The 230686-nt window shown below is 61.5% G+C and carries 191 protein-coding genes and 4 tRNA genes (1 of these 195 cut by a window edge); 71 read left to right on the top strand and 124 right to left on the bottom strand.

Features of this window, described 5'->3' with window-relative positions; all coding sequences use genetic code 11:
* The 18 genes from RYH70_RS10095 to RYH70_RS10010 all read right to left on the bottom strand — a co-directional run.
* Nucleotides 1-404: the 5' portion of a CheR family methyltransferase gene (locus tag RYH70_RS10095; protein WP_026949325.1), read on the bottom strand. 451 nt of this gene lie to the left of the window's left edge; the window shows 404 of its 855 coding nt (coding positions 1-404); its start codon is at nt 402-404; the stop codon falls past the left edge of the window.
* Between the two features lie 23 nt (nt 405-427).
* Nucleotides 428-4096, bottom strand: a complete 3669-nt coding sequence (locus tag RYH70_RS10090; RefSeq protein WP_022995916.1) for a response regulator — start codon at nt 4094-4096, stop codon at nt 428-430.
* A 208-nt stretch (nt 4097-4304) separates the two neighbouring features.
* Nucleotides 4305-5222: a DUF6708 domain-containing protein gene (locus RYH70_RS10085; RefSeq protein WP_317010142.1), complete on the bottom strand. Its 918-nt coding sequence runs from the start codon at nt 5220-5222 to the stop codon at nt 4305-4307.
* Between the two features lie 30 nt (nt 5223-5252).
* On the bottom strand, nt 5253-6134 hold the full coding sequence (locus RYH70_RS10080) for a DUF6708 domain-containing protein (RefSeq protein ID WP_317010141.1): 882 nt from the start codon (nt 6132-6134) through the stop codon (nt 5253-5255).
* Nucleotides 6135-6142: 8 nt separating this feature from the next.
* Nucleotides 6143-9616 (bottom strand): T6SS effector BTH_I2691 family protein, encoded by a 3474-nt coding sequence (locus RYH70_RS10075; protein ID WP_317010140.1) that lies wholly within the window; start codon nt 9614-9616, stop codon nt 6143-6145.
* Nucleotides 9613-10434 (bottom strand): DUF4123 domain-containing protein, encoded by an 822-nt coding sequence (locus RYH70_RS10070; RefSeq protein ID WP_233925863.1) that lies wholly within the window; start codon nt 10432-10434, stop codon nt 9613-9615. Before RYH70_RS10070 ends, RYH70_RS10075 begins: the two co-directional genes overlap by 4 nt.
* Nucleotides 10435-10601: 167 nt before the next feature.
* Nucleotides 10602-11357 carry a hypothetical protein gene (locus RYH70_RS10065; protein WP_022995912.1) on the bottom strand — a complete coding sequence of 252 codons (756 nt, stop codon included), beginning with the start codon at nt 11355-11357 and terminating at the stop codon, nt 10602-10604.
* Nucleotides 11357-13000, bottom strand: a complete 1644-nt coding sequence (locus tag RYH70_RS10060) for a hypothetical protein (protein ID WP_080530937.1) — start codon at nt 12998-13000, stop codon at nt 11357-11359. Before RYH70_RS10060 ends, RYH70_RS10065 begins: the two co-directional genes overlap by 1 nt.
* On the bottom strand, nt 12997-16011 hold the full coding sequence (locus tag RYH70_RS10055; RefSeq protein ID WP_317010139.1) for a type VI secretion system Vgr family protein: 3015 nt from the start codon (nt 16009-16011) through the stop codon (nt 12997-12999). Before RYH70_RS10055 ends, RYH70_RS10060 begins: the two co-directional genes overlap by 4 nt.
* Nucleotides 16012-16077: 66 nt before the next feature.
* Nucleotides 16078-16428 carry a hypothetical protein gene (locus RYH70_RS10050; protein ID WP_022995909.1) on the bottom strand — a complete coding sequence of 117 codons (351 nt, stop codon included), beginning with the start codon at nt 16426-16428 and terminating at the stop codon, nt 16078-16080.
* Nucleotides 16425-19127, bottom strand: a complete 2703-nt coding sequence (tssH, locus tag RYH70_RS10045; protein ID WP_055100064.1) for a type VI secretion system ATPase TssH — start codon at nt 19125-19127, stop codon at nt 16425-16427. The genes RYH70_RS10050 and tssH overlap by 4 nt, the downstream gene beginning before the upstream one ends.
* Before the next feature lie 39 nt (nt 19128-19166).
* Nucleotides 19167-20261 carry a type VI secretion system baseplate subunit TssG gene (gene tssG, locus RYH70_RS10040; protein ID WP_055100065.1) on the bottom strand — a complete coding sequence of 365 codons (1095 nt, stop codon included), beginning with the start codon at nt 20259-20261 and terminating at the stop codon, nt 19167-19169.
* Nucleotides 20225-22060 (bottom strand): type VI secretion system baseplate subunit TssF, encoded by a 1836-nt coding sequence (gene tssF / locus RYH70_RS10035; protein WP_317010138.1) that lies wholly within the window; start codon nt 22058-22060, stop codon nt 20225-20227. Before tssF ends, tssG begins: the two co-directional genes overlap by 37 nt.
* A gap of 2 nt (nt 22061-22062) precedes the next feature.
* On the bottom strand, nt 22063-22572 hold the full coding sequence (gene tssE, locus RYH70_RS10030; protein WP_014994541.1) for a type VI secretion system baseplate subunit TssE: 510 nt from the start codon (nt 22570-22572) through the stop codon (nt 22063-22065).
* A gap of 117 nt (nt 22573-22689) precedes the next feature.
* Nucleotides 22690-23181 carry an Hcp family type VI secretion system effector gene (locus tag RYH70_RS10025; protein ID WP_022995904.1) on the bottom strand — a complete coding sequence of 164 codons (492 nt, stop codon included), beginning with the start codon at nt 23179-23181 and terminating at the stop codon, nt 22690-22692.
* Between the two features lie 123 nt (nt 23182-23304).
* Nucleotides 23305-24795: a type VI secretion system contractile sheath large subunit gene (tssC, locus tag RYH70_RS10020; protein ID WP_026949327.1), complete on the bottom strand. Its 1491-nt coding sequence runs from the start codon at nt 24793-24795 to the stop codon at nt 23305-23307.
* A gap of 5 nt (nt 24796-24800) precedes the next feature.
* Complete coding sequence (gene tssB / locus RYH70_RS10015) at nt 24801-25316, bottom strand: type VI secretion system contractile sheath small subunit (RefSeq protein WP_022995902.1); 516 nt, start codon at nt 25314-25316, stop codon at nt 24801-24803.
* Nucleotides 25317-25351: 35 nt separating this feature from the next.
* On the bottom strand, nt 25352-25915 hold the full coding sequence (locus RYH70_RS10010; protein ID WP_022995901.1) for a tetratricopeptide repeat protein: 564 nt from the start codon (nt 25913-25915) through the stop codon (nt 25352-25354).
* A gap of 550 nt (nt 25916-26465) precedes the next feature.
* Here RYH70_RS10010 and tssJ point away from each other — a divergent pair.
* The 4 genes from tssJ to tssA all read left to right on the top strand — a co-directional run bounded on the left by tssJ (nt 26466) and on the right by tssA (nt 30407).
* Nucleotides 26466-27059, top strand: coding sequence for a type VI secretion system lipoprotein TssJ (gene tssJ, locus RYH70_RS10005; RefSeq protein WP_244902760.1), 594 nt, complete (start codon nt 26466-26468; stop codon nt 27057-27059).
* Nucleotides 27060-27209: 150 nt separating this feature from the next.
* The gene (gene tssK / locus RYH70_RS10000) at nt 27210-28538 is read left to right on the top strand and encodes a type VI secretion system baseplate subunit TssK (RefSeq protein WP_022995898.1); all 1329 of its coding nucleotides are present in this window, start codon (nt 27210-27212) and stop codon (nt 28536-28538) included.
* Nucleotides 28535-29326 carry a type IVB secretion system protein IcmH/DotU gene (icmH, locus tag RYH70_RS09995; RefSeq protein ID WP_022995897.1) on the top strand — a complete coding sequence of 264 codons (792 nt, stop codon included), beginning with the start codon at nt 28535-28537 and terminating at the stop codon, nt 29324-29326. Before tssK ends, icmH begins: the two co-directional genes overlap by 4 nt.
* A gap of 31 nt (nt 29327-29357) precedes the next feature.
* Nucleotides 29358-30407, top strand: a complete 1050-nt coding sequence (tssA, locus tag RYH70_RS09990; protein WP_022995896.1) for a type VI secretion system protein TssA — start codon at nt 29358-29360, stop codon at nt 30405-30407.
* Between the two features lie 19 nt (nt 30408-30426).
* Here the strand turns inward: tssA and RYH70_RS09985 are convergent, their stop codons facing one another.
* From RYH70_RS09985 to RYH70_RS09955, 7 genes are all read right to left on the bottom strand, one after another.
* On the bottom strand, nt 30427-31212 hold the full coding sequence (locus RYH70_RS09985; protein WP_317010137.1) for an OmpA family protein: 786 nt from the start codon (nt 31210-31212) through the stop codon (nt 30427-30429).
* Entirely contained in the window at nt 31209-32207 is a 999-nt protein-coding gene (tagF, locus tag RYH70_RS09980) for a type VI secretion system-associated protein TagF (RefSeq protein WP_022995894.1), read from the bottom strand. Before tagF ends, RYH70_RS09985 begins: the two co-directional genes overlap by 4 nt.
* Complete coding sequence (gene tssM / locus RYH70_RS09975; RefSeq protein WP_317010136.1) at nt 32200-35952, bottom strand: type VI secretion system membrane subunit TssM; 3753 nt, start codon at nt 35950-35952, stop codon at nt 32200-32202. Before tssM ends, tagF begins: the two co-directional genes overlap by 8 nt.
* Before the next feature lie 8 nt (nt 35953-35960).
* A complete protein-coding gene (locus RYH70_RS09970; RefSeq protein ID WP_317010135.1) occupies nt 35961-37247 on the bottom strand; it encodes a hypothetical protein in 1287 nt (428 codons plus the stop codon).
* A 165-nt stretch (nt 37248-37412) separates the two neighbouring features.
* Nucleotides 37413-37892: a hypothetical protein gene (locus RYH70_RS09965; RefSeq protein ID WP_080530930.1), complete on the bottom strand. Its 480-nt coding sequence runs from the start codon at nt 37890-37892 to the stop codon at nt 37413-37415.
* The gene (locus RYH70_RS09960; protein ID WP_317010134.1) at nt 37889-39181 is read right to left on the bottom strand and encodes a PAAR domain-containing protein; all 1293 of its coding nucleotides are present in this window, start codon (nt 39179-39181) and stop codon (nt 37889-37891) included. Before RYH70_RS09960 ends, RYH70_RS09965 begins: the two co-directional genes overlap by 4 nt.
* A gap of 180 nt (nt 39182-39361) precedes the next feature.
* Nucleotides 39362-40153: a M15 family metallopeptidase gene (locus RYH70_RS09955; protein WP_063139594.1), complete on the bottom strand. Its 792-nt coding sequence runs from the start codon at nt 40151-40153 to the stop codon at nt 39362-39364.
* Between the two features lie 213 nt (nt 40154-40366).
* On the opposite strand from RYH70_RS09955, the gene RYH70_RS09950 reads away from it, so the two are divergent.
* The 3 genes from RYH70_RS09950 (at nt 40367) to RYH70_RS09940 (ending at nt 43697) form a co-directional block, all read left to right on the top strand.
* Complete coding sequence (locus RYH70_RS09950; protein ID WP_317010133.1) at nt 40367-41176, top strand: hypothetical protein; 810 nt, start codon at nt 40367-40369, stop codon at nt 41174-41176.
* A 69-nt stretch (nt 41177-41245) separates the two neighbouring features.
* Nucleotides 41246-42193, top strand: a complete 948-nt coding sequence (locus RYH70_RS09945; protein WP_317010132.1) for a pirin family protein — start codon at nt 41246-41248, stop codon at nt 42191-42193.
* A gap of 244 nt (nt 42194-42437) precedes the next feature.
* Nucleotides 42438-43697 carry an MFS transporter gene (locus RYH70_RS09940; protein ID WP_022995886.1) on the top strand — a complete coding sequence of 420 codons (1260 nt, stop codon included), beginning with the start codon at nt 42438-42440 and terminating at the stop codon, nt 43695-43697.
* A gap of 38 nt (nt 43698-43735) precedes the next feature.
* Here RYH70_RS09940 and RYH70_RS09935 read toward each other — a convergent pair whose 3' ends face one another.
* The 3 genes from RYH70_RS09935 to RYH70_RS09925 form a co-directional block, all read right to left on the bottom strand.
* On the bottom strand, nt 43736-45136 hold the full coding sequence (locus tag RYH70_RS09935) for an amidase (protein ID WP_317010131.1): 1401 nt from the start codon (nt 45134-45136) through the stop codon (nt 43736-43738).
* Between the two features lie 103 nt (nt 45137-45239).
* Nucleotides 45240-46187 (bottom strand): AraC family transcriptional regulator, encoded by a 948-nt coding sequence (locus RYH70_RS09930; protein WP_317010130.1) that lies wholly within the window; start codon nt 46185-46187, stop codon nt 45240-45242.
* A gap of 456 nt (nt 46188-46643) precedes the next feature.
* Nucleotides 46644-46853, bottom strand: a complete 210-nt coding sequence (locus RYH70_RS09925) for a DUF1330 domain-containing protein (protein WP_244902759.1) — start codon at nt 46851-46853, stop codon at nt 46644-46646.
* A gap of 210 nt (nt 46854-47063) precedes the next feature.
* On the opposite strand from RYH70_RS09925, the gene RYH70_RS09920 reads away from it, so the two are divergent.
* On the top strand, nt 47064-48620 hold the full coding sequence (locus tag RYH70_RS09920) for a long-chain-fatty-acid--CoA ligase (protein ID WP_317010129.1): 1557 nt from the start codon (nt 47064-47066) through the stop codon (nt 48618-48620).
* Between the two features lie 12 nt (nt 48621-48632).
* On the opposite strand, the gene RYH70_RS09915 is transcribed toward RYH70_RS09920, so the two are convergent.
* Both RYH70_RS09915 and RYH70_RS09910 read right to left on the bottom strand, forming a co-directional pair.
* Nucleotides 48633-49367: a hypothetical protein gene (locus tag RYH70_RS09915; RefSeq protein ID WP_022995881.1), complete on the bottom strand. Its 735-nt coding sequence runs from the start codon at nt 49365-49367 to the stop codon at nt 48633-48635.
* Between the two features lie 46 nt (nt 49368-49413).
* On the bottom strand, nt 49414-50250 hold the full coding sequence (locus RYH70_RS09910) for a TauD/TfdA dioxygenase family protein (protein ID WP_022995880.1): 837 nt from the start codon (nt 50248-50250) through the stop codon (nt 49414-49416).
* Between the two features lie 164 nt (nt 50251-50414).
* Here RYH70_RS09910 and RYH70_RS09905 point away from each other — a divergent pair, with 164 nt between their 5' ends.
* The gene (locus RYH70_RS09905) at nt 50415-51422 is read left to right on the top strand and encodes a helix-turn-helix transcriptional regulator (RefSeq protein ID WP_317010128.1); all 1008 of its coding nucleotides are present in this window, start codon (nt 50415-50417) and stop codon (nt 51420-51422) included.
* A gap of 52 nt (nt 51423-51474) precedes the next feature.
* Here the strand turns inward: RYH70_RS09905 and RYH70_RS09900 are convergent, their stop codons facing one another.
* The 3 genes from RYH70_RS09900 to RYH70_RS09890 form a co-directional block, all read right to left on the bottom strand.
* A complete protein-coding gene (locus RYH70_RS09900; RefSeq protein ID WP_022995878.1) occupies nt 51475-52122 on the bottom strand; it encodes a TetR/AcrR family transcriptional regulator in 648 nt (215 codons plus the stop codon).
* Entirely contained in the window at nt 52119-53843 is a 1725-nt protein-coding gene (locus tag RYH70_RS09895) for a class I adenylate-forming enzyme family protein (protein WP_317010127.1), read from the bottom strand. Before RYH70_RS09895 ends, RYH70_RS09900 begins: the two co-directional genes overlap by 4 nt.
* A 73-nt stretch (nt 53844-53916) precedes the next feature.
* A complete protein-coding gene (locus RYH70_RS09890) occupies nt 53917-57165 on the bottom strand; it encodes a carboxyl transferase domain-containing protein (protein WP_317010126.1) in 3249 nt (1082 codons plus the stop codon).
* Nucleotides 57166-57423: 258 nt separating this feature from the next.
* Between RYH70_RS09890 and RYH70_RS09885 the strand changes: the two genes are divergently transcribed.
* The 13 genes from RYH70_RS09885 (at nt 57424) to RYH70_RS09825 (ending at nt 72341) form a co-directional block, all read left to right on the top strand.
* Entirely contained in the window at nt 57424-58419 is a 996-nt protein-coding gene (locus RYH70_RS09885) for an NADPH:quinone oxidoreductase family protein (RefSeq protein WP_317010125.1), read from the top strand.
* 230 nt (nt 58420-58649) lie between these two features.
* Nucleotides 58650-60245 carry a benzoate-CoA ligase family protein gene (locus RYH70_RS09880; protein WP_317010124.1) on the top strand — a complete coding sequence of 532 codons (1596 nt, stop codon included), beginning with the start codon at nt 58650-58652 and terminating at the stop codon, nt 60243-60245.
* Entirely contained in the window at nt 60242-61036 is a 795-nt protein-coding gene (locus RYH70_RS09875; protein ID WP_317010123.1) for an alpha/beta fold hydrolase, read from the top strand. The genes RYH70_RS09880 and RYH70_RS09875 overlap by 4 nt, the downstream gene beginning before the upstream one ends.
* 161 nt (nt 61037-61197) lie before the next feature.
* The gene (boxC, locus tag RYH70_RS09870; RefSeq protein ID WP_317010122.1) at nt 61198-62841 is read left to right on the top strand and encodes a 2,3-epoxybenzoyl-CoA dihydrolase; all 1644 of its coding nucleotides are present in this window, start codon (nt 61198-61200) and stop codon (nt 62839-62841) included.
* Nucleotides 62842-62844: 3 nt separating this feature from the next.
* Nucleotides 62845-64296 carry a benzoyl-CoA 2,3-epoxidase subunit BoxB gene (gene boxB, locus RYH70_RS09865; RefSeq protein WP_055100087.1) on the top strand — a complete coding sequence of 484 codons (1452 nt, stop codon included), beginning with the start codon at nt 62845-62847 and terminating at the stop codon, nt 64294-64296.
* A 55-nt stretch (nt 64297-64351) separates the two neighbouring features.
* Nucleotides 64352-65527, top strand: coding sequence for a benzoyl-CoA 2,3-epoxidase subunit BoxA (gene boxA, locus RYH70_RS09860; RefSeq protein WP_317010121.1), 1176 nt, complete (start codon nt 64352-64354; stop codon nt 65525-65527).
* A 75-nt stretch (nt 65528-65602) separates the two neighbouring features.
* On the top strand, nt 65603-66805 hold the full coding sequence (locus RYH70_RS09855; protein ID WP_116028110.1) for an ABC transporter substrate-binding protein: 1203 nt from the start codon (nt 65603-65605) through the stop codon (nt 66803-66805).
* A gap of 66 nt (nt 66806-66871) precedes the next feature.
* Nucleotides 66872-67732 (top strand): branched-chain amino acid ABC transporter permease, encoded by an 861-nt coding sequence (locus RYH70_RS09850; protein ID WP_022995868.1) that lies wholly within the window; start codon nt 66872-66874, stop codon nt 67730-67732.
* 10 nt (nt 67733-67742) lie between these two features.
* Nucleotides 67743-68819, top strand: coding sequence for a branched-chain amino acid ABC transporter permease (locus RYH70_RS09845; RefSeq protein WP_055100092.1), 1077 nt, complete (start codon nt 67743-67745; stop codon nt 68817-68819).
* Between the two features lie 4 nt (nt 68820-68823).
* Nucleotides 68824-69588 carry an ABC transporter ATP-binding protein gene (locus RYH70_RS09840; protein WP_022995866.1) on the top strand — a complete coding sequence of 255 codons (765 nt, stop codon included), beginning with the start codon at nt 68824-68826 and terminating at the stop codon, nt 69586-69588.
* Nucleotides 69585-70337, top strand: a complete 753-nt coding sequence (locus tag RYH70_RS09835; RefSeq protein WP_284455886.1) for an ABC transporter ATP-binding protein — start codon at nt 69585-69587, stop codon at nt 70335-70337. Before RYH70_RS09840 ends, RYH70_RS09835 begins: the two co-directional genes overlap by 4 nt.
* Before the next feature lie 54 nt (nt 70338-70391).
* Nucleotides 70392-71294 carry a helix-turn-helix transcriptional regulator gene (locus tag RYH70_RS09830; RefSeq protein ID WP_317010120.1) on the top strand — a complete coding sequence of 301 codons (903 nt, stop codon included), beginning with the start codon at nt 70392-70394 and terminating at the stop codon, nt 71292-71294.
* 93 nt (nt 71295-71387) lie between these two features.
* Nucleotides 71388-72341 carry an IclR family transcriptional regulator domain-containing protein gene (locus tag RYH70_RS09825; RefSeq protein ID WP_022995863.1) on the top strand — a complete coding sequence of 318 codons (954 nt, stop codon included), beginning with the start codon at nt 71388-71390 and terminating at the stop codon, nt 72339-72341.
* Between the two features lie 62 nt (nt 72342-72403).
* Here the strand turns inward: RYH70_RS09825 and RYH70_RS09820 are convergent.
* The 6 genes from RYH70_RS09820 to uvrY all read right to left on the bottom strand — a co-directional run bounded on the left by RYH70_RS09820 (nt 72404) and on the right by uvrY (nt 76157).
* Nucleotides 72404-72490 (bottom strand) — tRNA-Leu (locus RYH70_RS09820).
* Between the two features lie 45 nt (nt 72491-72535).
* Nucleotides 72536-72609: transfer RNA gene (locus RYH70_RS09815), tRNA-Cys, on the bottom strand.
* A gap of 48 nt (nt 72610-72657) precedes the next feature.
* Nucleotides 72658-72733 (bottom strand) — tRNA-Gly (locus RYH70_RS09810).
* A gap of 81 nt (nt 72734-72814) precedes the next feature.
* A complete protein-coding gene (pgsA, locus tag RYH70_RS09805; protein WP_022996804.1) occupies nt 72815-73420 on the bottom strand; it encodes a CDP-diacylglycerol--glycerol-3-phosphate 3-phosphatidyltransferase in 606 nt (201 codons plus the stop codon).
* A gap of 107 nt (nt 73421-73527) precedes the next feature.
* Entirely contained in the window at nt 73528-75348 is a 1821-nt protein-coding gene (gene uvrC, locus RYH70_RS09800; protein WP_284455711.1) for an excinuclease ABC subunit UvrC, read from the bottom strand.
* A 158-nt stretch (nt 75349-75506) separates the two neighbouring features.
* A complete protein-coding gene (gene uvrY, locus RYH70_RS09795) occupies nt 75507-76157 on the bottom strand; it encodes a UvrY/SirA/GacA family response regulator transcription factor (protein WP_014994378.1) in 651 nt (216 codons plus the stop codon).
* Nucleotides 76158-76431: 274 nt separating this feature from the next.
* Between uvrY and RYH70_RS09790 the strand changes: the two genes are divergently transcribed.
* From RYH70_RS09790 to RYH70_RS09775, 4 genes are read left to right on the top strand one after another with little or no spacing between them, the layout of a single operon-like run.
* The gene (locus tag RYH70_RS09790; protein ID WP_022996802.1) at nt 76432-78111 is read left to right on the top strand and encodes a carbon starvation CstA family protein; all 1680 of its coding nucleotides are present in this window, start codon (nt 76432-76434) and stop codon (nt 78109-78111) included.
* A gap of 5 nt (nt 78112-78116) precedes the next feature.
* On the top strand, nt 78117-78392 hold the full coding sequence (locus RYH70_RS09785) for a cory-CC-star protein (RefSeq protein ID WP_374072941.1): 276 nt from the start codon (nt 78117-78119) through the stop codon (nt 78390-78392).
* A gap of 39 nt (nt 78393-78431) precedes the next feature.
* Nucleotides 78432-79445 (top strand): ArsA family ATPase, encoded by a 1014-nt coding sequence (locus RYH70_RS09780; RefSeq protein WP_284455713.1) that lies wholly within the window; start codon nt 78432-78434, stop codon nt 79443-79445.
* Between the two features lie 28 nt (nt 79446-79473).
* On the top strand, nt 79474-80106 hold the full coding sequence (locus tag RYH70_RS09775; protein WP_022996799.1) for a LysE family transporter: 633 nt from the start codon (nt 79474-79476) through the stop codon (nt 80104-80106).
* A gap of 5 nt (nt 80107-80111) precedes the next feature.
* On the opposite strand, the gene RYH70_RS09770 is transcribed toward RYH70_RS09775, so the two are convergent.
* Nucleotides 80112-80522, bottom strand: coding sequence for a PaaI family thioesterase (locus RYH70_RS09770; RefSeq protein WP_014994373.1), 411 nt, complete (start codon nt 80520-80522; stop codon nt 80112-80114).
* Nucleotides 80523-80723: 201 nt separating this feature from the next.
* On the opposite strand from RYH70_RS09770, the gene RYH70_RS09765 reads away from it, so the two are divergent.
* Nucleotides 80724-81410: a GntR family transcriptional regulator gene (locus RYH70_RS09765; RefSeq protein ID WP_022996798.1), complete on the top strand. Its 687-nt coding sequence runs from the start codon at nt 80724-80726 to the stop codon at nt 81408-81410.
* A gap of 25 nt (nt 81411-81435) precedes the next feature.
* Here RYH70_RS09765 and RYH70_RS09760 read toward each other — a convergent pair whose 3' ends face one another.
* The 7 genes from RYH70_RS09760 to RYH70_RS09730 all read right to left on the bottom strand — a co-directional run bounded on the left by RYH70_RS09760 (nt 81436) and on the right by RYH70_RS09730 (nt 90156).
* Nucleotides 81436-83007, bottom strand: coding sequence for a long-chain-fatty-acid--CoA ligase (locus tag RYH70_RS09760; RefSeq protein ID WP_284455714.1), 1572 nt, complete (start codon nt 83005-83007; stop codon nt 81436-81438).
* Nucleotides 83008-83194: 187 nt separating this feature from the next.
* A complete protein-coding gene (locus RYH70_RS09755) occupies nt 83195-84346 on the bottom strand; it encodes an acyl-CoA dehydrogenase family protein (RefSeq protein ID WP_022996796.1) in 1152 nt (383 codons plus the stop codon).
* A 42-nt stretch (nt 84347-84388) separates the two neighbouring features.
* Nucleotides 84389-85567 carry a thiolase gene (locus RYH70_RS09750; protein ID WP_284455715.1) on the bottom strand — a complete coding sequence of 393 codons (1179 nt, stop codon included), beginning with the start codon at nt 85565-85567 and terminating at the stop codon, nt 84389-84391.
* Nucleotides 85564-85953, bottom strand: a complete 390-nt coding sequence (locus RYH70_RS09745) for a Zn-ribbon domain-containing OB-fold protein (protein ID WP_022996794.1) — start codon at nt 85951-85953, stop codon at nt 85564-85566. Before RYH70_RS09745 ends, RYH70_RS09750 begins: the two co-directional genes overlap by 4 nt.
* 60 nt (nt 85954-86013) lie before the next feature.
* Nucleotides 86014-87711 (bottom strand): long-chain-fatty-acid--CoA ligase, encoded by a 1698-nt coding sequence (locus tag RYH70_RS09740; protein WP_026949922.1) that lies wholly within the window; start codon nt 87709-87711, stop codon nt 86014-86016.
* A gap of 13 nt (nt 87712-87724) precedes the next feature.
* Entirely contained in the window at nt 87725-88882 is a 1158-nt protein-coding gene (locus RYH70_RS09735) for an acyl-CoA dehydrogenase family protein (protein ID WP_022996792.1), read from the bottom strand.
* Between the two features lie 209 nt (nt 88883-89091).
* Nucleotides 89092-90156: an AraC family transcriptional regulator gene (locus tag RYH70_RS09730; protein WP_080530894.1), complete on the bottom strand. Its 1065-nt coding sequence runs from the start codon at nt 90154-90156 to the stop codon at nt 89092-89094.
* A 347-nt stretch (nt 90157-90503) separates the two neighbouring features.
* On the opposite strand from RYH70_RS09730, the gene RYH70_RS09725 reads away from it, so the two are divergent.
* From RYH70_RS09725 to RYH70_RS09690, 8 genes are all read left to right on the top strand, one after another.
* Nucleotides 90504-91340, top strand: coding sequence for an FAS1-like dehydratase domain-containing protein (locus RYH70_RS09725; protein WP_284455716.1), 837 nt, complete (start codon nt 90504-90506; stop codon nt 91338-91340).
* Nucleotides 91340-92503, top strand: a complete 1164-nt coding sequence (locus tag RYH70_RS09720; RefSeq protein WP_022996789.1) for an acyl-CoA dehydrogenase family protein — start codon at nt 91340-91342, stop codon at nt 92501-92503. The genes RYH70_RS09725 and RYH70_RS09720 overlap by 1 nt, the downstream gene beginning before the upstream one ends.
* A 9-nt stretch (nt 92504-92512) precedes the next feature.
* The gene (locus RYH70_RS09715) at nt 92513-93865 is read left to right on the top strand and encodes an MmgE/PrpD family protein (protein WP_284455717.1); all 1353 of its coding nucleotides are present in this window, start codon (nt 92513-92515) and stop codon (nt 93863-93865) included.
* A 90-nt stretch (nt 93866-93955) separates the two neighbouring features.
* On the top strand, nt 93956-95152 hold the full coding sequence (locus RYH70_RS09710) for a CaiB/BaiF CoA transferase family protein (RefSeq protein WP_022996787.1): 1197 nt from the start codon (nt 93956-93958) through the stop codon (nt 95150-95152).
* Nucleotides 95153-95974 (top strand): HpcH/HpaI aldolase/citrate lyase family protein, encoded by an 822-nt coding sequence (locus RYH70_RS09705; protein WP_022996786.1) that lies wholly within the window; start codon nt 95153-95155, stop codon nt 95972-95974.
* Nucleotides 95975-96119: 145 nt separating this feature from the next.
* Nucleotides 96120-97157, top strand: coding sequence for a phosphotransferase family protein (locus RYH70_RS09700; protein ID WP_055099875.1), 1038 nt, complete (start codon nt 96120-96122; stop codon nt 97155-97157).
* 50 nt (nt 97158-97207) lie between these two features.
* Nucleotides 97208-97945: an SDR family NAD(P)-dependent oxidoreductase gene (locus RYH70_RS09695; RefSeq protein ID WP_022996784.1), complete on the top strand. Its 738-nt coding sequence runs from the start codon at nt 97208-97210 to the stop codon at nt 97943-97945.
* Between the two features lie 66 nt (nt 97946-98011).
* Nucleotides 98012-99229, top strand: coding sequence for an acyl-CoA dehydrogenase family protein (locus RYH70_RS09690; protein ID WP_022996783.1), 1218 nt, complete (start codon nt 98012-98014; stop codon nt 99227-99229).
* Here RYH70_RS09690 and RYH70_RS09685 read toward each other — a convergent pair.
* Nucleotides 99226-100062 carry a helix-turn-helix transcriptional regulator gene (locus RYH70_RS09685; RefSeq protein WP_317010119.1) on the bottom strand — a complete coding sequence of 279 codons (837 nt, stop codon included), beginning with the start codon at nt 100060-100062 and terminating at the stop codon, nt 99226-99228. The genes RYH70_RS09690 and RYH70_RS09685 overlap by 4 nt on opposite strands.
* A gap of 89 nt (nt 100063-100151) precedes the next feature.
* Here RYH70_RS09685 and RYH70_RS09680 point away from each other — a divergent pair, with 89 nt between their 5' ends.
* On the top strand, nt 100152-101663 hold the full coding sequence (locus RYH70_RS09680) for an MFS transporter (RefSeq protein WP_317010118.1): 1512 nt from the start codon (nt 100152-100154) through the stop codon (nt 101661-101663).
* A gap of 50 nt (nt 101664-101713) precedes the next feature.
* On the opposite strand, the gene RYH70_RS09675 is transcribed toward RYH70_RS09680, so the two are convergent.
* The 14 genes from RYH70_RS09675 to RYH70_RS09610 form a co-directional block, all read right to left on the bottom strand.
* On the bottom strand, nt 101714-101995 hold the full coding sequence (locus tag RYH70_RS09675) for a putative quinol monooxygenase (protein ID WP_022996780.1): 282 nt from the start codon (nt 101993-101995) through the stop codon (nt 101714-101716).
* Between the two features lie 147 nt (nt 101996-102142).
* Entirely contained in the window at nt 102143-103699 is a 1557-nt protein-coding gene (locus RYH70_RS09670) for a WS/DGAT/MGAT family O-acyltransferase (protein ID WP_022996779.1), read from the bottom strand.
* Between the two features lie 88 nt (nt 103700-103787).
* Nucleotides 103788-104555, bottom strand: coding sequence for an SDR family oxidoreductase (locus tag RYH70_RS09665; RefSeq protein WP_022996778.1), 768 nt, complete (start codon nt 104553-104555; stop codon nt 103788-103790).
* Between the two features lie 85 nt (nt 104556-104640).
* A complete protein-coding gene (gene phaP, locus RYH70_RS09660) occupies nt 104641-105093 on the bottom strand; it encodes a TIGR01841 family phasin (RefSeq protein ID WP_022996777.1) in 453 nt (150 codons plus the stop codon).
* Between the two features lie 181 nt (nt 105094-105274).
* Nucleotides 105275-105505 carry a DUF6489 family protein gene (locus RYH70_RS09655; RefSeq protein ID WP_022996776.1) on the bottom strand — a complete coding sequence of 77 codons (231 nt, stop codon included), beginning with the start codon at nt 105503-105505 and terminating at the stop codon, nt 105275-105277.
* A 27-nt stretch (nt 105506-105532) separates the two neighbouring features.
* On the bottom strand, nt 105533-106135 hold the full coding sequence (locus tag RYH70_RS09650) for a GNAT family N-acetyltransferase (protein WP_022996775.1): 603 nt from the start codon (nt 106133-106135) through the stop codon (nt 105533-105535).
* Entirely contained in the window at nt 106132-107226 is a 1095-nt protein-coding gene (locus RYH70_RS09645; protein WP_080530888.1) for a PHA/PHB synthase family protein, read from the bottom strand. The genes RYH70_RS09650 and RYH70_RS09645 overlap by 4 nt, the downstream gene beginning before the upstream one ends.
* Nucleotides 107227-107238: 12 nt before the next feature.
* Nucleotides 107239-107622 carry a hypothetical protein gene (locus RYH70_RS09640; protein WP_022996773.1) on the bottom strand — a complete coding sequence of 128 codons (384 nt, stop codon included), beginning with the start codon at nt 107620-107622 and terminating at the stop codon, nt 107239-107241.
* Between the two features lie 241 nt (nt 107623-107863).
* Nucleotides 107864-108958 (bottom strand): AraC family transcriptional regulator, encoded by a 1095-nt coding sequence (locus tag RYH70_RS09635; RefSeq protein ID WP_022996772.1) that lies wholly within the window; start codon nt 108956-108958, stop codon nt 107864-107866.
* Between the two features lie 243 nt (nt 108959-109201).
* Nucleotides 109202-109987, bottom strand: a complete 786-nt coding sequence (locus RYH70_RS09630) for an esterase/lipase family protein (RefSeq protein ID WP_022996771.1) — start codon at nt 109985-109987, stop codon at nt 109202-109204.
* Between the two features lie 329 nt (nt 109988-110316).
* A complete protein-coding gene (locus RYH70_RS09625) occupies nt 110317-111513 on the bottom strand; it encodes an HlyD family type I secretion periplasmic adaptor subunit (RefSeq protein WP_022996770.1) in 1197 nt (398 codons plus the stop codon).
* 71 nt (nt 111514-111584) lie between these two features.
* Nucleotides 111585-113774: a type I secretion system permease/ATPase gene (locus RYH70_RS09620; protein ID WP_317010117.1), complete on the bottom strand. Its 2190-nt coding sequence runs from the start codon at nt 113772-113774 to the stop codon at nt 111585-111587.
* Complete coding sequence (locus RYH70_RS09615; protein ID WP_317010116.1) at nt 113771-115102, bottom strand: TolC family outer membrane protein; 1332 nt, start codon at nt 115100-115102, stop codon at nt 113771-113773. The genes RYH70_RS09620 and RYH70_RS09615 overlap by 4 nt, the downstream gene beginning before the upstream one ends.
* A 135-nt stretch (nt 115103-115237) precedes the next feature.
* Nucleotides 115238-122344: an Ig-like domain-containing protein gene (locus RYH70_RS09610; RefSeq protein WP_317010115.1), complete on the bottom strand. Its 7107-nt coding sequence runs from the start codon at nt 122342-122344 to the stop codon at nt 115238-115240.
* Nucleotides 122345-123055: 711 nt separating this feature from the next.
* Between RYH70_RS09610 and RYH70_RS09605 the strand changes: the two genes are divergently transcribed.
* Complete coding sequence (locus RYH70_RS09605; RefSeq protein ID WP_317010114.1) at nt 123056-123760, top strand: AraC family transcriptional regulator; 705 nt, start codon at nt 123056-123058, stop codon at nt 123758-123760.
* 91 nt (nt 123761-123851) lie between these two features.
* Here RYH70_RS09605 and RYH70_RS09600 read toward each other — a convergent pair.
* Nucleotides 123852-123939 (bottom strand) — tRNA-Ser (locus RYH70_RS09600).
* A 151-nt stretch (nt 123940-124090) separates the two neighbouring features.
* Here RYH70_RS09600 and RYH70_RS09595 point away from each other — a divergent pair.
* From RYH70_RS09595 to RYH70_RS09575, 5 genes are read left to right on the top strand one after another with little or no spacing between them, the layout of a single operon-like run.
* Nucleotides 124091-124777 carry a Bax inhibitor-1/YccA family protein gene (locus RYH70_RS09595; RefSeq protein ID WP_022996411.1) on the top strand — a complete coding sequence of 229 codons (687 nt, stop codon included), beginning with the start codon at nt 124091-124093 and terminating at the stop codon, nt 124775-124777.
* Nucleotides 124777-125163 (top strand): sulfurtransferase complex subunit TusD, encoded by a 387-nt coding sequence (gene tusD, locus RYH70_RS09590; protein WP_022996410.1) that lies wholly within the window; start codon nt 124777-124779, stop codon nt 125161-125163. The genes RYH70_RS09595 and tusD overlap by 1 nt, the downstream gene beginning before the upstream one ends.
* Nucleotides 125156-125470 (top strand): DsrE family protein, encoded by a 315-nt coding sequence (locus tag RYH70_RS09585; RefSeq protein ID WP_158549030.1) that lies wholly within the window; start codon nt 125156-125158, stop codon nt 125468-125470. Before tusD ends, RYH70_RS09585 begins: the two co-directional genes overlap by 8 nt.
* Nucleotides 125471-125472: 2 nt before the next feature.
* A complete protein-coding gene (locus RYH70_RS09580) occupies nt 125473-125733 on the top strand; it encodes a hypothetical protein (protein ID WP_163127287.1) in 261 nt (86 codons plus the stop codon).
* Nucleotides 125734-125765: 32 nt separating this feature from the next.
* On the top strand, nt 125766-126752 hold the full coding sequence (locus RYH70_RS09575; protein WP_317010113.1) for a glycosyl transferase family protein: 987 nt from the start codon (nt 125766-125768) through the stop codon (nt 126750-126752).
* Between the two features lie 195 nt (nt 126753-126947).
* On the opposite strand, the gene cysG is transcribed toward RYH70_RS09575, so the two are convergent.
* The 6 genes from cysG to RYH70_RS09545 are packed head-to-tail and all read right to left on the bottom strand — an operon-like array spanning nt 126948 to nt 134453.
* Nucleotides 126948-128360: a siroheme synthase CysG gene (gene cysG / locus RYH70_RS09570; RefSeq protein ID WP_317010112.1), complete on the bottom strand. Its 1413-nt coding sequence runs from the start codon at nt 128358-128360 to the stop codon at nt 126948-126950.
* A 32-nt stretch (nt 128361-128392) separates the two neighbouring features.
* Nucleotides 128393-129685, bottom strand: a complete 1293-nt coding sequence (gene serS, locus RYH70_RS09565) for a serine--tRNA ligase (RefSeq protein ID WP_022996405.1) — start codon at nt 129683-129685, stop codon at nt 128393-128395.
* Between the two features lie 46 nt (nt 129686-129731).
* The gene (locus tag RYH70_RS09560; protein ID WP_022996404.1) at nt 129732-130127 is read right to left on the bottom strand and encodes a fluoride efflux transporter FluC; all 396 of its coding nucleotides are present in this window, start codon (nt 130125-130127) and stop codon (nt 129732-129734) included.
* Entirely contained in the window at nt 130124-131455 is a 1332-nt protein-coding gene (locus tag RYH70_RS09555; RefSeq protein WP_026949937.1) for a replication-associated recombination protein A, read from the bottom strand. The genes RYH70_RS09560 and RYH70_RS09555 overlap by 4 nt, the downstream gene beginning before the upstream one ends.
* A gap of 28 nt (nt 131456-131483) precedes the next feature.
* Nucleotides 131484-132095 (bottom strand): outer membrane lipoprotein chaperone LolA, encoded by a 612-nt coding sequence (gene lolA, locus RYH70_RS09550; protein ID WP_055100805.1) that lies wholly within the window; start codon nt 132093-132095, stop codon nt 131484-131486.
* 12 nt (nt 132096-132107) lie between these two features.
* The gene (locus RYH70_RS09545; protein WP_394356125.1) at nt 132108-134453 is read right to left on the bottom strand and encodes a DNA translocase FtsK; all 2346 of its coding nucleotides are present in this window, start codon (nt 134451-134453) and stop codon (nt 132108-132110) included.
* Nucleotides 134454-134816: 363 nt separating this feature from the next.
* Between RYH70_RS09545 and trxB the strand changes: the two genes are divergently transcribed.
* Both trxB and aat read left to right on the top strand, forming a co-directional pair.
* Entirely contained in the window at nt 134817-135764 is a 948-nt protein-coding gene (gene trxB / locus RYH70_RS09540) for a thioredoxin-disulfide reductase (protein ID WP_022996400.1), read from the top strand.
* A 6-nt stretch (nt 135765-135770) separates the two neighbouring features.
* Nucleotides 135771-136508: a leucyl/phenylalanyl-tRNA--protein transferase gene (gene aat / locus RYH70_RS09535; protein ID WP_080530880.1), complete on the top strand. Its 738-nt coding sequence runs from the start codon at nt 135771-135773 to the stop codon at nt 136506-136508.
* A 99-nt stretch (nt 136509-136607) separates the two neighbouring features.
* Here the strand turns inward: aat and RYH70_RS09530 are convergent, their stop codons facing one another.
* Nucleotides 136608-138608, bottom strand: coding sequence for an acetoacetate--CoA ligase (locus tag RYH70_RS09530; protein WP_233918422.1), 2001 nt, complete (start codon nt 138606-138608; stop codon nt 136608-136610).
* Between the two features lie 198 nt (nt 138609-138806).
* Here RYH70_RS09530 and RYH70_RS09525 point away from each other — a divergent pair, with 198 nt between their 5' ends.
* Both RYH70_RS09525 and infA read left to right on the top strand, forming a co-directional pair.
* Entirely contained in the window at nt 138807-139556 is a 750-nt protein-coding gene (locus RYH70_RS09525; protein ID WP_022996397.1) for an arginyltransferase, read from the top strand.
* 75 nt (nt 139557-139631) lie between these two features.
* Nucleotides 139632-139850 (top strand): translation initiation factor IF-1, encoded by a 219-nt coding sequence (gene infA, locus RYH70_RS09520; RefSeq protein ID WP_014994331.1) that lies wholly within the window; start codon nt 139632-139634, stop codon nt 139848-139850.
* A gap of 80 nt (nt 139851-139930) precedes the next feature.
* Here infA and clpA read toward each other — a convergent pair whose 3' ends face one another.
* Entirely contained in the window at nt 139931-142204 is a 2274-nt protein-coding gene (clpA, locus tag RYH70_RS09515; RefSeq protein ID WP_022996396.1) for an ATP-dependent Clp protease ATP-binding subunit ClpA, read from the bottom strand.
* A 69-nt stretch (nt 142205-142273) separates the two neighbouring features.
* A complete protein-coding gene (gene clpS / locus RYH70_RS09510) occupies nt 142274-142657 on the bottom strand; it encodes an ATP-dependent Clp protease adapter ClpS (protein WP_022996395.1) in 384 nt (127 codons plus the stop codon).
* A 446-nt stretch (nt 142658-143103) separates the two neighbouring features.
* On the opposite strand from clpS, the gene RYH70_RS09505 reads away from it, so the two are divergent.
* A complete protein-coding gene (locus RYH70_RS09505) occupies nt 143104-143376 on the top strand; it encodes a cold-shock protein (protein ID WP_022996394.1) in 273 nt (90 codons plus the stop codon).
* Between the two features lie 28 nt (nt 143377-143404).
* On the opposite strand, the gene icd is transcribed toward RYH70_RS09505, so the two are convergent.
* The gene (icd, locus tag RYH70_RS09500; RefSeq protein ID WP_022996393.1) at nt 143405-144667 is read right to left on the bottom strand and encodes an NADP-dependent isocitrate dehydrogenase; all 1263 of its coding nucleotides are present in this window, start codon (nt 144665-144667) and stop codon (nt 143405-143407) included.
* Between the two features lie 109 nt (nt 144668-144776).
* Here icd and RYH70_RS09495 point away from each other — a divergent pair, with 109 nt between their 5' ends.
* From RYH70_RS09495 to RYH70_RS09460, 8 genes are all read left to right on the top strand, one after another.
* A complete protein-coding gene (locus RYH70_RS09495; protein WP_022996392.1) occupies nt 144777-145400 on the top strand; it encodes a pseudouridine synthase in 624 nt (207 codons plus the stop codon).
* Nucleotides 145401-145458: 58 nt separating this feature from the next.
* Nucleotides 145459-145926 carry an NUDIX hydrolase gene (locus RYH70_RS09490; protein WP_022996391.1) on the top strand — a complete coding sequence of 156 codons (468 nt, stop codon included), beginning with the start codon at nt 145459-145461 and terminating at the stop codon, nt 145924-145926.
* A gap of 25 nt (nt 145927-145951) precedes the next feature.
* Nucleotides 145952-147070 (top strand): tRNA 2-thiouridine(34) synthase MnmA, encoded by a 1119-nt coding sequence (gene mnmA / locus RYH70_RS09485; protein WP_317010111.1) that lies wholly within the window; start codon nt 145952-145954, stop codon nt 147068-147070.
* The gene (gene hflD / locus RYH70_RS09480) at nt 147067-147711 is read left to right on the top strand and encodes a high frequency lysogenization protein HflD (protein ID WP_022996389.1); all 645 of its coding nucleotides are present in this window, start codon (nt 147067-147069) and stop codon (nt 147709-147711) included. Before mnmA ends, hflD begins: the two co-directional genes overlap by 4 nt.
* Before the next feature lie 143 nt (nt 147712-147854).
* Nucleotides 147855-149222 carry an adenylosuccinate lyase gene (gene purB, locus RYH70_RS09475; protein WP_233918426.1) on the top strand — a complete coding sequence of 456 codons (1368 nt, stop codon included), beginning with the start codon at nt 147855-147857 and terminating at the stop codon, nt 149220-149222.
* Nucleotides 149223-149224: 2 nt separating this feature from the next.
* Nucleotides 149225-150352 (top strand): cupin domain-containing protein, encoded by a 1128-nt coding sequence (locus RYH70_RS09470; protein ID WP_022996387.1) that lies wholly within the window; start codon nt 149225-149227, stop codon nt 150350-150352.
* A gap of 11 nt (nt 150353-150363) precedes the next feature.
* Nucleotides 150364-150789 carry a GNAT family N-acetyltransferase gene (locus tag RYH70_RS09465; RefSeq protein WP_284455811.1) on the top strand — a complete coding sequence of 142 codons (426 nt, stop codon included), beginning with the start codon at nt 150364-150366 and terminating at the stop codon, nt 150787-150789.
* 44 nt (nt 150790-150833) lie between these two features.
* On the top strand, nt 150834-152195 hold the full coding sequence (locus RYH70_RS09460; RefSeq protein ID WP_063139638.1) for a TrpB-like pyridoxal phosphate-dependent enzyme: 1362 nt from the start codon (nt 150834-150836) through the stop codon (nt 152193-152195).
* Between the two features lie 45 nt (nt 152196-152240).
* Here the strand turns inward: RYH70_RS09460 and RYH70_RS09455 are convergent, their stop codons facing one another.
* Both RYH70_RS09455 and trmB read right to left on the bottom strand, forming a co-directional pair.
* Entirely contained in the window at nt 152241-153635 is a 1395-nt protein-coding gene (locus tag RYH70_RS09455) for an MFS transporter (RefSeq protein WP_284455810.1), read from the bottom strand.
* 13 nt (nt 153636-153648) lie between these two features.
* Entirely contained in the window at nt 153649-154335 is a 687-nt protein-coding gene (trmB, locus tag RYH70_RS09450) for a tRNA (guanine(46)-N(7))-methyltransferase TrmB (protein ID WP_167374836.1), read from the bottom strand.
* Between the two features lie 160 nt (nt 154336-154495).
* On the opposite strand from trmB, the gene RYH70_RS09445 reads away from it, so the two are divergent.
* The 3 genes from RYH70_RS09445 to RYH70_RS09435 all read left to right on the top strand — a co-directional run bounded on the left by RYH70_RS09445 (nt 154496) and on the right by RYH70_RS09435 (nt 157259).
* Nucleotides 154496-155407: a toxin-antitoxin system YwqK family antitoxin gene (locus RYH70_RS09445; protein ID WP_284455809.1), complete on the top strand. Its 912-nt coding sequence runs from the start codon at nt 154496-154498 to the stop codon at nt 155405-155407.
* A 111-nt stretch (nt 155408-155518) separates the two neighbouring features.
* Nucleotides 155519-156247, top strand: a complete 729-nt coding sequence (locus RYH70_RS09440; RefSeq protein WP_284455808.1) for a hypothetical protein — start codon at nt 155519-155521, stop codon at nt 156245-156247.
* A 19-nt stretch (nt 156248-156266) separates the two neighbouring features.
* On the top strand, nt 156267-157259 hold the full coding sequence (locus tag RYH70_RS09435; protein ID WP_317010110.1) for an aldo/keto reductase: 993 nt from the start codon (nt 156267-156269) through the stop codon (nt 157257-157259).
* A 208-nt stretch (nt 157260-157467) separates the two neighbouring features.
* On the opposite strand, the gene RYH70_RS09430 is transcribed toward RYH70_RS09435, so the two are convergent.
* Together RYH70_RS09430 and RYH70_RS09425 are read right to left on the bottom strand one after the other, a co-directional pair.
* Nucleotides 157468-158499, bottom strand: a complete 1032-nt coding sequence (locus RYH70_RS09430) for an aldo/keto reductase (protein WP_284455806.1) — start codon at nt 158497-158499, stop codon at nt 157468-157470.
* A gap of 82 nt (nt 158500-158581) precedes the next feature.
* Nucleotides 158582-159784, bottom strand: a complete 1203-nt coding sequence (locus RYH70_RS09425) for an MFS transporter (protein ID WP_063139645.1) — start codon at nt 159782-159784, stop codon at nt 158582-158584.
* A gap of 133 nt (nt 159785-159917) precedes the next feature.
* On the opposite strand from RYH70_RS09425, the gene RYH70_RS09420 reads away from it, so the two are divergent.
* Nucleotides 159918-160847, top strand: coding sequence for a LysR family transcriptional regulator (locus RYH70_RS09420; protein WP_317010109.1), 930 nt, complete (start codon nt 159918-159920; stop codon nt 160845-160847).
* A 151-nt stretch (nt 160848-160998) separates the two neighbouring features.
* Here the strand turns inward: RYH70_RS09420 and RYH70_RS09415 are convergent, their stop codons facing one another.
* The 4 genes from RYH70_RS09415 to RYH70_RS09400 form a co-directional block, all read right to left on the bottom strand.
* A complete protein-coding gene (locus RYH70_RS09415; protein WP_026949944.1) occupies nt 160999-163173 on the bottom strand; it encodes a malate synthase G in 2175 nt (724 codons plus the stop codon).
* A 149-nt stretch (nt 163174-163322) separates the two neighbouring features.
* Nucleotides 163323-164192: a tRNA 2-thiocytidine(32) synthetase TtcA gene (gene ttcA / locus RYH70_RS09410; protein ID WP_063139648.1), complete on the bottom strand. Its 870-nt coding sequence runs from the start codon at nt 164190-164192 to the stop codon at nt 163323-163325.
* Nucleotides 164193-164234: 42 nt separating this feature from the next.
* Nucleotides 164235-165032 carry an SDR family oxidoreductase gene (locus RYH70_RS09405; RefSeq protein WP_055100790.1) on the bottom strand — a complete coding sequence of 266 codons (798 nt, stop codon included), beginning with the start codon at nt 165030-165032 and terminating at the stop codon, nt 164235-164237.
* Nucleotides 165033-165226: 194 nt separating this feature from the next.
* Nucleotides 165227-166369, bottom strand: coding sequence for an ATP-NAD kinase family protein (locus RYH70_RS09400; protein WP_097058579.1), 1143 nt, complete (start codon nt 166367-166369; stop codon nt 165227-165229).
* A gap of 107 nt (nt 166370-166476) precedes the next feature.
* Between RYH70_RS09400 and RYH70_RS09395 the strand changes: the two genes are divergently transcribed.
* Entirely contained in the window at nt 166477-166650 is a 174-nt protein-coding gene (locus tag RYH70_RS09395; RefSeq protein ID WP_167321212.1) for a PA1571 family protein, read from the top strand.
* Here RYH70_RS09395 and RYH70_RS09390 read toward each other — a convergent pair.
* The 3 genes from RYH70_RS09390 to RYH70_RS09380 are packed head-to-tail and all read right to left on the bottom strand — an operon-like array spanning nt 166583 to nt 169777.
* The gene (locus tag RYH70_RS09390) at nt 166583-167749 is read right to left on the bottom strand and encodes a 4-phosphoerythronate dehydrogenase (protein WP_316310210.1); all 1167 of its coding nucleotides are present in this window, start codon (nt 167747-167749) and stop codon (nt 166583-166585) included. The two genes, RYH70_RS09395 and RYH70_RS09390, sit on opposite strands and share 68 nt — an antisense overlap.
* 38 nt (nt 167750-167787) lie before the next feature.
* Complete coding sequence (locus tag RYH70_RS09385; RefSeq protein ID WP_097058549.1) at nt 167788-168654, bottom strand: fructosamine kinase family protein; 867 nt, start codon at nt 168652-168654, stop codon at nt 167788-167790.
* 55 nt (nt 168655-168709) lie between these two features.
* Nucleotides 168710-169777, bottom strand: coding sequence for an AraC family transcriptional regulator (locus RYH70_RS09380; RefSeq protein ID WP_317010108.1), 1068 nt, complete (start codon nt 169775-169777; stop codon nt 168710-168712).
* Nucleotides 169778-170019: 242 nt separating this feature from the next.
* On the opposite strand from RYH70_RS09380, the gene RYH70_RS09375 reads away from it, so the two are divergent.
* On the top strand, nt 170020-170448 hold the full coding sequence (locus tag RYH70_RS09375) for an SRPBCC family protein (RefSeq protein ID WP_022996811.1): 429 nt from the start codon (nt 170020-170022) through the stop codon (nt 170446-170448).
* 33 nt (nt 170449-170481) lie between these two features.
* Entirely contained in the window at nt 170482-173130 is a 2649-nt protein-coding gene (locus tag RYH70_RS09370; protein WP_063139651.1) for an efflux RND transporter permease subunit, read from the top strand.
* Between the two features lie 191 nt (nt 173131-173321).
* Here the strand turns inward: RYH70_RS09370 and RYH70_RS09365 are convergent, their stop codons facing one another.
* The 29 genes from RYH70_RS09365 to rpsB all read right to left on the bottom strand — a co-directional run bounded on the left by RYH70_RS09365 (nt 173322) and on the right by rpsB (nt 204542).
* Nucleotides 173322-174236: a cation diffusion facilitator family transporter gene (locus RYH70_RS09365; protein WP_080530867.1), complete on the bottom strand. Its 915-nt coding sequence runs from the start codon at nt 174234-174236 to the stop codon at nt 173322-173324.
* A complete protein-coding gene (locus RYH70_RS09360; RefSeq protein ID WP_233925873.1) occupies nt 174233-174970 on the bottom strand; it encodes a peptidoglycan DD-metalloendopeptidase family protein in 738 nt (245 codons plus the stop codon). Before RYH70_RS09360 ends, RYH70_RS09365 begins: the two co-directional genes overlap by 4 nt.
* Nucleotides 174971-175013: 43 nt before the next feature.
* Nucleotides 175014-175937, bottom strand: a complete 924-nt coding sequence (locus tag RYH70_RS09355) for a DUF368 domain-containing protein (protein ID WP_116027921.1) — start codon at nt 175935-175937, stop codon at nt 175014-175016.
* Nucleotides 175934-176593 carry a protein-L-isoaspartate(D-aspartate) O-methyltransferase gene (locus RYH70_RS09350; protein WP_026949947.1) on the bottom strand — a complete coding sequence of 220 codons (660 nt, stop codon included), beginning with the start codon at nt 176591-176593 and terminating at the stop codon, nt 175934-175936. The genes RYH70_RS09355 and RYH70_RS09350 overlap by 4 nt, the downstream gene beginning before the upstream one ends.
* 39 nt (nt 176594-176632) lie before the next feature.
* On the bottom strand, nt 176633-177715 hold the full coding sequence (gene truD / locus RYH70_RS09345; RefSeq protein ID WP_244168523.1) for a tRNA pseudouridine(13) synthase TruD: 1083 nt from the start codon (nt 177713-177715) through the stop codon (nt 176633-176635).
* Entirely contained in the window at nt 177702-178184 is a 483-nt protein-coding gene (gene ispF / locus RYH70_RS09340) for a 2-C-methyl-D-erythritol 2,4-cyclodiphosphate synthase (RefSeq protein ID WP_022994553.1), read from the bottom strand. Before ispF ends, truD begins: the two co-directional genes overlap by 14 nt.
* Nucleotides 178181-178900, bottom strand: coding sequence for a 2-C-methyl-D-erythritol 4-phosphate cytidylyltransferase (gene ispD, locus RYH70_RS09335; RefSeq protein WP_317010107.1), 720 nt, complete (start codon nt 178898-178900; stop codon nt 178181-178183). The genes ispF and ispD overlap by 4 nt, the downstream gene beginning before the upstream one ends.
* The gene (locus tag RYH70_RS09330; protein ID WP_026949951.1) at nt 178884-179198 is read right to left on the bottom strand and encodes an FtsB family cell division protein; all 315 of its coding nucleotides are present in this window, start codon (nt 179196-179198) and stop codon (nt 178884-178886) included. Before RYH70_RS09330 ends, ispD begins: the two co-directional genes overlap by 17 nt.
* Nucleotides 179199-179241: 43 nt before the next feature.
* Nucleotides 179242-180531 carry a phosphopyruvate hydratase gene (eno, locus tag RYH70_RS09325; protein ID WP_022994550.1) on the bottom strand — a complete coding sequence of 430 codons (1290 nt, stop codon included), beginning with the start codon at nt 180529-180531 and terminating at the stop codon, nt 179242-179244.
* A gap of 25 nt (nt 180532-180556) precedes the next feature.
* Nucleotides 180557-181405: a 3-deoxy-8-phosphooctulonate synthase gene (gene kdsA / locus RYH70_RS09320; protein ID WP_022994549.1), complete on the bottom strand. Its 849-nt coding sequence runs from the start codon at nt 181403-181405 to the stop codon at nt 180557-180559.
* 3 nt (nt 181406-181408) lie between these two features.
* Nucleotides 181409-183034, bottom strand: coding sequence for a CTP synthase (locus tag RYH70_RS09315; protein ID WP_022994548.1), 1626 nt, complete (start codon nt 183032-183034; stop codon nt 181409-181411).
* 370 nt (nt 183035-183404) lie between these two features.
* Nucleotides 183405-184673: a tRNA lysidine(34) synthetase TilS gene (gene tilS, locus RYH70_RS09310; protein WP_080530865.1), complete on the bottom strand. Its 1269-nt coding sequence runs from the start codon at nt 184671-184673 to the stop codon at nt 183405-183407.
* The gene (gene accA / locus RYH70_RS09305) at nt 184673-185644 is read right to left on the bottom strand and encodes an acetyl-CoA carboxylase carboxyl transferase subunit alpha (protein WP_022994546.1); all 972 of its coding nucleotides are present in this window, start codon (nt 185642-185644) and stop codon (nt 184673-184675) included. Before accA ends, tilS begins: the two co-directional genes overlap by 1 nt.
* 153 nt (nt 185645-185797) lie before the next feature.
* The gene (gene dnaE, locus RYH70_RS09300; protein WP_233918125.1) at nt 185798-189301 is read right to left on the bottom strand and encodes a DNA polymerase III subunit alpha; all 3504 of its coding nucleotides are present in this window, start codon (nt 189299-189301) and stop codon (nt 185798-185800) included.
* A 38-nt stretch (nt 189302-189339) separates the two neighbouring features.
* Nucleotides 189340-189978: a ribonuclease HII gene (gene rnhB, locus RYH70_RS09295; RefSeq protein WP_172800735.1), complete on the bottom strand. Its 639-nt coding sequence runs from the start codon at nt 189976-189978 to the stop codon at nt 189340-189342.
* Entirely contained in the window at nt 189975-191120 is a 1146-nt protein-coding gene (gene lpxB / locus RYH70_RS09290; RefSeq protein WP_022994543.1) for a lipid-A-disaccharide synthase, read from the bottom strand. Before lpxB ends, rnhB begins: the two co-directional genes overlap by 4 nt.
* A gap of 1 nt (nt 191121) precedes the next feature.
* On the bottom strand, nt 191122-191892 hold the full coding sequence (gene lpxA, locus RYH70_RS09285; RefSeq protein ID WP_022994542.1) for an acyl-ACP--UDP-N-acetylglucosamine O-acyltransferase: 771 nt from the start codon (nt 191890-191892) through the stop codon (nt 191122-191124).
* 386 nt (nt 191893-192278) lie between these two features.
* Nucleotides 192279-192716 carry a 3-hydroxyacyl-ACP dehydratase FabZ gene (fabZ, locus tag RYH70_RS09280; protein WP_014994279.1) on the bottom strand — a complete coding sequence of 146 codons (438 nt, stop codon included), beginning with the start codon at nt 192714-192716 and terminating at the stop codon, nt 192279-192281.
* A 78-nt stretch (nt 192717-192794) separates the two neighbouring features.
* On the bottom strand, nt 192795-193823 hold the full coding sequence (lpxD, locus tag RYH70_RS09275; RefSeq protein ID WP_022994541.1) for a UDP-3-O-(3-hydroxymyristoyl)glucosamine N-acyltransferase: 1029 nt from the start codon (nt 193821-193823) through the stop codon (nt 192795-192797).
* Nucleotides 193824-193826: 3 nt separating this feature from the next.
* Complete coding sequence (locus RYH70_RS09270) at nt 193827-194324, bottom strand: OmpH family outer membrane protein (protein ID WP_022994540.1); 498 nt, start codon at nt 194322-194324, stop codon at nt 193827-193829.
* A 75-nt stretch (nt 194325-194399) separates the two neighbouring features.
* Nucleotides 194400-196763 carry an outer membrane protein assembly factor BamA gene (bamA, locus tag RYH70_RS09265; protein ID WP_022994539.1) on the bottom strand — a complete coding sequence of 788 codons (2364 nt, stop codon included), beginning with the start codon at nt 196761-196763 and terminating at the stop codon, nt 194400-194402.
* Entirely contained in the window at nt 196760-198073 is a 1314-nt protein-coding gene (rseP, locus tag RYH70_RS09260) for an RIP metalloprotease RseP (RefSeq protein ID WP_022994538.1), read from the bottom strand. Before rseP ends, bamA begins: the two co-directional genes overlap by 4 nt.
* A gap of 69 nt (nt 198074-198142) precedes the next feature.
* Nucleotides 198143-199315, bottom strand: a complete 1173-nt coding sequence (gene ispC / locus RYH70_RS09255; protein WP_022994537.1) for a 1-deoxy-D-xylulose-5-phosphate reductoisomerase — start codon at nt 199313-199315, stop codon at nt 198143-198145.
* On the bottom strand, nt 199312-200136 hold the full coding sequence (locus RYH70_RS09250) for a phosphatidate cytidylyltransferase (protein WP_022994536.1): 825 nt from the start codon (nt 200134-200136) through the stop codon (nt 199312-199314). The genes ispC and RYH70_RS09250 overlap by 4 nt, the downstream gene beginning before the upstream one ends.
* On the bottom strand, nt 200130-200918 hold the full coding sequence (gene uppS / locus RYH70_RS09245) for a polyprenyl diphosphate synthase (RefSeq protein WP_022994535.1): 789 nt from the start codon (nt 200916-200918) through the stop codon (nt 200130-200132). The genes RYH70_RS09250 and uppS overlap by 7 nt, the downstream gene beginning before the upstream one ends.
* Nucleotides 200919-201066: 148 nt before the next feature.
* Nucleotides 201067-201624: a ribosome recycling factor gene (gene frr, locus RYH70_RS09240; protein ID WP_022994534.1), complete on the bottom strand. Its 558-nt coding sequence runs from the start codon at nt 201622-201624 to the stop codon at nt 201067-201069.
* A 42-nt stretch (nt 201625-201666) separates the two neighbouring features.
* Nucleotides 201667-202428: a UMP kinase gene (gene pyrH / locus RYH70_RS09235; RefSeq protein ID WP_014994270.1), complete on the bottom strand. Its 762-nt coding sequence runs from the start codon at nt 202426-202428 to the stop codon at nt 201667-201669.
* Nucleotides 202429-202824: 396 nt separating this feature from the next.
* Nucleotides 202825-203706: a translation elongation factor Ts gene (gene tsf / locus RYH70_RS09230; RefSeq protein ID WP_026949954.1), complete on the bottom strand. Its 882-nt coding sequence runs from the start codon at nt 203704-203706 to the stop codon at nt 202825-202827.
* A gap of 74 nt (nt 203707-203780) precedes the next feature.
* Entirely contained in the window at nt 203781-204542 is a 762-nt protein-coding gene (gene rpsB / locus RYH70_RS09225; protein ID WP_022994532.1) for a 30S ribosomal protein S2, read from the bottom strand.
* A gap of 451 nt (nt 204543-204993) precedes the next feature.
* Between rpsB and map the strand changes: the two genes are divergently transcribed.
* The 7 genes from map to RYH70_RS09190 all read left to right on the top strand — a co-directional run bounded on the left by map (nt 204994) and on the right by RYH70_RS09190 (nt 214245).
* Nucleotides 204994-205788, top strand: coding sequence for a type I methionyl aminopeptidase (gene map, locus RYH70_RS09220; protein ID WP_063139659.1), 795 nt, complete (start codon nt 204994-204996; stop codon nt 205786-205788).
* A gap of 119 nt (nt 205789-205907) precedes the next feature.
* Nucleotides 205908-208601, top strand: coding sequence for a [protein-PII] uridylyltransferase (locus tag RYH70_RS09215; protein WP_317010106.1), 2694 nt, complete (start codon nt 205908-205910; stop codon nt 208599-208601).
* 20 nt (nt 208602-208621) lie between these two features.
* Nucleotides 208622-209803, top strand: a complete 1182-nt coding sequence (dapC, locus tag RYH70_RS09210; RefSeq protein WP_317010105.1) for a succinyldiaminopimelate transaminase — start codon at nt 208622-208624, stop codon at nt 209801-209803.
* A gap of 33 nt (nt 209804-209836) precedes the next feature.
* Nucleotides 209837-210181 carry an ArsC family reductase gene (locus RYH70_RS09205; protein ID WP_316310203.1) on the top strand — a complete coding sequence of 115 codons (345 nt, stop codon included), beginning with the start codon at nt 209837-209839 and terminating at the stop codon, nt 210179-210181.
* A 104-nt stretch (nt 210182-210285) separates the two neighbouring features.
* Nucleotides 210286-211320 carry a 2,3,4,5-tetrahydropyridine-2,6-dicarboxylate N-succinyltransferase gene (gene dapD / locus RYH70_RS09200; RefSeq protein ID WP_022994527.1) on the top strand — a complete coding sequence of 345 codons (1035 nt, stop codon included), beginning with the start codon at nt 210286-210288 and terminating at the stop codon, nt 211318-211320.
* A 23-nt stretch (nt 211321-211343) separates the two neighbouring features.
* Nucleotides 211344-212474: a succinyl-diaminopimelate desuccinylase gene (gene dapE, locus RYH70_RS09195; RefSeq protein WP_317010104.1), complete on the top strand. Its 1131-nt coding sequence runs from the start codon at nt 211344-211346 to the stop codon at nt 212472-212474.
* A 196-nt stretch (nt 212475-212670) separates the two neighbouring features.
* Nucleotides 212671-214245: an aldehyde dehydrogenase family protein gene (locus RYH70_RS09190; protein WP_022994525.1), complete on the top strand. Its 1575-nt coding sequence runs from the start codon at nt 212671-212673 to the stop codon at nt 214243-214245.
* A gap of 139 nt (nt 214246-214384) precedes the next feature.
* Here RYH70_RS09190 and RYH70_RS09185 read toward each other — a convergent pair whose 3' ends face one another.
* The gene (locus RYH70_RS09185) at nt 214385-215302 is read right to left on the bottom strand and encodes a DMT family transporter (RefSeq protein ID WP_145953569.1); all 918 of its coding nucleotides are present in this window, start codon (nt 215300-215302) and stop codon (nt 214385-214387) included.
* The gene (locus RYH70_RS09180; RefSeq protein WP_055100775.1) at nt 215284-216147 is read right to left on the bottom strand and encodes a Dyp-type peroxidase; all 864 of its coding nucleotides are present in this window, start codon (nt 216145-216147) and stop codon (nt 215284-215286) included. The genes RYH70_RS09185 and RYH70_RS09180 overlap by 19 nt, the downstream gene beginning before the upstream one ends.
* A 211-nt stretch (nt 216148-216358) precedes the next feature.
* Here RYH70_RS09180 and plsB point away from each other — a divergent pair, with 211 nt between their 5' ends.
* A complete protein-coding gene (gene plsB / locus RYH70_RS09175; protein ID WP_022994522.1) occupies nt 216359-218863 on the top strand; it encodes a glycerol-3-phosphate 1-O-acyltransferase PlsB in 2505 nt (834 codons plus the stop codon).
* A gap of 148 nt (nt 218864-219011) precedes the next feature.
* On the opposite strand, the gene RYH70_RS09170 is transcribed toward plsB, so the two are convergent.
* The 9 genes from RYH70_RS09170 to RYH70_RS09130 all read right to left on the bottom strand — a co-directional run bounded on the left by RYH70_RS09170 (nt 219012) and on the right by RYH70_RS09130 (nt 227948).
* Nucleotides 219012-219749 (bottom strand): class I SAM-dependent methyltransferase, encoded by a 738-nt coding sequence (locus tag RYH70_RS09170; protein WP_317010168.1) that lies wholly within the window; start codon nt 219747-219749, stop codon nt 219012-219014.
* Nucleotides 219750-219754: 5 nt separating this feature from the next.
* Complete coding sequence (locus RYH70_RS09165; RefSeq protein ID WP_317010103.1) at nt 219755-220570, bottom strand: undecaprenyl-diphosphate phosphatase; 816 nt, start codon at nt 220568-220570, stop codon at nt 219755-219757.
* A 5-nt stretch (nt 220571-220575) separates the two neighbouring features.
* Nucleotides 220576-221013, bottom strand: coding sequence for an acyl-CoA thioesterase (locus RYH70_RS09160; RefSeq protein WP_014994255.1), 438 nt, complete (start codon nt 221011-221013; stop codon nt 220576-220578).
* Entirely contained in the window at nt 221013-221690 is a 678-nt protein-coding gene (tsaB, locus tag RYH70_RS09155) for a tRNA (adenosine(37)-N6)-threonylcarbamoyltransferase complex dimerization subunit type 1 TsaB (RefSeq protein ID WP_022994519.1), read from the bottom strand. The genes RYH70_RS09160 and tsaB overlap by 1 nt, the downstream gene beginning before the upstream one ends.
* 49 nt (nt 221691-221739) lie before the next feature.
* Entirely contained in the window at nt 221740-223659 is a 1920-nt protein-coding gene (locus RYH70_RS09150; protein WP_022994518.1) for an ATP-dependent DNA helicase, read from the bottom strand.
* A 250-nt stretch (nt 223660-223909) separates the two neighbouring features.
* Nucleotides 223910-224296, bottom strand: coding sequence for an SCP2 sterol-binding domain-containing protein (locus tag RYH70_RS09145; protein WP_022994517.1), 387 nt, complete (start codon nt 224294-224296; stop codon nt 223910-223912).
* Between the two features lie 137 nt (nt 224297-224433).
* Nucleotides 224434-225249: a polyphosphate kinase 2 family protein gene (locus tag RYH70_RS09140; RefSeq protein ID WP_022994516.1), complete on the bottom strand. Its 816-nt coding sequence runs from the start codon at nt 225247-225249 to the stop codon at nt 224434-224436.
* 207 nt (nt 225250-225456) lie between these two features.
* Nucleotides 225457-226770 carry an ammonium transporter gene (locus RYH70_RS09135; RefSeq protein ID WP_022994515.1) on the bottom strand — a complete coding sequence of 438 codons (1314 nt, stop codon included), beginning with the start codon at nt 226768-226770 and terminating at the stop codon, nt 225457-225459.
* A gap of 308 nt (nt 226771-227078) precedes the next feature.
* Nucleotides 227079-227948, bottom strand: coding sequence for a tetratricopeptide repeat protein (locus tag RYH70_RS09130; protein WP_022994514.1), 870 nt, complete (start codon nt 227946-227948; stop codon nt 227079-227081).
* Between the two features lie 259 nt (nt 227949-228207).
* On the opposite strand from RYH70_RS09130, the gene RYH70_RS09125 reads away from it, so the two are divergent.
* Nucleotides 228208-230667 carry an acyl-CoA dehydrogenase gene (locus RYH70_RS09125; RefSeq protein ID WP_022994513.1) on the top strand — a complete coding sequence of 820 codons (2460 nt, stop codon included), beginning with the start codon at nt 228208-228210 and terminating at the stop codon, nt 230665-230667.
* Nucleotides 230668-230686: the final 19 nt, after the last annotated feature.

The following is a 230686-nucleotide window of genomic DNA, read 5'->3' as shown; positions in this document are numbered from 1 at the left end:
CGGTCGTACAGCCCCTCTTCCTCCAGCAGAATGGCCATGGAATAAATTTCCTCACCGGTGGAGCAGCCGGCGTGCCAAATCTTGATGAACGGAAAGGTCTTCAATACCGGGATTACCTCCTCGCGGAAGGCGCGATAAAACTCTGGATCCCGGTACATTTCCGTCACGTTGACGGTCAGATCATTGAGCAGCGTGACGAAAAACTGACGATCCCGCAGCACCCGTTCGGTCATTTGCATGACCGAAGGGAAGCCGGACATGGTCAGGCGATGCATCACCCGGCGGCGCATGGAGGCCCGGCTGTAGGCGCGAAAATCATAGCCATAGAGCTGGTAGATCGCCTCCAGCAGCAAGCGGATCTCGATATCCTCGATTTGAATCTGATCGTCGTCGATCACGTCCATGGACTGCTGCACGAGAGAGCCTCCTAGCGGTGCAGCCAGACCCGCATCAGCGAGGTCAGCTTGCTCATGTCGATGGGTTTGGAGCAGTAGTCATTGGCACCCGCCTCCAGACATTTGGACCGGTCATCCTTCATCGCCTTGGCGGTGAGAGCCAGGATCGGCAGCGTGGCGAACCGAGGCTGCTGCCGGATGTGCCCCATCGCCTGATAGCCGTCCATTTCCGGCATCATGATGTCCATCAGCACGATATCCGTTTGTGGGGATGCCTCCAGGGCTTCAATGGCTTCACGGCCGTTATTGGCGATCTCGATATCGAAGCCCAGTTCCTCCAATTGGGCGGACAGTGCGTAGATGTTGCGCATATCGTCGTCCACCAACAGCAGCCGCTTGCCTTCGAAAATGTCATCGCGGTGCTCGATCAGTTCCGGATTGCCGCGCCGATGGCTGGGCAGAGTGGATTCCAGCCAGTGCAGGAACAGCGAGGCCTCATTAAGCAGCCGCTCGTGGGAACGCTCCGTCTTGAGGATGATGCGGTCCGCGTACTTGCGCAGCTTGGCCTCCTCTTCCCGGGTCAGATCCTTGCCAGTGTAGATCACCACCGGCAGGGCCTCGTTCTCGTCGCCTTCGTGCAGACGCTCCAGCAATTCGAAGCCGGTCATATCCGGCAGGGTCAGATCCAGAATCATGCAGTCATAGACCCGTTCTCCCAATGCCGACAAAGCCTCCTCACCGCTGGTCACCGCGGTAATCTCAACACCCTTCTGGTCGAACAGCTCGCGGATGCTGGCGTGCTGAGCCTCGCTGTCTTCAACCACTAACAAGCGGCGGACATTCTTTTCGATGGCCTGCTCGATGGTGCCGAACGCGGACAGCATCTGCTCCTGGCTGACCGGCTTGGTAAGGAAGTCGATGGCGCCCAAGTCCAACGCTTTCTTACGCTCATCCTTGCCGGACAGGAAATGCACAGGAATATCCTGGGTACGCGGATCCGCCTTGAGACGTTCCATCACCTCCCAGCCGTCGATACCCGGCAGGCCGATGTCCAGAATGATGGCACTGGGACGATAACGGCTGGCGTATTCCAGACCGCTTTCGCCGTCAACACAGATATGGCTCTCCAGCCCGTAGTCCGCGGCCAAATCCACCAGCACATTGGCGAACTCACGATCGTCCTCCACCACCAGCACGGTCTTCTCACGGACCACATACTCTTCCGCTGACGGCTCCACGGCGAGGGGCGCGGTGGGAGCAGTGTGCGCTTCGGCGTTGGCGCCCACGTCCATGCTCTCCTCCAATGCGGCCTCGGCTCCCAGCGCCTCGCCTTCCGGCAAGTACAGCGTGAACGTCGCGCCCTGCCCCAGACCATCACTGCGCAGGCCGATTTCCCCGCCCAGCAGACGGGCCAGTTCCCTGGAAATGGTCAGCCCCAGTCCGGTGCCGCCATACTTGCGGCTGGTGGTGCCATCGGCCTGCTGGAAGGCTTCGAAGATCAGCTTCTGCTTATCCTCGGCAATACCCACACCGGTATCGGTGACGGCAAAGCACAAGGTGCTGTCGCGTTCCAGGACCCTCCCGGGAATGCGCTCATCCTCGGCCGGCCGGGCAATGGTCAATGTCACGCTGCCCTCGTCAGTGAATTTGAGAGCATTGGAGAGCAAATTCTTGACGATCTGTTCCAGCCGCTGCTTGTCGGTATAAAAATGCAACGGCACGCCCTCCTCAATCACCACATTGAAGCCCACACCCTTGTTTTCAGCCACATGGGTGAAATGACGCTGGAAGTAATCAGAGACGTCCTGAGGCGTGATCTCATCGATGACCACGTCCATCTTGCCTTCCTCGATCTTGGAGATATCGAGGATGTCGTTGATCAGAGACAGCAGATCCGAGCCGGCGGAATGAATCACCTGGGCGTGCTCCACCTGCTTCTCGTCCAGATTGCCTTTCTTGTTCTGCCCCAGGGCGTTGGACAGAATCAGAATCGAGTTCAGCGGTGTACGCAACTCGTGGGACATGGTGGAGAGAAACTCGGACTTGTACTTGGACGACAGCTCCAACTCCTTGACCTTGTCCTCCAGCTCCTCATGGAGTGTCTCCAACTCGGTATTCTTGCGCGACATCTCCCCCTTTTGCTCACTGAGCATGCGCGCCTGGGCTTCCAGTTCCTCATTGGTCACCCGCAGTTCTTCTTGCTGCGCCTGCAGCGACTCCTCCGACGCCCGTAATGCCTGGGTTTGCGACTCCAGCTCCTCGTTGATGGCCTTGAGCTCTTCCTGCTGCTGCTGCAGGCGCGATTCGGACGCCGCCAGCTCGGAAGCCTGGCGTTCCAGATCCTGGTTGGCCCGGGCCATCTCCTCCTTCTGCAGGCTCAATTCCTTGGCCTGCTCCTGGGTACGGGTCAGCATTTCCCCCAAACGCAGCCGGCTCTGCGCGCTATGCAGCGCCACCCCGATCAGTTCCACTCCCTGTTCGAGGAAAGTCAGGTCATCCTCTCCGAAGCGCCGGAACGAGCCGATCTCAAGCACCCCCTTGAGTTCTTCCTCATGGAAGATGGGAATCACCATCAGATTACGGGGCACCGCGTTACCGGTGCCCGAGGACACCAGGATGTAATCCTCGGGAACCTCCTCAAGAATGATCGGCTTGCCTTCGAGCCCGCATTGCCCCACCAGTGACTCACCCAAAGCAAAATCATTGGCCAGATGCTTGCGGCGCTGCATGGCATAGGCCGCCCGCATGTACAGGCGCTCGCGCTCCACATCGAAGGTATAAAAGGCACCGATCTGAGCGTTTAAAGTGGGAATTACATAGCCCAGCAGATTGCTGCCGAGCTTGTCGATGGCCATGTCGCCACGCATCAGATCCCCCAGTTGGGAGAGCCGGGTTTTGATCTGTTCCTGACGCTTTTCGTCCTCGATGCGGTGCTTTATGGTGTCCCGCATCTTGCGGATGGCACGGATCAAGTGACCGGTCTCATCCCGGCTTTCGCTCTGGATGGCGGTGTCCCAGTTGCCATTGGCGATACTGTCCGCGGCACCCACCGCATCCTCCAATGGCCGTGTGATGGAGCGTGTCACCCTCAGAGCGATCCAACCCAGCAGGGTAAAGGCCATCACACCCAGCGCCAGACCGATCATCTGCGTGCTGCGGTTATCCTCACGGCTGCGCAGCAGCGTATCCCGGAAAGCCTCGTAGCGCTTCGCCTGGAACTCGTCCTGCACCTGCTTGAGCTGGCGCTCCAGCAACTCCACCCGATCCAGCCAGGCGTAGCTGTTCACCAGGGTCATGGGGTCTTCGATCAGCGCCTGAGCGAGACCATTCGCTTCATTCAGATAATCGATGAAGGACATGCGGATTCTGTCCACATCGTCCGTCAACGCCGGATCCAGCCGATCGATATCGCCAAGCCGTTCCAGAAACTGGTCCGAGCGCACCCTGGCCTCATCCAGCGGCCGCTCGTCGATCTGGGCGATGGCCGTACTGTAGGCGTCGGCGATCCCCACGAACTCGAGATTGTTGGCGTTCACCAGCTCCAGCACCGGGAAATCATGGTTCTCGATGCGGCTCAAGTGGTCGATATTGGTCGCGGCGATATAATAACTGTACAAAAAGTAAGCGAGAAAAAGCACAATCCCCAAAACCGCCACGGCGAGAATCTTCAGCCGGACGGACAGATTCTGAAACCACCTCATTAACGCGTCCCCATGCGTGCCTACAGGCGCTTTTGTTGTATTCCCCCCCAAAACGGGAATAAGACTAAATTCGTAGGCTAACAGAAAGGACGAAAGGGCCAAACCCTAAGCGGAGTTCCGTGATGGGAAGGGCAAGAAAATGTGAGATGGCGCACATTGCGCTCTTTTGGAGACTTGACCAGGAAATCCCCTCGGATATCAAGCCGAGTCAATAATTCGGCTGTCTCTCTACGACGACTGACGCTACTATTGGCCGTGTCCACTGTGCCAACTCTTCTTCCGTCAACGCCGGACCACCAGCGGCCTCAACCACTTCTGGCGGGAATTCTGGCAGTTTGTCGTAGTTGACCTTTCGCAATCGTTCACCCGGTTGCAGCGGCGGACCGCCCTCCTCCATGTAACGGCGGATGTGTTCCCACAGCGCCACCTGATTATTGTCACTCCAGGTGCCGGTCATGCCCAGGCTGACCATCTCATCCACCACCTTCGGGTTCTCATCCGTCATGCAGAGCAGTTCCATGGCCGTTTCGGTGCGGGCCACGGTCCCACCGGGCACATCCAGCCGGCGGTAGGTTCGTACGGTAACATTATCCCAGGAGTAGGTTTTCATCTTACCTGGCTTCCCCTTTTCCCAGAACTTCAGGAAATTCAATGGTTTCACGGGAATCACATGAACTTGCCGGGTTTTTCGGTTGAATAAAGCGGGATGGTCGGAGGGGCTAAAAAAGGCTCGGCGAATAAAGACAATGCCAAGGAGGGTAAACAGAATAGGGAAAATCAGAAAAAACAAAAAAAGATAGATGCTCACAGAAAGCATAGGAACAATAGCATAGAGAGAAAAAAGTCCAGCAGCAATGCCCCCCCCTCCTCCTATTCCTAAATACTTCGCGACCCCTTCCCCCATAGAAATTCCCACCTCAATCGCCTCAGGTCGGACCCGCAATACCGTTCTATAGCTGACCGGTTTCAAGTGGAGGGATTGTTTCTTGTCATTGGGCATTACCCTCAGCGGGGCCTTGCGTGCATAGATATTCCGTTTACGCTGAGCTTCGGTAAATTCCAGCTCCGGCTCCTCTTTCCGCCATTCTGGAATCAGAATGCCACGTTCCTTATCGTCCACGGGCATGGTTGGCCTGCTCCCCGATGACGACAAACGCTACTCTTGTGGCCGTGTCCACTGTGCCAGCTCCTCTTCCGTTAACGCCGGCCCGCCGGCGGCCTCGACCACTTCAGGCGGAAATTCCGGTAGTTTGTCGTGGTTGACCTTACGCAACTGATCACCTGGCTGCAGTGGCGGACCGCCCTCCTCCATGTAACGGCGGATGTGTTCCCACAGCGCCACCTGATTATTGTCACTCCAGGTGCCGGTCATGCCCAGGCTGACCATCTCATCCACCACCTTCGGGTTCTCATCCGTCATGCAGAGCAGTTCCATGGCCGTTTCGGTGCGCGCTACCGTGCCACCTGGCACATCCAGCCGACGGTAGGTGCGGGCGGCAACCTTGTCCCAGGAGTAGCTCTTCAACTGGCCGGGCTCACCTTTTTCCCAGAACTTCAGGAAATTAAGAGGCTTCAATGGGATAACATACACCTGCCTGGTCTTGCGATTGAATAAGGTCGGATGATCGGAGGGGCTGAAAAACGCCCGGCGAATAAACAGCGCCCCCAATAGAAAAAAAGCAAATCCAATAATCGAGAAAAGAATGTGTGTCCAATCTGCTGCTCCTATGAGAGGCTCATAGAAAATAATGAAGAGTCCAATTAAAACACCTGCAACGCCAAATAGACCCAGATATTTCGCTGTCCCCTCCCCCATAGAGGTTCCCACCTCAATCGCTTCAGGTAGGACCCGCAAAATCGTTCTGTAGCTGGCTGGTTTCAAGTGAACAGATTGTTTCTTATCATTGGGCATTACCCTCAGCGGGGCCTTGCGCGCATAGATATTCCGCTTACGTTGAGCTTCCGTAAACGTCAATTCCGGCTCTTTTTTTCGCCATTCCGGAATCAGAATGCCATGTTCTTTATCGTCTACCGGCATGGAATCAGCTATTCCTCTCTCAGTGTATGATTGACCAATGGAGCTTCTGAAGCCGTTGGGTCCCCGTAGATCAACACCTCGGCCCATGCCTCCTCGTAGACCTCAATGTCCAACTGGGCGGAAAGCTCCACGGTCCAGAAATCGTCTTCCCGCTTACTGTCATCCTGATCTGGGTTTACACTCTCCATGTCGTTCTCGAAGGTGTCCCGCCGGGCCGCCACCAAGACGACATCACCGGTACGATGGCTGTAGTTTGCCACCAGCGCGTCCTTACCATCCTTACGGCGGGCAATGATTCGCACCACCCAGCATATATGACTCTCCAGCGCCTTCGGGGTGACGATGCGGGCCCAGGCCTCGCGCATCATCTGTGGGCCGGGCCGTTCACCGCGAATCAGTTTGCCCGCATCGCGAACCATATTGAGTGGGTTGACCTGATGAGCCAGGGAGCGGCCGTAGTTACTCATGTTGGTGAAGCGGCTTCGAAAATCGAAATCCACCCGAACGCCCAGCATCAGAGCGTTCAACTCCCCTTGTTCCCGGTCAAAACTTCCCCATTTATCTGAGGCTTTTCCCCATAGGCTGCGGCCTGCCCATTCCTCTGTGGGGGTATCCTGTAAGGCCACAGCGATAAAGCCCGCTATAATACCTAGTGCGACTAGAATCAATCCCCATCCAGTTACGGAAAGTCCCAGAATTGCTACTTTACCGAACCCAAAAGCAGCGGCTGCGCCAGCAAACCCAGCTCCTAGAAGAAGGGAGCCCTGGATACGCATTGCAAATGCTGCATCTGCATCCCCTCTTTCGGATACGGAAATTGCTCTAAAAATTGTCTGCGCACCATCAATTAATGCCGCCGCAGCCCCCACTATCCCCGCCCCCTTTTTCAGGCTTTCCTTCAGGGCCGACTTAGCGGCTTGCTCAGCCATCTCCACTCCAAGAGCAAGAAAGGCACCGGAAAGCCCCAATCCCGAAGTCAGCAAGCTGGTGCCAGCCTGCTGCCGTTCCTCCGCATTACCATGTTTGAATTTGTCCCAGGCATCGAGCAGGGCCAGAGAGGAGAACACACCAGAACCCACTGCCAGCAGGGCACCGCCATTGCTGGCCAGGGTCACGCTATTACGGGCCAAACGGTCGAGCTGGGTTCGGGTCACCAGCCGGGCGGCCCCCTGCCAAGCTTGGTTCAGGTTGGCCGCCGCTGGCCGCAGGATGAAGTTGCCAGCCCGGGCCATGGCAGCCGCGCCTACGCTGGCCCCTGCCGCAGCCCGAGATGGCAGGTCTGTGGCACCCTCCAGGGCGTCGCCGATAGCATCTGGCACATCACTGGCCCACAGATACACATCCACCAGAGCATCGCTCATTGCGCTGGCACCACGGGCCTCCAGGGCGATGGCGCCACCCAGCACCAAGCTTTGCACTTTCTCGCCTCGCACCTGGCCCGCAAAGGTGCGCATGGCGCCTTGCAGGGTGCCCATCTGCCGATTCCAGAATCGCGTGGCATCGCTCAATGACATCTGTACTTTCAGCAGCGCTGGCAGTTGGTTGCCGCTGCTGCGTGCGGCTATTACTCCGGACAGGTTACGCAACTGCTCGCGGAAGGCGGCGGTGATTTCATCCCGTTTGGCTAAGCCCGTGGCCACGGCACCGGTGACCGTCAACACCGGGCTGACCATGGCGGTGAGTCCAATTTTCAAGTGCGGCAACCATCGGGCAATGGTCCGGCTTTGCGGGCCGAGCGCCTCCGGGTCATCTTTTAGCGCCTTTTCCACTTCGCCGATGATGGACTTGAGCTGTCCATAGGGGCCTTTTTTCTTCGCCACCCACTCCTCAAAGGCGCTTTTCTGGTTGCCCAGCAACGCCCTCAATAACAGATTTTCCTTGTCCTCCGGATCGTCGGTAAGAAAGTTCTTGTACCATTCCAGGCCATTATCAGTAAGGTGCCCGGCAAAGGTCAGTTTGCTGACGCAATCGCAATAAAAGACGCCATCGACGATGCATTCCTCGTCGAAGTCATTCGCAGTCACCTGCTTCCGGGCGGTGCAATCCAGCCAGGCGAAATAGTCGGCTTCCAGCTCCGCCAATCTGAGCTGGTCCTCCTTCACCTTGTCGTTGAAAGCGGTGAGAAATTCCTTGTACTTGAGCAGCCCCCCATTCCCGGGTTCCAGCTTGTCGAGCACATTCTTTTTGAGCCTTTCCGTTTCACGGTCGATGCTGCTGTTGGTGGGGAGGCGTACCGTGCTGATGTTGTTCCGGTAATCCTCCAGTTCCTGGCTGGACATGCCCGTGTAAGGCACCACCAGGTCGAACGTGGCTTCTGGAGGAAGCTCGCCGGATTCTTGCTTCCGCCGGAATTCCTCATGGGTCATTCTTATGCCAGGGCCGCGGCCTTCCCTCTGCGCATTGAATTCCGGATATTGGGTATTGAAGCCCGCCTTCCGACTCTCCGCAGAGCGGTCCAGCTCAATGAGCAGCCCCTCGACGCTCATTGCCGAGGTCAGCATCCAGTGCGCTTTTCCGGTATCGCCGTTGGCCTGCTGATTTACCCATTCCGCCGCGGTGTTGCACAGTGTGATCCGGCGCTGGGCCGCCTCGAACGTGACGCCCACTGGATCCGGCAGACTGACAATTTTTACGTCGGCGGGGCTGAACTGATTGCCATCCCGGCCAAGGATCACTCCGGCTTGTTCGAGGACGTCAGACGCCCGTTCTTCCCGCACGGGTAACTGGATGGACTCCAGGAACGGCAGTGTTCTTCCGATACCGAGGAAGCCGCCGGACGGCACCAAGGGAGGAAAGGGGGAGCCGCGCAACGCTTCGAAGGGACGCTCCGGGTCATAATCCGCCACCGTGGATTCAAGATTGGTGGTGGTAAGCGGCACAGCTCGCTCGCAGCTGGCCTCCCGGGCGTTAATGCATACCATTCTTTCCTGACGCAGGGACTCGCTCCCGGCATAGCTTTCGCGAACCTTCTCACTCCATGGGTGATCACTGAAACCGACCCAGACCCTGCCGGTGTTCTTGGCATCCGGGATGACGAACAGCATGGCCGATGCGTAACCGGCCACCCGCTCGCAACTGAAAGTCGTGTCCTGTTCCTGGCCATCCAACGGCAAATCGTCAATGGCATGGGGCGACATGAAACCACCATCATCCACCCGAAAGGCCTGCCAGCCTTGCTGCTGCGTGATCTGCGGAGTATGGGGTTCCTCGTAGTAGGCAAACAGGTAGCCCTTGCGCAATGTACGCATCACATAGCCAGCATGACGCAAGGCAGGGTCCGCCACCCCAGGTAGAAGAGGCGCCACCGCTCGGCGCTTTTGCAGAGCATATTGCTTGTCGGCCAGGCCGGGCCTTGTCAGCAACACGGGAAGCCCCGCCTTGACGCAGGAAGGGCAGCCCTGAGCCTCGCTTTCACCGCTTCCCGCGGCTATGGCAATGGCTTTTTGAGTGTACGTGCCTAAAGCGGAGGGGGATGTGGTCATGTTGCAGATTCCCTTCTGTCAATCGCTGCTCCCTGCCTGGGAGCGTGTTCACTAAGTTCCTTGCGGATACGTTCCCAACCGGAAGGGTCCTCAATTTCCTGCAGGGCTGCCTGCAGAGGGACGCCCGTTTTGCGGGACCGCTGTACCACTTCGATGACACTGGGATGTTCCGCCAGCCGAGGGTGTACTTGCAGAGTGTATCCCGCGAGCAACAGAACGTCCCGTTGGCGGCTCAGGTCCAATGTCAGGGCACCTTGGATAGCATTGCCGGCTTGGAGCAAATAGTCCTCAGGCAAGGCTTCGGTGTTACCGCCGGCCCAGCCCCTCAACAACGTCTGCACCAATTGCCCCTGCTCCGCCCTCCTCCATTGTTCCATCGTCAAAGGGGGCAAAAAGTGTTCTTCAGGTTCTCGTTCCTCTTTGGGCGTCTGATACTCAATCAGGCCTCCCCGGCGGTTCAGGGTGTACCAGGCGTTGATCGGGCCCAGCAATCGGCGACGCTGACAGGAGGAAAAACTGGGCCACATCCACTCCAACACCCGTCGATCCGCCCACCGCAGATAACACCGGCCCGCTTTCGGATGGCGCAGCGTGGAAATCCGGGCAAGATGGTGGGCGATGGTGGCGGGTGCCTCATCGGAAAAAAGCCAACCGGATATCATCAATCCCTTTACGGATTCCTGGCCGCCATCGGCTTGCTCTTCATCGGCGAGCATCATCGAGTGCCGCAACCAAGTATCATCCGTGCTTTTCCATCGGATCAGATGGGGACAGTGGTCGTCAGTAATCCCCGCATAGCCAACTTTTACCACGGTCACGTCGTTTGAAACCGGAATCCGCAAACGATCCCGGGCCTGGCGCCACGTGGCCAGAAAGGGGTCAACCAGTAGATAGGCGCCGGCACTCGATTGGGCCGCCCGCGTCAATAACGAAGCTACTCCGTCATGATTTCGTCTTCCCGGCTGGGCCGGGCTCCCTGCCCTTCTCATTGTCCGCTTGCCCGCGACTCAATTGTTCCCTTGCTGTCCAGGTGGAGCCAAACCACCCGCACCCTGCTTCTATCCAGGTTCTCCGGAGCCATGAACACAATGGCGTGCTCTTCCAACTGCTGCACCGGCACGTTTCTCCATTGCTCAAAAGGAACGGGCAGACGAGTTGCTGCCTCCTTCTCCCGGATAAGCAGGCTGTATTGAGAGCGATCCCCATCCGTCAGAAGGTGGAGGTCCGGCAGTATGATGCCAACTCGTTCCGTCGGGTTCTCGTTGCCATCAAGGACAAATCCACACTCCGACCATTCCGGTGTGCTCACTTCGGCCAGGCGATCCAGTGACAAGGAGCCATCGTCGTGACTGACCAGCCGCTCCACATTGCGAATTCGGACCCGGCTGCGACCATCAGAGTCCCGGCTGAATAGCAAAGGCCCCGCAATGGATTGAACCTGGACCTGATAGGAGGGAGGGCCTTCATCAAGCAGCAAGTGCCCGCCTTGATACTCAATGGTGACTTCCTTGCCGCCGGTTTCGGAGGTGCCGCTGATAATTCGGGTTTCAGAGGCATGCGCTTTGAACCAAGGTAAATCCGCTTTTGCTACCGGCTCTTCCCACGGGGGCGCTGAGAGGGTCGGCTCAAACTGGCGGGCCTCTCCAAGGAGAGGACATTGGCTATGTGCCGGGCTGGAAAGCGAGAATATCAACAGGCCTGCGGTGGCGACGAACGGATTCGACCTTATCAGCGAAGCCATCAGATGTTCTCCCCTTCAAATACCTTGCGGTAGAAATGAAATCGCAGAGCGTTTCGCCTAGGCTTCTTCCATTCATTGTCTCGAATTTCATAGTGCATCACCCAGTCAACGAAGCTCAGCCGGGTTCGCTCAAGGTATTTTCCCGAGTTGTAAGCATTGAGCACCTTGCCGTATGTCGATCCGCCGACGTTGTAAGCCATATAGGTGATATCGGCACCATACTCTTTCCACTCAGACAGAAAGAATCTGCCCGCCATCTCCAGCATTTTGGTGAAAAAAGCGGCGTTCCCGGTCACCATATAATAGCTACCCCAGGACTTCTCCGCTAAGGTGACATCGAGATCACCCAGTATCGATGCACCAAACCCACGCCCCCCAAACCGGTCGGCCTGGGAAATAAAGTGCTGATAGGAGTTATCGAAATCGTTGAGAATCAAACGATTGTCGTTTTCCCCTTTTATATGCGTAGTCAAAAAATCCGCACCCAGCCCCGACCACGCTGTTGCGTAGGCGTAATACAGCTTTGCTCCCGTCGACGAACTCCAACCGCCTTTGGGATCGAAGCCGCTTTCAGGGTCGCGAAGCCATTCGCTGCTGTATTGCTCGACAATACTGTCACTCCCATTGACCTTCAGTGACCCTTCCGTCTGCCATTTGGCCAACAGCACCGCCAGAGGCAGTCTCGTATCACCGATGTTCTCCACCGCCTCCATGACCCAGTTCACCCTTTCTCTCTTAGCCCTCACTTTAAATGCGGGATTGGGGTCCAGGTTGTGGTAAGCGCTTTGTTTCGTCAGCGTGTATCCGAGAGCATTAATTCTCTCATTCTGAGAATTCAAAGAAACGACACTGGTCAAATCAAGGCGCTCGACAGTGTTGAGGTCCATGAGATCAGCACCGTGTGCTTCTTTGAGCTTCTCATTGAATTCCCCGAAGCAGGTCACTGAAGGTTTCAACCAGGAGCCTTTCGGGAATATTCCTTTGTCTTCCATGGCAAGGAACGCATAGATGGACTGCAATGCTTCGCGGGTATAGGCAGTTCTCTGAGGGTGCCGGTACTCTCCTGTATCCTTGCGCATCTCCGGTTGTGACGGACGCCACCCGAAATCAATTGAGCACGGTTCGAACCACCAGGATAACCGGTCCCGCAACAAGTGCACTTGCGCACTCTGTACAACTTCAAAGGGTTCCGCGCCCGCGGGGCCGATCTGCACCTCAAATATTCGTTCCGGAGACACTTCGCCTCCTTGTTTCAAGGACAGATCCAATGACGCCAAACCTGCGGCGAAGTCGCCCTCACCGATGATGCCGTCATCGTCCGTATCCACGACCCGCCAATGGATTTCCGCACGGTCCATGGACTCGTCCAGTTCAGGTGATCGGTCCTCTCCCAGTAGGTCGAATTCGATGGTCGCACTCTCTTCCGGCTCCAATGCCCGCAAGCACAGTGCGGCGTTTTCCCCGGGCGAGGAGGAGGGATCAACCGGGGAATAAGCCACGTAGGGTAACGCGTCCTGCTTGGTGCCGGCGTCCATTACGTAGAGGCAAACATTCAGCTCGGGATCATCCACTTCGATGATCTTGCGTTCCCGGTTTTCGATAGGCGAAGTTTGGGAACCTCCCAAGAGCGAAAAGGTTGTCATGCCTGCCTTCCCCCAACTTCAATCTGCAGATCTTCAGAGTCACCGGTGACCACGATATGGGTTGAACCGTTCTCATCGGTTATCCCCTCCTCTACCGAACCATCCGCGCGGATAACACGATAGGCTCGGTTCGCCAGGGGCTGTCCCGTCTTTTTGGAGCGTAGAACGAAGGCTTCATCGAACTCTGTAATCCCGGCGGAAGAAGATTCCATGAGAAACGCCGCACCGCCGGCCGCCGCCTGCGCATCGCCTTCCGGGCAAGCTTTTAAATTGCCCGCACTCAAGGGCGCGGCCTGCGCCGAAGCGCTTGCCGGCCCAACAAACTGCTTCATCGCTGCTTGCAGATGCACCCCTCCCGGAGCACCCAGCTCGATGTTGCCGCCATCGAGTTTAAGATAGGCGCCGCCTGAGGCGAGCAGGAGGGGCTGGTTGGGGGCGGCCAGGATGGCCTGGCTGTTGGTGCTGGCCAGGGCGACGTCCTGGGCGGCGGCGAGGGTCACGGGCTGTTTCGGGGCCCGGGCGCTGACTTTGCCTTGGGCGGCGTGCAGTTGAATTCCGCTTTCCTGGTTGGGTTTGCCGCTGGCCGGAGCGGCGCCGTTGTTGTAGAGGCTCAGCCCGCCGCTCACGGTCATTACCGTGCGGTTCTTGCTCATCCAGTTGATGTCCGCGCCGCTGACCAGCGTGGTGGTGGTACCCGCTACCCAGGTCTGTGCCTGCTGGGTAATGCTGGCCAGCCCATCCGGGCTGGTGGCGACGATCAGCGGACGGGACCAGCCGGGCGGTGAGCCGGCACCGCCCTGCTCCCCTCCAGAGCCGGAACGGGTGTCTTTCAGCGTGGTTAATACGTGGCGCAATGATTGCTGGGAAGGCAATTCGTCGGCTTCGCCTGTCTGCCCGGCGTTCTGGTTGCGTGCGGCGTCATTGAGGGTTTTCAGCAGGTCCGCATTACCCTGCAGCCGCGCCTGGGCGCCATCGGTGCTCATTTGCCATTGCCCCGCCTCCGTGCTGAGCAGGACACCTTGTCCAGCCCGAAGGGCGCCGCTGGATACGGTGCTCAAGTCGGCGCCAAAACCTCTTTCTCCTTGCCGCAGGTTGTCTTTCCCGCCTTTCAGGTGGCCCAGGCTCAAACGGCTCTGATGTTGGGTGCTGCCGGCTTCGGCACGGGACTGCCCCTCGCTACTGTCCATCAGTATCCATTGGTGGCCGCTGTTACCTTGCTGGCTGGCGGAGAGTGCCTGGCTCTTCAGGCCGGTGTAGACCGCTTTATGATCGTTGCCATTGAACCAGGGGGCGGCATTACCGGTGGCCCGGGCGTGACCGCCACCCACCTGATTATGCTGGGCTTCGTCGTTGCCCTGACCGTTGAAAACGGTACCGATGGCAACGGGCCTTTCCGGCTGGCCTTCCAAAAACAGGGTGAGACTTTCCTGCCCGGTTCGGGGCACGGCGACACCGCCCCAATCCTCGCCAGCCCATGGCGTCAGCGTGCGCACCCAGGTCCAGGCGCCCGCGCTGGCCGGAGCGTTGTCGATGCCGCTTTCAGGGTGGGATTCCCCACTACTGGCGCCTTCGCCCCGTTGCCAGGGGTATTGCACCTTGATGCGATGATCACGGTCGGTGTGCACCGGTGTATTGTCCGCGGTTACCACCGCACTGTGCAGGCCCCGGCCACGGATCCGGGACTGCCCATGGCGTGACGTGGTATCCATGGGACGAAACGGCGTATCCACTTGTAGAGCAACGAAACCGTTGCGATAAAAATCAGACTCTGGGGCGCTATCCAGAGACGGTAAGGCGTCGTCACCGAGAGGCTCTGGCGCATCAGGAAAGCCAGGCCGTGGCATCTCGAACCGCTGATCGGCTTGCGCCATCAGATCCGAGCTTAAATTGTTGCGGGCATGGTGTGTCGCCGCCAGGCAGAGAAAGGTGGCATCCTCTGCGTATCCGGGGTGCTGGTGAAGCTGGAATTGCCCGCCGGGACGCAACCGCCGCCAGGTTCCATTTCCTTCCACCCGTTTCCCAGCCGCTTCCAGAACTTCAATGTGCCGACGGCCGCGCCATTCAGTTTCCGCCTGATTGTGCCAGGCATAGGCCGTGGGGCTGTCGTCATCCTCCGCCCGTGACCAGGCCATATCCGCGCTGCTTTGTTGCGAGGATAGGGTTTTCAGCGATCGGTAATCCCAGGTGGCCCGGCGGACGCCAGCGGCATGGGCGCAGCGTCCCGGCCGCCATTGCTGGATGGCGTCTTCCTGCTCGGTGACATCACTGCGGTGATAACGGATCCCGCCTAGATCCGAGAAAGCGCTGTTATAATCGGTGATCACCAGTGTATGGCTGCCCGGCACCTGGAATTCGCCGGCCTCCTTGGGCGTGCTCTGACCTTCTTCCTCACCCTGCATATTCCCCTGATGCTCGAACCAGAAAAACAGCCCCTGCTCCGACAGGATCCGGATCATGAACGCCAGACCATCTTCCTCCAGTTGCGCGGCGAGGCTGTGCCGGAGGTAAAGCGCGTTGTCCGCCAAGTCCCATCGCCAGCGAGGCGCGACCACGCCGCCACGGGCCGCCAGTCGCCCGAACAAGGTGTCGAGGGCTTCCATGACAGTCATGTCCTGATAGACATGGCTGTCCACCCACTGTTGCAGGAACACTGTCCACGGCTCGATCACCAACGCATATCGGGCCAGTCCGCCGTTGCTCTCCAGATACTCGAAATGGGTGACATGGCCATGGAAAGGGCGGCGATCCGTCCGTGAGTCCGCGGTAAGCAAGGTGAGTAGAACCGGCTGCCCGAGCAAGTCGTCCGCTTGCAGGCGGGCATCCACCGACAGTGCCGTAATATCAAAACGAAAGCCGGCGCCGGCGTCGACACCGGCGCCGGAAACCGCCTCGATACCGTGGCAATTCTCCGGTACCAGAACGTCCGGTCCCAGCGGAGTGTGGAGCTGCAATAAACGGGCTCCCTGCCCCGGCGCGGACAACGCACTCATCAGACTGGCAATCACATCCATGTCAGCGGTCCCTGATCGATTTTCCCGTTGCTTCACTCCGCGTAAGGCAGCGCTATCAGCGCCCGGCTACGCGGAGATCCGCTCCAACTGAAGCGAAGGCGACTCGGAACAATGGAGCTGGTGATTGCGGCCGGCGATCGTCAACACGATCAGTCTTACGTTGCTGACCAGACGCCCGGCCCGATCCTGAGCCTGTGCCGGCGCCTGAATCCGCCACGGCATATGCTCCATCATGCCGAGCAGCTGACGCGCCTGATGGCGCTGTTCGATGGGGGATTCCACCAGTAACTCGACCACATGCCCCGGGGCCACGCGATGCCAGCGGCGCACCTCATCCAACGGTCTCTTCCGGCCGATGCTCGGGCCCGCGTCGCAGTTGGTGATGGCTTTTTCCTGATCCACTCCGTAGACGCTCATGATTCACTCCTGTGATGAAAGGACAAGATTTGTGGAGACTCGGCTCCGGTTGACGGCACCCCTTCCGGCGTTACCGTGTATTGAAAATCACCGTTATCATCCGCGGTCACCCGGATACCGGCTATTTTAGCGCCCTCGGCCATGGCGGCGAGGACGGACTCGGCAATTTCCGGCAAAAGCGTGCCGTTGAGAATGTGATCCACATTGCGGGCACCGCTGTCCACCTCGGTGCACCGGGCCAGCACCGATTCAACCAAGGCGTCGTCCCATTCGAACAAGGCGCCATGGTTCTCCGCTACCCGCCGTGCGATGCGGTTCAGTTTCATCTTGATGATACGCGCCAGAACGTCATCGCTGATCGGATAGTACGGCACTACTTTGAGCCGCCCCAGAAAGGCGGGTTTAAAAGCCTTGTAGAGCACTGGACGCAGCAAATCATGGAGCGCGTCCGGGTCCGGTAGTGAGTCAGCTTCCTGGTTCAGACAGGATTGCATGATTTGCGAGGAGCCCACGTTGGAAGTGAGGATGATCAGGGTGTTGCGAAAATCGATTTCGCGCCCTTCGGCATCATCCATCACCCCTTTGTCGAAAACCTGGAAGAACATTTCCAGCACATCCGGATGCGCTTTTTCCACTTCGTCCAGCAACACCACACTATAGGGATTGCGGCGCACTGCTTCTGTGAGCACCCCGCCTTCGCCATACCCTACATACCCGGGCGGCGAGCCTTTCAGGCCGGAAACCGTATGCGCTTCCTGGTACTCGCTCATATTGATGGTGATCAGCTTGCGCTCGCCGCCGTAGAGGATGTCGGCCAATGCCAGCGCGGTTTCGGTTTTACCCACGCCGGAGGGGCCCACGAACAGAAACACACCTCTGGGCTTGTTCGGATCCTCCAAACGGGCGGTGGCGGTACGCACTCGCTGTGCGATGGCGTCCAGCGCATGTTGTTGCCCGGTAACGCGCTCCGCCAACAGGGCGGACAGATTGGAAATCGTCGCAATCTCATCCTTGACCATGCGGCCCAGCGGGATACCCGTCCAGTTAGAAACGATCTCCGCCACCACCGAGCCGTCGGCTTGCAGAGGTACCATGGGCGCGTCACCTTGTACTTCCCGCAGCCGGGACAACAGCTCCGGGATGCTGTGGCCAGAATCGGCCTGGCCGGGGACCGCCGTTTCTTCCCGGCCGTCCCGTAGCCGCTGGATGCTCTGTACCAATGCCACTTCCTGGTCGAGGCGCTCCCTCAGGGTAGCGATACGGTCCTGCGTCTCCGCCCGCTCGCTTTGCAGATCCGCCAGGCGGTCTCCATGGGAGGCCCCGGCCTGTTCGTCCCGTGACAGAGCCGCGATTTCCTGCTCCAGGCGCTGCAAATGCTTGTCGGCGTCCTCGATAGCGGCGGGGGTGGCGCCCTGCCCAAGCGCCACCTTGGCGCAGGCGGTATCCAACACCGATACCGCCTTATCCGGCAGTTGCCGCCCGCTGATGTAGCGGTGCGACAATCTCACCGCCTCGGTAACGGCTTCGTCGAGGATGCGCACGCCAAAATGCTGCTCCATCAGCGGCACCATGGCACGCAGCATGGCCGCGGCCAGAGCCTCGCTGGGCTCGTCTACCTTCACGACCTGGAAGCGCCGGGCCAGCGCCGCGTCTTTTTCGAAGTAACGCTTGTACTCGCTCCAGGTGGTGGCGGCGATGGTACGCAGCTCGCCGCGGGCCAGTGCCGGCTTCAGCAGATTGGCGGCGTCGTTCTGGCCAGCCTGACCGCCGGCACCGATCAGGGTATGGGCTTCATCGATGAACAGGATGATCGGGTGGGCGCTTTTCTTGACCTCGTCAATCACCGTCTTGAGCCGGTTCTCGAACTCGCCTTTGACGCTGGCGCCGGCTTGCAACAAGCCCATATCAAGCACATGCAGCGCCACGCCTTTCAAGGGTTCCGGCACATCGTCGGCGGCGATGCGCAGTGCCAGCCCTTCCACCACCGCCGTCTTACCCACCCCGGCCTCACCGGTGAGGATCGGGTTGTTCTGACGCCGGCGCATTAGAATGTCCACCAACTGGCGGATCTCACCATCACGGCCGATAACCGGATCAATAGCGCCTTCCCGAGCCCGGTCGGTGAGATTCTGGGTGAACTGATCCAGAGCCGGCGTCTTGCCAAGCGCTTTGTCCTCTCCTTCCTCACTGGGCGCGTCTTCCGTCAGAGGTGCATCACGATGCCCTTCCTCCGACCCTTCCGTCATTTTGTCGAAGTCGTGCTTCAGCTGCTCAAGATCAAATCGGGTAAATAACGCGGAGCTGCGCTGCGCCAAGCGGGACAGATCCGGTTCCGTCAACAACGCCAGCAATAGATGCCCGCTGCGGATACGGGTGGTGCCGGAATCCAGCGAGGCCAGCAGCCAGGCATGTTCGAACAGTGTCGGCAGATGCGGAGAGAACACCGGGGTGCGCTGATTACCGGTTTTGAGTCTTTCCATTTCAACGCGAAGGTCTCGTTCCAGTGCATCCGGCGCTATGCCGCTACGGCGTGCCACCAGAACCAGATCGCTCCGAGGCTGCTCCAGCAACGCCACGAACAGGTGTTCCAGGTCGACTTCATAGTGCCCTGCGGCCATGCACAGGCTGGCGGCTCTCTCCGCCGCCTGCCGGCAGCGGTCGTTGAGTTTGCTGATCAGTGTTTTCAGGTTAATGCTCATGGCGCGGCTTACGCTCCTTGCCGGTCATCGTTGCGTCCTTCATTGAAGTGTATGGATACCGTAAGTCGTATCCGTGCGGATGCCGGCATCCTGGCGTGTGGACAGGAACCCGTCCCAGCCAAGACGCCCGCCCCGCTCCGGATCCCCCAGCAGGCATCCGTTAATTTCTTCCGCTTTAAGCACCAGGCGAACTTCATACTCGAGGCTGGCACCGGTCAGCATGGTCAACCATTTTTCCAAGGCCTGGGCGGCTTCGCCTCCGGGCAGGAAAGCATCAAAGCTTCCCTTCTCCAGCGGCCCTACCACCAAACGCATCCTGAGATCCCGTTGCCAGACCCGCTCGCCGGCCACGGCGCTGACACCCAGCCGGGCGTTACTTGCGCCCAGACAGGTACGCTGTTGCTCGGGAATCTCATACCAGGCGCCAACGAACTGCTCTACTTTGACCGGCACCTGGAAGTAATCGGTCAGCAAACGCTGCATCTGCACCGCTGCCACCGGCCGTTGCCCCACCGTGGCGGCATGGAAGGCCACCGCCTGATCCGGAATCGCGCCCGGAGCCTCATTCAACCGGTCTCGCAGCCCGGGTACGCCCACGCCGGCCAGCGACAATAGTAATGGCAAGAAGCGCTCTCGCTGATCCAGCTCATACTGAATCGCCAGCCGGTACTTCTTCCAGGCCCCGTAATGCAGCGCCACCGCCCGGTTGGTAAAAATATCAAGAAAGGCGCGGGCGGCCCGGTCTCGCTGAAAGATCTCCCGCTCATGCAGCCATTCACCATAATGCCAGGGCAAGGCGCCCTTGACGCCAAGCAGGCCCATGAAACTTGGCGTCATCTGGACTTTGCCCAGTTTTTCCATGGTCAGGGTGTAATCCACCGCCCCGGGCCGATCCAGTCGCTCCCCCTCCTCCGACCAAGCCTCCAGCTTCTCCAGTTCACTGGCCGGAAAGCCCAGAGACAGGCTGCTGCCAAAGCGCATATGCCGGGCCACCGCGTCGTCATCGGCACTGCACGTTTGGCGCTTGAACAGCTGCTCGATGATCCGCACCGACTGGAAAAAACCAAAACGGTGAGGCTCACTGAGCAACTGCTGGGCTATACCAGCGTCGATTCGCCGCTTCGGGGAGGGCATTGAATCAGTACCTCATTGCTTTGGCGGGAAAGGATATTCAACTGGGTGAAGCTGTTGGCATGGACATAAAGGCCAAAGAAACGGTCCAGGGCAGCCACGAAAGCCGACAGCCCGGTGCCGACGAAACTGCTCTCGTCGATGGTGAGATTGATTTCCACGCCTCTTGCCACCGCCGCGAAAGGCCGGCCCGGTAACCAGCTGGTAACCGGGCGGTGCTGCACTTCGACCAGCCCTTCAATCTGGCGCCGAGCCACCGCCGCCGAGGACAGATCGTAAAGTGACAGCATCTCTTTCAACGCTGGCAGGCCGCTGCCAGCGATCGAAAGATGATTGAGGGATAAATGGGAGATCAACCGCCAATGCGCGTTTCTGCCGCCGATGAAACGGCGCGGGCGCGAGGGCTTGCGCAACATGGTGATGCTTTTCACCGAAGTGTCGGTTTCCATGGTCAGATCACCACCGCTGACGCCGTAGGCCAGGTGGCTGGGCAGATCCCGGTTGGTGCAGGTCAGGTCCAGCCCCACCACATCCGTCTTGGGCACGGTCGGGTTGAAACGCAGATCGACGAAGGTGATTTCGGTTTCGTAGCCGGGACTCTGCTCGGCCAGTTCCTCATCCCGTCTGGCGGTCCAGTAAAGCCCCTCACCACCGGCATCCTCGCCATGGTGCAGGGAATAGAACGGGCGGAATGTCTGGATATCCTCGCCCAACGGCGTCTGCCGCACCCGCTTTACCGTGTCGATGGAGTAAATCTCGTGAGCAAAGGCATTACGGGCGTCGGCCACCACCGGATAGCTGGCCTGGCGTTCATGCACGTGGATCGGCTCACCCCGTTGCCGGAAAAGATTCACCACCGGTGAACATCCCAAAAGCACATTGTCCTTGCCGAGGCCTTCAAGTAACTGCTGCTGCTCACCGTCGGTGTGTGGCGCATTCAACGCGAAATGGACGGTGAAGCTACCGGATGCCGTGGACGACAATGTTTTTATATCAAGGTCGAAGAAACCGAATTTTTCCGGAAAGGCAAACAGTTCAGTCAGCAGACGATACGCCGGGTGAGAGCGGCTCGGATAATCAATCAACGATTCCTCGTCGTCGAATCCAACCTGCCGTATCGGTGTCTGATCCACCGCGAGCCACCGCCCGCTGTCATCCGCTTCCACGTAAGTGGCGCCTATGCCATAGGCAAGCGCGTCGCGAAGGGCGGCACAGAAGGAAGGCTCGCCGTCGGTGAACAGTCTCAGGGTATCAACGCCAAGAGTGGCGAACGACAATTGCGTGGAGGCCAGCTCGAATCGTAGAGAAAGTTGCCCCTGCCCCGCGCCAACGCCACCCATCGCCATGGGGGCCCGCATTACCGGGCGGTAGGAGGCCTCGGTGAGAACAATCGGCACCAGCGTGACATCATAAGCGGTGCGAAAGCGGCAATTTACCCCTCGTACCGGCCGCGAACGCAACGCCGTGCCGCGCGGAATGCGTAGTGGCTCGCTGAGTGTCGACAGAGCATTCCCTACATCAAACCGGGCAATCGAGCACGATGGGAATGGACGCAGGTAATGAGGATACAGAACTTCAAGCAGCGCATCGGTGAATTCCGGGAAGTCGTCATCCAGCTTTTTTGAAATACGCGCGCTCAATAATGCGAACGACTCGATCAGCCGTTCCACATGGGGGTCTTCACTGACGTCCGCCGACAGCAGCAGACGGCTGGCAATCTTGGGATAACGCTCGGCGAACTCCTTGCCATACCGGCGCAGAAAGCCGAGTTCCCGTTCGTAATAAGGAAGCAGATCACGCATGTTCAGGACACTCTGGCGTTACGACGGAATCCGCTCACCGAGTACTGCAGCGTCGAGGGCTGCAACATCGCATCGAAGCTGACAGGCTCCCGCGCGGGACGGATATCCAGCAAGGCGTGAATGGTAAAGTGGAGTCCGCCACCAGGTGCATTGCCTTCATCCAGGGTAACGGTGACATCGTGCAACCGGGGCTCGTGACGGGAAATCGCGTCCTCCAGAGAGCGGCAGATCAGCGCGCGGTCATAGGCGTTGACCAAACTCATGGCGGAAAAGTCTCGCAACCCATAAACCATCAGGGATTTCCGGCATTGCGGAAAGGCATCGAACAGGGTTTCCGATAACGCCATGCGGCTATTGAGCAGACCTTCCAGGTCTCTCGCCACGGTTTCCTTGTACTGTCCCAACGAAGACGCTTTAAAGATATTCTGGTCGCCCGGCTGTTTCGGCGCGTCATCAAACAATTTGTCGAGCAGGCTGGGTTCCAGTCCCTTATCCCATCGTTTCACGCTCATCCCCTTATTCGCCCTGACTGCATGACATTATCGGGATTGCGCCAGTCTCACCGCCCACTCCCTGGTTCGGTGCGGCCAAAAGTGCGGTGGCGCCCGGCCGGACGCCACCACCGCCCATCAGAATTGAGGAGCGTTTTTGTTGAGGTTCCACTGGCCCATGGTCTTACCACCAATTCCGCCTTCCGGTTTCTGCTGGTTATAGGTCCAGCGGATGGCGGCAAAGCTGAGCAGTACCACTTCCTGGGGCAAGCCATCTTCACCGATGGTGGTGGTCACCCGGTGTACAAGGACATTCTTGAGCTCGACCTTGTAGTAGTTGATGGCGTTGCCGTCCTTGTCGGCACGCATGAAATCGATCTCGGCCTTGGCAAAAGTGGTCCCGTTGGCACAAGCCTGGCACAGCACGGTGCTGGACAGGTCGATGGATTTGACCACTTCGATCGGGCCGAAGCTCACCCGCTCCGCGGTTTGGCCACCAGAGCTGGACGCGGTGGGAGCACGCGGTTGCAGGATGTCCTGCGAAAACGATTGAATCTCGATCCATCCTGGATGCTTATCATCATTGGATTCGCCTTTAATGGAATCGATGTTTAAAAATGCATGTTGCATGTCAAGTTCCTTCCTTCATGCGGTCTAGACGACGCCATGCCGCCCATTTCCGTTGCCCCTTCTTTGGCAACTCATTAATCGGTCCGGCAACGGCACCCCGCCACGCCGGACCCCGTGAAATCGCTATGACTTTTTGGCGGAAGCCGGGAGCTCCGCCACCAGCCGCAGCGATACAGACAGTTCATCAAGTTGGAAATGCGGCCTGATGAACGCGACTGCCCTGTAGGAGCCCGGCTTGCCGGGCACTTCCGAGACCTGGATGGATGCTTCGCGCAGCGGGTACTGGGCTTTGGCTTCCTGAGTGGCGTTGTCGTCAAGGAGCACGTACTGGGAAATCCAGCGGTTAAGAAATTCTTCCACATTGCCGGCGGAGGCGAAGCTGCCGATCTTCTCTCTCATCATCGCCTTGAGATAGTGGGCGATGCGGGATACCGCGAACATATATTGGAGCTGCGCGGAAAGAATGGCGTTGGCATTGGCGGCGTCGGTATTGTACTTCTTCGGCTTCTGCGCTGACTGAGCGCCGAAGAAGGCGGCATAGTCCGTGTTCTTGCAATGCACCAAAGGAATAAAACCAAGATCGCTCAATTCCTTCTCACGGCGATCGGTAATCGCCACTTCGGTGGGGCACTTGAGAGCCACCTCACCATCGTCGGTGCGGAAGGTATGGGTCGGCAGATCTTCCACCAGACCGCCGCCTTCGACGCCACGAATGGCCGCACACCAACCAAAGTCCTCGAATGCCGCGGTCAGTCGGGTGGCCATGGCATAGGCGGTGTTACACCACAGGTATTTGCTGTGATCCGCGCCATCCACATCTTCCACGAAATTGAAGCCTTCCACGGTGGTGCCGTCTTTCGGATTGTAGGGCAAACGGCCAAGAAAGCGCGGCAGCGTCAGCCCCACATAGCGGCTGTCTTCTCCGTCACGGAAAGAGCGCCATTTGGCGTATTCCACCGTGTCGAATACTTTGGCAAGATCCCGCGGTTTGCCCAGATCGGTGAAACTTTCCAATCCCAGCATGTCCTCCGAAGCCGCGGTAATAAACGGCGCATGGGCTGCCGCGGCCACATGGGACATCTGCTCCACGAAGTACATATCCTGAGGCTGTCGGCCAATGGCGTAGTCGCCGATCAGGGTCCCGAACGGGGCGCCACCAAAGGTGCCGAATTCCTCTTCATAGACTTTCTTGAACAGAGCGCTTTGATCGAAGTCGATGGCGGAGTTGAAGTCGCGAATCAGATCCTGTTTCTTGGCGTTGAACGCCTTGATCTTCATCATCGAGCCAGTGGAGGTATGTTCGCAAAGATAGTGCAGACCGCGCCAGGTACTCTCGAGATCCTGAAATTCCGGTGCGTGCATTACCGCGCTCAATTGCTCGGAGATCAGGCGATCCAGTTCGGCGATACGGGCATCCAGCGTCATGTTGAGGTTGTCGGACACCACCACGGTGCCTTCCATAACCTCTTTCGCCAGTTCGGAGATGATATCCTTGGCCCGGCGATGCTCCTCATCGGACTTCGCCACCCGGCTCTCTTCGACGATCTGGTCGAGAAGACCTTCGGTTTCGGTTACCGCTCCCGCCTCGTTAGTGCTTGCCACCTCTTTTCCCATGGTCATCACTCCTGATCGTCGTCGGTGCCGCTGTCTTCTCGCAGCGCCTTCAGTTGCTCGGTGTTTTTCAGCACGTCGGAAAGCAGGTCCTCCAGCTTTTCGTTGCCGATCAGTTTATTGCGCAGGTCCGCCAACTTGGTGCGGGACTCCAGTAGACGGCGCAGTGGTTCCACCTGTTCAACCACCGCTTCCGGACGGAAATCTTCCATGGACTTGAACTTCAACTCGACCCCGAACTCACCGCCCTCTTCCGTAAGCTTGTTCGGTACCCGGTAGACCGCCCGTGGCGCCATGCCTTCCATCACTTCGTCGAAATTATCCATATCCACGTTGACGAACTTGCGATCCTTGACCTTAGGCTGCGGCTCTTCCGGATTGCCGCTGAAATCACCCAGTACACCAACGACAAAGGGCAATTCCTTCTGTTCTATGGCATCGCCCTTCTCCACGTCATAGGTGAGCTGTACTCGCGGCGGACGTACCTTCTGAAGACGTTTTTGAGTGCTATCCTTCTTGGACATGGAGCTATCTCCTGGCTGAATCGACGGGGCGGGACTCAATCACCGCCAATACCACTGAACGGATCGTTGGCGCTGCGTTTGCTGACCGTTGTCTTGGGTTTGGGGGGCGCGCTGACACGGGGTTTCGGGCGCGGCGCCGGGCGGCTGGCGCGGGCGCTGCGATTATCCTCCTCGTCATCAACCACCGGCTCTTCACCAATGGCGGTTTTCAGCGTATCCGCCAGCGCCCTCGCTTCGCGGCGCGCGGTTTCGGAACCCAGAGCATCCCGCTCACCAAGGCGCTGCAAGGACTGGCTGGCGATGCGCAAACCGCTCAAAGTCAGAATGCCTTCCGCGATCAGATCACGGGCATCCCGCTGCAGCGCTTCTTCAGCGGCGACAATGGCGTGGGCGTAGTTATTACGATCGAACTGGATCTGGGCGATACGAACCCAGGGTTCCTTGCGGGTGGGGTCTGCTTTGGCGGCATTGGCGAACGACACCAGCGCGACGTCCACCTTGTCATTGCTCAACGCGCCTTCGGCGCGCCCCATCTGCTCACCATATTCCGCGGACTTGCGACCGGACATCATGCTGCAAGCGCTCAGCGTGGCAAGCATGATCGCCACCGTGACAAGACGTATTAGGCGTTCCCTGTTCAATACCATCTCTTATGTCTTCTAAGGTTATGTTTTCCGTCCGCGCCTGCTTTACCGGCAAACGGACGAACCATAATCAAAGAGCGACAGGAAAACGGCGAGTCAGCGCCGGAGCGCTTGAGTGATGTGGGTTCAGGGGAAAAGAAAAATGAGGTATTAATCCAGTCCCTGGACATCGTACTCCGTGTCATCCCTGCTCTCATCAAAAGGCCTTCCGATCTTCACAAACGTGATACGCATCCCCGCTCGATCGGTGGTTACCGCCGTTCGAAGCCACTCATGCATATTCATGCTAACGCGCATGAATGTCAGCTTTGTGACGAAAAACAACGGCATGGCCAATTGGGCCGAGTATAGTGGGCATGTCCGACCTGTCAAGCGAGGCCGGATTTCACCGTCGTTTGTCGCCGTACCATAGTCATGGATGCACTGGGCCGGCCGACACTAAACTGCTAAAGTGAACACCACCAAAACACGGCCTTTTTCAGGATATAACCAGGACTTTCTACGTATGGATACGATGCGCCACCAAGTCCCTCGCTCTTTCTTTTTTTTGAACCAGTTCACAAAAAATATTCTTCTGGCCGCGCTGTTGATATCTCTGCAAGGCTGCGCGTTACTTGGCTCCGGTGGCCCAAAGGAAACCGTCATTCCGGTTCGCCTCTATGGCGGCGACAATCTGAATGCCGGCTCCGGTTATCAGGCCTACTCCCTGGTGGTACGAATTTATCATTTGCGCGACACTCAACGTTTTTACGAGGCATCGCTGCAGGATTTTCTCGATGATGACGCCGAAGCTCGGGCCTTGCGCAATGATTTGATCAGCGTCAGCGAAGTCGTCTTGACGCCCGGTGCTCATCATCTGATTGAAGCCCGCGTTCCGGAACAAGCGAAGGCAATCGGTGTTGTGGGGCTGTTCCGCTCTCCAGCGAGGGAGCGTTGGCGCTTCGCTTTCGATGTCACAGCAAAGCCCGTCATCAAGTCCGGGCTTACTCTGGGTTTTCATGCCTGCGCGGTGACCAGCGACGGCACCGGCCTGATCCGGACACCGACCGGTGATCCCGCCAGTCTGGTGGCCGTGAGATGCCCTGCGTTGCCGCGCTGAAGCCTTCGCCGGCGTGAATCCATTATCCGTTGCATCCCCCGAAGGGGGCCGGTAGTCTTGCGCGGACAGTCAATTAAGGACGAAGCCCGACGCTAACCGCGTGGAGCCGGATTGATATCAAGGGAAGATACTGTGTCGCATGTCAGCCGCATGTCGAAGGTACTTTGGGGGGAAGGTCTGTTCCTTCGCCCACAGCACTTTCAACGCCAGGACACTTACCACGAAGCGCGCCTTCATCATGTCGCGCAAAGCCTGCACCCCTACCCCTGGGGTATTCGCCAGATCCGCCTGGACCCGCGCGCTCTTGAAAGTGGCGCCGTTCGTATTCTGGAACTGTCACTGGTATTCCCGGACGGCGAAATTTACCAGGCCCCCGATGCGGACACCCTGCCCGATCCTTTACGCCTGGAAGAACTCCCCGCCGGAGTGTCCAGCACCGTGATTCATCTGGCATTACCGCTGCTCAAGGAGCATGGCGGCAACTGCGATGACGACGGCGGCAACGCCCGGTTCACGCAGACGCTGATGGGGACCAGCGATCTGTACACCGATTCCGCTCAGGCGGAACTGACCTATCTGAAAAAGTCCGTGCGGCTGCTCACCGATGACACTCCGCGCGACCGCTATCTGACCGTGCCCTTGTTGCGGGTCAAACGCACTTCCACTGGCGGGTTTGAACTGGACGACACCTTCATGCCACCGTGTCTCCATCTGGACGCCTCGGAATATCTGACCCGTCAGTTGCGTGGATTGCTGGATGCCTTGCAGGCCAAATCCGAGGCTCTCGGCAATCAGCAACGTCAGGCGTCTCAAGGGCTGATCGAGTTTCGCTCATCGGATGTAGCATCGTTCTGGCTGTTGCATACCGCCAACACCGCCTATGCCACACTGTCGCATTTCTTCGCTCAACCCAGATTTCATCCGGAGCGTCTCTATCAAGAGTTACTGCGTCTGGCCGGGAATCTGTTGACCTACTCGACACAGCACGGCCTGGCGGATCTCCCTCAGTACCGTCACGACGCTCCGGATGAGGCCTTCGCGGCACTATTCCATCTGGTGCGCGATCTGCTCGACACCGTAATCTCCACCCGTCACTTCGCCATCCCGCTGGCCGAAATCAAACCATCTTATCATCGTGGCATGCTGGACTCTCAGCGGATTGACGCTCAAACCGCGCTTTATCTTGGCGTCGCCGCGGACATGCCCGGCCAGGAGCTGGTGGAAACGGTACCGGTCCGGTTCAAGGTGGGCGCACCGGACGATGTGGAAAAATGTGTTCTGGCCGCCATGCCCGGGGTCAAGCTGATCCATGCCAATCAGATTCCCGCCGCCATTCCGGTTCGTCCCGGCAGTTACTATTTTTCCCTGGAACCTCGTGGCCCGCTGTACGAACGGATGCTCAAGGGGCAATCGGTAATGGTCTATGTCCCCACCGGCGTCCAGGATCTGAAACTTGAATTGATCGCGGTGACATCATGACCGAAGGCCCCTCCCTCTCCGCACGTCCGTCCCTTACCGGCGCCGCGCCGGTGGATACCGGTACCGCGCCACGGGATACCGCCGCTGGTGGACGCCTGCTGGACCTCATGTTCGATGGCTTCTATTTACTGGTGCTGCTGAAACGGGGCCAGCTACCGAATCAGGCGGATACTTTCGCCAGTGAGATTCAGAACTTCCTGGAAGGCGTGGAACGCAGCGCGATGAAGAGCGGCATAGCCTCCGAAGACATCTATGCCGCCAAATACGCTTTTTGCGCGGCTGTGGACGAAGTCATCCTGTCGCAACCCACCCCCCTTCGCGATGAATGGGAGCGCCATCCGTTGCAGTTGCGCCTGTTTGGCGATCACCTGGCGGGTCAACACTTCTTTGATTATCTGGAAGATTTGCGAGCCCAGGGTGCGCCCAGACTGGCCTCGCTGGAGGTTTATCACTATTGCTTGCTGTTGGGATTCGAAGGCAAATACCGGCTTGATGGCAGCGAAAAGCTGGGTTATCTGATTGCCCGTCTCGGCGATGAGATTGCCTATCTGAAAGGACAGCGCAGCGGCTTCGCTCCGCACTGGGCGCCGCCGGATAATGTCCGCCATACCCTCCGCCGGGTGGTACCGTTTTGGTTGCCGCTGATATTCCTCGCCGGCTTCGCGGTGCTGGCGTTTTTCGGTCTGCGTCTGACCTTGAATCAACAGACCGAAACCAGTCTGGCGGCTTACCAGGACATCGTGCAAATGCCAGAGCGCACCGCGCACATCACCATCACGCTGCCCTGATGCGGCGAACGCCACGGAGTCATGCCCCGTTATGGACCATTGGCAAGACCTGATCAGCCCAATTCGAGATGACGCCCCCGCCGGTGACGATCTTTCTTTTTCCATGGAATTCGATGCCATTCAGGAGGCCAGGCGTGCCGACGACCCCACCCTGGATCAAGGGGAATGGGTCACCGATATCAAGTACGCGGACTGGCCCGGTGCGGCCAAACAGTGTCGCGAGTTGCTGCGGAATCGTACCAAGGATTTACGAGTGGCATCCTGGCTGGCCGAAGCCAATACCCAGCTGCATGGTTTTGCTGGTCTGGCCGGCGGCTATCGCCTGATCGCCTACTTCTGTGATCATTATTGGGACACCGTGTACCCCATGATGGACCAGGGAGACGCGGAAGAGAGGGTCGGTAATCTGGTCTGGCTGCTGACCCAGTCGCAGCAATGGCTACGCACGCTGCCCCTGGTGAATGCGCCCCAGGGACGCTTCGGGCTCAACGATTTCGAGACCGTGTTTTCCCGAGCGGAAAATACAGAGCAGGATCCCGGCGATCATCCGGATCAGGATCAGTTGCAGGCGGCCCGGCGCGATACTTCACCGGATTACTACCGGCGCCTGCTCGAGGAAATCCCTGACTGTGGCGCCGCGTTACGCGAATTGCGGGATGCGGTGGACCGGCATTTGGGCGTGGATGGCCCCAGCTTCAGCGCGGCCGAGGATCTGCTGACGCTGTTGAATCAGACTGTCCGTCGCTTTGCCCGGGATGCCAATGTGGACGTTCCCGGCGACGACACCGAAGCCGTTGCTGGCGATCCCAATCCTCCGATTATTTCCGCCACGGCGGCGGCCAGCCAGGGCGGTCCCATCCAATCACGGCAACAGGCACTGGAACAGTTGCGGGACGTGGCGGCGTTCTTTCGCCGCACCGAGCCGCACAGCCCGGTAGCTTACCTGGCCGAACGCGCCGCCCGTTGGGGCGAGATGCCTCTGCATCAATGGCTGAAAACAGTGATCAAGGACGACGGCATACTGTCGCAGGTGGAGGAATTACTGGATGTGGAGAGGGAGCGGGATCAGGACATGACCTGAGCCCGCTCTCCGGGCGCCGTCAGAGAATACGGAACTCGATGCGCCGGTTGCGTGCCCGTCCTTCGGGGGTGGCGTTGTCCGCCACCGGCTCATCCGGCCCCTTGCCGACCACCCCCAGACTATCTTCCCGCACGCCCTGCTCAATCAGGTAGCGGCGCACCGCATCGGCCCTGGCGTAACTCAACGCCACATTGTTCTGACGGCTCCCCACATTATCCGTATGGCCAATGATCTGGACATGGGCATCGCCCATGTCGCGCATCACCTCGGCCATCTCATCAAGGATGCGCTGCCCGTCCACGGTCAGTTGGTCACTACCGCTCTGAAACCGAATCAAACGATCCGCCAGAGTATCGTCCAGGCGCTGTTGACGTGACTCTCCGAGACGCAAACTGTTGGTCACCGTGTAATCCCGGCTGCTTGCCATACTCAAGGCACTGGCCACGCTCTGGCGCTGAGCTTCGTTATCCACTTCACCGGTGATGCGGACGCTCTGGCCTTCGATGCTGATCTCGCCGCCACGGATTGATTTAAGTTCCGGCGACAACATATTGGCCACGTACTGGCCCCAGTTGGGCGGGGCGGGCACCGCTTCCACCTGGATTCGGCCCACCACCCTTTCGGCGCCGTAAATCTCGTGCAGACGTTCCAATACCGCCGCCCGGGTGGCCTGATCCGGCACCACGCCCTTGGCCACCACTGGTGGCAACGGGGGCTTCTCCGCGGCCGCTTCCGTTTCCTGCGCGAACGACACTTGCATCAAGCCGCCGCACAGTAGCATCAATACGCCTTTGCGCCAGGTCATACACCACCCCCGAGAAAGGTTTCCATGAAAAAGCGCCGGGCGCTGGCCAGGGACAGATCGCCACGGTCAATGTAGCTGGCGAGCCGGTTCAAGCTGACATTCATGGCCATATAATCCTCTACCCAATCGGCATCCTGCACGGCGATCAAATGGGATTCCGCCACGCTCGGATCCCATACCGAACGCAGTATCTGATGATCAGCCCCATTAAAGCCGACGATCAGCGCCGGCACCTCACCACCGCGAATCAACACCGCCAGCTCGAAATCGCCACGGCGCACAAAGCCGGTGAGCATGTCCAGCCACCAGGTGGCGGTCAGCGCCTGCGCTTCCGCCTCCGCGGGCAGCGGCAGGATCAGACCTTTGTCTATGCTCACCTGTTGCTGGCTCATCAACGGCTGCAACAACAGCCCCAGAGCCGGCAGACTCCGTTTAAGCGCCACCGCCGGGTGCCCGGCCCGGCGCATGCTCTGCTCCAGTCCAGCCAGTGTTTCCTGCTCCAATAACTGTTGAAAACGGCCCTCAAACACCTGTGGCTGAATCTCCACCGCGAAATCCCGCTGCCCCAATTCGGCCAGCTCCGCGGCCGCGTCCATGCTATGCACCGCGCGGCTCGACTCCTTCGCCAGTTCCCTCCAGACAGGGAACAGTGCCAGCGGGCTGCGGGCAATGAAGCCGGCGGTATCCGCCACCTGCAAGCGCAGCGCGGAAAGGAAGGGGTAGCGTCTCTGGGAAGCGTCACTGCTTGGCAGCATGTGGCCGGCGATCGCCAGTTGGCTGCGTGATCCGAGAAAGGCGAAGTGCAGCCATGGTGCCTGGTCGTATAACGTTTTCCAGTCCGGGTTGTGGCTGAACTGGTCCAGGCTGCCGGCGGCCCAGCGGTCCAATAGCGACATCAGACGATGTTGATCGCTGCTGCGCACAAAATCCCCCCGGGAAGGCAGCTTGCCGAAGTATCCCGCCTGTACGGTTTGCGTTTCCGCCGTATCACTCATTCTCGCCTCCCTGGCTGACAAGCTGCTCGCCTGCTCCTTCTCCGGCAACGATGCGAGGCAGTTTCAAACCTCGCTGCCAGCTGTCACTGTCGCTGCCGGAGCCAGCCCGGCGCACGGTGCGCATTTCCATGGAAATGGATACCGTGCCCTTGCTCCAGGTCACCGTGCTGCTGTCGGGCCGGCTTTCCAGACTGGCGGCGTCCATCAGCTGCGCGAAGCCGTTTTCTCCAGGGAAGTCGGCCAGTTGCACCTGGCGCCCATCACTGGTGGTGGCCACCAGCCTGGCGCCCGGAGTAGCGCCGCGATTGGGCCATTGCATGGTTTCCCATTGCGGCGGCGTATTGCGATAACGCAATGACTGGCCATCGATTTCAAGAACGTACTCCACCGCGCCGATGGCCGGCGCAGGCAGGATCTGGAAGATGGTGACATCGGCTTCACCGGCACCACCGCTCTGGCCACTCACCCAATCGCCATAGCCACTGACCAGTTCGGGGGACAAGCGGATTCCCATTCCGGCCCAGCGACGCGGTGTCAAAACGTTGCCGCGCTGGATCACCAAGCTTCCCAACGCATCCTTATTGAAGGCGGCGATGGCACCGGATGGCCCGAAGATCGCCGCCACCTCGGTTTTCGGCGCATCTTCGTCAGCACTCAAGTCAAACGGAAATTGCTGGCCGATGCCTTGGTCAAACGGTTGGTATACCTGAGCCTGCCAGGTCCGGTTGATTTCGTTCTCGGCCGCCGGCACCAGCGCGGCGAAGGTCTGCGTCAGCGGTTGCAACAACAATGGCCTGAGCGCCTGCTTCTCTTCCGCGCCAAGCCCGGTGAGCAACTGCTCGTCAACCAGCCGCAAGGCTGAGCTCAGTTCCGAGCCTTGATTACTCAACGTTTCCTGCATCAGAGCACGGGCGCCGGGGCCCGGCACCTCCGCCATTTTGATGTCGTTCAGACGGGAGCGCGTTGCCGCCAGAGCCTCGAAGTAAGCATCGATGGCCGGCGGCTGCCCGCTCTGTTTCTCCATCAACTGAGCGAACCCTTCGAAAGCCTTGCCCACCGGCCCCAGCGGCGGCAGCATGGCTTCGCCGGTTTTCTCATCGATTTCGAAGGACATTCCGGACATACCCGCCGGAGCCCGGCGCAGGATCACGCGCTTGAACCAGTTGACGATACCGCTGTTCTGCTCCGACCGCTCGCTGACCCTGGCGTACAGCGCCCTTGGGTTATCCCAGACGGTTTGCTCATGAACGGCCCGCAGCAGAGCCCTCAGCGGAGAATTTTCGCTGTTGCCAAGCCGGTTCATGGCGCTGGTGGCGTCATCAAAACCGGACGAGAAGCCGGCCACGCTGACACCACGCAGGAAGCGCTGCCATTCAGCGGCATACTCCTGCTTATAGAGCGCGGTGAGCTGGCGGGCGATGTGTTCCGGGCTGCCGGCCAGCGACAGGTCGCTCTGCTCGGTGGTATCGAGCACCCAATCCGTGGTGTTCAACTGGGTATTGGCGGCTTCGTGGATGGCATCCTTGATGTAATCCTGCCAGGCCTCCCGGGAGAACGCCCCGGAAATGGCATAACTTCCGTTCAGCAGGTTCTGCCCGCTGGCACCGGCCAGCAGCGAATTTACCGTGATGGTGGCGAAACGCGCCGCGGCGCGGGCTTTGATCTGGGCAAACACGCGCTCCATCGCCGGCTGCCCTTGCATCACGCCACGCAATGCCTGACGGGTATCGTTGACCAGAGAAACCCGGGTGTCGATTTCCGGCCACCCCGGCTTGCCGGCACTGGCGACATAAAACGTCATCAGCTTTTCCGCTGCCCGCGCCACCTCCTCATGACTCATCTGGCCGCGGTTGGCATCGAGCCAACCGCGCCAATAACGGGTCAGTTGGTTGGCCAGGTGGGTTTGTTCCACCCGCCCGTGATCGCCGAGCATAAGATAGGCTTTGAGCGCGTTATAGGCCTCGGCCGGATCTTTGGGCGAGGGCGGCACGTACAAGGCCGTGCGCGGCTCCTCTCTGCTTTCTTCCATGGACAACTGGTCCGCGTTCGCCACCACCTTGCCCAGGTATTCCTCCAGCCGGGCACGGGTCGGCCGTACCATCACCTGATCCATGCCGGCGAAGTACTCCCGCCACAACGCGGCTTCGATGTTGTCGCCCTGATAAAGCCCCATTGTAGTGGTGATGCCGCCGTCACGGCGGTACTGGCGCAACTGTTCCAAACGGTCCTGAAGCAGTAGCAAGGCATCAATACGGGATTGCAGATCGAGCCGCCCTTCCTGGATCTGAACCGCCTGCTGCAAGTCTCGGGAGGCGTTTGCCACCAATTGCCGGTTGGTGGTGTAGGACCACGCCCAGGTGCCCAGCAGAGCCGCTACCACCAAGGCACCGGCCAGAAAAGCACCATAGCGCATGCGGGTCCGGTAGGGGCTGGAGTATTGGCGCACCAGTTCCTTGTCGGCGAAAATCACTTTGCGGAACAGGTCCTTGAGAAAATGAGCCTGATCCGGATTGCCGTTTACCGGTTCGTCCTTGTCCTGCCGCGGAGCCAGGGAAAATTCGTCGGCGATCCGCTCGGAGGCATGCAGTACCGTTTCCCCTTCGTGCAGCGCACTGGTGAAGTAGAAGCCACGGAACACCGGTTTGAACTGGTACGGATTGTCCTCGAACAGACTGGCGATAAAGGTACGCAATACCGGCTTAAGGCTGACGAATTCCAACGGCAAGGTCAGCAAACCCGGCGCTACCTCCCTGCCCCGTTGCATCGCCATGTGAGATAGCCCCATTTCCTTGAGGCCTTCCGCCAGCTCGTCGAAATGCTGGTCGAAGATCGACAGTTCGTCCACCTGGGCCTGGGGGTCATAGGGCAAGGTGGCGCCCCATACTTTCTCCCGTTCGGACGGATCCAGGCCGCTGAAGAACGACATGAAACCGGCGATCAAATCAGCCTTGGTGAAGACCACGTATACCGGCGCGAACACTTCCAGTCGTTCGGTCACCTCCTGCACCCGCTGGCGCAGATTACGGGCCAGCTCGATGGCGAACTCCGGACGGTTACCGGACAATTCGGCGATACTGGCGGCGATGATAATGCCGTTGATCGGCGCGCGCGGGCGGTGTTTTTTCAGCAAGTCGAGAAAGGAGAGCCACTCACCACGGTCCTCGCCGCCGACGGAGTAACGTCCGGCGGTATCCAGTACGATGCCTTCGGCGGTGAAGTACCAGTCGCAATTGCGGGTGCCGCCAATCCCCTGCACCACACTGTTGCGGTTGTCCTCAAAGGGAAACTTGAGTCCGGAATTAAGAATGGCGGAGCTTTTCCCCGCCGCCGGATTGCCGATGATCACATGCCACGGCAGCTCATAAAGCGCCGCCTTGCCTTTGAGAACACCTAGGCGCGACGTTTTGATCGCCTTGACCGCTTCCTGCATGCGGCCGCGTACCTCCTCGATATCGCCGCGATCCTCGGCCTTGGCATTGCGTGTTGCCCGCTCGGCCTGCTCGTTCATCAAACCGTCGATATCCCGGGTGGCCCGCCGCTCACGCCAACGCCGTATTCCCCAACTGATCAGGGCGAACAGTCCGAGCGCCAACGCCAGAATCAGCAACGCGAAGCCGATCTGGCTGCCCGGATCTCCGCCTCGCCATAACAGGAAGATCCCGATCACCAGTGCCACGACCGCCCACAATCGGTAATTGATCAACCAGGCGCCCAGGCTGGCAAGCCCCTTTCTCATGCCCGACATAAGTGTCCTTACTCCGATTCCGCGGCAGCCGTCGGAGACGGCTGGGTTTGATTCTGTTGCAAAGGCGAGGCGGTGAATTCAGCCACCCGCCGACCTTGTTGTTCATCCACGAACAATATTGCGACGGTTTCATGACCGTCGCGTAACGCCTGCCACGCCAAAGCCACCATGGCCATCGGCGTGGCGTTATCCAGCGCTCCGGCACGCCCCAGCGCCAGCACCTGGCGGCTGGCGTCCAGGTCCGGATTCAAGCTCAGCGCCAACAACGCGGCCTCTTCGAAAGGGCCGGAACGATAATCCGCATTGCTGATCAACAGATCCGGGAGCGGCTGGTCCGTCGCTTGCTCCGGGCGCAATGTTTTCGCCATCTTCCGTGCCCGGGCCTGCGGGTTGTCCATTTCTCTGGTAGTCACTTCGTAGGGGCCTCGGCAAGATACCGCTTCGGCGTCTTTTTCCGTCGGCCCCAGCAACACACCGGCGGCGCCTTCTCCCGGGATCACTCCCTCCGGAGTACGGCTGCTCATCAGGATGCCCTGCCTCTGCAGCGACTGCAGACGCTCCGGGCTGATCAACGAGGCCGCCGCCAGCCACAATTGCCACTGTTCCCCTTCATCCGACCGGGCCAACCGCGACCAGAAGGCGGTGCCGCCATTGGCGTCGTCAAACTGAAAGTGCCAGCTCAGGCCGGTCGCCAAACCCAGGTCCTCCACCCGGCCTCGCATCATCTTCTCGCACAGCGGGAACAGCGAGGGAGAAGCGGATGCGGGTAACATTACCCGCACCATTACCGGTGCGGGCCGCGTTGGCGACGAGCGGTGCCGCAGGCCGGCAATGACCCGTTCATCCGTGGGCCCCTCGTCGGGAAGGGCGGCGGCCAATTCCATCAGTAATTCATCAAATACGGGCAGCAGTAAGGCCAGTCCGCGACGGATGGACTCCTCCACCGGCATGGTCATGCCCGCCAGTCGATTCAATTCCAATGTCATCGCGTCCAGCGCCGTGGCGGTCAACGGTGGTACTGGAGCGGCGAATAACGGTAATCCCCGGGCATCACACAAGGTGTCATGAAGCTTTGGCGTCTGAGGCTTCATCAGGCCTTGCAGCGCTTCCCCCGGTGTCTCTCCCGCTGGCAAGCGCAGCGCCGCGGCGAGCAAATTAAGCCGCGCCGGTTCAACATCCGTCATTTCCGGGGCCTGCGCCGACGTATTCGGCAGGTCATTGGCGGCGGCCCGGCGGTTACGCCGCCATCGCATCAGACTCCATACCGACACCAGCACCACGAGCGGAGCAAGCACAAGCCAACCCACGGATTCTCCCAAGCCGGGGTCGGTGTTTCCGAGGCGCCAGAAAAGAATCGTCCCGGCCCAGAACAGGGCGAAGACAACAATGACCAGCAAGATTCCCTTCAGTGTCTTACCCAAAGTCACCCTTTCTTCCTGAAATGTTTTCGCTGTTCATATTTACTGTGCAACGGGGCAGGCATCGGGCTTCACCCCCAAATCGTGAACCACCCAGCCTCCGGAGGGGGATTCGGACAAGCAAAAGTGGCCGGAGTACGCCCGACCGGCCCTGTCGTCACCAACAGGAGAAGTATTCATGCTGATGCCGTAGACGCGACCGGCTTTCAGCATGCCCTCGGAAGACAAGGGTACGAGGACTTCACTGTTCTCAAAGGTTTGCCCCAAAGCGACACAGTCTTTTTTGTTGATGACCGGACGAGGGGGGTCTATACCCACCTCCCAAATGACCTTAGGGCTTTCCCCTTTTTCAGTTAAACGAATATATCCGGCCTCCCAATCCTTCCAATCGGGATCCGCGAGAGCAAAACAGGGAACGCCATCCTTCTCAATCGTATACGCCCTCCCCATGGAGGGGTGCCCGAAAATGCTATAACAACTGGAAACGATCAAGGCAATGATCACGATAACGACCTGTTTCATTCCTTGTCTCCTTGATCAGCAAAGACTTCGGTTCTCTGTAAACCGCGCTGCGTCCGCCTCTCGTCCCGCCGAGACTTTCCACCCCCGGGCAAGTTGCCGACATCGCCAGGTTGCTTGAGAAAATCCTCCAGCATGCTCTCCAACACTGGCAAATGATCCCAGATTCGATATTTTGGTTGCACAACAACGTATCGATTTCCGAGGAACTTCAACGCAAAATAATCGCGTATAATGTCCCCCTGTTCTTCCATGTTGTAGTCACACAATCTCTTATTCGGGTCCGCTTTGTATTCGTACGACATGAACCATCCCAGCGGATTCCCGCGTTTCCATTTAACCGGATAGCCCAATTGATACTGCCAGACATGGGTCATTTCATGGATAAACCAGGCCTGCTCCACCGGCTCCGCGATAGCCGGATCGGAAAAATCTTCCAGGAACCGGTCTGGATTAAAATACATCTCCCCATTGGGTGTCATCGCGGTATTGTTCGGCTGCAAGCCGAACCACAGATACTCGCCGTTGTGGACACGCACCTGACCATAATCAACGGAATCACCAAATATTTGCCGGGCCATGGCGATTTCCCCGGAGGTCAGCCCTCGTGACTCACCTTCCGGCGTGGCCACGGTGACCACCGAGCTTCCCACCTGCTGGTCGCTGGTGGTGACGTTGCCCACCTCGACCTCCAGACTGGACGCCTCATGCCCGTGCCGTTGATCACCGCAGCATTCGGGTCGCGGGGAAGAAAGCGTCGCCTTGAGCACCTTGCTCGGCTGGTCGGTTTCAATACGACGGCTGCGTCCGTCGTCATCGGTTTCCCCTTCGACCACGCTGCCATCGTCCATTTCCAGGCGATAGTTCACCCCGGCCAGGGGGGTACCTTTGGCGTTGACGAAGCGTATTTGCTCATCGTATCGGGAGGTCCGCGCCCCAATGACCGCGGCGGAAACGCCCACGACTGTGGCGAGGCCGGCGGCCACCGCGCCGAGGTCGCTGCCTTTTTTGCCACCGCCGGCATCCACCACGGACGCGGCCTGGCTGGAGATCAGGGTCGCGCCGCAAGCGGTTTTATCGCCATGACGGGCAACGGGCTGGCCATCGACCAGATTGGTGGGGTCGCCGGTGGCGATGGTGGTGATGATGGGGGAAGGGCCGTGCTTGGGGCAGATGACCTTGTCGCCGACCCGGGCCACGCCCTTGCCGTCGATATCGGTGGTGGTGGAAGCGCCGATGACGGTGCCGCCATGGTCGGTCTTGTCACCCAGTACTATGATCGGCCGTGACATATCGCCAATCCTCACATCCTGTGAACGGAATCTTTCCTTGCGTCGGCACCGGATGGGTGCGGACCAGTAAGCCGTCGGAGTATATCAGGGTTCCACCATGGGGAACCAATCGCGTCGGCATTGTTGTGACATGGTTGAGAAGTACGCCGGAAATTGAGCCGATATTGAGCGATGCACGCGCTAGGAACCTCCTTGCGCATCAAGTCGCGCCTGGCGCGCCCGCCGAGCTGCCAGACACCGGTCACGCGATTCCACGTGAACGTAATCCTTGAGATTGGTCCAGTCGCCACCCCAGGCTAAACCCGCCTCCTTGGCCAGCTCCCCGTAAAGGAAATACGCTCGCCGGGTCCACGGGTCCTCCATATCCCACTGCAGCATGCCGTCCTTGAGCGGAGCACTGTCCACCGCCAGTCCGTACTGGTGACAGCTGCGCCAGGCCCCGGCGAGACTGGCCCCCTTGCCCATCAGCTTTTTCTGCCGCTCGGCGTCACGAAACCCTTCCACCAGCACCATCTCGACGCCATATTGCTGCTTCATCACCCGATAGATCGCCAATACCCGCTGGCGCAGAGCACCATCAACCTTGTCCCAGCGGCGGTCGGCGCTGATCACCTCCGGATGGAACCGCCGCATTTCAGCATTGGTGAACACCTCCGGTGGCGGCGGCGGTGGCGGCACCAGCCTTTCGCCCCGTAGCAGTTCGGCGATCATCGAGTGGGATTCCGCCAGATCGGTGCTGCGAAAAGGCTTCAACTCCACATTCTGGCGCAGTGATACCACCAGTAAAGGCGGCACTACCAATACCAGGGCCGCCACCACCGCCAGCACACCGTGGCGCCGCACGCAGCGCGGCAGACGCCAACGACGCCGTGGCGTGGAAACCGTCACCCGTCTCCGCTCGGGCAACATCCACCAGCCCAGCCCCAGGCACAGCAGCAAAAACAGTGTGATCAGCGCAACAATCAGAAACACGGTATGTCTTCCATGTCGATACCGTCGTTGACGGCACTCACCCAGTAGTTAGAATGCGGGAGGGTAATTTAACGGCAAGGACAGCTTTTGAATACCGGTCACTCAGCGGCGCCGAGTCTTGTGACTTCCGGCAAGGACGCGCCCGACACTGCCCAGGGAGGCAGAATTCTAGCGGACATGGAAGAACGCCCGGCCAAAAGGAGCGTTCCCGACGTGCTGTCACGCCTGCGCCGCGTCTTCTCTCCGATCACGCTGATTACCGCCACGTTGTTGCTGATGCTGCCCTGGCTATTTGCCCAATGGTGGTCCACACCGATCCCCCCGGCTCGGCCCTCCGCCTCCTTGTCGCCCTCCTCTCTGACGAAAGTGACACCAGCTCCGCCAACCAGCACGCCTGACCCGGTAACCGACGTCTCCTCGCACTCGGACCCGCTGGCGCGGATCGGCGGCGCGATGATCATTGATGACCGTCCGGATGAGGTTGGCGGAGAGGCCGGTGGCGGCACCTCCGCCACCACGAGCGACAACACCACATCATCCCGGGTGGCATCAACATCCCCGCCAGCCTCCGCCAGGCAATCGCACACATCGGCGCCGCGCCGCGCCGCCAACCATCCAGCGGCATCGTCCACAGCGTCAAGCACGACCTCACGGGTAAACCGCCTGGACCCGGTGGAAGTGAACAACGATGGCACACTGGGTCCGGTATTGCGGGATCTGGTACGTGACGGCCATCTCAGCGAACATCACCGTGAGGTGGAAAGCGGCCGCAATGAAGCCATTGATGCTCTGATGCTGCGCATTTATGGCGAGACCCAGCAGACGCTGGCCTCCCTGTCGGAGCCGACGGTGCCAACGGTGTCCGGAGCCCCGCAACTGCCCACATCGCTGGAGGTGCAACAACAGCTGCGTGCTTGCCCTCCGGCCAACACCCTCAACGGCATTCGCTGCCGCAATGAAGTCTGCAGCCACTACGCCGGCCAGGACGCCGCCTGCCCCACCCCGCGTGCCAGAGCGCGCTGAGCCGCTTTACCGGATCTTCTCCGGCACCGATACTGGGGTTCCCATACCGTCCCCATTCGGGAGCCAGCCATGAGCAACGTCACCACTGGCGGAGAGCTGATCGGCTGTCCGCAGAACTGCGAGCGTCCCACCGTTCGCGCCCTGCCCTCGCAAAGCAAGATCCTCGGAAGCGGTCTGCCGATTGTCCGCCACCTGCCGGTACGTGAACAACGCCGCATCGGCCCGTGGTGCTTTCTGGACCACATCGGCCCCACCAACCTGGAGGCGGATAATGGCGTCGATGTCGGCACCCATCCGCATATCGGATTGCAGACCGTCACCTGGTTGTTCGAGGGCGCGCTTTTGCATAAAGACAGTCTTGGCTATGAGCAGGTCATCCGTCCCGGCCAGCTCAATCTGATGACCGCCGGCCGGGGCATCTGCCACTCCGAGGAAAGTCCGCCCGGCTTCTCCGGCCCAATCCACGGTCTGCAGTTCTGGATCGCCCTGCCGGAATCGGATGAAGACACCGATCCGGCGTTTTCGCACCACACCGATTTACCGCAATGGCGCCTCGGTGACGCCACCGTCACCCTGGTGGTGGGTGAGCTGGATGGACGCCGTTCTCCGGCACGGGTGTTTTCTCCTCTGGTTGGCGCTCATATCCGCGCCGACGGGGATACCACCCTGAGTCTGCCCGTGCCGGCCGTCTTCGAGTTGGGGGTCTGTGTCAATCAGGGGCATGCACGCCTGGAAGGCACCGCCATGGATAGCGGCAGCCTCTATTATCTCGGCCAAGGCCGCTACCAGGTGACGCTGGAGCTGGACGACGGCGCCGACATCATGCTGCTTGGCGGCGAACCACTGGGACAGCCAGTGTTGCTGTGGTGGAATTTTGTCGGCCGTGATCAGGCGCGTATCGAGGCGGCGATCAGCGATTGGCAGTCCTACCCCAACGACCGCTTCGGCGCTGTGGAAGCCTACGACGGCCCGCCACTACAGGCCCCGCCGCTGGATCCGGGTATCAAACTGAAGTGAATCGTTCTCGCCGTGAGCGGGATGGCCCCTCTCCCGCCGCGGCACCTGGGTATTCATACCCCTTTCCATACCGCTCTCCAGACCACTCTCCAGGCCATTCTGCACGTCACTTCGTACCGTGAGAAAAAAATGACCTACCGCGCGGAATGTTATGCTTGCACTTTGGTTCCTTAAGATGTAAATCATAGCCCGCCCGATCACCGGAGCCGGCCCGGCGCCGGCTTCGAAAGAAGGAATCCACGCCATGACTCGTCAGCAGACCGGCCCCCTTTATTTTGGCTGGTACATTGTCGCCGCCGCCACCACCATTACACTGCTCACCGTGGGCATGCGCATGGGGATCGGTCCGTTCTTCAAGCCCATCGCCGAGGACCTGGGGCTCAGCCGCACGACTCTCTCCACCATCGTCGCCCTGGGCATGCTCGCCTACGGAATCGGCATGCCGGTGGCGGGCTTTCTGGCACAAAAATACGGCAGCCGCGCGGTATTGTTACTGGGCACCGCCATCGTCGTGATCTCCAGCATCTGGTCGGTCAACGCCACCGACCCGTTCAGCTTCTTTCTGGCCTTCGGCATCCTGCTGTCACTGGGGTTCTCCTTCACCAGTCCAGTGGCGTTGACGCCGGTGATCAGCCGGTGGTTCACGCGCCAGCGCGGCAAGGCGCTGTTCTATCTGTCCACCGGTTCCATGGCGGGCATCGCCGTGATGACACCGCTGCTGACCTTTACCATTGAGCGCTACGGCTGGCAGCACACGCTGACCGGTTTCACCGTTCTGTTCGTGCTGCTGGTGATCCCCGCCGCCCTGATGATCATCCGAGACGAAGCCCCCGAGCATACCGACCTGTTGCCGGGCGACAGCGCTGGCGGCAAATCCGCGCCGCCGCTGGCGCCCTTGGCTCAGCTCACCAGCCTGGCGGCGATGCGTACCCTGCCATTCTGCAAAATCGCCCTGGGCCTGTTTGCCTGCGGTTTCAGCATGAACCTGCTCGGCAGCCATGGCGTACCCATGCTCACCGACCACGGCTTCGATCCCATCACCGCCGCTCTCGGCATCGGTCTGATCGGCCTGGTGGCGATTCCCAGCACCCTGGTGCTCGGCCATCTCGCCGACCAGGTACCGCGCCGCAACCTGCTGGCGGCCATCTATCTGATTCGCGGTCTCGGCTTCATCGGCCTGATGATGGTGCCATCGGTGTGGTATCTGTACGCCGTGGCGGCGGTGGGCGGCATCGTCTGGGCCGGCAGTATCGCTCTTTCCTCGGCGATCCTCGCCGACGTCTACGGCATCCGTTCGGTGGGCGTGCTGTACGGCTGGGCCTACCTGGGGCATCAGGTCGGCGCGATGATCAGTTCCTGGCTGGGGGGCTGGGGTTACGAGACCTTTGGCACCCACTGGGTGGCCTTCGGCAGTGCCGCGGCCATTCTGATGGTGGCCGGGGTGGTCTCCTTGCGCCTGCCCGACGCCCGCTTCTTCCCGCAGGCCCAGCCAAGCCGCGCATGAGGTTGGCGGGGCCTGGCCCCGCCGATCCCTTCCAGTGATCAGATTCGTGGATGACGCCGGTGCCAGTCGGTGATGCGCTGGAAAGCCCAGCCGCCGCGAATCAGCAGATCCTCCCGAAAATGGGGCGCCACCAGTTGCCATGCCACCGGGGCGCCCTCCGCGGTGACCCCGCCAGGCAGTGTCAGGGTCGGATGGCCGCTGAGGTCGAAGGGGCAGGTGTAACGCATCATCCCTCCCAATAGGGCCTCATCGTCAGCGAAAGAAGCCATGGTCTCCACCGTCACACCGGCGTAAGCGACGGCGGGAATCAGCAATAAGCCGACTTTATCGAACAGCGCATCCACCCGCCCGCGGAAGTCCGCCCGTCGCAATTGCAGCTTCTGGTAATCCATGGCGTCCAGTGAGCGCCCCACTTCGATCAACGCCGACAGCACTGGTCCATACTCGGAGCGGCGAGCCGGATAAGTCTCCTCATGGGCAACCGCCGTTTCCAGGCCACACAGCGGGCTCCAGTCCGCCACGGCCTGGTCGGTGTCGGGAAAACGCACTTCACGGGGTTCCGCGCCAGCGCTTTCCAGCACCTTGAGCGCTTCGCGTACCACCGCCTGGGTGGCCTGATCCGCGGGCTTCATTCCCCAGTCGGGATCAAAGCCGAGGCGTAGACCGGTCACGCCACGGGTCATCAATGCCAGATAATCCGGTACCGGCTGCCGCGCGGCAGTGGGATCCAGTGGATCAGCGCCGGCGATGGCCCCCAGGATGGCGGCGGCGTCCACGGTATTACGGGCGATCGGACCGATATGGTCCAGTGATGCCGCCAGTTCGAACGCTCCGTAACGACTGACTCTGCCCCAGGTGGGCTTGAGTCCGGTGACCCCGTTGGCGGCGGAAGGAAACCGGATGGACCCGCCGGTGTCGGTGCCCAGGGAACCGAAGCACAAACCGGCGGCCGTGGCCACACCGGAACCGCTGGAAGAGACACCGGACCACAGGGTTTCCCCCCAAGGATTAACCGGCGCGGTGACGTCCGGGTGGTGGTCGGCGAAGGCGCCTTCGGTTTGCTGTAGTTTGCCCAGCAACACCGCACCGGCGTCACGTAATCGCCGTACCGTGGTGGCGTCCTCCGCCGGCACATGATCGCGCAGGATGGGCATGCCATGGGAAGTGGCGGTACCGGCGGTCCACAACAGGTCCTTCACCGCCAGCGGCACGCCGTGCAGCGGGCCTCGGGCCTGCCCCGCGGCGATCTCCTTGTCGGCGGCGCGGGCATCCCGCAATGCCTGATCCGCCATCACGGTGACGTAACTGTGCAAGCGTGTATCCACCGCATCGACCCGTTCCAGCATGTGGCGGGTGACTTCCTCGGAGGACCTCTGCCGGCTCTGAATCTGCCGGCCCACTTCCATCAAATCCATATAGTGCAGTTCGTTGTTTGTCATTCTCATTGCTCCTCGAGCCCGGATTACCAGCGCCAACGCTAGCAAGACCGCCCACCCGACGCTGGACTGAGAAGGACAAGGCGTTGTGCCCGGAAGGACAGAATCAGTGGCGCTCTTCCGGGCCGTGTCGCAACAGGGTGTGTGGTGCCCTGCCGAATGTCCGGCGGAAGGCGCGGCTGAAATGGGAGACGTCGGCAAAACCGTGGCTGAACGCCGCTTCGGTGACGCTGGCCACACGCCCCTCCTCCAGCGCCCGCCGGCTTGCTTCCAAACGCACGCGCCAAACCCTGCCCATGGCCGTCTGATCATGGCGGGCGAATGCGCGGGTCACGGTGCGAGGTGACACATGGTGGGCACGGGCCAGCGCCACCAGAGATAACGACGGGTCTTCGAAGTGCGTCTCGATGAACCGGCAGAGACGCCCATGGAGATCATTCTCAACGGCGCCGTCGAGGAGCTCGCCCTGCCATTCCAGCGCCACCGCCGCCAGGTCCAGCAATGCCCGGCCAAACTGTTCCGTGGCGCCGATCCGGTCGTCGCTCAGCTCCAGAGCCGCGGCCTGCTGGATCATGGTACGCAGGGGCGCCACTCCCGGCCGGTGTGGCGCCAAGGCTTGTCCGATGCCTCGTTCGGCCTGGGGGAAGCGTCTTAACAGCGCTCTGCGCGGAAGCCGGACCAGATAAACCCGGCCGGCTTCCAGTGTGCACTGAAACGGCCGGGCGGCGTCATAAAGCACCAGAGTACCATCCGCCAGCGGCGTCTGATGGCCGTTCTGCTCCAGCACGCCATGCCCGGATTCGGCGAAACCAATCCACAAATCCTCATCCGGATGGGTGCGCAGATGATTGGCCTCCCGGCTCCAGCGGTGTAACGGCGCCACCATGGTGCTGATGGCGGTGGAGCCGAGATCCCGCACCGACAGACGGCCATTGAATGGGCTTTGACTCAACAAACGGCTGTCGGCGGGAATACAGTGCCGGCATACCACATCGTGCCAGTACTCGAAGCGGCGGGGACGCTCAAGATGATCGGTGGCGTATTCCACATGCATGGGCGGGCTCCAGGCAGCTCGGGGTTCGGCAGGCGTATCCCGGTGATCCCCCGGAGTTGGCCCGCGACCTGTTAAGCTGCGCCGCGTCGACGCCGATGGCAAGCTTTCAGGCCACCCCTTTTACGATGAACGCGCGCCAATCCGCGCCCTTGACCCGATGCTGCATGGCTTCCTGGTAGGCGGGGCTGTAGAGCCTGTTTACGATCTTTTCACCGCCGCGCCGGAGTTCATTTTTTCGCCAGGTCGTGATTCCGATTGTGCGGTGTAGTCAATCTACATAAACAAGCGTAATCGCGGCCTGGCGGGAAAAGGGGCCCGGCCCTTCGGGTTGCGCTGGAAAAGCCGCCAGAGGACGCTGTGGCCTTTGACTTTGGACCCACCAGAGCCTTCAGTCCCCAACGCCCTCAGGGGGCTTTTCCAGCGGCAACGCGGCGGTGAAAAGATCGTAAACAGGCTCTAATACCAGGCACGGGCCGACTCCACATCCGGAAACTGCAGAATCACCGCCCCCTCCATCGCCGGTCCTTCCAGCACTTCCAGATCACCATAAAACGCCAGCGGCGTAATCGGATGGTCGCCGCGGGCGGCCTTGGCGCCCTGCGCATAAATCTCCAGTTCCGCCGGGTCATGGGTGGTTTCCTTCATCAACACGATGTACGCGGTCATGGCATTCTCCTGATTAAATTTCGGTTCTGGTAGGCGGACATGGTACTCCGTCTGAAGCCAGGCGACCGATCGGCCTGCCGGGGCAAATCGTCGCTTCCGACGATGGTTCGGCCCATGGCGCTCTTCTAGTTTCAGAAACGCTGGCCGGGCCGCCGCCAAATCGCGCAACCCGGACCGCGGGACCCGCTAACAATAACGCCAGGAGGCCCCATGTATCTCACTCAGCCATTGCACAAAGCCCTTTTGGAAGTGCCCGAACGCACCGCCACGGTCCACGGTGAACGGCGGCGCAGCTATCGTGATCTGGTCTCGAGAGTCTCGCGGCTGGCGGGCGGGCTGCGAACACTGGGGCTCGACGCCGGTGATCGCGTCGCCATTCTGAGTCTCAATTCCGACCGTTACATGGAAGCCATCTACGCCACCTTCTGGGCCGGCGGCGTGATCAATCCAGTCAACATTCGCTGGAGTCCGAAGGAAATCATTTACTCTCTGGACGACTGCGACAGCACCATTCTGATGGTGGACGATACCTTTTTGCCTTTGCTTGAGGAACTGCAGCAAGGATCCCGCTCGTTGAAAACCGTCATTTATGCCGGCGATGAAGCCGCCCCCGCCGGCACCCAGGATTTTGAAACCCTGATCGCCGACAGCGCGCCAGTGGCGGACGCCCATCGTCACGGCGACGATCTGGCGGCGGTGATGTACACCGGCGGCACCACCGGCAAACCCAAGGGCGTCATGCTCAGCCACACCAATCTGTACATCGACGGTCTGGGCTCCCAGGCGGTGTCCGGCATGCCTTACCGCTCGGTGACCCTGCACGCGGCCCCGACCTTCCATGTGGCCGGCACGGGGTTGATCCTGCAGGCCACCGCGCGCCTGAACACCAGTGTCATCATTCCCATGTTCGAGCCGCTGGCGGTACTGCGGGCGATCCAGCAGGAGCGGATCCTGGAAGCTTTTCTGGTGCCGACCATGATACGCATGGTGTTGAGCCATCCGGACTTCGCGCAATACGACCTGAGCAGCCTCAAACATCTGCTTTATGGTGCCTCGCCGATTGACAGCACGCTGTTGAACCGTGCCCGCGAAGCCCTGCCCCAGGCTCGCTTCCTGCAAGCCTACGGCATGACGGAATTGTCCCCCACGGTCTCCATCCTCACCCCGGACTGGCACACCGAGGAAGGCTTCCGCAGTGGCAAGATGATGTCCGCCGGCCGTCCTCTGCCAATGGTGGAAATGCGCGTCGTCGACGACAATGACAACCCGGTGCCCGCCCATACTCGCGGTGAAATCGTGGTACGTGGTCCGGTGGTGATGCAGGGCTACTGGAACAAACCGGAGCAAACCGAGGACGCTCTGCGCGGCGGTTGGATGCACACTGGCGACGCCGGCTACATGGATGAAGACGGTTTTGTTTATGTGGTCGACCGGATCAAGGACATGATCGTCACCGGCGGCGAGAACGTCTATTCCGCCGAAGTGGAAGAAGCCGTACTGCAACTGCCGCAGGTGGCCCAGTGCGCGGTGATCGGCATTCCCGACGACGACTGGGGCGAACGCGTCCACGCCGCGGTGGTATTGCAGGACGGCGGCACACTGGAACTGGATGAACTGATGGCGCACTGCAAAACACTGATCGCCAACTACAAGATCCCACGCAGCCTGGAAGTACGCTCCGAGTTGCCGTTGTCTCCCGCTGGCAAGCTGTTGAAGTACAAGCTGCGTGAAGAGCATTGGGGTGGACGCGAACGGCAAGTCAGTTGAGTCATGCCTGTTTTACTGGTCATCGATGGTGAACGACACCGAACCGAACGACCCGTAGTCGGCGCGATAAAGCCCTGGCACGAACGCCAATGGCTTGCCCACGGTGCCGGTCATCAGCAGGGTTTCATCGCCCAATGGCCAGCCCAGCCGGCGGGCCTTGTCGAGCATCCACCGTGACGCTTCCGCGACACCGCCAAGAGAAGTGTTGGCCGGCACGTCCAACAACAGCTCGTTCTCCCGATACAGCTGAATCCGGGCGCTATCCAGACTGGCCAGGGCGAGCTCATCCCACGGCCGTGTCTCACCCACCATAAAGGCGTCGGCGCCCAGGTTGATCGCCGCCAGATTGGGCGGTGTCAGGTCCTCGGGGCGGGCGAAATCCACATTGACGAACTCCAGCGCCGGTGCCACCGACAGCGGTCGCCCCCCGGCGTCCACGAAAACCGCCAGCTCGCACTCGATCATGGCCTTGCCACGGGAGCACAAACGGGCTCCCGGCTCCAGGCGTCTATTGGAGTAAAGATGGCCCAACATGGCCTCTTTCAATCCCAGATGACTCTGTATGCGCGGATCGGTGAGCCCCGCTTTCAATCCACAATGGGCCTGATCCCCGGCCACCGCTTCCGCCAGCCGGCGTGCCAGTTGATACCCTTCCGTTTCGGTCAAGCCGGGCGGCAGTGGCGGTAATGTCTTGTGCCGGGTAACGGCCTCCGCGAGCAGCGGTATCCATGAAATCCGGTCGGTCATAACAGCAGCCTTTGCGATGCTTCGTCTCGGATGATTCGTGTTTCGGTTATTTGATCACGGTCCTGTGCAGCACCCGCTCATGGCCTTCATAACCGCCGTTGGCCTTGTGTAATACCGCCCGGTTGTCCCACATCACCAACATGCCCGGTTGCCATTCATGCTGATACTGGAATTCCTCCCGGGTTTGCCAGCGGTACAGATCCATCAACAACGCCATGCTGTCATCCGGTTCCATATCCTGGAATCCGAGGATGTAACCAATACAGCCGAAGATCGACTCATTGCCGGTTTCCGGATGCGGACGGATGATCGGGTGCGGCTGTACTTTGTAGGCATCATCGGAGGCCAGGATTTTGAAGCCCCGCCCTTTGCTGGAATCCTGATCGCCGTAGATCCCGTCCGGTGCGTAGGCCCGCTGCGCCGAATGCAGAGCCACCCTGCCATGCAACCGCTGCCGCAGGTCCTCCGGCATTTCCCGCAATGCCTTCTCCTGGTTAATGAAATCCGTATTGCCGCCCCGGGGTGGAATGGTGATGCCATACAGAATCGTTGCCGCCGGCGGAGTTTCACCGAAGCTCCAGTCGGTGTGCCAACTGTCCGCGAAAATCGGCGAAGTTTCATCCGCGGTACGGCGCAGCTCGATGATATTGGGCCGGTCTTCCATCGAAGCGATATAGGGATCACCGGCGAACTCGCCGAAATAGCGGCTGAACCGCTCCAGATCGTCATCCGAGAGGTCCTGGTCGGGAAACACCACCACCTTGTGTTCCAGCCATACCTCTCGAACCGCCGCCACCGTGGCCGCGTCCAAAGGCCGGGACAGATCCAGTCCGTTAATCGTGGCGCCGCAGGCGGCACCGGTGGGGCTTACGGTGAAGGACATGGCTCGCTCCTGTTTTGTTTATCAGGTGAACGACTATGCGGGAGACCTCCGGTTAATACATTGCTGGAAAGCGAGCATTATTTGCAGTTCGCGACACTTGTTCGTCCCGCCACTAACAGCTTCTTCCCGCCCTGGTTATGCTTAACCGGGTCAGGAGGCGAACCATGAACCATTTCCATGTGGCCCATCTATGGGTTTCCGGACTGTTACAGGCGTTCGAGAAGGTCGGCCTCGACACCCGGCAACTCGGCACCGGAATCCGAGAGATTCGTGAAGGGCAAATTATTGATGGTCACCATCTTGGCATCGAAGCCACCCGCACCCTGTGGCATCGCGCCAGTGCCATCAGTAACAACCCACTGCTGGGCATTGATGTGGCTCGGAGGCAAAGCCCTCGCACCGGCGGTGTGCTGCTGCCCATCATGCTGCACAGTCCGACCGCGTTGCAGGCGTTACGTCACATGGTCGATTACCAGCCCCTGCTCAGCGACAGTGGCCAATACCGGATCCATCCCCCTTCCGCTAACCGGCTGATACGCTGCGAGTATGTTCCGGCACCAGGTGCGGTGGTGGTCTCCAACCAGCAGGTGCTGTCCATTGTCACGCAGACACTGGGACTGCTGCGCACGGTCACCAATCATCGATTGCAGGTGCGGCGCTTCCTGGTGCCCGAAGGGATGGCGGCGGAACGTATCGGCCAGGCGTTGAACTGTCCCTGCCGGGCACATTCCGGCAACTTCTTCCTGGAAATCGACGGACAGGCCATGGCGGCGCCGGTCAGTGAGCGTGATGAGCGTCTTTACCAGATCAATCTCAGCTACGCTGAAGGGCTGATTCGCGCCAAGCGCCGCCGGCAAACCTTCATCGACGGTATCAAGGAACTGATCGACGACGACCGGCCGGCGCTGCGTACTATCGACGATGTGGCCCTGGCTCTGGGGTTGCACAAACGCGTGCTGCAACGTCACCTGCGTGAACACGACACCAGTTTTCGCCAGTTGAAGATCTCCGTGCTGAAGACCCGCGCCCTGCAACGCATGATCGTTCAGGGCTGGCGTACCGATGCCATCGCCGAGGAACTGGGCTACGCCGATCTCAGCGCCTTTCATCGCGCCTTCAAGAACTGGTTTGGTGTGTCACCCCGACGCTTCAGGGAGCAGCCGTATGAGTAAAGGTCCACTCATGGTCGTTACGTCATCGCGATTGGTATTCTGATACCCGCCTCTATCCGCGCACTCCGATCAGTCTCAGATAAATCGCGGTGAACTCCTCCACCTTCTGTTCGAAGGCGCCGGCATCATCGGGCAGCTCCCGCGCGAAGCGAGTGAAGGTGGCGTTCATCACCCCCGCCAGCAACTCCGGATCGGCCACCGGGTCGGCCCGCCCTTCCGCCACCAGCCGTTCGACATAATGGGCCATGCGCCGGGCCGGGCGACGCCGCATCTCGTCACGCATGGCGCGCACTTCCTCATCCCCTTCCGCTTCATGGTCCACCACCGTGAGCAGCGCCGCGTTGGCGGCATGAGCGGCCAGAAAAGCGCGGGTGGCGGCCCGACCCAGTTCATAGGGGTCATCAATTCCGGGGAATTCATGGGCGGCAAGAAATTCGTCACGCAATGCCGCGACAACTTCGAGGAAGACCTCCCGTTTCGAGGCGAAGTAGGCATAGAACGCCGGCCGGGACACCTCGGCCTCGGCGGCGATGGCGCCGATGGAAGTGCCGCCGTACCCGGATCGGGCAAAGGCCCGTGCCGCCGCCTCCAGCAGCACCGTGCGCATGCGATGCTCCTCGCCAGCCCGCCGCTGACGGGCCGCCGCCCAGGCAGGCTGATTTTTGCCTGAAGCCGATTCCACGCCATGATCCGGCATCATTGAGGCTCCCGTCCCAGCTCCTTGAGGATCCGCTCACGCAACTTGTACTTCTCGATTTTATTGGTGGGGGTACGCGGAATCTCATCGATCAGCCGAATGTAACGCGGCCGCATGTACTTGGGCATGGTCTCCGCGGCGAAGTCGTGCAATGCCTGCTCGCTCAACTGCGCGCCCTGCTCCACCGTCACATAAGCCACCACATTGTCCTCATCGCCCTCGCTGCTGGCAATGGCAAACACCGCGGCCAGGGCCACGGCAGTATGTTGATTGAGCAAATCCTCCACCTGGAATGACGACAGGTTTTCGCCGCGCACCCGGATCCGGTCGCCGAGACGATCAAGGAAGGCGAACATGCCGTCTTCCAGCTGCATCGCCGCGTCGCCGGTATGAAACCACAGGTTGCGCCAGGCCGCGACGGTGGCCTCCGGCTTACCCAGATACTCACTCATGATCAGCCCAGGCAGCTTCGGACGCACCGCCAGTTGGCCCGGCTCACCGGGGCCGCACCGCTGGTCCTGCTCATCCAGTACCGCCACGTCCATAAACGGCGCCGGGTGTCCCATCAACCTCCTGGGCCGGTCCTCGCCGCCGGGCAGGACCGCCATGCCCGCCGCCGCGGCCCGCTGTTTGACCTCCTCGTGGGACCGACCCCGGTACAACTCCGCGGGCGTGCCCTCGCCTTCCGCGGTCTCCTCGAAAAGCAGACCAAGCGGAGAACCCGACTCGGTTTGTCCGAAACCGGCGGTGACGAAATCCAGCCCGAACCGGCGTGCCACCAGAGCGTGATGCTCGGGTAACGGCTGCATATGCACTTTGTTCAGGGTATTACGCCTGTCATCCGGCCGTTCCGGCGCCTTGGTCAGCCACGGGATCATCACATCCAGCAGGATCGCCGTGGTCGCTCCCCGTGAGGCGACGCGCTTCCAGAAATCACCGGGGCTGAAACGGTTCCATACCGCCACCTCACAGCCCACCCAGGCGGCACGCGCCACATTGGCGATGGCGCCACCGACGTGATACATGGGCAGATCGTTGTAGACCACATCGTCCGGAGTCAGCGGTTGCCGCAGTTTGAAGGTGTACTGCGCCATCCAGCGATACGGCTGCAGCACGCCCTTGGCCGGTCCGGTGGTGCCGGAGGTATAGACCACGTTGGCCGGATCATCAAAGCGCACGCTAATGTCCGGCCGTGTGGCCGGCGCGATGAGTGACGCCCAGGACGACTCAGCGAAACGGCTATCGACCTCGTCACGGTCATTCACATGATCGTGAGCATCGGCCGGCGGATCGTAGACGATCACCACGGGCGGCGCCGCCAGGTCACCGGCGACCTGATTGACCGCGCTCAACAGGGCCGGATCGGTCAGCAACAGCTTCGGCGCCGTGTCATTGAGCTGGTACGAAAGCAAGCGCCCGGTGTAGCTGAAATTCACCGGACAATACACGGCACCGGCCTTCCAGATAGCGAACATCATCAGCGCGCTCACCATGGGATTCAGGGTGAAGACGCTGACCCGGTCTCCCTTGCCAATACCGAGCGCGGCAAGGTTACCGGCAATGTGGTCGGTACGTACGCCGAAGTCGGCGTACGTGAGGGTGACGTCGTCCTCGCCGTAATGGAAGAACGCTCTTCCCCCAGCCACCTTCGCCCAGTGATCGAGCCGTTCGGTAATGATTTCGCCGTCTTCCCGCAGCAATGCGATCAGCTCCGTCTCATTCATTGTGGTTCCTCTCCCGAATCAAAGTCTGATTTGTTGTTATCGCGCCGTTTTTATTGTGCCCTTGTTTCTGTGATCAGGGCCGCGTACCAAACGCTGGCGGCCCAACCTGCTCGGGTAGCAATCGATAAGCGTCGCGCACCCAATCACAGAGTAAGGCGCGGCTGTCACGGGGATCGATGAGGTCCTGGGCGCCAAAGTGCTCGGCGGTTCGGAACGGAGACGAAATCGCCTTCAGCTCCGCGGCGATTTCGGCGATGGTGGCGGCCGGGTCGTCGCTGGCTTCGATCTGGGCGCGGAACGCGGCCTCGATGCCGCCCTGGACCGGGAGCGATCCCCAGTCGCCGGACGGCCATGACCAACTGCGGCTGGCGCGGTGACGATTGATGATGCCGGCACCGCCGACACCGTAGACGCGGCGCAGAATGATCTCGGCCTGCGGCACCCGTGCCTGATAGACGGCGGCAATCGCCCGCGCTCCCGCACGGATGGTGGCGCGGCGCTCCGCCACCGAACCGATGGTCATGCCGGCCTGATCGGTGAGACTGACAATTGGCAAATGGAAAGTCTCGCACAGGTCCACCAGGCGGCCCACCGCCTGGGCGCCTTCCACCGACATGGTCGCGCCCCGCATCGGATCCGACGCGATCACGCCGACCGGGTGACCGTCCAGCCGCGCCAGAGCGGTGACGATACCGTCCCCGTACTCGGCATACGTGAACACGGAGCCGGCATCGAAGATAGCTTCCAGAATCGGCCCGATGGCGTACGGGTGCCTCGGGTTGCGCGGGATCGCACTCAACAGCGACGTCTCCCGACGATCCACCGGATCCGCCGATGCCACCACAGGCGGAGTCTCGAAGGCGCTGGCGGGCAAATAGCCCAGGAACGTGCGGATTACCGCGAAGGCGGCGGCCTCATCGGGCACGATCCGTTCCACCGAGCCGGTACCGCGATGTATGTCGGCGCCGCCAAGCTCCTCCTTGGTGAGGTCCTCGCCCGTGCCACCACGCACTACCGGCGGGCCCGCGGTGAACAGCTGCCCCAGCCCTTCGACCATCACCGCCAGATGCGACATCACCAGACGCGCCGCTCCCAGCCCCACCGTCGGCCCCAGGCACGCCGCCGCCACCGGCACCAGGGAGAGGTTGTCCACCACCGCGTCCCAGGCCGGGTTGACCGGAATGTAAGTGAAGCCGTTCTCGCGCGCCGTCTTGACACTGCCGCCGCCACTGGCGCCATCGAGCAAACGCACTACCGGCAGGCGCATCTCGCGCGCGTAGCGCTCGGCATAGATCTGCTTATCGTGGATCGCGGCATCACCGGAACCGCCGCGTACGGTGAAGTCGTCCACGCCAAGCACCACCTTGCGGCCGGCCACCGCCGCCGTCCCGGCGACGAAGTTTGCTGGCAGGATGCTTTCGGCGCGCCCATCCACGTAGTCCACGAAACCGGTCAGGGCACCGATCTCACGGAAACTGTCCGGATCGGCCAAAGCGGAGATGCGCTCTCGTGCCGTCAACTTGCCCGCCGCCCGTTGCCGTTCGACTTTCGCCTTGCCGCCCATGGCCTCGGCGAGCTGGCGACGGCGTTCGATCTCCGCCACCTCCGCCGACCAGTCTTCCTCCACGGCCTCGGCGGTGAAGGCATCGGCATGGTCCACGGCGCTGCCATAAGCAAGCAGATCACCCTCGTCGACGAAGTCGCCCGCCGCCACGACCACCGCGTCCACACGCATGGATTCCGTGGCACGGACCACATGTTCCATCTTCATCGCCTCGACCACCAGGAGCGGCGCCCCCGCCGCGACCACATCACCGACGGCCACGTCGATACTCAGCAGCACACCTCCCAGGGGCGAGCGGGCGACGCTGGCGCCTTCCGGCGCCCTGGGCCCGGCTTTGCCTTCCCGCTCCGCCTTCACCGCCGTCGGCAGGTGGTGTCCGGGTCGCCGATGTTCAAGCAGTGCCGGAAGGTGCGTATCCAGATACCCGGTATCGAACCGTCCCCGCGCGAAATCCGGCTCGGTGAGAATGCCATGCAGCAAGTCCAGGTTGGTGGGAACCCCGGTGATTTCGAACTCCGCCAGCGCCGCGGCGGTTCTCCGGACGGCGCCGCCAAAATCCTCGGCATGACCGATGACCTTGGCGATCAGGGAGTCGTAGCGGGGACTGACACGGTAACCCTCATAGCCATAGGTATCCACACGCAGTCCCGGTCCGGAGGGCAAGGTGAAGGTGTCGATCACTCCGCTACCCGGTCGCGGCGCGCCCCCGGCATCCAGGGTTTCCAGATTGACCCGGGTCTGGATCGCGAACCCTCGCGGCACCGGCGGCTCCTCCAGGCCCATATCCGTCAATTGCGCTCCACTGGCGATGCGCAGTTGAGCCACCACCAGGTCAACCCCGGTCACTTGTTCGGTGATGGTATGTTCCACTTGCAGTCGCGGATTGGCTTCCATGAAGAACACCTCGTCACCGTCGACAAGGAATTCAAAGGTTCCCAAACCGCGATACCTCAAGGCTCCGGCGAGTTGGAGCGCCGCGGCGATGATGCGGTCACGCTGGCCGGCTTCGAGCGCGGGACTCGGAGCGATTTCGATGAGTTTCTGATGGCGACGCTGGATACTGCAGTCGCGCTCGCCCAAATGCTGGACACTGACACCGTCACCCACCACCTGGATCTCGATATGACGGGGATCGCGGGCCAGGCGCTCCACGTAGAGAGCATCATTGCCGAAAGCCTGTCCGGCCTCGGACCGGCACCGCTCGAACGCGGCCGGCAATTCGCCGCGGTCGATGACCGCGCGCATGCCACGCCCACCGCCCCCGGCCAGCGCTTTGATCATCACCGCTCCGTGCTCATCGGCAAACGCCTCCGCCTCGGCCAGCGTGGTGGCGCCAGAGGTGCCAGGCATGACGGCAACGCCCTGCTCCACCGCGAAGGCCCTGGCCCGTGCCTTGTCACCAAGCATGGTCAGGGTGTCGGCGCTCGGGCCGACGAAGACCACCCCCGCCTCGGCGCAACGGTGGGCGAAATCCGCGTTCTCACTGAGAAACCCGTAGCCTGGATGAATCGCGCCACAACCGGATGAAACAGCAGCGTCGATCAAGGCACCGGCATCCAGGTAGGCGGCCACCCCGGTGCCCGGCAGCGCTACCGCCTGGTCGGCGCGATGGACATGCAGCGCGTCTTTGTCGTCCTCGGGAAAGACCGCGACGGCCCGCCCTCCCATCTCATGAATCGCCCGGATGATACGTACGGCGATCTCTCCACGATTGGCCACCAGCACGCTGGTCACGCCATGGTCTGTGGTCCCGGCCATGAGCACCTCTTTGTTGTTGACATTAGTGTCAAAGCACTATGCGGGCGCTCCGTTTAATGCGTCAAGTCATTTTACGTTCTTCATGGCACCGCCGCCCGGCGCTTCCCGTTTGGCCAAAAGCGTAATGTTTTTCCCGGGCATCGGAGCGGTTCCGCCGTGTACAAAGTCCCCTCCCTGGCGTTACATCTCTACCTTCCAGACCCTCAGCCCCGACCTTCACCGCGGCACCGGAGCCGCCGGACAACAGGAACCCGGATCATGAAAAAAGTGATCGCCGAGTCGCTGGCATCCATCGCCGACTATCAACTGACCGAAACCGGGCGTCCCACTCCTGGTGAAGGGGAATTACTAATACGCATCGCCGCCTGCGGGCTCGGCTATGTGGATTCCCTGGTCGCCCTCGGGCGCTATCAGGTGAAACCCACGCTGCCGCACACGCCTGGCCGAGAAGTGGCGGGCCGAATCGTCGCGGTAGGGGGCGGTATCGACCCATCGCGAGAGGGAGAGCGGGTGATGGCCACCGTCAACGGCGGACTGGCCGAGTACGCCCTGGCCTCGCAAGCGGAAGTGCGGCGGATCCCCGATGCCATGACGTTCGCCGAAGCCGCCGGGTTCCGCGTCAACTACCTGACCGCGCTGCACGGACTGGTTGACCGCGCCGCGTTGCAGCCGGGGGAAGCCGTGGTGGTGTTCGGCGCCGCCGGCGGTCTTGGCGCTGCCGGTGTCCAGGTGGCCAAACAACTCGGCGCCCGTGTGGTTGCCGTGGCGTCCTCCAAGGAGAAAAGGGCATTCTGCCAGGGACTGGGCGCGGACGAAGTACTGGATACCGAACCGGACGGCTGGCGGGACCGGCTGCGGGCCGCCTGCGGTGGCATGGCACCGGACGTGGTGTTCGATCCGGTATGCGGCCCATTATTCGAGCCGGCTTTCCGCTCTCTGCACTGGCGTGGCCGCCATCTGGTGCTGGGATTTACCGGCGGACCGATTCCCTCGTTGCGGGTCAATCTGCCGCTGATGAAAGGCGCGGGTCTGATCGGCGTGGATGTCAGGCAGTTTCTGCAATTGGAAGAACAGCGGGGTCAGGCGCATCTGGCGCACCTGTTGAGCTGGGTGGATGATGGCCGGCTGCAACCGCCGGTGGGGCGCGCCTTTCCCCTGGAGGCGTTTGCCGAGGCTCTGGAGTTCGCGCTGAGCGGCACCGGCTTGGGTAAAACCGTGGTCGAAATCGCCGACTTGGAAAGCGCCGATCTGTAAGGCCGTTGGCCGCCGGATGGGACGACGATACGGCGGCCATTCCCTCCCTGGGGGCCTTATCTCAAAAAGCGCACTATATTTCAAAATACATATCATAAATCAATAACCCTACCTCTCCCTGCCTCTTGCCCTTGCCGCATCATGCATTATAGTACATGTCAGTGTACTGGCTGTACCTAGCACCGAATCGATAACCACAACAATCTCGACAGCAAGGGAGAGAAGCCGACATGACCCAAGCCAAGGCTATGCACGAGCCCGCCGCTGACACCCTGCCCCGTCATTTCAACGCCGCCGACCACTTCATCGACCGCCATTTGCGGGAAGGCCGCGCCGGACACCTGGCGATCATCGATCGCGATGGCGAAATGAACTACGCGCGCCTTGCCGAACGGGTGGCTCGGGCCGCCTCCATGTACCGTGCCCTGGGACTACGCCAGGAAGACCGGGTGGCGCTCGCCATGTCCGACAGTGCCGACTACCTCGCTTGTTTCTGGGGCGCGTTGAAAGCCGGTGTTGTGCCGGTCTGCCTGAACACCCTGCTCACCCCGACCCAATATCGTTACATCCTCGGCGATTGCCGTGCCCAGGTATTGATCGTGGAGCAGTCCCTTTATGCCCAATTCGCCGAGTTGATCCCGGAGCTGTCCAATCTCGAAAAAGTGATCGTGGTGAATGGCCGCGAGGCCAACCACGACACCCTGGCGGGGCTGCTCGATAACGCCTCCGCGGAAAGCCGCGCCGCCGCGACAACCTGCGACGATATTGCCTTCTGGCTCTATTCTTCCGGCTCCACCGGCAACCCCAAGGGCGTTCCCCATCGTCACGCCAGTTTGTATTGGACCACCGAGCTGTACGGCAAGGGCGTATTGGGTATTCAGCCCCATGACCGTATTTTTTCCATCGCCAAACTGTTCTTCGCCTACGGTTTGGGTAACGGCATGACATTTCCGTTGTCGGTGGGCGCCACCGCCATCCTTTACGACGGCCGCCCGACCCCGGCGGCCGCGCTGGACATCATGGAGCGGCACCAGCCGACTATTTTTTGCGGCGTCCCAACGCTGTACGCGGCCCTGCTGGCCGATCCCGAATTGGCGCGGCACCCCGGATCAAAGGCCTTGCGCCGCAGTATTTCCGCCGGCGAGGCGTTACCGAAGGAGACCGGCGAACGATGGGAAAAGCGCTTCGGCTCCCCGATTCTTGACGGCGTCGGCTCCACCGAGATGCTGCACATCTATCTCACCAATCAGCCCGGTGACGTTCACTACGGTTGCTCTGGCCGCCCGGTACCCGGCTACCAAGTGAAGCTGGTGGATGAAAATGGCGACGACATCGAAACGGCCAATGAGATCGGAGAAATGCTGGTGAAAGGCCCCAGCGCCGCCAGCGGCTACTGGAATCAGCGGGACAAAAGCCTGCGCACTTTCGTTGGCGAATGGACCTGTACCGGCGACAAATACTATCGCGATGAACAGGGCCGCTATCACTACTGTGGACGCAGTGACGACATGTTCAAGTCCGGCGGCAACTGGGTCTCTCCGTTCGAGGTGGAGTCCACGCTGATGCAACACGAGGGGGTCATGGAAGCGGCGGTGGTAGCACGCAGCGACGACACCGAAAACCTCAAGCCGGCGGCCTATGTGGTATTGAAAGCCACCGTCGCCGACAAAGAGGCATTCAGCCGGGAGCTGCAGGACTTCGTGCGCTCACGTATTGAACTGTGGAAATACCCGCGCTGGGTGTATTTCGTTGATGAGCTGCCGAAAACCGCCACCGGCAAAATCCAGCGCTTCAAACTGCGGGCCCGGGAACAGGTGCCGGCATGACGCTGACAGCGTTGACCGTCTTGGGTGTGCGGTTGGAAGCCGCCTGGTTTGGCCCTCCTCCGGATCAGGCCGCCACCCTGGTGCTGCTCCATGAAGGGCTGGGCTGCGTGGCGTTGTGGAAAGCGTTTCCACAGCGCCTGGCGGAACTGACCGGATGTGGTGTGCTGGCCTACAGCCGCGCCGGCTATGGCGCTTCCGATCCGGTCACTCTGCCGCGTCCATTGAGCTACATGCACGAAGAGGCCCGCGAGATCCTGCCTCGGGTACTCGACGCCGCCAACGTGCAGCGGGCGGTGTTGATCGGCCACAGCGACGGCGCGTCCATCGCCCTGATCAATGCGGCGGCCGTGGTCGATCCAAGGGTACGCGGCCTGATCCTGATGGCGCCCCATGTGTTTACCGAGCCGATGGGGCTGGACAGCATCCGCACCGCCCGGGAGGCCTGGCAAAGCGGCTCGCTGCGTCAGGGTCTGGCCCGTTATCACCGTCATGTGGATGTGGCGTTTCAGGGGTGGAACGACGCTTGGCTGGATCCGGATTTCGCCGCCTGGAATCTGCAGGGGTTCATTCCCGGTATCCAATGCCCTTCGCTATTGCTGCAGGGGCGCCAGGACCAGTACGGAACCCACAAACAGCTGGACGCCATTGAGGGGGGTTGTTCCGGGCCCTGCCAGGTGGTCTGGCTGGATCACTGCGGCCATTCCCCTCACCGCGAACAGCCTGAAGTTACTTTGGAAACCATCCGGCATTTTGTCGCGGATCTCGCCCTGAAGGGCGCCCGTCCATCCTGAATCAGGAACTATAAATCATACCCCTTGCCATGAATGGCACTTTAATTCATTATCCTCCCATAAGATGCATTATAATTCTTGCTCGGGTCTGATAATGACCCTCCCGAATACATCGGACTCTCTGGAACCGCGCCACCCACAACAACCGAAGAGGCAGCGAAATGATCGACTTCCGGACCTCCCCCGACCAGTACCGGCACTGGCGACTGACCACCGACGGCCCCGTCGCCCATGTGACCATGGCGGTGAATGAAAACGCCGGCCTGTTCGACGGCTATCAATTAAAGATGAACTCCTATGACCTGGGCGTGGACATTGAACTCAACGACATTGTCCAGCGCCTGCGTTTCGAGCACCCGGAAGTAAAAGCCGTGGTGCTGGCATCCGCCAACGAAAAAATCTTCTGCGCCGGCGCCAATATCCGCATGCTCGGCGGCGCCAGCCATGGCCACAAGGTGAACTTCTGCAAGTTCACCAACGAAACCCGCAATGCCATCGAGGAAGCCAGCGCCGAATCCGGACAGATCTGGATGTGCGCGGTGAACGGCACCGCCGCCGGCGGCGGTTATGAACTGGCCCTGGCCACCGACCATATTCTGCTGATCGACGACGGCACCACCACGGTGTCACTGCCGGAAGTCTCTCTGCTCGCGGTGTTGCCGGGCACCGGCGGTCTCACCCGTGTCACCGACAAGCGCAAGGTACGCCGGGACCGGGCCGACATCTTCTGCAGCATGGAAGACGGTGTTCGCGGCCAGCGCGCGCTCGACTGGCGGCTGGTGGACGAGTTGGCGCCGGCCTCGCAATTCGATCAGGCGGTAACAGCCCGTGCCCAGGAACTGGCGCGGCGGTCCGATCGTCCGGACAACGCCAATGGCGTGCTCTTTTCACCGCTGAATCGTGAAATCGGCGAGCACAGCATCCATTACCGCCATCTCAGCGTGGAGTTGGACAACAGCCGACGCACCGCCACCCTGATTGTGCACGGCCCGCAACAGGACGCCCCCGGCTCTGTCGTGGATGCCCAGGCTCAAGGCGACGGTTTCTGGCCGTTGGCGCTGGCCCGTGACCTGGACGACGCCATTCTGCATTTGCGCCTCAATCAGCCGGAGATGGGCACCTGGCTGATAAAAAGTCAGGGCGACGCCCCCCGCATCGCCGGCTACGAAAGCCTGCTGCAGCAGGAACACTGGCTGATGCGTGAAATCCGCCTGTTCTGGAAACGCACTCTCAAGCGTCTTGACGTGACTTCCCGCACCCTGTTCGCCCTGGTGGAGCCGGGAAGCTGCTTCAGTGGTTTGCTCGCCGAGCTGGTGTTCTGCGCCGATCGCAGCTTCATGCTCGACGGCCAGTGGGAGCAGGACGATACCTCAGCCGCGAAATTGCAGCTGAGTGCGATGAACTTCGGCGCCCTCCCCATGAGCAACGGCCTTACCCGGCTGGAAACCCGATTCTACGGCGAACCGCAAAGCGTGCAGCGCGCCCGTGAACAACAAGGACAACCACTCGATGCCATGGCCGCCCTGCGCGGCGGCTTGATCACCGAAGCCTACGATGACATCGACTGGGACGAGGAACTGCGGCTGCTGATCGAGGAACGATCCAGCTTCTCCCCCGACGCTCTGATCGGCATGGAAGCGAACCTGCGCTTTACCGGCCCGGAAACCATGGAAACCCGTATCTTCGGGCGACTCACCGCCTGGCAAAACTGGATCTTCCAGCGCCCCAACGCCGTCGGCCGGCAAGGCGCCCTGCAACTGTACGGCAGCGGCTCTCGCCCCACCTACAACTTCGAGAGGATTTAACCCATGACCGCCTTGAAACAGGAAGTGAACTACGACGATCTGATTCCCAACAACGTCAATCTGTCCGAGGATCGCCGCCTGCGCAAAGCGCTGGAAGCCTGGCACCCCGGCTTTATCGATTGGTGGAAGGACATGGGCCCGGATGGTTTCCAGGACACGCCAGTGTATCTGCGCACCGCCGTCGGCGTGGATCCCAAGGGCTGGGCTGAATTCGGTTACGTGAACATGCCGGAGTACCGCTGGGGCATTCTGCTGGCGCCCGCCGAGGAAGGCCGTACTATCCCCTTCGGCAAACACAAGGGCGAACCGGTGTGGCAGGAAGTACCCGGCGAATACCGCGCCATGCTGCGCCGCCTGGTTGTCATCCAGGGCGACACCGAACCGGCCTCGGTGGAACAGCAGCGTCATCTCGGCAAGACCGCCCCTTCCCTCTACGATCTTCGCAACCTGTTCCAGGTCAACGTGGAAGAAGGCCGTCATCTGTGGGCCATGGTTTATCTGCTGCACAAATACTTCGGCAAGGACGGACGCGAAGAGGCGGAAAATCTGCTCAAGCGCACTTCCGGCGATAAGGACAAGCCGCGCATGCTCGGTGCCTTCAATGAAGAGACTCCGGATTGGTTGTCGTTCTTCATGTTCACCTTCTTCACTGACCGCGACGGCAAGATGCAACTGGAGTCCCTGGCGCAATCCGGCTTCGATCCGCTATCGCGTACCTGCCGCTTCATGCTCACCGAGGAAGCCCATCACATGTTCGTGGGGGAGTCTGGTATCTCCCGCATCATCCAGCGCACCTGCGAAGCCATGAATGAGGCCGGCATCACCGACCCCACTGATGTGGAGGCGGTGCGCAAGCTGGGCGTGATGGACCTGCCGATGATCCAGCGCAAGATGAATTTCCATCTTGCCGTGACGCTGGATCTGTTTGGCAACGAGGTCTCCACCAACGCCGCTTCCGCCTATGAAGCCGGTATCAAGGGCCGTTACCAGGAAACCCGGATCGACGATGACCATCAACTGCACAACGACACCTACGCGGTCCTCAAGGTGGTCGACGGTGAATTGAAGATGGTGGAAGAAACCGCCCTCAACGCTATCAATGCCCGGCTGCGTGATGACTACGTCAAGGACGCCGAGGGTGGCGTGAAACGCTGGAACAAATTGATCAAGAAAGCCGGCTTTGATTATGAACTGTCGTTGCCTCACATCGCCTTCAATCGTCAGATCGGCGAGTTCAGCGGCCTGTTCGTTTCCCCTGATGGTGCCGTTATCGACCAGTCCATCTTCGAAGCCAATCGCGACACCTGGTTGCCCACCGCCTCTGATCTCGCGTACCTGGACTCACTGATGAGGCCAGTCACCGAACCCGGCCAATACGCCGGTTGGATCGCACCACCGAAGATCGGCATTGACAACAAGCCCGGCGACTTCGAATACGTGCGTCTGGCCGGCTGATTTTTGCCGCTGCGCGGGCGTCGCGGCGCTCGCGGCAAGAGCGAGAGGACACATCATGAGTTTGTTGCGACAACACCTTATCGATCCGGAAATCTGCATCCGTTGCAACACCTGCGAGGAAACCTGCCCGATCGATGCGGTCACTCACAACGAAGACAACTATGTGGTGGATGCGGACAAGTGCAACTACTGCATGGACTGTATCGCCCCCTGCCCCACCGGCGCCATTGACAACTGGAGGCTGGTCAACGAGCCCTTTACCACCGAGCAGCAGTTCCAGTGGGATGAGCTGCCGGAAGAAAACACCGAAGCACTGAGTGACAGCGATACCCCCGACGATGACGACGAAGTCCGCGAACTTCTGGCCCAGGCCCACGCCGGCGTGCGCGCCCGCGCGCCGGACTCCGCCGGCAAGCCGTTGTTGAACATGTTCACCCGTTCGGCGCCCGCCCGAGCCCGGGTGGTGGGCAATTACCGTATAACCGCTGAAGACACCGAATCCGACATCCGTCATATCGTGCTGGATTTCGGCGCCACCGCCTTTCCGGTACTGGAAGGACAAAGCGTGGGTATCCTGCCGCCAGGCCAGACCGGTACCGGTAAACCGCACAAAATGCGACTGTATTCCGTCGCCAGCCCCCGCGACGGGGAGCGCCCCAATCACAACAATCTGTCACTGACGGTAAAGCGTGTGAACGGCGGCGTCGCCTCCAACTTCATTTGCGACCTGAATAAGGGCGACGAGGTGGAAGTGGTGGGCCCGTTCGGTGACAGCTTCCTGATGCCCGAACACCCGGACGCCAACATCATCATGATTTGTACCGGTACCGGATCGGCGCCCTTTCGCGCCATGACCGAACGCCGGCGCCGCAAGCAGCCGGACGCCAACGGCCGGCTGGTGTTGTTTTTCGGCGCCCGCACTCCCAATGAGCTGCCCTATTTCGGCCCGCTCAGCAAGCTGCCAGACAGTCTCATCCACAAGGAACTGGTGTTCTCCCGGCTGCCGGATGCGGACAAGGAATACGTCCAGCACCGGATGAAGGCGCGCGGCAACCTGCTTGGCGAGTTGCTTGGTAACAGCCACACCCACATTTACATCTGCGGCTTGAAAGGCATGGAGCAAGGCGTCGAGGAATCGCTCCATATGATCGCGGAAAAACACGGACTCGACTGGCCCGTTTTACGCGACGACATGGTCCGCCTCGGGCGCTATCACGTGGAGACCTACTAGGGTCTGCTCGGGATCCCATTAAACCAAAGCATTACAACAAAAAACGGGCAGGACTGGCCTGCCAGGAGAGAAAAAATGAAACAAACACGCATACGCAAACACACCCGACACCTGCTGACCGGCCTGGGGCTCTTCTTGTTGGCTTCGTTGCAACCCCTATTGGCGCAACAAAACGAGGCAGGACAGGCTGCGCCGGTAAAACTCGGACTGATGCTGCCCTATTCAGGCACCTACGCTCCCCTTGGCGAATCCATCACCAATGGCCTGAAACTGGCGATCAAACAAAACGGTGATCAACTGGGCGGGCGCCCGGTGGAATACGTTATCCTCGACAGTGAGGCCGACGCCTCCAAGGCGCCGCAGAACATGAGCCGCCTGGTCAAGGGCGACAAGGTTGATGTGGTCATTGGTCCGGTGCACTCCGGCGTGGCCATGGGCATGTTGAAAGTGGCGAAGCAGACCGGCGCCATCATGATCATCCCCAATGCCGGCCTGGGCGCGGCCACCGGGCAACTGTGCATGCCCAACGTGTTCCGTACTTCTTTTTCCATGTGGCAGGACAGCTACCCCATGGGCAAGGTGGCCTATGATCGTGGACACCGCGAAGTCGTGACCATCACCTGGAACTACGCCGGCGGCAAGGAGGATATCGCTGGCTTCGAGGAGTCCTTCACCAAAGCCGGCGGTGAGATCGTCAAACAAATCCTCGTGCCGTTCCCGGAAACCCAGTTTCAGCCCTATCTGACGGATATCGCCAGTATCAAGCCGGATGCGGTCTACACTTTCTTTGCCGGTGCCGGCGCGGTCCGCTTCGTACGCGACTATGCCAAGGTGGGTTTGAAGGACAGTGTGCCGCTGCTGGGTTCCGGGTTCCTCACCGACGGCAATCTGGACGCCCAGGGCGAAGCCGCCGAGGGCATCCTCACCACTCTGCACTACGCCGACGGTCTCGATTCGGATGTGGATCGCACCTTTCGAGAAGCCTATGGCAAAGCCTATGAGCGCGAGCTCGACACCTATGCGGTGCAGGGTTACGACGCCGGTATGATGCTGGTCCAGGCACTGGATCAGACCGACGGCGACAGCGCCGACAGGGACGCGCTGATCTCGGCGCTGGCCAGCGTCAAGCTGAACAGCCCGCGCGGGCCGGTCACCTTCTCCAAGGCCCACCATCCAATCCAGAACATTTATCTCCGCCAGGTCAAGGGCGGTCGCAACCAGGTCATCGACGTCGCCAGCCGGGCCCTGGAAGACCCTGCCCGTGGCTGCCGTATGTAGATCGATCAGGCGACCCGCGAAGCAGGGGAACGCCCCTGCCGGGCAACCGACCCGAGGAGAACGTTCATGGATCCCGTATTCATTGCCATACAGCTGCTCAACGGGCTGCAATATGGCCTGCTTCTGTTTCTGATCGCCAGCGGGCTGACGCTGATTTTCGGCATCATGGGCATTATCAATCTCGCCCACGGCGCCATGTATATGATCGGCGCCTATCTGGCCTATGATCTGACTTTGCGCACCGGCAGCTTCTGGCTCGCCTTGCTGCTGGCCGTGCCCGTCGCGGTGGTGTTGGGGCTGCTGATCGAGCGGCTGTTTCTCGGCACGCTGTATCGGCGTGATCACCTTTACCAGGTGCTGCTGACCTTCGGCTTGATCCTGGTACTCAACGAGGCCCAGCGCATCATCTGGGGCAGCGATGTGCTGAGCGTGCCGGTGCCTGCCTCCCTCAATGGCAACATCGCCTTGACCGGGAATCTCCAATACCCGGTCTACCGGCTGTTCGTGGCCGCCATCTGTCTGCTGGTGGCGGGGGGCATATATTGGATTATCCGCCATACCCGCCTGGGTATCGTCATCCGTGCTGGCGCGGTCAACCGCGACATGGTGGAAGGGCTCGGTATCGACGTTCGCACTCTGTTCACGCTGATTTTCAGTATCGGCGTGGGGCTGGCCGCATTTGCCGGCATGCTCTCCGCGCCGATGACCTCCCTGTACCCGGGCATGGGTGACAACATCCTTATCACCTGTTTCGTCATTGTCGTGATCGGAGGTATCGGCTCGATCAAGGGCGCCTTCCTCGGTTCCCTGCTGATAGGACAGGCGGCAACCTTTGGCCCGGTGCTGCTCCCCGCTCTCGCCAGCGTCATCATCTATCTGATCATGGCGGCCGTGCTCATTATCAAACCGCGCGGGCTGTTCGCCTGAGGAGGATACAATGCTTCACAGCTACCCCAAGCGCGTACCGATAATCATGCTCGCGCTGACCGTTCTGCTGGTGTTCTATCCTCTCTGGGGTCCCATTCTGATCGGTGACGGCAGCGATTTTTTCCTGGAAAAGTTGACCTTGATGCTGATTCTCGGCCTGTTCGCCATGAGCCTGGATCTTCTGGTGGGCGTGATTGGCCTGGTCAGCCTGGGACATGCCCTGTTCTTCGGTCTCGCCGGATACACCCTGGCGCTGGCCAGCCCCTCCTATAACGCCGCTTCGCTGTGGTGGATGCTGCCACTGGTGATGCTGGTGAGTGCCGTGTCCGCCCTGGTGATTGGCGCACTGGTGCTACGCACCCGGGGTATTTTCTTCATCATGACCACTCTGGCTTTCGGCCAGATGCTCTACTATCTGGTCAGTGACGCCAGCTTCACCGGCGGCAGCGACGGCCTTTTCATCATGTTCAAACCCACCCTGACCATCGGCGACCAGACGCTGATCGATCTCGAGAATCCGCTGCAGTTCTTTTATTTCGTCATGGGCATGACCCTGCTTACCTACCTGTTCCTGCACTGGTTGATACGTTCCTACTTTGGCCAAGTGCTCGACGGCATCCATGACAACGAACATCGTATGCAGGCGCTGGGTTATGCCACCTACGGCTACAAGCTGGCGGCTTTCGTCATCTCCGGAGTGCTGGCTGGCGTCGCCGGCATGCTGGCGGCCATGCAGTATGGCTTCGCCAACCCGGCGCAGTTGGGGTGGCACCTGTCCGGTGAAGTGCTGATGATGGTCATTCTTGGCGGCATGGGCACGTTGTTCGGTCCGTTACTCGGCGCCTTCGCCTACGAGCTGTTGCACTACGCCTTCGAGCATCTGACCGTCTATTGGCAACTACTGATGGGGCTGACGATTATTTTGATCGTATTGGTGTTACCGAAGGGCTTGGCCGGCCTCATTCTCGACCCGCCCCGCCTCGGGCTGCCGAGGATTGGGGTTGGCGGATTATTCCGCACCCGTCCCGCCGCTTCAAACAAAACGCGTCTGGGTCTCGCCGGGCCGCAAAAGCACGAGGAGGGCTGACCTCATGAGTGACACGCCCTTGTTGTCCACCCGGGGATTGACCTGCCGGTTCGGCGGTCTGACCGCGGTTGACCGGGTCGACTTTGATGTCCGGCCCGGCCAGGTCCACGCCATCCTCGGTCCCAATGGCGCGGGCAAGAGCACCTTGATCAATCTGCTCTCTGGTGAGCTGCGCCCCAGCGAAGGGGAAATCCACTATCGGCAACACCCGATTCACGGCCTGCCGGCCCATCGCGTGGCCCGTCTGGGTATCGGCCGCAGCCATCAGAAAACCAATATTTTTCCGCGCCTGAGCTGCCTCGAAAACTGCCGCCTCGCCGCCCGTATCCACCTCGGCGGCGTCATCGCCAGCTGGCGCTCGCGCGCCACCGCGCGGCAAGTCGATGAGCGCGCGGAACAGGCACTGGCAACCTGCCTGCTCACGCATCGCGCGTCGACCCCGGCAAGCGCCATGAGCTATGGCGAGCAACGCCAACTGCAAATCGCCATGGTGCTGGCCACCGCGCCCACACTGATGCTGCTCGACGAACCTCTTGCCGGTATGGGACGTGAGGAAACCAGCCGGGTTACCGAGTTGCTGCGCGCCTTGCGCGGCGACTACACCCTGGTGCTGATCGAACACGACATGGATTCCGTTTTCGCATTGGCGGAGCGGATCACCGTTATGGTCGACGGCCGTATCCTTGAGACTGGAACCACGGCGGCCATTCGCGGCAGCGAAAAAGTGCGTGACGTCTACCTGGGCCGACATCAACAGGAGCAGGCATGAACACCTTCAACGCGTCCCTTTCTCCCCCGCCAACGGTGCAACCTCTGATCGACGCCCGGAATCTACACGCCTTTTATGGTCAGAGTCATGTGCTCCATGGCATTGATCTTCATCTGATGCCCGGAGAGACCCTGAGCTTGATGGGGCGTAATGGCATGGGCAAGACCACCACCCTGAAGACGCTACTGGGCTTCGTTACACCCCGTCAGGGAAGCATCCGGATCTTGGGACAGCCGACCCGCAAGTGCCGGCCCTGGCAGGTGGTACGCCGGGGTATTGGGTATGTGCCGGAAGGACGGGGTATTTTCCCTGGCATCAATGTGCATGAGCATCTGATCATGGCGGCCCGCCCCAATGGCGAGGGCCAGTCCGTCTGGAATCTTGAGCGTGTTCTGGATACCTTTCCACGCTTGGCTCAGCGTCTGCAACACGATGGCGCCCTGCTATCCGGCGGCGAACAGCAGATGCTCGCCATCGGACGGGCGCTGATGACCAATCCTCGCATCATGATTCTCGACGAAGCCACCGAGGGGCTCGCCCCGCTGATCCGTGATGAGATCTGGAGGATCCTCGGCGAGATCAAACGCTCCGGCATAGCCAGCATCATTGTCGATAAGAACATCGATAACCTGCTGACCATCGCCGACCGGCACCTGGTGCTGGTAAAAGGCAAGGTGGTTTTTGACGGTGACGGTCCGCAAATCAGTCAGAATGCCGACCTACTCGACACCCACCTCGGCATGGGATAATGCCTTCCATCAGCGCCGGCCGAGGCCATCGCCGGTACGCTCAGGGAAACGGAGATGAGCATGCACCCTGCCAACGATCAGAATGAAAGCAACGGGCCAGACTATATGGCGACCATTGGAGACCGGGTGCGCGCCATTCGTGCCCGGCGGGGCATGGCGCGCAAGGAACTGTCATCCCAGTCGGACATCTCCGAACGCTATCTGGCACAAATCGAAGGCGGTAAGGCCAATATTTCAATCATGCTGCTTCAACGGCTCGCCGCCGCCATGGGCGTGCCAGTGCAGGATATCCTTCCGCAACAGGAACAGCAGGTCCTTCCGCCGCCTCTGCGGGATCTTCTCGATCGCCTGTCCCCTGCTCAACTGGACGAAGCGTACCAGTTGCTGGTCCGGCATTTTGACATGAACAAGGGGCAACACTGTGGTGTGGCGCTGATCGGCCTGCGCGGTGGCGGCAAAAGCCGGCTGGGTCGGATGCTTGGAGAGCGACTTAACGTGCCTTATATCCGTCTCAATGGCCTGATCGAACAGCTCGCCGGCATGGATATCGGCGAGATCATGGCGCTCGGCGGTCAGCCCGCTTATCGGCGTTTCGAACGGGAAGCGCTGGAGTATGTGATCGAACAGTATCCCCTTTCGGTGGTGGAAGCCGGCGGCAGCCTGGTGTCCGAAGCGGAGACCTTTCAACGTCTGCTGAACCGCTTCCACACCGTTTGGATCAAAGCCTCCCCGGAAGAGCACATGCAGCGTGTTATCGACCAGGGCGACACGCGGCCAATGCAAGGCCATACCCATGCCATGGATGACCTCAAACGCATACTGGTCGAACGCGACGCCGACTACCGTCGCGCCGACGCCGTCCTCGACACCTCCCACCGGAGCGTCGAGGACAGCTTCGCCGAGCTCCTGAGCCTGGCCCGCCCGTATTTGACCGACCCCGCGGCGGTCAACCAGTAACCGGGCAGTGCCAGACCAGGGCGCTGCCTGTGCTACCATTGCGCTCGATATTTATCGATTTTCCCCAATGACAAAAGCCGGCGGACAAAAAGAATGGCGGCCTCCTATCAGCTGCAAACACTGACTCGTGCCCTGGATGTCCTGGAGCTGCTGGAACGGACATCGGAACCGCTGTCCCTGACCGAAGTGGTCGCCGCCATGGGCGAAGCCACGACCATCGTTTATCGCATTCTGCAAACCCTGGAGGCACGTGGCTACGTCTATCGCCGCCCCGGGGACAAGCGATACAGCTACACCGGCCGCTCCACCGGAGCCGGCTCGATATCACGGGCCGTGGATTTATTGCGAGCGGCGGCGGATTACCTGCCGGAAAGCGCATCCACCGAACAGCTGTCCCGGCAAGCCGGGCTGGATCCACGCATCGCCCTTGAAATACTGGCGCCGCTGGCCGACAAGGGATTGCTGGAGCAGAACGCCGACAATGAACAATGGCGGCTCTCCCCTTCCGTCATGCAGTTGGCCCGGCACTTCCTCAACAACGACGATGTGCTGGTACGCATCCGCCCGCTGATGGAAAGACTTCACGCCGAAACAGGAGAGACCGTCTCCCTGTTTCACCGCGCCGGCGACAGACAAATCGTCACCTCGGTGTTACCCAGCCCCCACCCGGTACGCTACGCCCTGGAAACAGGCAGCGCTTTTCCGCTGTATCTGGGCGCGGCGGGCAAGGCAGCGCTGGCGTTTCTGCCCGAAGCCGAGGCGGAAGCGCTGATCCGTGGCCACAGGATGAGGGCCCTGACCCCGTATCAGCCCAAGGTGAGCGTTCTGCGCAAGGAGTTGAAAACCATCCGCCAGCAGGGCTTCGCCATATCCAACGGCGAACGCGTGGAGGGCGCCAGCGCCGTGGCCGCGCCCATCCGTGGTGGAAACGGATACCCGGCTGCGGTTGTCGGGCTGATGATGCCCAGCTTCCGCACTTCCGACGACCAGTTACGCCAGCTTGGCGTTCGTTTGCAGGAGGAACTCGGCGCCTTGTTTCCGGCATGAATTAGCCCAGGCGACCGCTTGGCGGGACGGGAGAAGATGAATAGTTTGGAGGGAGTTGAATCTGGTGCGGGTAGCCGGACTCGAACCGGCACGACCTAACGGTCGAGAGATTTTAAGTCTCTTGTGTCTACCAATTTCACCATACCCGCTTGATCTCGGGGCGCTCGTGGTAGAGGACTTCCGCGGAGAGGGATTGGAGGCGCGGGTCGGAATCGAACCGGCGTACACGGAGTTGCAGTCCGCTGCATAACCACTCTGCCACCGCGCCTGAAAAGCTTAAAGAACAAAAAACCCCGGCTTCGCCGAGGTTGGGAATTGGAGCGGGAAACGAGATTCGAACTCGCGACCCCAACCTTGGCAAGGTTGTGCTCTACCAGCTGAGCTATTCCCGCTTTGGCGTCGACTGTTTGCCTCGACGCGGATCAGCATTCTACTCAAGCGCCCTGGTCTGTCAACCCATTTTCTCTGTTTTTTCAGGGTCTTGGACGTGAACGCCGGAACTGCGGCGCCGCCGCCTTCAGATACAGAAACATCGACCATAAAGTGAGCAACATAGCCACATACAGACAAAGGTAACTCAACCAGAGAATCGGCGTCATGAGCATGCCCCCGCCCACGTCATAGCCGGGCTGGACCGCCAGCAACAGGGTAATGGCCACCATTTGGGTCACTGTCTTTATTTTGCCAATGGCGCTGACCGCCACCTTGGCCCGCATACCCAGCTCCGCCATCCATTCCCGTAGCGCCGACACGGTGATTTCCCGGCACACGATAACCATGGCCGGAGCAGTGAGCCAGAGCGTGGCATGCTGTTGCACCAGCATCAGCAGCGCCACCGCCACGATCAGCTTGTCCGCCACCGGATCCAGAAAGGCACCGAAGGGACTGGTTTGCCCCAGTTTCCGGGCCAGATAGCCATCCAGCCAGTCGGTCAGCCCGGCGGCCAGGAACAGCACCGCCGCCACCATGTTGCTGCCTTTGAACGGCAGGTAAAACGCCGCCACCAGGACCGGAATAGCGGCGACGCGGATCAGGGTCAGGATATTCGGCAGATTCAAAATCGGAGAGTGCGCAGGCATGAACCACTTCGACCGGCTGAAAAAAAACCAGTATAGCGGAATCCCGCCATCATCTCATTGCCAGACTGCTTTTGTGGGTATGGGCGTGAGGCCCCAGGCAAGAGAGGCTAGCCGTGAAACCAGTCGTATATGGTTTGCGCGGTCTGGGCGTTGACGCCCTCCACCCGGGCCAGTTCCTCCTTGGAGGCATTGCGCAATTGCTTGAGGCCGCCAAAATGGCTCAGCAATGCCTTGCGCCTCTTGGGCCCTACTCCTGGAATCTCCTCCAGTCCCGAGCGGCGGGCCTTGGCCCGGCGGGCACGGTGGCCGGTGATGGCGAAACGGTGGGCCTCGTCGCGGATCTGCTGCAGCAAATGCAGCGCTGAATCGCCGCCACCGGGCACCAGCTCACGGCCATCGGACAGATATAACGCCTCAAGTCCCGGCTTGCGGGTCGGCCCCTTGCCAATCCCCATGACCAGAATACGGTTATCCAGCTGCAAGGACTGGATCACCTCGAAGGCGCGCCGCATCTGCCCCTTGCCGCCGTCGATCAACAATAGATTCGGCAAACGCCCTTCCTCCTTGACCACACGCTGATAGCGGCGGCGGACCGCTTCCTCCAGCGCCTGGTAGTCATCACCGCCCTGGTCCGGGGTCACATTGAAATGACGGTAATCGCCCTTGCGCGGTCCATGCTGATCGAATACCACGCAGGAGGCCACCGCCCTTTCTCCCTGGGTGTGGCTGATATCAAAGCACTCCACGTGGCGGATCGGCGCGTCCGCCTCCAGCAGGGTCTCCAGAGCGTGGAAGCGGCTCTCCAGATGTTCGCGGGCCGCCAGGTCCCCGGCGATGGTCTGCTCGGCGTTGGTTTTGGCCATGTTGAGCCAGGCGGAACGCCCTGCCCTGACCCGCCAGGCCAGCCGGATCTGCCGTTGATAGCGGCCGGTCAAGGCCTCCTGCAGAGCCTCGGCACCGGGAAGTGCCATTGGCAGCAGAATTTCCTTCGGGATCGACTGCTCATCCCGCTCGCCCAGGTAATACTGGGCCAGGAACGCCTCCAGGATTTCCTCCTGATTATCCTCGCCACGGGTATCCGGACGGAAACTGCGATGCCCCAGCACCCGGCCCTGCCGGACCATCAACACTTCGATCACCGCCAGGCCATGACGGGTTGCTATGGCCACCGCGTCCACATTACCGCTGCCGGATTCCACATTCTGCTTCTGCTGCACCGCCTGTACCGCGGCCAGTTGATCACGTAACTCCGCCGCGCGCTCGAACTCCAGCCTCTCGGCGGCGGCTTCCATTTCCCGGGTCAGCCGGCGAGTCACCTCGCGGCTGCGGCCGGAGAGAAAATCGATCGCCATGCGTACCTGGGTGGCGTAATGCTCCTCGGACACCAGATCCACGCAGGGCGCGGTACAGCGGTGGATCTGATACTGCAGACAGGGACGGGAGCGGTTACGGAAGAAGCTGTCCCGGCAATTGCGGATCAGAAACACCTTTTCGATCAGCGCCAACGTTTCACGGACACTGCCGGCGCTGGGATAAGGTCCAAAATACTGGGCCCCGGGGCGCCGGCTGCCGCGATGGAAAGTCACCCGGGGAAAGCGGTCCGAGGTGGTAATCTTGATGTACGGATAGGACTTGTCGTCCCGCAGCAGAATGTTGTAAGGAGGCCGCAACGTCTTGATCAGCGACTGTTCCAGCAACAGCGCTTCCGCCTCGCTGCCGGTGACGGTGGTCTCCACCGCTTCGATCTTGGCCACCAGTGCGCGGGTCTTGGCGGAATCCACACGCTTCTGAAAATAACTGGAAAGCCGGGCCCGCAAATCCCGCGCCTTGCCCACGTACAGCACGCCGCCTTTGCCGTCCAGCATGCGGTACACCCCCGGAGTACGCGGGCAATGGGCGAGGAAATGCTTGGCGTCGAAACTGGACAAGTTCACTCCGAATTGTGATGGGCTGCGGGAACGGCCGGCGGCCGCCCGGTAACCCAAGCCCGCCGCGCGGAACGCAAAACGCCCGTGCCGGAGCACGGGCGTCGCACAGTTTAACAAAATCCGGGTTTAGCAAAATCCGGCTGGACTGGCGGGTGCTTTTACAGAGCCACCGCTTCGTGGGCGTTGACCAGGCCATGACGCACCGCGATCAGCGCCATTTCCATGTCACTGGTGATGCCGAGCTTATCGAAAATCCGATACCGGTAGGTGTTGACCGTCTTTGGCGACAGGCACAGCTGATCGGCCACATCCTGCACTTTGAAGCGGTTGACGATCATCGTCATGATCTGCAATTCCCGTTCGGACAGTACATCCAGTGCCGCCGGCGTCGGCTTGTAGGCGCGCAACGCCATCGCCTGCGCGATGTCCGGGCTGATATAGCGCTGACCGCTTTGCACCACCTTGATCGCCCGCACCATTTCTTCCAGATCCGCCCCCTTGGTCATGTAACCGGCGGCGCCGGCCTCCATCACCCGGGAAGGAAACGGTTCTTCCTCGCAAACGGTTACCGCGATGATGCGAATGCCGTCATCCTGCTTCATCATTTTACGGGTGGCAACCAGTCCGCCCATGCCGGGCATCTTGATGTCCATCAGCACCACGTCCGGTTCCAGATCGCGGGCCAGCTTCACCGCCTCTTCGCCGGAGGCGGCTTCCCCAATGACCCGGATGCCATCCTGGTCACTCAGCATCCGGCTAATGCCGGTACGCACCAACTCGTGGTCGTCCACCACCATTACTTTGATCATCGTCGAATCTCCCCCACGTCGATCCTTGAGTGTGGTTTTTGTTGTCGGAAGTCACCCCGGTTCCCCCTTGGCATGGCTTCCTCTCCATGACTAACAGACAGAGGCCGGACATCCGAAAAGGCCCATTAAGCCTAACCCGCGACGGCCGCTCTGCCTAGAGAGCGCACCAACATTGAGCGCTTTGGACTTTGGTCGCATTGACCAGCTTCACACTTTGCGGTTAATTCTGTGATGGACATGTCTTACCCGACTGCGCAGCGAATAAGGATTAATCATGAGCGCCATCGTCTTATTGATCCTCGGGCTGGGCGGCATGGCCGCCGGCTATTTTGTCTATTCCCGTTTCATCGCCGATAAAATCTACAAACTCGACCCCAATTTCGAAACACCCGCCCATTCCATGGAAGACGGCGTGGATTTCGTGCCCACCAACAAATTCGTGCTCTGGGGCCACCATTTCACCTCCGTGGCCGGGGCCGCGCCCATCGTTGGCCCTGCCATCGCCGTGATCTGGGGCTGGTTGCCGGCGTTTTTATGGGTGGTGTTCGGCACCATTTTCTTCGCCGGTGTCCACGATTCCGGCGCGATCTGGGCCAGTGTCCGCAATCGGGCGCAGTCGGTGGGCAGTCTCACCGGCGAGGTGGTCGGTCCACGCGCCCGCAGCGTGTTCATGATCGTTATTTTCCTGGTGCTGCTGATGGTCAACGCGGTCTTCGGCGTGGTCATCGCCCGCTTGCTGATCAACAATCCCGGCGCGGTCCTGCCGGTATGGGGCGCCATCGCCGTGGCGCTGGTGATCGGCCAGATGATCTACCGCTGGAAACTGAATCTGGCGGTGGTCTCCCTGCTGGGCGTGGTAGCCCTGTACGCGTTGATCTGGGTCGGCCCATCAGTGCCGGTCACCTTGCCGGAATCCACATTCGGTCTCTCCGCCAACGCCGCCTGGATCCTGATTTTATTCGCCTATGCCGCCATCGCCTCGCTGCTGCCGGTGTGGGTGTTGCTGCAACCCCGTGATTACATCAACGGACTGCAGCTCTTTGTCGGCCTGATCCTGCTTTATGGCGCCATGCTGATCGCCAATCCGACGGTGGTGGCCCCGGCGTTCAACGTCGACGTCCCGGCCGGCACACCGCCTCTGCTGCCCCTGCTGTTCGTGACCATTGCCTGTGGCGCGATCTCCGGGTTCCATGGTCTGGTCGCCTCCGGCACCACGTCCAAACAGCTGAACAAGGAAACCGACGCTCGTTTCGTCGGCTATTTCGGCGCCATCGGCGAAGGCGCTTTGGCACTGGCCGCGATCCTGGCCGCCACCGCCGGTTTCGCGTCTCTCGCTGAATGGCGTGAAATCTATTCCGCCTTCGGCAAGGGCGGTGTGCAGGCGTTCGTCGACGGTGGCGCCGCCATCCTCAGCGCCGGCACCGGCATCAACGCCGCGGTGGCCGGCACCATGCTGACCGTGATGGCGGCCCTGTTCGCCGGCACCACCATGGATACCGGCCTGCGTCTGCAGCGCTACATTTTCCAGGAGTGGGGAGAAATCTATAACCTCGCCTGGATGCGCCGCCCGATGCCCGCCACTCTGCTGGCGGTGGGTGCCTGCGTACTGCTGGCCTTCGGCGCCGGCGGCGCGGACGGTTCCGGTGGTCTGTTGATCTGGCCGTTGTTCGGCACCACCAACCAACTGCTCGCTGGCCTCACCCTGCTGGTGGTCACGGTAATGCTGGTCCGGCTTGGCCGCCCCACCCGCTACACACTGGTGCCGCTGGTGTTCCTGCTGGTAATGACGCTGGCGGCGCTTCTGATCCAGCTGCGCGGCTTCTATGAGAAACAGGACTGGTTCCTGCTCACTCTGGATCTGGTGGTCCTGGTGGCGGCGGTGCTGGTGACCCTGGAATGCACCGCCAGTCTGCGCCGGCATAAGAAAGCCCGGGAAGCCGAGGCGGAAGGGTGAAAGCGGTGACCCTGCTCGGCAATCTCAAGCGCTGGTATCGGCGCGCCGGGGAACTGGGGGCGGAGTATTACAACGCCCCCTACCGGTCCGCCATCGCCCGCGCCCGCCGGGACGAAGACGACCTGTTCATGCTCATGGTCTTCTCCGAGACCATGGGCATTCCCAATCCGGCCAGTTGGTATACGCTGGAACTGCAGCCGCTGCTGATGGAACGATTCCACGACTGGCACCGGCGCATGGGCATGCCCCATTCACCACTGGATAATTTCCGTTGTTGCTGAGCGCTGTCGCCGGCAAGTTCGTCAACGAGACTCACCACAATGCCGGAACTCAATCTGCATGACCTTCTCAGCCAGCACCGGCAGTTGATGGTCGGTGGCAAGGGCGGCGTGGGCAAGACCACGGTGGCTTCGGCGCTGGCCCTGGCCGCCGCCAATCTTGGCCGCCGCACGCTGCTGGTATCCACCGATCCGGCCCACAGCCTGGCCGACGCTTTTGATCGCGAGATTGGCAATCGGGAACAAGCCCTGGCGGTCAATCTCACCGCCCTGGAAGTGGATCCCGAACAAGAGGTCGACGAGCATCTGCAGCGAGTGCGCGCACAAATGGCCCGGTTCGCCAGGCCCGAGCAGCGCTCCGCCATGGAGCACCAGCTCAAACTCAGCCGCCAGGCGCCCGGTGCTCAGGAAGCCGCGCTGCTGGAGCGTCTTACCACCATTATGGAAGAGGCCCGCGAGCGCTTTGACCTGGTTGTTTTCGACACCGCCCCCACCGGCCACACCTTGCGCCTGCTGAGTTTGCCGGAGGTGATGGCGGCCTGGAGCGAGGGGCTGTTGCGGCAACACCGCCGCTCCGAACAGTTGGGCAAGGTACTATCCCACCTGACCCCCGGCCGCGATCTGGATAGCCCGGTCAATACGCCGGAAGAACATCAACTGGCCGGTCTGGATGACCGTACCCGCGATCTGGCGGCCCCGTTGATCGAACGCCAACGCCGCTTCCAGAAAGCCCGCCGTCTTCTCTCCGACCCAGAGCACAGCGCTTTTCTATTTGTTCTGACACCGGAGCGCCTGCCCATTCTGGAAACCGGACGGGCCGTGCACAGCCTCAAGGAGGCCGGCATTCCGGTGGCCGGAGCGGTGGTTAACCGCGTGCTGCCAAACGGCGCCGAAGGGGCCTTCTTCCAGGCCCGGCGCGAGCGCGAGCAAAGGATGATGCAGGAGCTGGCGCAACGGCTGGACCCGTTGCCCCGGCGGCAAGTACCCTTGTTCGTCGATGACATTCAGGGATTGCCCGCACTGGAGGCTTTTGCTTCCCGTCTGCTGGGCAGGTGAACCTCATTTTGCCCCGTTCGGATACCTCATGGCTCTGCACACCTGGTTCGCTTTCTTCGTGGCCTGCTGGCTGATCTGCCTGTCACCCGGCGCCGGCGCTGTCGCGTCCATGTCCACGGGGCTGCGCTACGGCGTTCTGCGCGGGGGTTGGAACATCCTGGGTCTGGAGCTGGGTTTGGTTTTGCAGATTGCCATTGTCGCCGCCGGCGTCGGCGCCCTGCTCGCCACCTCGGCTCTGGCCTTCGCTCTGATCAAGTGGTTCGGGGTCGCCTACCTGCTCTATCTGGCGGTCCGACAATGGCGCGCCCCCACTCAGGACTACGATACTCTTGGCGACGATCATCAGGGGCGTCGCCGTAGCGTACTGCTGATCCGGGGCTTTCTGATCAACGCCAGCAATCCCAAAGCCGTGGTCTTCCTGCTCGCGGTCCTGCCCCAGTTTCTCGATCCCTCAGGGCCCATGGCGCTGCAATACACCATCATGGGTCTGACCCTGATTACCGTGGATGTAATAGTGATGGCTGGTTACACCGGGCTGGCCGCCCGCGCGCTCAAACTGCTGCGCAGCGCCCGCCAACAGCGGCTGGTGAACCGTGGCTTCGCCGCTCTGTTCGCCGCCGCCGCCAGCCTGCTGGCCACCGCCCGCCGGGCAGCGGTCTGAGTGGGCTACTCGTTGCGCATCAGGAAGGAACCACGGCCGGTGGCCAGCTTGCGGCCTTCTGCGTCGAGCACATCGGCGCTGCCGACCATGACCTTGCGGCCGGCCTTGATGATCTCCCCACGGCAGACGATCTCCCCCTGCCCGGTGGGCCTCAGGAAGCTGACATTGAGATCCACCGTGATCGGACCGGCATCGCGCTGATGGTAGGCACGCACGCAGGTACCCAGAACCGTGTCGATCAGCACGCAATAAATACCGCCATGCACCATGCCATAGGCCTGTAACAACTCAGGAGTAACCGGCAAGGCAATTTCAGAGCCACCGTCATCATTGACCCAATTGATCTTGATGCCCAGGTGGCAGCGAAATGGGTTGTTATTGGTCCAGTTGATTTCGTCTTCGCGAGTCCAGCTCATTAACCTGTGCGCTCCTGTCTGCTTGGCTGAAAAGGGAAAATGGCCGTTGCGGCCAGCATCCGGACCGGCGCATTGTATACTGTATACAGTACACGGACCACGCCGGATTCCGCTCCCTTGCACCGGGCCGGGAGCGGGTAAATCCTGTAAACTCCCGCCATTACTCGGGAAAACACTGTCTTAGCGTTTGAGAAACACACTATGCCGCGAACCCAAACCGACCCTTTCGCTCCCGTCCGCCGCCGTTCCATGGAGGAGGAAGTCTACATACGCATGCGCGAAGCGATCCTGCGCGGAGACATTGCCGGCGGCGAGCGCCTGGTACAGGAGGACCTGGCCAAGCGTTTCGGTACCAGCCGCATCCCGGTGCGTGACGCTTTACGCCGGCTGGAGGCGGACGGCCTGGTGGAGACCGAGGGCCGGGGCGCCTATCGGGTCAGTTCTTTCGGCGTCGATGACGTCAAGGAAATCTATGCCCTGCGCGAGCTGCTGGAAGGCCACATGGTTGCCCAGGCCTGCCCCCAACTGGGCGACGAGGAACTGGACGAGCTGGAGCAGTTGCAACAGGACATGGACCAGGCCGCCGATGATGGCGACTCCGCCGCCTATGTGGCGCTCAATCAGCGTTTTCACCGGGTGCTGTACGATGCCGCCAATCAGCCGCGCACTCAGAAAATCGTCCTCACCCTCTGGCAGGGGGTGCCACCACTGACACCGATCACCATCGAGAACCGCATGGCGGAATCCAGCCAGGAACATTGGGCCATTGTGCGAGCGTTGCGCGCCGGTGACGCCGCCGCCGCCGCCGAGGCCATGCGCCGCCATATCGCCGCCGCCGGCGAGGGGCTGCTGGCCCACGTCTCCAGCGGCGGCGCCGGGCTGCGCTGAACGGGCCCCGGGCGGATCGCGTCGGTCAGGACACCCGGCGGGAGCGGCCCCGCCAATAAGGCTCCCGCAGCTCTTGCTTGAGCACCTTGCCGGCGCCGGACAACGGCAGGCTGTCGCGGAATTCCACCGAACGCGGACACTTGTAGCCGGCCAGATCATCGCGGCAGAAATCGGTCAGCTCTTCCGCTGACACCTCAACGCCGGATTGCGTCACCACCACCGCGTGCACGCTCTCCCCCCAGGTGTCATGGGGAATGCCGATCACCGCGCAGCTGGCCACCGCCGGATGCCGGGCCAGCACGTTTTCCACTTCCGCGCAGTACACGTTCTCGCCGCCGGAGACGATCATGTCCTTCATGCGGTCGACGATGTAGATGTAACCGTCCTCATCCATGTAACCGCCATCTCCGGTATGCAACCAGCCGCCGCGCAGGGTTTCCGCGGTGGCGTCCGGATTGTTCCAGTAGCCCAACATGACGTTGTCACCGCGCGCCACCACTTCACCCACGGTGCCCCGGGGCACTTCCCGGTCATCCTTGTCGACGATACGTACTTCCATGCCCCAGGTGGCTTTGCCGGCGGAACGGATGCGGCCATTGCTCAAGGCCTCGCCACGATGATTACGCCAGGAGTTCAACGTGATCATCGGCGATGCCTCGGTCATACCATAGGTATGAGTGAACTGCGCATCGGGAAACACCGCCAGGGCCCGTTCCAGAACCGCCAGGGAAATAGGCGAGGCCCCATAGGCAACCCGTGTCAGGGAGCTCAGATCGTATTCTCGCACCTCGGGGTGATCCACCAGCATCTGGATCATGCTTGGCACCAGAATCACATCGGTGATCTTTTCCCGCTCGATGGTGGCCAGAACCTCCTCCACGCGGAAGGACGGCATCATCACCGCGGTTCCGCCCACCACGATCTGGGTGATGAATTTGGCGACGCCGGCGGTATGGAACAGCGGCGATGCCAACAAGGTGACGAACGGATCAGGCGGGTCGCTTTCCGCCAGGCGAGTAATGGCGCAGCTCCAGAGATTGTCATGGGAAAGCATCACGCCTTTGGGAAAGCCGGTAGTGCCACCGGTATACAGCAGCACCGCCAGGTGATCACCGCCGAAGCGGCCATCCTCCACCGGCGTTGCCCGCGCCAGAAAATCCTCGTAGTGAATCATCCCCGCCGGCCCATCTGCATGGGTGCATGGCGTGCTCCCCAGATGCAGAACATGGCGCAGCCCTGGACAGCGCGCCTTGAGCGTCTCCACCATCGGCAGGAAAGCACCGCTGACCAGCAGTATCTCCGCTTCGCTGTCGTTGAGGGAGTACGCCATCTCCTTCACATTCCAGCGGGTATTCACGGCATTGGCCACCGCGCCCATCCACCACAAGCCAAGAAAATACTCGGCATGGTAATCGCAGTTGGCGGCCAGTATCGCCACCCGGTCTCCGGCCTGTACACCGAGGCCGGTGAGTCCACCGGCCAGCCGGGCACAACGGTCAGCCAACTCGCGATAGCTGCGGCGGCGTTCGCCATCCACCGTGGCCAGGCGTTCCGGAGCCTGCTGCACCGCGCGGTGCAACCCCTGGGTCAGATACATGGGCGGTACTCCCCTGCCCGGCAACGGGCATGAACAACAATATCGTGGTCAGACATGATTCACCTGTGAACGGAATAAACGGCCAAAGCCCGTGGAGAACGGGCTTGAGGCGGGCGGAGATATCCACCCGCTGGAATAAAAAGCACGCACGACGGTTGGCCCCCCGCCATGCGTGGAGAGCGAACCGCTAACGCACCGCGCGCAACATATTGCGTGCGATTACAATCTGTTGAATCTGAGTGGTGCCTTCATAAATACGGAACAGCCGCACATCACGGTAAAACCGCTCGATGCCGTATTCGGACATATAGCCGGCGCCACCGTGAATCTGCACCGCGCGATCCGCCACGCGACCGCACATTTCCGAAGCGTACATTTTGCAGCAAGCGGCCTCGGTGCTGACGTTTTCACCGTCATCCCGACGACGGGCCGCATCCAGAACCATGCAACGGGAGGCGTAGATCTCCGCCTTGCTGTCGGCCAGCATTGCTTGCACCAGTTGGAATTCACCAATGGCCTGGCCGAACTGCTCGCGTTCAGCGGCATAGCGCAGAGCATCGTCCAGCATACGTTCGGCCACGCCGACACAGATGGCGGCGATATGAATCCGCCCTTTGTCCAGCACTTTCATGGCCGTCTTGAAGCCCACGCCGGGCTTGCCACCGATGATGTTAGCCGCCGGCACCCGGCAGTCCTCGAACACCACATCACAGGTATGGGCGCCTTTCTGGCCCATTTTGCTGTCTGGTTTACCCAGCGAGATTCCCGGAGTTTTGGCGTCGACGATAAACGCGGAGATGCCGCCCGCGCCCTTCACATCCGGATCAGTACGCGCCATCAAGGTGAAAATACCGGCCTGTGGCGCATTGGTGATAAAGCGTTTGGTGCCGTTCACCACATAGTGATCGCCGTCTTTCACCGCGCTGGTCCGCAAGGACGCGGCATCGGAACCGGCCCCCGGCTCTGTCAGCGCGAACGACGCCATCACCTCACCGGTGGCCAGAGACGGCAACCACTGTTGTTTCTGCTCATCAGTACCGTCCATCAGGATCCCCTGGGAACCGATCCCCACGGTGGTGCCGAACAACGAACGGAACGCCGGTGAAGTGCGCCCCATCTCGAACATCACCAGCACTTCCTCTTCCATGGTCAGACCGAGGCCGCCGAATTCCTCGGGGATGGTCAGCCCGAACAGACCGATCTCCTTCATCTCCCTGACGATGTCCTCGGGGATGGCGTCGTGCTCCGCCACCCATTCCTCGTTGGGCACCAGCCGTTCGCGTACGAAGCGGTTGATCGTGTCCAACAGCGTATTCATGGTTTCCTGATCACGTATCATGATGGCCTCCCGGCGGCATTGCCGCCTTGAATTATCGACGCCTCACAGCGCCGCGGCGGTACCCAGAATGGCGGTGGACTGACTGGACAGCGTACCGCCGTTGCCATGCACAATCGCCGTTTGCGCACCGGCGACCTGGCTGTCTCCAGCGTTACCACGCAGCTGACGGACGCCCTCGATGGCGGCAAAAATGCCGTACATCCCCGGGTGCCCCCAGGACAAGCCGCCGCCATTGGTATTCACCGGCAGGCTGCCACCGGGGGATATGTTCCCCTCCTCCACGAAGGCGCCGGCTTCGCCCTTGGCACAGAAGCCGAGGTCTTCCAGGAACAACAAGGTATTGATGGTGAAGGCGTCGTACAGCTCCGCCACATCAATGTCCTTGGGGCCCATTCCGGCCATGGCATAAGCGTCACGCCCGGATTGCGTGGCGGCGGTCACGGTCAGGTCCGCCATGCTGGAGATTTGCCGATTCCACACCGCCGTACCCTGGCCGAGCACATACACCGGCGGCTGCGGCAAATCGCGGGCGCGGTCAGCGCGGACCAAAACGTAAGCGCCGCCGCCATCGGTGACCAGGCAAGCATCACGCACGGTCAGTGGATCGGACACCATGCGCGAATTGAGCACATCGTCCACGGTCAGCGGATCACGCATGAACGCGTCCGCATTCTTCCGCGCCCATTGGCGCGCCGACACCGCCACTTGCGCCAATTGCCGGCGGGTTGTGCCGAACTCATGCATGTGGCGTGACGCCGCCAGCGCATACGCGGACATCGGCAGCATCGGTTGATAAGGATGCTCGTAGGGTTGCGGGTCCATCAGCAGGCGAGCCTTGCCAATTTCCTTGCGGCTCAATGTGGAGGTGCGCTGGGCGCTGCCGTAGGCCACCAGTACCGCGTCACACTGACCGGACTCCAGCGCTTGCATCGCCGGCATCAGGTGGGCGATGAAACTGGACCCGCCGATCATGGTGGCGTCGACGAAACGGGGACGAATTCCCAGGTACTCCACCACCGGCATCGACCACATGGTGGATGAGGCACTGGCGGTGCAAAGACCGTCGATATCCTTCATGGTCAGGCCGGCATCGGCCATCGCCAGACGCGCGGCCTGAGCCAGCAGCTCCATGTCGGTATAACCCGGCGCCTCGCCACAACCGAAGGTCGCCACACCAGCGATGGCGAATTTGCCGCGCAAATGATTCAGATCACCGCTCATTGTGCCGCTCCTTCCATCGCATGAAACACCAACAGGCCATGCCCCTCGTTTACCGTCACCCGGGCCTTCACCGCCATGCCGATTTTCACCTCTTCCGGGGCCGCGTTTTCAATCCGGCTCATCAGCCGGACGTTTTCTTCAAGATCTATCAAAGAGACGTTGTAGTCACCACCGGCTTCCGGTTTGCGCCGCACCGTGGTCACCGCATAGACCGTCCCCTTGCCGCTGGGGCTGAACCAGGACAGGTCGCCACTGCCACAACCGGGGCAAAGTTCACGTGGAAAAAAAATCGCATCCCCACAGTCATTGCAGCGTTGAATTTCGAAACGCCCCTGATCCAGAGCCGCTTGATAGATGGCCTGCACGCCACCCTCTTGGTTAACCATGTTTGCTCTCCTCGTAATTACCGCCAGCCCGGTGGAAAGGCCACCCGGCGACTCGTCCGATCATGCGTCCCCGGCCGCCATAACATCACCGTCGCCAACCAAAGCCCGTTGTTCGTCCTGTAACTGACGCCAGAGGATCTTGCCAGCGCCGGACTTCGGTAAGGCATCGACGAATTCCACCCGGCGGGGCGCTTTGTACACCGCCATTTTTTCCCGCGCCCAGTCGATCACCTGTTCTTCGGTAACCTGGCCGCGGTAGCGGTCCTTGACAACCAGAATCGCCATGACCACTTCACCGCGACGGCTGTCCGGCACGCCGATGACACAGGCCTCCTGAACCGCCGGATGGTCATACATGAAATTTTCCACTTCCGCTGGCCAGACTTTGTAGCCGGACACGTTGATCATGCGCTTGAGCCTGTCCTTCATGAAGAAGTAGCCATCCTCATCGATACAGGCCAGGTCACCGGTACGAAAAAAGCGGCGCCCATCGCGTTCAAGAAAGGACTCACGATTGGCCTCGTCGTTATGCCAATACCCTTCCATTACCTGTGGTCCGCTCGTGATCAGCTCACCCACTTCGCCCAGCGGCAAGGGCTCCAGAGTTTCCGGATCGACCACACGGGAATCCACGCCAAAGGTGGGCACCCCCAGACACTGGCGTTTGTTACGGTGCACGGGGTTGGCATGCAAAAAAGCGGAGGTCTCGGTCAGACCATAGGATTCGTTGAACGCGATCCCGTGATCTTCCTTCAAGGTCCGCGATACCGCCTCCGGCATCGCCGCGCCGCCGCCAAAGATCAAGCTCAGGCGCGACAGGTCATAATCGGCGATATCCGGCTTGGCGAAAAAGTCGATGATCATCGCCGGCGGCGCGCCCCACACACTGACACCCCATTGGTCGATCAGCCGTGCCGCCATATCCCGATCCCAGCGCGGCAGTATCACCGTGGTGGCGCCGAGCAGAATCGGCATGTTCATACCACTTTGCAGGCCCAGCATGTGGAACATCGGCGCCACCGACAGAAACACCGATTCGGCATTGAGGGCACGCCACAACGACGAGGAATAAATAGCGTATCCCAGGGTGCGGTGGGTATGGATGCAGCCCTTGGGGTGACCGGTGGTGCCGGAGGTGTAAGGCAGCACACACATCTGATCAGCGTCAAAAGCCGCCGGCATCGGAGTCTGTTCCGCGGCAAGGGCTTCAGCCCAGGTCACCACCGCCGGGTCCGTCACTTCTTCCTGCGCCACCGCGATCCAGCCAGGAACCAGCGGATCTCGCGGATCGCTAAGGTAATCCCGGTACTGATGCAGAATCACCCGGGTAACCAGACCACTATCCACACAGGGGCGCAGATTGCTGTACAGGTCGGCGGCACAGAATGCCAGACGGGCGCCGCTATTTTCGAAGTAATAGGCCAGCTCCTCATGGGTGCTCATGGCGTTTACCGGCACTACCGCCGCCCCCAGCGACATCACCGCATAGAAGGCAACGGTGAACTGCGGACAGTTCTGAGTGTAGAGCAATACGCGATCGCCCTTGGCCACACCACATTCTTGCTGCAGATAACCAGCCATGCATCGCACGTCCCTCTGCAGATCGCCATAGCTCAGCACGCCGTTGTAAAACACCAACGCAGGCCGGTCCGGGTAACGCAAAGCGGAAATACGCAGGTTATCCACCAGAGTGGTTTGCGGAGCGCGAATCCGCTCGGGCAACCCTTTCGGATAGAAGGACAGATGAGGAGAGGTCATCGATGCGCTCCCGTCATTGATCCATGGAACGGGCGATGATTTCCTTCATGATCTCGTTGGCACCGCCATAGATCTTGCCCACCCGGGCATCGGTGTACATCCGCGAGATCGGATACTCTTCCATGTAACCGTAGCCGCCATGCAATTGCAGACATTCATCGATGATCTGGCAGTTCAACTGCGTGGTCCACCACTTCGCCATGGCGGCGGTGGGCACGTCCAGCTCGCCACGGATCACTTTGTAGACACAATCATCGACGAAACAGCGCGCCACCGTCGCCTGGGTCTGACACTCCGCCAATTTGAAACGAGTGTTCTGCATATCCATAAGGCGCTGACCAAACACCTTGCGATCCTTCACATAAGCAGTGGTCTCATCAATGGCCTTCTGCATGGTGGCCACGGCGCCCACGGCGATGAACATGCGCTCGCGCGGCAGTTGCTCCATCAGTTGCACGAAACCCTTGCCCTCGGCACCGCCCAGGACATTTTCCGCTGGTACGCGCACGTCATCGAAAAACAGCTCCGCGGTGTCCTGCCCTTTCTGGCCGATTTTTTCCAGGATGCGCCCACGGCGAAAACCGCTGACTTTTTCCGTTTCCACCATTACCAGGGAAATACCGCGGCTGCCCTTGGCCTGGGTATCGGTTTTCGCCACCACACAGATCAATTCGGCGTGATAGCCGTTGGTGATAAAGGTTTTGGAGCCGTTAATCACATACTCATCACCATCACGGAGCGCGGTGGTCCGCACCGCCTGTAAATCAGAGCCGGCTCCCGGTTCACTCATGGCGATGGCGGCGACCCGCTGGCCACTGGCCAATTGCGGCAGCCATTTCTTGCGCTGCTCCTCGGTGCCGTAATTGAGAATGTAGTGAGACACGATGCCGCTATGCACGCTGATGCTGAAGCTGCTCACCTGAGCGCGGGCCTGCTCCATGCAGATCACGGCCTCATGGGCGAAGGTGCCGCCGCCACCGCCGTACTCGGACGGGATACTGGCACACAACAGGCCCAGCTCACCAAGTTTGGGCCAGACCTCACGATCCGGGTGACGCTGCTTGCGCCATTTTTCCTCCTGGGGCACGAACTCGCGCTCGAAAATCTTGCGTACGGAATCCTGAAAAATTCTCAGTTCGTCATCAATCCAGGCGGACTGCCACTGTGTCATTGGTATTCTCCTCGGCGAGAGTCCATCACACGCTTCGCAGGTGCTTAACCACGCCGTTGGCTGTTTTTGTTGTACTCAGCATGCCCAAGGGCCGCTGCACGACCAATGGCCATCACCATCAAAACCATTGGCCATTCCGCTCTCCAGAGCGCCCGCACACCGACAGCGGTGATGGATTCGGCCAAGCCCGCTCCACGCATCGCATGTCTTCATTGCATATTCAGATAGGGGCGGGCCGCCTTCAGGCGGGTATAGCGGTATTCACCCGGCGGCAGACCGGTCCATTTCTTGAAGGCGCGATGGAAGGTACTCAGTTCGGAAAAACCCAGTTTTGATGCCACGTCCACCAGATTCAGGTCCGGACGCGACAGATACTCGATCGCCGCATCGCAACGCAGGTTGTCCTTCAGCCCTTGATAACACTGGCCTTCATCACGCAGGCGCCGGCGTACGGTTTGCGGCGTCATCCCCAGCACCGAACCGACTTCTTCCAGTGTTGGCAATCCAGAACTCAGATGACGGCGCAGCAGCCGCCGAATCCGCTCGCTGCAAGAGGTTTCGTCCCGATAACGCACCAACAGGTTGGCCGGTGCCTGACGCAGAAAGGAGGTCAGACTCAAGCGGTTCTGCACTACCGGCAACTCCAGCCAACGCGATTCGAAGGTGAAGCCGAAGCAGTTGTCGTTGGCCTTCAATGGCGCGTCGAAAATCAAATGGATACGGTTGCTTTTGCCATCGCCCATGTCCTGATAGCTGACTTGTTGCAAGGGAATCCGTCTTGCCGCCAGCCAGGACGACACGCCCCAGGTAAAGAACATAAACATGCGTTTGGCATAGCTCAGACAGGCGGGCTCGTCTCCCAGGTCACGCACACAGACATGGGCGGTTTCCCCTTGCACCACCAAACGCGGCACGAAATCCTTCAACAATAAATGGTAAAACGTGAAGCCCCGACGCAAGGCATCGCCAAGGGTTTCGCACTGGATCAGGTCCTGGCACATATGAGCGAAGGCCCCCAATGGCACCGGGTGGCTGCACAGACCGAAGAATTCATCGCGAAGATCACGTCTCAACAGGTACATCAGCCGCGCGTATTGGTCCTGGGAGACACGGGACAATGGTGATTTCAGCAACCGCACCGGGATCCCGGCACGCTGCATCACCGGCTCCGGGTCCACTCCGTGTCGGCACGCACCCGCCAGCATTTGCTCCACATGATGAATGGAAATGGTATGACTGGTGGTCATCGCCGAGCCGTCAAACCGGATATTCATCACTATCCTCCGCCGCGGAACCAGCCTGAGCCGGCCCACCATCAGTATTTGTATTCAGGATCTTTATGCCACCGCCCACCGGAGCGGCGTGACGCGGAATGGATGCTCTCCTTCTTGGCCAAATCCGACACAGGCAGAGACCCCTTACCACGCGTCTGTAGTTTTTCGCCAAACCCGCCGGAATCAAAGAACGACAGGCTCGCTTTCCTGTTGCGTGATCAATGTATACTGTATACCGTATACAAAAGCAAATCGGTTCCTTCTCTTGATGTGACTCCCCTCCCGAGCCCAACGGGTAGCCCGATTTCTTTTTCATATGCCTGTTTTATCTATTGCGGAGCCTGCGCATGGCCTTGGATAACGCGAATAAGTGGCTGGGCAAGGAGCAGATCCAGGACGACAGTCTGGACCTTCACGCCCTGGCCCGGGTGACCGCCACACTTGGCGGCGCCCCCCTGAGCACCGGAGACGCCCTTCCCCATCTGTGGCAGTGGGCATTCTTTCAACCGGTTTCCGGCATGGACACCCTGGGGCCGGATGGCCATCCCCTCCCCGGTGATTTCCTGCCACCGATTCGCGACTGCCAACGTATGTGGGCCGGCGGCGAGGTGCGTTTCAACAGCCCGTTGCGCGCCGGGGTGCCGGCGCGGCGACACAGCCGGATCGAGGACATCAAGGAAAAACACGGCCGCAGTGGCTCGCTCACCTTCATTACCGTGCGGCACCGCTACCTTCAGGACGACGAGGAGAAAGTGAGCGAGCGACAGGACATCGTGTACCGTGAACCGGTACCGCTGAAGGCCTCCGTCGGTGAGCCCATGCCGGAGCTGCAGTGGGCCGATACCATCAAACCGGAAGCCACCCTGTTGTTCCGTTATTCCGCGGTGACCTTCAATTCCCACCGCATCCATTACGACTGGCCCTACACCACCGGAGAGGAAGGCTATCCGGGCCTGGTGGTACACGGACCCCTGATCGCCACCCTGGTGATGCGAGCGTTTGTCCAGTCCAATCCGGACAAGGTCGCCAAGGTATTCCGCTATCGGGGCATGCGTCCGTTGATCGCACCTGAGCCTTTTCAGGTCGGTGGTGTTATTGAGTCCCCCGGGGTTGCCCGGGTCATGGCCGGCAACGAACAGGGCCAGGCCCATGTCGGTGAAGTTGAATTCGAGGAGACCCGTTAATGATTCAGTACGATAAAGAAGCCCTGGATGCCATTCGTGACGGTGTACGCGGCCTGTGCGCCGGGTTCGACGACGCTTATTGGCGTGGCGTCGATGAGCGACAGGACTTCCCGGAAGAGTTTGTTACCGCACTGACTCAGGCCGGATGGCTCGCGGCGATGATCCCGGAGGAGTATGGCGGTTCCGGTCTGGGGTTGGCGGAAGCCTCGGTGATACTGGAAGAAGTGAATCGCTGTGGCGGCAACTCCGGCACCGTGCACGGCCAGATGTACAACATGTTCACGCTGCTGCGTAACGGCTCCGCCGAGCAAAAGGATCACTATTTGCCACGTATCGCCCGCGGCGAGCTGCGCCTGCAGTCCATGGGGGTCACCGAACCGACCACCGGGACCGACACCACCAAGATCAAGACCACCGCGGTGCGCAAGGGCGACCGTTATGTCATCAACGGTCAGAAAGTCTGGATCTCCCGCATTCAGCATTCCGACCTGATGATCCTGCTGGCGCGCACCACCCCGCTGGATCAGGTGAAGAAAAAAACCGATGGCATGTCCATCTTTCTGGTGGATCTGCACCAGGCCATCGGCAATGGCATGACGGTCCAGCCGATCGCCAACATGGTGCATCACGTCACCAATGAGTTGTTCTTCGACAATCTGGAAATTCCCGCCGAGGCGCTGATCGGCGAGGAAGGCAAGGGCTTCCGCTATATCCTGGATGGCCTCAACGCCGAGCGCACGCTGATCGCCGCGGAGTGCATCGGCGATGGCCGCTGGTTCATCGACAAGGCCAGCCGCTATGCCCGTGACCGGGAAGTGTTCGGCCGCCCGATCGGCAAGAACCAGGGCATTCAGTTTCCCATTGCCGAAGCGCACATCGAAGTGGAGGCCGCCGACCTGATGCGCTGGCGTGCCTGTGAACAATACGATTCCGGCCTCAATGCCGGCGCCGCCGCCAACATGGCCAAATACCTGGCGGCCAAGGCGTCCTGGGAAGCCGCCAACGTGTGCTTGCAAACCCACGGCGGTTTCGGCTTCGCCTGCGAATACGACGTGGAACGGAAATTCCGTGAAACCCGCCTGTATCAGGTGGCTCCGATTTCCACCAATCTGATTCTCTCTTACGTGGCCGAGCACCTGCTCGAACTGCCACGGTCCTTCTAAGGAGCGAACATGAGCGACGCAACCCGGGCCCTGGCCTCGTTTCTCGCCGAGCTGCGCTATGAGGACCTGCCGGAAGCGGTGGTGGCCCGCACCGAGGATCTGTTCCTCGACTGGCTGGGATCCTTGATCGCCGGCAGCGGTCAACACCCTATCCCGCTGTTCGCTGGCTATGCACGGCGCATGGGCCCCGCTTCCGGTGCTGTCCAGAATCTGGTGGACGGCACCAACACTTCCGCCTACTTCGCCGCGCTGGTCAACGGCGCCGCTTCCCATGTGGTGGAACAGGACGATCTGCACAACAGCTCGGTACTGCACCCGGCCACGGTGGTATTTCCCGCCGCCCTGGCGATGGCTCAGGAACAGGGCGGAAGCGGTCGTGATCTGATCGTCGCCTCGGTGGCCGGCTACGAGGCCGGCATTCGCATCGGCGAATTTCTCGGCCGCTCCCACTACCGCATCTTCCATACCACCGGTACCGTCGGCACCTTGGCGGCGGCGGTGGCCGCCGGCAAAATTCTGGGACTGGACCGGGACGGTTTCATCAACCTTCTCGGCAGTGCCGGTACCCAGGCCTCGGGCTTATGGGAATTCCTGCGCGACGCCGCCGACTCCAAGCAACTGCACACCGCCAAGGCAGCGGCGGATGGCGTGCTGGCCGCCTGTCTCACCGCCGATGGGCTGACCGGAGCACGCAATATCCTCGAAGGCGATCAGGGGCTCGCCGCCGGCTTGTCCCGGGACGCCGATGCCCGTTTTCTCAATGATCGCCTCGGCGAACGCTGGGCGCTGTCGGAAACCTCGTTCAAGTTCCACGCATCCTGCCGCCATACTCACCCGGCGGCGGATGCCCTGCTGGCGGTCATGCGGGAGCACGATCTCAAGGCGGATGACATCGAATCCGTCACCGCCCGGGTGCACCAGGGCGCCATCGATGTACTCGGCCGCGTGGACATTCCGGCCACTATCCACCAGGCCAAGTTCTCCATGGGAACGGTGCTGGGCCTGATTGCGCTGCACGGCCATGCCGGTCTGTCGGAGTTTCACCAGATCCCACTGGACGATGCCGCGGTCGCCGCGTTTCGTGACAAGGTCACAATGCAGCTGGACGCCGAAGTGGACGGGGCCTACCCGGCGCGCTGGCTCGGCCGGGTGGATGTGGTCACCAGAGATGGCCGTACCCTGCACGGCAGCATCGATGAACCCAAAGGTGACCCGGGCAATACGCTGAACCGGGCGGAATTGGAAGATAAATTCCGTCGGCTGGCGCGTTTCGCCGGCACCCTTTCCGAGGACGCCATGGGCACCGCCATCGAACGTGTCTGGACACTGCATGACGCCGACAACGTCACTCCCCTGATTTGAACCGTGAGGACGCGGGGTTACCCCGCGTCCCAGGGCCGCCGACCTGCCTTTGCCAGAGAAAGCGCCCATCGCAGCTGTAGGAGCACAAGAATGAGTACCACCGCTTCTCCCCGGCCCCTGGACGGCATTACCGTGGTCAGCCTGGAGCATGCCATCGCCGCGCCGTTTTGTACCCGCCAGCTGGCGGATATGGGCGCGCGGGTGATCAAGGTAGAGCGCCCCGGCGTCGGCGACTTCGCCCGTGGCTATGACGAACGGGTCCACGGTCTGGCCTCCCATTTCGTTTGGACCAACCGCTCCAAGGAAAGTCTGACGCTGGATCTGAAGCACGATACCGCCACCCCGGTACTGCAACGCCTGCTTGAACAAGCCGACGTGCTGGTGCAGAACCTGGCTCCCGGCGCCGCCGCCCGCCTCGGACTGTCGTTCGAAGCACTGCACGAGCGCTTCCCAAAACTGATCGTTTGCGACATCTCCGGTTACGGCGAAGGCGGCCCTTACCAGGACAAGAAAGCTTACGATCTGCTGATCCAGAGTGAGGGCGGCTTCCTGTCCGTCACCGGCACCCCGGACGACATGGCCAAGGCCGGTTGTTCCATCGCCGACATTTCCGCTGGTATGTACGCCTACACTCATATCCTCAACGCTCTGCTGCTGCGCCAGAGCACCGGCAAAGGCAGCCGTATCGACGTTTCCATGCTGGAGAGCCTGGTGGAGTGGATGAACTACCCGCTCTACTACGCGTTCGAAGGCGCCGAACCTCCGCCGCGCACCGGCGCCGCCCACGCTACTATCTATCCTTACGGCCCATTCGACACCGGCGATGGCGGCACCGTGATGCTGGGACTGCAGAATGAGCGGGAATGGCGTGTGTTCTGCGAACAAGTCCTGCTACAGGCCGAGCTGGCCGACGATGAACGTTTTGCCTCCAATTCCCAACGGGTCCATAACCGGGCAGCACTGAAGTCACTGATCCTGGGTGTCTTCGCGGAATTGGATGCCGAGGAAGTGATTCGCCGCCTCGATGATGCGCGCATCGCCAATGCTCATGTCAACGACATGCATGGTGTCTGGCGGCACCCGCAACTGGCCGCCCGGCAACGCTGGACCGAGATCGGCAGCCCAAGGGGGCCATTGCCGGCATTACTGCCTCCCGGAGCCAGCAATGCGTTTCAGCCGCGTATGGACGCCGTGCCGGACCTGGGCGAGCACAGCGCGGCTATTCTCGCTGAGCTGGGTTACGATGACGGCGATATCGAACAGTTCCAACAGGCGGGAGTAATCTGAATGGCCTTGAGAGCGTCCCGTGATGCCCGCACCATGCTGTTCGTGCCCGCCACCCGTCTGGAGCGGGTGGCCAAGGCCCAGGCCAGCGGCGCGGACCTGGTGATCATCGATCTTGAAGATGCGGTGGCCGAGGCGGACAAAGCCGAAGCTCGCCGCGCCCTGGCCGATTTCCTCGAGCAAGCCACGACGCCCTTGTTCGTGCGCATGAATGGCGCCAGCACGGATCACTTCGAAGCAGATATTGCCCTGTGCTCCCAAGCCGATGCGGTGCACGGCATCATGCTGCCGAAGACCGAAAGCGCCGGGGATGTTCAGCGCGCCCGCATCGATGGCAAGGCGCTATGGCCACTGGTGGAAAGCGTACGTGGCGTGATCAACATTCCACACATCGCCGCCTGCGATGGCATCGAACGGCTCACCTTTGGGGCCTTGGATCTGAGTCTGGATCTGGGTGCCGAAGCCGGCAGCGAAGGTGCCGTCACCATCCTGGACCAGTGTCGTGCTCAACTGATCCTGCACAGCCGGCTGAACGGTCTTGCCGGACCGGTGGAAAGCGTGGAGCCCGATTTCCGTAACACGGAGAAAGTCGCGGCAGTCGCACTGCGTGCCGCGCAAATGGGATTTACCGGCATGCTCTGCATTCATCCCGGGCAGATCGAACCGGTGCGGCGGGCCTTTTCCCCCACCAGCGAGCAACTGGAGTGGGCCCGTCGAGTGGTGGACGGTGTCGCCGAACACGGTGCCACTTTCCAGTTGGACGGACAGATGGTGGATGAGCCAGTGATTCAACGAGCCCGTCGCTTGATCGCCGCGGCGGGCTGATTTCCCTCCATCAGGGGCCTTGTAGCTACCTCCGAATTTATATCTCCAAGGCCGGAAGAACAGCTTCGTCGCTTCCGACGATGCCGCCCGCCGCCGAGACACTGCTACTCTGTTGACTCATAACCAGAACAACGGTGGGTGCGGAATGAAGGACTGGCAATCGCTCGTCGATCTGCGGGCACTGAACACCTGGATGGAACAGCAGGGTCTGGGCAAAGGCGGTATCGAGAATCCCCTGCCGCTGGCCGGCGGCACCCAGAACCTGCTGCTGCGCTTCCAACGTGATGGCAAGGACTATGTTCTGCGCCGCCCGCCCCGCCATCTACGCGCCAATTCCAACGACACCATGCGGCGGGAGATGCGCCTACTCGCCGCGCTGTCCGATACCAAGGTGCCTCATCCCCGCTTGCTCGCCGCCTGCCCCGAGGAAGACGTGATTGGTGTTTCGTTCTATTTGATGGAGCCCATCGATGGCTTCAACGCCACCTGCGATTTTCCCGAGTCCCACGGCACCAGCTCCGACTGGGTGCACCGCATGGGCCTGTCCCTGGTGGAAGGGATCACTGCCCTCGGCGCGGTGGATTACGAAAAAGTCGGACTGAGTGGCTTCGGCAAGCCCGAGGGTTTTCTGCAGCGGCAGGTACCCCGCTGGCGCGCACAGCTGGAGAGCTATCAGGCGTTTGCCGAATGGCCCGGCGCCGGTGGTATTCCCGGCGTGGATCGCGTCGGACAATGGTTGGAACGTCATCGGCCCGATACGTTTCAGCCCGGCATCATTCATGGCGACTACCATCTCGCCAACGTGCTTTACTGCCATGAACGTCCGGAACTGGCCGCCATTGTCGACTGGGAACTGACCACCATCGGCGATCCGCTTATCGACCTTGGCTGGCTCCTGGCCACCACACCGGACCATCTGGATCTGCGGATCAATCAGAAAGGCGACACCCTGGGCACGGCCTTCCCTGGCCGGCAAGCAATGATCGAACATTACCGCGCCCGCAGCGATCGCGACCTCAGCCACATCGAATGGTACGGCGTACTGGCATGCTACAAGCTCGGCCTGATCCTGGAAGGCACCTACGCGCGGGCCTGTGCCGGCAAGGCCCCGATGGAAACCGGCGAGCGCCTGCATAACCGCACCATTACGCTGTTCGAGCGCGCCCTGGGCTGGATCTCCTGAGCGCGGCCTTCATCTCGGAACAATCATTCCGGAATAATGTGGAGAACGATATGAACGATCTGGATTTCAGCGGGAAAACCGTTTTGGTGGTGGGCGGCTCCAGTGGTATCGGCAACGGGATCGCTCAGGCTTTCCGCCGGCGCGGCGCCGATGTGCACGTCTGGGGTACTCGTGCCAGCGCCAGCGACTACGCTGGTGACGAAGGATCCGACCTTGACGGCCTTGGCTACTCCCAGGTGGATGTCTCCGACATCGACGCCATTGAACGCCTCACCCCGGCCTTCTCCCAACTGGATATTCTGATTCAATGTCAGGGCACGGTGGCCTATCGGCGCGGTGAGTTCGAGCGGGAAGGCTGGGACAAAGTGATCGCGGTAAACCTCGATAGCCTGCGTGCCTGTGCCATGAAGTTCCATTCCATGCTGCACGAAAGCCGGGGAAACATGATCGTGGTCAGTTCCACCGCCGCCTTCCATTCCACCCGCGGCAATCCCGCCTACAACGCTTCCAAGGCTGGCGCCGTGGCCCTGGTACGGACTCTTGGGGAAGCCTGGGCCAGCGACGGCATCTCGGTGAACGGCATTGCTCCAGGCCTGGTCGCCACCAAGCTGACCACCGTGACCACCGAAAACCCCAAACGTCTGGAGGCTTCCCTGGCCAATATTCCCGCCGGACGCCTCGGCACTCCGGCGGACATGGCCGGCGCCGCGCTGTTTCTGGCTTCCCCGCTGGCGGACTACATTCGCGGCCAGACCCTGGTGGTGGACGGCGGACTTATCCTGTCCTGACAGGCTGATTCCGCTTTTGCCAATCACTTTTCCCAGTCTCTTTTTCCCAAAAAAAGGGGAGCTTCCATGAACTTCGATCATTCCGAACAAACCCTGGAGCTGCTGGCGCGCCTGCAGCGCTTCATGGACACCTATATCGCGCCACGGGAACAGGAACAACATGACTGGGTCACCGACCCGGCCAGGGTCTGGCAACCCTGGCCCGGACTTGAGGAACTGAAGGAAAAGGCCCGCGCCGAAGGTCTGTGGAATCTGTTCCTGCCGAAGGAGTACGGTGATCTCAGCCCCGGACTCAGCAATCTGGAATACGCGCCTCTGTGTGAAATCATGGGGCGAATTCCCTGGTCCGCCGAGGTGTTCAACTGCTCCGCCCCGGACACCGGCAACATGGAAGTGCTCGCCAAATACGGCAATGCCGAACAACAGGAGCGATGGCTCAAGCCGCTGATGGACGGAGAAATCCGTTCCGCTTATCTGATGACGGAACCGCAGGTGGCCTCCTCCGACGCCACCAACATCGAAACTGAAATCAAATCCGACGGTGACGACTACGTCATCAATGGCCGCAAGTGGTGGATCTCCGGCATCATGGATCCGCGCTGTAAGGTGCTGTTATTAATGGGAAAAACCGACCCCGACGCGCCTCGCCACCAGCAACAGTCCACCGTGATCATTCCCCGCGACACGCCGGGGATTCACATCGTCCGCAATCTGACGGTATTCGGCAGTCTCAATTCACCGGGTGGTGAAGCGGAGCTGCGCCTGGAGAATGTGCGTATTCCCAAACGCAATCTGATTCTGGGCGAGGGACGCGGCTTTGAAATCGCCCAGGGCCGACTCGGCCCGGGCCGCATTCACCATTGCATGCGCTCGATTGGCCAGGCTCAGCGCAGCCTCGAAATCATGGCCCGCCGGGTGGAGAATCGAGTGGCGTTCGGTCGCAAACTGTCCGAGCAAAGCAGTATCCGCCAGGACATTGCCCGCTCTTTCTGCGATATCGAGCAAGCCCGCCTGCTAACACTGAAAGCCGCTGACCGCATGGACAAATACGGCAACAAGGACGCCAAGGATCTGATCGCGGCAATCAAAGTGGTGGCGCCACAGATGGCACAGAACGTGACCGACCGCGCCATCCAGGCCCATGGTGGCATGGGGGTCAGCGACGATACACCGATCGCGCACTTCTTTACTCTGAACCGGTTCGTGCGCATCGCCGACGGTCCGGACGAAGTGCACATGTCGCAATTAGGTAAAATGAAAATTCAGGAATACAACGATTCCTAGTTCCCCCGGGGCGCGGTGTCGCCGACACCGTTCCCGGCCTCATCTTCAAAATATACCAGCATGCGTAAATGAAGGTGTTCGTCCACGATCAGCATCTCATGCCGTAGTGATCGCACCCGGCCATCGTCCCCTGTCAGACGGCTGATGCCACGTTGATAGCCCTGCCGGTCCGGCTCGTCCCACCAATGCCGGAACGGCTCGGACAACCGTCTCATTTCATCGACAAACGCCGTCATTGTCGGGTCCTCCGGCGCCACCGCCAGATCGCAACGGAAGTTCGCCAACAGCTTCCGCGCATCCCGCTCCCAGTCCGGCATTCGTTCTCGCAGGACGTCGTCACGAAATACCAGACGCAGCAGGTTGCGCTCGGTGTTGGCGCGCTCGTTCAACCGGAACCAATGATCGGCGGACTGGTTCCAGGCCACCAGGTCCCAGCGCAAATTCATTACATAGGCGGGGCAAGGTGCAAGCTGATCCAGGACCGCTTGGGTTAACCGGGAAACCGCGGTGGCCTGGCGGGCCTCGTAGGCCGGCGGCCGCTGCTGCGCCAGCATAAACAGATGGCAGCAGTCCTCGTCATCCAGCTTCAGCACCCGGGACAGGTTGAGGAGAAAGGTTTCCGAGACATTGATATCCCTGCCCTGCTCGAACCACGTATACCAGGTGATGCCGACACCGGCGAGTGCCGCCACCTCTTCCCGGCGTAATCCCGGAGTGCGGCGGCGTGGTCCGGAAGGCAGCCCCACTTCCGCCGGCGTCACACGCTCACGACGTTGTCGCACGAACTCCGCAAGCTCACGCCGAGTACGGGCCAGAGATTTTACCGGGCTCATTCTGTTAGTCCTGCTAATAGTATAAGAGCTTAAATTGTACGGTTAGTTTAATGCCCCAAGAATAACGCTTCTTCCATAGGAGAAGCGAGATGACCTCATACTGTGAATACCCCACTCCCTCGTCACCATTGGCGAGCCGTGCCGGTCCGCGCCAATGGGCCGGCCTCGCCGTTCTGGCCCTGCCGACGCTGTTACTGGGTCTGGACGTGACGCTGCTGTATCTCGCCTTTCCGGCGCTGGCCGCGGACTTGAAACCGGACAGTGCCCAGGCGCTGTGGATCATGGACATTTATGGCTTCTTCATCAGCGGCTTTCTGATCACCATGGGGACGCTTGGTGATCGCATCGGGCGCCGTAAACTGCTGATGCTGGGTGCCGCCGGCTTTGCCCTGGCTTCCTTACTCGCCGCCTTCGCCAGCACCGCCACGCAACTGATCGTGGCGCGGGCGTTACTGGGCTTTACCGGCGCCGCCCTGATGCCCTCGACTCTGGCGCTGATCAGCAACCTGTTTCGGGAGCCATCCCAGCGGGCGCTGGCCATCGGTATCTGGGCCACCATGTTCGCTCTGGGAATGGCCGCCGGCCCGTTGGTGGGGGGTGTGCTTTTGGATCATTTCTGGTGGGGATCCGCCTTTCTGGTGGCACTTCCGGTGGTAGCGGTTCTGTGGCTCTGCGCCCCCTGGCTGCTCCCCGAATACCGCGATGAGAGCAGCGGACGGCTGGACCCGGGCAGCATGGCATTGTCACTTCTGGCACTTCTGCCGCTGATCTACGGTGTCAAGCACTTCGCCAGGCACGGCCTGGATTGGCAAGGGGTCATCGCGCTGTTGATTGGTGCTCTCGGCCTGCTTCTGTTCATCAAACGTCAACGACGCCTGGCGGATCCATTACTGGATTTAAGCCTGTTCCGTGGCCGCTCGTTCACCGCGGCCCTGCTGATCCTGTTGGTGGGTCTGATGGGGGTGGGTGGAGCCATGCTGCTGGTGACCCAGTATCTGCAACTGGTCAGTGGCCTGTCTCCCCGCGTCGCCGGTGCCTGGATGGGACCGCCGGCCCTGGCGATGCTGGTGGCGGCGATCAGCGCGCCGCTGCTGACCCGACGCTTCCCGGTCGGACGGGTGGTGACCGGAGCGCTGCTTTTCTCCGTATTGGGCTATCTGATGCTGGCCTGGGTGGACGCGGAAGCTCGAACGATACAGGTGGTCAGTGGCTTTGCCCTGATCTATCTGGGCCTGGGAGCCATCGCCGCGCTGGGTACCGATCTGGTGGTGGCGGCGGCGCCAACGGGCAAAGCAGGCTCCGCGGCTTCGCTGTCGGAAACGGTACAGGAACTGGGAGTGGCGTTGGGCGTCGCCATATTGGGCAGCCTCAGCGGCAGCCTCTATCGCATCTGCGCCGCCGAACAACTCGGAGCCCTATCCACGGCCGTCAACGAAAGCCTTTGGCAGGCGGTGTCCGTGGCGGACCAGCTACCGGCGGGGGTACTCGAGCAAGCGCGGGAGATTTTCACCCAGAGCCTCAACCTCACCGCTCTGATCACCGCCGTGGGTATCGGCCTCCTCGCCATGGTGCCAGTGATCACACTAAGAGGCGGGCACTGAATACGGATAAGGGGAATGGCCCGGCGGCGCCGCGCCATTTCCCAGCAGGTTTACTGCGCCAACTGGAAGAGCTTCACATCCGGACGTCCCGCCAGCAGGTCCTTGAGACCACCACCGAGCCCCTTCATGTTCTCACGGTGGGCTTCCAGAGCCGCCTGATCCGTGTATTGCTCATAGATCATCACCACATCCTTGTCGTCCAGGGACTGGTGAACGTTATAGGCATGGTTACCTTCTTCCTTGCGTACTTCCGCCGCGATCTTGTTCATTTCCGCCGCCAGAGCGTCCCCTTTACCGGCCTGCGCCTGCAGCACAGCTACGATTCCAAGCATGTTGTTTTCCTTACGTTGTAAACGATTAGCAACCGGCATGCTGGCACAAGCGCGGGGGTGACGAGAGCTTCTGACACTATTGGTTACGTTTTCCGTTAAGGAGAGCACCGGCCCACCCGCTGGCGGCCGGTACTCACTCCCTTCCCCTCAAGACGCGGAAGACGGTTTTCCGGTGGCGGCCTTGCGTCGACGAGGCGCCTTCCTGGCCGTCGATGTCTTCGCCCTGGCCTTCTTTTTCACCGGCACAGTGTCGTCCACCTTGGCTTCCCCGGCGGCGGCTTCGGCCGCCGCCGCTTCATTCGGCAGCGCCTCGATCTTGCGCAGCGCCTGTTCCAATCGCTCCAGCAACTCATAGGCCTCATCTTGCGGCAGCATTCTGCGACAGGCGGTAATACCGAATTCAAGCTGCCCGGCATAGCTGTGCAAAGTGATATTCAGGCCACTGCCATGGTAGGGAATCGAGACAGGGTAATAATGCTGCATTCTGGCCCCGGCGATATAGAGTGGTACCGGCGGACCGGGCACATTGGAAATCAGCACATTGCCCACCGCCGGCATCTGATTGAGCAGACGGCTGCGCCCGATCAGGGATGCCAGGCCGGTCATGAACCAGGGCGCCCCCATCACTGGGAAGTCCACGGCGAGCACTTCCTTCAACTCGCGGACCACTGATTTGCCCGCTTCGGACGAATCATGTATCGCATGGAAGCGTTCTCTCAGATCTTCGATATCGGTGGCAAGATCCACGCGAATCATGGTCACCTGGTTGTTCATGGTATCGTCGTCAGCGGATCTCAAGCTGGCCGGAACCATGGCGATCAGGGACTCCTTGGGCAGCAGGCCGCGGTCCTTGAGAAAGCCTCGCAAAGCCTCGCTGCACATGGTCATGATAACCGTATTGATGGTCCCCCCGGCCCGCTTGCCCAGAGCCTTGACCTCATCCATGGATAATGTAAGACGTGCGAAGGAACGCTGGTTGGTGATCGAATCGTTGAAAATGGTGCGCGGCGCCATCCCCAGATTGAGGGGACGTTCTCCTGATTTCATCGATTGGCTGGCCATGATATTGGCGGCCTTGCCCCACAAATTGGCGGTTACCGGCATCATGCCCGCCAGCTTCCGGTACTGGTGCGCGGCATTGGTAAAACCGGCCCGCAGCAGTTCAGCGAAACCGAGTTGGTAGGCGCCTCCGCGCGAGCGGCGAGGCGGTATCACCGTGCGGATTTCCTCAGTGGTGTCATAAAGCACCTTGGCGAACTCCATCCCCGCCTTGCCGTCGATGCCGCTGTGGTGAAGCTTGGCGTAGATGCCAACCTGCCCTGATTCCAGACCGTCAATTACGTAGATTTCCCACAAAGGGCGGCTGCGATCAAGTAACATTGAATGCAAACGACCAATCAGCTGATCAAACTCCTGCATGGTTCCCGGCTTGCGAACCGTCATGTGGCGGATGTGATAATCCAGATCGATGTCGTGATCTTCAATCCATACCGGTTCGGCCAGCTCAAAGGGCATCGCCGCCAGCTTTCGTGTCAGCACGCCCGACAGGTGCATGCGATCGCCAACCAGTTTTTTTACTTTGTTATAGAAATCCGTTATGTCGCCCTCAGGGGCGTCGACCAAGGCCAGGCTCGCCACGTGCATTGGCGTTTCAGGAGTTTCCAGATGCAAGAACGAGGCGTCAATACTGCTGAGATGTTCCATGCTGCTTCTCCCCGGAAGACATCGATTCTTTCACGTCACCCGCGAACCACGGCAAACAAAGAGCACGCGGGAAAACGGATGCGAGCAATCAGACAGCGGTGACACCGCCGTCGACAGCCAGAATTTGCCCGGTAATGAAGGCACCGGCCTTGGTGGCGAACAGTGCCGTCACCCCTTTCAAGTCCTCTGAGCCTCCCACTCTGTCCATTACCGACATTTTGGACGTTTCGCTTTCACTCAACTGAGCGGTCATCTTGGTGGGAAAGTAACCTGGTGCGATGGCATTGACGTTGATACCAAGCGGCGCCCATTCGTTGGCCAGGGTCCGCGTCATGTTCACCACGGCACCCTTGCTGGCGTTGTAGCCCAGCGTCGGTATGCCTTCCGGATAGAGGCCAGCCAGCCCCTGAATCGAAGCGATATTTATAACCTTGCCGCTCTTGCGAGGGACCATGCAGCGCCGCCCTACTTCCTGGGTAATCACGAAGATGGCCGTCACATTCAGATTGATGACTTTCTGCCATCCGTCCAGGCTGTGCTCAATGGTGCTTGCCCCCCATGAGGTGCCGGCATTATTCACCAGGACATCAATCGGCCCAAGGGCGTCCACTACCGTCCCCACCATGGAGGGAATGGCATCAAGGTTGGACATGTCACAGACAATCGGAAAGGTCTCGATACCCAGCGACCGGAGATGCTCCGCTGCCGCGGTCAGTTCATGCATCTTACGGGCAGTGATCGCCACCTTGGCACCCAGCTCACCGAGGACTTCAGCCATCTGCAAACCGAGCCCGCGTGAGCCTCCCGTAACCAATGCGACACAGCCATCGAGGTTCTGCAATTCGGATAAGCTCATTCCCGTCTCCGTGCTTATTATTCTCTACGGTATTTTTGCCAAAGCCCGGGTGTAACCTTGACACCCGGGCGCCCGACGAGGTCGGCTATTTCTTCGGTTGAATCAGCTTTTGCAAACTGCTCATGTTCTCCTGCAGCCGGTCCTGAAGCACTTTCCAGGCATCACTGTGCGCTTTGACTTCCAGCTCGGCCAACTCTCGCACATTACTCATTGCCTTCTTCAGCCGCTCCCGGGCCGCTTCACCCTGCTTGCCCAGTCCCTCGCCCGTCGCGCTGGCTTCCTTTACCGCTACCTGCCATTCCTGCAGGGTTTCTTCAAGGATTTCGCCGCGCCGTTTGACCAGCGTGCTGATTCCTTCCGAAGCCTGACGACTGGCTTCATTCAAAGCCTCGAGTTCCTTCTTCTGCCATTCAGCGATAGCTTCCAGATCGACTCCCGGCAACTTGTACTTCTCGAACAGACCTTTCACCTGATCGGCCCATTGGGTGGCGGGGTTTTCGTTTTTTTCCGCTGATTCTTTGGCGCTTTTTGCTGCCATGCTGCTGCCTCTCCTGCTCTGCCTGGTTATAAAATGATTTGGACATGGACCCTTACCGGATCAGCCAAACGATTGCCAATAACAACGTTAGCAAGGGCTCCGAACCCCAACGAGGTTTGCAGTGACAGCCAAACCGGTCATTTTGGGACACGGATTGGGCTGGTCCGTTGATACCCGCGACTCACTTTTCCTCCCCTCGCCATTTGGAGAACAACGCTTGCCATTGCTCCGTTCCCGGCGCCACCGGCAACCAGGTTCTGACCAGTTCCTTTGGATCAAGCTTTTTGAAGTAGCTCTGCACTCGTTCCTCCGCGCCCTTCATCATGCGATCCTGCATCGGCTTCCAATTCGGCAGGCCCAAAAAAATACGGGCCTCTTCCGGAGTACATTCCACGTTGATGGTCACTTTCATCGCACCACTCCTTATTGGCCCTTTGCTTCAGGAAAGCGCATCGGTGAAACCATAGGCACCAAGTACCGCCTGAAAGCCGCGGACGTCATGTCCCATCACAAGTAGGTCATGCTTTTTACCTCGCAGATCTCTCACGTGATCCCGGAGAACACCCTCCGGGCGAAACCCCAACCCCTCGAACACGGCTATAGCCCCTTTTTGGTCCGGGGTCATCCGTACCACCAGCCTTTCCATACCCAGATCCAGCGCCGAGGCGAAGGCCTCCTGTACCAACACCGTTCCCAGCCCGGTGCCCCGCATATCAACACTGACCAGAACACGAAGTTCGCCCACGTGCGTTGACCAGGGCTCATTGGATGGGATAACCGTCGCGGTACCCAAGAACCGATTATTACCCTCCGCCACCAGCCCGATCATTCGACCGGACTGCACCTCATCCAGCCATTTTCGAATCACCGCCGGTTGCGTAATGTCCCGCATCAGAAACAACAAGTCGTGATCAGGCAGAGCGGAGGCGAAGCGGAGCATCGGCTCCTGGTCGGATTGTGTCATTAACCGCAGTAGCACGGACTTGTCGGCAAGGGTCTGCTCGCGAGGCAAACGCTCGGCACGCTCATCACCAGCACTCATAACGAACGCTCCGACAACCATCCGTCGATTCTTGGCCATAGACGTTTGATCGCGTTCCGGCCAGCAACGAGACTGACATGCCCGCCCTCGATAACCTCCTCGATACGATCCTCCGACGCCACCTGGTGAACCAGGCATCGGGCGGATTCATAAGGAACGATGTGATCGTACTTCGCTACTACATGCATAAAAGGCACCGTTATCTCTCCGAGATCGACCTTTCGGCCATTGAGTTGAAAGCGCCCTTCGACCAGACGATTCTCCTGAAGCAGCTCCTTAACGGTCTGACGAAAGCATTCCCCGGCAAAAGGGATTTGATCGTTACTCCAGCGGTCCAGCCGGCGATACGCGGTGACGAATTCGTCATTCCACATGTTGTCCCAAAGCCGAATCTGGGAAAAAAAGCGTGAGGCCGGTCTCAGCATGTCAAAGGATGCAAGAATCATCTCGGCGGGCACGTTTCCTAATCGGTCAACGATATCGTCAACGTCGAAATGACGCTTGTCCGTCCATGCCCTCTGTAACGTCATTCCTGAGAAATCGATTGGCGTGGTCAGGCATAGCAGATTCTTCAGCGGGCCGTGCGGATACTGTGTTGCATACAAAACCGACAGCAGCCCGCCGAAGCAGTACCCCAGAATTGAAACATCGGGCTCGCCGCTGTCCTCCTGGACACGGGCGACACAAGTGGGCAGGAAGTCCATGACGTAATCCTCCAGACGCAGACTCCTGTCCTCGTCCCGCGGCGCGCCCCAGTCAATCAGGTACACGTCAAAGCCGTTTTGAACCAGATACTCGACCAGGCTTTGCCCGGGAGCCAGGTCGATAATGTACGGCTTGTTGATCAAGGACATCACCAACAGAACCGGTACGCGATAAACCTCCTCCGTCTGTGGCAGGTAGTGATAGAGGACCAGGGTTCCCTGCCGGTAAAGTTCGGCCTTCGGTGTTTTTCCCGCGTCAGTGCCGCGCTGATTGAGATACTCCATCCCCTTTATCTGGCGCAGAATCACCCTTTCCACTTCACGTTGGACGATATCCGCGACCTGACCAGGAAATAAGGAGGTATCAGCTTCAACCTTTCTGGTCATAGGAGGCCCCGTTTACTTTCCACTGATACTCGAATTGCGTGTACGTCTCGGTTTCGTGGCGGTCACCCGCCCAGCGCTCCGGGACTTAGCGGTCGTGGCGGAATCCCTCTCCAAACGATTAAGGGCTTCCTCGATGGCGTCCAGTCTCTCGGCAATTGCCGCCATGTCCTCCCTGGTAGCCAGATTCACCGTCTCGAAGTAGCGCTTTGCCATTTTCTGAAAGGTACTCTGGGACTGTAGAAGAGCCTTTAATACCCCCTGGCTCGCGGCGGTATACTGCGGCGTGGCCATTGCCTTGCTAAGTCCCTCGTTGATATTTCTTTCCGCCTCGGTCAAGAAGCTTCGCCAGGCCTCAAAAGGATCCTGAGAGGCACCATCGTCCGGTTTATTACTCATTTCCCGTCTCCGTCTGCCGTGTCACCATCTCTGGAGAACATGTTTCCATGCCATACACAAACCGCTCTTCCTACGATAAACATAGTGCTCCGCACGGAGCATCGGGAAAGGTGTTCAGAGTCCTTTTATCCGGTGATTTACGGACAGACGAGGTCAAAAGCGAGCACGACGCCACCAGGCCCACTCGGCCGTTTTTCCAAGAAGAGATGAGTAATAAGAAAAAAATCCGGCCCGGCCGGACTCAGCTGTCGCTCGAGTCCATCCCCCGATACTCCGATGGGGAGCATCCCGTCCAGCGTTTGAAAGCGTGGCGGAAATTTGCCGCATCCGAGTAACCCAGCCGACAGGATATTTCTTCATTGGTCAGCTCGGTTTTACGCAAATACTCCACCGCCAGCCGCATCCTTACATCGCGCAACAACTCCCTGAAGGACGTGTCCTCATTGGTAAGCCGGCGGCGCAATGCTCTCGGGTGCATGCCCAGCTCCGCCGCCACCCCTTCAAGATCGGGAAAATGACCAACGTATTCGACCAGAAGTTCTCGCACGTCCGCGGCGACACCACCCGAGACATTAAGTTCGCTAAGGAGTTTTTCGCAGATTTCCAATACCATGGCGTTGGTACGAGCGTCAGCGAAGGGCAATGGATCTTGAACGCCAGGCGCCTCGAACCAGTAAATGTTTTCCTCCTGATCGAAGGATACCGGACACTCCAGGACCTGCTCATAAGCGTCGCCGTAGACCGGGCGCGGGTAGGCCAACTCCACCCGGGAAAACCCGAATCTTCCGCCGGTTACATCCCGGCAAACCGAAAGATGAGCAGCCAATGCGAACTCCACCGAAAATCGGTAGGCCATGTCCGCCGGATCGGTCCATTGTCTTGGTGTCAGAGTGCAGTAGCCGCCGTTGCCTTGCAGAATCATGGGAGCCTGACAAAACGGGCTTCCAGAAAGAATGTACTTGTTGTTGACCATCGACACGTCGATGAAATTGGCACTGCTCAACAAGGCGTAGCCATACATACCGTAGCTGGTAACGCGCATCCTCCTGCCGGCACGTAGAGCCACATCGGTATCTTGCATCAGATTCAAAGTATTGCGAACCACCTTCTCCAGGTGTTGACAAGAAGTGCGCGTGGTATGCCTGGCAAGCATCGATACTTCAAGATCGGTCCCGTCCAGTATCTTTTGCACAGCGCCCGTTTGTGATTCAACTTGCTGAATGATAGCGGTGATGGAATGGGTAAAATTGACACACCTTTCGGAAGCTGGAACAAAGTCGTCTACCATAACGGGTAATACCGGATCACGTTCGTTTAGTTGTTTTAATACGGGCATTGCCTTTCTCCCGGTGCAACACCCTAATAATTAGCGGCTGAACGCATGGCCGGTCAAGCACTTAATTATCTTGTCCTTTATAAATTTCTTCGGGTTGAAGAAATTTTTTAGAGAAGAAAATATCGCTCATGGGCAAGCCCGCCCATGAGTAAAAAAAAGCGGTGACACCAGCACTCCTGATACCAGATGAAGCGCCGGCGACACCGAGAACCAGCACCTGTCACGGCGCTGGCCGACCCTATGTTACGATGCGATATCGGCGTACCGCGCCGGTTCCGGGAACCAGTCCCGATTGGCCTCCCCACCCTTGAAGGGACGCCAGCCACCCTCCTTCTGCGCCAGCCGGTCCGCAATCACATAATAGGCAAGAGGGTTGTGCCCCAGACCACAGTGGCTGCCCCTGATTTCGATATTCTCGCGTCTTTCCCCTTCTTCCTCGATGGAACATTCCCATGCCACGATGCCGTCGGTGCGGCTATAGACTGAGCTGAAGGGCACATCCGGTGGAACCTCCACATGGAGGGACTCTCGTACCTTGTCCACTGAGTGACCAGCAAGGGATTCGTAAAGACGCCAGGCGTTACTGGCTCTGGGGTTTCCCTTGAATGGCGATCCCAGGGTGATCACCTGGCGCACCAAATCCGGCGCCTGCTTGGCCAGCTCACGGGCATAAAGCCCCCCAAGACTCCAGCCGATCAGACTTACCTTCTGACCATCGTGTCGTTCATGGATTTCCTTTAACCGCTCGATCTGCCGTTCGCGCATACCGGAGCGATATCCCACATTGCGTCCCAGATTCCAGCCATAAGCCTGGTAGCCACGATTACGCAGGAACATCCGTAGCGCCACGGTGCTGGAATCATCCGCGCTGAGTCCTGGCAGAACCAATACGGGATGGCCGTCCCCCTTGGGCAGGGTTCCGAGCCACGGAAGGGATAAAGCCAGGCTTCCAAACTCCACGGCAGCCCGCCATTCCGCCCAGAATAGAAATAAGGACGGCGCTTTGATTTCGCTGGAAACAGCCTGCATATTCGAGCTCCTTTCATTCGTTGTTGTTACTTGAGTCTCGTCGGCAAAACCGAAATGGTTATTTTCTGCTCACTCTTTTCACCATGGTCCCTATGAGCAAATCTCAATCAGCACATTTACAGTGCGCTGTTAACACAATAAAAGATGCACGCCCCGGTGCTAGGTCGAAATCGTCCGGCCAGCCAGTCCACTCAGAACCCCCCGGGCGGTCGGTTCCGGTTTTATCTGTCAGGAAAGGCTTTGAATGAAACAGCGCGGTGAATGGGCGCGGTCAGCGACTCCGCGCGGAACGACTTCTCCGCGCTATGATTGGCGATGGTGATCCGGAACTAGCGTTCCCGCAGGGCTTCTCCGGCGTGATCGATCGGTTTCATCAGATACTCGAAAACCGTCTTCTCGCCGGTGCGGATATCCACCTTGGCGATCATACCCGGCACGATCGGAAACCTGGTGCCCGCATCATTGATCAGAGCATCCGTTTTGGTACGGATGAACACACGATAGTAAAAGATCTCTGGTTTGACTTCGTCCTGAATGGTATCCGGTGAGATCATGGCCACCTCGCCATCCAGGTCGCCATAGACGGTATAGTCGTAGGCGGTGATCTTGACCTTGGCGGACTGACCGGGGTGAATAAAGGCAATATCCCTGGGAGAGATCCTGGCTTCCACCAGCAACTGATCGTCCAGAGGGACAATTTCCATCAGGCGACCATTAGGTGGAATCACTCCGCCCCGGGTGCTGACCTCGATGTCCTTCACCACTCCGCGCACCGGCGAGCGCAATGTGAGCCTCGACAGAGCGTCCGAGCGGCCCCGTACCACAGAGGACAGAGCCTTGGCTTCCGCCTCCGCACGAGCCAGTTCCTCCCGCGCAAGAATCAGGTATTCAGAGCGGATCTCACTGGCTTTCAGCTCCAGCTCCGACAGCTGGCGCCGTAAGCGCAGCACTTCCACGTTGCTGGCAGCTCCGATTTCCAGCAGCGATTCCGTCAGCTGCAACTCTTCACGCACAATGCGCTGGGACTTATGGACGCCAGCCAAAGACGATCTCAACCCCCGGCGCCGCGTTTCATACAGTTCGGTTTCCGCGGCGATGAGTTCGGGATAGGCCTGTAACGCCTCCGGGAAGATCAACGGTGTCTCGTTGACTTCCGCTTCCAATCTGGCAACGGTGCCCAGGGCCGCGCGATAACGGGCCGCGCTTTCTTCCACACTGGACTCGGTCTTGGTAAGGTCCAACTGAGCCAGCACTTGCCCGGCTTCTACGATCTCCCCTTCCTTGACCCTCAGGTCCATCAGGATTCCCCCTTCCAAGGACTGGATCACTTTCTCCCGGGAAGACGGAATCACACGGCCATCACCTGTCGATACTTCCACTACCTCGGCAAAATAGGACCAGACCAGTAACGCGGCCATGGCCAGACAAACCAGCCACACAATACGGGTTGAACGAACCACCGTGGCATCGTCCACTTCATCGTTGTAATGACGATGGTCATTGTCGTAATCCAACAGAGAAGCCATTCCTCCAGCAGCGCTCATTGACAGTCCGGTGATATCAGGCGGGCGGGAATTGGCGGCATCGCGGCTCCCCTTCATGGCCGGGTCCCTTCCTTGTTGTTGTTCGTGGACTGAAGCGGAGCCTTTTTCGATAGGATCGACAGTGCTTTGGCGCGCGTATCGTCCAGCAGAATCTGTCCGTTTTCCAGCACAATGATACGGTCCACCAGATTGAGCATACTCATCCGGTGTGTCGCCACCACCAGAGTTCGGTTTTCCAGCCAGTCACTCATTCTCTGAATGAATTTCTTTTCCGCTGTCTCATCCAGTGAGGCGGTAGGTTCATCCAGCAGCAGAACATTGGGCTGTCGCAACAGCAGACGGGAGAGCAACAGCGACTGGCGCTGACCACCGGACAGGCCGAGCCCGCCTTCAAGAATCGGATGGTCAAGCCCGTCGGGCAGCGTTCTCAGATAATCACTGGCACCGGTCATATCCATGGTGGCGAGTAACTCCTGGTCGGACACATGGGGGGCGCCCAGCATCAGATTATCCCGCAAGGTACCGTGGAACAGCCGCGCGTTCTGGCTTAGAAGCCCCACATCCCGACGTAGATCCGCCGGATCGATATGAGTGAGATTGATACCGTCCAGGAGAACCTGTCCAGAACCGGCTTCGATGGCGCCGGCCAGAGCCTGCAACAACGTGGATTTGCCCGCGCCGTTACGCCCCAGCACACCGATACGCTCTCCCGGTTTGATGGTCAGCGCCTTCACCGCCAGAGCGGCGTTGGGGGCATCGGCATATTGGAATACCGCCTGCTTCAACTGATAGTGACCAGTGACAAAGGGTCGGTGAACCCGTTTTTCCTCCTCGGGGTGGTCCACCGCGCGCTCCATGATCTGATCCAGGCTGCTCATCGCCACCTTGGCATGCTGCCATTTGCTCATCACATGCGTGATTTGAGACATCGGAGCCATCATGCGTGACGCCAGGATCGATGCCGCCACCAGCGACCCGACCGACAGTTCCGCTTCCATCACCATCGGTGCGCCGAACAGGACAATGACGGCGAATACCCCGCTCTGTATCGTGTGACTCCACACCACCAGGGTATTGGCGATGTAACGCAGTTTCAGATTCACGTCGGCGGTGACCGCGTTGTAATGATTCCATTGCTGCTGAAAACGCGCTTCCGCTTGCAACGACTTGACGTCCTCCAAACCCTGGATGGTTTCCACCAGCATCGCATTTCGTAGTGAAGACTCGCGCATGGCTTCGTTGGCGAGAATATGCAGGCGCCTCTGCGCCAGCATGCCGGGAATGATCATCAACACCACCGCAGCCAGCGGTACCAGCACCAAGGGACCGGCGATATACCAGAGCACGAAACAGAACAACAAGAAGAAAGGCATATCAGCGAATGCCGTTACCGTGCTGGAGGTAAGCAATTCCCGAATATGCTCCAGTTCGCGAATCTGGGCGATAAAGGACCCGGTGGAGCGCGGCTTCTCCGAGTTTTTTATGCGTAGCGCGTGGCCAAAAACGCGATCCGACACGCGCATATCAGCCCGCTTGCCAAGCAAATCGGTGATATGAACCCGGCTCCTGCGCAGAATGAAATCAAACACCATTGCCACCAGAACACCGGAAAACAGGACGTACAAGGTGGCATAGGATTCCGCCGGAACCACACGATCGTAGACCTGGCGGGAAAACAAAATGCCGGCCAATGCCAACAGATTGGCTACCAGTGATGCCAGCATCACATGTCCGTAGGGCTTCAGATCACGAAGAATGATGCGCCGGAACCAATTGGATTGATAAGGCCGGACATAATCGTCCACCCGGGCATCGGGGGCCGAACGGGTCGGTCTCAGGATCAGTGTGAGAACCACATTGTCGACAAGCTCCTGACGAGGAAGCTGACTTCTGAGGCCCTGATCGCCACTATAGGACAGCGTCACCGCGCCATCACCGCCAATGCTTTCGGCCACCGCCACCTGGCCGTCCTTGAATTGCACCACCAAAGGAAACCGCCAGGGTGTCAGCGGCATTTCGCCCAGATCACCAATCTTGCAGGCCAGTCCCAATTGGCGGGCCATGGCCTTCAGCACATCGCCGGGGCTCTGCCTCATGCTCCAGGCAGCCGTCAGGTGAACATTTTCCTCGGAATATTCCAAACGATAATGCCGGGCCACCGCCAACATGGCTTCGGTCCACGGTCCGTAGTCGGGAGCCGGCGCGGCTTCGTCCAGCGTTTCTTCGACATCCTGGATACTCATGGCTGAATCGGCACTCCCTGCACGGCGGCGCTGCTCAAACCAAACGCCGCGCGAATTTCCGCCACGTTGTAAAGACAGTCGATTTGCAGGCGGCGTAGATCAAACCGGGTGTTCTGCTGCTCGAAGCGGGACTGGTGGATCTCCTGTTCCGTATTGAGAATGTCCAACAGTGAGCGCGTTCCCAATGCTAAATATTGCTGCCGGTACAGCTTCTGCGTCTCGGCGATGCTGTTATAGCGGTTGTTCAGTAATTCGAGGCGCCCGGACAGACTCCGTGTCTGTACCTTCGCCTCCCGTAATCCCAGGGAGACTTCCCGGTAGGCGGCATCCCGGGCGGCGTTCGCCGCCTCAAGGGCGTAGTCTGCCGCCCGCCGGCGGGCCTTTAACGCGCCGCCTTGAAACAGCTTGCTGCTTACTCCCAGGGAAACGAAGACATCATTGTCCCGATCCATGGCTTCCAGGTCCGCGGGCCGATCATTCAGATAGTGCTCGAAATCCGCGGAGATCGAGAAGGTCGGCAACATCTGTGCCCGCGCCTGACGAATCAGCGAACGGGCTTCCTCCCGCTCCGCTTCCGCCCGCATGATCCGGGGCACATTGTCGAAGTCTTCTTCCACGCGAAGGCAGGCGTCAGCCAGATGATCGGGAAACTCCGGAGATACCGTGACCGGCCCGGGGGCATTCAACAGACTTTGCAGATTACGCTGCCACGCATCGCTTTGTGCCTGGAACTGCAGAACCGTGGCCTGGGCCGCCTCTTTTCTGGACAAAGCCTGGATTTCGTCCGACCGGGTGGCGGCGCCCTTGGCGGCCCGCTGAGACGCCAGTTCCTGCAGTTCTCCGATGGCTTCCACCTGCTCCCTGGCGATTGTCAGCAGCGTCTGATAACGCTGGACCTCGATCACCGCCTGCGCGGTTTCCTGGGCAAGCTGGTCCACCGCCAAAAGCACGTTGGCCCTGTCCCGCTCCACCCCGTGGGAAGCCGCCGCCACGGAGCTGGAAACCTTGCCAAAGTCGTACAACATCTGTGAGGCCGAAGCGGTCAACGCCTCTTCGGAGCGTCCGGTGGAGTCCCTGTAGCCACGGCTAAGACCGGCGCTGAGTTCGGGATAATAGCCTGCGCGAGCCACCGCCACCTGTTCGTTTTGCTGGAACAGGCGGCCAATGGATTCAGCGATAACCGGGTGCGTATCCACCGCCCGTCGAACCGCGCTGACAATATCGAAATCCACTTCGTTTCCGTATACCGGAACCTGTTTGACCTGTTGTTTCAGGTCACCGGTATCGACTTCCCCTGCTCCGGCTTCTCCAAGGCAAACACAGAGCATTACCATCGCTGACAGGAGGTATGGACGATGAACTCCCTTGCTTCCGTGAGACCGCATTCAGATCCTTAACTGCAGCTTTCCCTGGAAAGACACCGGGCCTTCTGGCCCGGTGCCGGTGTGCATCGTATCGATGGCTTAAATCACCGAGATACCGCTTTGAACCCACAGTTCGCTGGGGTCGCCCTCCTGGCTGTAGACCACATAATCGGTGCCGTCCACGGTGGTGGTGCCAGCGTTCTGCCACTCCCCTACCAGTTCCACCGTGTCGTCCTGGTCACCGTCAATGAACAATACGTTGTCCGTATCGGTCATCGCGATCAGCGAGGCCAGATCAATGGATACCGTGTTGGCACCAGTACCGCCGATGGACAGATGCTCAATATTGTTGATCGTCGCCGGGTCGACATAGTCGGCCGCGAGACTGTCAACGAAATCGAGCGAAATGCCGTCACCGGTCAACAGCAGCGTATCCTCCCCTGCACCGCCGTCGAAGGTATCGTTACCCAGGCCTTCGTAGACCAAGGTATCATTGCCATCACCGCCGTTCAGGATGTCGTTACCGCTACCGCCGCGCAACCAGTCGTTTCCGGCATCACCGTTAAGGGTATCGTTGCCGTCATAACCATAGAGGCGATCGTCACCGGTGGTACCGTTCAGAGTGTCGTCTCCGGAGGTGCCGTCGGTAACGGGATTGTTCGCCGCGTTCAACAGGCTGAGCTCAGCCAGTTCAGTGATGCTGTCCGTGGCGGTCTGCCCGTCGAGGTCCTCCCCTGTAATGGTATAGCTTGGCAGCAATCCGAGATCGGTTCCGAGCAAGGCATCCGCCAGATAGATCGACGCCAGGAACTCGTTGATCGCCAGATTATCAATGGCGCCGCCGTCCGCCGCGGTGATCGTCAGTGTCGGTGTGAGATTGGGGGGCAGAAGACTGTAGTCGCTGAACTGGATATCCAGACCCAATTCATCAGCCAGCGCCTGAGACCAGTTCAGGGTCTGATCCCCCACTCCCAGCAGCCCGAGAATCTCGTTAACGCTCAACGCCGAAGACATCTCGATGGTTACCGATGCCAGATTGTTATTCGGGTCGTAAGCGGAGAACATCTGATGGTTGAGATCAAGCAGCCCAATCGCTTCCACGCCAACCAGTCCCAGCAGGCTGCCGCCCGCGACATTCACTACCGGACCGGAAGCATCGACGTCAAAGCCGACCGAATTGGAATCCGGCGAGACGTTGCCCGCCGCATCGGTGATCGTGGCGGTGGCGGTGTAGGTACCGTCATCCAGCCATTGGGCCACGTCCACATTGGCCGTACCCGCGGTCACCTCATCCGTGGTTACGGTGTGTTCAGCGGTGTAGACCGCGCCGCCGTCTCCGGTGAAAGTCAGAGTAATGACATCACCCGCCTCGGCGCCGGCAGGCAGTCCTACCTCGGCCTGCACCCCGTCCACCATTTCGTTGCTGTCGATGATACCGTCGGCGGCATCGGTGACGCTCAATGTCGGCGCATCCGGCGCAACGGTGTCCACCGTCACATCAAAGGCGGCACTCGAATCCGAGGTGTTGCCCGCTTCGTCCGTTGCCGTGGCCGTGAAGCCATAAGTGCCATCGGCCAGTGTGGGTGACGCGAAGCTCCAATTACCACTGGCGTCAGCCTGCACCGTGCCCACGGAAGCGCCATCCTGGAAAATTTCCACGGTGCTGTTGGCTTCCGCCGTGCCCCTCAGGGTCGGCGTGTCGTCATTGGTGCTGCCGCCGGTCAGTACCGGGTCGGTACCGGGATCCACATCGTCCAGCGCATCTTGGATGGTTGGCGTGGCTGGAGCCGAAGCATCCACGTTGATAGTGGCTGGGGCACTGGCGTTTCCGGCTCCATCCGTGGCGGTAACGCTCACTTCCGTACCGTCCGCCAACGGGGTATCCGGTGTCACGCTCCAGTTACCGTCGGCATCCGCTTCCACCGTGTAGTCCGGAGTGCCATCGCCATTGGTATCCACTTGAACGGTGCTGCCCGCTTCGGCTGTACCAGTAAGGATCGTTCCGTCAGTGGGCTCCACCGTCGGTGCCGCCGGTGCGGTGGTGTCCACCGTCACTTCAAACGCCGTACTCGGATCCGAGGTATTACCCGCCGCATCCGTTACCGTGGCGGTGAAGCTGTAGTCGCCTTCGGCCAGTTCGGTCGCAGGCGTAAAGCTCCAGTTGCCGCTGCCGTCGGCGGTAGCCGTACCGATCTCCGTGCCGTCCTGGAAGATCGCCACCGTGCTGCCCGCTTCCGCCGTACCGGTCAGGGTCGGCGTGGTGTCGTTGGTGCTGCCACCGGTCAGCACCGGATCGGTGCCCGGTGCCACATCGTCTTCCGCCTGGGTTATGACCGGCGCCTCTGGCGCGGCGGCATCCACGATGGCGGTGACCGGGTCACTGGTATTCCCCGCCTCGTCGGACGCGGTCACCGTGATCTCCGCACCATCCGCCAGAGGGGCATCCGGCGTCACGCTCCAGTTACCATCGGCGTCTGCTTCCACGGTGTAGTCCGGCGTACCATCGCCGTCCACATCCACGCCAACGGTGCTGCCCGGTTCGGCGGTACCACTCAGTTCTGTACCATCGCTCGGATTCACCACCGGCGCTTCCGGCGCGGTGGTGTCCACCGTCACTTCGAACGCCGTGCTCGGATCCGAAGTATTGCCCGCTGCGTCCGTGGCCGTCGCCGTGAAGCTGTAGTCGCCTTCGGCCAGTTCGGTGCTGGGTGTGAAGCTCCAGTTGCCACTGCCATCGGCGGTGGCCGTACCGATCTCCGTGCCGTCCTGGAAGATCGCTACCGTACTGCCCGCTTCCGCCGTACCGGTCAGGGTCGGCGTGGTGTCGTTGGTGCTGCCACCGGTCAGCACCGGATCGGTGCCCGGTGCCACATCGTCCACTGCTTCCGCGATGGTCGGGGCCGCCGGCGGCGTGGTGTCGTTCAGGTTTTCATCCACGGTGGTGGTGACCGGGTCGCTGGTGTTACCGGCTTCATCCGTGGCGGTAACGCTAACTTCCGTACCATCCGCCAGAGGCGCATCCGGCGTCACCGACCAGTTGCCGTCGGCATCCGCTTCCACCGTGTAGTCCGGAGTGCCATCGCCATTGGTATCCACTTGAACGGTGCTGCCCGCTTCGGCTGTACCAGTAAGGATCGTTCCGTCAGTGGGCTCCACCGTCGGTGCCGCCGGCGCGGTGGTGTCCACCGTCACTTCAAACGCCGTACTCGGATCCGAGGTATTACCCGCCGCATCCGTGGCCGTCGCCGTGAAGCTGTAGTCGCCTTCGGCCAGTTCGGTGCTGGGTGTGAAGCTCCAGTTGCCACTGCCATCGGCGGTGGTAGTACCTATCTCAGTGCCATCCTGGAAGATCGCCACCGTGCTGCCCGCTTCCGCCGTACCGCTCAGGGTCGGCGTGGTGTCGTTGGTGCTGCCACCGGTCAGCACCGGATCGGTGCCTGGCGCCACATCGTCCACCACTTCCGCGATGGTCGGGGCCGCCGGTGGCGTGGTGTCGTTCAGGTTTTCATCCACGGTGGTGGTGACCGGGTCGCTGGTGTTACCGGCTTCATCCGTGGCGGTAACGCTAACTTCCGTACCATCCGCCAGAGGCGCATCCGGCGTCACCGACCAGTTGCCGTCGGCATCCGCTTCCACCATGTAGTCCGGGGTACCATCGCCATTGGTGTCCACTTCAACGGTACTGCCCGCTTCAGCCGTACCGGTAAGCAAGGCCCCATCAGACGGCTCCACCGTCACTTCCGGCGCCACGGTATCAATTGTCACCGTGCCGGTGGCCGTGCCTTCGTTACCTGCGCCGTCGGAACCGGTAACCGTTACCGTGTAATCGCCATCCGTCAGCGCCGGCAGATCCCCATCAGCCAGTGTCCAGGTGCCATTGCCGTTATTGGTGGCCACATAGTCGTTGCCGTCCACGGAAACCACGATGCTGGCGTCCGGATCGTCCACGGTGCCGGTCAGTTCCGGGGTGCTGTCGTTGGTGACGACCGCATCCAAGGTCACTACCGGCGGTGTGGTGTCGTTCAGGTTTTCATCCACGATCGTGGTGACCGGGTCGCTCGTGTTCCCCGCCGGATCACTGGCGGTGACGCTCACTTCCGTGCCGTCCGCCAACGGCGCATCCGGAGTCACACTCCAGTTGCCATCACCGTCCGCTTCCACCGTATAGTCGGGCGTACCGTCGCCGTCCACATCCACATCAACGGTGCTACCCGCTTCGGCGGTACCGGTGAGTGTTGTTCCATCCGTGGGCTCCACCGTCGGCGCCGCCGGCGCGGTGGTATCCACATTCAGTTCGAACGCCGTGCTCGGATCCGAGGTGTTGCCGGCTGCATCCGTGGCCGTCGCCGTGAAGCTGTAGTCGCCTTCGGCCAGTTCGGTAGTGGGCGTGAAGCTCCAGTTGCCGCTGCCGTCGGCGGTTGCCGTACCGATCTCGGTAGCACCCTGGAAGATCGCTACCGTGCTACCCGCTTCCGCCGTCCCGGTCAGGGTCGGCGTGGTGTCGTTGGTGCTGCCACCGGTCAGCACCGGATCGGTGCCAGGCGCCACATCGTCCACCACTTCGGCGATGGTCGGAGCCGCCGGTGGCGTGGTGTCGTTCAGGTTTTCATCCACGATCGTGGTGACCGGATCGCTGGTGTTACCGGCCTCATCCGTGGCCGTTACCGACACTTCCGTCTCGTGGGCCAGCGGTGCATCCGGTGCCACCGACCAGTTACCATCGGCATCCGCTTCCACCGTATAGTCCGGAGTACCATCGCCGTTGATGTCCACTTCAACGGTACTGCCCGCTTCAGCCGTACCGGTAAGCAAGGCCCCATCAGACGGCTCCACCGTCACTTCCGGCGCCACGGTATCAATTGTCACCGTGCCGGTGGCCGTGCCTTCGTTACCTGCGCCGTCGGAACCGGTAACCGTTACCGTGTAATCGCCATCCGTCAGCGCCGGCAGATCCCCATCAGCCAGTGTCCAGGTGCCATTGCCGTTATTGGTGGCCACATAGTCGTTGCCGTCCACGGAAACCACGATGCTGGCGTCCGGATCGTCCACGGTGCCGGTCAGTTCCGGGGTGCTGTCGTTGGTGACGACCGCATCCAAGGTCACTACCGGCGGTGTGGTGTCGTTCAGGTTTTCATCCACGATCGTGGTGACCGGGTCGCTCGTGTTCCCCGCCGGATCACTGGCGGTGACGCTCACTTCCGTGCCGTCCGCCAACGGCGCATCCGGAGTCACACTCCAGTTGCCATCACCGTCCGCTTCCACCGTATAGTCGGGCGTACCGTCGCCGTCCACATCCACATCAACGGTGCTACCCGCTTCGGCGGTACCGGTGAGTGTTGTTCCATCGGTGGGGTCCACCGTCGGTGCCGCCGGCGCGGTGGTATCCACATTCAGTTCGAACGCCGTGCTCGGATCCGAGGTATTACCCGCCGCATCCGTGGCCGTCGCCGTGAAGCTGTAGTCGCCTTCGGCCAGTTCGGTCGCCGGCGTAAAGCTCCAGTTGCCGCTGCCGTCGGCGGTAGCCGTACCGATCTCCGTGCCGTCCTGGAAGATCGCTACCGTACTGCCCGCTTCCGCCGTACCGGTCAGGGTCGGCGTGGTGTCGTTGGTGCTGCCACCGGTCAGCACCGGATCGGTGCCTGGCGCCACATCGTCCACCACTTCCGCGATGGTCGGGGCCGCCGGTGGCGTGGTGTCGTTCAGGTTTTCATCCACGATCGTGGTGACCGGATCGCTGGTATTACCGGCCTCATCCGTGGCCGTTACCGACACTTCCGTTTCGTGGGCCAGGGGGGCATCCGGTGCCACCGACCAGTTACCGTCAGCATCCGCTTCCACCGTGTAGTCCGGGGTGCCATCGCCGTTGGTGTCCACTTCAACGGTACTGCCCGCTTCCGCTGTACCCGCCAATACCGAGCCGTCGGAAGGCTCCACCGTGACCTGCGGAGCCGCGGTATCCACGGTCAGATCGAAGGCAGGGCTCGGATCAGACACATTGTTCGACTCATCCGTCGCCGTGGCGGTGAAGCTGTAATCGCCATCAGCCAGGGCCGACGGCGCAAAACTCCAGTTACCGCTGGCATCAGCGGTGGCGGTGCCGATCTCCGTGCCGTCCTGGAAGATCGTTACCGTGCTGCCCGCTTGCGCGGTACCCGCCAGCACCGGAGTGCTGTCATTGGTACTGCCACCGGACATCACCGGATCGGTGCCCGGCGCCACATCATCTTCGGCCTGAGTAATGACCGGAGCATCAGGGCCGGTACCATCCGGGGCCATCGCGGTGACCGGTTCGGACTCGTTACCCGCTCCGTCGGTCAGAGTCACTTCCAGTTCTTCACCATCGGTTTGCGGTTCGGTCAGTTCGACGGTGAAGTTGCCATCGTCATCCACCGTGCCTTCGCCAATCACGTTACCGTCGGGATCCGTAATGGTGACTTTGCTTCCAGGTTCACCTTCGCCGGTGACGGTGGTGCCGTCACCACTCACTTCAACGTTGGTCGGCGCATCCGGCGCGGTGCTGTCCGGCGCGGTGACCTGGCCGGGTTCGGACTCATTGCCTGCCTCGTCGGTCAGGCTGACATCCAGTTCCTCGCCATCAACCTGCGGCTCGCTCAGCTCGACTTCGAAATCGCCTTCCGCGTTGGTTTGTCCTTCGCCGATGACATTGCCGTCGGAATCACGCACGGTGACCGTGGAACCCGGCTCACCTCGACCCGTCACCACACCCCCGTCACCACTGACCGCCAGGTCCGTGGGAGCATCGGGTGCCACGTTGTCGCCCCCGGATCCGCCGGAACTGGAGCCGGAAGAAGAGTCACTGATCAGGAATGCTGCCGCCGCGCCACCAACTGCCAGCGCCGCCAGTCCCCAGTCCCCGCCTCCCGAAGCGGCCTGGGCAAAACCGATGCCGCCCGCGCCATCGGATTGGCCAAGCCAGAGAACACCTTCGTCATCAAGAAGTTGAAGTTCGTTGGCCGCCTCTTCACCTTCATTGGCGGGATAGAAATTGGAGATGGTGACTTGCTCACCATTCTTGAGGGTAATGACAAGATCGTTACCCACCCGGCTGGTGAAATCGATCTGTTCAGGGCTGAGGGGCATTTGAACCACATTGCCGCCACCCATGAGCGACACAATGTCACTCCACGGTGTCTCCGTAACGGCGCCGCTGGATTTATCAATGATGGAAATGATTTGATCGGCCATTTTCCCACTCCTTCGGAACGCACGTTGCGAATTGTTTTTCTTCGTAACCGATGCGTTAGTCAGTGAAATCCGTTCATGACTTTTCGGCCGCCTGTACTAAAAAACACAGCGGAAAGCAGTGCCTAGCGAGCAGCCGATAACTGCGTCATAAGCTCTTCGGTTTTGACCACTTGTAGCGCAATCCATTTTGCGCGGCAATACGCCCTGGAGCCGTTCATTTCAGAAAACCTTGTTGCACTGCTTGAAGATCGGGCCAGGTCTGTCCCCTTTTTTTCAATAAGGAACGATGGCGGAAAGGCAAAATCCAAAATAGTGATCCACTGCATAAAATGCTTGATTAAGAAGGGATTGGGTCACAAAAAAACCCGGAACGACATCATCATTCTGCTCATGAAAAAAGCTTTTCCGGCACGAAGAAAGAACAAATAGTGCGTCAAGGAAGTAGCTGCGTCATTCTGGAAAATAACTCAAACTTTTTACAATTGGACCTCTGAAGAAGCTTGCCGGCAGGGGCTGTAAAAGCGGTTTAATGTCATTCGGGTCGCGCGAAGCAAGCACAGCCTGATCAGCTGCAAAATCGGCGGGCGCGAAGGCATAAGGTCACTTCACAAACCAAGCGGTATGGCAAGCAACTTGCCAATTATAGGATTCCGGCGGAGCATCGTCCGAGCCCTGCTCCAATGTTGTTCAACAAAGTGGCCTCCTCTATAAATGTGGAATGCCGATCTGCTGTATGCCTTCGAGGTACGAAACCGCATGACATCCGTACCGGACACCGTCCTTGCCGTCTGGCGCCACTGTCCCCGGGAAAGTGAACAGACGTTGATTCTTCCCGACGGCTGCCGGGATCTTGTTATCAGAACAACGGCGGCGGGCTCCGTGAACGGCTTTGTTTCCCCTTTGATGGATGTAACCCAGAGCCACGCTCATCCGGCCGGAGACCGGTTCGTGGGAATCCGCTTGGTTCCCGGCGCCGCAATTGATGAGGCCGGCTTGTTAAAAGCGCTTGCGGACTTACCCGAGGGGAATCTGACCGAGACCTTGTCGCTGGTCGATGCTTTTTGCCATCGCTCCCTTTCCTTGGCGGAAGCACTGGCGTCCCTCGCCCAGGGTCAACGCATCCTGAACTCAACGCGGTCGCTGGGCGTCTCAAGCAGAAGCCTCACGCGTCTGTTGGCCTCCCATACCGGCCGCCCTCCGATATGGTGGCGCAACCTGGCACGGGCACGACAGGCAGCCCGGTGTCTTGACGACGGCCGCTCATTGGCCGATCTGGCTGGAGACTTGGGGTTTGCCGATCAGGCGCATCTGTCCCGGGAGTTTCGCCGGTGGTTTGGCGTTCCTCCCGGTGCTTTCCGCTCGAATCCAACTCTGATCCGTAGCGTCCGCCACTCGGGTTTCGATGTTACGCTCTGATCAGCTTGAGGAAATCGGCCGGGGCGGAAGAACGCGGGCCATGGGAGAGTCATACAAAAACGCCCCGCGACGCGGGGCGTTTATAGAGGTATGGCGGAGAGGGTGGGATTCGAACCCACGGACGGTCTCCCGTCGGCGGTTTTCAAGACCGCTGCTTTCGGCCACTCAGCCACCTCTCCAATGGGCGCCAATCATACCTGAGACGAATTGGCAGTCAACGGGGAAAGATCAAGAAAATTGCTGTAACCCCGTGATTCGTTGGGAAAATCTTGATTTTGGCGCGGACGTCCCTATTATCGTGGATACACTTTGTTTTGTGAGCGATTGATCATGCGCAACCAACCGAATCCCTATGTCGCCCCGCACGCCAGCGGCGGAGCGGTAGTCAGCGGCGAACGCGCCGCCCAGGTGCTGAAAAACACCTATATGCTGCTGGGCCTGAGCCTGATCGTGGCCACCGGCGCCTCCGTGTTCGCCATGTCCACGGGCATGGGCTATATGAGCCCGATCCTGACCATCATTGTCTACTTTGGTCTGCTGTTCGCCACCAGCAAGCTGCGTAACAGCGCCTGGGGCATTCTGGCCGTGTTCGGTCTGACCGGTTGGCTGGGCTTCACCACTGGCCCGATCATCAACATGTATGCCCAGATCCCCGGCGGCATGGAAATCGTCAGTCTGGCCCTGGGCGGCACCGCCACCATTTTCGTGGCCATGTCCGCCATCGCCCTGGTGACCCGCAAGGACTTCAGCTTCCTCACCAACTTTATCATGGTGGGTATCCTGGTGGCGTTCGTCGCCAGCCTGGCGGCATTCTTCTTCAACATCCCGGCTCTGGCTCTGGCGGTGTCCGCCGCCTTCGTGATGCTCTCTTCCCTGCTGATCATGTGGCAGACCAGCGCCATCATTCACGGCGGCGAGACCAACTACATCATGGCCACCGTGACCCTGTTCGTGTCTATCTACAACCTGTTCCTGTCTCTGTTGCACCTGCTCAGCGCCCTCAGCGGCAACGATTGATGCAATTCAGTATCCTGGTGACCGCCGGGCCGGAAACGGCGGCGGCGGTCACCGCTCTCCACACCACCGAAGCGCTGCTGCGTTCCCCCTACTCCCTGTTTCGAGTCTTCTTCTACGGCGATGGCGTCCACCTGGCCAACCGGCTGATCCACCCGGGCCGTGACGGCGAAGCCGTGGCCAGCCGCTGGCAGTCCCTGGTCAAGGACAACGCCCTGCCCGCCCGGGTCTGCGTCGGGGCCGCCCTGCGAAGAGGCGTTACCGACGATACCGAAGGTCAACGTGCCGGTCTCAAGGGCAACAATCTGGCCGAGGGCTTTCAACTGGTGGGGCTCGGCGAGTGGGTGGAAGCAGCCCGCCACAGCGACCGGGTATTGCACTTTGGCTGATTCCATTCTGTACATACTGCACCGTGGCCCTCGGCATTCTCCGGATTGGCGGGAGACCCAGGAAATGATCCTCACCGGCGCCGCCTTTGGCCTCCAGTCCACGGTCTGGATCACCAACGGCGCCCTGCGCGCGCTCAGCCAGCTCGCGGCACCACAAGAGCAGTTGCAACAATTGCAGGCCTTCGCGGTGCGCTGCGTGGCCTCCGCCGAAGCCCTGGCCGAGCACCCCCTGGAAGGCGTTGAGCCGCTGAGCGCCGGCGACTTACATCATCTGCAAGACACGTCCGATCAGACCCTGGTGTTTTGACCATGCTGCATCTCATTGCTTTCGACGATCTGGACAGCGAGCAGGCGCGGACCTGCCTGGCCCTGTATCAACCCGGCGATCTGTGCGTGTTCGTCGACCACGGCCATCTGGTGGCGGCGGAGTTTCCGCTACAAGGTCCGGGCTACCTGCTCGGCCAGCCGCCGTTGCCGCCGGCGCGGCGCGCCGACCTGGAATGCATCGACTACGACCGGCTGGTGGCTCTGACAGCGGAATACGGCCCGGCCACAAGCTGGTATTCTTGATCTACCCTGTTTGATCTCACGCGAGTCCATCCATGAGCGAGCATGCCTTCGCCCCTTTCGTCCGAACCCTGGGACGCGGTAAGCGCGCCCGCCGCGGCCTGACCCGGCAAGAAGCCGCCGAGGCCATGGGGCATATTCTTCAGGGGGAGGTGACCCAGGCGCAGATTGGCGCCTTTCTCATGCTGCTGCGGGTCAAGGAGGAAACCCCGGAGGAACTGGCCGGCTTTCTCGATGCCTGCCGTCCGGTATGCAGCCACTATTTGATCGGCTTGCCGAAAGCCGATGTCGACTGGCCAAGCTACGCCGGCAAGAAAAAGCATCACCCCTGGTACTTGTTGGCGGCCCGGTTGCTGGCGCGCAATGGTGTGCGGGTATTCATGCACGGCGGGCCCGCCCATACGCCGGAGCGGCATTACACCGACGAGAGCCTGCGCAAACTCGGCTTCAAGCTGCCACGCACGGTGGCGGAAGCCGGCGAGCAACTGCACGATGAGGGCTTTACCTATCTGGGTGTGGAGCAGTTCTGTCCGCCGCTGAGCACCTTACTGATGCTGCGCTTTCAGTTGGGACTGCGCTCGCCGATCAACACGCTGTCGAGAAATCTCAACCCGGCCCAGGCCGCCCTGAGCCTGCAAAGTGTATTTCACCCCGCCTATCTGAATCTGCATCTTGAAGCGTCCCGCCTCTGCGGCGACCGCAATCTGCTGCTGTTCAAAGGTGAAGGAGGGGAAGTGGAAATCCGCCCGGACGCCCGCACCAGCATCGGCGGTCTGCGTGCCGGAGAGCCGGTGGAAGCCGTGCTCGAAGCCGCCCTGCCCCGGCAAACGCCGCCGGGCACCGTCTCCACCGACCATCTACGGGCGGTGTGGCGTGGCGAGGAAAGCGACGTTTACGGCGAAGCGGCGGTCCGGCAAACCGTGGCGACGACCCTGTGGGGTCTGGGTAAAGCGAAGGATCTGGAGGCCGCCACCAAGGCCGCTCAAACGTTATGGACGGAACGCAAACGCGACGCGCTGTAATAATAAATAGTCCAACAGTTCGTGCTCAGCAGCTTCCCGCGGATCGGAACGAAGTCGCCGTAGGAGCTTGCCTGCTGCCCGGAAGCCTAATTCGCTTGCAGGCAAGCTCCTACAGCCGCCTTGTAGCGATCCTCGAATTAGAATTCCCGGCGCATGCCGATATGGACCAGGACCGGTGGTCTCCAGGTTTGAGCGTCAGGCGTCCGGCGTCGAGCCTCCGGCCTCTCCGAACCAGCGATAACGCGGATGCAGGCTGACCACACTGCCGACGATGATCAGGGTCGGCGCATGCACGGTACGTCCCTCGATGGCCGCCGGCAGAGAATCCAACTGGCCGGTAATCACTTCCTGAGCGTCGGTGGTGCCCCGGGATACCAGGGCAATGGGGGTGTCCGGCGAGCGGCCGTGGGCCATCAACTGATCGCAGATTTCCTTTAGCCCCACCAGTCCCATGTAGAACACCAGCGTTTCCTGCTCCGCCACCAGGTTGGGCCAGTCCAGATCAACGCTGCCGTCACGGCGGTGGCCGGTGACAAAACGTACGGACTGGGCATGATCGCGATGGGTCAGCGGGATACCGGCGTAGGCGGCGCAGCCGGCGGCGGCGGTCACGCCGGGCACCACCTGGAAGTCGATACCGGCGGCCACCACTTTTTCCAGTTCTTCACCGCCGCGCCCGAAGATGAACGGATCCCCGCCCTTCAAACGGCACACCCTTTTCCCCTGGCTGGCGTAGTGCACCAGCAGATCGTTGATCTCTCCCTGGGGTAATGCGTGCTGATCACGGGCTTTACCGACGTACACTTTCTCCGCGTCGGCGCGGGCAAGCGCAACGATCTCCGGGGCCACCAAACGGTCGTACAGCACCACATCCGCCTTGGTCAGCAGATGATGCCCCCGGAAGGTCAGCAAATCCGGATCGCCAGGGCCGGCACCGACCAGATAAACCTCTCCCCGCGCCGCCGGCTGATTGCCGTCGATATTGGCCAGGGCACGTTCCAGGGCTTGTTCCGCCTCGCTTTCATGACCGGAAAGCACCTGCTCCATCAGCGGGCCATCCAGCTGCGCCTCCCAGAACGCTTCCCGCTGGCGGCGCCCTGGCAGACGCGCCGCGACGCTCTCCCGCAGACGGCCCAGGAAAGTGGCCAGCCGGCCCCAGCGCGCCGGCAGCCAGGCTTCCAGTTGATCGCGCAGACGCCGCACCAGCACCGGCGACGCACCGGATGAGGTGACCGCCACGAACAGCGGATCACGATCCACCAGAGCCGGGAAAACGAAGCTGCTGAGTTCGGGCCGCCCGACCACGTTGACCGGCAGACCACGGGCATGGCATTGCCCGGCGATACGCTGGTTCAGGGCATCATCATCGGTACACGCCACCACCAGCCGTGCCTGATCAAGATCGCCCTCTTGATAGACCCGCTGCCGGCAGTCGCCGCCGCCCTGCTCCACCAAAGCGCACAAATCGGTGCGCCATTGCGGCGCAATCAAACGCATCACCGCACCGGATCGGTGCAAAAGACCGGCCTTGCGCAGAGCGGTGTCACCACCGCCCACGATCACCACCGTTTGTCCGGTCAGTTTCAGACCAAGGGGAAGAAAATCCATCGTTAGCTGGCGCCCTTGTGTTGTGGAGCGCCTCAGCTCAGACGCTCCTTGCCTCTCAGGTAGGGCCGCAGTGCCTCCGGCACGGTCACGGAACCATCTTCATTCTGATAGTTTTCCAGGATCGCCACCAGAGTGCGGCCTACCGCCAGCCCGGAACCATTCAAAGTATGTACCAGCTCCGGCTTGCCGGTTTCCGGGTTGCGCCAACGGGCCTGCATGCGACGCGCCTGATAGTCACGGAAATTGGAACAGGAAGAGATCTCCCGGTAGCGCTGCTGGCTCGGCAGCCACACTTCCAGGTCATAGGTCTTGGCGGCGGAGAAGCCCAGATCGCCGCCGCACAGGGTCACCAACCGGTAAGGCAGATCCAGTTTCTGCAGGATCGCCTCGGCGTGGCCGGTAAGCGCTTCCAGGGCCTGCTCGGACTCTCCCGGGCGCACCAGCTGCACCAACTCCACCTTCTCGAACTGATGCTGTCGGATCATGCCGCGGGTGTCCTTGCCATGACTGCCCGCCTCGGAGCGGAAACAGGGCGTGTGGCAGACGTAACGGCGCGGCATGGTCTCGGCGTCGAGAATCTCATCCGCCGCCAGATTGGTCACCGGCACTTCCGCGGTGGGGATCAGATACAGCTCGCGCTCGCCGCGCATTTTGAACAGGTCTTCCTCGAACTTCGGCAACTGACCGGTACCCGCCAACGCTTCCGGCCCCACCAGGTAAGGCACGTACAGCTCCTGATAACCGTGTTCGCTGGTGTGCTGGTCGAGCATGAAATCGATCAAGGCGCGATGCAGCCGTGCCAATTGCCCGGTCATCACCGCGAAGCGGGCACCGGACAGCTTGCTGGCGCGCTCGAAATCCAGACGGCCCTCGCTCAGTCCCTCACCGACGTCGACGTGGTCCTTGGGTTCGAAGTCGAACTGGCGCGGCGTGCCCCAGCGGCGCACTTCCACGTTGTCGTCTTCATCCGCGCCCGGCGGCACCTCCTCCGCCGGCGCATTGGGCACCCCCATGAGGAAAGCGCGCAGCTCGTCCTGAATCTCTTTTGCCCGGGCCACTTCGTCATCGAGCTGGGCATCCAGGGTCTTCAGCGTCTCCGCCACCTTGGCCTTGGCCTCATCCACCGACAAACCGGACTGGATCAGTTCGCCGATCTGCTTTGAGGCCTTCTTGCGTTGGGCCTGCAGATCCTGGGAGCGAATATCAGCTTCCTTGCGGCGCCCATCCAGCGCCCGGAACCCGTCCAGATCCAGGGAATAACCCCGTTTTGCCAGTGCATCGCGGATGGCTTCGCCATTGTCCCGCAAGGCCCGAATATCAAGCATGGTGGCTCCTTTGCGCACTCATAAGATGTCAGGATTCAAACAAATATCAGGATTCAAACAACCAGCGTCCCACTACCAGACCCAGCCCGGCCAGCGAAACGCAGGCCGCCACCGAAACGGCGGCGTATCCCAGGGCCAGCCCCAGGCTGCGACTCTCCAGCAGGCGGACCAGCTCGAAGGAAAAGGTCGAGAAGGTGGTCAGGGCGCCAAGCATGCCAGTCATCAATGCCAGCCGCCACAGTTCACTGGTGGTCAGACTCGCCAGCATGACCGCCAGAAAACCAAACAGGAAACTGCCAGCCAGGTTCACCGCGAAGGTGGCCCAGGGCCAGGCCGGCATCGCCGGTACCCCTACCCAGAGAGCGGTAGCATAGCGCAAACAGGCCCCCACCGAGCCCCCCAGCGCCACCGCCAGCCAGGGCAAAATACCATGTGCGTTCATTGCTCGTCCCCGTAACGTTGCCACTGGCTGTCGCGGTTGCGGCGCCGTAGCTGGCGCAGCTTCTCGGCGATACGGATTTCCAGCCCGCGTTCCACCGGTTGGTAAAAGCGGGTGTCGCGCAGCGTCGGCGGAAAATAGTTCTCGCCGTCAACGAAGGCATCGGGGTAATCATGGGCGTAGTGATACTCCGCGCCATAGCCTTCCGCCTTCATCAATTTGGTGGGCGCGTTGCGCAGATGCAGCGGCACCTCATTACTGGGGTGCTCGGCGACAAATCGCCGGGCCGTATTGTAGGCGTCATAGACCGCATTGCTCTTCGGCGCCACGGCCAGAAAAACGATGGCCTGGGCGATGGTCAGTTCGCCCTCCGGACTGCCAAGCCGCTCCTGCACCTCCCAAGCGTTCAACGCCAGCGTCAGGGCCCGCGGGTCGGCGTTGCCGATGTCCTCGCTGGCCATGCGCACCACCCGCCGCGCCACATAGAGCGGATCACAGCCGCCATCGAGCATGCGCGCGAACCAGTACAGGGCCGCGTCCGGATCGGAACCGCGCACCGACTTGTGCAAGGCGCTGATCTGGTCATAGAACAGATCCCCGCCCTTGTCGAAACGGCGCACCGCGTCACGCAACACTTCCTGCATCAGCGGCCGGTCGACGCGGGGCTGATCGCCGTCCGCCAGATCCAGGGCCACTTCCAGCATATTGAGCAGCCGCCGCGCATCGCCATCGGCATAGTCCAGCAACAGATCACGGGCATCGGCTTCCAGAACCATGGCCGTGAGATCCGGTTGACGCAGGGCGCGGTCCAACAGCCCGGACAAGTCCTGCCGCTCCAGGCTGCGCAGGCGATATACCCGGGCCCGGGACAGCAAGGCGTTGTTGAGTTCGAATGAGGGATTTTCGGTGGTGGCGCCGATGAAGATCACCGTGCCGTCTTCCACGTGAGGCAGAAAGGCATCCTGCTGCGCTTTGTTGAAGCGATGCACCTCATCCACGAACAACACCGTGCGGCGTCCCTGTCCCAACCGCGCCTTGGCCTGTTCCACCGCCGCGCGGATGTCCTTCACGCCGGACAATACCGCCGACAAGGTGATGAATTCCGCGTCCACGGCACCTGCGAGAATCAGTGCCAGCGTGGTTTTTCCTGTCCCCGGCGGGCCCCACAGAATCATGGAGTGCAGTTGCCCGCGTTCCACCGCCTGACGCAAAGGTTTGCCGGGGGCGATCAGATGGGACTGCCCGACATAATCGTCCAGCGACAGCGGCCGCAGCCGCGCGGCCAGCGGCTGCGCATCGCCGCGGGCCTGATCGGCGAACAGGTCACTCATGGTGCGCGCCACCACCCCCGCTCATGATTCACTCCTGGCGGATTACGTCGGTGCCTTCCGGCGGGGTGAAGGAAAACCGCTCCGCCGGCAACGACCGGTTCAGGGTCAGATCCTGGAAACGGATCAGGGTCTGCTGGCCGAGCGCGTCGCGTAAACGCATGGAATGCGGCGTGTCGCCATGGAAGGTGACATCCAGGGTATCGAACAGCGGATCGGCGCCCTTGGGCTTGAGCCGGTAGGTAATGTTGGCGCCTTCGCTTTCCAGCTCGGAAATCTCGAACGCCTGCCCCACTCGCTGTGGATCGCCGCCAAACAGCAGGGCCGGTGTGTTGCCCAGGTCCGGAGTCAGCGGACGGACCACCACCTGCTCCAGATCCACATCGTAAACCCACACGGTTTTGCCATCGGAGACCGCCAGCTGTTCGAACGGCGCCTCGGTCTTCCAGTAAAAGCGGTTGCCCCGGGCCACGTCCATGGTACCGCTGGCACTCTGCTGGCGGTCACCGTCGGAGTTCACCATGGACTGCTCGAAGTGGCCGCTCATGCTGCGCAGTCCGCCAAGTTTGGCAAGCAGGGTTTCGGTGGCGGAAGCCCAGGCCAGGGACGGCATCAACAGTGCCAATACAAGCCATTTTGCCATTGCTCTTTATCCTCAGGCGTCCGGCGGTGGTGGCGCCAGCACCTCACGTTGTCCGTTGTGTCCGGCCTCGGAGACCACGCCGGCCATTTCCATGGCTTCCACCAGGTTGGCGGCGCGGTTGTAGCCGATCTTCAGTTTCCGCTGCACCGAGGAAATGGAAGCCCGCCGTGATTGCGTCACGTAGGCCACCGCCTCGTCATAGAGCGGATCGCTCTCGTCATCGCCGCCGCCGGCGATTTCCATGCCTGGCATGGGCGCGTTCAGGTCCGAGCCGCCGTCAAGGATCTCTTCCAGATAGTTCGGCTCGCCCCGCTTGCGCCAGTCATCACAGACCCGGTGCACTTCCTCATCTGAGACAAAGGCACCGTGCACCCGTTCCGGAACGCTTTTGCCACCGGGCAAATACAGCATGTCACCATGGCCGAGCAGTTGCTCCGCTCCGCCCTGATCCAGCACGGTTCGGGAATCGATTTTCGACGACACCTGGAAACCGATGCGTGACGGCACATTAGCCTTGATCAGACCGGTGATCACATCCACCGACGGGCGCTGCGTGGCGAGAATCAGGTGGATGCCCGCGGCCCGTGCCTTCTGCGCGATACGAGCGATCAGCTCTTCCACTTTCTTGCCGACGATCATCATCATATCGGCGAATTCATCGATGACGATAACGATGTACGGCAACTTCTCCGCCAACGGCGGTTCCTCTTCCAGATCCATCGGGTCATTGGGCTTCCACAATGGATCCTTGAGTGGCTCACCGGACTTTCTGGCGTCCTCCACCTTGCGGTTGTAACCGGAAATATTACGCACGCCCATGGCCGCCATCAGACGATAGCGGCGCTCCATTTCTCCGACCCCCCAGCGCAAGGCGCCGGCGGCTTCCTTCATGTCGGTGACCACCGGCGTGAGCAAATGGGGAATGCCGTCATAGACCGCCAGTTCCAGCATCTTCGGATCGATCAGGATCAGGCGCACATCTTCCGGGCTGGACTTGAACAACATGGACAGCAGCATGGCGTTCACGCCCACCGATTTACCGGAACCGGTGGTACCGGCCACCAGCAAGTGCGGCATCTTGGCCAGGTCGGCCATCACCGGGTTGCCGGAAATGTCCTTGCCCAGGGCCATGGTCAGCGGCGAACCGGCATCGTCGAACATCTTCGAGCCCACCACCTCGGTGAAGCGGATCATCTCCCGCTGCTCATTGGGAATCTCGATCCCCACCGTGGTCTTGCCGGGAATCACCTCCACCACCCGCACGCTGATCACCGCCAGGGAACGGGCCAGATCCTTGGCCAGATTGGTGATCTTGGACACCTTGATGCCGGGCGCCGGCTGGATCTCGAAGCGGGTGATCACCGGTCCGGGCTGCACCGCCACCACTTCGGCGTCGACGTTGAAATCCTTGAGTTTGATTTCCAGCAGACGCGACATGGCGTCCAGCGCTTCCTCGGAGTAACCGCCCTTGCCGTCCTCATCCACCTGATCCAGCAAGGATACCTGCGGCAGGTCGCCGGAGACTTCCGCGGTAAACAGCTTCTGCTGCTTCTCTTTTTGCACCCGTACGCTTTTCTCCACCGGTTTGGCGGGTTGGGCGATCTTCGGCGGCGTGCGGTTTTCCTTTTTCTTGTTGGCCTCGGTGATCACCCGGGCGCGCTGCTCGCGGGCAGCCTGAGCGGCCTTGCGCTCCTCTCGCTGCTCGCGGCGCTGCTCGAACCAGGCCGGCACCTTCTGGCCGATAGTCACCACCAGCTCACCCAGACGCTCCGCCAGGGCAATCCAGGACAGATCGGTGAATACGGTGATGCCAATCAGAAACAGCGCCACCATCACCAGCGTGCCGCCCAGGGCGTTGAAGGCATCCAGGGCACTGCCACCGACCACCTGGCCGAGTATCCCACCGGCATCCTCCGGCAGGCCGCCAGTGGTGAAATGCATGTATGCCAGGGCCGTGCCGCCGATCATGGTCAACACGAACCCCACCAGACGCAGGCTGAACATGGGCCAGCTACCCGGCAGGCCGGCGTGGCGCTCGCGCAATACCTTGAACGCCCAGAACCCCACCAGCACCGGGAACAGATAGGCCATCAGCCCGAACAGTCCCAATAACAGATCGGCACAGAAAGCGCCGGCGCGGCCGCCGGCATTACGCACGCTGTCCACGTGCCCCACATAGGACCATCCCGGGTCGCGGCTGTCATAGCTGATCAATGCCAGAAGCAGATACAGCGACAGGGCGATCAGGGCGATGACCATGCCTTCCACCAACCCTCGTTTGAGATGGCGGGAAAAACCGGATTGGGTGTTACCGGCGGCTGCCTTTGTCACGCCTCGCCTCTTGCGTTTGGATTCCATAGAGCCTGTTTATGCTCTTAAAGCTTGCCAATGTTTTTCCCTGTATCGTGTAAAAGCTGGAAAAAACATGAACTCAATGCCATAACAAATTGAAAACTATGGAATTGTACAGAATTAGCGCCTTTCGAGCCAGCGCCCCGACCGGCTCTTGCGCCCGCAGTATCCCGCGCCTGGGCCCGGGCAACAAGGGCCCGGTGGCGAGGCTATCGTTGCCTCAAATCGCATTCATAGCCGGAGCCGCCTTCACCGGGCCATGAAAGTATTGTAGCTTGCTCATCCTTGAAACGGCCCGTGGGCGACACCATAACGTCGCCACTTCTTAAGCAGACCCAGTTTTCAGGCCCTGACCTGGTGGAGGATTCAATGAGCGACGTGCAGCACCATCGACTGATCATTCTGGGTTCCGGCCCCGCCGGCTACACCGCGGCGGTCTACGCGGCCCGGGCCAATCTGAATCCGGTGGTGATCACGGGCATCCAACCCGGCGGGCAGTTGACCACCACCACCGAAGTGGATAACTGGCCCGGAGACGTGGAAGGCCTGCAAGGCCCGGACCTGATGGTGCGCATGCAGCAGCACGCCGAGCGCTTCGACACCCAGGTGCTGTTTGATCACATTAACGAGGTGGTACTGGATCAGCGTCCGTTCGTGCTCAAGGGCGACTCCGGCACCTACAGCTGTGATGCCCTGATCATCGCCACCGGGGCTTCGGCCATGTACCTGGGTCTGGATTCCGAGCAGGCGTTCATGGGCAAAGGGGTTTCCGCCTGCGCCACCTGTGACGGTTTCTTCTACCGGGGCCAGAAAGTGGCCGTGGTGGGCGGTGGCAACACCGCCGTTGAAGAAGCCCTGTACCTGTCCAACATTGCTTCCGAGGTGGTGCTGATTCACCGCCGCGACAAACTGCGCGCGGAAAAGATCCTGCAGGACAAGCTGTTCGCCAAGGACAACGTCACCGTCATGTGGGATCACGTGCTCGACGAAGTGTTGGGCGACGATTCCGGCGTCAATGGCATCCGTGTCAAGTCCACCAAGGATGACAGCACCGAGGAACTGGAGCTGCAGGGCCTGTTCATCGCCATCGGCCATAAACCCAACACCGACATCTTCGCCGGGCAGTTGGACATGCATGACGGCTATATCCGCATCCGCAGCGGCCTGGAAGGCAATGCCACCGCCACCAGCGTGGCGGGCGTGTTCGCCGCCGGCGACGTGGCCGATCACGTATACCGTCAGGCAGTGACCTCCGCCGGTTCCGGCTGCATGGCGGCACTGGACGCGGAGCGCTATCTGGAAACCCTGGAAGACTGATCGCGCATGATCCCCTGGTTGCCCGCCGGGGGGCCTTTTCCCGCCGTGGAAGAGGCCCTTGAGGAGCCCAACGGGCTGCTCGCCGCCGGCGGCGACCTTTCCCCTTCCACTCTGCTTTGCGCCTATCGCCAGGGTATCTTCCCCTGGTACGACGACAGCCAGCCGATCCTCTGGTGGTCACCGGCTCCGCGCTGTGTGTTTCGCCCCGGGGATCTGCACCTGAGCCGCCGCACCCGGCGCACCCTGCGAGGCTGGAATCCGCAAATCCGCCTGGACCAGAACTTCGCCGGAGTCATCGACGCTTGCGCGGCCCCCCGCGCCGGCCAGGACGGCACCTGGATCACTCGCGACATGCGCGATGCTTATCTGCGCCTGCACCATCTGGGCCATGCCCATTGCGTGACGGTGCATGACGACCAGGGCCTGGCCGGCGGTATCTACGGCATTCAGTTGGGCGGTGTGTTCTTCGGTGAGTCCATGTTCTCTCGCCGCGATAACGGTTCTAAATGCGCGCTGGCGGCGTTGTGGGCGCTGGCGCCGGAACTGGGCATCCAGTTGCTGGACGCCCAGGTGGAGAATCCTCACCTGATGCGGCTGGGCGCAGTGTTGATGCCGCGACAGGAATTTCAGACAGCGTTGCGGACCTTGATCACCGACACCGAGCCCCGCAAATGGCCGCCGGTTCCGATGACCTGGAACGGGCTCACGGATCGGGATCGCGCCGCTATTTCCTTTAAACTGTAGGAGCTTGCCTGCAAGCGAATAGGGGGTTCGGCCCAAAAAATTCGCTTGCAGGCAAACTCCCACAGCAGCCTTGTAGCCTCGTCTGGGGAAGACAGCCATTCAGCCGGTCTTTACCTGCCCTGCCCCATTGGCGGTGTCACGGCGTTCGGCGTAGTCGATATAGAACGTCAGGCTGTCCGGATTGGCCATGGCATCCGGGTTGGCCACTTTATCCAGGGACTGCCCCAGCAGCAGCTTCTTGATGGGGAGCTCCATTTTCTTGCCGGTGAGTGTGCGCGGCACTTCCGGCGCAGGCACGATGTCGTTGGGCACATGCCGGGCGGACAGATTGTCGCGGATCGCCGCCTTGATGCGGCTTTTCAGATCCTCGTCCAGAACCTGCCCCTCGCGCAGCACCACGAACAACGGCATGAAGGATTCCCGTCCCAGGTATTCCAGATCCACCACCAGGCTGTCGAGGACTTCCGGGAACTCTTCCACCACCCGATAGATCTCGCTGGTGCCCATGCGGATCCCGTGGCGGTTGATGGTGGTGTCGGAACGGCCATAGATCACCGCGCCACCGCGCGGGGTGATGCGGATCCAGTCGCCGTGGCGCCAAATGCCGGGAAACACGTCGAAGTAGCTGTCGTGGTAGCGCAGCCCTTCTTCGTCGTTCCAGAAGTACAACGGCATGGACGGCATCGGTTTGGTCACCACCAGCTCCCCCACTTCGTCCTCCAGAATCCGGCCGTCGTCGGACATGGCATAGGTCGCCGTGCCCAGATACCGGCACTGCATCTCTCCGGAATAGACCGGCAGTATCGGGCAGCCGCCCACATAGGCCGCCGCCACATCGGTGCCACCGCTGATGGTGGCGATCATCACGTCACCCAGTTGATCCATGATCCACTGGTACCCCTCCTCCGGCAGTGGCGAGCCGGTGGAACCCACCGATCTGAGCCTGCCAGGGCTCAGCCATTGGCCAGGCTCGATTTCCGCTTTCTTGCAGTTGAGAAAATAGGCGGCGCCAGCGCCGAAGAAGGTCAGCTCGGTCTCCTCGGCGAAACGCCACAGCGTACCGAGATCCGGGTAACCGGGATTGCCGTCGTACAAACAGATGGTGCTGCCCACCATCAGACCGGTGATCTGTGAATTCCACATGATCCAGCCGGTGGTGGTGAACCACATGAAGCGGTCCTCCGGCCCCAGGTCCATATGCAGAGCGTGACCTTTCAAACCCTCCAGCAAGGTACCGCCGTGGCCGTGCACGATGGGTTTGGGCATCCCGGTGGTCCCCGAGGAGTACACCACCCACAGCGGATGGTCGAACGGCACCTGTTCAAACGCCATTGGCACCTCGCCGGCGACCATGTCCTGCCAGAGATCGGCCCCATCCAGACGGGCCTCGGGGTTGAGGTAAGGCAGCAGGATCACTTGCTCCACCGTCGGCAGCGCCTCACGCAGCCCCTTTACCACCTCCAGGCGGTCGAAATCCTTGCCGCCATAGCGATACCCGTCCACCGCGATGATCACTTTGGGATCGATCTGGCGGAAACGGTCGAGCACGCTGCGGGTGCCCATGTCCGGGGAACAGCTGGACCAGATCGCGCCAACACTGGCGCAGGCACAGAATGCCACCACCGTTTCCGCCACATTGGGCAAATAGGCCACCACCCGGTCTCCGGGGCCGATCCCACGTTGGCGCAACCGGTCGGACAGGGCCGCCACCTGGCGGCGCAGCTCACCCCAGGACAGGGATTGCAGTGGACGAAGTTCGGAGCGGGAGAGGATCGCCGGACGATCGGGCTGGTCATGGTGAAAACGGAAGATCTGCTCCACCAGGTTCAGCCGGCTGCCCTCGAACCATTGGGCGCCGGGCATTTCATGGCTGTCGAGCACCTCGCTGTAGGGCTCCGAGGCAGCCACTTCGAAGTACTGCCAGATCGCTTCCCAAAAGGCTTCCAGGTGGTCCACGGACCACCGCCAGAGGGCGTCGTAATCGTTGAAATGTTCGCCCGTGCGCTGCTCCAGCCAACCTTGAAAATGATGCAGGCGGCTGTTGCGGATGCGTTCCTCGCTGGGTTGCCACAGGGGCATCGGATCGGTTGTTGTCATCATAGCTCTCCTGAACACAGCCTCTGTATAGGCCGAGGCCGTTTATTGTTATTTCGCCATAAACCGGGCTTCGGAAGCCTATCCAACTCCGGAGGGCGGCGAAAGGTACAAGTATTCACGAACCGCTCGTCCGCGCGGTAAAAAGCAGCGCCACACCCGGACGGCTGGCCTTGGTCGCCCCCTGTTGGATAAACTGGGCCCATGAGTGATCTGTCCGAACTCCGCTTTTTCCGCACGCCGGCCCACCCCTGCAGCTACCTGGAAGGCCAGCAGGCCGCCACGCTGTTCGTGGACCCTCAGGTGCGCCTCAATGCGGCCCTGTACAGCGAGCTGTCCCTGCTCGGCTTCCGCCGCAGCGGCGACTACCTGTATCGCCCGCACTGTGAGGCCTGTCACGCCTGTCTGCCGGCACGGGTGCGGGTGGCGGATTTCCAGCCTCGCCGGCGGCAGAAGCGGATCCTTCAGCGCAATAGCGATCTGATCGTGCGGCAGGAGCCGTCCCGCTACACCCGCGAATTCTACCGGCTCTACTCACTGTATATTCGCGAACGCCACGGTGACGGCGACATGTATCCGCCCTCCGAGGAGCAGTTTTCCAGCTTCCTGACCTGCGCCTGGACCGATACCCGCTTCTACTGTTTCCGTGATCCGGCCACCAAAAAATTGCTTGCCGTGGCGGTCACCGACGCCCTCAAGGACGGCCTGTCGGCGGTCTACACGTTCTTCGACCCGGCCGTCGCCGAGCGCGGCCTCGGCGTCAATGCCCTGCTCTGGCAAATCGAGGAATGCCGCCGTCTGGGCCTGCCTTATCTCTACCTGGGCTACTGGATCAGCGAATGCCGCAAGATGAGCTACAAGAGTCAGTACCGCCCGCTGGAACTGTTGATCAACGACGAGTGGCAGGAGTTTCACCCCCCCACTCCTCCGGGGCGTCGCCCCCCCATCGCCTAAACCTTTGCAGCATGCGTCCAATTCCGGCACAATTGCGCCTCCCTCCGTAGCCGACGACATCAGGGTACGCGCTGAATGGCGAAAGAAGAGCAAATTGAATTGGAAGGCGTGGTTCTTGAAACCCTTCCCAACACCATGTTTCGTGTGAAGCTGGATAACGGGCATGTGATCACCGCCCATATTTCCGGCAAGATGCGTAAATTCTACATCCGGATTCTCACCGGCGATCGCGTCAAGGTGGAAATGTCGCCCTATGATCTGAGCAAGGGGCGCATCACCTTCCGCATGAAGTAACGGCGGTTTTCCTTGATGCATAAAAAAACCCGGCATGCCGGGTTTTTTTGTTAGAGCCTGGCCATCCATGGCCGCGATCTTCAGCAGGTGGCTTCCTCCTGGGAGGCATCCACGGTCAGCAGCAGCTTGTCGTCGCGGACCACGACTCGCGCCCGGCCGCCCTGCTCCGCCAGTTCGCCAAACAGCAGTTTCTCCGCCAGCGGCTTCTTGATCTGCTCCTGGATCAGACGGGCCATGGGGCGGGCCCCCATATCCTTGTCATAGCCGTGATCGGCCAACCAGGTGCGGGCATCCGCCTCCACTTCCAGCACCACGCCTTTCTCATCCAACTGCGCCTGCAGTTCCACCAGGAACTTGTCCACCACGCCGAGAATGGTTTCCCTCCCCAGCGGGTTGAACTGGATGATGGCGTCCAGCCGGTTGCGGAACTCCGGCGTGAAGGCTTTTTTCAACACTTCCATGCCGTCGCTGGACTGATCCTGTTCGGTGAAACCGATGGAGCGCTTGTTCAACACCTCGGCGCCCGCATTGGTGGTCATGATCAGGATCACATTGCGGAAGTCCGCCTTGCGGCCGTTATTGTCGGTCAGCGACGCGTTGTCCATCACCTGCAGCAGGATGTTGAACACTTCCGGGTGCGCCTTTTCGATCTCGTCCATCAACAGCACGCAATGCGGCGTCTTGGTAATCGCCTCGGTGAGCAGACCGCCCTGATCGTAACCGACGTAGCCCGGAGGCGCGCCGATCAGACGGCTTACGGTGTGCCGCTCCATGTACTCGGACATGTCGAAGCGCACCAACTCCACGCCCAGCGCGCGAGCCAGTTGCCGGCTCACCTCGGTTTTACCTACCCCGGTGGGACCGGCGAACATGAACGAGCCGATCGGCTTGTTGTCCGCCTTCAGCCCGGCGCGGGACAGCTTGATCGCCGCGGAGATGGCATCGATGGCTTCGTCCTGACCGAACACGGTCATCTTCAGGTCCCGCTCCAGATTGCGCAGCACTTCCTTATCGGAAGAGGACACCTGCTTCGGCGGAATCCGCGCGATCTTCGCCACCATGACTTCCACGTCATCCTGCTCGATGATTTCACGGCGCTCGTTTTCCGGCCGCAGGCGCTGCCAGGCACCGACCTCGTCGATCACATCGATGGCCTTGTCCGGCAGGAAGCGGTCATTAATGTAGCGCGCGCTCAACTCCGCCGCCGAGCGCAGTGCCGCGTCGGTGTACTGCACGCCATGGTGCTTCTCGAAGCGGCTCTTGAGCCCCTTGAGAATCCCCACGGTATCCTCCACCGACGGTTCCACCACATCCACTTTCTGGAAACGGCGGGACAGTGCCCGGTCTTTTTCAAAAATGGTCCGGTACTCCTGAAAAGTAGTGGAGCCCATGCATTTCAATTCCCCGGAAGCCAGCAGCGGTTTGAGCAGATTGGACGCGTCCATGACACCGCCGGAAGCCGCGCCGGCACCGATGATGGTGTGAATTTCATCGATGAACAGAATCGAGTTGTCCTGCTTGCGCAACTCCGCCAGCAAACTCTTCAGCCGCTTCTCGAAATCACCGCGGTATTTGGTGCCGGCCAGCAGCGCGCCCAGATCCAGGGAATAGACCACCGCGTCCTGCAGCGGCTCGGGCACCTGACCTTCCACGATCATGCGCGCCAGCCCCTCGGCAATGGCGGTCTTGCCCACACCGGGCTCGCCCACGAGCAGCGGATTGTTCTTGCGCCGCCGGCACAGGATCTGCGCCGCCCGTTCAATTTCAAACGCCCGTCCGACCAGCGGGTCGATCCGGTCCGCCCGTGCCAGCTCGTTCAGATTGGACGCATAAGCCTCCAGGGCGTTGGCCGAGGCGCCCCCTTCGGGGCCACCGCCGGCTTCGATATCCGGCTGTTGAGCATCATCCGCCTCCTGCTGCGGAGAGACACCGTGGGAGATGTAATTGACCACATCCAAGCGGTGCACGTCCTGGCTGTTGAGCAGGTAAACCGCCTGGCTTTCCTGCTCATTGAAGATCGCCACCAGCACATTGGCGCCGGTCACTTCCTTCTTACCCGAGGACTGCACGCTGAACACCGCGCGTTGCAGCACCCGCTGGAAACCCAGCGTCGGCTGTGTATCACGCTCATCGTCACCGTCATCCGGTAACAGCGGCGTGGAATCGCTAATGAACTGAGTCAGGGCCTCGCGCAGCTCATCCAGATCCGCGCCGCAGGCGCGCAGCACTTCCAACGCGGCATCGTTGTCCAGCAGTGCCAACAGCAGATGCTCCACGGTCATGAACTCATGACGGTGGCTTCGTGCGTGATGGAACGCCTCGTTAAGGGTAAGTTCCAGTTCTTTGCTGAGCATAGGCTACCTCACTACTCGTCACCCTTGGTGTCGGGCTGGCCGGCCTGAAATCAGGCCCTTGGGCCTGAATCAGGCCTTCTCCACCTGACACATCAGCGGATGCTGATGTTCCCGGGCGTAATCGACCACTTGCGCGGCCTTGGTCTCGGCGATATCCCGGGGAAACACCCCGCACACCGCCTTGCCCTCGGTATGGACCGTCAGCATGACACGAGTGGCCTGCTCGCGGTCCATACGAAAAAAGGTTTCCAGTACCTCAACGACGAAGTCCATCGGTGTGTAGTCGTCGTTGAGCATGATCACTTTATACATGGATGGGCGCTTTAGCCGTGGCTTGCTCGCCTCCACGGCCAGATCGCCCTGACGATCGGGATCCGCCGGCTGATCCGGCCCCAGGCGTATTCGCGCCCCCCGCTCGTTACCCGTGAAAAACACCTTGTGCTGCCTTTTCATGCGTCTCTCTGAAGTTTGTATACCCGCGGGCGCCGACAGGCAATCCACTAATTGGGGCATTAACCGCTATTTTTCAATCCCAACGATTGGGCTTGACACTCAGTTTTCCATGATGAAAAGTTGGGCAGAGCGCGACCCAGGGGATCTCTGAATCCAACAATGCCGGATGTTCCGGGACTTTCCGGCCCGTTCGGCACATCTCAATCCATATCATGCCGAGGCCAAGGCAAGGTCTTCATAGCAGCCCGCTATGATAACCAGAGCAAAGTTCCATGGCCGGCGGCGTTGATGTTGGATATTGACGTCAGTGATCCAGGCCCCGCCCGGGCGGGGATAACAAAAACAATGTACAGCCATAGGTTACCGTGCGATGACCGGTTGTCATACAGAACACCGGCACGGCGGGACACCCGGAACACACCCCCGGGGTAACATGAGGGACGACCATGGCAACGGGAACGGTAAAGTGGTTCAACAATGCCAAAGGGTATGGCTTCGTTCGGCCGGACGAAGGTGGCGATGATCTGTTCGTGCACTACTCCTATATACAGGAGAAAGGTTACAAAACCTTATACACCGGACAGAGTGTGGAATATGAGCTGCTCGAGGCCAGCAAGGGTTACCATGCGGTGAACCTGAAGCCGGGAGCGGTTCCCACCACCCGCCGGCACCGGCAAGGCCGGAGGCGGGAGCGGGAGAAAAGCGCCCTCTCCACCTGAGTGAGCGCTTCACCGGAGGGGATGGGAATCAGTTCCCCATGTGTTCGATCACGGCATCGCCGAATTCGGAACACTTCAGCAGCGTGGCATCGGGCATGAGACGCTCGAAATCGTAGGTCACGGTCTTGGCGGCAATCGCCCCTTCCATGCCATTGATCACCAGATCGGCGGCGTCTTCCCAGCCCAGGTGGCGCAGCATCATCTCGGCGGACAGGATCAGTGAACCCGGGTTCACCTTGTCCTGGCCGGCGTACTTCGGCGCGGTGCCGTGAGTGGCCTCGAACAGCGCCACGGAGCCGCCAATGTTGGCGCCCGGCGCGATGCCGATGCCGCCCACTTCCGCCGCCAGGGCGTCGGAAATGTAGTCACCGTTCAGGTTCAGCGTGGCGATCACGCTGTACTCCGCCGGACGCATCAGGATCTGCTGCAGGAAGGCATCCGCGATCACGTCCTTGATGACGATCTCTTTCCCGGTACGCGGATTCTTCATCACCATCCAGGGGCCACCGTCAAGCAGCTCAGCGTTGAAGCGGTCCCGGGCCAATTCGTAGCCCCAATCCTTAAAGGCCCCCTCGGTGTACTTCATGATGTTGCCTTTGTGCACCAGGGTGACGGAATCCTTGTCATTATCGATGGCGTACTGGATCGCCTTGCGGACCAGACGCTGGGTGCCCTCGCGGGACACCGGCTTGATGCCGATACCACAACCTTCCGGGAAACGGATCTGGGTAACCCCCATTTCCTCGCGCAGGAAGCGGATCAGTTTGGTGGCTTCGGGACCGTCCGCGGCCCATTCGATGCCGGCATAGATGTCTTCGGAGTTTTCACGGAAGATCACCATGTCGGTCAGTTCGGGGTGGCGTACCGGGCTGGGTACCCCTTCGAACCATCGCACCGGGCGCATACAGGTATAAAGGTCAAGCTCCTGGCGCAGGGCCACGTTCAGAGAACGGATCCCACCGCCCACCGGAGTGGTCAACGGTCCTTTGATACCTACGGTGAATTCCCGCATGGCCTCCAAGGTTTCTTCGGGCAGCCATACATCCGGCCCGTAAACCCGGGTGGCTTTTTCACCGGCATAGATTTCCATCCAGGTGATGCCACGCTTGGCGCCATAGGCTTTTTCCACCGCGGCGTTAACCACTTTTATCATCACCGGCGAGATATCAACGCCGATGCCGTCCCCTTCGATATACGGAATGATCGGGTGGTTGGGGACATTCAGGGATAGGTCCGCATTAACGGTGATTTTGTCACCGTCTGCCGGAACCACGATCTTTTGGTATCCCATCTACACTACTCCCTCTGAGAATAACCGTGGAATTCGGTTGCCGGGCGAGTATACCATCGAGTGGATAACCTTGCTTGGCCTTCATGGGCCCGAACCGACGATTTTCCCAATGGCCCGGCTTATTTTGTTTAACAAACCCTTTCAGATGTTGTCCCAGTTCACCGACACCCGTGGGCGCCGGACCCTCAAGGAATCGCTTCCCGTGGAGGGCGTCTACCCCGCCGGCCGGCTGGACTGGGACTCCGAGGGATTGTTGCTGCTCACCGATGACGGCGGCCTCCAGGCGCGCATCGCCAGCCCGCGCTTTCACCTGCCGAAAACCTATCTGGTACAGGTGGAAGGCGCTCCCGGTGAAGACGATCTGGAGCCGTTGCGCCAGGGCATCACGCTCAAGGACGGCCCCTGCCGGCCGGCGCGGGTCCGGCGTATCGACGAACCCTCGTTATGGCCGCGCCAGCCGCCGGTGCGCACGCGGCTCACGGTACCCGACCAGTGGCTGGAACTCACCATAGACGAAGGTCGCAACCGCCAGGTGCGGCGCATGACCGCGGCGGTGGGCTTTCCCACCCTGCGGCTGGTGCGTTGGCGCATCGGCGACTGGAGCCTGGATGGCTTGCAGCCCGGTCAGTGGCGTGACGAAACCGTGCACCTGCCCAAGGCCCCGGCGCGGGGCGGGCCATCCCGGCGCCGTTCTCCTCCACGTCAGCGGCGCGGGAAAGCGCGCCGGTCGTGACGAGCCCCCCGGCGTTGCGATACCATCTGGCGCCCGCCATGCCTGGAACGGCCAATCTATGAACAGCTTCGAACCGCACATTACGGTAGCCACCGTGGTGGAGCAAGACGGACGCCTGTTGTTCGTGCGAGAACACCAGGACGGAGCGCTGGTGCTCAACCAGCCCGCCGGTCATGTGGAATTCGGCGAGGACCTGATGCAGGCCGCCTACCGCGAAACCCTGGAAGAGACGGCTTGGCAAGTGGAAGTGACCGACCTGCTCGGCTGGTATATTTTTCAGCCGTTCAAGGGCGCCGGAGTATACTACCGGGCCTGTTTCGTCGCCCGTCCGCTGAAACACGACCCGCGCCAGAAACTGGATCGCGGCATCGAGGAAGCGGTCTGGCTGACACCTCAGGAGTTGTCCTCACGGCAGGCCGAGCACCGCAGCCCGTTGGTGATGCGTTGCGTCTCCGATTACCTGAGCGGCCGGCGCCTGCCGCTGGACAGCATTTATCAGCACCCCTGGCCTTTGCAGCAGGGCTGAACCCATCACTACACGGTTGCTCGCCATGTCGGAACTGCCTTCTCCTTCCACCCTCACCCCGGAATCCACCCGCGTCATCGTCGGCATGTCCGGCGGTGTCGATTCCTCGGTGGCCGCCGCCCGCCTGCTGGAGGCGGGTTATCAGGTGGAAGGCCTGTTCATGAAGAACTGGAACGAGGACGACGGTACCGAATACTGTACCGCCCGGGAGGACCTGCTCGACGCCATGCAGGTGGCTGGCGTATTGGGTATGGAGCTGCATACGGTGAATTTCGCCGGCGAGTACTGGGACCGGGTGTTCGAGCACTTCCTCGAGGAATACCGGGCCGGCCGCACTCCCAACCCGGACATCCTCTGCAACAAGGAAATCAAGTTCCGCGCCTTCCTGGATCACGCCGTGGCGCTGGGCGCCGACGCCATCGCCACCGGCCACTACGCCCGGGTCGAGCATCGGCATGGGCCCGCCCGGCTGCTGCGCGCGGTGGATACCAACAAGGACCAGACTTACTTTCTGCACGCGGTGGGCGGCGACAAATTCGCCCGCACCCTGTTCCCCCTGGGTGATCTGCACAAACCGGAAGTGCGCCGCCTGGCCGGGGAGAAAGGCTTCGACAACCACAAGAAGAAGGATTCCACCGGCATTTGCTTCATCGGTGAGCGCCGCTTCAAGGACTTCCTGGAGACCTATCTGCCAGCCCAGCCCGGTATCATCGAGGACGACCATGGCAAGGTGATCGGCCGGCACGACGGACTGATGTACTACACCCTGGGGCAGCGCCAGGGACTGGGCATCGGCGGCCGCGCCGACGGCAACGATGAACCCTGGTACGTGGCCGCCAAGGATCTGAGCCGCAACGTGCTGATCGCGGTGCAGGGCCACAACCACCCGCTGCTGTTCAGCCGTGAGTTGACCAGCGCGCCGGTGGACTGGGTGGCCATGGCGCCGCCGGCCCTCCCCGCCCGGCTTACCGCCAAAACCCGCTATCGCCAGCCCGATCAGGCCTGTACCGTGGAGAACGCCGGCGACGGCCGGGTACGCGTGGTGTTCGATCAGCCACAACGAGCGGTCACCCCGGGTCAGTCGGTGGTGTTTTACCACGGCGACGCCTGTCTCGGCGGGGCCGTGATCGAGGAGACACGATGACCGAGCAACCCCTGTCCCTACAGCAACAGCAAATGCTGGCTCTCGGCGCGGTATTCGAGTGCGCGGTCATGGCGGACCAGATCGCCACCCGTGGCGACGCCGATCCGGCGGTACTGGCATCGCTGTTTGAATCAGTGCTGGTGATGGACGCCACCGACTTCGACACCATCTATCCGCGCCCGGGCCGCTTCCAGGATGGCCTGCGCCTGCTGCGCAAGAGCCTCAACAGGGAACAGAACCGGGACGCCGCCCGCCCTCTCAGCTATGGGCTGGCGCTGCTGCATCTCTCCTCAAAACTGCGCAAGAATGACGACGTGGTGAATATTCTGCGTAACCGGCTACTGGCCCTGGAAGGTCAGCGCGCCCATTTCGAGGATCTCACGCAACCCGGCTTCTGCCACCGGTTGGCGGGTATCTACGTGGATACGCTGGGCACGTTCCGGTTCCGTATCCGCGTGCAGGGCGACCCGGCCAAACTGCAGGACGAGGACAACGCGGCCCGCATCCGCGCCCTGTTCCTGGCCGGTGTGCGGGCCGCCTTTCTATGGCATCAGATGGGTGGCCGGCGCTGGCGTTTGCTGTTTCAGCGCAAAGCGCATCTCGATATACTAAACAGCATAAAAATCAATGAATTAAACTAAATATATAAAGTAAAATATAAAGAAAATCGCCCCTCATGAGCCGCGATTTTTTTCGTCCTTCGACCTTCGTCATAACCCACGCGGCGCTTCCCGATTTGCTGTATGATAGCGCCGCTTTCGGTTTTCCTGTCTAGGAGTGCTTCATGTCCAGCCTTACTCACCTTCGTGCCATTTCTCCGGTGGACGGCCGCTACGCCGGCAAAGCGGATGCCCTGCGCGACATCACCACCGAATACGGCCTGATCCGCTACCGGGTTCATGTGGAAGTCAGTTGGCTGGAACAGCTGGCCCACGAGAAGGCCATTCCGGAAGTCCCGCTGATGAGCGGCAAGGCCGCCTGGCATCTGCGTGGCATCACCCGTGAATTCGAGGAGAAGCACGCCGAGCGCATCAAGGAAATCGAGGCCACCACCAATCACGACGTCAAGGCGGTGGAGTACTTCATCAAAGAGTGCATGGCCGAGCACGAAGAGCTGGACAAGATGACCGAGTTCGTGCACTTCGCCTGCACCAGCGAGGACATCAACAACCTCTCCTACGCGCTGATGCTCCAGGAAGCGCGCGATGCCCTGCTGCCGAAACTGGATCAGGTCATCAACGCCATTCGCAAGCTGGCCCATGCCAACGCCGACCGGCCAATGCTGTCACGCACCCACGGCCAGTCCGCCTCCCCCACCACCGTGGGCAAGGAAATGGCCAATGTGGTGGCACGCCTGCAACGCCAGCGCGAACAATTCGCGGCGGTACCGGTGCTCGGCAAGATCAATGGCGCGGTGGGCAACTACAACGCCCACCTGGCGGCCTATCCGGAAGTGGACTGGGAAACCTTCGCGCGCCGTTTCGTCGAGGGGCTGGGACTGACCTTCAATCCCTTTACCACACAGATCGAACCGCACGACTGGATCGCCGAATACTTCCACGCTCTGATGCGCTTCAACACCATCCTGCTGGACTTCGACCGCGACGTCTGGGGTTACATCTCTCTCGGTTACTTCAAACAGAGAACCGTTGAAGGCGAAGTGGGTTCCTCCACCATGCCGCACAAGGTCAATCCGATCGATTTCGAGAACTCCGAAGGCAACCTGGGGCTGGCCAACGCGATGATGGATCACCTCGCCGCCAAGCTGCCGGTCTCCCGCTGGCAGCGCGATCTCACCGACTCCACCGTGCTGCGCAATGTGGGCGTGGGCCTGGCCCACAGCCTGATCGCCTATGAAGCCAGTCTCAAAGGCATCGGCAAACTGGAAGTGAACCCGACCCGTCTGGAAGAGGATCTGGAGCACGCCTGGGAAGTACTGGCCGAGCCCATTCAGACGGTAATGCGCCGCTACGGCATCGAGCAGCCCTACGAGAAACTCAAGGCCCTGACCCGTGGCAAGGCCATCACCGAGGAGGCTCTGATTGCCTTCATCGACACCCTGGCGATCCCAGAGGAAGCCAAAGCGCGGCTCAAGGAACTGACTCCGGCTTCCTACGTGGGCAGCGCCGGCCAGCAGGCACGGGCAGTCTGATCTTGGCCACCGAGCTGCCCCGCTTCACGCTGCCACTGCCGGCGGAGACCTTTCTCGAGCGGCACTGGCAGCGGCGCACGCTGTTCATGCCCGCCGCCGCCAGCGGCCTTGACTACCCCGACGCCGACACCCTGGCCGGACTGGCGCTGGAAGCGGAGGTGGAATCCAGGCTGATCCGGGGTGCCGGCGAGGGCCCCTGGTCGTTGCAGCAGGGACCGCTGGAAGAGGATGCGTTCGAGGGCCTGGGCGAGCGGGACTGGACCCTGCTGGTACAGTCCGTAGACCACTTTCTGACACCGGTGAGCCTGCTGCTGGACGATTTCGGCTTCGTGCCGGGCTGGCGTCTGGAAGACATCATGATCAGCTACGCCGCCGAGGGCGGCAGCGTCGGCCCTCATTTCGATCAGTACGACGTGTTTCTGATCCAGGCCAGCGGCCATCGCCATTGGAAAATCGGACCGCATTGTGACGACGCCGCGCCGCAGCGCACTGATACGCCGCTGAAGATGCTGGCGCACATGCCCTGCGAACAGGAGTTCCATGCCGGCCCCGGCGATGTGCTGTATCTGCCGCCGGGCGTCGCCCACCATGGCGTCGCCAGCGACAGCGATTGCGTCACCTGGTCAGTGGGATTCCGGGCCCCGGATTACCGTGACCTGCTGGCGGAAATGGTGGCCGAATGTCTGGCCAATCAGCCCGAGCAGCTCTACCGCGACGCCGGGCGCGCGCCCTGCCCGGATCCGGGGCGGCTCGAACAGAACGATCTGGACAACCTGCTGTCTGCTTCCCTGGGCTTGCTGGACCGCGCCCAGGCAGCCCGGGCGGTGGCCCGCTGGCTGAGCACACCGCGTCAGAACGGTCTTGATTTTATTGTGGACGAAGAGCAGATTCGCGCCGGCGCACCGGACGCCGCGCTGGTACGGCACGGCGGTGTGCGCCTGCTTCGTCAGGGCGACCATGCCTGGCTCAACGGCGAATGCTGGACACTGGACGCGGAGCAAGCCGCACTGGTGGACCTGCTGGCCGGGCAACGCCGCTACCGCAACGACCAGTTGGAGCCGCTGCTGACCCGGTCCGCCGGCGAGCTGCTCAATCATTGGATCGATCAGGGCTTCTTTGCCCCGCTTTAACCGAGAACACCATGGCCTTTAGCATCATCGAAACCACTTGGGACGAACACGAGCCGGCGCTGCGTTTGCTGCGCGAAACCATTTTCATCGGCGAGCAGAACGTGCCGGAAGAACTGGAGTGGGACGGCAAGGATTCCAGTGCCTGTCACTTTCTCGCGCTCGACCAGCGGAACCAGCCGGTGGGCTGTATCCGCCTGCAGAGCAGTGGCCAGATCAGCCGCCTGTGCGTGCTCTCGAACAGCCGCAACAGCGGTATCGGCAGAGCCCTGCTGGTGGCCGCCGAGGAAGCCGCTCGGGCCCGTGGCATGCAGGAGATCTTCCTCAACGCCCAGACCCACGCCACCAGCTTCTATGAAACGGCGGGCTTCGCCAGTTCCGGCGGCATTTTCATGGATGCCCATATCCCGCACCGGCAAATGTTCAAGTTGCTGAAATAACCCGTCACGCCACGACGGAACAATAATCAGAAGAAGAGAGCCCCATGTCCGACACCACCCAATATTTCCTGGAGCAATCCCGTCTGCCACGCCAGTGGTACAACATCATGGCGGACTTCCCGGAACCGATGGCCCCGGTGCTGCATCCCGGCACCCGTCAGCCGGTGGCCCCTTCGGATCTGGCGCCCTTGTTCCCGGATACCCTGATCGCCCAGGAAATGACCGCCGAGCGTTATGTGGATATTCCGGCAGCGGTGCTGGACGTCTACAAGATGTGGCGCCCAAGCCCTCTGATCCGTGCCCGCCGCCTGGAAAAGGCGCTGGATACGCCGGCGCGCATCTACTTCAAATACGAGGGCGTGAGCCCGGCCGGCTCGCACAAGCCGAACACCGCCGTGGCCCAGGCCTATTACAATGCGGAAGCCGGCACCCGCCGTCTGACCACCGAAACCGGCGCCGGCCAGTGGGGCTCTTCCCTGGCGTTCGCCGGCAGCCTGTTCGGTCTCGAGGTGCAGGTATTCCAGGTCAAGGTGTCCTATCAACAAAAGCCCTATCGGCAGGCACTGATGCGCACCTACGGGGCCGAGTGCATCCCCTCCCCGTCCAATCTCACCAACGCCGGCCGCGCCATACTGGCGGAGAACCCCGATCACCCGGGCAGCCTCGGCATCGCCATCAGTGAAGCGGTGGAGCTCGCGGCCCAGGCCGACGATACCAAGTACGCCCTTGGTTCCGTGCTCAACCATGTGATGCTGCATCAAAGCATCATCGGCCAGGAAGCCCTGCTGCAGATGGAAATGGCCGGCGACGATCCGGATATACTGATCGGCTGCACCGGCGGCGGCTCCAACTTCGCCGGTCTGGTGTTTCCGTTCCTCGGCGAGCAACTGCGTGGTGGCCGCGGCCGCCGCATCCTGGCGGTGGAGCCGGCGGCCTGCCCGACCCTGACTCAGGGCCGGTTCGCCTACGACTTCGGCGACACCGCCCACCTGACACCGCTGACCAAGATGCACACCCTGGGCTCCAGCTTCACCCCGCCGGGCTTCCACGCCGGCGGCCTGCGTTACCACGGCATGGGCCCGCAGGTTTCCCACGCGTTGCAACTGGGGCTGATCGAAGCCCGCGCGTACGCCCAGACCGGCTGCTTCGAGGCGGCGGTGCAATTCGCCCGCCACGAAGGCATCGTGCCGGCGCCAGAGTGCTCCCACGCGGTCAAGGCCGCCATCGACGAAGCGTTGCGCTGCAAGGAAGAAGGCCAGGGACAAACCATCCTGTTCAACCTGTCCGGCCACGGTCATTTCGACATGCAGGCCTACATCGATTTCTTCGATGGCAAACTGGAAGACCGCGAGTACGACGCCGCCGCCGCGGAAGTGGCGCTGGCGCAGTTGCCTCAGCTCGGTTGAGGCCCGTGACGGCAACACGCGGAATCGCGGCTTGTGCGCCGCGATTCAATCCGCCGACCGGGTAAACCGCCACGCGCACCACACCGCTAACAGCGCCATCGGCAGCACCGCCATGAACACCACCGGAGCTGCCCGCTCGGCGCTTTCCGGCGACAGACCTTCCGCCACACCGGCCAAATTGGCCGCCAACCCCGCCAGCACCGCGCCCACGGCACCACCCACCTGGCGCACCGCGATCAATGCCGAAGAGCCAATGGTCCGGTCTCCTTCCGCCAGCGCCCGCAGCAAGCGCCGATTCATCAGACTGGAGCCCCAACCCAGGCCCAGACCGCAGATTGCCGCGCCCATCAATACCCAGAGCACCGGCGACGTCATAACGGCGGCCAGCAACAACACCCCGAGTAAAACCGTCAACGCGCCGATGCGAATCCAGCGGCGCTCGCCCTTCCGATCCGCCCCGGAAACCGCCAGCGCCGCCAGTGTCCAGGCCATCGCCTGCACCGCCACCACATAGCCGGCCCGCAATGGCGACAGCCCCTGTAGCGCTTGCAGAATCGGCGGGCCGTAGATCAGCAACGCCATGGACGCCGCCGTCACCGCCGCCATCGCCGCGTAACCGGCCCCCACGGTGTGCCGCAACTGCCAGGCCCCGGCGGGCAACAGACGGTTCTCTCCGCGTTGATCCCGCCAGCGCAACCACGCCAGCATGCCGATGGACAACAGCAGCAGTCCCAATACCCAGAGCCAGTGTTCCGCCAGACTCGCCAGCACCAGCGCCGCCACCCCTACCGCCAACAATCCCAGCTGCGGCCAGGGCACCCGGGCACCGCGCTCCGCCGGGGCCGCGCCACGAAACAGCAGTAAAGCGGCGAGTACGAACAGCAATGCCTGGGCAGAGAACAACCAGAACACGCCACGCCAGCTGCCGCTCCCGGCAAACACCCCTCCCAGCAAGGGGCCGAGCACCGTGGCCAGCGCCCAAATCGCGGTGGCCGAGGCAAACACCCGCGCCAAATGCCGCTCCGGGAAGAACCGCGACACCGCCACCATGGCGAAACCGGAAATCCAGCCCCCACCCACGCCCTGCACCCAGCGGCCAGCCAGAAAGGTGAAAATATCCGGCGCCAGCGCGGACACCGCGCACCCGGTCGCCAACACCAGTCCGGCGCCCGCGCTGGCACGCGCCAAACCGTATCGCTCCGCCAATCGCCCCGCGCTGGCCACGGCCAGGATCGTTCCGATCATGAACAGCGCCACCGCCCAACTGAAATACGCGTAGCCGCCCAATTGCCGCGCCACTGTCGGCATGATGGTGGCGGTGACCAGACTTTCCGCCGCCCCCACCCAGATACCGAGCCAGATCAGCAACAGGCGCGGCCCACGCAGGCCTGAACAGAGATCACGCCAAGTGTCGGACTGGGGCGCTGTGGGAACGGGCATGCGGGGCCTCCTCTCAGGCGGCCCCTGGGCCACCCCCCAGTATCGCGCTAAGCCGCCAGAGCTGATGGCCGCTGAGCCGGTATTTCTCCTCGAAATCGGTCAGCGTCTCCTCGGTGTCCGCCACCGGCGTCACCGATGCCGTGATCCCGGCCAGCGCCAGCGCCGCCGCCAACTCCTCCAGATACAGCCGCCAGTTACTGCGCGCCTCCAACTCGCCGCCAAGGGCAAGCAGATGTGGAAATACAGGATGGCCGTGCCAGCGTCGCTTCAGATGGGCACTCTTGGGCCACGGATTGGGGTACAGCAGATAATGGCGTTGCACACGCCAGCCGGCATCTTGCGCCAGCCGCCAGAATCCGGCGCAATCGCAACGCACCAGCCGCAGGTTTTCCGGCAGCGCTTCGCCGAAACGCCGCTCGCCCCGCTGCAGCCGGTGTTCGGACTGGTCCAGTCCGAGCACCCTCGCCTGCGGGAAACGGCGGGCCAGCATCACCGAGGACCGGCCGGTACCACAGCCAGAATCCAGGATCAGCGGCCTCGCATCGTCGCCGAGCCATTGCCGCGCCTGATCAAACGCCCGGCGGTCATGCTCCGCCAGCGGCGCCCGCCAGGGCTGCGACAAATGGCGGCGCACGGTAGCCTCCAGGCGCTCGTGCGGTCCGGTCTGGTTCGACACCACGGGGGAACTGTTGGCAAACATGAAATTGTTGTGATCCGCATGAAGTTGGGATGGCGACCGTTTGCTATTCTTTCAGCAAGCCGCACGGAGGCACCATTATGCGTTTTAAAAGACCGTTTTTCCTCCCGTCGACGGATTTATCGGGGCACCGATAATAATGGTCCGCCGATGCCTCGTATCATTGCTTCTGCTGTGCGCCGGCCTCAGCACCGCCGAGACAGCCAAACCGCCGGCGAACGCTGCCCTTCAGGGCGAGTTCGGAGTACTCAATCAACAAGGCGCGCTGATCGAACATCGGCGTATCAAGGACGGCAAGCGGCACGGCGAGCAACGCTATTACTATGAAAGGAGCGGCGAAAACGGGCAGGAAGAAGGGCGTGTGGAAAAGGGCCCTCTGAGACGCATCGCCCAGTACCGGAATGGTGTTCAATCCGGCCTGGAACAGTGGTTCGACCGCGCCGGACACCTCACCGAGGAGATTCCCTACCGGAATAATCAGGTACACGGTCAAGTGCGCCGTTACTACCCTGACGGTAATCTGCGCGAACAAGTCTGCTTTGTCCGGGGCAAGAAAAACGGCGTGTTCAGCTATTTTGACGAGAGCGGCCGCGTCACCGCCCGGGGCACGGCGCAAAGTGCCGGCATCGTCGAAACACGCTTCTGGGGCAAGGACGGTGAATTGACCCAGCACCAAGTCGAGTATCGACGAGACTCGGAGGGGCGCTTCCTGGACAACGCGCCGCTATGGCTGATCATTACTGCCCGCTACCACCAGCACCAGCCGATCCAGGCTGACATTCACTACGCCGAGACCGGTGAACGCTGGCTTGAGCGTTTCGAAAAGGGCGCCCTGGTGGAACTTCATCATACCGTCAACGGCCTGCCCGAGGGTCTGAAGATCAGCCGGAAAGGAACACGTGTCTACCGGGAGACCTATGTCAAAGGTCGCTTGCATGGCCCCTGGCGTCTGCAAACGGCCACCGGTACGCCCTTGCTGTGGGGGCAATATCGTGACGGCAAACGGGTCGGCGAATGGCATCAGCGCGGCCGCGACGGCACCATCGAAACCATTAATGCCGGCGATGGCGGATAACAACGCCTGAACCGCGTACTCTTTCCACCATCCAAAGGATGAGTATCGCCACAAATCAATCCGCCCTCAGCAGGGCTATGATAACAAGCGCATCATGACCAAGAGGCCGCCATGACCCCATTCATCCGCACCCTGGCCCTGCTACTGGGCCTGATCCTGACCGGCCCTGCCCTGGCACAGATGTCCATCCATGTGATCCAGCGGGCCGACGCTGAAGCTCTGGTGCCAATCATCGAACCGCTGCTGCCGGAAGGCGGCTCCGTCAACGCCTACCAGGGCCGGCTGGTGATCCGCACCAGTCAGGAGAATTTTGATCAAATCCTCAATGCCCTGGGCGACATGCCAGCGGCGCCGCGCACGGTATCGGTGGTGTTGCGGCGGCGCCAGAACAGCGAAGGCGACGACCGCGTATTGAAAGTCGAGGGCGGCCGGGTCATCGTGAGCGACGGTCGCCACCGGCAGCAGCGCGAGGACCAGTACCGTATCAACACCCTCTCCGGGCATCCGGCCAGTGTCGGTCAGGGTACGCTGATCGCCCTGGCCGGCAGCCAGCTGCCCGCTTTATTGAGCCTGAAACAAGGGATCGATATTCTGCCTCTGCTCACCGCCGACAATCAGGTGCGCCTGCGCATCAGCCAGCGCTTCGAACAATTGAGCCATGGCACCGTCGCGGACACCCAGAGCACCGCCACCACCCTGCAAGTGCCCCTGGGCCAGTGGACGGCCTTGGGAAACATAGAAGTGCGCGAACAAACCCGGAGCCAGGGTTTGGGCGGCGCGGAGCAACGCAGCAGTACCGTCACTCTGCCATTGGAAATCAAAGTCGACCTGGTCCACTGACCAGCCCACCGGAGCGGCAATGGAAACCACCACCCTGACCAACAGCGACCTGACCTGCAGCCGGATCACCCTGGGCACCCGGACCATGGGCGCCGGAGCACGGGACAGCGCTGGGTGGGATCGCCATAACGCTCTGCAGGCCATCCTGGAGGCGGTGGAAAACGGTATAACCACCATCGACACCGCTCCCCTGTACGGCTTCGGAGAATCCGAAGCGCTGGTGGGCGAAGCGCTGCACCGTGGCCGTCTGCGACAGCATGTGACGCTGTCCACCCAGGCCGGACTGGACTGGCACGACGGCACCCCGTTCCGTGACGCCCGGCCGCAACGGCTGTTCGAGGAAGTGCACGCCAGCCTGCGGCGCCTGCGTACCGATGTCATCGATCTGTACCAAGTGCACTGGCCGGATCTGGCCTGCCCGCTGGAAGAGACCGCCAGGGCCATGGCCACACTGCGGCGCCAGGGCAAGATCCGCGCCGTCGGCGTCAGCAACGTCACCGGCCAGCAGCTGCGCGCCTTCCACGCCCTCTGTCCGCTCACCGCGGTTCAGGTACCCTACAATCTGTTCGAACGGGGTATTGAAGAGGATCTGCTGCCCACCGCCCGGGAGCTGGGCATCAGCGTGCTGGGTTACAGCGCTCTGTGCCGTGGCCTGCTGTCCGGCAAGATGCGTCCACACACCCGTTTCAGCAGCGACGACCTGCGTAACCACGACCCCAAATTCCAACCTCCCCGCTACGCCCAGTACCTTGAGGCGGTGGACGCCCTCAACACGCTGGCCCGCGACAACGGCTTGAGCGGCGTGCTGCCGCTGGCGGTACGCTGGCTGCTGGACCAGCCCGGCGTCGATCTGGCCCTCTGGGGCGTGCGTCGCCCGGAACAGATCCTGCCCATGCTGGAGTTGGACGGCTGGCATCTGGATGATGCTTTGAACGCGGAGATCGAACGTATACTCGCCGACACGATCACCAACCCGGTGGGGCCGGAGTTCATGGCGCCGACGGGTCGGTAGAACCGCTGAAAATTCCGGTTGATCAAGCCCTGCCTCCCCACAGTTGGGGATCAGCCCGCTGACACACAACACCTTCCCACGCCAACGCCTCATTCGCTGCTAAAGCAGCTTCCCACAGCGGCTCCGTACTCTCTTGTGGGAAGCTGACTTGGGCAGCGAATCGGCTTGCGGTTGTCCACGCGTCTTGCACTAAAACGGGCCTTTACTCTCACACCAAAGGCGGCGTCCGCTCGGCGAACTGGCCGTTCCAGTACGGATAGTAGGGATACGGCGGCGTCACGGCGCTGGCCTTGTCGAGCCGGGCGGCCTGTTGCTCCGTCATGGACCAGCCCACCGCGCCCAGGTTGTCGCGCAATTGCTGTTCGTCGCGGGCGCCAATCAGTACCGAGGACACCGTGGGCCGGCGCAGCAGCCAGTTGATCGCCACCTGCGGTACGGTTTTACCGGTTTCCTGCGCCACCGTCAGCAACGCATCCACCACGTTGTAGAGCCGTTCTTCCTCCACTGGCGGGGCGAACCCGGCGGTTTCATGCAGACGGCTGCCCTCAGGCAGCGGTTGCCCACGGCGAATTTTGCCGGTGAGGCGCCCCCATCCCAGCGGGCTCCACACCAGCGCGCCCAGTCCCTGGTCCTGGCCCAGCGGCATCAGTTCCCACTCGTAGTCGCGACCGATCAACGAGTAATAAGTCTGGTTGGCAACGAAGCGGCTGTAGCCGTAGCGGTCCGCCGCCGCCAGGGACTTCATCAGTTGCCAGCCAGAATAATTGGAGGCGCCGATGTAACGGACCTTGCCGGAGCGCATCAGATCGTCCAGCGTCGCCATCACCTGTTCCACCGGCGTCATGGCGTCAAAGTGATGCAGTTGCAGCAGGTCGATGTAATCGGTGCCGAGCCGCCGTAACGAACTCTCCACCGCCCGCACCAGATGATGACGGGAGGCGCCCACGTCATTGGCGCCCTCTCCGCTTCGCAGGCTCACTTTTGTGGACAGAATCACCTGGTCGCGGCGGCCGGCGACGGCGGCCCCGAGCACGTCCTCGGAGGCGCCGTCCGAGTACACGTCGGCGGTGTCGAACAGGGTCACGCCGGCCTCCAGACACAGATCAACCAGCCGCCGCGCTTCGTCCACGCCGCTATTGCCCCAGGCGCTAAACAGCGGCCCTTTGCCGCCGAAGGTTCCGGCGCCGAAGCCCAGCACCGGTACTTTGAAGCCGGAGCGTCCCAGATAACGGTGTTCCATGATTGTGTCTCCTTACTCTGATGTCATTCGCCTGCAGGCAGGCTCCCACAGCGGCTTCGTAGTGACGTTCGAGGAACCGGCCTCAGGCACAGTCCCCGGTTTCAAGCAGCGGCGCGCGCTGCCGTTCCCGCCGCAGCGCCCACAGCGCCAGGGCGAGGCCGGACAGCGTGACCGCCGAAGCCACCCAGGGAATGCCGGTCAAACCGGTGCCGGAGTGAATCACCGCGCCGCCGAGCCAGGCGCCCAGAGCGTTACCCAGATTGAAGGCGCCGATATTGAAGCTGGAGGCCAGACTGGCGGCGCCTTCGGCGCGGCTGAGCACCCACAGTTGCAGCGGCGCCACGGTGGCGAAACTGGCGGCGCCGAGCAGGCCGACGAACACCACCGCGGTCACCGGATGCCGCAGCGCCGGGCCGGTCATCGCCAGCACCAACGCCAATATCGTCAACGTCACGCCGATGGCGCGCGGCAGGTTACGGTCGGCCAGCCGGCCACCGGCCAGATTGCCGGCGATCATGCCCACGCCGAAGACCAGCAGAATCGAGGACACCTGCGCTTCGGAAAAGCCGGCCAGGCGGACCAACATGGGCTGGATGTAGGTAAAGACGGTAAACACGCCGGCGTAACCCAGAACGGTGGTGAGCAGCCCTAGCAACACAATGCCGCGCCCGATGACGCGGAAGCCGTCGCGGAATGATTCCCCGTTCTGCCCGCCCTGATCGGCGGGCACCAGAGCCAGGATCACCAGGGTGGCCAGCACGCCGACCCCGGTGATGGCCCAGAACGAAGTCCGCCAGCCGTACTCCACGCCCAGCCAGGCCCCGGCCGGCACGCCCAGCAGGGTGGCCACGGTGAGGCCGGTGAACATGATGGCGATGGCGCTGGCGCGCCGATGCGGCGCCACCAGGGAGGTAGCCACCACCGAGCCGACGCCAAAGAAAGTGCCATGCGCCAGGGAGGTCATCACCCGCGCCACCATCAGCACGGTGTAGTTCGGCGCCAGGGCACAGGCCAGGTTGCCGACGGTGAAGATCAGCATCAGCCCCACCAGTACCCGCTTGCGGGACAGGCCGCCGGTGGTGGCGGTCAACAAAGGCGCGCCGACGAATACGCCCAGGGCGTAGCCGGAAATCAGCAGGCCGGCGGCGACGATGCTGACGCCCAGATCGTCCGCCACCTGCTGCAGCACGCCCATAATCACGAATTCAGTGGTGCCGATGCCAAAGGCACCGATGGTCAGCGCGTACAGCGCCCAGGGTATACCGCCCTGTCGCGGGTCTTTCATGACCGTTCTCCGTTGGAATGGGATAGAGAGACGGCATGCTAGGGCTTTACCTCTTTCACAAAAACAATATAGCCTTTTATTCACTTTTAAAATTTCATTGAAAATAACTCTCCATTTTTGCCTTGGACGAACCATGGAAAGACTCAGTGACATCGCGCTGTTCCTACGCGTGCTGGATCAGGGCTCGATCAGCGCCGCGGCACGTACCCTCGACCTTTCCGTGGCGGTGGCCAGCCAGCGTCTGAAGCGGCTGGAACGGGATCTGCAGGTACGTCTGCTGCACCGCACCACCCGCCGTCTCCACCCTACCCCCGAGGGCCGGCTTCTGGCGGAGCGGGGGCGGTTGCTGGTGGAAGACCTGGAAGCCCTGGCCAACGGGCTCAGGCAAAGCGCCAACGAGATCAGCGGCACCCTGCGTCTGGCGCTGCCACCGGCATTCGGGCGTCAGTATATTTCCCGGCTGCTACCCGGTTTTTTGCAACGCTACCCGCAAGTGCGCCTGGACGTGCATCTGAGCGATGACCAGGTGGACCTGGTGGGGGAAGGGTTTGATCTCGCCATTCGTATCGGCGTACTCAAGGACTCCTCCCTGGTGGCGCGGCGGCTGGCCGACGACAAGCGGGTGCTGTGCGCCTCCCCCGATTACCTGGCCCGCCACGGCGTGCCCGCCCATCCCCGGGAACTGGCCGATCATCCTTGTCTACTGCTGACCAGCCATCCGGACCGGCAGGACGTCTGGGATCTGCGCGACCCGGACGGACGGCCATTCCCGGTCAGAGTCAGCGGCCCGGTCCGGGCCAATCAGGGGGAGTTACTGACCGAAGCCGTGCTCGCCGGTCTGGGCATTGCCCAGCATTCGCTCTGGCACATCCACGAACACCTGTGCCAGGGCCGTCTCAAGGTGGTGTTGGCGGATTATCAATTGGCCGACACCGCCATCCACGCGGTGATGCCGCAACGCAAGCAGGTACCCCCAAGGGTGCGGGCGTTCGTGGAGTTCGTATCGGAAAGTCTGGGAGAAGCGCCGTTGTGGGAACGGCTGCCGGAGGGAAGCCGGGCGTGAACGGGCACCCCGGCTCGAGTCCGTCTCTGTGGGACGAGTTGCTGTAGGAGACTGCCTGCAGGCGAATCTTTCGTTCAAGAGCCCATTCGCCTGCAAGGCAAGCTCCTACAGCGGCTTCGTAGTCCCCTTCGTGGCAAGAAGCGGGCCCGGATTAACCGGCCAGCTTGGCTTTCAATTCACGGCGACGGCGGTGCAGGACCGGCTCGGTGTAGCCGCTGGGCTGCTCGCAGCCCTTGAACACCAGATCACAGGACGCCTGGAAGGCGATGCTGTCATCGAAGTTCGGCGCCATGTCCATGTAGGTCGGGTCACCGGCGTTCTGCTTGTCCACCACCTGCGCCATGCGCTTCATGGACTCCATCACCTGTTCCTCGGTGACAATGCCATGGTGCAGCCAGTTGGCGATGTGCTGGCTGGAGATACGGCAGGTGGCGCGGTCTTCCATCAGGCCCACGTTGTTGATGTCCGGCACCTTGGAACAGCCCACGCCCTGGTCGATCCAGCGCACCACGTAGCCGAGGATGCCCTGGGCGTTGTTGTCCAGTTCCTGCTGGATTTCATTGGCGGTCAGTTCGCCTTCCAGCAACGGAATGGTGAGGATGTCGTCCAGGGAGGCGCGACCGCGGCTGGCCAGTTGTTCCTGTACCTGCTGCACGTTTACTTCATGATAGTGCATCGCATGCAGGGTGGCGGCGGTGGGTGACGGCACCCAGGCGCAGTTGGCGCCGGCTTTCGGGTGACCGGCCTTGGTGGCCATCATTTCCGCCATTTCGTCCGGCTTCGCCCACATACCTTTACCGATCTGGGCCACGCCTTGCAGGCCGCATTCCAGGCCGATATCCACGTTCCAGTTTTCGTAGGCGTTGATCCAGGGCATGCCTTTCATATCGCCTTTGCGCGCCATCGGGCCCGCTTCCATGGAGGTGTGCATCTCGTCACCGGTACGGTCGAGGAAACCGGTGTTGATGAAGATCACCCGGTCCTTGGCCTGGCGGATACATTCCTTCAGGTTGACCGTGGTGCGGCGCTCTTCGTCCATGATGCCGATCTTCAGAGTATTGGCCGGCAGACCCAGCGCTTTTTCCACCCGCTCGAACAGTTCCACCGCGAACGCCACTTCTTCCGGACCGTGCATTTTCGGCTTCACGATGTACACGGAGCCGGTGCGGCTGTTGCGGAAATCGGCGCCGTCCTGCTTCTTCAGATCGTGGATGGCGGCCAGCACGGTGACCATGGCGTCCATGATGCCTTCCGGGATTTCCTCACCGTTGTGCAGGATCGCCGGGTTGGTCATCAGGTGACCGACGTTGCGCACCAGCAGCAGGGAACGGCCCGGCAGCACCAGCTTGCCGCCATCCAGCGCGGTGTATTCACGGTCCGGGTTGAGGGCGCGGGTCAGGGTGCGGCCGCCCTTGTCGAAGCTTTCCTTCAGGTCACCTTTCATCAGGCCCGCCCAGTTGCGATACACCTCGACTTTGTCCTCGGCGTCCACCGCGGCAACGGAGTCCTCGCAGTCCTGAATGGTGGTGATGGCGGATTCCAGCAGCACGTCCTTGACGTTGGCCGGGTCCTCGGCACCGATCGGATGTTGATCGTCGATCTGGATTTCCGCATGCAGATTGTTGTGCTTCAGCAGCACGCCGCTGGGACGCTCGGCGTCGCCCAGGTAGCCGCGCAGTTGGCCTTCGTCGGCCAGACCGGATTCGCCCTCTTTCAGGCTCACCACCAGCTTGCCGTCGCGGATCGCGTAGCCGGTGCTGTCCTTGTGGGAGCCATTGGCCAGCGGGAAATAGGTGTCGAGGAAATCACGGGCAAAGGCAATCACCTTGTCACCGCGTTTCGGATTGTAAGCGCCACCGCGCTCGGCGCCGTCTTCCTCGGAGATGGCATCGGTACCGTAGAGCGCGTCATACAGGCTGCCCCAACGGGCATTGGCGGCGTTCAGGGCGAAACGGGCGTTCTTCACCGGCACCACCAGCTGCGGCCCGGCAATGTGGGCGATCTCGTCGTCCACGTTCTGGGTGGCCACTTTGAAATCATCGCCTTCCGGCAGCAGGTAGCCCAGCTCGGTGAGGAAGCGCTTGTATTCCGGCAGGTCGATCTGCTTGCCCTTGCGCTCCAGATGCCAGCCGTCGATCTTCTGCTGGATTTCGTCACGCTTGGCCAGCAAGGCCTTGTTGCGCGGCGCCAGGTCGGCCACGATCTGTTCCAGCTGCGCCCAGAAGTGTTCCACATCCACACCGGTACCCGGCGCCACTTCGTTGACTACCAGATCATGAAGTTCAGCGGCGATTTCCAGTCCGCCCTTTTTAATGCGATCGGTCATGTGCTCCTACCTTCTGGTCGAGTCGAAAACAAGGCCCGGGCGGCGCGGTGCGCGAGGCCCAGAGGCCGGAAAGCGGCGGCATTTTACCCGAAACACCGCCATGATTCATGCCATCAACCGTTTCCGGTGTGACGCACCGGTCAGGCCGATCAATGGCCGCCGAACAAGTTGACCACATCCAGACGGTGGGCTTGCTGCCCTGCTCGCTGCACGCCGTCTTCCAGGTGTTCAAAATCAAACAGGCGGGTGTCCGCCAGTTGGGAGGGGGCGATATTCTGAATCGCGGAAAAGATGCTCTCGATACGGCCGGGATGCTCACGATCCCAGTTGTTGAGCATTTCCTTGATGGTCTGGCGCTGCAGATTCTCCTGGGAACCGCACAGGTTACAGGGAATGATCGGAAAATCCTTGTAGCGGGCGAAGCGCACAATGTCCTTTTCCCGGCAGTAGGCCAGCGGGCGGATCACCACGTTCTTGTTGTCGTCGCTGCGCAACTTCGGCGGCATGGCTTTCATCTTGCCGCCGAAGAACATGTTCAGGAACAGGGTCTCGACGATGTCGTCACGGTGGTGGCCCAGGGCGATCTTGTTGGCGCCGATCTCCTCCGCAAACCCATACAGACTGCCCCGTCGCAGCCGTGAACAGAGCCCACAGGTGGTTTTTCCTTCCGGCACCTTTTCCTTGACGATGGAATAAGTGTCCTTCTCCAGGATGTGATAAGACACCCCTTCCTTCTCCAGGTAATCCGGCAGTACGTGCTCCGGGAAACCCGGTTGTTTCTGATCCAGATTCACCGCCACCAGCTCGAAGCTGACCGGCGCGGAAAGCTGCAGATTGCGCAAAATCTCCAGCATGGTGTAGGAATCCTTGCCGCCGGACAGACACACCATCACCTTGTCGCCGTCGGCGATCATGTTGTAATCAGCGATGGCCTTGCCCACTTCCCGCCGCAATTTCTTCTGCAGCTTGTTGAAGTGAGTGCGATGCTTGGCATCGAGACTGTCGGTGACGCTTGCCATGGCAACCTCTGAACGGGCTCTGCGGATTGGTGAGTTAAGGGGTCAGGTGACCTTGATCTTGCGGATCAGGCGGCGGTACAACGGCGGACACCATCGTTTCAGATACACGCCCATGCGCTCGCGGCCGGCGATGATAACCTGATCGCGGCCACGCTGCACGGCCTCCACCACCCGCCGGGCGCACTCCTCGGCGGCCAGGCCCTGCTCCTGGGCCGCGTCCATGGTGCCCTGGGCGGAACCGTCGCCCACCAGCGCGTTCACCGATACCTGGGTACGGATGAAACCGGGCATGACCAGAGTGACCCGGATCCCCTCATCGTACTCTTCCGCCCGCAGCGCCTCGAAAAAACCGTGCAAGGCGTGTTTGCTGGCGCTGTAGGCGGATCGCAGCGGCGTCGGCAGTTCCCCCACCAGCGAGGTCACCACCACGAAACGGCCGGCTTTGGCCGCCCGGAACACCGGCAGCACCGCCTTGGTCAGCGCCACCGCGCCGAAGTAATTCACCGCCATGATGCGCTGATCCACCGCCACGCCGGTGTCACGCACCAGCGAACGCTGGGAGATGCCGCCGTTGTGCACCACCTGATCCAGCCGCCCGAAGCGGGCCATGACCTGCTCCACCGCCGCAGACATGGCGTCGACGTCGGACAGGTCCAGCGGCAGAACCAGGTGCTGGTCGGCGTTCACCAAGGCGTCGCGAACTCGCTCCAATTCCTCCCGCCGCCGGGCGGACAACACCAGCCGGGCGCCATAGCGGGCGTATTCCGCCGCCAGCGCCTCGCCGATCCCGGAGGAGGCGCCGGTAATCCAGATCACCTGATCCGCCAGGGAAGCCATCATCTCAATCCTCTTTGTTTTGAAAAGCGCTTACACGCAACACGCTGGCACGCCATCGCTGCTAAAGCAGCGTCCCACAGAGGGAGTTCGAAGCCACTGTAGGAGCTTGCCCTGCAAGCGAATCTTTTGCGCCGGATGCCGAATTCGCTTGCAAGGCAAGCTCCTACAGCGGCCTTTTAATTCTGGCGCCCGACCATTTACGCATCACCGGCGTCCAGCGCCACCCGATACAGTAACGTATCCTCATAGCCGCTGGTCACCGGCCAAAGTCCGCACAGTTCCTGATCCAGTGTGGCGTCACCGGTGTCCACCAGCAATGGGCGCCCTTCCAGAGTGGCCAGTTTACCCCGGCTGGCGAGGATCTGGACGCGGTCCTTACCGAGACGGCGAATCACCGCCGGGCTGAACTGCTGATTGCCACGGCCAAACAAGTGCCCCTGACCACCGATCACGGTCAGCAGCGCCCGCGCCGGCGCTTCGCCGATACATTCCAGGATCGCTTCGGCGCCTACATCGGCCGCCACCACCTCGCCATTGCGGATGATATCCACCCCGAGCAGGGTATTCGGCAGTCCCAGTTGTTCCATCACCACCGCCACGGTGGAACCGGAGCCAACCAGGTAATAAACGTCATCCTCCAGCGTGTCGATGACCCAGGCGGCGATTTCGGTGACCACCAGGTCCTCCACTTCGCGGCCGCCACATTTCACCTGCTGCAGGTAGCGTCCCTCTTGCGGCACCATCAGGCTGCCATAGTAACGGGCGCGGACCTCACCGTGGCGGAACGCCTCTTCGTCGATGTCACGGACCTCCGCTTCCTGCAGCGCCACCAGCCCACCATCGCGCAAGTCCGCCAGCAAGTGGCCGGCGGCTTCCGGGTTCACCGCGTACACCGCCGAATGCATTTTGCAGCCGGCCGGCACGCCCAGCACCGGGATGCGCTGCCCCACCGCGTCCACCAGATCCCGGGCGGTGCCATCACCGCCAGCGAACAACAGCAGGTCGACACCGGCCGCCACCAGAGCCGCCGCCGCCTCGCGGCTGTGTTCGGCTTCGCTGGCCCGCGGCGACTGTCCCACGATCTCCGCCTGGAGACCGGCGTCCCGGCAGCTGTGTTCGCCCATGTCGCCGCCCCAGGTCAACCAGCGCAGCGGCCGCGCCGCCGGTCCCAGCGCTTGCAGGGCCCGGGTCATGCGCTCCACCGCCATCGGCCGTGCGCCCCGGCGCAGGGCCTCGGCACGGGTTTCGGCACCGTCACTGCCTTTCAGGCCGACGGCACCGCCGATGCCGGCGAACGGATTGACCAGTACCCCCACGGTTAGCGGGGATTTTTCGTCCATCGTCATAAAATCATCATATCCAACAACAAGAATGGCCGTGCCGGGGAGATCACCCCGAACCCAAAGGTCAGCCCTCCATGGAGGGTCGGATTAACGGAGAGACTACCATGAGCCGCACTTCCCTCTCCCGCTCGCCGGGATCCGGAGATTTCAACGACGCCGCCCTGGTGGACGAACAGGGACGCGAGATTCCGATCACCGAAGCGATGATTCTCAAGGCCTGTCGAGAGCTGGAGCAGGCATGGCGCTACCCGCGCCAGGCGGATCGAAAAGCAGGCTGAGCAAGGCGCCCAGCGCCGGCGTCGCCTCTCCGCGGTGACGCCAGTGGTGCAGTTCGTGGCGCGGCGGATAGTCGCGCCGCAAGGCGTCGAAGGCCCTCCCCGGGTCGATATCATCGACGCTGGCACGCAGGCGTCGGTCATCATCGTCAATCCGGTACGCCCGCCTTAACAACGTCAGCAGATCACCCTCGTTCGCCACCGGGTGTTCCAGTATCGGCCGCTCCCCGGCCATCACCGGAACCCCGGCGCTTTCCCCCCGCCACAGGCGGAAGGCCTGGTGGAGCATGGCGGTGCCCAGCCACTTCCCTTCCACGCTGTAGCCGGCCACATGCGGGGAACCAAGGCGCACCCGCGTCAGCAGCCCGGCATCGATTCGTGGCTCCCCCTCCCAGACGTCCAGCAGCACCAGCGGCGCGTCGGCGTCCGTCAGTCTCTCCCGCAACGCCTGGTTGTCGACCACCGCGCCCCGGCAGGTACTGAGCAGCGTTTGCCGGGGGCCGAGACGCGACAAGCGCTCCCGGTCGAGCATATGGAAGGTGGCATCCGGCCCCTGGCGAGTCAGCGGCACGTGCAGGGTAACCAGATCCGCCGCCAGCACCGTATCCAGGTCGGTCAGCGGCACCACGGTATCGGCTCCGGCCCGTTGCAGCGGCGGATCACAGGCCAGGACCGTTACCCCAAGGGCGCTCAGCCACTGCGCCACCCGGCTGCCCACGTTCCCCAGCCCCACAATTCCCACGCTGCTGTCGCGCAAGGTCCTGCCCTGTTCCCGGCAGGCCAGCAACAGCGCCTGCAGCACATACTCCGCCACCGCCCGGGCGTTGCAACCCGGCGCATGGGCGAAGGCCACGCCCATGGCCTTGAGCGCCGCCCGGTCCACGTGATCGGTGCCGATGGTGGCGGAGCCGACGAAACGCACCGGGGTGCCCTCCAGCAGCGCCCGGTCCACCCGGGTAACGGAGCGCACCAGTAACACCTCGGTGTCGGCAAGGTCGATCCGGGTAAGGCGGCGGCCGTCCACACGGCGCACCGTCCCGAGCGCTTCAAAGGGCGCCAGCCCCGGCATGTTTTCATCAGCGACAATACGAATGGGAGTCAAAGCTCAACACCATCAACAAGGCATCATGGATCGCGCTGTCAGTAGGACAGCAAAGTCCGACAACTGCGGGTGATGGCATTGAGGTAGCCGCCACCGAACAGCACGAAGTGGTTGAGCAGATGATACAGGTTATAGAGCGTCTTGCGCTGCACCACGGCGGGATCGTGAGGGTCGATACCATAACCGCGATGACATTCTTCCGGCACCGGACCGAACAGTTCCAGCATGGCCAGATCCACTTCCCCATGGCCGTAGTACACCGCCGGATCGAACAGCACCACGGTGCCGTCGGTGAGCGTGCCCAGGTTGCCGGACCACAGATCACCGTGCACCAGTGACGGCGCCACCGTCACTTCGGAGAGCCAATCCATGGCCAGCGCCATCACCGCTTCCACCTGGCCCGCCTCCGCCGCCGGCAGCCCGCGCTGACAGGCCCAGCGCCATTGTGGCGCCAGCCGTTGGTTGACGAAGAAAGTGGCCCAATCCGCCGACGGCGCATTATATTGGCGGCTGGCGCCGATCCAGTTATCGCGGTGATAACCGAACTGTTCACCGGGCACGGAATGCAGGCGCCGCAACAGCTCGCCCAGCTCCCGCCATTGTCCATGGGAAAGGGATTGCCCCAGTTCCAGCCATTCCAGAATCAGAGCCTGGCCGCCCGCCAGCGGGCCGAGGTAACGCCAGCCCGGCACTCTCACCACTGGCGCCAGCCGGATCAGACCGTCCTGTTCCGCCTCCAGCGGGCCGCCATCGCGCATCCATTTAAGAAAGAAGCGCTGCGCCGGGGTATGGATGATCGCGGTGAGCCCGGTACCACTCTGCCCAAGCGGTTGCAGCCGGCAGTCCCGGCCGGGCAGCGACCACAGTACTTCCAGTTCCCGGGCGGCGGTGTCGATATCGATCATGATGGTTCGGGTTGTTGGTTCGGGCAATCAATCCCCGGCGCGCCGGGGACCAGCGTCAGCGCTCCATTTGATGGATCGCCATCCGTTCGTTGCGGGCCCGTTCGGTTAATTGCCGGCGCCGGTACTCCCCCGGCGCGCAACCCTGCCAGCGGCGAAAAGCGTGGTAGAAATTGGCGATATCCGAAAAGCCCAGATCCTGGGTCAGTTGCTGCATGTCACAGCACGGTTCCACCAGTTTACGGCAGGCGTGCTCGTGCCGCACCTGGTCGCGCAAGTCGGCGAAGCGCAGCCCTTCCTGACGCAGTCGCCGCTGCAGCGTGCGGGTGGTCATGTTCAATGAGGAAGCCACCTTTTCCACCGACCAGGCGCCTTGTCCCAGCGTTTCATACAGCCGCTCACGTACCTGCAGGCTCACCGCCGCCGCCCGGGTCAGCGCGCCAAGCAGGCGATCCGCGGCACGTTCCAGACGGCGCCGGTAATCCGGATAGGCACCAGGCAGCGGCGAGGTCAACGCCGCTTCATCAAACAGCACGGCATTACAGGGCGCCTCGAAGACCAGTGGACACTGAAAGAAGGCTCGGTATTCGTTCAATTGTGGTGGCGGCGGGGCCGGATGGCGGAAGGCTGCCTCCCGTACCGGGAAACGCCCACCGGTGAGAGAGCGGCCGATGGCGACGATGGTGGCTACCACCAGTTCGTTGTGGGTGCGGGTCTGGGTGAACGCCAGATCCGGATAATGCGGGAACACTTCCAGGGCCACGGCATCGGACTGGTGGCGCAGGGCGAATCCCAGGTACGGCACCAACAGGTCCTTGTAGCGGAACAGCAACGCCAGTCCCTGATCCAGGGAGGCGGAAGCCGCCATCAGGTTGCCGATGATGTCCAGATTACCGTAGTGGTTGTCCCTGCCCACATGCAGGCCAAAGAGCGGATCCCGGGTTTCGGAAAAGGCAGTTCTGAGCACCGTGTCGATCTGCTCCACGCGCACATAACAGTCCGCGCGCCCGACCATGTCCGCGTCGATCCCGGCTTTCTGAAACAACGCCTGCACGTCCAGGCGGCTACGCAATGCGATCTCCATTAACGCCGGCAGATTGGATGCCGGGAACAATTTGCTCGCCATGTGGTTTCCTTACGTAGTGGCTTTCGCCTTTGTTATTTTTCATGACTGCCATCCATGGCGGTCCCCCTGCGGGCCGTCGCAAGCGACGTCAGAAATCATTCCCTATGATTTTTTGTTCACGCTAGGCAGGACGCGGCCCTCGGTCAAGTTTCCAGTGGATAATGGCCCGATTCGCCTTGGCTCTGAACTGGCCGCGATCCATCACGACAGGTAATCTTGGCGCAAACCCTGAAGAGCCTGCCATGCTGAAACGCTATTTCATCGACGACGTCACCGACACCGCCGCCTCCCGCCGTCAGGCTTTCTCCCTGTTCACCCGGGTGGACGACTGGGCCGACTGGTGTTCGGTGGTTCGCTATGCCAGATTGTTCGGCGGATGGCGACCCGGCGCCACCCTGCTGTTCGTTATCGACCTGCCCGGCCTGCCACCCGCGCCGGTGGCGGTAAAGGTACTGGAAGTGGTGGAGAACGAGCGCATCAGTTGGGGACTGTCGTTGCCGCTGGCACGGATTCAGCACCGCTTTTCCTTCATTGACGACGACGAGGGTGGCTGCCGGTTGCATCAGGAAGAATGGTCCGAGGGCGCCATGACATTGCTCACGCTCCCCTTCGGTAAACTGATTCATCGCTTTGATCGCCGTTTCGCCGCCGAATTCGCGGCGATGTTTTAGAGCCTGTTAATAATAACCGGTCCGAGAGGTTCCATGACCCACCGACTGTTCTTGAGCTATTGCCGGGTGGTGCTGCGCCATCCGCTGTTCTGGCTGCTGATCGTGGCTTTGCTGAGCGCCACCGCCGCCTGGCAGGCACGGCACTTCAAACTGGATGCCTCGGCGGATTCTCTGGTGCTGGAGAACGACCAGGCGCTGCAGTATTACCGTGGTATCGCCAAGCGCTATGGCGGCAGCGATTTTCTGGTGGTGACCTACACCCCCAAGGATCGCCCCCTGTTTCAGCGCGACACCCTGGAGCACCTGTCACGGTTGCAGGACAGTCTGAAGAAAGTGGATCGTGTGGCTTCGGTTTACAGCATGCTGGATGTGCCGTTGCTGTTCAGCCCGCAGGTGGAATTCACCGATCTGGCCAGCGGCTACCGCACCCTGCTTGAACCGGACACCGACCTGGCCCTGGCGAAGCAGGAATTCACCGAGGAAAACCCTCTCTATCAGGATCTTCTTGTCAGCCGGGACGGCAACACCACCGCGCTGCTGCTGACGCTGGAAGATGATCAGCATTACCGCGATCTGCTGGCGCAACGTACGGAACTGCGCGAGAAGCGACGTGAAGGCACGCTCAGCGCCGAAGAAGAGGAGCGGCTGGATACGGTCTCACGGGAATTCAGCGACTACAGCAGCCAGCTGCAGGCGGAAAGCACCCAGCGTATCGAGCAGGTGCGCGGCATCATGGACCAATACCGCGATCAGGCGGGATTGTTCCTCGGCGGTGTGCCGATGATCGCCAGTGACATGGTCAGCTTCATTCGCGCCGATCTGGAAATCTTCGGCATTGGCGTTCTGGTCTTTCTGATCCTGGCCCTGTTTCTGATTTTCCGCCGCCCCCGCTGGGTGGTGGTGCCACTGGTCTGCTGTGGACTCACCGTGCTGATCGTCACCGGCTGGCTTGGGTTCATGGACTGGAAGGTCACCGTCATCAGCAGCAACTACATCTCGTTGTTGCTGATCATCACCATGTCCATCGCCATTCACCTGACCGTGCGATACCGGGAATTGCACGAGGAAAACCCTTCCGCGACCCAGGCCTGGCTGGTACGGGAAACCGCTGCTCACATGATGCGGCCCTGTGTGTACATGATCCTGACCACCATGGTCGGCTTCTCCTCCCTGGTGATCAGCGACATCCGCCCGGTGATCGACTTCGGCTGGATGATGACCATTGGTCTGGCGGTGGCGCTGGTGGTGTGTTTCCTGGCCTTCCCGGCCCTGCTGTTGCCATTGCAGCCCGGCACCGCCCCCGGCGGTAGCGACCTGACCCGCAAGTTGACACTGGGCTTCGCCACCATCACCGAAAAGAGCCGGCTGCCGCTACTGCTGACGGCGCTGGTGATCATTGCCCAGGCGGTGTGGGGGATGAGCCGCCTGACGGTGGAAAACCGCTTTATTGATTACTTCCAGAAGGACACGGAAATCCACCAGGGCATGCTGCAAATCGATCGCAAGCTGGGTGGCACCACTCCACTGGACATCATCATTGATGCACCGCCCAGACCGGAACCCAAAGCACAAAACAACCAGACCGCCTCCTCCGGGCCGGCGTCCGACGATGGTTTCGGCGCGGTGGACGAGGATCCCTTCGCCGCCGGAGACGACGGCTTCGGCACGGACGGCGCCAATCAGGCGGGCGATCCCTTCGCCGACGACAACACCGACTCATTCAGCGCCGATCCCTTCGGTGCCGACGATGGCGGCGATCCGTTCAAACAGGCTGCCGCCGGTGAGCGCCGTCTGCGCGACGCTTACTGGTATACCCCGCACCGGCTTGGCCAGTTGATTGAGATCGAGGAATATCTCAAGTCCCTGCCGGAAACCGGCAAGGTGCTGTCCATCGCCACCACTTACCAGGTGGCGGAAAAGCTCAATGGCGGCCCTCTCAGTTACATGCAGTTGATGCTGCTGGCGAGCTTCATTCCCGATGATCTGCGTTCACAGCTGGTGAATCCGTACATGTCCGAGGACGGCCGCCAGGTACGCATCAGTGTGCGGGTGATCGATTCGGACAAGAATCTCAATCGCGATGACCTGCTCAAGAAGATTCGCGGCGATCTGCTGGAGAAGTTCGATCTGCAGCCCGAGCAGGTGCACCTCACCGGTGCCATGGTGCTCTATAACAACATGCTGCAAAGTCTGTTCGATTCCCAGATCAAGACCCTCGGCTATGTGTTCGTGGCGATCATGGTGATGTTGCTGATCCTGTTCCGCTCGTTGCCGGTGGCATTGATCAGCATGGTGCCGAGCCTGGTCAGCGCGGCGCTGGTACTGGGATTGATGGGCTGGATCGGTCTGCCGCTGGATTTGATGACCATCACCATTACCGCGATCACCATCGGCATCGCCGTGGACGACACCATCCACTACATACACCGGTTCCATGAGGAATTGCCGAAGGACAACGACTATGTGGCCACCATGTATCGCTGCCACGGCTCCATCGGCAAGGCGATGTACTATACCTCTCTGGTGATCATCGCCGGCTTCTCGATCCTGGCGATTTCCAACTTCAATCCCACCGTCTATTTCGGGCTGCTCACCGGCCTGGCCATGCTGGTGGCGCTGCTCAGCAACCTGACATTGTTGCCGGCCTTGCTGATCAGTGTGAAACCGAAACTGAGGGTGTGAGGACTCCTGCGCTTGCCGGTTACCTCGAAGCGGAGCCGCGTTAGGCCTTTGCGGGACCCTGTCGAACACGGACGTTCGACCGGGAGCCTACACGGATGTATTCACGGCGTTCCCGCAAAGGCCTAACGTGGCTCCGCTGTCCCTGCTGGGGCCCCCGGTTTTCCCTGAACCGCGATAAGCCTTTCCTGGCGTCAGACGTCCCGACGTTCATCCACTGGCACCCGGGGCGCTCCCGGTACCGGGTCCTGGTGAATGATTACCTCGGCGTTGGGAAACGCCTTGCGGATGTCCAGACGAATGCGCTCGCCAAGGGCGTGGGCATCAAGCAATGACATGGTTTGGTCCATGTCCACATGCAGTTGAATAAACAAAGTGCGACCTGAAAGACGGGTACGCAGATCATGGAACCCCAGCGCGTCGGTATGGGCTCCGACGATGGCGCCAATACGATCACGGGTATCCCCTTCCACCTCCCGGTCCAGCAACAGCTGGCTGGCCTCCCAGCCGATATGCCAGGCGGAACGCAGAACGAACACCGCGATCAGCATCGCCACGATGCCATCCGCTTCCGGGAAACCGAACCCGGCGATCACCAGTGTGGCGATAATGCCCAGGTTCACCGCCAGATCGGAGAAGTAATGCAGGCTGTCCGCCTGGATCGCGGTGGAGCCGGTACGGCGGATCACGTGGCGCTGAAAAATCACCAGGGCGCCGGTCAGGACAATGGAAAACACCATCACGCCAATGCCCAGCCCCGTGGCTTCCAGCGGTTGCGGATCCAGCATTTTGAGGATTGCTTCCCGCCCCAGAAACACCGCCGAGCCCGCCACCAGTACCGCCTGGCCCAGCCCGGCCAACGCCTCCGCCTTGCCGTGCCCGAAACGGTGCTCCTTATCCGGCGGTACCAGCGAATAGCGAATGGCGGCGAAGTTGACCAGCGAGGCCAGCGAGTCCATCGCCGAATCCACCAGCGAGGCCAATAGGCTCACCGAGCCGGTGGCGCTCCAGGCCAGCGCCTTGACCACGATCAGCACCATGGCCACGGCCACTGAAGCAGAGGCGGCAAGAAGCAGTAAACGATGGGAAGCGTGGGAATGATCGGTCATGGTTTCTTCGGTAACAGAGGAAGCGGGTCCACCGGCTGTCCGTCCCGGCGGATCTCAAAATGCAATTGGGTGCGGAAGGTGCCACTGGACCCCATGGTGGCGATCTTTTGACCGGATTTCACCTGCTCCCCCTCCTTCACCAGTAAGTTATCGTTGTGAGCATAGGCGCTCAGCCAACGATCATTATGTTTGATGATCAGCAACTTGCCGTAGCCGGTCAGCCCCACCCCTTTATACACCACCGTCCCGTCCGCCGCGGCCACCACCGACGCGCCGCGACGCCCGGCGATGGCGATACCGCGAGGGCCGCTGCCAGCGGAGGAAAAGCGCTGCACCAGCTCTCCATCCGCCGGCCAGCGCCAACGCACGTTGCTGACCACTTTCGGGGCCGCTGGAGGGGCCGGTTTAGCCACCGGTTTGACGACCGGCTTCGCCGCCGGTTTGCTGCTTGAGGCGGTACTGCGTGGACGGTTTTTTGGTGCCGGCGCGGCGCGGGAGGAAAAACGGATCACTTGTCCGGGGTAGATGGTGTAAGGCGCCTTGATGCCATTGGCGCGCGCCAGTGACTTGTAGTCCCAGCCGTAGCGCCAGGCGATCGAATACAAGGTCTCGCCGCGAGCCACCTTATGGCTGCCGGAAGTCACCGGCTGGGAGCGGGATGACTTGCCGTACAGGTCAACCACCGGCGGCGGATTGCTTACCGCGCACCCGCCCAACAGCAGTGCCATAGCCATACAGAAGCTGAATATACGGACCCAAACGCGCAAGAACAGGCTCTCAGTCGGTGGTCTCCTTGGCGACATTATGCACAGGTGCGGCCAGGGAAAGTAGCCAGACCACGGCCATTCCCAATAAAGCAGCAAGCACCGCGATAAGAATTTGCGTCCCTTCGCCGGTGGCCTGCGCGTATTGATTGGGCGTCAGCCAGCGCTCTCCGAGGCCACTTTCGGCACCGAGGCGCCAGGGCCAGAGTTTGACCATCGAACCGGCCATGAAGCCGCCAAGCAGCGCCATTACTGTGTCGTGGTAACGGCCCAACAGCCACTTCAGCAAATGCACGAAGCTCAACAACCCCACCGCGCAGCCCCCCGCGAAAGCGGCAAGCAAAGACCACTGGCCGTCACGCACCGCCTGCAGAACCGGCTCATAAAGCCCGAGTAAAAGAAGGATAAAACTGCCGGAAATGCCCGGCAGGATCATCGCGCAGATGGCCACGGCACCGCCCAGGAAAAACACCAGCGGGCCGGTGTCAGCGCCGTGCAGTCCCGGCGCCAGAGAAATCGCCACCGCCGCCAGAGTGCCGGTCAGGAAGGCGGCCCATTGAGAGGGGCCTCTTCGTACCAGCGGCTTGAGAATCATCGGAATACTGGCGGCGATCAAACCGGAGAAAAACGCCCACACTGGCACCGGATGGTGTTCCAGAAACCAGGTGATCAAGCGTGCCAGCAAGGCAATGCTGGTAAGGATGCCCGCCAGCAGGGAAAACAGGAACGTGAAGTTGCCGGCGCGCCAGAAGGCGGCAAACCCCTGCCGTCGCCAGATCGTGAGCAGACCGGGACGAACCCCGCCCAGAGTGGCGATCAACTCCTCATAGATACCGGTGATCAGCGCCAGGGTGCCACCGGAAACGCCGGGCACCACGTCGGCCGCGCCCATGGCGATCCCCCGGCAGTAAATGCCGGGGCGAAACAAAGCGGTCATTGCACGCCTCTCTGAAAGGGCACGAAGCGCACCGGGTCCAACGCCCGCGACACCAACTCGTTACCATGCCGATCCACCACGGTCAGCCGTTGTTGGCGATCCCCCACCGGCATCACCAGACGGCCACCCTCGGCCAGCTGAGCAAGCAGTTCCTCGGGAATATCCGGGCGGGCGCAGGTCACCAGGATGCCATCGAACGGTGCCGCCGAGGACCAGCCGAAGCCGCCGTCGGCATGACGCAGCTGCACCCGATTGGCCAGTCCCAGCTCACGCAGCCGCAGCCGGGCGGCATCCTGCAAAGGGCGGATCCGCTCCACCGAACAAACCTGGCGGGCGAAGGCGGCCAGTATCGCGGTCTGATAACCGCAGCCGGTGCCCACCTCCAGCACCTTCTCCGGAATCGCCTGCTCGATCAGCAGTTCGGTCATGCGCGCCACCACCCAGGGCTGGGAAATGGTCTGCCCGTGGCCGATGGGCAGGGCGGTATCGTCGTAGGCCTGATGGGACAGCGCTTCGTCCACGAACAAATGCCGTGGCGTGGCGCGAATGGCTTCCAGTACCCGTTCATCGGTGATCCCCGATTCCCTCAGCCGGCTGATCAGCCGTTCCCGGGTACGCGCGGACGTCATGCCAATCCCACTTCGTCGGTCTGTCATGTTGCTAAAATCCCAATGGGGCCAGACGCCCCCCTGATATCAAAGCCTTTCCCGCGAGCGCCGCTCCGGCCCGCGAGTCTCCAGCAACTCCGCCAGCACGGTGGTGGCGAAGGCCCCGGCCGGCAGGTGGAAAGATAAATGCAGGGTATCGTCCCTGCTGTCCCAGTCGAGGCCGGACACCGGCAGGCGGGTGGCGCGGCGGGCCGCGTCGACGCCCTGCCCCGCCAATCCCTCGATGACCGCGGCCCAGGGGGCCAGCACGGTCTGTTCCAATACTTGGCAAGCGCCCGATGATGCCATGCCCCCGGCGCCGGGCAAAGGCCCGGTGGGATGAACTTCCCCGGCACTCAAGCGGGTTTCGGCGTCCGGTTCATCGGCGGCGGCGAATAATCCACGGCTGCCGTCCGGTTGCAAAAGGTCGCCGTCCAGCAGCCGGTCCCAGCAGCCACCACGCACCCGCTCCGCCAGCACCGCATTGAACAGCCCCGAGCGCACCGCCGACAGCCACAGGCCGCGCAGGGTGCGTTTGCGAGGTGCCTCGCCCTCCCCGCTCAGCCACGCCAGTCCGCGCTGCCAGTTACTGTCGTCACGGCCAAAGCGCTGCTCACCGAAGTAGTTGGGCACGCCCAGGCGGGCGATCAGCGCCAGACGCTCCGCCAGCGCCGCCGGATCCGCCTGGACCTGACGCAGACACAGTTGGAAAGCATTGGCGCGATGGGTGCCGCGATTCAACTTGCGCCGGTGGCGGCGAGCCTGCAACAGCCTCAACCCCGGCGGACAGTCCAGGTCAGGGTCCGGTTTGCCGGGTAGATGGAGACTGAACCACTGGCGGGTAATGGCCCGGCGGTCCTTAAGCCCGCTGTAGCCCACCGAGAGACGATGAATGCCGGCCTGCCGGGCCAGCCACAACGCCACGTCCTCGGTATTCCAATCGGTTTTCTCGATCTCCAGCCAGAGGTGCTCGCCCTCTCCTTCCGGCGTCACTGTCATGATCTCGTCGACGCGAAAGTCAGCGAACTGCTCCCGCATCAGGGCACGCCCCAGCGGCGCGCCATGAGCCGGCGGCCGCGCCGGGGCGCCGACGGTGTTCAAAATGGCGCCATTCAACTCAGTCTCGTTCAAGCAACACCACCGCCTGCACCGCGATACCTTCGCCCCGTCCGGTGAAGCCCAGCCGTTCCGTGGTGGTGGCTTTCACCGACACCGCGTCCAGCGCCAGCCCCATCAGGTCGGCGATACGTTCACGCATGGCCTGCACATGGGGAGCGATCTTCGGCTGCTGGCAGATGATGGTCAGATCCAGATTCAGCGGCCGCCAGCCTCGCCCGGTGACATCCTTGAGCACCGCTTTCAGCAAGACGGCGGAGTCCGCGCCTTTCCAGCGCGGATCGGTGTCCGGAAAATAATGGCCGATGTCACCCAGCGCCAGGGCGCCGAGCAGCGCATCGCTGAGAGCGTGCAGCGCCACGTCGCCGTCGGAGTGAGCTTTCAGGCCACGCTCATGGGGAATGCGAATACCGCCGAGGACAACGTGATCGCCGTCATCACTGAAGGCGTGAACGTCGAAACCCTGACCAATACGCAGGCTCATGATGACTCCTCCTGGCCGGAGTCCAGTCCCTGGCGGCGCAGATAAAAGCGCGCCAGTGGCAGATCTTCCGGTACCGTGATCTTGATGTTGTCGGCGTTTCCGGCCACCAGACTGGGCCGCCAGCCACGCGCTTCCATGGCCGACGCTTCGTCGGTGATGGCGTCACCCGGCACCGCCAGCGCCTCGGCCAGGGCCGCGGCCGGGAACAGTTGCGGGGTCAGGGCCCGCCAGATCAGATTGCGATCCACGGTGGCATCGATGCATTGGCCAGGGCCCGCCCGCTTGATGGTATCCACCACCGGGCAGGCCAGGATTCCGCCCTGCTCTCCGACGCCCTCGATCAGCTTCTGGATATCCGACAGACGCACCAAAGGGCGCGCCATGTCATGCACCAGCGCCCAGGCATCCGGCGCCTGCTCCAGCACCGCCTGGAGCCCGGCGCGCACCGATTCGGCGCGACTGGCGCCACCGGTGACGGTGCGGATACGCGGATGATCATGGAGTGATAATCTTGACCACCAGGGGTCGCCCTCGGCCACCGCCACCACCACACCGGACAAAGGCGCGAACGCCAGCAGCCGCTGCAGGGTATGTTCCGCCAGGGTGCGCCCTTCCAGTGTCAGATATTGTTTGGGCAGGCTGGCGCCCATACGCGCGCCGACACCGGCGGCGGGCACCACCGCGTACAAAGGAAAAGGCTTAACGCTTGTCGTCACGGGGTGTGTCCGGTTCCAGGATCAGGAAGAAGGTCTCGCCATCACGGATCATGCCCAGATCCTTGCGTGCCAGCTCTTCCACCGCATCGCTGCCTTCCTTGAGATCACGGACGTCCGCCGCCATCAGGCGATTCCGTTCGCTAAGCGTCTGGTTTTGTTCGGAGAGCGCCTGAACCTCCTTTTTCAGGGTCGCCACATGGCGCAGGCTGCCCTCCCCGAACCACAGGCGCGCCTGCAGTACCACCAGCAGCAAAGCCAGAACGGCGAGCATGACCTGGCGGGCCGGGGACAGTTTCATGGGCAATCCTCATCACGGGCGGCCGCCGGCCGCCCGTCACTCCTCACAGGAATTTGAACTCTTTGCGGCCTTTGTAGGCGGCACGGCCCAATTCCTCTTCGATACGGATCAGACGATTGTATTTGGCTACCCGGTCGGAGCGGCACAGGGAACCGGTTTTGATCTGGCCGGCGGCGGTGGCCACCGCCAGGTCGGCGATGGTGGTGTCGGCGGTTTCACCGCTGCGGTGGGAAATCACCGCGGTGTAACCGGCGTCCTTGGCCATCTTGATGGCGTCCAGAGTTTCCGACAGGGAACCGATCTGATTGAACTTGATCAGGATGGAATTGGCCACGTTCTGGTCAATCCCCTGCTTGAGGATCTTGGTATTGGTGACGAACAGATCGTCCCCCACCAATTGCACCCGGCTACCCAGGGTCTGGGTCAGGATCTTCCAACCGTCCCAGTCGGATTCATCCATGCCGTCCTCGATGGAAATGATCGGGTAACGGTCACACAGCTCGGCCAGATAATCACTGAAACCGGCCGCGTCCATACTGCGTCCTTCACCGGCGAGCACATACTGGCCGTCCTTGTAGAACTCGCTGGAGGCGCAATCCAGGGCCAGGGTGATGTCGTCACCGGCCTTGTAACCGGCCAGATCGATGGCCTTCATGATCGCTTCCAGGGCCGCTTCGTTACTGGGCAGGTCCGGAGCGAAACCGCCCTCGTCACCCACCGCCGTGCTCAGGCCCTGCTTTTTCAATACGCTCTTGAGGGCGTGGAACACCTCGGCGCCGTAGCGGATGGCCTCGGCCACGGTGGGAGCGCCCACCGGCTGGATCATGAATTCCTGAATGTCGACGTTGTTATCGGCGTGCTCACCACCGTTGATGATGTTCATCATCGGCACCGGCAGGGAGTACTCGTTGTCGTCGTCCTGTAGATCGGAGATGTATTCGTACAACGGTTTTTGCTGGAATTGCGCCGCGGCCTTGGCGGTCGCCAGGGACACCGCCAGGATCGCGTTGGCGCCGAGACGGCCTTTATTGTCGGTGCCGTCGGAGTCGATCATCAACTGATCCAGCTCACGTTGGGCGACGGCATCGCGGCCCACCAGCAGTTCGCGGATCTCGGAATTGACGTTGCCCACCGCCCGGGTCACACCCTTGCCCAGATAGCGGTCTTTGTCACCGTCACGCAGTTCCAGTGCTTCGCGGGAGCCGGTGGAGGCACCACTGGGAGCGCAGGCACTGCCGCTGGCGCCGGATTCGAGAATCACATCGGCTTCAATAGTGGGGTTGCCGCGGGAATCCAGAATTTCGCGGGCCTTGATGTCGACGATCTTGGACATGGGAGAGTTACTCCAGAATTTCAATTCAGTCGTTGTCGAAGGCGGGGAATGCCTTGACCGTATTATCCAGGGTTTGCAACTGCGCCAGGAATGGCTCCAGGCGATCCAGACGCAGGGCGCAGGGGCCATCACATTTGGCGTTGTCCGGGTCGGGATGGGCTTCCAGGAACAGGCCGGCGATGCCCTGACTGATACCGGCACGGGCCAGTTCCGCCACCTGGGCGCGGCGGCCACCGGCGGAGTCGCTGCGGGCACCGGGCATTTGCAGGGCATGGGTGACATCGAAGAACACCGGATAACCGAAGGCCTTCATGATGCCGAAGCCGAGCATGTCCACCACCAGGTTGTTGTACCCGAAGCTGGAGCCCCGCTCACAGAGGATCAGCTGGTCGTTACCGGCTTCCTCGCACTTGTGCAGAATATGGCGCATCTCTTGGGGCGCCAGAAACTGGGGCTTCTTGATGTTGATGATGGCATCGGTTTTTGCCATCGCCACCACCAGATCGGTCTGCCGGGCGAGAAACGCCGGCAATTGAATGATGTCCGCCACTTCCGCCACCGGTGCCGCCTGATAAGGCTCGTGCACATCGGTGATCACCGGGCACTGGAAGGTCCGTTTGATCTCCTCGAAGATCTTCAGCCCCTCATCCATGCCCGGCCCGCGAAAGGAATGCAGGGAGGAGCGGTTGGCCTTGTCGAAGCTGGCCTTGAACACCCAGGGGATCCCCAGCTTTTCGGTGACACGGGCGTAATGCTCCGCCACCTGCAGGGCCAGGTCCCGGGATTCCAGCACGTTCATACCGCCGAACAAGGCCATCGGGGCGTCATTGGCGAAGCGCAGACCGTCAAGCTGGATGGTTATCTGGCTGCTCACGGATTAACTCTCCTTGTGGGCCAGCGCCGCTTCCACGTATCCCTTGAACAGACCATGGCCGTCGCGGGGCGTGGAGGTGAATTCCGGGTGGAACTGGCAGGCCACGAACCACGGGTGGTCCGGCACTTCGATCACTTCCACCAGTTCGCCGTCGTGGGAGCGGCCGGCAATGCGCAGACCGGCGCCTTCCAATTGCGGCAGATAGTTGTTGTTGACCTCGTAGCGGTGCCGGTGACGTTCAACGATATGAGAACGGCCGTAGCACCGGGCCGCCACGGAATCCTCTTCCAGCACGCATTCCTGGCCACCCAGACGCATGGTACCACCGAGATCGGAGGTTTCCGAACGCAGCTCCTTGCTGCCATCCTCGCGCGTCCACTCTGTAATCAGCGCCACCACCGGTTGCGGGGTATCCGGTCTCAGTTCGGTGGAATGGGCGTCTTTCAGGCCGGCTACATGGCGGGCGTATTCGATCAGCGCCAACTGCATGCCCAGGCAAATGCCCAGATAGGGCACCTTGTTTTCCCGGGCGTAGCGGATCGCCGCGATCTTGCCCTCGGTGCCCCGGTCGCCGAAACCGCCGGGCACCAGAATGGCGTCCACCGACGCCAGCTCACCAGTGCCGTTACGCTCGATGTCCTCGGCGTCGATATAGCGGATGTTGACGCGCGCATGGGTGGCGATGCCGGCGTGCATCAGCGCTTCGTTGAGCGACTTGTAGGCGTCCGCCAGCTCCACGTACTTGCCCACCATGCCGATGGTGACTTCGTGCTGGGGATGCAATTGGGCCTCCACCACCCGGTCCCACTCGGACAGGTCCGGCTGCGGCAGATCAAGGCCGAATTTTTCCACCACGATGGCATCCAGCCCCTGCTCGTGCATGCCACGCGGAACCTGGTAAATGCTCTTGCAGTCCGGCGAGGAGATCACCGCGCGGGCTTCCACATTGGTGAACAGCGCGATCTTCTCACGGGCGCTCTGCGGAATCGGGTTATCGGCACGGCATACCAGAATGTCCGGCTGCAGGCCGATGGAACGCAGCTCTTTCACCGAATGCTGGGTCGGCTTGGTTTTGATCTCGCCAGCGGTGGCGATGTACGGCACCAGCGTCAGATGCACCAGCAAGGAACGGCTGGAACCCAGTTCCACACGCATCTGCCGCACCGCTTCCAGGAATGGCAACGATTCGATGTCGCCGGCGGTGCCGCCGATCTCGACGATGGCCACGTCGGCGTCACCGGCCCCTTCCTGGATCTTCAGTTTGATTTCGTCGGTGATGTGCGGGATCACCTGCACGGTGGCCCCCAGGTACTCGCCGCGGCGCTCCTTGTCCAGCACGTCCTGGTAGACGCGGCCGGTGGTAAAGCTGTTGCGGCGGCTGAGCCGGGTACGGATGAAGCGCTCGTAGTGCCCCAGGTCCAGGTCGGTTTCGGCGCCGTCCTCGGTGACGAACACCTCCCCGTGCTGATAGGGGCTCATGGTGCCTGGGTCCACGTTGATGTAGGGGTCCATCTTGATCAGAGTGACCTTCAGACCACGGGCCTCGAGCAACGAGGCCAGGGACGCCGAGGTGATCCCCTTGCCCAGGGAAGACACCACACCGCCAGTGACAAAAATATAACGTGCCATGCACCCACCAGAATCAGTCATGGATTGAACGTGCCCAAGCCGTCCCGACAACTTCATATTCATCGACCGTGCCACTGATCTTTCCACAACCTGCCCCAGGCCCCAAGCCCCGGAGGTGAGAAAGCGCCAACGAAACACCAAAAAAAATACCTTTGCTCACCGCAGTGGGCAAAGGTGTGTTCTGTTTCGGCTTGGAACGGACGTACCGCCGGGTCTCGGTATTCCTGAAATATCAGGGAGTTGGGCTACGTCAGGATGGGACGAAATAGTAACAGAACGGCTGCCGCCAGGGAACCACTGTCGCAACGTGAAAACGGGTAAAAACGTAAAAGGCGGCAAGGGCGCAAACGGCTTCGTGGCCCGCGCCCGTCTACCAGCGTAACTGCCACGGCCGGCAGCGGCGCCGGTCCACGCCATCGGCGACGCCGATCATCGGCACCGACACCAATTGACCCTCCTGATACAGCAACGGCCATTGGCGGCGACGCCAGGGCGGCACCCCGGCCACGCGCCACAACTCCGAGACCTGCTGATGCTGCCCATGACGGCGCAAACGCTCACCGCCGGCGAAAGGCCGCAGTTGCACATCACCGGGAGGTACCCACAGGGTCACCTCGCCTTCTCCCGGAAGCAGACGCCAGAGGCCGGGATCCGGGGGCTCATGACCTTGGCGCCAGTCCAGAGGTCCGCTGAGCGGCCGCAGGTCACGGTCGTGGAGCAGATAGAGATCACCGCGATAGCGGCGCAGGGTGTGGCCGGCCCACGTCACACTGGCCTCCCGGTCCGCCGGCGCCCGCAGCAGGCCGTGGATCTGCCCGGTGACGGCCAGGGACGGCGGCGGCGCCCCCGCCTGGTCCAGCCACCAACGCAGCACATTATCCTGGCGTTCACGGCTCAGCGCCGCCAGCCCCTCCAGGGGCAGCCGATCCCTTGCCGCCGCCAACGCCCGCGCATCCTCGGCGGCCCTTTCGTCCAGCAAGGCAGCGGCGTCGGCCATCACTCCGGCGGTGCGAGCCAGGATCGCGGGGGCGCCCGGCCAGGTGGCGGCCAGGCGGGGCAGGATCTCATGACGCAGCCGGTTCCGGCGCAGACTGATATCAGCGTTACTGGGATCCTCCACCCACTCCAAACCCCGGCGGCGAGCCTCGCGCTCCAGCTGCACCCGCCCGAATGCCAGTAGCGGCCGCCACAGGGGCAACCCATTCAGCCAGGAGTACTCGGACATGGCCGCCAGCCCTTGTACGCCGGCGCCACGCAGCAGGTTCAGCAGCACGGTCTCGGCCTGGTCATCGCGATGGTGGGCGGTGATCACGGTGGCGCCGGCGGCCCGTTCGGTCAGCGCCTGGTAGCGGGCGGCGCGGGCGCCGGCTTCCAGGTTCACGTCGGCGGGCACACTGACCCGGATTTCCTCGAACGGCACGCCCAGTGCCTCGGCCCGGGTCCGGCAGAATGCCGCCCAGTCCTCTGACCGTGCCTGCAATTGGTGATTGACGTGCAGTGCCCGCAGGCGGCGACCGAGACCGGCCTCCACCAGCAGGTGCAGCAACAGGGAGGAATCAAGGCCGCCGCTGAACGCCAGCAGCAGAGGCCCGGGCGGGGCCTGGGCCGCCGACACGCGGGGGACGGCGGCGTCGGACATCACTCATCCACGGGGTCGCTGACGAAGTTGCCGTAGCTCATCAGGCGCTCGTAGCGACGCTGAATCAGTTCCGGCTGCTCCAAAGCGTCGAGGCTGTTGAGCGCGGCGGTCAGGGAGCGGCGCACGGCGTCGGCGGCCTGGTCGTAGTCGCGGTGGGCACCACCCAGCGGCTCCTGCACCACTTCATCGACGATACCCAGTTCGTGCAGGCGATTGGCGGTCAGGCCCATCGCTTCCGCCGCTTCCGGCGCCTTTTCGGCGCTGCGCCAGAGGATCGAGGCGCAACCTTCCGGGGAAATGGTCGAATAGGTGCTGTACTGGAGCATCTGCAAGTGGTCGCAGACGCCCAGGGCCAGCGCGCCGCCAGAGCCGCCTTCGCCGATCACGGTGGCGATGATCGGAACTTTCAATTGGGACATCACCCGCAGGTTACGGGCGATCGCCTCGGATTGCCCACGCTCTTCCGCGTCGATGCCGGGGAAAGCGCCAGGGGTGTCAATGAAAGTGAAAATCGGCATCCGGAACCGCTCAGCCAGCTCCATCAGGCGCAACGCCTTGCGGTAGCCTTCCGGATTGGGCATGCCGAAGTTACGGCGTACCTTTTCCTTCACTTCCCGGCCCTTCTGGTGGCCGATCACCATGATCGGCCGGTCGTCCAGCCGGGTGATGCCGCCAACGATGGCCGGATCATCAGCAAAGCTGCGATCGCCATGCAGTTCGTCAAAGTCGCCGAAAATGCGCTTGACGTAATCCAGCGTGTAGGGACGCTTGGGATGCCGGGAAAGCTGCGAGATCTGCCAGGAGGTCAGCTTGCTGAAGATATTCTCGGTAAGCGCGATCCCCTTCTCCTGCAGCTTGGCGATCTCGTCGGAGATACTGACCTCACTGCCGGTGCCTACGAGTCGCAGTTCCTCGATTTTGGCTTCCAGTTCCGCAATAGGTTGTTCAAATTCGAGGAAATTCGGATTCATGTGCTACCCCTTGTCACAGTGCGCTCAAGTGTAGCCGCAATACAATGACAGCGTCGAGATACCCGGCTGGGCGTAAAGTTGCAAGTTGTTACCGGACGCCACTCCAAGCCTGCTCGCCGGCTTTTGCGCGTCCGGTGGTCCGGCGTCGAGCCGTCAGTATTCCAGCTGCACCGACGTCTCGCCAAAGCGGTTGCGCAGTTCATCCACCAGGGCTTCGTGGGGGCTGATTTTCCACTCGTCGCCAAGCGACATGGCCACATCCGCTTCCTTGTGAGCGAGCCGCAGCGTCACCGGGATCGCCCCGCCCCGGTAAGGCGCCAGCAGCCGGTCCAGGGTGTCCGGCAGTTGCTGCTCCACCGGTACCGACACGCACAAGCGGCGGGCGAACACCTCACGGGCCTGGCGCATGTCCATGACCTCGTCGGCCACCAGGTTGAAACCGCCAGAGTAATCGTCGTTGCGGACCCCGCCGCGCACCACCAGCAGGATATCCTTCTGTATACGTTCGCCGAACTGGGCAAAGGTCTTGCCGAACACCGATACTTCCAGCCGTCCGGTCTTGTCGTCGAGGGTGACGAAGGCCATGCGCTCGCCGCTGCGCTTGCTGCGGGTAATGCGCAGTGCCACCACCAGTCCGGCCACGGTGGCGGCCTCGCCCTTGGCGGTGGGTTGCAGGGCATTGAAGCGGGCGCTGACGAATTGCCGCACCTCGTGCTCGAACTGGTCGATGGGGTGACCGGTCAGAAACAGGCCCAGGGTATCGCGCTCGCCGTTGAGACGCAGTTCGTCATTCCACTCGCGGGCCGGCCTCCATTCCACCACCGGTGTTTCGGCGGTCTGCATGGAGCCAAACAAATCCATCATGCCGGCTTCTTCGTTGCGGGCATCCTGTTCCGCCGCGGCGATGGCATCCGGCAGGGTCGCCAGCAGCGTGGCGCGATCACGGAAATGACGGTTCGGCCCGAGCTTGTCCAGCGCTCCGGCACGCACCAGGGCTTCCAGGGAGCGGCGATTGATCTTCTTCAGGTCGATACGGCGGCAGAAGTCGAACAGATCGTCGAATCCATCGCTGTCGCCGCGGGCACTGACGATGGCGTCGATGGGGCCTTCGCCGAGCCCCTTGATCGCCCCCAACCCGTAGACGATGTCGCCATCGGGGTTGACGGTGAAACGATAGCCACAGGAATTGACGTCCGGCGGCAGCACCTTGAGGCCCATGGAGTGACATTCATCAATGAAGGTCACCACCTTGTCGGTGTTCTGCATATCGGCGGAGATCACCGCCGCCATGAACTCCGCCGGGTAATGGGCCTTGAGCCAGGCAGTCTGATACGCCACCAGGGCATAAGCGGCGGAGTGGGATTTGTTGAAGCCGTAACCGGCGAACTTCTCCACCAGGTCGAAGATCTTCATCGCCAGATCCGGATCCACGCCCTTCTCTTTCGCGCCGCTTTCGAAGATCGCCCGTTGCTTGGCCATCTCCTCCGGCTTTTTCTTACCCATGGCACGGCGCAACATATCCGCGCCACCAAGGGTATAGCCGGCCAGGACCTGGGCGATCTGCATCACCTGCTCCTGGTAGAGGATCACCCCGTAGGTGGGCTTGAGGATCGGTTCCAGCCATTCATGCTGGTATTGCGGATCCGGGTAGGCCAGCGGCTCACGGCCATGCTTCCGGTTGATGAAGTTGTCCACCATGCCGGATTCCAGTGGACCAGGGCGATACAGCGCCACCAGGGCGATGATGTCCTCGAACACGTCGGGCTTGAGCTTCTTGATCAGCTCCTTCATGCCCTGACTTTCAAGCTGGAACACGGCGGTGGTGTCTCCGCGCTTGAGCAGATCGAAACTGGGCGCGTCGTCCAGGGGGATCCGCTCGATCTCCAGCGGCCCTTCCCCTTCCCTCTGGCGGCGCACGTTCACCGCCTTCATCGCCCAGTCGATGATGGTCAGGGTTTTCAGGCCGAGGAAGTCGAACTTCACTAGCCCGGCTTGCTCGACGTCGTCCTTGTCGTACTGGGTGACCAGGTTTTCACCGTGCTCGTCGCAGTGCAACGGCGCGAAATCGGTGAGTTTGCCCGGCGCGATCACCACGCCGCCGGCGTGTTTGCCCACGTTCCGGGTCAGGCCCTCCAGTTTGAAGGCCATCTCCATGATTTCATTGACCGCTTCCTTGTCCGGGTTGCCGTCGTCCTCGAGGAAATCCCGCAGCGTCTCTTCCTGCTCCAGTGCCTTGGACAGGGTCATCCCCGGAGTGCCGGGAATCATCTTCGAGAGCCGGTCGGCCATGCCGTAGGGCTTGCCCTGCACGCGCGCCACGTCCCGCACCACCGCCTTCGCCGCCATGGTGCCGAAGGTGATGATCTGGCTGACCGCGTCACGGCCGTATTTGTCGGCCACGTAATTGATCACACGGTCGCGTTTTTCCATGCAGAAATCGACGTCGAAGTCGGGCATGGATACCCGTTCCGGATTGAGGAACCGCTCGAACAGCAGGTCGTAGGCGATCGGGTCGAGGTCGGTGATCTTCAGTGCGTAGGCCACCAGGGAGCCGGCGCCGGAGCCCCGCCCGGGTCCCACCGGCACCTGATGTTCCTTACCCCACTGGATAAAGTCCGCCACGATCAGGAAGTAACCGGGGAAGCCCATCTGATTAATGATGTCCAGCTCGAACTTGAGGCGGTCGTCGTAGACCTTGCGGCGCTCGGCGTAGTCCGGCGCCTGCGAATCGAGAATCTTGGCCAGCCGCTCCTCGAGCCCGTCCCGGGACACTTTCTCGAAATACTGTTCGATGGTCATGCCTTCCGGCACCGGGAAATCCGGCAGGAAGTTCTTGCCCAGGCGAATGTCGAGGGTACAGCGGCGGGCAATCTCGACGCTGTTTTGCAGCGCCTCCGGCAGATCGGAAAACAGCTCCGCCATTTCCTCCGCGCTTTTCAGGTACTGCTCTTCGGAATATTTTCGTGGCCGGCGCGGATCATCCAGGGTGTTGCCGTCATGAATGCAGACCCGCGCCTCGTGGGCTTCAAAATCCTCGCGCTTGAGGAAACGCACGTCATTGCTGGCCACCACCGGGATGTCCAGCTCCGCCGCCAACGCCACGCTGGCGTGCAGGCAGTCCTCGTCACCGGGGCGCTGGGTGCGTTGCACTTCCAGGTAGTAACGGTCGCCAAACACGGTTTTGTATTCCGAGGCCCGCTCCCGCGCCAGATCGGTCTTCTCCGCCAGCAGTAATTTGCCCACGTCACCAAAACGGGCGCCGGACAGCACGATCAGCCCCTCGTTGAGTTCCAGCAGCCACTCGCGCCGGATCAGTGCCCGTTCACGCACCTGATTGGTCTGCCAGGCGCGGCTGATCAACAGGGTCAGATTGCGGTAGCCCTGTTCGTTCTGCACCAGACAGGTGATATAGCTGGGCTCGTCTTCGGGATCGTCCGCCTGCACCCAGAGGTCGGCGCCCATCACCGGTTTGATGCCGGCATTCTGGGCATTGGAGTAGAACTTGATCAGTGCGAACAGGTTATTCTCATCGGTGACCGCCACCGCCGGCATGCCCTGGGCAGCGCAAGTCTTGACCAGTTCTTTCACCCGCACCACCCCATCCACCAGGGAGTAGTCGGTATGCAATCGCAAATGGACGAAACGAGGTTCGCTCACGAAAAAAGCTCCTTGATTCCCGCCACGGCTGCGGCGGGTCAGTTCGATTCGATCAGGGCCGCTACCGGGCCGAAGGAACGGCGATGTTCGGGCAAGGGACCGAGCCGGCGCAGCGCTTCCAGGTGCACCGCGGTGGGATAGCCCTTGTGGCGATCGAAGCCGTAATCGGGATGCCGCTGGTGCAACGCCACCATTTCCGCGTCCCGCGCCACTTTGGCGAGAATCGACGCGGCCGCGATTGCCGGCACCCGGCCGTCCCCTTTCACCACCGCTTCCGCCGGGCAAGCGAAGGACGGGGTCCGGTTACCGTCCACCAACACCGCTTCCACGTCAATGGGCAGCGCCTCCACCGCCCGGACCATGGCCAGGTGAGTGGCGTGATAGATGTTCAATTGATCCACTTCCGCCGCCTCGGCGCGGCCCAGGGCCCAGCCTCGGGCCCGTTCGCGAATCAATTCCGCCAACCGCTCGCGGCGTTTGGCGGTGAGTTTCTTGGAATCCGCCAGCCCTTCTATGGGCCTTGCCGGGTCCAGCACCACCGCGGCGGTCACCACCGCCCCCACCAGCGGACCACGGCCCACCTCGTCAACGCCGGCCAACACCATGCCCGGTTGCCAGGCAAAGGCGCTGGGCACGAACGGTTCGTTCAGATCATACTCAGGAAAGGGATGATTCATCGCGGCCTCTCCAACAGGCCGGCGACGGCCTCGGCGGCCTTGACGCTGGCGCCGCCACGCAAGGCCTCATGCACCCGGGTGAAATCCTCCCGCAACGCGGCCACCCGCCGCGGTTCATGCAACCAGCGATTCACTTCCCGCGCCGCCGCCTCGCCGCTCAACTGATCCTGAATCAGCTCCGGCACCATGGCTTTCCGGCAGAGCAGATTGGGCAAGGCAACGAACTCGCTCTTCACCAGCCGTGAAACGATGGCATAGGTCACCGCGCCCACCCGGTAGCCCACCACCATGGGTTTTTTCAGCAGCAAGCCTTCCAGGGTGGCGGTGCCGGAAGCCATCAGCACCACATCAGCGGCCGCCATCACCGTGCGGCTGTGCCCATCCACCACCGTCACTGGCAACGCCGGTGCCGCCCCCAGCGCCAGTTCGATCTGCTCGCGGCGGGCCCGGTTGGCGGCGGGAATAACAAAACGCAGCGCCGGATTGTCCCGTTGCAGGCGCACCATGGCGTCGAGGAACGGCGGCATCAGTTGCGATACCTCTCCGCCGCGACTGCCCGGCAGCACCGCCAGCCACTGGCTGTCCCTGGCCAGGCCCAGCTCATCGCGGGCGGCGGCGGTGTCCACATCCAGTTCGATCATGTCCGCCAGCGGGTGGCCGACGAAAGCCACCGGCACACCATGCTCCTCATAGAACAGCGCCTCGAACGGGAACAGCGTCAACATCAGGTCCACGTCCCGGCGGATCCCCTTGACCCGCCCCTGCCGCCAGGCCCACACCGACGGGCTGACGTAATGAACGGTGCGCAGACCGGCGGCGTGGGCGCGTTTGGCCACACCCAGGGTAAAATCCGGGGAATCGATGGTGATCACCACCGCCGGGCGCTTTTCCAGCAAGGCGTCCACCAACTGACGGCGCAGACGGAACAGTTCCGGCAGGTGCGCAAGAACCTCGGTGATGCCCATCACCGACAGTTTTTCCATCGGAAACAGGGTTTCAAAACCAGCGGCGATCATGCGTTCGCCGCCAACACCGAAGAAACGGGCATCCGGGTAACGCGCCCGCAAGGCCTCGATCAGGCCGGCGCCGAGAATATCGCCGGAAGCCTCGCCGGCCACCAGGGCGATCAGCGGCGCGTCCATATCAGCGAGTGATGCCCCGGGTGGAATCACGCAGGGAGTCCACGAACAGCTTCAGCTTATCGCACTGCCCGGCTTCCGGATCCAGCTCCGCCAGCGCCTGCTCCAGGGTCATGCCCTGGCGGTAGACCACTTTGAAGGCCTTGCGCAGACGGTTGATGACTTCGCTGTCCCATCCGCGCCGGCGCATGCCCTCGAAGTTCATGCTGCGGGCCGAGGAAGGATTGCCGCCGACCATGACGTAGGCGGGGACATCCTTGACGATCAGACTGCAGCCGGCGGACATGGCGTAGGAACCAATGTGGCAGAACTGGTGAATACCGGTCATGCCGCCGAGAATCACGTTGTCGCCGATGTGCACGTGGCCGGCGATGCCGGTGGCATTGGCGAAAATATTATCGTTGCCGATCATGCAATCATGGGCCACATGCACCGTGGCCATCAGCAGATTGTTGTTGCCGATGCGGGTCAGCCCCTGATCCTGCACGGTGCCGCGGTGAATGGTGACGTGCTCGCGAATCACGTTACCGTCACCGACCTCCAGACGGGTGGGTTCCCCCTGATATTTCTTGTCCTGGCAGTCCTCGCCCACCGAAGCGAACTGAAAAATGCGGTTATTGGCGCCGATGCGGGTCGGCCCCTTGATCACCACATGGGGGCCGATAACAGTGCCGGCACCGATGGTGACGTCAGGCCCGATCACGGAGTACGGCCCGACTTCGACGTCCGCCGCCAGGTCCGCTTTGGGATCGATAATGGCTGTGGGATGAATCATAGGTATGCGTGTCCACCCTGGGCTGGTGTGTCGTTCCGAATGGTGCAATCGCCGCAAGTATAGCCAAGAGCCTGTTTACGATCTATTCGCCACCGCGTTGCCGCTGTAAAAGCCGCCAGAGGGCGTTGGGGACTGCAGGCTCTGGTGGTTCCAAAGTCAAAGGCCACAGCGTCCTCTGGCGGCTTTTCAAGCGCAACCCGAAGGGCCGGGTCCCTTTTGCCGCCAGACCGCGATTACGCTTGTTTATGTAGAATGACTACATCGCACAATCGAAATCACGCCCTGACGACAAAATGAACTCCGGCGCGGCGGTGAATAGATCGTAAACAGGCTCTAAGAGCCCAAAAGGCGGCGATGGCCGTGACGCCCGCCCGAGCGGGCGTGAATCAGACTTTCTGTTCCGCCACCAGCATGTCGGCGGAGGCCACCAGTTGGCCCTCCACTTCCGCGCGGCAGGTGAACTTGAGGATGCTGCGGCGCAGCATCAGCCACTCGGCATGCAGCGTCAAACGATCACCGGGCACGACCTGACGCTTGAAACGGGCATTGTCCACGCCCACCAGCAGGTAGATGTAACCATCCGCCGGGCGCTTGTTCTCGGTGACGAACCCGAGGATCCCGGCGGCCTGAGCCATCGCTTCGATGATCAGCACGCCGGGCATGATCGGTTCCTGCGGGAAATGGCCGTTGAAGAAGGGCTCGTTGATCGTGACGTTCTTGTACGCCTCGATGCGCTTGCCCGGCTCCACGTTCACCACCCGGTCCACCAGCAAAAACGGATAGCGGTGGGGCAAGTATTCCCGCACCTCGTTAATGTCCATCATGATATGTATTCCGAAAGCAAAAACCCCCTGTCGGGGGCGTGACATCCGATCGTCGCTGGGCCTGACGCGGCCTGGGATTCAGTCTTCGCTGCTCCCGCCCCGCGCCTTTTCCAGACGACGAACCCGCCGGGACAACTCGTCCAAGTGGCGAAAACGCGCCACATTACGGCGGTAACGGTCCTGTTTGTCCACGGGCAGCGCCGACCCGTAAGTGCCCGGCTCCGTGATCGAACGGGACACCAGGGACATGCCGAGAATCTGCACCTGGTCACAGATTTCCAGGTGACCCGAGATTCCCACCGCGCCGCCGATCATGCAGTAGCTGCCGATACGGCTGCTGCCGGCGATGCCGACCTTGCCGGCCAGAGCGGAATGATCGCCGATCACCACGTTGTGGGCCACCTGAATCTGATTATCCAGGATCACCCCATTGCCGATCACGGTGTCCTCGATGGCCCCGCGATCAATAGTGGTGCCGGCGCCGATCTCCACGTCCGCGCCGATACGCACACCGCCCACCTGCGCCACCTTGGTCCAGCCCGCGCCGTTGAAGGCAAAGCCGAACCCGTCCGCGCCGATCACGGTATGGGAGTGAATGGTAGTCCGCGGCCCGATGGTAACACCATGATAAATTGTAACATTCGGCCAGATGCGCCCTTGCTCGCCGATGCGCGTACCGGCTCCGATGACGGAATTGGCCATCACCACGGTGCCTTCACCCAGCACCACATCAGCGTCGACCACCACATTCGGCCCCAGCGATACCGACTCCGGCACCGTCGCTGAAGGATCCACCACCGCGCTCGGATGGATCCCGGCGGGCACCGGCGGCGCGGTATCAAAGAAATGGCTGGCTTTGGCGAACGCCAGGTACGGATCCTTCACCACCAGAGCGGGTACCGGGCAATGCTCCCGTTGATCCGCGCTCAGCAGTACCGCGCCGGCGCTGGTGTTCTCCAGGAAGGCACGATAGCGCGGATTGGCCAGAAAGGTGAGCTGGTGTGGACCGGCGGCACCAATGGTGCCGAGGCCACTGACCTCGACGTCCGCCGGACCATGCAGTTCCGCCTCCAGCTCCCGGGCGAGAAATTCCAGAGTAACCGTCATCGATTATTTCATGCGATTGAGTTGCTGGGTGACGTCCTTGGTGATGTCCGGCTCATCGCCTTTCAGGTACACCACCGCCTGGCCATTGAGGACCATGTCCAGATTACGCTTCTTGGCCACCGCTTCCACCGCTTCACGCAGCTTCGGCTCCATCACGTCCAGGATTTCCTGCTGGCCGCGCCCCAGTTTCTTTTGCGCGGACTGACGCAGGTTCTGCACTTCGATCATCTTTTGCTGTCCCTGGGTCTGCAAACGCTGGCGTTCGTCCTCGCCCATGGTCATGCCTTCCTTGTCGAGGCGGTTGCGCAAGCCTTCCACTTCCTTGCCCAACTGCTCCAGCCGCGCCTGGTCGCCCTGCAATGACGATTCCAGTTTGCTGTAACGGGTCTTGAACTCGTCGGCCTCCTGCAAGGCACCGATCGGATCCACCACGCCAATGCGCATTTCCGCGCTGGCCAGCACCGGCAACAACATCAGTACAACAAGCAAGCTCTTCTTCATAACCGCTCCTAACACTTCCCTTCCCAATAACAACAAAGGCCCGGCGCCACCGGGCCAGCCTCTATCCGATCGCTATCAGAACGTTTGCCCCAGAGAGAACTGGAACACTTCGGTATCGTCGCCGGACTCGTTGTTGATCGCCTTGGCCAGGTTGAAGCTGAGCGGACCGATGGCGGTGAGCCAGCTCAGGCCGATCCCCACCGATGCCCGCAGATCCTGGACGGCGAAATCAGCGTCGATATCATCCCGTTTAGTCTCGAAAATATTACCCGCGTCGGCGAACAGGAAAGTCCGCACGCTGCGCGATTCCGCCGCGAACGGCGTCGGGAAGATCAATTCCACGCTGAGTTCGGTCAGCAGGTTACCCCCGATCGGATCGGGATCCGGGTCCGTTTCACCGCGTTGCGCATAATACAACGCATCGGACCGGGGACCCAGGGAGCGGGACTCATAGCCCCGGACCGAGCCGATACCACCGCCGTAGAACGCTTCGAAGAACGGCAGAACTTCGTTGTCGCCATAGCCGTCACCATAAGCGATGGCGCTGCGGGTACGCAGGGTCCAGCGGTTGGTGATGGGGAAATACTTCTCGCCGTCCCAGCTCAGTTTATAGAACAGGTAGTCGGAGCCCGGCACCGCCACTTCCAGATTCAAAGTGCTGGCCCAGCCACGGTCCGGCAGCACCCCCCGGTTAAGGGTGCTGGTGCGCAAGGTGGCGTTGGTCTTGATCTCGTCGAAGGTGCGGCCTTCTTCTTCCATGAAGCGGGCGATGTCCACGGCGATGAATTCGCCGTCGGAAATCTTGGTGCGCTCCAGACCACCGCCGAAGCTCAGACGGGTGTATTCGGAAATCGGGTAGCCGAAGGTCACCGAGCCGCCGGCGCGGTCCGCGGCATAGGAGGAGACCCGGGCCTCATCGAAATCAATCTTGGAGTAGTACAGGCTGAAGCCCCGGCTGACACCGTCCAGGGTGTAGTACGGGTTGTAGTGAGAGAAGCTGTAGGCGTCCCGGATATCGCTGCGGCTGAGCGCAAAGGACACCCGGTTACCGGTACCACGGAAGTTGTTCTGACTGATGTTGGCGCCGAACACCACACCGGAGGCATCGGAATAACCGACATTGGCGCCGATGGAACCGGACGGCTGCTCCTCCACTTTGTAGTTCACATCCACCAGATCATCGGATCCGGGCACCGGATCGGTGTCCGCCTGCACCGCGCTGAAGTAACCGAGACGCTCCAGACGCTGACGGGACAAGTCGATCAGCGCGGTATTGGCCGGCGCCTGCTCGAACTGGCGCATTTCCCGGCGCATCACTTCGTCGGCGGTTTTCTGGTTGCCGCTGTAGTTGATGCGGCGAACGTAAACCTTGCGCCCCGGCTCCACGTAAAACACCACGTCAACGGTGTTGTCGTCGTCGTTGGTCGCCTGATCGATGCCCCGCACCTCGGCGAAGGTGTAGCCTTCGTTACCCAGGCGGCGTTTGATCAGATCACTGGTGTAGGTCACCTGCTGCTGGCTGAAGACCTGGCCCTTGTCCAGCACCACCAGAGAGCGCAGTTGCTCCTCGTCCACCACCAGATCACCGGCCAGTTTGATGCTGTTGACGGTGTACTGCTCGCCTTCGTTGACGTTGATGGTGAGCGCCACCTTCTCCCGGTCCGGGGTCACCGCCACCTGAGTGGACTCGATGGAGAAGTTGATGTAGCCACGATCCAGATAGTACGACCGCAATTGCTCCAGATCACCGGCCAGCCGTTCGCGACTGTATTTGTCGTCGCCCTTGATGAACGACCAGAAGTGCGACGGCCGCAGATTGAAGACCTTGAGCAGCTCATCGTCATCAAACACGGTGTTGCCAACGATGTTGATGTCGTTGATGCGCGCCGATTTGCCTTCGTAGATGTCGATCTTCAGCGCCACCCGGTTCCGCGGCAGCGGCGTTACTTCGGTGCTGATATCCGCGCCATAGCGGCCCTGGGCCACGTACTGCCGCTCCAGCTCGCCGGAAATGGCCTCCAGGGTGGATCGCTGGAACACTTCGCCCTCCGCCAGACCGGCTTCGGTCAGCCCCTTGCGCAGGGCGTCCTCCTCGATCGACTTATTGCCGGACAGCTCGATACGGGCAATGCTCGGCCGCTCGGAGACCATCACCACCAGATCGTCGCCGTCGCGCCCCAGTTGCACATCCTCGTAATTGCCGGTGGCGAACAGGGCTTGCACCGACTGCACCACGCTTTGCCGGGTCACGGTGTCACCGGGCTGAATGGGCAAGGTGGCGTATACCCGCTCGACGGGGATGCGTTGCAGCCCCTCCACGCGAATATCCCTTACTTGAAACGGCACGGCTTCCTGGGCTTGTACCAGCGCGGGGCTCAGGGCCCCCAGAGTCAGCAGTACCCCGCCGAACAGGGTTTGGGTCGTTTCCCGGTATCTCATGAAAACTGTCGCACCAGATCGTTGTAGATGGCCAACAACATGAAACTCATCACCAGCGTCAGCCCCACCCCTTGAGCGGTGGTCAGGAACCGCTCGGGCAGGCTGCGCCCGCGAATCATTTCGATGATGCCGAAAAGAATCCAACCGCCGTCCAACATCGGCACCGGCAGCAGGTTGATAATGCCCAGGGTGATACTGAGGTAGGCCAGCAGCATCAGGAAGCTGAGAATTCCCACCTCCGCGCTCTGCCCGGCCACCTGGGCAATGGTCACCGGCCCACCGAGACTATCCAGTGGCAAGTGACCGGTAAACAATTTGGCGATGCTCGCCCACACCACGCCGGCCTGCTCGGCCAGGCGGCCGCCGGCGGCGTCCAGCGCCGACAACGGATTATAGCGCTGTTCGACGATACCACCGGGCAGCACTCCGAGCTGACCGACCACGCGATCTTCCACCGTCACCGGCTCCGGATGCAATGTCAGGGAATGCTCACGGCCATCACGCAGCACGGTGGCCGGCAGAGCCTGCCCCGGGCTTTCCTGCAGCTTCTGCCGCCAGGCGCTCCAGCCCGGCACCGGCTGACCGTCGGTGGTCAGCACCTGATCGCCGCTCCGCACGCCGGAGCGCTGGGCTCCGCTGTCCTCCGCGATCTCGCCGATCACCACCGCCGGGCTCAGGCCCAGCACCGGCAATGGCGACTGCTCCGGATCCTGGGACCAGGCGCTGATATCCAGTTGCCGGGTGCGCTCCTGGCCCTGGCTGTCCCGCACTTGCACCGGCACCGGCTCGGCATCACCCAGGTACAGCACCAGCCGCCCCATCACATCCTGCCAGGTTCGCACCTCACGGCCGCCAATACTGAGCATGCGATCGCCGGGTTCGAAGCCCGCCGCCGCCGCCGGAGAGTCCGCCGTCGGATTGCCCACCACTGGCGCATAGCCGCGTTCGCCAGCGGTCATCATCAACAGCCAGTAGATCAGGAAGGCGAGAATGAAATTGAATATGGGACCGGCGGCGTAGACGATCACGCGCTGCCAGGCGGGTTTGCCGGAGAACTCTTCTTCCAGGGTGGCGTCGTCCGGAATCTCGCCGTCCCGGCGGTCCAGCGGCCTGACGAAGCCGCCCAGGGGTATCGCGCTGATCACCCAGTCGGTGCCACGGCGATCGGTAAAACGGCACAGGCGCGGGCCGAAGCCGACGGAAAACGTCAAAACCCGCACGCCAAAGGCGCGCATGGCAAGAAAATGTCCCCATTCATGGAAGGCAACGATGACCAGAATGGTGACGATGAAAGCCAGAACCGTCAGCATTGATTGACCTCTGTGCAAGCCATCAGCGGCGGTACTACTGTCTGACCATCGCGTTTCACACCTTCTCCTTCATCGGCCCAAAGCCTGTACTTGTTGCCGGGCCAGCTCCCGCGCGCGGGCGTCCAGGTCCATCACTTCATCCACATCGTCACAGCAACCGCCGGGCAAGGCTTCCAGAGTGTTCGCCACCACGCTACCGATATGCTGGAAACCCAGCCCGCCGTCAAGAAAAGCGGCCACCGCCACTTCATTGGCGGCGTTGAGCACGGCGGTGGCGGCGCCGCCCGCCTGCATCGCCTGCCGGGCCAGGGCCAGGCAGGGAAAGGCCTGCTCATCCGGCGGCAGGAAACGCAGCTCGGCAAGCGTGGCGAAATCCAGCGACGGCGCGCCGGAGGCGATCCGCTGCGGCCACGCCAGGGCGCAGGCGATCGGCGTGCGCATGTCTGGTGTGCCCATTTGCGCCAGCACCGAGCCGTCCAGGTATTCGACCATGGAATGCACCACGCTTTGCGGGTGAATCACCACGTCCACTCGTTCGGGCGGCATATCGAACAACCAGCAGGCCTCGATGAATTCCAGGCCCTTGTTCATCAACGTGGCCGAATCCACGGAAATTTTCGGTCCCATGTCCCAATTGGGATGACGCACCGCCTGTTCCGGCGTCACCGACGCCAGTTGCTCGGCGGACCAGCCAAGAAACGGGCCGCCGGACGCGGTCAGCAGCACTCTTCGCACACCCTGGTCCACACCGCCCCGGGGCAGGCACTGGAAGATGGCGTTGTGCTCGGAATCCACCGGTAACAGCGTGGCGCCATGGCGCTTCACCGCCTCCATGAAGAGCGCGCCGGTCACCACCAGGGTTTCCTTGTTCGCCAGCAGGATTTTCTTGCCGGCGCCGACCGCCGCCAGGGTCGGACGCACACCGGCGGCGCCGACGATGGCGGCGACCACCGTGTCCACATCGTCCAGCCCGGCGAGAGCACACACACCCTGGTGCCCGGCCAGCACTTCGGTGTCAGACCCTGCCGCCTTGAGATGGTTCCGAAGCTCGCCGGCGGCCTGTTCGTCCGCCAGAGCGGCGTAACGCGGGCGCCAGCGCAGACATTGTTCCGCCAGCTCACGCCAGCGATGGCCCGCCGTCAGCGCCACCACTTCATAGCGCTCCGGATGCAGGGCCAGCACCTCAAGAGTCTGGCAGCCAATGCTGCCAGTGGCACCGAGGACGGTAATACGCTCCTTCACAGCACGCCTCCTGGCAGGGAGAACCAGTTAAGGCCGGCCAGCGCCACCGGCAGAGCGGCGGTGACACTGTCGATACGGTCCAGCATACCGCCGTGGCCCGGCAATACCGAGCCGCTGTCCTTGATACCGCGCTCGCGCTTGACCATGCTTTCGAACAGGTCACCCAGCACCGAGGCCAGTACGGTCATCAACGCGACGATCAATAGCGCCGGCAAGGTCGCCCGCAGCCAGCCGGTGGCGTATACCAGAGCCACAACGGCCAGTGCCAGCAGAGCGCCGCCGACCAGCCCCTCCACCGTCTTGCCGGGACTGACCAGCGGTGCCAGCTTATGCCGGCCAAAGGCCCGGCCGGCGAAATAGGCGCCGGTATCGGCCGCCCACACCCACACCAGAATGAACAGCAGCGCCCAGGGGCCGGCCAGGCCCAGCGCGCCATGATCCTGCAGCTCCACCACCGCGGCCCAGGACGGTATCAGCAGCAACCAGCCCACCACTACCATGACCGGCGTCCGGAACCACAGCCGGGCGTTACCCGGATAGCCGAGCACCATCACCAGCGCCAGCAACCACCACAGCGGCAGTGCGTTCAGCACCCAGGCCGGGCGGCAGATTTCGACCGCCACCATCAGCAGCGCCAGGGACAGGCACCATAGCAGGCGGGCGCCCTGCCCCGGGCCACGCATCATGCCGGACCACTCCCAGCCACCGACGACGAAGAACACACCGGCAATCACCGCGAACGGCACCCGGCCGAGGCCAAAGACCGCGCCCAGCACGATCGGCAACAGAATCAGAGCGGTGATCACCCTCTGTTTCAGCATGAAGAGTCTCCATCGAGGCGACTGACTTCCTCACCGGAGCGCCCGAAGCGGCGCTGCCGGGAGGCGTAATCCGCCAGCGCCCGATCCAGCGCCTGGCCGTCAAAATCCGGCCACAGGGTTGGGGTGAAATAGAATTCACTGTAGGCGGCCTGCCACAACAGGAAGTTGCTCAGGCGTTGCTCGCCACCGGTACGGATCAGCAGATCCGGCGGCGGCAGATCGGCCAGACTGACGTGACGGCCCAGCTCGGCATCGGTGATCTGCTCCACCGCCAGCTCACCGTCACGCACCTGTTGCGCCACACGGCGGGCGGCCTGAGTCAGATCCCATTGGCCACCATAATTAACGGCGATGGCCAGGGTCATGCCGTCATTATTGGCGGTCAGTTGCTCGGCCTCGGCCATACCCCGGCGCAAGCCGTCATTGAAAGCGGAGCGCTCGCCGATGAAACGCAAGCGGATGCCGTTTTCGTGCAATTCGGCGACCCTGGCCCCGAGGGCGTGAACGAACAGCGCCAGCAGATGCTGCACCTCGTCCTCCGGCCGGCGCCAGTTTTCTGAACTGAACGCGAACAGCGTCACTACTTCGATGCCACGACGGGCGGCACGGCGAATCACTTCCCGTACCGTGGCTTCACCGGCCCGATGGCCTTCGACGCCGGGCAAATCGCGCTGGCGGGCCCAACGGTTGTTGCCGTCCATGATGATGGCGACGTGGCGCGGCAAAGCCCCGGCGTGGGAATCCAGGTCCGGCGCCGAGGAAACCGGTCGGGTTTCTTCCATCAAGAACCTCCGGGTTGTCGTCCTTGCTTCTCTTGTTCACCAGGCAACGAACGGGCCTGATCCGTTTCGCCGTCCCGTACCACCCGAAACAACGCAGGCGCCGGTAATTGCCGGCGCCCGCTCTGGCCGCTTCAGGATCCCGGGATCCTCAAACGGTCATCAACTCTTCTTCCTTGATCTTGAGCATCTTCTCCACCTCACCGACCATGCGGTCGGTAAGCTGCTGGATTTGCTCTTCGCCGCGACGGGCTTCGTCCTCGGAGATTTCCTTCTCCTTAAGCAAATCCTTGAAATCACCATTGGCGTCACGGCGGATGTTGCGGATCGCCACTTTGGCATGCTCGGCCTCGCCGCGCACCACCTTCACCAGATCGCGGCGGGTTTCCTCGGTCAGCGGAGGCAGCGGCAAACGAATCACGGTGCCGGCGGTGGAGGGATTCAGGCCCAGATCGGAAGCCAGGATGGCTTTTTCCACATCCGGCACCAGGCTCTTGTCGAACGGCGACACCAGCAAGGTACGCCCCTCCTCCACGCTGATGTTGGCCAACTGGCTCAACGGCGTGTCCGAGCCGTAGTAGGACACGTGGACAGTGTCCAGCAGACTGGGATGAGCGCGACCGGTGCGCACTTTCTTCAGAGCCACGTCCAGAGACTCCAGGCTCTTTTTCATGCGTGATTCCGCGTCTTTCTTGATGTCCTCGATCACCTTTCGATTCCTCGCCTGTTCTTCACTGGGCTGCGCCGCCGATCATGCGGTCTCGGAGCCCGCTTCCTGTACTTCGGACGCCACCAGGGTGCCTTCGCTGCCCCCCAGCATCAGATTCAGCAACGCGCCCTGCTTGTTCATGTTGAATACACGCAACGGCATGTCGTGGTCACGACACAGGCAAATGGCGGTCAGGTCCATCACGCCGAGTTTGCTGTCCAGCACCTGATCGAAGGTCAGGCGGTCATATTTGCGTGCTTCGGGGTTCTTCACCGGATCGTCGTCGTAGACCCCGTCCACCTTGGTGGCCTTGAGCACCACGTCGGCGCTGATTTCAATACCGCGCAGACAGGCGGCGGAATCCGTGGTGAAGAACGGGTTGCCAGTGCCGGCACAGAAGATCACCACTTCGCCGTTTTTCAGATAGCGGATGGCGTGCCGGTGATCATAATGCTCCACGATGCCGCTCATGGGAATGGCCGACATCAGCCGGGTGCGGATGTTGGAGCGCTCCAGCGCATCGCGCATTGCCAGGCCGTTCATTACCGTGGCCAGCATCCCCATGTGATCGCCCGCCACCCGGTCCAGACCGGCTGTTTGCAGGGCGGCGCCGCGAAACAGGTTACCGCCACCGATAACGATGCCCACCTGTACACCAATTCCCACCAACTGACCAATCTCCAGGGATAAGGTGTCCAGTACCCGGGGATCGATACCGAATCCCTCGTCGCCCGCCAACGCCTCACCGCTCAGCTTGAGAAGGATGCGGTTATAGCGCGGTGAACGCTCCTTGCTCTTGGCCATATCATGCTCTCCGCCACTCATGGAATACCCGCCATTTGCTAATCGTTCGGTCCGTGCGCCTGAAATGGCCCGGCCCGCGAGCGTACCGCGGCCACAGGACTCTCGACACACTACCCGCCGCACGCGAGGATGCAACTGTTTAATCGCGCCGGCGGAGATTCGCTCACATGCTTTCCACGCCGTCTCCGCGATGCCCGCGAAAAACATCACCCGCCCTCTCGGACAGAGCAGTCATCGGCGTCAAAGCCATCGGGTGCGCCGGTTGGCACCCGGTTTCAATAATCGATTCTTAAAAAAACGCCTTGCTGGGGAGCCCAACAAGGCGTTTTGGTGGCGCGGCGGCGTAAATATGCAGACTTTACGGCCGCCACCCCGGCACGCCATGCGGCGCGCAATTTAGCGTTTCGCCTGAGCCATGACTTCAGCAGCGAAATCCACCTCTTCCTTCTCGATGCCTTCGCCCACCACCAGGCGCTCGAAAGCCACCACCTCGGCACCGGCACCTTTCACCAGGTTGCCAACGGAGGTGTTGGGATCCTTCACGAAGGGCTGATCCAGCAGGCTCACTTCCTTGAGGAATTTGTTGATGCGGCCGCCAACCATTTTCTCGACGATTTCCGCGGGCTTGCCTTCCATATCCGGCTGAGCACGGATGATTTCACGCTCTTTGTCCAGAGTCTCGGCGGGCACCTGGTCGGATTTGACCACCATCGGCGCCACCGCGGCCACGTGCATGGCCACGTCCTTACCCAGCTCGGTATCGCCACCGGACAGGGAAACCAGCACGCCGATTTTGCCGCCGTGCACATAGGAAGCGACCACGCCGCCTTCCACGTTCAGAGCGACGGCACGACGCACCTGAATGTTCTCACCAATTTTCTGCACCAGTGCCTGACGCGCTTCTTCCACGGAGGCGCCATCTTCCAGCTTCAGTTCGGCGATCTCGGCGGCGTCGGTGGCACCGGCCTGCAGAGCGGCCTGAGCCACTTTGTTGGCGAAGCCAAGGAAGTTCTCGTCGCGGGCAACGAAGTCGGTTTCGGAGTTGATCTCGACCATCAGCGCACGGGAATTATCGTCGCTGGTGGCCACGACCACGGCGCCTTCGGCGGCGGTACGACCGGCTTTCTTGGCGGCTTTCGCCTGGCCGGATTTGCGCAGGTCATCAATGGCTTTTTCGATGTCCGCATCCGCTTCCACCAGCGCCTTTTTGCATTCCATCATGCCCAGGCCGGTGCGCTCACGAAGCTCTTTCACCATTGCAGCAGTTACAGCAGCCATGCTTACCTCTTGAATCTTTTAACAGGGTGTTGAATCAGGTGGCACGGGCCGGGATATCCCCGGCCCGACGCGAATCAACCCTCGGCCTGGTCGGCTTCCGAGTCTTCCACTACCTCGACGAATTCACTCTCGCCGCCGGCACCACTGTTTTTCGCGTATTCCTTGCCTTCCAGGATCGCGTCGGCGGCGGCCTGGACATAAAGCTGAATAGCGCGAATGGCGTCATCGTTGCCCGGGATGACGTAGTCGATGTCATCCGGGTCGGAGTTGGTGTCCACCACCGCCACCACCGGAATACCCAGTTTGCGGGCTTCCTGAACGGCGATATCTTCGTGATCCACGTCGATCACGAACAGCGCGTCCGGCAAACCGCCCATCTCTTTGATACCACCGATGGAGCGTTCCAGCTTGTCCATCTCGCGGCGGCGCATCAGGGCTTCTTTCTTGGTCAGCTTGTCCAGGGTGCCGTCCTCGCTCTGCGCTTCCAGATCACGCAGGCGTTTGATGGACTGGCGGATGGTCTTCCAGTTGGTCAGCATGCCGCCGAGCCAACGGTGATCCACATAAGGCATGCCGCAACGAGTGGCTTCCTCGCGAATCGCCTTCTGGGCGGCGCGCTTGGTGCCAACGAACAGCACTTTGTTGTTGCTGGCGGCCAGTTTGTTCAGGAAGCCAATGGCTTCGTTGAACAGCGGCAGGGTGGATTCCAGGTTAACGATATGAATCTTGTTGCGGGCACCAAAGATGAACGGCTTCATCTTCGGGTTCCAGTAACGGGTTTGGTGGCCGAAGTGCACGCCGGCCTTCAGCATATCGCGCATGGTTACGCTAGACATAATGTAAACTCCAAGGGTTAGGCCTCCACGTCCCCTCATGACCCAACCTCCGGTCTCCCCTTCCCTAATAAATAGAGAGGAAGCGCCTGGAAGCACCCCGAGCCATGTGTCGGAACGTGTGTGTCGTTGTTTACCCGGCCGGAGCCCCCATTTCCCGGTATTGGGAAGGGTTGCCCGGTCCAAGGCTCCACTCCTCAGCGCCGAACGGTTACAATGCGGCACCGCCGACGAGTGAGAAAGCGGGCGCTTTATACCACGACCGCCCCCATCGAGGCAACGGAAAAGACCCGGCCGCTACCCGACCGGGTCCGTCCAAGTCTCTGAAAACACGGTATTTTTCCCTCGATCTCCAGGGTAGACACCGGGCTCGTTCTCGACCTTTACTGACTTCGGTCTTTATTTGCCGCGGCTCATTGACGACGACATCCTTTACCACGAACAGGTTCCTGGCATGAATGTAGTGATCAAAACCCCCGAACAAATCGCCAAAATGCGCGAAGCCGGCCGTCTGGCCGCCGAAGTCCTGGAAATGATTGGCGAGCACGTTCAGCCGGGGGTGACCACCGAGGAACTGGATCGTATCTGCCATGACCACATCGTCAACAAGCAGAAGGCCATCCCCGCCTGCCTTGGCTACGGTGGCGCGCCGGGCCGCATTCCTTTTCCGAAGTCCATCTGCACCTCGGTGAACCACGTGGTCTGCCACGGTATTCCCAATGAGAAAAAGGTGCTCAAGAGCGGTGATATCGTCAATATCGATGTCACCGTGATCAAGGACGGCTGGCACGGCGACACCAGCAAAATGTATTACGTGGGTGAGCCGTCGGTGCTGTCCCGCCGTCTGGTGGAAACCACCCGTGAGTGCATGCTGGCCGGTATCAGAATGGTAAGGCCCGGCGTACGCCTGGGCGACATCGGCCACCGTATCCAGAAACTGGCCGAGAGTGAGCGTTTCTCCGTGGTGCGCGAATATTGCGGCCACGGCATCGGCGAGGGCTTTCACGAGGAGCCCCAGGTCCTGCACTACGGCAAAACCGGCACCGGTCTGGAGCTGGTCGAGGGCATGGTGTTCACCATCGAACCGATGATCAACGCCGGCAAGGCCTCCAATAAGGTATTGCCGGACGGCTGGACCGTGGTCACCAAGGACCGCAAGCTGTCCGCTCAGTGGGAGCATACCATCGCGGTCACCGCCAACGGCTACGAGGTGCTGACCGCGCGCGACGAGGAACAGGACCTGTATTGAGCCGTTGGTGTCATCCCCGGTTTGTGTAGAATGAGCGGACGGCACCGCCATCCCGGTGGCTCGTCCAATCCGGAGGCCGGCCTTGCGCCGGCCCCTTCTTTTATGTGGCAGGTTCCAGCATGACGTTGACGCCCCCTCTGAGCCAGTCCGACCTTCTTGCACGCCTGCGCGATGCCGACCAGCCGGGACAGGCCGCCCGGGCTTACCTGGAGGAAGGGCAGGCGCGCCTGGACGCCGCTTTTGACCAGACCCCGATCGAGGATCTGGTGCACGGCCGCGCCACCCTGGTGGACCGGGTCCTCATCGCCGCCTGGTCCCTGTTCGGTCTGGACCATTTGAGCGACGCCGCTCTGGTGGCCGTGGGCGGCTACGGCCGCGGCGAACTGCACCCCTATTCCGATGTGGACCTGATGGTGCTGTTCCGCCAGCGCCCGGACGAACAGGCCTGCGGGTCCCTGGAAGGTTTCGTGGCCTTTCTTTGGGACATTGGCCTGGAAATCGGCCACAGCGTACGCTCCCTTGACGAGTGCGTGGCCCTGGCGGCCGAGGACATCACCGTCGCCACCAACATCATGGAGGCACGCACCCTGGCCGGCGACAACGCGGTCCTGACCGCTCTGGCCGAACACACCGCCCCGGACCGGATGTGGCCGGCGGACCGCTTCTTCGCCGCCAAATGGGATGAGCAGACCGCCCGCCACGCCAAACACAACGACACCGAATACAACCTGGAACCGGACCTCAAGAACGCCCCCGGCGGCCTGCGTGATTTTCAAATGATCTCCTGGGTGGCACAGCGGCATTTTGGCGCCGACAGCATCGATACCATGGTCGAAGCCGGTTTTATCACCCGCAAGGAACACGCGCTGCTGCAAAAATGGCTGGCCGAGCTGTGGCGCATCCGCTGGGCGCTGCACTCGCTCACCGGCCGCAATGAAAACCGGCTGCTGTTCGATCATCAACGGCAACTGGCGGACCGCCTCGGATATCGGGATTCCGACGCCAACCTGGCGGTTGAGCATTTCATGAAAGGGTTCTACCGGGTGGCGCTGGCCATGTCGGTGTTCAATGAAATGCTGCTGCAATTGTTCGACGAAGCGATTCTGCGCTCCGGTACGCCGGAACAAAAGCGTCCGCTCAACCGCCGCTTCCAGGCACGTAATGACTACCTGGAAATCAGCGCTCCGGACGTATTTCAGAAGCACCCATCGGCGATGCTGGAAATGTTCGTGCTGCTGGCGCAGAACCCGGACCTGAAAGGCATTCGCGCGGAGACTATTCGCGCGCTGATCGAAGCCCGGCCCACCATCGACGATGCGTTCCGTAACGATCCCGCCAACACCGCCCTGTTCATGCAGCTGCTGCGCAGCCCTCACTCGTTGTTCACCCAGTTGCGTCGGATGAAGCGCTACGGGCTGCTCGGCAAATACCTACCCGAGTTCGGCCGCATCATCGGCATGATGCAGTACGATCTGTTCCATATTTACACCGTCGATGCCCATACCCTGCTGGTGATCAAGAACATGCGCCGGCTGCGTTACGACGACATGCGCGAGACGTTCCCGCTGGCCAGCGAAGTGTTTTACCGACTGCCGAAACCGGAACTGCTGTATGTCGCCGGCCTCTACCATGACATCGCCAAGGGCCGCGGCGGTGATCACTCCGAACTGGGAGCCGAGGACGCCATCGCCTTTTGCCAGCGCCACGGCCTCAGCAACTGGGATGGCAAACTGGTGGCCTGGCTGGTCCGCAACCATCTGACCATGAGCGTCACCGCCCAGCGCAAGGACATTTCCGACCCGGACGTGGTGCACGAGTTCGCCCGCGTGGTCGGCGATCTGGTGCACCTGGACTATCTTTACGTACTCACCGTGGCGGACATCAACGCCACCAATCCGAACCTGTGGAATTCCTGGCGCGCCTCGTTGTTGCGCCAACTGTACGTGGAAACCAAGCGCGCCCTGCGCCGCGGCCTGAACAACCCGCTGGATAAACAGGACTGGGTCGACGAAACCCACGAAGCGGCGCTTAAGATGCTGGTGGATCGCGACCAGGATCCGCAGGCGGTGGAGGCTTTGTGGGCCAACATCGGCGACGAGTATTTTCTTCGCGAAACCCCCTGGGATATCGCCTGGCACACCGAGGCGCTGCTCGGCCGCCCCAACCCGGAAGATCCACTGGTGCTGATCCGCGAAAACCAGATGGGCCAGGGGCAAACCGAAGGCGGTTCGCAGATCTTCATCTACACGCCTGATACCCAGAACCTGTTCGCCGCCACCGTTAACGCCCTGGACAGCCTGGGCCTGACCATCATGGACGCCCGCATCATCACCAGCGCCGACGGCTTCAGCCTGGATACCTACATCGTCCTGGACGAGCATGGCACACCGATCGGCGATGACTGGCCGCGCATCGAACACATCCGCCAGACCCTGACCGAGACGCTCAAGCACCCGGAGAAGTTCGGCACCACGGTAAGCCGGCGCATGCCGCGCCGGCACAAGCATTTCGACGTGCCGACCCAGGTGGTGATCAGCAACGACATTGTCAATGACCGCACCGTGGTGGACATCCACACTCTGGACCGCCCCGGCCTGCTGGCCCATATCGGTCGCATCTTCGTGCAGTTTGAGCTGCTGGTGCAGAATGCGCGCATCGCCACCCTGGGAGAGCGGGTCGAGGACGTGTTCTTCGTCACCGACCTCAACGGTAATCCAGTATCCGACCCGGAGCTATGCCAGCACCTGCAGGACACGCTCATGCGGGAACTGGACAAGCGCAATCAGAACGACACTTATTCCACCACTTTTTGATCAAGGAGCGCCGGCGCCTCATGAATCCGGATTTGGAGCAGCTGCATCCCTACCCTTTTGAAAAACTGGCGACGCTGTTCAACAAACTACCCGCCTCGGACAAAACTCCGGTGTCGTTTTCCATCGGCGAGCCGCAACATCCGGCACCGGAATTCGTGCAACAAGTGCTGCGCGAGAATACCGCTTTGCTGTCCCGCTATCCGGCCACCAACGGCCTGCCGGAACTGCGCCAGGCCATCGCGGACTGGCTGGTGCGCCGCTTCAAACTGACCACCGTGGACCAGGACCGGCAGGTGATTCCGGTAAATGGCACCCGCGAAGCGTTGTTCGCCTTCACTCAGGCCCTGCTGGACCGGCAGCGCCGGCCACTGGTACTGATGCCCAACCCCTTCTATCAAATCTACGAAGGCGCCACGCTGCTCGGCGGTGGCGAGCCGGTGTACCTGCCGTGCACCAGCGCCTCCGGCCTGCAACCGGATTTCGACGCGGTCGGTGAAGACGTTTGGATCCGCACTCAGTTGCTGTTCATCTGCACTCCGGGCAACCCCACCGGCGCCACCCTCTCCAAAGCACAGCTGAAAGCACTGATCCAACTGGCGGACAAATACGATTTTGTCATCGCCTCCGACGAGTGCTACTCGGAAATTTATCAGGACCGGGCCCCGGCCGGCCTGCTGCAGGCCTGCGCGGAAATGGGCCGCCACGACTACCGCCGCTGCGTGGTGTTTCACTCCCTGTCCAAACGCTCCAACCTGCCGGGATTGCGCTCCGGCTTCGTCGCCGGCGATGGCGAAATCCTGCAACGGTTCCTGCGCTACCGCACCTATCACGGCTGCGCCATGCCGGTCCATCACCAACTGGCCAGCATCGCCGCCTGGAACGATGAAACCCACGTGGAAACCAATCGGGCCCTGTACGTGGAAAAATTCCGCGCGGTGCTGGACATTCTCGGTGACGTACTTAAGGTATCCGCCCCGGACGCGGGCTTTTACCTGTGGCCGCGCACACCCATCGACGACGAAAGTTTCGCCCGTCAATTAAAGACGGAAGAGAACGTCACCGTGCTGCCCGGCCGCTATCTGTCTCGCACCGTGAACGGCCGCAACCCCGGTAATAACCGGGTGCGCATGGCGCTGGTGGCGGAACTGGACCAGTGCGTGGAAGGCGCCGAGCGCATGCGCGCGCTGATCAAGCGTCTGTAACCGCCGGCATATGAACACAGTAAGGAGCTTACCGTGGCCACTACCCTTTACGGCATCAAGAACTGCGACACCATGAAGAAGGCCCGGGTCTGGCTGGACGACCAGGGCGTGGAGTACGTGTTTCACGATTACAAAAAGGAAGGCGTGCCGGAAGCGGAACTGCGCCGCTGGATCGATACCCTGGGTTGGGAAACCGTCATCAACCGTCGCGGCACCACCTGGCGTAAACTGGATCAGGATGTGCGCGACAATATGGATGCCGAACAGGCCGTGCCCGTGGCGCTGGACAATCCATCCATTATCAAACGGCCGATCCTCCAGCACGGAGAGGCCCTGGTGGCCGGCTTCAACGCCGACCAATGGAAAGAAATGATTTAAAACGCCGGAAGCCAGACGCTCGACGCCGGACGCACCCACGAAAAAACGGGGTTTAAGCGTCAGGCGTCCGGCGTCGGGCATCCAGCGAAACACTGGAGACTATTATGAGCACGATTTTCGCCTTCGCCCTGGGTTGCGGCACCAAGAACCGTGATGACAACTGGCTGGAAGTGTTTTATCCGGATCCTTACCTGAATCCGGATCCCAAACTGATTGAGGTCGTGCGTGAGGAAGTGGGCTACCAAGGCGGCAATGCCGCCCTGGAACTGACCCACCGCCAGGTGCAACACCTGGCCCGGGAATGGCGTGAAGCCGGCTTCGAACATGAGGCCAGCTACGCGGTGGCGTTCCAGGAATCCGAGCGACCGGTGGTGCTTACCATCCTGGAAACCGATGCCGAGCCGGCCTCCACCCCGGAAGCCTATCTGAAGCTGCACCTGCTCTCCCATCGCTTGGTGAAACCCCACGGCGTGGTACTCAGTGGCATCTTCCCGCTGCTGCCGAACGTGGCCTGGACCAACGAAGGCGCGGTGGATTTGGAAGAGCTGCCGGAGCGTCAACTGCTGGCCCGCCTCAACGGCAAGCTGCTGGAAGTGAACAGCGTCGACAAGTTCCCGAAAATGACCGACTACGTGATCCCCACCGGCGTGCGCATAGCCGATACCGCCCGGGTCCGCCTCGGCGCCTATGTGGGCGAAGGCACCACCATCATGCACGAGGGCTTCATCAACTTTAACGCCGGCACCGAAGGCCCGGGCATGATCGAAGGCCGCATCTCCGCCGGCGTGTTCGTCGGCAAGGGCTCCGACATCGGCGGCGGCGCTTCCACCATGGGCACGCTGTCCGGCGGCGGCAACATCGTCATTTCCCTGGGCGAAGGCTGTCTGCTCGGCGCCAACGCCGGCACCGGCATCCCGCTGGGCGACCGCTGCACCATCGAAGCGGGCCTCTACATCACCTCCGGCACCAAGGTGGAGGTGCTGGACGAAAACGGCGACGTGGTCGATACCGTCAAGGCACGGGATCTGGCCGGCAAATCCGATCTGCTGTTCCGCCGTAACTCGGAAAGCGGCGCGGTGCAGTGCCGGACCAACAAGAGCGCCATCGCCCTGAACGAAGAACTGCACAAGCACAACTGACGCCCACACCGACACGGGAGCCCATGGTGAGCAAAACCCTCGACTACGCCCGGGAACTGATCCGCCGCCCTTCCGTTACGCCGGAAGACGAAGGGTGCCAGGACTGGATGATCGAAAAACTGGAAGCTCTGGGTTTCCAGTGCGAAACCCTGTGGTTCGAGGAGGTGCGCAATCTGTGGGCACGGCGCGGTAACCACGGCCCGCTGTTCGTGTTCGCCGGGCACACCGATGTGGTGCCCACCGGGGAACGCGAGGAATGGACCCATGATCCGTTCGACTCCACTATCGACGGAGACTTGCTCTATGGTCGCGGCGCGGCGGACATGAAAGGCTCCATCGCTGCCATGCTGGCGGCGGTGGAGGATTTCGTCGCCGCCCACCCCGATCACGATGGCAGTATCGGTTTTCTGATCACCGCCGACGAAGAAGGGCCATCGGTGAACGGCACCGTCAAGGTGGTGGAGTACTTGCAAGGACGCGACGAGACCATCGATTACTGTCTGGTGGGCGAGCCTTCCTCCACCGACACCGTGGGCGATGTGATCAAAAACGGCCGGCGCGGCTCCCTCGGCGCCGTGCTCACGGTCAAAGGCATCCAGGGCCACGTGGCCTACCCTCACCTGGCCCGCAACCCGGTGCACCAGGCCGCGCCCGCTCTGGCGGAATTGGCCGCCGAGGAATGGGATCGGGGCAACGATTTTTTCCCCGCCACCAGTTTCCAGATTTCCAACATTCAGGCCGGCACTGGCGCCACCAACGTGATTCCCGGCCATTGCCGGGTAGTGTTCAATTTTCGCTTCTCCACCGAACTCACCGAAGCCATATTGCGGCAGCGCACCGAAGCGATTCTGGACAAGCACGGCCTGGACTATGACTTGCAATGGACCCTGTCCGGCCAGCCGTTCCTCACTGATCGCGGTGCCCTGGTGGACGCCACCGTGGCGGCGATTCGTCAGGAAACCGGCCGCGATACCGAATTGTCCACCGCCGGCGGCACCAGCGACGGCCGTTTCATCGCGCCCACCGGCGCTCAGGTAGTGGAACTGGGACCGGTGAACGCCACCATCCACAAGGTGGACGAACATACCAGTATCAGCGAACTGGATACCCTCACCGGAATCTATCGACGGGTGCTGGAAAACCTTCTGGTCTGACTTATTAGGTCGCTACGAAGCCGCTGTGGGAAGCTTGCTTGCAAGCGAATGGGGTTACTTCGGACGTTGGCAATATTCGCTTGCAAGCAAGCTTCCCACAGCGGCTCTCATCCCCGGCGCCCCGGCCATGGCATGGCTTTCCCGATCGCTCCACCATTATCGCCAGTGATTCAATATTGCCGCCGGAGCCGTAACCATGACCGTCGTGATCGACACCAATCCCGCCACAGGCAAAGCCGTAGCCGAACTCAATGAGACCGACCTCGCCACTTTACCGGGGCGTTTCGAGAAGGCGCGCCAGGCTCAGCGGATCTGGGCGGCCAAATCGTTCCGGGAACGGGCCGTGCACATCAAGCGCATGCGCAATTACATTCGCGACAACGCCGAGGAACTGGCCCGTGTAGTCAGTGAAAGCAACGGCAAGACGCTGGTCGATGCCCTGGCCACCGAAGTGTTGCCCTGTGCTCTCGCCTGCCAGTGGTATGGCCGTAACGCGGAGAAAGTCCTGGCGGCGAAACGCCGCCCCGGCGGCAGTCTGTTGTTCGCCAATAAGCGCACCGAGATCCGCCGCCTGCCCCTGGGCGTCGTGGGCATCATCAGCCCCTGGAACTATCCCCTGTCGATTCCGTTCGGTGAAATCATCATGGGCCTGATGGCCGGTAACGCCGTGCTGCTGAAGGTGGCCGCGGCCACTCCGGCGGTGGGCCGCGCCATCGAGGGCATCATCGAGGCCGGCCAATTACCGGACGGGCTGTTCCAGCATATCGTCGGTTCCGGCTCGGCGGTGGCCACCGCCTTCTTTGAAAACGGCGTGGACAAGCTGTTCTTCACCGGCAGTGTCAACGCCGGCAAGGTGCTGATGGCCCAGGCCGCGCAAACACTGACGCCGCTGTCGCTGGAGCTGGGCGGTAACGACCCGATGATCGTGCTGGCCGACGCCGACCTGGAACGGGCCAGCAACGGCGCCGCCTGGGCCGGCTACCAGAACGCCGGGCAAAGCTGCGGCGGCGTCGAGCGCGTCTATGTGGAAGCTTCGGTGTACGATGACTTTGTCGAACTATTGGCGAAGAAGACCCGAGCCCTGCGCCATGGCCCCGGCAACGATAAAAGCATCCCGGTGGATATTGGCAGCCTCACCACCGCAGGCCAGAAACGCACGGTGGAACAACATCTGGAAGACGCCCTCGCCAAAGGCGCGCGCATTGAGGCTCAGTCACGACCTGTGGGCGACGTGGAAAACGGCTATTTCCTGCCCGCCACCCTGCTTACCCGGGTCAGCGACGACATGCTGGTGATGCGTGAAGAAACCTTCGGCCCGATCATTGCCGTCACCGCCGTGGCCAACGCCGAGGAAGCCCTGGAAAAAGCCAACGACTCCAAACTGGCCCTGACCTCCTCGATCTGGACCCGCGACAACAAAAAGGGCCGCGCCCTCGCCGCCCGGCTGGAATCCGGCGTCACCACCCTCAATGACCACCTCTACAGCCATGGCCTGTCGGAAACCCCCTGGGGCGGCTGGAAGGAATCCGGTATCGGCCGCACCCACGGCCCGGAGGGTCTGGAGGAAATGACCCACGTTAAAGCGATCAACTGGGACCTGCTCCCGGCCAAACGTAACCTCTGGTGGTACCCGTTCGACCGCGCCACCTACAAGGGCCTGCTCAACGCTCTGTACTTTGCTTTCCCCAAAGGCCCACTGCAATGGCTCGGCGCCAGCTTGAAGCTGACTCCGTTCCTGGTCTGGAAAATGTTTGGGAAAAGCAGAGACTAGTTAATAAGTAACAAGTAACAGTGAATAGTGGAAAACACCGTTGCAGGAACGCATGAGGGGATTTGCAATGTGCGCAAAACCTTTTCGGTGGCTCTTGTTTCGCTGTTAACTATTCACTGTTCATTCTTAACTGCTCTTATCATTCCCATATAACAATCAATAGTCCGCTGACCACGATCAGGCCAATACCCGCCCAGGTCCAAGGATCGGGGAAGTCGCCGAAGATCAGCCAGCCGAGGGTCACGGCGGAGACCATTTCCATGTAGCTCACCGGGGACAGGACCGGGGCGCTGGCGTATTCGAAGGCGCGAATGATGAGAAAGTGCGCCAGGGCCCCCACCGACCCCATCAACAGCATCAGCCCCCAACTGGCCGGGTCCGGCCAGCGCCAGACTAGCGGAACAATCAAACTGAGCACCGCCAGGCCGAATACCGAGGTGTAAAACAGCGTCACCGAGGGGCGGCCGCTGCCGGACAGGCGCCGGGTGGTGAGCTGGTAGAGCCCATAGGAGACGCCCGCCCCCAATCCCAGCAAGGAGGCCCAGTGAAACTCGCCCCAGCCGGGACGGATCACCACCAGAGTGCCGAGAAACCCCACCGTCACCGCGATCCAGCGGCGCGGGCCAGCGCTTTCCCCCAGGATCAGAGGCGCCAGAGCGGTACTGACCAGCGGCCCGAGAAACGCCAGAGCCAGTGCATTGGCCAGCGGCAAAAAGGCAATGGCGCCGAAATAACACAGGGTGGTACTGAGCAGGAAAGCACTACGGATGACCTGCAGGCCGGCATGGCGCGGGATCAGCGCGGACAGGGGCAAACGCCAAAGCAGCAGGGCCCCAAGCAGCAGGAAATGGAACAGATAGCGGGCCCAGGTAACCTGAACCACGTGGTATTCATCACTGAGGTATTTGGCCAGGCTGTCCATCAACGGCAGGATGCCAACGCCGGCGGCCATCAGCAGGACACCGGTAAGGGGGCGCGGGGCCGGCGCCGGTGCGAGCGGCGGCGCCACGCCGACCTGCCCGCCCGCTTGCAGCTGGTTCAGAGCGCGCTCAGCCATTCCTGGCTGGGCGCGTACCACCAGGAGCCGGTGACCGGCCTGCTGTAATCCAGCAGGCGGTCGCGAACGCCGTCGACCATGCCGTACATACGCCGTAGCAGGAACTCGAAACGTTCCCGCTCGCAGGTGAAGGCAATGAAGTAGGAACCGTGCTCGGTGGTGGTGCCATAGGGTACCGAGCGCCGCCAGATTTTCTGCGGCACACCATCATGGTCCACATCGGTGCGGCCTACGTGGGAGTTCTCCGGCATGTTCTCCTCATCGAACTCCACCGCGTCGGCCTTGGTACGGCCGAACACCTTTTCCTGTTCTTCCACCGGCAGGGCGTTGAAGCTTTCGAGTTTATGCACCCATTTCTGCGTGATCATCCAGCTGCCACCCGCCCCTGGCTGCCCTTCCGGAATCACCGCGGCGGCCAGAGCCTTGTCACCGGTGGGGTTGCCAATGCCATCGACGAAGCCGGACAGATCGCGCATATCGTGGTAAACGAAACCCTGAACCTCCAGTTGCAGAGCCAATACCTCACGCAACCGCCGCGACGCCGCCAGGGCGGTGTCGAACAGGTCACTGGGATTTTCCGCCTGTATCCAGATCAACAGATCCCCCTGCGTGGAGGGCGCCTTGCCTTCCAGGGAAAAAGGCGGAAAGCGGAATGAGCGGGACAGCTTCTGCCACAACCCGGGGCCGAACGCCATCAGCAGCGGGGTGCTGGCCGGTGCCCGCGCCAGCACATCGCGCAAGGCCTGGCGCACCCCGTCCATGTCGGCGCCAGCGCCGAGGGCGAATTCCAGGAAAAGATGATGGGTATAGTGACGGTCAAACAGGCCGGCCTGGTGTTCGGACACGGGTTACTCCTTTAATACGGGGGTATCGCGAATCAGGATGATCGCGGATTGCGGGAAGAAATGCCATACGAGCGGAGCGGTTAATCGGTCCCGGTAAGGCTATGACCGTGGATACCGTTCGATTCCGCGCCAGTGTGAATCACCATGGTGGGCGCCATCGGTCCGGGTCCGGTAGAATCGACCTCTACCCGGATACCCAAGAGCTCGCTTTATGAGTCCATGGCTAGGCCTCGACCGACTGTTGTTTTTGCTGATCCGCGCCTTCATGCGGCTATGCACCCGCGCCACCGCGCTACCGGCGGATCCCGAAGAATTGCAACTGGACCCGAACAAGCCGGTGGTTTATGTGATGCGCGATCGCTCCGTGGCGGATGCGGCGGTGGTGCATCAGGCCACCCGCAAGCAGAAGCTGAGCGCCGCCAATTCTTCCCTGAGCCTGGGCAAACAGCATCTGCGCCGCAGCTACTTCTACTTGTACAAACGCGGTGTGACCGGCACCCGGCAACGGGATGCCCTGGTGCCGCCTCGCCTGCGGAAACTGGTGCGTGCCCTGCACGACAACCCGGACCTGGATGTGCAATTAGTGCCGGTGTCAGTGTTCTGGGGACGCCAGCCGGAAAAGGAAAATTCGCTTTGGCGGATTCTGTTCTCCGACACCTGGGCACCACCGGGTTTTATCAAGAAGTTTCTTATCATTCTTACCCAGGGCCGCGATCTGTACCTGCAGTTCAGCCCGCCGGTGTCCCTGCGCGTGCTTGCCGATCAGTCCGATGACGTGGACCAGGTGGTGCGCAAGACCTCACGTGTTCTGCGGGTACACTTCCGCCGCCAGCAAGAGGCGGCCATTGGCCCCGACCTGTCTCACCGGCGCACCCTGACCAATGACATCATTCAGTCTCCGGCGGTGCGCCAGGCGATCCAGGAAGAAATCACCAGCAGCGAGGACAAGGAAGAAAAAGTCACCGCCCGGGCCCGTGGCTACGCGCTGGAAATCGCCGCCGACTATTCCCACACCGTGATCCGGGCGCTGGAGCTGTTTCTCAACTGGCTCTGGAACCGCCTTTACGACGGCATTCGCCTCTATAATCTGGACAATCTCACCCAGGTGGCGCGGGATCACGAAGTGATCTACGTGCCTTGCCACCGCAGCCACATCGACTATTTGCTGCTGTCCTTCGTGGTCTATCGCAATGGTCTGGTGCCGCCGCATATCGCCGCCGGCATCAACCTGAATCTGCCTGTGGTGGGCACGATTCTGCGGCGCGGCGGCGCTTTCTTCATGCGCCGCAGTTTCCGCGATAATCCACTCTACGCGGCGGTGTTCTATGAGTATTTGCACACCATCACCGCGCGTGGCTTTTCCATTGAGTACTTCATCGAAGGCGGCCGCAGCCGCAGCGGACGCATGCTGCAGCCCCGCACCGGCATGCTGGCGATGACACTGCGCAGCTTCCTGCGCGATGCGCGCAAACCCATCGCCTTCGTACCGGTCTATGTGGGTTATGAAAAGGTCATCGAAGGCGGTTCCTATATCGGCGAACTGCACGGCAAGAAAAAGAAAAAGGAATCCATCTTCGGACTGTTGAAATCCGCGAAAGTGCTGCGCAGCCACTTCGGCCAGGTGCACGTGAATTTCGGTGAACCGATCAAACTGGTGGATTTCCTCGATGACCACCGGGAAGGCTGGCGCGGCGAGACACTGGACGCCCAGGAGTCCCCGGACTGGTTCAAACAGACGGTCAACGCCCTGGGCCAGGAAGTGGCCACACGCATCAATGCCGCGGCCGTGGCCAACCCGGTCAATCTGATCAGCCTGGCGTTGCTGGCAACGCCCAAACACACCATGGATCTGCAACAGCTGCGGCAGCAACTGCAGCTGTATATCACGCTACTGAACGAAGCGCCCTACAGTGACACCGCCTGCCTGGCGGACACCGACGCCGATGCTCTGATCGACTACGGGCTCAAACATGAATTTCTGCTGCGGGTGTCCCATCCTCTCGGCGATCTGGTCACCACCGATCCGGCCACCGCGCTGCAAATGGCCTATGTGCGCAACAACAGTCTGCATTTGTTCGTACTGCCGGGACTGATCTGTTCGTTGTTCTTCAACGCCCGCAGCCTGACGCAGAGCACGCTGCAGCGCATGGTCGCCCTGCTCTATCCGTTCTTCCGCAACGAGTATTTCCTGCACTGGCAGGAAGGTGACGAGCTGACCAATGCGGTCAATCGCATCATCGGCATGCTGGAAGCACAGGGTCTGGTGGAGCGCGACGGCGATTGTCTGCACGGCGCGCCGATTCACACCGTGGCGTCGGACATGCTGGCCCATCTGGGGCAAACCGTGATGCCGTCCCTGGAGCGCTATTATCTGACCATCCGCCTGCTGGTGCAGTATGGCGGCGGCCGGCTCGAAGCGGAGCAATTGGCGGAGCTGGCCAGCCGCACCACGCAACGACTGTCGCTGCTGTACGAATTCAATTCACCGGAGTTTTTCGACAAGGTAGTGCTGCGCACCTTCATCCAGCAATTGCTGGACACCGGGCTGGTGTGGAAGGACGAGGCCGGTATGCTGCAGTTCGGCGACCATCTGCGGGCACTCGATGACGAGGCCCGCCGTATTCTCAGCACGGACGTCAGCCAGGCGATCCAGCGGGTGACGCGGGTTCCGGAGCTGGAACGGGCGCTGGCGGAAGAGCCGCACAGCCAGACGTAGAGATTCGCTTACAGGCAAGCTCCCACAGCGGCTTCGTAGCACAATTGTGGGAGCCAGCCTGCTGGCGAATCCGGCCCTCTGGCATTGGCACATTCACTTGCGGACAAGTTCTCACAGTGGCTCGCAGCATCGTCCGCGGAAAACCGCCTCACTTGCGAACGGAGGGTGAAGTGTAGACATCGAAGCGAACGGTCTTGCCCTCGAGACTGTGCGAAGCCACCACTGCCGCCAATGGCGGCGCCCGGCGCGGGCGCTTGACCACCACCTTGCGCGCGTCCAGGCTCCGCGCCATGGCCAGCAACGCCCGCTCCTCGACCTCATCCGGGTACGGACACAGCTGCTGCAACCAGCGCAGATCCTGCTTCACCGCCGCGCTTTTGTCCCTGGGCGGAAACATGGGGTCGAGAAACACCGCGTGGAACGGCCCTTCCAGAACAGCCGCCAGATCCCGTGCGTCGGCAAGCGGCAACAGGGTGAGATGGGACGCCAGCGGCGTGCCCGTCGCGCGGGCCAGACCGTCCGCCAGCAAGGCGTGCAATATCGGCTGGCGCTCCACCATCAACACCTGAAAGCCGGCCTGGGCCATTAACGCCGAATCACGGCCGAGGCCGGCGGTGAGATCGCAAACTCGCGCCGGCGCGTCGACGACTTTCCCCAGTGCCTTGATCAACCGCTCATGACGCACCCGGTCCGCCGCCAGACGATAGCCCTGGCGGCCACCGAGGAAATCCACGCACAGAGGCGCCGCCTTCCGTGCCGGCGCCCACAAGGACAGGCGGTCGTCGACGCGCCCAAGCACCAGTTCAACGCCTTGCTCCCGGGCACTGGCCACATCCTCCACATGAGGAACCCCTTGCAGGTCCGGGGCGCCGGGGAGACAGGCCACTGGTATCAAGACAGCGTTGTTCCTGAATAAATAACGTAGAACAGCATACCGCCCAGCAGCAGCCGGTAAATCATGAACGGCAGCATGCCGATGCGGTCCAGCAAACGCAGGAAGAACACAATGGTCAGGTAAGCCACCACGCCGCTGACCGCCACGCCGAGGATCAGGTGCAGCCAGTCCACCGGCACCGTGCTTTCCGCCAGATCCTTGGCCTTGAGCAGGCCGGCGCCAAGAATCACCGGTATCGACATCAGAAAAGAAAAGCGGGCCGCGTCTTCACGGCGAAAGCCCAGCGCCAACGCCGCGGTGATGGTAATGCCACTGCGCGAGGTGCCAGGGATCAGGGCCAGCGCCTGCGCCACACCAATCAACAAGGCACTGCCCACGCCCATGGTTTCGGTGCCGCGCCGACGCGCGCCGAGCACGTCCGCCAGCCACAACAGCACACCAAAAAGTACCGTGGTGACGGCGATCACCGTGGCCGAGCGTAACTCGTTTTCAATCAGGTCCTTGGCCAGAAAACCGGCGGCCACCGCCGGAATCGTCGCCAGCCCCACCAGCAAAGTCAGACGCAACTCGCTGTTCATGGTGCTGGTGCGGATCCCCTTCAGGCTGCCACCGGTCATCGCCAGCAGATCCCGGCGGTAATACACCACCACCGCCAGCAGGGTTCCCAGGTGCACCGCCACGTCGAAAGCCAGACCCTGGTCGGGCCAGCCGAACAGGGCCGAGGGCAGAATCAAATGAGCGGAGCTGGATATGGGCAGGAATTCGGTAAGGCCCTGGATCAGGGCCAGGATAACGGCTTGAAAGGCATCCATTCGGCTCAATCTTCCCGGGCGGTAAGTTGGTAACCGGACAAAAATTCCGGCGGCATACGGCGGGGTTTGCCCGAATCCAGAGCCACGCAGACCCAGCGGGTACGGCCACGCAGTAGCGTCAGCCCATCGGATTCACGGATGATTTGATAACGGCGGGTGATACTGATGCGTTCGTCGTTCTCCACGATCCAGGTGCCGACCAGCAGTGACTCCCCTTCGAACGCCGGCGCCAGATAATCCACTTCGGTACGACGCGCCACCATGCCACGGTTGAGCTGCTGGTATTTGTCCCAGCCCAGCCCCAGCGCCTGGGTGTGGTGCCAGGCGATCTGCTCCATGAAACGCAGATACTCGGTGTTGTTGACGTGGCCCATGACATCAATGGCCTGCTTCGGCACCACCACTTGCAGATGGTGCACATTCGGCAAATCCCACTCGATCATTACTTGCTCCCTATCTGAACCACACGATCGCGCAAATAAACCGGCTGCGCCTGCTCGGCCGGCACGGTGCGACCTTCCCGTACCGCCGCCACCGCCAGACGGGCCACGGTGGCCGCGCGAGGCATCGCCTCGGCGTCCACCCCGGCCCAAGTCAGGCGGTCGCGCAGCGCGTCCTGATAAACCGTTCCGGAACCAGCCAGCAGCCAGTCGCCGCCATCCAGCACGGGAATCCGTTCCGGCGCGAACACCCCTTCATCACACAGTGCTTCCACCTTGTCACCGCCACAACGATAGGCGCCGAAATACACTTCCCCCATGCGGGCGTCGAACACCGCGACGACCTGTTGAAAGCGGGGCTGGAGATCATGGGCAGCCAGGGCACAGGATGCCAGGGTGGAGACCCCGACCACCGGCAAGTCCAGTGAAAAGGCCAGCCCCTGCACCACCGAGGTGGCGACGCGTACCCCGGTGAAGGAGCCCGGGCCCTGGCCAAACGCCAGCGCGTCCACCGAGGAGAGTTCGATACCCGCTTCCGCCAGGAGTTCCTCCACCATCGGCAATACCCGTTCGGTTTGCCGGCGCGCCCCGGGCTCGAACTTTTCCAATACGGCACCGTCCTGCCATAGCGCCACGGAGCAGGCGTCAGTGGCGGTTTCGATGGCGACAATACGGGTCATTGGCTGGCTACTCCCGAGAAGGCGGCTGAGCCGATGCGGCGGAACACGGTCAGCGATTCCTGATGTAATCGAAAAAACGTTTCACCACCTCCAGCTTGCGGGTGCGGGTCATGCCCGGCAAGCTGTCGATGAACATGCGCCCGTAGCCCTTGCTGAGCAGGCGCGGATCCGCCACCACCAGCAGGCCGGTGTCCTGTGGATCGCGGATCAGACGGCCGGCGCCCTGACGCAGGGCCAGCACCGCCTGGGGCAGTTGGTAATCACGAAAGGCGTTACCGCCGTTGCGATTGATGTACTCGATGCGGGCCGCCGCCACCGGATCACCCGGCGACGCGAACGGCAGCTTGTCGATTATGACACAGCTCAGCGCATCGCCTCGCACATCAATGCCTTCCCAGAAACTGCTGGTGCCAAGCAACACCGCATTGCCCAGACGCCGGAACTCATCCAGCAGTTCCCGGCGACCGGCCTCGCCCTGCACCAGCAACGGATAGCTCAGGCGCTGGCGCAGAATACCGGCGGCTTCGCGCAACGCCCGATGGCTGGTGAACAGAAAGAACGTCCGCCCCTCGGCCGCTTCAATCACCGGCACCATGGCTTCGGAGAGCGCGGCGGTATACCCCGGCGACGACGGCGCCGGCAAGCCATCCGGTGCGTAGAACACCGCCTGGCGTTTGAAATCGAACGGACTTTCCAGACGCAGCGTCTCGGCCTCATCCAGCCCCAGGCGCTTCTGTAAATGCTCGAAACGGCCAGCCACGGACAGGGTGGCGGAGGTCAGCACCCAGGCACAGGGGTGCTGCTCCCGTTGAGCCCGCAGCTGCGCCGCCACCGACAACGGAGTGCCGTGCAGCACGGCGGTGCGACGAAACGTCTCGAACCAATAGACCCGGTTCGGCGCCTGCGCTTCCAACAGATTCTCCAGAGTACGCAGGTGCTCCCAGGCGCGCCGGGCACAGGCTTCCAATCCCCGGCTGGCCTTGGCGTGGGGCTTGAGGAAGGCTTCCAGCTCCGAGGTGGCCTCGCGCAGCGCCTGCCCCGCTTCCCGCACCGCCTCCAGTTCCGCCACCTCGGACCAGGGCGCGCGGCGTTCCTGCTCACCAAGGCCGAGGCGAAAATCCTGACAGGCCTTGTCCAGCGCGCTGATACGGCGGTTCAGCTCGCCCACATCGATGGCATTGCTGGACGCCTCCGACAAGCTGTCCCGTCCCAGTTCCTGAAGCTGCCGGGTACTCAGTGAATCGCCAAAGAAATTCGCCGCCACCTCGGGCAACTGGTGCGCCTCGTCGAAGATCACCGTGTTGACACTGGGCAGCAGCTCGCTCACCCCTTCCCCGCGTAACGCCGCATTGGCGAAGAACAAGTGATGGTTGACCACCACCAGGTCCGCCTCCTGGGCCTCCCGCCGGGCGTTCATCAAGGGGCATTCGGAATGGCGCGGGCACTCCGCGCCCAGGCAGTTGTCCGCGGTGCTGGTCACCCAGGGCCACACTGGCGCGTCTTCCGGCAACTGCTTCAACTCGGCGATATCGCCGGAACGGGTACGGCCGGCCCAATGAGCGACGATCCGCAACTGCTCGGCGGTTTCCCGGGTCAGAAAACGGGCTTCTTCCTGGTGCAGTTCCAGGCGATAGGGGCACAGATAGTTGGCGCGCCCCTTCAGCAGAGCCACTTTGCGCGGTACCGGCAGCGCCTTGAGCACCACCGGCAGATCCTTGAAGAACAACTGATCCTGGAGACTCTTGGTGCCGGTGGAAACCAACGTGGGGCCGTCGCCGAGCAGCGCCGGCAGCAAATAAGCCAGGGTCTTGCCAGTGCCGGTTTCGGCCTCCACCAGCAAGGTGCCGTGGGAACGGATCGCCGCGTCCACCGCGTCGGCCATGCGCAACTGGGGCTCTCGGGGGCGATAGCCCTCCAGCAGGCGGCCCATATGGTCGGCATCATTAAGCAATTCGCTGGCGCGAGTCACGGCGTATCCTTGAACCGGTCAGGAAAGGTCGCCGGGGCATGCCGGCAACATCGGGTCGGGTGGCAGAGGATAGCGGATATCGCAGGAGACGCCAAAGGGCTACCCGCACTCCGTGCAAGCGCCCATGACATTACCGGAAGCAATTTTTAAGGTTGCTCCGCGAAAGCCCTAGGGGAGACCTCCAGGGCGGCGGACATAAAAAAACGCCCGGGCCACGAAGGCACCGGGCGTTTTGCTGAGAAGATGGTGATCAGGCCGTGATGTCCTGAATCTGCTTCATCAGTTGCTTCTGATCGTCGGTGGGCTGGGCGGACTGCAGCGCCATCAGCTTGCTCATGTCACCTTCGATACGGATCTGGCCGCTCATGAAACCCTGCATGCCGGCGGACTGGTCACCTTCGATGAAAATGCGCTTGGCCAGATCGGCCGGCAGGATCAGGGTGGTGGGCGCTTCATCACGGTGCCCTTCCTCGATCATCCCGCCAACCAGGGACAGCGCTTTCTCGCCGCCGTCGCCGTTGACGGTGATATTGATCACCAGATCGGCCAGAGCCGCCGGAGCGGACACATCGCCGGCCGCATCCCGAATTTCCTTCACTTTCGCGAACCATTCGTCTGACAGGAATTCAACGCTCATTATGTTCTCCTCGCTCAAGGGATAGGGCTTCGAGACGCGCCTTTCCTTTTCAAACGGCCGTTCGAAACTTTCCCGTACCTTATAGAAAGGCTCGGGGGGTGGCAATAGCCGTACGCGGGTCCAAGAAGGCCAAAAGGTCAATCCTCCGGCCCGGCCAGCAAAGTCCGATAGCGGTCGATGCACTCGATGTTCTCACGCGGGTAATCCGGCGCCAGATACGCCAGTGTCTCCGCCAATAAATGCGCCACCCGGGCACGGGCGTCGTCCTTGTCATCATTGGCAATCAGATGCCAGGGAGCATGTCCGGTGTGAGTGGCGATGAGGGTTTCATTGACCCGTTCCAGATACAGGTCGCGGGACAACCAGTTGTCGATGTCCGCCGGCTCGAACTTCCAGCGTTTGCGTGGTTTGTTGAGGCGCTTGAGCAGCCGCTTGCGCTGCTCCTCCGCCGAGGTGTTCAGCCACACCTTGATGATGCGGGTGCCTTCGCGGTGCAGATGATGCTCGAAATCGTTGATGGCCTGGTAGCGGCCAGGCCAGTCCGGCTCTTCCGGGACCTCGACCACCGGCCAGAGCCGCTCGGCCAGGACCGCCTCATAATGGCTGCGATTGAACGCCACCACCTGCCCCCGTGCCGGCAAACGCGGCCATACCCGCCAGAGAAAGTCATGGTTGAGTTCATCTCCCAGCGGCCGGCCGAAGGAATAGGCGCGGAACGCCGCGGGGTCCATGGCCCGCGCCAGAGTACGGATCAGGCTGTCCTTGCCGGCCGCATCCAGTCCCTGCACCACCAGCAACACCCCATAACGCTGGCAGGCATACAGCCGCCGCTGGTGCTCATGCAATCGTTCCCGGCTCTCTTCCAGTGGTGGTGGCGGTTCGCTGGCGAGGGTGGGCAACTTGCGCACGTCCAGGGTGCCGGCGGCGGGCCAGCCGTAGGGGTCGATTTCCATGCCGGGGTCTCCCATTACGATACCCCGAGCATAACGGTCCCGGCATGGCATTGTCGTTACGCCGGACGCCGTTAATGAAAAACCGGGCACACATCCTGGCAGGCATATTTACGGCTCATCGCGGTTTAGAGCTCCTCGTGGACAGCGGAGCCCATTCTCGTTGTTCCGCGATGGTTTACCACCTGCCGTTCCAAAGCGTCCGACGCCTTACAGGTCGTAGCCACGTTCCTCGTGCAACGCCAGATCCAGCCCCTGGGTCTCTTCGTCCGGCGTCACCCGCAGCGGCGAGAACAGCCCCACCAGCTTCAGAACGCCCCAGGTCACCACGGCGGTGTAGACGAAGGTCACCACCACGCCCAATGCCTGCACCCCCACCTGCTGCAACATACCGTAGTCCGGCTTGGCGAAACCGAAGCCGGAGAACACGCCCAGCTCCGTGGATGCGAACACCCCGGCCAGCAGCGTGCCGAGTATGCCGCCAACGCCGTGCACCGGGAACACATCCAGGGAATCGTCGATCCGCCATTTCTGCTTCACCACCAGCACCATGTAGAAACACAGCACGCCGGCGCACAGACCGATCACCAGCGCCGCACCCGGCCCGACGAAGCCGGAAGCCGGCGTGATGGTGCCGAGACCGGCCACCATGCCGGTGGCGATACCCAGCGCCGAGGGCTTGCCGAACTTCAGATACTCCATGGTCACCCAGGCCAGGGAACCGGCGGCGGCGGAAATGTGGGTCACCAGCATGGCCATGGCGGCATTGCCGTCGGCGGCCAGGGCGGAACCGCCATTGAAACCGAACCAGCCCACCCACAGCATGCCGGCGCCGGTCACCGTCATGGTCATGTTGTGCGGCATCATCGCCTGCCCCGGCCAGCCTTTACGCCGCCCCAGTTCCAGGGCCGCCACCAGCGCCGCCACCCCGGCGGTGATGTGCACCACGGTGCCGCCGGCGAAGTCGTACAGTCCCAGTTCAGCCAGCCAGCCGCCGCCCCACACCCAGTGGCACACTGGCACGTACACCAGCAGCACCCACAGACCACTGAACGCCAGCATGGCACCGAAGCGCATACGTTCGGCGAAGGCACCGACGATCAGCGCCGGAGTGATGATGGCAAAGGTCATCTGAAACAACGCGTGCAGGCTCAAAGGCAGCGATCCGGACAAGCTCTCACGGGTCATGCCGGCAAAGAAGGCCAGATCCAGGCCACCAATCCAGGCGTTGGCGGCGCCGCCATCAGTGAACGCCAGGGAATAGCCGGCCACCAGCCAGATCAGCGACACCAGACAGGCGATGGCGAAACACTGCATCAGCACCGACAGCACATTCCGGCCCCGCACCAGGCCGCCATAGAACAGACTCAGCCCCGGCAAGGTCATGAACAACACCAAGGCAGTGGCGGTCAGAATCCAGGCGGTGTCGGCCTGGTTCAGGGTATCGGCGGAAGCCACGCCTGGCAGCAGCAACACCGCCAGCCATCCCAACCATCGCCGCGAAGAAATCAGAGATATGCCCATAGATCGAATTCCTGGTCCTCGAAGGCCGCCCGGGCGGCCGGTTGCACCAGCGGGAAGCAGCCCGCCCCAATTGCACCGGAAAAGGGCATTCAAGAATCGGGCCAGGGAGGCATTGCCCGGAATTCGGGCATATCAGGGCATAAGCACCGTTATTACGCACAATATCGGTGCCAGGGCAGAGCATTTGGCACTGTTTTTGTGCACTTCCGATGTTATCAATCAGTGCGGAAAGATGGACGGGATGGACATCTCCTCCCCTGCCTGCCCGGCACCGGTGCGGCGGGCGGACAGGACAGGCGGGTGCCGCGTCAGTACAGGTAGGTAAACATCTTGCGGCGGTATTCACTGGCCAGCGGATCGCCCTTGGGCAGGCAGTCGAACACCTGCAGCAGAGCTGCCCGGGCAACCCCTTCCTCATAGTCACGATGATCCCGCAACAAGGTCAGCAGCGCCTCCAGCCCTTCACGGAACTGGCCGGCGGCGGCGGCCCGCAGCCCATAGGCATGCAGATCCTCCGGCTTGCCGTCGGCTTGGATGCGTTCCGCCAGCGTCTTCAGGCTCTCGTTGCCGGCCGGCAGCTTGTCCAGCAGGGCAAAGCGGGCACGGAACGGACGCAACTCCTCCACGTCCTCGGCGATTTCCGCCAACACCGACTGCGCCTCGTCCTGACGGCCTTCGCCGAGCAGGAATTCCACCAACAACGCACGGAAAGCGTGTTTGTCCGGCTGTTGCTGCAGCGTCTGCCGCAGGGCCTGCTCCGCCTGATCGCCGTGGCCGGCCTCGATGGCCATGCGGACCTGCTCGAGAAACCCTTCTTCCTGTTCTTTCTCGGCGGCTTCCGGATCCAGCACCGGCGCCAGCCATTGGCGCAGAGCCCCTTCGCTCTGGGCCCCCTCCAACTCCGCCACCAACTGGCCCTGATAGACCAGCTTCAGGGACGGCAGGCTGCGTACGCCGAACTGCGCGGCGATGTTCTGCTGCTCATCGGCATTGACCTTGGCCAGGATCAGCTTGCCCTGATACTCAGCGGCCAGTTTTTCCAGGGTCGGTGCCATTTGCAGGCAGGGCTGGCACCAGGGCGCCCAGAAATCCACCAGTACCGGCGTCTGCCGACTGGCTTCCAGCACCTGCTGAATATTTTGTTCGTTAACGTCAATGATCGAGGCGTTGTCTTGCACCGCAATGCTCCTGTCGGGGGTGTCGGGACCAGGGAGAGCGGCAATTGTACGTAATTCCGCGCGTCAACGACATCCGCACCCACCGCGCGGGATTCATCCGATAGTCACCGCGGCGACGTCAAATACGGTTAAAAGACCCCACGAACACAGGTATAAAGGTAGACTAAAGTCGTCCCCAAGTGTCGTCGCAGGGGAGCGCACACGGACGGGACAACACCGGATGCCACCGGTGCCATTCACGCTGGCAAAGGAGATGACCATGTTGAGTCTGCTGGCCTTGCTGATTCTGGCCGCCACTCTGATCACTGTTTTCTATTTACAACTGTCGCTGACCGTCGGCTCCATCACTTTCGTGGTGGCGTACCTGTTGTGCGGTGTGCTGTTCGCCGGCTGGTTGTTGAATCCTCTGCTGCTGATTCTGGTGGCGGCGGCCCTGGTGGTGCTCAACCACCCGGGACTGCGTCGCAAGCTGATCGTCCAGCCGGTGTTCAACAGCCTCGGCAAGGTAATGCCGCCGATCGGCGATACCGAGCGCGAAGCCATCGAAGCGGGCGCCACCTGGTTCGAGGCCGAGCTGTTCAGCGGCAAGCCGGACTGGGATGATTTTTCCAAGACCCGCTTCACCACCCTCAGCGAGGAGGAGCAGTCCTTCATCGACAACGAGGTGGAACAGCTCTGCGGCATGCTCAATGAATGGCAGATTTACCATGAGCTGCGCGACCTGCCCGAGGAGGTCTGGCAATTCCTCAAGGACAAGGGTTTCTTCGGCCTGATCATCCCCAAGGAGTACGGCGGCAAGGATTTCAGCCCCTACGCCCAGAGCCGGGTGATGAGCAAGATCGCCACCCGTTCACTGACCGCCGCCGTCACCGCCATGGTGCCCAACTCCCTCGGCCCGGGTGAACTGCTGGCCAAATACGGCACCGACGAACAGAAACAACGCTGGCTGCCGGATCTGGCCGCCGGCAAGGAAATCCCCTGCTTCGGTCTGACCGGGCCCGAGGTGGGGTCCGACGCCAGCAACCTGCCCGACCGCGGCGTGATCTGCACCCAGGAGGTGGATGGCGAGGAAGTGCTGGGCATGCGTCTGAGCTTCGCCAAGCGCTGGATCACCCTGGCGCCCATCGCCACCGTGGTGGGGCTCGCCTTCAAACTGTATGACCCGGATCATCTGCTCGGCGACGAGGAAGAGCTGGGCATCACCTGCGCCCTGCTCCCCGCCGACACCCCCGGCGTGGAAATCGGCCGGCGTCATAACCCCGGCGGCTCGCCGTTCATGAACGGGCCGATCAACGGCACCGACGTGTTCGTGCCCCTGGACGCCATCATCGGCGGCCCGGACATGGCCGGCAAAGGCTGGCGCATGCTGATCGAATGCCTGGGCGCCGGGCGCGGCGTCTCCCTGCCGGCCCTGGCCACCGCCAGCGCCGAGATGGGCTACCAGACGGCCGGCGCCTTCGGCCGCATCCGCCGCCAGTTCAACACCGCCGTTGGGCAGTTCGAGGGGGTACAGGAAGCCTCCGCTGAAGTGGCCGGCCTCGCCTACACCCTGGAGGCCTACCGCCATCTGGTTACCCGGGGGCTGGAAGAAGGCACTATTTCGGTGGTCACCGCCATGGCCAAGTACCATTCCACCGAAATGATGCGCCGCCTGATCAACCGCGGCATGGACATCGCCAGCGGCCGCGCGGTGCAGGCCGGGCCACGCAACTTCATGGCACTGCCCTACCAGGCCATCCCCATCGCCATCACGGTGGAAGGCGCCAATATCCTGACCCGCTCGCTGATGATCTTCGGCCAGGGCGCGCTGCGCTGCCATCCTTTCCTCTACGACGAACTCAACGCCCTGCAGGACGAGGACAAGGAACGCGGCCTGGAGACCTTCGAGGCACTGTTCCTCAAGCACGCCGGTCACACCATCGGCAATATGTGCCGGGGCCTGGTCCATGCCCTGACCGGCGGCCGCCTGGCGGACATCCCCGCCAACGCGGACAGCTTCAGCACCCCCTGGTACCGTCTGATCAGCCGCTACAGCGCGGTGCTGGCCAGCACCTCCGACGCCGCTTTCGCATTGCTGGGCGGCGACCTCAAACGTCGCGAACTGCTCAGCGCGCGGCTCGGCGATGCCCACAGCCAATTGCTGATCGCCTGCGCCGTGCTCAAGTTCCATGGCACCCTGCCCCGGGACGAAGCTAACGACGCCCATGCCACCTATGCCCTGCATCACGCCCTGAGCCAGGCCCACGAAGCCTTGGAGGCGTTCTACCGCAACCTGGGCGTGTTCGGCATCGGCTGCCTGTTGAAAGGCTGGTTCTTCCCGCTCGGCCGCCCGGCCGGCGCCCACCGTCCCGGAGACGATCTGATCCGCACCGTTGGCGACCAGATCATGGAGCCCACCAGCGTGCGGGAATCCCTGGCCAGCTTCACCTACCGCTGTGATGACCCGGAAGACGCCATCGGCCGGGTGGAAAACACCTACCGCAAACTGCTGGAGGTGGAACCCGCCTACCTGGCCTTCCTCAAGGCCGACGGCAAAGGCGAGTTGGATGGGGAAACCCTGGAAGAACGCCTGCACGTGGCGGTGGCCAAGGGCGTGATTGCCGGCGACAAGGTGAACGAGCTGCTCGAGTACGACGCCCTGCGCTACGACTGTCTGCTCACCGACGCTTTCGACTTCGAACTCAAAGAGGTGAAAATGCACACCGAACGGCCGGTGTGAATCGCGGGCCGGGCGCCGG

It is taken from the genome of Alloalcanivorax xenomutans (assembly GCF_032810065.1).
Taxonomy (GTDB): Bacteria; Pseudomonadota; Gammaproteobacteria; order Pseudomonadales; family Alcanivoracaceae; genus Alloalcanivorax; species Alloalcanivorax xenomutans.
The sequence above is the reverse complement of the archived record's forward strand: the minus strand, read 5'-3'. Positions and strand labels throughout refer to the sequence as shown.

Coding starts and splice junctions, on each gene's coding strand:
- RYH70_RS09825 (WP_022995863.1), top strand. CDS start 71,388: ATGGCGGCCTCCTATCAGCTGCAAACACTGACTCGTGCCCTGGATGTC.
- RYH70_RS09725 (WP_284455716.1), top strand. CDS start 90,504: ATGGCCTTGGATAACGCGAATAAGTGGCTGGGCAAGGAGCAGATCCAG.
- RYH70_RS09845 (WP_055100092.1), top strand. CDS start 67,743: ATGCTTCACAGCTACCCCAAGCGCGTACCGATAATCATGCTCGCGCTG.
- boxA (WP_317010121.1), top strand. CDS start 64,352: ATGAGTTTGTTGCGACAACACCTTATCGATCCGGAAATCTGCATCCGT.
- RYH70_RS09755 (WP_022996796.1), bottom strand. CDS start 84,346: ATGATACGTGATCAGGAAACCATGAATACGCTGTTGGACACGATCAAC.
- RYH70_RS09850 (WP_022995868.1), top strand. CDS start 66,872: ATGGATCCCGTATTCATTGCCATACAGCTGCTCAACGGGCTGCAATAT.
- RYH70_RS09350 (WP_026949947.1), bottom strand. CDS start 176,593: ATGACAGACCGACGAAGTGGGATTGGCATGACGTCCGCGCGTACCCGG.
- tagF (WP_022995894.1), bottom strand. CDS start 32,207: ATGAGTGATACGGCGGAAACGCAAACCGTACAGGCGGGATACTTCGGC.
- RYH70_RS09495 (WP_022996392.1), top strand. CDS start 144,777: ATGGCCCGGCTTATTTTGTTTAACAAACCCTTTCAGATGTTGTCCCAG.
- RYH70_RS09435 (WP_317010110.1), top strand. CDS start 156,267: ATGGAAACCACCACCCTGACCAACAGCGACCTGACCTGCAGCCGGATC.
- RYH70_RS09400 (WP_097058579.1), bottom strand. CDS start 166,369: ATGGACGAAAAATCCCCGCTAACCGTGGGGGTACTGGTCAATCCGTTC.
- RYH70_RS09640 (WP_022996773.1), bottom strand. CDS start 107,622: ATGAGTAATAAACCGGACGATGGTGCCTCTCAGGATCCTTTTGAGGCC.
- tsaB (WP_022994519.1), bottom strand. CDS start 221,690: ATGACCCGTATTGTCGCCATCGAAACCGCCACTGACGCCTGCTCCGTG.
- RYH70_RS09685 (WP_317010119.1), bottom strand. CDS start 100,062: ATGAGCCCGGTAAAATCTCTGGCCCGTACTCGGCGTGAGCTTGCGGAG.
- clpA (WP_022996396.1), bottom strand. CDS start 142,204: ATGCTCAGCAAAGAACTGGAACTTACCCTTAACGAGGCGTTCCATCAC.
- RYH70_RS10010 (WP_022995901.1), bottom strand. CDS start 25,915: ATGCTTGCCACGCTGAGCGCTTGCAGCATGATGTCCGGTCGCAAGTCC.
- RYH70_RS09880 (WP_317010124.1), top strand. CDS start 58,650: ATGACCCAAGCCAAGGCTATGCACGAGCCCGCCGCTGACACCCTGCCC.
- RYH70_RS09960 (WP_317010134.1), bottom strand. CDS start 39,181: ATGTCACGGCCGATCATAGTACTGGGTGACAAGACCGACCATGGCGGC.
- RYH70_RS09135 (WP_022994515.1), bottom strand. CDS start 226,770: ATGGGCATATCTCTGATTTCTTCGCGGCGATGGTTGGGATGGCTGGCG.
- RYH70_RS09835 (WP_284455886.1), top strand. CDS start 69,585: ATGAACACCTTCAACGCGTCCCTTTCTCCCCCGCCAACGGTGCAACCT.
- RYH70_RS09430 (WP_284455806.1), bottom strand. CDS start 158,499: ATGGAACACCGTTATCTGGGACGCTCCGGCTTCAAAGTACCGGTGCTG.
- RYH70_RS09715 (WP_284455717.1), top strand. CDS start 92,513: ATGAGCGACGCAACCCGGGCCCTGGCCTCGTTTCTCGCCGAGCTGCGC.
- RYH70_RS09910 (WP_022995880.1), bottom strand. CDS start 50,250: ATGTCCTTCACCGTAAGCCCCACCGGTGCCGCCTGCGGCGCCACGATT.
- tssC (WP_026949327.1), bottom strand. CDS start 24,795: ATGGGAAAAGAGGTGGCAAGCACTAACGAGGCGGGAGCGGTAACCGAA.
- RYH70_RS09930 (WP_317010130.1), bottom strand. CDS start 46,187: ATGCATGTGGAATACGCCACCGATCATCTTGAGCGTCCCCGCCGCTTC.
- fabZ (WP_014994279.1), bottom strand. CDS start 192,716: ATGATGGACATTAACGAGGTGCGGGAATACTTGCCCCACCGCTATCCG.
- RYH70_RS09885 (WP_317010125.1), top strand. CDS start 57,424: ATGAAAAAAGTGATCGCCGAGTCGCTGGCATCCATCGCCGACTATCAA.
- RYH70_RS09490 (WP_022996391.1), top strand. CDS start 145,459: ATGAACAGCTTCGAACCGCACATTACGGTAGCCACCGTGGTGGAGCAA.
- plsB (WP_022994522.1), top strand. CDS start 216,359: ATGAGTCCATGGCTAGGCCTCGACCGACTGTTGTTTTTGCTGATCCGC.
- purB (WP_233918426.1), top strand. CDS start 147,855: ATGTCCAGCCTTACTCACCTTCGTGCCATTTCTCCGGTGGACGGCCGC.
- RYH70_RS09140 (WP_022994516.1), bottom strand. CDS start 225,249: ATGGAAATCGACCCCTACGGCTGGCCCGCCGCCGGCACCCTGGACGTG.
- tilS (WP_080530865.1), bottom strand. CDS start 184,673: ATGTCCGACGCCGCCGTCCCCCGCGTGTCGGCGGCCCAGGCCCCGCCC.
- RYH70_RS09580 (WP_163127287.1), top strand. CDS start 125,473: ATGCTGCATCTCATTGCTTTCGACGATCTGGACAGCGAGCAGGCGCGG.
- RYH70_RS09710 (WP_022996787.1), top strand. CDS start 93,956: ATGAGTACCACCGCTTCTCCCCGGCCCCTGGACGGCATTACCGTGGTC.
- clpS (WP_022996395.1), bottom strand. CDS start 142,657: ATGAAAAGGCAGCACAAGGTGTTTTTCACGGGTAACGAGCGGGGGGCG.
- map (WP_063139659.1), top strand. CDS start 204,994: ATGAATGTAGTGATCAAAACCCCCGAACAAATCGCCAAAATGCGCGAA.
- RYH70_RS09630 (WP_022996771.1), bottom strand. CDS start 109,987: ATGCAGGCTGTTTCCAGCGAAATCAAAGCGCCGTCCTTATTTCTATTC.
- mnmA (WP_317010111.1), top strand. CDS start 145,952: ATGTCGGAACTGCCTTCTCCTTCCACCCTCACCCCGGAATCCACCCGC.
- RYH70_RS09165 (WP_317010103.1), bottom strand. CDS start 220,570: ATGGATGCCTTTCAAGCCGTTATCCTGGCCCTGATCCAGGGCCTTACC.
- RYH70_RS09875 (WP_317010123.1), top strand. CDS start 60,242: ATGACGCTGACAGCGTTGACCGTCTTGGGTGTGCGGTTGGAAGCCGCC.
- cysG (WP_317010112.1), bottom strand. CDS start 128,360: ATGGATTTTCTTCCCCTTGGTCTGAAACTGACCGGACAAACGGTGGTG.
- uppS (WP_022994535.1), bottom strand. CDS start 200,918: ATGGAAGAAACCCGACCGGTTTCCTCGGCGCCGGACCTGGATTCCCAC.
- tssK (WP_022995898.1), top strand. CDS start 27,210: ATGTCGAAGGTACTTTGGGGGGAAGGTCTGTTCCTTCGCCCACAGCAC.
- RYH70_RS09385 (WP_097058549.1), bottom strand. CDS start 168,654: ATGATCGATATCGACACCGCCGCCCGGGAACTGGAAGTACTGTGGTCG.
- pyrH (WP_014994270.1), bottom strand. CDS start 202,428: ATGGCCAAGAGCAAGGAGCGTTCACCGCGCTATAACCGCATCCTTCTC.
- RYH70_RS09425 (WP_063139645.1), bottom strand. CDS start 159,784: ATGAAAGACCCGCGACAGGGCGGTATACCCTGGGCGCTGTACGCGCTG.
- RYH70_RS09635 (WP_022996772.1), bottom strand. CDS start 108,958: ATGCCCGTATTAAAACAACTAAACGAACGTGATCCGGTATTACCCGTT.
- tssM (WP_317010136.1), bottom strand. CDS start 35,952: ATGTCGGGCATGAGAAAGGGGCTTGCCAGCCTGGGCGCCTGGTTGATC.
- RYH70_RS09675 (WP_022996780.1), bottom strand. CDS start 101,995: ATGCTTGGAATCGTAGCTGTGCTGCAGGCGCAGGCCGGTAAAGGGGAC.
- RYH70_RS09610 (WP_317010115.1), bottom strand. CDS start 122,344: ATGGCCGATCAAATCATTTCCATCATTGATAAATCCAGCGGCGCCGTT.
- tssE (WP_014994541.1), bottom strand. CDS start 22,572: ATGAGCGTGAAACGATGGGATAAGGGACTGGAACCCAGCCTGCTCGAC.
- RYH70_RS09125 (WP_022994513.1), top strand. CDS start 228,208: ATGTTGAGTCTGCTGGCCTTGCTGATTCTGGCCGCCACTCTGATCACT.
- tssJ (WP_244902760.1), top strand. CDS start 26,466: ATGGATACGATGCGCCACCAAGTCCCTCGCTCTTTCTTTTTTTTGAAC.
- ttcA (WP_063139648.1), bottom strand. CDS start 164,192: ATGGCAAGCGTCACCGACAGTCTCGATGCCAAGCATCGCACTCACTTC.
- eno (WP_022994550.1), bottom strand. CDS start 180,531: ATGTCCAAGATCGTCGACATCAAGGCCCGCGAAATTCTGGATTCCCGC.
- RYH70_RS09780 (WP_284455713.1), top strand. CDS start 78,432: ATGCCGGAACTCAATCTGCATGACCTTCTCAGCCAGCACCGGCAGTTG.
- RYH70_RS09330 (WP_026949951.1), bottom strand. CDS start 179,198: ATGAAACTGTCCCCGGCCCGCCAGGTCATGCTCGCCGTTCTGGCTTTG.
- RYH70_RS09890 (WP_317010126.1), bottom strand. CDS start 57,165: ATGGCCGGGACCACAGACCATGGCGTGACCAGCGTGCTGGTGGCCAAT.
- rseP (WP_022994538.1), bottom strand. CDS start 198,073: ATGCTGACGGTTCTGGCTTTCATCGTCACCATTCTGGTCATCGTTGCC.
- RYH70_RS09935 (WP_317010131.1), bottom strand. CDS start 45,136: ATGACAAACAACGAACTGCACTATATGGATTTGATGGAAGTGGGCCGG.
- RYH70_RS10080 (WP_317010141.1), bottom strand. CDS start 6,134: ATGCCGGTAGACGATAAAGAACATGGCATTCTGATTCCGGAATGGCGA.
- boxC (WP_317010122.1), top strand. CDS start 61,198: ATGATCGACTTCCGGACCTCCCCCGACCAGTACCGGCACTGGCGACTG.
- RYH70_RS10050 (WP_022995909.1), bottom strand. CDS start 16,428: ATGAGCGTCTACGGAGTGGATCAGGAAAAAGCCATCACCAACTGCGAC.
- infA (WP_014994331.1), top strand. CDS start 139,632: ATGGCGAAAGAAGAGCAAATTGAATTGGAAGGCGTGGTTCTTGAAACC.
- rnhB (WP_172800735.1), bottom strand. CDS start 189,978: ATGAATCATCCCTTTCCTGAGTATGATCTGAACGAACCGTTCGTGCCC.
- RYH70_RS09645 (WP_080530888.1), bottom strand. CDS start 107,226: ATGACCAGAAAGGTTGAAGCTGATACCTCCTTATTTCCTGGTCAGGTC.
- RYH70_RS09460 (WP_063139638.1), top strand. CDS start 150,834: ATGTCCGACACCACCCAATATTTCCTGGAGCAATCCCGTCTGCCACGC.
- RYH70_RS09605 (WP_317010114.1), top strand. CDS start 123,056: ATGTGGAATGCCGATCTGCTGTATGCCTTCGAGGTACGAAACCGCATG.
- tssA (WP_022995896.1), top strand. CDS start 29,358: ATGGACCATTGGCAAGACCTGATCAGCCCAATTCGAGATGACGCCCCC.
- RYH70_RS09900 (WP_022995878.1), bottom strand. CDS start 52,122: ATGATGCCGGATCATGGCGTGGAATCGGCTTCAGGCAAAAATCAGCCT.
- RYH70_RS09360 (WP_233925873.1), bottom strand. CDS start 174,970: ATGGCTATGGCACTGCTGTTGGGCGGGTGCGCGGTAAGCAATCCGCCG.
- RYH70_RS09680 (WP_317010118.1), top strand. CDS start 100,152: ATGACCTCATACTGTGAATACCCCACTCCCTCGTCACCATTGGCGAGC.
- phaP (WP_022996777.1), bottom strand. CDS start 105,093: ATGGCAGCAAAAAGCGCCAAAGAATCAGCGGAAAAAAACGAAAACCCC.
- lolA (WP_055100805.1), bottom strand. CDS start 132,095: ATGGCAAAATGGCTTGTATTGGCACTGTTGATGCCGTCCCTGGCCTGG.
- RYH70_RS09650 (WP_022996775.1), bottom strand. CDS start 106,135: ATGAGTGCTGGTGATGAGCGTGCCGAGCGTTTGCCTCGCGAGCAGACC.
- RYH70_RS09560 (WP_022996404.1), bottom strand. CDS start 130,127: ATGAACGCACATGGTATTTTGCCCTGGCTGGCGGTGGCGCTGGGGGGC.
- RYH70_RS09455 (WP_284455810.1), bottom strand. CDS start 153,635: ATGCCCGTTCCCACAGCGCCCCAGTCCGACACTTGGCGTGATCTCTGT.
- RYH70_RS09545 (WP_394356125.1), bottom strand. CDS start 134,453: ATGGAATCCAAACGCAAGAGGCGAGGCGTGACAAAGGCAGCCGCCGGT.
- RYH70_RS10025 (WP_022995904.1), bottom strand. CDS start 23,181: ATGCAACATGCATTTTTAAACATCGATTCCATTAAAGGCGAATCCAAT.
- RYH70_RS09250 (WP_022994536.1), bottom strand. CDS start 200,136: ATGCTGAAACAGAGGGTGATCACCGCTCTGATTCTGTTGCCGATCGTG.
- RYH70_RS09595 (WP_022996411.1), top strand. CDS start 124,091: ATGCGCAACCAACCGAATCCCTATGTCGCCCCGCACGCCAGCGGCGGA.
- RYH70_RS09555 (WP_026949937.1), bottom strand. CDS start 131,455: ATGAGTGACCTGTTCGCCGATCAGGCCCGCGGCGATGCGCAGCCGCTG.
- serS (WP_022996405.1), bottom strand. CDS start 129,685: ATGCTTGATATTCGGGCCTTGCGGGACAATGGCGAAGCCATCCGCGAT.
- RYH70_RS09705 (WP_022996786.1), top strand. CDS start 95,153: ATGGCCTTGAGAGCGTCCCGTGATGCCCGCACCATGCTGTTCGTGCCC.
- lpxA (WP_022994542.1), bottom strand. CDS start 191,892: ATGATTCATCCCACAGCCATTATCGATCCCAAAGCGGACCTGGCGGCG.
- RYH70_RS09615 (WP_317010116.1), bottom strand. CDS start 115,102: ATGCTCTGTGTTTGCCTTGGAGAAGCCGGAGCAGGGGAAGTCGATACC.
- RYH70_RS09355 (WP_116027921.1), bottom strand. CDS start 175,937: ATGACCGCTTTGTTTCGCCCCGGCATTTACTGCCGGGGGATCGCCATG.
- RYH70_RS09965 (WP_080530930.1), bottom strand. CDS start 37,892: ATGAAACAGGTCGTTATCGTGATCATTGCCTTGATCGTTTCCAGTTGT.
- RYH70_RS09895 (WP_317010127.1), bottom strand. CDS start 53,843: ATGAATGAGACGGAGCTGATCGCATTGCTGCGGGAAGACGGCGAAATC.
- RYH70_RS09775 (WP_022996799.1), top strand. CDS start 79,474: ATGGCTCTGCACACCTGGTTCGCTTTCTTCGTGGCCTGCTGGCTGATC.
- RYH70_RS09770 (WP_014994373.1), bottom strand. CDS start 80,522: ATGAGCTGGACTCGCGAAGACGAAATCAACTGGACCAATAACAACCCA.
- RYH70_RS09855 (WP_116028110.1), top strand. CDS start 65,603: ATGAAACAAACACGCATACGCAAACACACCCGACACCTGCTGACCGGC.
- RYH70_RS09765 (WP_022996798.1), top strand. CDS start 80,724: ATGCCGCGAACCCAAACCGACCCTTTCGCTCCCGTCCGCCGCCGTTCC.
- RYH70_RS09380 (WP_317010108.1), bottom strand. CDS start 169,777: ATGGCGAGCAAATTGTTCCCGGCATCCAATCTGCCGGCGTTAATGGAG.
- aat (WP_080530880.1), top strand. CDS start 135,771: ATGATCCCCTGGTTGCCCGCCGGGGGGCCTTTTCCCGCCGTGGAAGAG.
- RYH70_RS09415 (WP_026949944.1), bottom strand. CDS start 163,173: ATGACCGATCGCATTAAAAAGGGCGGACTGGAAATCGCCGCTGAACTT.
- RYH70_RS09530 (WP_233918422.1), bottom strand. CDS start 138,608: ATGATGACAACAACCGATCCGATGCCCCTGTGGCAACCCAGCGAGGAA.
- RYH70_RS09720 (WP_022996789.1), top strand. CDS start 91,340: ATGATTCAGTACGATAAAGAAGCCCTGGATGCCATTCGTGACGGTGTA.
- RYH70_RS09575 (WP_317010113.1), top strand. CDS start 125,766: ATGAGCGAGCATGCCTTCGCCCCTTTCGTCCGAACCCTGGGACGCGGT.
- RYH70_RS09365 (WP_080530867.1), bottom strand. CDS start 174,236: ATGACCGATCATTCCCACGCTTCCCATCGTTTACTGCTTCTTGCCGCC.
- tssB (WP_022995902.1), bottom strand. CDS start 25,316: ATGTCCAAGAAGGATAGCACTCAAAAACGTCTTCAGAAGGTACGTCCG.
- tusD (WP_022996410.1), top strand. CDS start 124,777: ATGCAATTCAGTATCCTGGTGACCGCCGGGCCGGAAACGGCGGCGGCG.
- RYH70_RS09925 (WP_244902759.1), bottom strand. CDS start 46,853: ATGACCGCGTACATCGTGTTGATGAAGGAAACCACCCATGACCCGGCG.
- RYH70_RS09145 (WP_022994517.1), bottom strand. CDS start 224,296: ATGAGCGTTGAATTCCTGTCAGACGAATGGTTCGCGAAAGTGAAGGAA.
- RYH70_RS09395 (WP_167321212.1), top strand. CDS start 166,477: ATGAGCCGCACTTCCCTCTCCCGCTCGCCGGGATCCGGAGATTTCAAC.
- RYH70_RS09160 (WP_014994255.1), bottom strand. CDS start 221,013: ATGATCGAGTGGGATTTGCCGAATGTGCACCATCTGCAAGTGGTGGTG.
- RYH70_RS09760 (WP_284455714.1), bottom strand. CDS start 83,007: ATGTATCTGACCCAGGGGTTGCACCGCGCGGTGCAGCAGGCTCCGGAA.
- RYH70_RS10090 (WP_022995916.1), bottom strand. CDS start 4,096: ATGAGGTGGTTTCAGAATCTGTCCGTCCGGCTGAAGATTCTCGCCGTG.
- RYH70_RS09905 (WP_317010128.1), top strand. CDS start 50,415: ATGAACCATTTCCATGTGGCCCATCTATGGGTTTCCGGACTGTTACAG.
- RYH70_RS09670 (WP_022996779.1), bottom strand. CDS start 103,699: ATGGAACATCTCAGCAGTATTGACGCCTCGTTCTTGCATCTGGAAACT.
- RYH70_RS09730 (WP_080530894.1), bottom strand. CDS start 90,156: ATGAATATCCGGTTTGACGGCTCGGCGATGACCACCAGTCATACCATT.
- RYH70_RS09700 (WP_055099875.1), top strand. CDS start 96,120: ATGAAGGACTGGCAATCGCTCGTCGATCTGCGGGCACTGAACACCTGG.
- RYH70_RS09405 (WP_055100790.1), bottom strand. CDS start 165,032: ATGATGGCTTCCCTGGCGGATCAGGTGATCTGGATTACCGGCGCCTCC.
- RYH70_RS09830 (WP_317010120.1), top strand. CDS start 70,392: ATGAGCATGCACCCTGCCAACGATCAGAATGAAAGCAACGGGCCAGAC.
- dapC (WP_317010105.1), top strand. CDS start 208,622: ATGAATCCGGATTTGGAGCAGCTGCATCCCTACCCTTTTGAAAAACTG.
- RYH70_RS09655 (WP_022996776.1), bottom strand. CDS start 105,505: ATGAAAGTGACCATCAACGTGGAATGTACTCCGGAAGAGGCCCGTATT.
- tssH (WP_055100064.1), bottom strand. CDS start 19,127: ATGAGCATTAACCTGAAAACACTGATCAGCAAACTCAACGACCGCTGC.
- RYH70_RS10065 (WP_022995912.1), bottom strand. CDS start 11,357: ATGGCTTCGCTGATAAGGTCGAATCCGTTCGTCGCCACCGCAGGCCTG.
- RYH70_RS09840 (WP_022995866.1), top strand. CDS start 68,824: ATGAGTGACACGCCCTTGTTGTCCACCCGGGGATTGACCTGCCGGTTC.
- RYH70_RS10085 (WP_317010142.1), bottom strand. CDS start 5,222: ATGCCCGTGGACGATAAGGAACGTGGCATTCTGATTCCAGAATGGCGG.
- pgsA (WP_022996804.1), bottom strand. CDS start 73,420: ATGCCTGCGCACTCTCCGATTTTGAATCTGCCGAATATCCTGACCCTG.
- tssG (WP_055100065.1), bottom strand. CDS start 20,261: ATGCCCTCCCCGAAGCGGCGAATCGACGCTGGTATAGCCCAGCAGTTG.
- RYH70_RS09740 (WP_026949922.1), bottom strand. CDS start 87,711: ATGACCTCTCCTCATCTGTCCTTCTATCCGAAAGGGTTGCCCGAGCGG.
- RYH70_RS09940 (WP_022995886.1), top strand. CDS start 42,438: ATGACTCGTCAGCAGACCGGCCCCCTTTATTTTGGCTGGTACATTGTC.
- dapE (WP_317010104.1), top strand. CDS start 211,344: ATGGTGAGCAAAACCCTCGACTACGCCCGGGAACTGATCCGCCGCCCT.
- RYH70_RS09625 (WP_022996770.1), bottom strand. CDS start 111,513: ATGGCTTCTCTGTTGGATTACGACAATGACCATCGTCATTACAACGAT.
- RYH70_RS09750 (WP_284455715.1), bottom strand. CDS start 85,567: ATGAGCGGTGATCTGAATCATTTGCGCGGCAAATTCGCCATCGCTGGT.
- hflD (WP_022996389.1), top strand. CDS start 147,067: ATGACCGAGCAACCCCTGTCCCTACAGCAACAGCAAATGCTGGCTCTC.
- rpsB (WP_022994532.1), bottom strand. CDS start 204,542: ATGTCTAGCGTAACCATGCGCGATATGCTGAAGGCCGGCGTGCACTTC.
- RYH70_RS09915 (WP_022995881.1), bottom strand. CDS start 49,367: ATGACCGACCGGATTTCATGGATACCGCTGCTCGCGGAGGCCGTTACC.
- icd (WP_022996393.1), bottom strand. CDS start 144,667: ATGGGATACCAAAAGATCGTGGTTCCGGCAGACGGTGACAAAATCACC.
- ispF (WP_022994553.1), bottom strand. CDS start 178,184: ATGAGCCTGCGTATTGGTCAGGGTTTCGACGTTCACGCCTTCAGTGAT.
- RYH70_RS10060 (WP_080530937.1), bottom strand. CDS start 13,000: ATGACAACCTTTTCGCTCTTGGGAGGTTCCCAAACTTCGCCTATCGAA.
- icmH (WP_022995897.1), top strand. CDS start 28,535: ATGACCGAAGGCCCCTCCCTCTCCGCACGTCCGTCCCTTACCGGCGCC.
- RYH70_RS10075 (WP_317010140.1), bottom strand. CDS start 9,616: ATGACCACATCCCCCTCCGCTTTAGGCACGTACACTCAAAAAGCCATT.
- RYH70_RS09375 (WP_022996811.1), top strand. CDS start 170,020: ATGCTGAAACGCTATTTCATCGACGACGTCACCGACACCGCCGCCTCC.
- boxB (WP_055100087.1), top strand. CDS start 62,845: ATGACCGCCTTGAAACAGGAAGTGAACTACGACGATCTGATTCCCAAC.
- RYH70_RS09215 (WP_317010106.1), top strand. CDS start 205,908: ATGACGTTGACGCCCCCTCTGAGCCAGTCCGACCTTCTTGCACGCCTG.
- trmB (WP_167374836.1), bottom strand. CDS start 154,335: ATGTTTGCCAACAGTTCCCCCGTGGTGTCGAACCAGACCGGACCGCAC.
- RYH70_RS09620 (WP_317010117.1), bottom strand. CDS start 113,774: ATGAGTATCCAGGATGTCGAAGAAACGCTGGACGAAGCCGCGCCGGCT.
- tssF (WP_317010138.1), bottom strand. CDS start 22,060: ATGCGTGATCTGCTTCCTTATTACGAACGGGAACTCGGCTTTCTGCGC.
- RYH70_RS09985 (WP_317010137.1), bottom strand. CDS start 31,212: ATGACCTGGCGCAAAGGCGTATTGATGCTACTGTGCGGCGGCTTGATG.
- RYH70_RS09665 (WP_022996778.1), bottom strand. CDS start 104,555: ATGAGCTTATCCGAATTGCAGAACCTCGATGGCTGTGTCGCATTGGTT.
- bamA (WP_022994539.1), bottom strand. CDS start 196,763: ATGAGATACCGGGAAACGACCCAAACCCTGTTCGGCGGGGTACTGCTG.
- RYH70_RS09315 (WP_022994548.1), bottom strand. CDS start 183,034: ATGGCACGTTATATTTTTGTCACTGGCGGTGTGGTGTCTTCCCTGGGC.
- accA (WP_022994546.1), bottom strand. CDS start 185,644: ATGAATCCGAATTTCCTCGAATTTGAACAACCTATTGCGGAACTGGAA.
- RYH70_RS09185 (WP_145953569.1), bottom strand. CDS start 215,302: ATGGCTGAGCGCGCTCTGAACCAGCTGCAAGCGGGCGGGCAGGTCGGC.
- lpxB (WP_022994543.1), bottom strand. CDS start 191,120: ATGGACGCGCCGCTGATCGCCCTGGTGGCCGGCGAGGCTTCCGGCGAT.
- lpxD (WP_022994541.1), bottom strand. CDS start 193,823: ATGACGGTTACTCTGGAATTTCTCGCCCGGGAGCTGGAGGCGGAACTG.
- RYH70_RS09945 (WP_317010132.1), top strand. CDS start 41,246: ATGAGCAACGTCACCACTGGCGGAGAGCTGATCGGCTGTCCGCAGAAC.
- RYH70_RS09420 (WP_317010109.1), top strand. CDS start 159,918: ATGGAAAGACTCAGTGACATCGCGCTGTTCCTACGCGTGCTGGATCAG.
- RYH70_RS09270 (WP_022994540.1), bottom strand. CDS start 194,324: ATGAAGAAGAGCTTGCTTGTTGTACTGATGTTGTTGCCGGTGCTGGCC.
- RYH70_RS09465 (WP_284455811.1), top strand. CDS start 150,364: ATGGCCTTTAGCATCATCGAAACCACTTGGGACGAACACGAGCCGGCG.
- RYH70_RS09735 (WP_022996792.1), bottom strand. CDS start 88,882: ATGACACAGTGGCAGTCCGCCTGGATTGATGACGAACTGAGAATTTTT.
- uvrY (WP_014994378.1), bottom strand. CDS start 76,157: ATGATCAAAGTAATGGTGGTGGACGACCACGAGTTGGTGCGTACCGGC.
- dapD (WP_022994527.1), top strand. CDS start 210,286: ATGAGCACGATTTTCGCCTTCGCCCTGGGTTGCGGCACCAAGAACCGT.
- trxB (WP_022996400.1), top strand. CDS start 134,817: ATGAGCGACGTGCAGCACCATCGACTGATCATTCTGGGTTCCGGCCCC.
- RYH70_RS09370 (WP_063139651.1), top strand. CDS start 170,482: ATGACCCACCGACTGTTCTTGAGCTATTGCCGGGTGGTGCTGCGCCAT.
- RYH70_RS09525 (WP_022996397.1), top strand. CDS start 138,807: ATGAGTGATCTGTCCGAACTCCGCTTTTTCCGCACGCCGGCCCACCCC.
- RYH70_RS09690 (WP_022996783.1), top strand. CDS start 98,012: ATGAACTTCGATCATTCCGAACAAACCCTGGAGCTGCTGGCGCGCCTG.
- RYH70_RS10055 (WP_317010139.1), bottom strand. CDS start 16,011: ATGGATGTGATTGCCAGTCTGATGAGTGCGTTGTCCGCGCCGGGGCAG.
- RYH70_RS09440 (WP_284455808.1), top strand. CDS start 155,519: ATGACCCCATTCATCCGCACCCTGGCCCTGCTACTGGGCCTGATCCTG.
- RYH70_RS09790 (WP_022996802.1), top strand. CDS start 76,432: ATGAGCGCCATCGTCTTATTGATCCTCGGGCTGGGCGGCATGGCCGCC.
- RYH70_RS09190 (WP_022994525.1), top strand. CDS start 212,671: ATGACCGTCGTGATCGACACCAATCCCGCCACAGGCAAAGCCGTAGCC.
- RYH70_RS09745 (WP_022996794.1), bottom strand. CDS start 85,953: ATGGTTAACCAAGAGGGTGGCGTGCAGGCCATCTATCAAGCGGCTCTG.
- RYH70_RS09695 (WP_022996784.1), top strand. CDS start 97,208: ATGAACGATCTGGATTTCAGCGGGAAAACCGTTTTGGTGGTGGGCGGC.
- RYH70_RS09920 (WP_317010129.1), top strand. CDS start 47,064: ATGTATCTCACTCAGCCATTGCACAAAGCCCTTTTGGAAGTGCCCGAA.
- RYH70_RS09505 (WP_022996394.1), top strand. CDS start 143,104: ATGGCAACGGGAACGGTAAAGTGGTTCAACAATGCCAAAGGGTATGGC.
- tsf (WP_026949954.1), bottom strand. CDS start 203,706: ATGGCTGCTGTAACTGCTGCAATGGTGAAAGAGCTTCGTGAGCGCACC.